This is a genomic window from Paenibacillus sp. JT22N1, assembly GCF_059692155.1.
Map to the genome: position 1 here is coordinate 288,358 of NZ_JCAUAW010000003.1, position 230,686 is coordinate 519,043.

The following is a 230,686-nucleotide window of genomic DNA, read 5'->3' on the forward strand; positions in this document are numbered from 1 at the left end:
TTGTTTAAAGACTCCCTCTTTATAGCAAGATACGGTGGTGATGAGTTCGCTGTCGTTATGCCGCTTAACCCAGATCAGGATTCTACCTCTTCTTTCAAGTTAAAGCTTGATTCTGAACTACCTAAATTAACTGGCATTCAAATCACGTATGGCATTGCTAATTATCCGTTAGAGGGTTTGACGAAAGATGACCTCATTTTACAAGCAGAGCATAACCTTTTTATGAAGAAGCGTGAATCATGGTTAAAACGCGAAGAGCATATGCTCAGATCGGAAAAACTGAGAGTCGTCGGTGAGCTTGCTTCCGGGATGGCTCATGAGATTCGAAATCCGTTGACAACGGTAAAGGGATTTTTGCAAATCTCCAAGGCAAACGGTTACAATATTGAAAATTGGTATGCGATGATCATGGATGAAATTGATCGGATGAGTGACTTAACAGCAGAATTCCTCCAATTCTCAAAGCCCCATCGCATTGATTTCCAGGTCGATTCTCTCCATGAGTGTGTCCTCAAGGTCATTGCCTTGATGGAATCAGAAGCTACTCGGTTCGGCCATGAAATTCATTATCAAGAATGGACGGATCCTATCCTCGTATGGATGGACCAAGATAAAATGATTCAGTTATTGCTTAATATTATTAAAAATGCTTGCGAAGCCATGGAAGAAAATGGAATTATCCACATGCAATTAAGCCGCGATCCGAAGAACGCGACATTAATTATTGCAGATAACGGTCCAGGTATTCCAAGTGAACAGTTAGAAAAGATCTTTCATCCCTTCTTCACGACAAAAGCAGCCGGTACCGGACTTGGTTTATCTATTTGCTACAAAATCGTTCAAGATCATCAAGGGACCTTGGAAGTTGAGAGCGAACTTGGAAAAGGTACTCGGTTTATCATAACCTTCCCATTAGTTGACGAAAATTCACAGAATGAAAAAACCGCTTTTCTTTAAAGCGGTTTTTTCATTCTGACATGTAGGATGCCAGCATCATAAAAAGGTTCATCCGAGATAACTTTATAGCCAAGTTGGCTATAAAAGCCCTCTGCTTGACATTGTGCGTCGAGGATCGCAGCTGAACAATGCTTTTCACGAGCTTGCTGCTCCATCGCAAGAATCATTTGTTTACCTAGGGATCTGCCCCTGTATTCTTTCAAAACTGCTACACGTTGCAGTTTAGCCGTTTGAGGTTGATATTCATACCAACGAGCTGCTGCAACAGGCTGATCTCCATCTAACATAAGAAAATGATGGCACGCTTCAGGTGATTCATCTTTTTCATCAATTTCCTCGTGCGCAGGTACTTGCTGTTCTTCAACGAACACTTTGAACCGTACTCCAAAACAGGCTTGTAACTGATCTTTCGTTGTGACTTGAATGATTTCCATGTGAACTTCTTCCTTTCTATGAACATTTCTTGATCTTATCCCATTCAAGAAAAGTTGTCCACATGTACCGTTCATACTATTTCTTGTTTTCCAGCATATAACTAAAAGCACCTATAGCAATACCCAGAAGCGCTCCCCCCACAACTTCTCTTGGTAAATGACCTAATCGTTCCTTTAAGGCTTTACGTCTTCGTGCATGGTACAAACCCGGATGCTGTTTCGCCAATCTCTCGACTTGCTCATCAAGGTCGTTCACTTCAACCGCAATCTCTCCAGCAGCCCGCCGGATCCCCATCGCATCATACATGACGACCGCTCCGAAAACCGAACTCACGGCAAAATCGATCGCAGAAAGGCCTCTTCTCATCGCTATGTAGGTTGCAAGCGCAGATACCCCAGAGGAGTGTGAGCTTGGCATCCCTCCTGTTTGGGTCAGCTGCGACCAGTCCCACTTTCTAGTTTTCAAATAGAAAAGTGGCAATTTCATTACTTGAGCAGTACCAATTCCTATCACTGCTGTTGTCAATGCTCGATTCATAACTTTCACCTCACTTCTAGCATCCATCACAGGTTTAGATTCTATTCGAAAAGTTTGATACAATAGAAATGTTGAAGAAAGTTTTCCTACGGAAAACTCTAAGGAGTGTTAATGAATGAATATTGCTTTTTTCCTTTTGCCTAAATCCGAAGTTATAACAACGACATTGCAAGCAACGCTTCGTCAAACATTAGAACGAATGGAATATCACCGTTATACCGCTGTGCCTATTCTTTCCGATGATGGTCATTATGTAGGAACGGTTACCGAGGGAGATTTATTGTGGTTTCTCAAAAATTCAGACGGAATTGGCTTTGAAAATGCTCACCGTCATGTGCTGGCCGAGGTTCCTCTGCGTGTCCAAAATAAGCCAGTTCATATTCATGCCGAAATGGTCGATCTTATCGATTTGGCCAAAGTGCAAAACTTCGTGCCGATTGTAGATGATTCCGATAAATTCATCGGGATCGTTCGTAGAAGCGAGATTATCGAATACTGCGCGAAGCAGCTCGTGTTTAAATCCCCCTCCGCTGCAGGAGAGAGGTAGTCCAGGCGCTATGAAGTAAGTAGATGGATTGTGTAATCAAATAGGCGCTGCCCAGCATCAGAAATGGAAGCATACCATACACATAGCGATCCACCGGAATAAACACCATATGGACACCTAAGAACAAGAGAAATGACACTGCTAAATATTGAACCGAAGGCTTGCGAAAGCTGAAAATGATCATCGCTGTGCTGCCTGCAGCAATTAAGAAAGTATGCAACTGAGTAAGTGCATACATATACCAAGCCGGTACGGAAAAAGGATATGGTCCCACCCACATCGTTTTATAAAATACGAGTAATTTTCCAATTGTCATCCATTTCATCCATAACAATGGTTCCTCAACCAAACCTTCTTTTATCCGTCTCATACCTTCAGCGAACTGATTATCTTTATCGATATGGTTCCAATCGATTGTTCCCCGGAAGTAGGGGTCCGTTCCTCCAAGGAACGGATTGCCCGCTTCTCCTTTGGCGATAAAAATAAAAGAATGAAAAGTCATCCAATTCCGAATCCACCAAGGCATCATAATACAGGCAAAAGACGCAGCTGCAAGCAATCCATAGGCTGCGTCTATTTTCTTTGTTCTCACCCAAAGAAACAAGTAGGGAACAACAGCTAGCGGAAGTACATTCGGACGAATAAGGACGCAAAGCCCAAGCAGAGCCCCCATCCATAGATGATCCTGCCATTTGTTATCTTGTATGATGCGCACCTGCATGTAGAGCAGACCCGTAAAAACAGTCAAAAACGGAACCTCCGTCAAAATGAGTGAAGTGGACCAGACGTAGGAAGGATACACCGCGGCAAAAGTGCCGGCGATTAGCCCTGTAATGGGGTTAAACAGCCTTCTCCCAATCAGAAATAGGAATAGAATCGCTCCGAGTGATATAAAGCAGTTCATGATACGGACGACTATTAATGCCGACTCCAGTTGTTCATGGCCTGTAAGGCTAAATACTGCCGCTAAGAGCAGCGGAAATCCGGGAGTCACGAGTGAGTTAGGCACGGTATCGCGATAGGCGAAAATGCCTTTTTCAAGCAATTGAATCGCTGTCTTCGTATACTCTAATTGATCCCACTCAAGTGGTGGGTATTCAGCTTCAAGCACATAGTGCAGGCGTATATACAGAGCTGCAGCCAGAAGCAGTAACAAGCCAAGCCAAACTCCGCGTTTCATAAGACCCTACTCTCCTTATTAGAATGAACCTATCTAGCTAACAGGAAGGCGCCTCCAACTAAGAAGAGCAGCCCTACCCATTGCGATGATGTAAACGTTTCCTTTAATACCAACCAACCAAACAACGCACCTAGTACATACGCAATCGATTGGAGCGGATAAACACGACTTAAATCGAATCTACTAAGGGCATAGAACCATATCAACGTCGCAATGCCATAAAGTAAGCATCCCACTAGAATATAAGGCTGCATCAGTACGGTTCCTAGCTTATCTATCCCGGTTAATGGCGTTCGATTGAGCGCTATTTTCCATACAATTTGACCACAAACCAGTAAACATACATTTAGGAATACAATTAGAATCGGAGTCATCGACATCATTCAGATCCCTTTCCTCGTAATTGTTCCTGCAGCAGAGCTACTTCCTGTATCAATCGGGTTAATTTGCGATGAAGCTTAGAAATAACTAGTGTCAAATGCATGATAAATACAAGGGAGAATAACAATCCCACCAGAAAAAGCAACGAAGGTGCGTAGTAGATATGCATTCTGTGCGATACCTGATCCAATAAGCTCGGAAATACACTAAACAATGCCATGATAATTCCTAGTACTAGCCATAGAATTGCGTACTGCTCCTGCAGCTTTTGCCTACGAATTAGCTCTATGGAAATGAAAATAAACACCAAACAAAAAGTGATTGCCCAAACATACACATTCACGAATCATCAACTCACATTACGAATTCTTGTCATACATACAGCTAGAGATACTTTAACCATATAGTAAAGCGATTTCACAGGGGTAATGGACGATTGTCCCGCTTTCCTCGCATGCATTAAAACAGATACTTCTTTCACTCTGAATTGCTGCCGTTCTAGTAAAACTACAGCCTCTACCTCTGGATAATCCTCCGGGTAATAACTTGCAAACAGCTCAATGATGGGACGGTTTACCGCTCTAAAGCCTGATGTAGGATCAGTAAAGGTCTTACCAATCATCCAACTTATCATCCAGGTAAAAAAGAGAATCCCTAATCTTCGATTCCAAGCAGAACGATAGGCGGTCTTCACCAGAAATCGAGAGCCGATGCAGCAATCAACATTTCCAGTCAAGATTGGCTCCATGATTTGAGTCAACGCTTCTGGATCATGTTGACCATCTGCGTCGATCTGAATAGCGATATCGTAGCCATTCCTAGCTGCATAAATGTATCCCGTTTGCATAGCGCCTCCGATGCCTAGATTGACAGGTAAATCGATTACAGCCGCATGCTGTAACGCACGTGCAACCGCTGAGGTACGATCCGTGGAACCATCATTGACGATGACAATATCCATATCAGGCTGCTCTCGTTTTATCGAGGCCACCACGCCTGCTATCGTTTTTTCTTCGTTATAAGCCGGAATGATAGCAAGTGTCTTCATTAGGTCATTCCTTCCCTCCCTAAGATCATCCATTCTTAAGCATTTCTATTCCCAAGCATACCCGCTTCTCCATCTGATTAAACCAAATGGCAAGAACGCATATGGATAGGGCTCGACTTAAAGAGACAAACTAAGAGGAAAACTTTGCTTTAAGAGGAAGGATATGAATCAATCGATTATGGAAGAGAATATAAAGAAAACTGGGATTGGCTTAATCGTCGCAGAGATAGACAACTCGTATCATGGCTTGCAGTAGGTAAGCCTTCCGCAGAAGCTGTCCTAGATACCCGAATCTTGCATGAGCGTTTGCAAGCAACACTCTCCTGCTCAGTTTCGGTAGAACGGGGGTAGAATCGGGGATTATCGTTTCGGAATATTTATTAAGCAAATGTAGATCCATTAGGCTTTGGGTTGGATTATAGAGGCGCATCACTTTGGTACAGTAAAAGAAGAATAGAAAGCGTGGCAAGACCTCTATCATGAGTTAGAGTTTAACGTGAATATGCCAGGTGAAACTTGATGGCGTGGGATCCATTAAGTAATTAGGAAGTTTCAATTGATGTGTCGATAACGCTTGTACGCTCAACTTCATCTTGTTGATCTTGTTGATCTCGAAGCTCTTGCCATTGTGTGGGCTGAATTCCAAGCTGACTCATGACGTGATTAATATCGATTTCTCTCACGATTCCAACACCCCATCCAGGTTTGTCTCTTTCTTTTTGTCTACACTTTACTTTATCGGTCATTCTGCCATCTGTAAATATGGACATATTGTCGAATCGCCTAAAAAATCAATAAACCTTTCATTAAGTTCACTTAATGAATAAAGTTAGAATTCGACAAAAAAGACAAAAGAGCTGCTTCGTGCAGCCCTTTTGTCTTTTATAAATGTTTTCAACTATTGTACTTGCCCATTGGACGATGCTCTGGATGAAACAAATTCGCTAGCCCAATCTACCATACCATTCATTAAAGTCAGTATAAGATTGACCGCATCTTTCTCATTTAATGTACCATTGGACTGACTGCTAACATATTGGGACGTTTTTTGTTCTAACTTTTCAACGAGATCCTTGATTTTCAATAAATCATTGGCTAAGTCCGTTACTTGCTGACCGTTCGCGTCACCTTGACCGGCCCTTATACTTTGATTCTGATTCTGATTCTGATTTTGATCTTGACCCTGCGCCTGTTGATTAGAGTTAGAGGTTTGCTGATCACTGCTGCTATTATTAAATTGTTGCTGCCCCTGGCTTCCTTGTGAGCTTTGAGAGCTGTTAATCAGCATTTTCTTTACTTGCTCTAGCTCGATGAGCACCATATCATTTTGTTTCGTCAGTTCATCCATTTGCAGCTTGAGATCCTGTGTTTTAATCATGTTGTCAGACAGCTCCTTCCATTATTTCACAGCACCACACGCAATTCGTTTTCCCGAATTACCGGTTGGATCCGTCTTCAGATCATCTTCTTTCTCATGGATGACCAGACTAGTCCCCCCTTGTTTTAACAATGAATTCGGCTTGTCCAGAATCAGCACTACAGACTTTGTTATGGCATTGAACTTCCCATTTCCCTGTGCATCCACAACTAAATTGGGGAGATCCCCTGCATGAAAACCTTTAGGATTGTGAAAGCCATGTTCCTTCTTAAATGGATTGAAGTGGGCTCCTGCCGAATCAAAGTTAGGGGCTTCACAGACTGCTTTTTCGTGAAAGTGTAAGCCATGATTTCCTGGTGTCAGCCCGCTAACTTGGAGATCAATCTGAACGCCATCCTGAACAGCTGTTAAATGGGCAGTCCCTATAGGTTGGCCGCTCGAACCGATGAGTGAAACTTGCAGCTCTGATGGTGGTGATGCGGCTTCTGTCGTTACAGTGCTCTTCACACTTTGACAAGCGGTAAGTACTAACAACCCCAGACTAAGAGTCATGATGTTCCTAATTAATTTCATACAACAATATCCTCCCGGAAACTTGGCTTTTACATAATCTACCCTTAGGATGCACAACTGCATTACACTGTAACCCCATTAAAAGAACAATTTTTTCATAATTAGCGTTCTATAGCAAAAAGCCCGCAATCTCTCGATTGCAGACTTAAACTTCATTTTATTATCTCATTATAAGATCGTCATGAGTTTCGCAATTATTTGTAGATTCTCTAGCTTCCTCTTGTAGAAATGGAACTCAACCTTCGTATGCTCGACGGCGTCTTCCATCCGCAAAACTTGCTGCTGTAAATCTTTGGTGTATGGCCACATCTCCGCTTGCCGGTGAAGCTCGTTTTTCCCCGTAACCATTCCGTCCCCAATTACTTCACATTCTTTGGCTAGAAGCTGATGTTTTGCCCAGGCCAATTCCGATACCGCATCCACATAGATGGCTTCTGCTTGCTTAAGCAATTCCGGTACAAGTTGTAACTCCAAAATAACATCCGACCGATTCATTCGGATTCCTCCTAAGAGTTTTCGTAAGAAAACTAACTTCGTAAGCATAAGCTCAGTCTTAGCAAATCATGGACTTTTGCTGCTTCGCCTCATGTATATTCATAGAAAAAATAAAACATGCTTAATCGTGGTATCAGGCGAAAACAAAGCATTTTCTCGCAGGATACGACTTATGTTGCTATACGAATTCCACAAGGAATGACAAACTGATTAAGGTTACATTAAATCTATCAAATCCCCCACTCCCCTACTTGTTTAGCCTGCTAGAAGCAGCTAAGATGATACTATACGTACCAGAGGAGGTGACCAAAAATGAGCCAAGAGGAAGAAGTTGTATCCCAAAATGAAGAAGAAATCGCCCCAGAGTCCATCGAAGAAGTGGTGAACGAAGAGGCGTCTGAAGAAGTTGCAGAAGCTACCCAAGAAGCTGCTGCTGCGGAAGAAAGCATCGAATCCGAAGAGGAATAATCATTCTAATTATATATCCCCCCCAACCCATTGGTTGGGGGTTTATTGATGTTGGAAGGCAGTTAAAAAAATGTTAAATTTTTTTGAAATTTCGTGAATAAATAAACTGAACATTCAAATAATACTGGTGTACCAAAAAAAAGGAGATGATTATGAATGGCTAGAAACAACACTTTAGTCGTACAACAAGCAAAGGCAGCATTGGATCAACTGAAGTATGAAGTCGCTCAGGAAATTGGTGTCCCTCTCTCCCCTACTGGTTACAACGGTAATTTAGCAACACGTGATGCTGGTGCCATTGGTGGCAACATCACGAAGCGATTAGTGCAAATAGCTGAGCAACAACTTTCCAGCTTCAAACGCTAATCCTTTGATGTAGGAGCAAGCAAAAAAGACTGATTCACTCGATCCTCCTTAGAGTGAAAATCAGTCTTTTCTTTTTTTTCTTCGAAATGATCATCTATTCCTTCAATTTCCTCACCAGTTTCCACGGAAGTATTCTATTCTGAAATTAGTTCTAGTATGATTACGTTGTCCATTATCCGATAAAGGAGTGTTTACCTTGACTGAACAATATGAAATATTCCGTGATCCCTATCGCATGCTCATTCTTTTGGCCACATTAGTTAGTGAACAAAAAGGCGAAAAAGCTCTCCAATTTGACAATGTTCCGTATTTCGAGAATGATACATTTCTCATCCAGAACGAAAAGTTTGTATACAAAAAAATCCCCACCGAAATCACCTGGTTTCAATTCCTAGGAAGAGACATTGCTTGCAATAAAGATTATACCCGCGAAGAATATAACAAAATGTTCGTTGATTGCCTTGCTTCTTTATACAACATCACATAATACATATACGGAGGCTGCAAAGAGCAGCCTCTTTTTATTGCATAGAGAACATAAAAAAAACGCCATCTATCGGAATCATCCGACTAGAATAGCGCTCACTTTGAACCATTTATTTCTTTTTCACTTCTTCAACAAACACGTCACTTGCGTCACGATTACTCCCAAGTTCGAGGATCGTATATTTCTTCTCGCCAATCATGATGACATCTTCGACTTCTGGAAGCGGATCCCCTAAATATACGGTGCCCAAATATACATTACTGCTCTTTAAACGTAAATTCCATCGATGCTGTTGTTTCGTCATTTCCTTGTTCCTCCCAAGATCTACTGTCATCAAGTTACCATAAATCAAGCCAAGATGAAAGCCCTACTATCAAACAAGCTCCAAAGTATGGTACAGTAGTGTCAAGATTGTCCGGAAGGGTTGACCACTACCATGACAGCACAAGGTGTTTCAAAGGAAGAACATTCTATCCTGCTCTCCAAAAATGACGAGATATTTCACAGTTCACAGGCGAACATATCCTACATTCCTAGGTCAAAAAAGAAACGAACGACGAATCCGTTTTTCCAAAAGCTGTTCCGTTATTGGCGTAAATAAGAATTATAACCATCTGTTGACAATCGCTTAAATCCTTGGTATATTACTAATTGTCTTCAAAAAACGACTTGTTAGCTCAGCTGGGAGAGCACTATCTTGACAGGGTAGGGGTCAGTGGTTCGAGCCCACTACAGGTCATACTAAGAAAGTCCTTACATCGTAAGGGCTTTTTTTCGTTTTTCGTTACAGCACACAAAGTAACAATATCATATCACCAATCCGAATGATCGACTTAGTTTCATAATGGCTTCTTAATCTAAGGGGTGATATTAATAATCGTCTCTGCAGTTATATGAAGTTAAAGATTGACACTAGAAAAAAGGTACGATGAAACCGTACCATCACGACTGCTCCTCACTCACCACCACTGAATCTCGAATTTGTTCAAAAGAAACTGGCGTATAATCCCAATGCTCCACACTCACATTAAAGTAATGACGTCCCTCGTATTTCTGGCTGTGAATGTGGCCGTGTACGTTGACGTAGGGCATTTGTTTGTTCATATACATCGGCTCATGGGATAGGAAAAAGAAATTATTATAAATGATCGGGTACTCGCTCACTTCATCAAAGCCGACTTCAAGCCACCATGTTCTCGACCTCCCCCGATCGTGGTTACCAAGGATGAGGATTTTGTAACCATTTAGCTCCGAAACAATGGCTTTGGTTCGCTCGTTATTCAAGAAGGAAAAATCCCCTAGATGAAATACTTTGTCTTCTTTGCTAACAACAGCGTTCCATTTGGCAATCATAGTCTCGGTCATTTCGTCTGCATCGGCGAAAGGCCGAGCTTCGAAATCAATAATGGATGAATGACCAAAGTGATGGTCCGAAATAAAATAGGTATTAGCCATCGAATCCCACTCCTCTTCTACTACTTAAACTTCCACTTTTTCTCCACCATAAAGACCACAGTAAAGTACATACAGGCAAAGCCCAAAGAAACGGCGCATAGCCAACATACGCTAGCACGGGTATACCTACTATTGTTCCACAGACGATGGCAAGCATGTTCCACGGAATCATCGCAGCTAGAATGAGGCTTGAATCAGCCACAACTCGTGCAAGTTGACTGCGAGGAAATCTCTCTTCCCAAAAAGGCAGTAAACTCCGCCCCGTCATCATAATAGGCAATGTTTGCGTACAAGAAACAAGGCCAAGCCCTAAGCCAAACAGGGATGTTCGTACAGTCGCTGAAAGGAGTGAAACAGACGTCTCCCCTAGCAGCTTTTGCATATACGTCTCTAGGATACGATACTTTTCTAAAATGCCACTATAAGCACCTGCGAGTGCGATAAGAGCAATCAGTTCGATCATGTTAGAAAGACCTTTGGTTTGCAGCGATTCAAAAATGCTAGATTGGTAGCCGAACCACATATCGTGCAACCATTCATTCCATGTCATTTGTTGCAAGCTCATGCCAATTACGATCGCACAAGCAGTCGACAAGAGGAAGCCATTTCTTGTTTTGAACCTTAATAGGATTGAAATCAATAAAACAAGTACTGGCAGCAAAAGCCACAAGCTGTACCTAAAATCCGAAGCAAACTGCTGATTGTGTAGGGTGATGTCACTCTGATGCCATTCTCCACCAAAATCGCAAACTAAGAAAAACCCAAGCGCCACACCTAGCGCACCTATTGTTGTAGGTAGTAAGGCTTTAAAAAGGACCTGCATGGAAACGCCTGTTGAAGAAGCCACAAGTCTGTTCGCACTGGAAAATGGTGAAGTCCGATCGCCAACGAACGCACCCGACACGAGTGCACCAGCAACCATAGGAAGGGGGATTTGCAGCAGCAGCCCCAGACCAATTAATGGGATACCCACAGAACTTAGCGTTCCCGTGGAGGTACCCAGCACCATTGAGATGCAAACGGAAAGTACAAATGAAAATGTTAGAAAAAAACTAGGATCAACTATACTAAGGCCCAAATCAATCATAAATGGGATCGTACCGCTCATTGTCCATGTAGGGATAACCACTCCCACTAGGGCAAGAATCCAAATGACCTCTTTGGTGTGTTTGACACCTTCCCACATACTTTTCAAGATGCCCCGAAATGTTGTTCCCGCTCTCCAAATGAGGGCCCCCAAGGTCAAAAGCCCCAATGAAAATCCAATCACTAAAGGAATATGTAAAAAATATGCGACAGCAAGCCCTATAATCGTTATCGTGATAACTGCACTAAGTTGTCTAATCGTTAACATCGTTTAGGCTAACATCCCTTGAATCGTTCGTTTGGTTTCACGAATTGCTTCCTTCAGAGGCTTCGTCTCCCCTTGATACGGATGAACAGAACCAAAGGTATGGTTGCCCTCAGGAATTCTAATCCATGCAGTGGCGGCATTTTGCTCAACAAGCCTCTTTGAACCTCGGATTCCTCTCTCTCCATCTTCCGTCCCCTGAATAAGGGCGATTGGGAATTTAGCACCGCTAATCCTACCCATAATATTGAAGCGCTCACGATTATGCTCCATATCTTCTAAGATTTCGAGGTCTAGCGGCATGTTTTGCTTCGTGCGACCGTTCAACGTGTACGTTCTCCCTGTTGCCCGCATCTCCGCTTTATTTTCCTCCGTAAATAAATCAACATTCGCAATCCCGTTCCAACTAATCACACCGGCAACGTGTTCAGAATGATCAAGCGCATAGATTAAGCACACAGCCGCCCCCCTGCTATGGCCTAAAAGAAGAATGGGTTTCTGGTTGGCTGAACCTTCACGGTTACGAATATCATTCACAACTGCATGCAAATCTTCTAAATCTTTGGAATAGGTGTCTCGAGCAAACTTCTCAAGCTCCGTGAACTCAAGTAAGTCAGCGCCCACGCCGTTGTGAGAAAAATTGATCGAAATCACATCAACCTCTTCGGCTAACGCTTGCGCTACATGCGGGAACATCCCCCAATCCTTGAAGCCTTTATACCCGTGACAAATAATTAAAGTCCCTCTGGCCGGCTGTGATGCTGCCTCGTAAAAGTCCCCTCTCACAACACGATCTGTCTCTATACATAGTTCAAACGGTTTACCCGCGCTTGGTTTCATTCGTATTACCTTCCTTTCCAAATCGTGTTCTAAACGCTGCATACTTCTGTTATTTTATCACAAATCTAAATAGGACAGCATAAGCAGGACTACTGTTCATAAATTTAAGACATTTTGTAAAAACTTGATTATGTGCTTATAAAACTGAATGAGGAGGAAGCTAACCTATGCATCCATTCCGAGCAAACAGCTTGCTCCGAAAGCTGTTTTGCACGCTGTTGTTTACAACCCTATTAACAGCTGCAACAAGTATCAACACACAGGCTCACGGCAGTATGCCACAGTTTGAAGAAACCTCGAGTTCTGGGAAATTCCAGCTGGTCGTTAAAGTTTCACCTCATGCTGCTTATCAAACTGAAGCTATATTTGTAGATAAAAAATTACAACGAGAGCTAGATAATGGAGGTGCAGGTGCGCCATTCGTCGACCCCCTTCCCCCGGATACAACCCTTTCCTTTGACAAAAAAGGTGTGCAACAACGCTATGGTGTCACTCCGAATGGTGAAGTGGTCGATCTATCGGCGGGACTTACGATAAACATATCAAGTACCGCTCAAGAAACGCTGCGTTCACAAGTTCAAGTAGTTAGAGCCAGGCATTATGGCGAAATACTTCCCTGGGAGGAGGCGAGTGAAGTCCTTCCCAAATACAGCAAATTCACGATCGTAGACGTGGAGAGTGGTCTCAGCTTTGAGGGGCAGCGCCGCGCGGGCTCCCATCATGCGGATGTACAGCCGCTGACCAAATCCGACTCCGCGACGCTCAAAACCATCTACGGCGGCGCTTGGAGCTGGGACCGCAAAGCGGTCCTCGTGAAGCTGAACGGCCGCACGCTGGCCGGGTCCATGCACGGCATGCCGCATGGTGGGGATGGTATACCGGGAAATGACTTCAACGGTCATTTCTGTATTCACTTCCTCGGGAGCGTGACCCACGGCTCCCGCTCCGTTGACCCGGCACACCAGGTCATGGTGCACCGAGCCGCAGGCTTGCTGACGGAATACATCAGCAAGCTCTCGCCCTGGGCGCTGATCGACGTGTGGATCAGCGCGGCGAACCAAGGTGACCTGCAGCTGCTGCAGGTCACCACAGGGCAAGAGCAGGCGCTGCATGTGCGAAGCATGCGCCGCCTGTCCAAGTTCCCGGAGCGGGACGTGTCCCAGCTCCTGCAGCTCGACACCGCGGTTAACGTTTCGGCTACGCCGGTACGTGCTTCCGCGGTTGCGAACAAGCGTGTGCTCTTTCACCTTGAAAGAGCTTCGCTGGGTGAGCGCTGGTACATCCGCAGCGCTGTCATTCAATAAAAAAAGCCCGGCATCTCAGAGCTAGTCGAGAGATGCCGGGCTTTTGATGTTTATTTCACAGTAATTTTACCCTTCATGAAATTCTTATGAGGCTCACAGAAGTATGTATACTCACCTGGCTTAGCAAACGTAACACTTTCCGATTCACCCATCGCCAGAAGCGCTGTTTGGAAACTGCCATCATCAGCGACAGCATTGTGTTTCACTTTATCCTTATTCGTAAAGATAACAGTGGAACCTGCTTCAACTGTGATATCCCCTTCTTTGAAAGCAAAGCCCTCAATATTCACATAATATGTTTTTGCTACCTCTTGTCCGGATCCCGAAGTCCCTCCGCTAACGAGATTAACCGTCCGCGTTGTTTCATCATACAAGACCTTAATCCCGAACACTTCAGCCAAAAAGCGGGAGTGAACGAAGGTTGAACTGTTAATTAACTGAGCAGGACCGACCATGGAAACTTTGGAGCCGTCTACATTGGCTTCAGAGGATCCGATCATGAGCTTAACCGTTTTTGCGTCCTTCTTTACAGTTACCGTTTGTGTAGCGGCATCATAACCTACTTCTGATCCAATGCCTTCTGCAAAGGCACGGTACGGTACAAACAAGGAGTTATCAATCAGGTAGGACTCATCGAGCTGCAAGGGTTTACCATTCAAAGTTAGCTTCATATCGGATTTTACCTGCTGTTGTACCGTTGCTTTCATACTCATATCAGCCGCCATACTATCATGTCCAGGTTCATGTTCATTAGCCGAAACCGATAAGATGCTTGTAGTCAGCAAACCGAAACCCAGTACAACCGCGAATAAACTTTTTTTCATATTAAAAATCCTCCTTTGAATTTGTACATCTACTCTATAGAGTAAACGTATCAACGGAGGATTCGGTTTACTTTCGGGCGATTATTGATCCGGTTGACCCGAAACTATGCGCAGCTCATTGGCAAGTCGATGAAATTCTTCCCTGGCAGCAGTGGATGACGTCGCCTCATATCCAGCCGAAAGGAATGGTATAATCACATTGGCATCTTTAGGAGACAGAGGATACGACACAGGGGGATCAGGTGGTGCTATCGTATTCCACCAACCTTCATTTCCATACGAGTCATCGTAATCCACGCCAATCCCATGCTCAACTACATCGTTTAAGTATTGATAAATGTTTATGAAATCAGCCTTTTCACCACCACTCCAAGCATACGTTTGCCAAAAATGAGAGCAAGCTCCAGCGTTCCGGACGGCTTCCATCACGGTATAAGAACCATATACACCTGTCGTATACTCGGGTGTCGCCTCACTTGCTGCTCGGATATAGTCAATAATGGTTGGCATTTGGGCACTTGAGGTATCAAAATCTACAGCAAAGTAAATACAGCTGCCAGGTGGTTGGCCTAGATTATGAGCGACCTGTACAGCTGTTGCCCCATCAGCCAAACCAGCACTTCGTCCACCGAGAGCTCGGTTGGCGGTTGTTTCGAAAACTGATACAATTTGGAGTGCTGCTTCGCTGATCGTCTCCGCTTCACTTATGGTTAACGCCTTGTAACCACTCGGAACGAGATATCTGGCCACAAACAAGTAGCCATCATTGACGAAAGCAGCGGCGGTTTGTGCCGTTAAAGGCGTTGAACAATCAAAACCTTTGGTCACTTTCTATCACCTATTTTCTACTAGTTTCATACAGGATATGCGTAACAAGGCTTGAGCGCTACAAGGACAAGTTGAAAGCCTCTCCAGGTAAACACAAAAAAGGCTCTTTCTCCTTAAAGAAAGAACCCGCAATTACTTCATCTAAGATGTCATTAATCTTCTTTTGTTCCAAATCTTTTTGCATTCCTAGCACGCGCACGTTCGATTTCAACCTCACGATTACGAGGCTCAGCATTGGTTACCAACGAGTCAAACAGATTCCGGGCAACTAAACTAACATCCTTGACAGCTTGATTGAATGCCGCCTCATTCGCCTTCGAAGGCTCAGTAAAGCCCGAGATCTTTCTTACAAATTGCAGCGAGGCCGCCTGAATTTCATCATCGGTAGCCAAAGGGTCGAAATTGAAGAGTGTCTTAATATTTCGGCACATAGCTTTCTCCTTTTGATATCGTTATTAAATTAATTTTACAATAACATACGAGAATAAGCACACTATCCATTCTTAATAGCAATTAACCGTCGCACCTGGCGCATTTTATTAGAAAGAACTTATTTTCTGCACTATTGGCTTGAATGAGTAGTATTAGTATTGGTTAAACCACTCATTCTTTTGAACAATTCCTTATTGCATTGATATAACTCTCTAAAGATAGGGTAATTCTCTTCATAGACGGATCTATTCTTCAAAATAGGCGTAATCGGTCTCTCGGCTTGCTTCACCACGATTTCACACGCCTCCTCTATCGACGCGTATACGCCTGCCCCTACTCCAGCCATCATGGCCGCACCAATGCAAGCCTGCTCCTTCATAGCGGATGGATATAACTCACAACTGAGCACATCTGCAAGTATCTGCAGCCATACGGCACTTTTAGCTCCACCACCAGCCATCACGATTCGGTCAACTCTCACACCCAATGCCACCAATACCTCCAACCCATCGCGCAGCCCAAAAGCCACTCCCTCCATAACAGCCCGAACCAAATGGGCTTCATTGTGCTTCAGCGTTAAACCGAACATGACGCCTCTGGCAAAAGGGTCCATATGCGGAGTTCGCTCTCCAGTCAAATAGGGCAGGAAAATAAGCCCTTCTGAGCCTGGGGGAACCTGAGCAGCACTTTCATCGAGTGACCTGCTGTCCTTATTTTGGAGAATGTTCTCTGTTAGCCATCTATGTGATAGGCCGGCACTCAGCATCGCCGCCATCATATACCATTTGCCCGGCGCAGTGTGGGTAAAGGTATGAGTTCGCAGCAAGGAATCGTATGTAGGCGTATCCACAGGGACAAACCATTGTCCTCCTGTGCCCAGCGTGCACGAAGCCTGCCCCTGGTGTAAAACCCCATTGCCAATAGCCTGCATGGGTTGGTCTGCGCCGCCAAAGACAACAACAGTACCTGCTGGAATGGCACAATCGTTTGCTGCTTCAGTTGTCAGCGTTCCTGCAACCTCCCAAGGCTCACGAACGGTTGGCAGCAGTTCCGGATTAATTCCGAGCTGTCTCAACAGTTCACTGGACCAACACTTATTGGCTACATCATATGCTAATGTGCCTGAAGCATCTGTTGACTCAGTTCCTACTTCGCCGGTTAGCCTGTACCTGATATAATCCTTCGGCAGCATGACTTTCCAAATCTTCGCATAGGTATCCGGTTCATTCTGCTTTAACCACAACAGCGATAAAAGCAGAAAGCCGGTCGCAGCCCGGTTCTGTACTAGCTTGCCAATCTGCTCGATAGAATACATCGCCTCAAGCTGTTCCTTCTGTTCAAATGAACGCTGATCGCACCAAATAATCGCCGGCCGAAGCACTTGTCCGTCCATCCCTATCGCAACAAGCCCATGCATTTGTCCAGATAAGCCAATAGCGTAACGGTCGCTGCTACCTGCGCCTGCTTGCCTGACAGATTCAGACAAGGTTTGTTGTACAGCCTCCCACCATAGCTGAGGCTCTTGCTCCGCATAGCCGACTAAGGGCGAATGAATGTCATAGCTTTGCTGAGATAAGCCTACCATCCGTCCCGCGGGGTCCATGGCAGCCGTCTTCACGCTGGAAGTCCCTAGATCTATTCCGAGTAGTATTGTCATTCTATATCCCATCCATTTCTTAAGTGTTCAGCCTGTTTTTGCTGTCCAGTATGCTCTTATCCTATCTGTGCCAATATCGTGCATGAACAATTCTTCGACATTTGAGGTCACTGTCCCTTTAGGAATATTAGACTAGCCTGTAAAAGTACGTGCTAAAATGTAAAAAAGCCCCTCGATTTCATCGTGAAGAGATGAAATCGAGAAGCTTATTTAAGGGGATAAAATAATAAAAACCCTTATACCAAGGGTTTCCGTGCTATGGGCCCAGAGGGACTCGAACCCCCGACCAATCGGTTATGAGCCGACCGCTCTAACCAACTGAGCTATAGGCCCAAAGTAAAATTTGGTTGCGGGGGCAGGATTTGAACCTGCGGCCTTCGGGTTATGAGCCCGACGAGCTACCGGGCTGCTCCACCCCGCGTCATTAGCTGCCGCTCAACAGCGACAAAAATAAATATACACTAAATGCGAGGTCTAAGTCAAGCGTTAATTTCTAGGGCATTTCGTTTGAATTACGTGTTATAACGAACGCCAAATCGCCCTTTTTTAGATTTAAAAACTTCCACTTCTTGTGGGCATTCATAGCCGTAAATCCACCAGTCTTCTTCCATTCTTTTCGCCAGGCAGCCCGCTTGAAACTTGGAATCGTATAATTTGGCCCAATATATCCAGTTCATTGTATTCACTCCGTTATGTTCATTTCGTTAATCCTATCTTATCCAAAAAAAGGCCCCCTTATGAGCACTCCTCCACTAAGCAATGAGTTACTGCTCAAAATAAAGCAAAAAACTACTTGGAGATGCTCTAGAGCATAGGTCCAAGTAGTTTTCATTGATTTAACTATTGTTTGAAAGTAGTCAACAACCGTTTAACGGATTCACCATATTCGTTCGTGAATGTCTCAAATACCTTGACTTGAATTGGGAAGTCTAGTTGGTTTGATTTCGCATTTAGGTTAATTGTGTTTGTTCCATTGTATAAACGTCCCTCGCCTGACAAGGCTTCAACTGATTTCCCAACAGGATTTCCAACATTATCGAATAATTCGAATGAGAGCTTACTGTTAAACTTATCTACCGTTACTTGCTTATCCGGCTTAATGTCCAGATCCAGCTTCAACTTATAATCATAAGTCATATTACCTTGGAAAATAGCTGAAATTGTCCAATCTTTAATAGTAATACCATACGGGTACACGTCCAGCGTTTTGCTCGTTGGATCATTCTTCTGAACAGGTACTTTCGCCGTCGCAAGCAGTGATTTATAAGTCGTATCGCCACTAACTTGTTGGCTGTAAAGGTTCATTTTCAGGCCTTCACCCTTTTCAGATGCTGGAAGTGCATACGAATAACTAATCACATACGAGGCATTAGGAACAACACTTAGTGCTGTAGCTTCCTGTCTTCTTCCTCCATACGCATAACCATCTTTACTAACAAGCTCCGTTTGGATCGCCGGAATTGGTATTGGACGGTCACTGTTGTTCGTCAGTTTAAACTTCGCGACAGCCGTATTAAAGCCATCGTCTTCATTACTTGTTACATGTAATTCAACCAACGAAACATCAACATTGGAAGGAACGAATTTATTCGTAGAATCCAGTTTAACTGGTGTACCTAAGGTATATTCTGGGGCAGGGATGACTCCCTGCGTCGCTGCTCCTGTAGGAAGAAGTATATTGACACGTCCTACCCGGTAAGTGTCTTCGTGGAACTTACCATCACCTGTCGCAGTGGCAAAACTCTCTGGTGTCACTACATTCAAGCTAGTAAATTCCGTATCCAGATCAGTTGGAATGACAATATGGATATATTTTTTCTCACCTGGATCTAACATGACGGAAGCTTCGGCGCGATTGCCGGAATAAACGTTATTTTCTGTTTTCCCATCAATCCCAAAGTTAGGTACGGTTTGACGTTCGTTGGTCGGATTTACAACTTGAATTTGCACAACCGTGGAAACGCCTTTGGCTGTAATTTCCTTATGAATGTCCACAGGTATGAATCCAAGGGATGAGCGCAAAGAAGGTAAAGTAAAAGCTTCTCCCCATTTAAGAATAGCGGTTGGTTTCGTTATCGTGCTGTCACTGCCATTCCATACGATACCTGAGTCAACTGCTACGGTAAGCAGTGTTGTTTCTTCTTTTGGATACACTTCAAGATCTACATCTACAAAGCTGAGGTCGGTAAGAGCAACATCGTCACTCCGTTCAACCGTCGTCAAGTAGCTGAGCTCCTGCTGGCTCTTGGGTTGTATGGATTTAGGGTTTTTGGCACTTGGCTGCAGCGTATATTCGGTACCATCAGCCATCCGAACCCGCAGTTCAAAGTCAGGTACACGAGAGATTTTACCACTCGTATTTCTAATTCGAATGACGGCACCCAATTTCGTTGAATCCGACTCGTGCTCATTGAGCATGCTTTTAATTTCGACCTCAATTTTATCCTTCAGTGTATAGCTTATACTTGTATTTGCTGCAGCTACTGCTGCCAAGTTCAGACCATCCGCAGCCCATGCAGGAAAAGATGCTGTAGTTAAAAGTGCTGCTGATAGAACAATGGTAGCTAGTGATCTCTTCATCGTCTTATTCACTTATTTCTCCTCCTCAAGCTTTTGTTAGTTACCAACTTTTATTTTATCTTGATCTTTTAGTTGATGTTGACCGGATATAACAAGAATTTCGTCTTCTTTTACGCCAGAAATAACTTCCTGATTGGTCTCATTCAATCGACCAAGTTCAACTTTACGCTTCTGAACCGTTTCACCATTCACAACAAAGACAAAATTATTACTGCCTTCGCGGACGATGCTAAGACTTGGAACGACAGGTACATTTTGTTCATCATCTTTGGTAAGTTCTACTTGTGCCTTGGAGCCTGGTTTCAGCTTGCCATCAGGATTCGGAACCTCCAATTCCAGGTCATAAGCTTTGGATTGTCCGTTAATCACATCCGATAAGTAAATCACTTTAGCTCCGGCTTTCGTCGTTACCCCTGGTATGTAGAAAGTCAATTCGTTCTTGCCCCTAACAAGGTTAGCCGATGCTTCGGTAAGCTGGGATTTGATTTTGACCGGATTCGTCTGTTGAACTTCCCCTACGCGGCCGCCTGGCGCTAAAGTTTGACCGACAGTCACATTAAGATCGGTTAACACGCCGGAAGCTGGTGCTTTTACTTCAAGATTGCTAAGAGTCCTCTCAATATTCCGTGCACTTACTTGCGCCGATTCTAAACTAGTCTCTACTTGTGCGAGCGAATTCGTCTCTTTCAATGTTTTCAGTGATCTACGTGCGCTTGCTAAATCTTTCTTTCTATTAATAAGTGCCGTTTCCGCCTGCTCTAATTGAGATTTCGTTGCTGTCCCTAGATCATATTCATTGCGCACCGTGTTGTAGGCTTTCTCTAGATCACTAACAGCAGTCTCCAACTTAGAAACGCCATCCTTGGCATCTTCAATCCCATTGGAAGTCTTCTGTTTAGCCTCTGTAAGTCCTGCTTGCGCCCCTTTAATATTAACAGAATTCAAATCCTTCTGTATAAGAACATCGGTTGGATCCAGGCGGAAAAGCACTTCGCCCTTCTCTACGATATCTCCGCGTTTCTTCACGATTTCAATGACTTCGCCACCAGTCTTCGCGACGATATCTAATTGAACTGATGATACTACGTCTCCGACTTGTTCAACAGGCTCACCAATTTTTTGCTTAGCAATTTTGGCCGTTTTCACTACCTTGACCCCTTGTTCGGCTGCAGCAGTTGTTGCTGCCGGGCTTGCTGCTGGTGATGCGGAACATCCTACGGCTATCGCCGCGCTGAGCGCGACGACACCGAATAATTTGGTACTCTGTTTAATCATAAACAACTGACGTTTCATATTCATTTTCTCCTTTTCCCCTGTTTAGCTTATTAGTGGGCAGACTCTGCTTGCTCCGATTGGATGGTATTCGATTTTCCTTTTCTCTTGAAGAGGCGGCCTTCTCTTTTCTTAAATAAGATCTCGTAAATGATAGGCACAATTACGAGTGTTAGCAGAGTTGAAGTCGTAAGACCGCCAATAACTACAACTGCTAAACCTTTGGAAATGATCGTTCCTTTGGATAATCCAAGTCCTAAAGGCATCAGTGCAAGGATAGTAGCACCTGCCGTCATGATAATAGGTCTTAACCGCGTAATTCCGGCTTCAATAAGTGCCTCACGAATCGAATAATCTTGCTCTCTTAGCTGCTGTACGCGGTCTACGAGTACGATCGCGTTTGTTACAACGATACCGATCAGCATTAGGAAGCCGATGAGCGAAGTTACATTGATCGATTCTCCCGTTATTAGAAGTCCTAAGAGGCCCCCAATAGCTGCAAGCGGCAGTGAAAACAGAATGGCAAGCGGCGCTCTAGCGTTACCAAAGGCAATAACCATAACCATGTAAACAATGAAGATAGAAGCAATGATAGCCATAAACATTTGCATGAAGCTTTTTTGAATATCATCGGATACACCCTTCACTTCACGAGTGACGCCTGAAGGTAGTTCTAACTTCGCCAGTTCTTCCGTAATTTTCTTGCTGACGCCGCCTTTATCCGTGGCATCAATTTTCGCTCTTACACTGACGATTTGTTCTTGATCTTCACGACTAATGCTATTTGGCGCTTCAATCTGTTTGACTCGAGCTACTTCATTTAATTGAATCGTTTGACCAGTAGGAGTCTTGATCAAGAAAGTACCCAGTTTATCCACAGAGTTTTTGTAAGCGGGATTCAACATAACCTTGGTTGCATAGGTGATGTTATTAAATTTCAGATCGCCCAGTTTCTCTTCTGCTATCCAGGCGTTGACGGATTGTAAAATTTGAGCACTAGAAAGTCCATACAAACGTGCTTTGTTTTGATCTACAATAATCTCGACTTCGGTTTTAGAATCACTCAAGCTGTCTTTAATGTCGTTCAGCTCAGGGAACTCCTTCATTTTATCTTTAACCAGCTGCGATGCTTGCTTAAGATAAAGCTGGTCATCCCCTTTAAGGGAATACGAGAAATCAGATCCTGTTGAGGTAGGAGGCCCACCGGTAAACAATTGTATATTCACATCGGATCCTGGAGGCATCAGTTTCAACATATCTTCCTTATACTTTTTGACACCTTCTGTAGCATCGGTTTCTGCTGTTAGCTCGAAAAACATCATTGCTCTATAAGCATACCGATCACTGCTCTGGTTGTAACCTACAAGGGATTCAATGTACTTGAATGCAGGTTTGCCAACTTTGTCCGTATGTGATTTCAAATCTTTTTCAAGTTCTTTGGACTTCTCATTCATCATTTCGATGGATGTTTCTCGCGGCATTTTAATCTCAATGACCCCTTGTTTAACGGCTTCACTATTCGGCATGAAAGCCACCGCTAAATTAGGCACTGTAATGACGATCGAGATGATAAGGGCAACGCCAGCTAACAATAAAGTTTTGATGCGGTTGTTCAAGGACCATATGATCGCTTTTCTGTATTTCACACCCATAGGTCCCACGTGATTATCATCGTGATTTGTAAGCTTCTTGCTTCTAAGTACCATCAGCTTCGCCAGCATCGGAATCACCGTTAATGCAACAATCAATGATGACATTAAAGCTACAACAAGTGTAATAGCAAAAGGACGGAATACTTCACCAACTACCCCACTCACGAACCCGATGGGACCAAATACACCTACTGTTGTAATTGTAGAGGAAGTAATCGCGCTTGAAACCTGTTTCGTTGCTAATTTAATAACAGATTCGTTACGCTCTTGAGCTTTTTGCAGCTGACTATAGATATTCTCAATAACGACGATACTGTCGTCCACGACCCGCCCGACTGCAATGGCCATTCCTCCTAACGTCATGATGTTAAGGGAAATGCCTAAGGGTCCCATAACTAATAACGTAACAAGAATCGAAAGAGGAATCGACACGAGTACGATAATCGTCATACGTATATTACGAAGGAAGAGCAAGATCATTAATGAGGCAAGGACTGCGCCTAATCCGCCTTCTTGCACCATGCCGTGGATGGAATCTTTAATATCGTTGGCTGAATTGTAAATTTTGTGGAATTTCACGCCAGGTAGCGTTTGTCCCCAGTCTGTCATGAGCTTATCTGCACTATCTGCAAACTCTACAGCATTCGCTGCTTTCGTTTTGTAAAGCAGTACGCCGATAGCTGGTTGATCATCTAATCTTGCAATGAACTTGGACTCGCTGATAGCTTCAACTTTGGCAATTTGTTTGAGAAGAAGCGTATCGCCTGTTTTCGTTGTGATTTTCAAATTGTCCAAATTATAAATCGTATCCATTTCACCTTTAACTCGAACCATCTGCGTGTTTCCATTGAAATCTACCGTACCCGCAGGACTAGATACCAATGAGGCTTTGATCAAACCCGAAACATCTGCCGGGGTTAGACCATAATTATTTATCGCAGGCGCATCCAGCTTAATGGTAAGTACGGCATCCTGATTGCCTACAGAGTCGACATGGTCGATCCCTTTGAGCCCATTAAAGCCAGGAAGAATCGTATCTTTGTAGGCTTTATCCAACTCGGTTTGGTTCATTCCTGCCTCACCGTAAACCGCTAAATAATAGACCGGTTCGGAAGAAAAGCCTGCCGTTAACACCTTAGGCTTCTCAGAGCCTTGAGGCAGCTTAACATTGGAGATCAAGCTCTCCACATCTTTCTTAACATCTTCAGGCTTCTTGTCTTGTTCTAACTCCAGGATAATCTGTGAATAATTGTCCTGCGAGCTGGAGCTAAGGGTTTTGAGTCCATCTAGCCCTGCGACAGCCTTCTCTAGCGGCTTTGTAATTTCATCCAGCACATCCTTCGGAGGTGCTACGTATGTAGTACTAATAATAACGACCGGAAATGTAATATCTGGCATACTTTCTACCTTTAGTGTGGTTGTAGAATACGTTCCTCCTACGACCAATAGCAGCATAACGATGAAAATTGCTGCCACATTTTTCATTGAAAACTCGGTTAACTTGGACATTCTCACTTCTCCCCTATCACCAGCTTTAATACCTACATCCTTCATGCTCACTCAATCATCATACTTGGAATTTCTTAACAAAACATAAACTAGAATTGAAAATTTTATGTTTTTTCTCGGTCAGGATTTATTATAGCTCTTCATTTTGATAAAAACAGGTGAGTGAAGTCATATTCCAGTCATATATTGGTCATATGAGCAGCTAAACGCTTATGACTTCTTGTGACTAAAATGAAAAAAGCGAAGGCTGAATGCCCTCGCTTCAAATAATGAATTAGTCCGTTGTAACAAACCAATCAGCTTTCTGTGTGGCCAGCAGCTTTCTCTGACCTTGAAACTCGTCATAAATACTAAGAGTATACTTTTCTAAGAATTTGGTGTTATAAATGAGACCCGGATCTGGATTTGTAATCTTGAAATTCTCCCGCTTGCCAAGACGGATCTTCGAATCTTCATCTGCTGTTGAGTCACCGTTGATAACGTCAAAGTCTTTGAAATCAAACTTTTTCTCAAATCGTTTAATCCCACCGCCATCTTCAAAAACAAGCAGCAAGTTATGGCCTTCGGTATTAATTTCTGTCAATTTTTCTTTGGTTAACTCGTAATTGAATTTTATTGTAAATACTTTATCCTCAATCGATGTCCCAATCTTATCAATCGTAATGGTATAGGGGAATAATTCGACATTTTTAAGCGTTGTTGCTACGTTTGTCTTCTCGTCAGGCAGCCAGTAGGAAACTGGGTTCACATAGGAATCTGCAACAGCTTTTTCACCTTCTGACAGCTTCCCTTCGGTCACTGCTTCCCCAAGAAGTAAGCTCAAATTCGCTGTCGTGTAACCTTTTGGCACAGAAGCCCATACATTTAATAGCGCTTTTCCTGTTGGACTAATTTTGTTCTTTACTTCAGCAATAGTTGCTGGGAAAACCGTTCCATCCGATGATCGGAAATTGGCGACGAACTTGGATACATTCGTGAAACGCTTTTCCAAATTGGTTGCTTCCACCATAGCGGAGTACATGATGTTCGTTTTATCCTCATAAGTAGATACACTTCGAACTACATACTTCGCTTTACGCCCAATATCATTGGAGGTATAGGACTGCCCCATACCAATGAAAGGAATAGCCTGAAGCTCCGCCTGAGTAGAAAACTCCAGCACATCCGTTGCAGTAGCAGTGCCCGTACCAGTACCCGCCGGCGGCGTTTCTCCCTCATTCTCTTGAAGAACTAGTTTAATTTGAGAAAATTCATACGTATACGGCACTTTACCTGCAATTTGCAAATTGACGCTCGCTCCTGCTCCCAATCCGATTACTTTCGCCGTCTGAATGAGCTTAGCATCAATTTTCACTGCGCCATCAAGCAGGAAATACCCTGATAATTTCGGGATAGGAAGTGACTCCTCACCTTTATTACTTAGTGTCAGATCGGCTGTTAGTAAGTCTTGATCTTCCCAAGGCAGTCGGTGTAATCCATTAAGTTGAGTAGTATAAACACCTGATTTACTTGTGAAGGAATACTCCTTACCTACAGAGCCACCTTCTTGCTGCGTAACGGCAGGCAGCCCAAAATTCGCAACGGAAACATTCAATTTCAAGTCAGGAATTGTTTCTGCTACCGCCAATTGCCAAGCGTCCGTGCTAACTGCTACCGGAATGGAACCGGATAGTTGAATTTCTTTACTTTCCTTCGGATTGATCTTCAAATCTTTCAATCCTTTGGCTTCCAGTGGATAAAGCAAACCCTCTTTTGTGCGAATCGAGAAGAGGTAAGAAGGAATCGTAACGGTATGATTGCCAGCATTCTCTAAAGTCACATATACGGTGGGAACGTGATATTTTTCATTCTTATTGCTGACAAACTTTTTAATTGAAGCTTTCACGTTGGTTCCATTTACAGAAATGGCTGCAGAACCATCTTCTGAAGGCGTTACGTCTGTATAGGTGTCTGGTACGGCAACCTCACCCAGAACACGTTCAAAATTAGACTGACTAAAATCCCATTTGATAAATTGGACAACGAGATCTTGCAAGTTCGTGCTGGTGTTAACGGTCGCATAGAACGTTAAATCAGTCGTTGAACCGGGAGCAACCCGGTTCTTATCCTTATCTGCAGGCAGCAAACGTGCTGAAAATTGATTGCCGGATTTGCTTTTCAACCGAACCCAATAATCAATAAATTGCAGCTCACTGCTCCCCTCGTTGTGAATAGTAATGGTAAATGTAGCGAGCTTGCCGCTTTGATCAGGCAAAACATGGATCTGTTTCAATTCAAAGTAACTGCTACCTGTGATGGAAACCTTACCAATAGTTGCAGTAATAGCGGATGGACTGCTATCCGCCCAAACGGGCGTTACAGCTCCGAGCGCCAATGCAGCAGATAAGGCAATGGTTGCCAAGCGATTATAGCGTATCTTGTTGTTCATGGTAATGTGCTTCCTCCTTCATATTATCATCCTTTAAGAAATTCCAGCTTGCCTTAGCCAGCAGGCACAGCCTGCTGTATCATCGGGTTCATAGGCGCATTTGGATTTTCCTTCATTTGTTTGAGCATCGCATCCCCTTGGGTTTGCCATTGCTTGAGCGCTTCGCGAGCTGTCGTTTTCCCTTGAAGGACACTCATAAACTGCGTACGACCAATTTCTTGTACCTGATAAATGTTAGGATTAGTGCGATAAATCTTGGTGTTATTATCCATTGGAGCTGGTGTCACATTGTAGAAAGCTTCCATGTGGAATTCCAACCCATCTTTGGGCTTCAAATATTTGGAACGGGCAACCAAGTTATAGGAGCTATGAGATTTCAATTTTGCCCAGTCTTCGCCATTGATGAACTTTATGAACTTCCAAGCATCATCAGGGTTTTGCGCTTTGGCATTTATACCCATAATACCATTCATATAGATGGCTCCGCCAACACCTTTTGCTTCCGGGTGGGAAGGAATCGTTACGACATCCCATTCAATGGGGGTATAGCCTTTAAAATTGGCTGCATTTTTATTCGCATTCGTAAGCTGCTGTATTTGACCATAGTTGATAATCGCCATGGCCAAGCGGCCTGACATGAAATCATCATACGCAAAAGGATTATTTTGATCATACTGACGGTTCATTTGCTTCTGCGGATCCATCATCTCTGGGAACACATTCTCTTTTTGCATTTGTGCCATTTTTGCCCAAACTTTTTCCCATTGGTCCGTATCCACCGTCATTTTCTCACCAGCATCATCGAACATTTTTAATTGCAGAGGAGCTGTGTACATTTGCATACCATAGAACAAATCTCCGCCTTGAGATTGCGTTGTAAATGAGAAACCATTGATTCGGCTCTCTCCTTCCCCTTTAACAAGGCGTTTGGAAAGATCGAATGTCTCATCCCATGTCATCCCATCCTTCGGAAAATCGACTCCCGCATCTTGGAACATTTTCTTGTTATAAATGAGTGCCGAGGAGCTGAATGTCGGAGCAAGTGCGTAAAGTTTACCGCCGCCTGCATTTTTCATGCCATCCATAACAGCTGGAACGATCCCTGCGGTATCGAATTTATCTTTCGTTATTCGTGGATCAAGCTGTGTTAGCAAGTTGCTTTCAATGATATCCGGCAGTTGTTCATAACCAACCATAACCACATCCGGTGGATTATCACCCTGCATCACTTCCTTAAGCTTCTCCGTGGGATCAGGCATCTTCTCGCCAGGTTGAACGTTACCGTAACGGTATTTCTCATCCATTGTTGGAATCATTTCAATCTTGATATTCGGATTGGCGAATTCAAATATTTCGGTGAATTGTTGTCGGAAATATTCGTCATCACCACCGTACATCATAGAAGTCGCGATCTTAAGCACGCGCTCCTGTTTATCATCGGCTTTTTCCCCTTTGGTACAAGCAACAGCTAGTGGAGCCACCATAGCCAGCGTTAAGGTTGTAGCAAGCATTTTACGTGATATCATTTTCATTTAGATTTTCCTCCAACGGTTTGTGAATTAGATTCAATTCGTTCGATACTTTCATTCGCAGATAAATCTTTCGGTGCTTTAATCATAATTTTCTCGCCATCAAACTCCATCGTAGCTTTTCCGTCGATTTGCAGAGCGCTCAAGTAAGCTTTCGGAACCTGAAGTCGTCCCGCGCGGTCGAGCACCACATACTCCTCATGGTCTTCACCTGTGAGTCCTGTCGACGTTCCATCAAGCGCTGAGATCGAAGGATTGCGAGCAATAAACTCCGAACTTGTCATGCCATCTCGAATGGCAACGACTCGCCCTACTTTGCCTGCCATGGACATATCATGGGTAACAATGACAATTGTCACTCCCAATTCCTTATTTAGCCGTTGGAAGATAGAAAGAATCATATCCGCTGTCTTCGTATCCACCGACCCCGTCGGTTCATCCGCAAGCAGCAAACGCGGACGGTTTGCAAGCGAAATCGCAATAGCCACGCGCTGCTGTTCCCCACCTGACAGTTCTTGCAGCTTGTTATTCAAACGGTGGCTGAGACCCACCCATTCAAGCAGCTGTTTCGCATAGGCAGGGTCATAATTCCCGCTGAGCATCATTGGCATTTCCACATTCTCAAGCGCAGTGAGGTACGAGACGAGATTTCGCGCATTATTTTGCCAGATGAAGCCGACTGTATGTCGTTTGTAATCAACTAGCTGCTTATCGGTAATCTTCAATAAATCCCAATCGCCGACTTTCACTTGACCCGCAGAAGGGCGATCAAGCCCTCCTAATATGTTCAGCAGTGTGGACTTGCCGCTTCCGCTGTTCCCGATAATGGCCATAAGCTCGCCTGCGTCGATCTGAATATTTAGCCCTTGCAAAGCGACAACTTCAATCTCGTCTGTCTTATAAATTTTGACTAAGCCCTCGCAAGTAATCACGCTATTTCTCCTCCCCCAGCTTCACAGCCTGATGAACACGCAGCCTTCTTATGTGTAAGAACAGCAGCAGTGCCCCAGTTATCATCATGAAAGCAACCACGAAATATAGCTGATAGGTGTCTTTGGAATCGAAAACAACTCGGAACGGCGGCACCTGCGTCTTCACATTCTGGGAAGTTTGAAGGAAAGGCAGGAAGAAATAACTCGTTAATTTACCAATTCCGATGCCTAGCGCGATGGACAATCCAGCCGTAAAACCTTGCTCCAGGAGAAGCATTCCAGTCAATTGTTTGCGGGAAAGCCCCATGGCGCGAAGCACCCCAAACTGTACAACTCTGCTAGATAAATTAAAGAACCAATACAGCATATAGCCGATTAAGGACACGATCACAGATACGAGAAAGCCTAGGCTAAGAATACCAAAGACCCCGCCTCTTGCTGGAAGCTTCTTCTGAATAATGAGCTCGTTACGAACATCCTTCACGGAAGCTAGCTCAATCCCCTTGGCCTGCAGGGCTGTAACAATCGGTGCAACTTTCGCGTCCGGTTTCATTTTGAGCCATACTTCATAGGGAGTAATAGGTGCTTGATCGTATATGTAATCCAGATTTGCGATGAAAAATGGTGTCTGATCCGGATATTGACTCGGCCAATACGGCAGGATACCAACTATCACGAATTCCACGGGCTGCTGACCGATGGTAATCGAAAGCAGATCACCCGCTTTAAGCGAATATTTGCTTGCATAATTCGAAGGTATGATGACAGCTTGCTCATAGCTCCCTAGCAAATTCAAGTATTGATTCGGATGTGCCGGGAATAAATCGGGCCGGAACCAAGCCACTTTAGCAAAATCGGCATTATCGATCCCCATGATCATTCCCTGACCGGTTGATTTACCAGATACAACGACGTTTCCTTTCGTCTGCAAAACTCTGGCCGCAGCCTGGACGCCCTCTAGATCACGGAACATTTGAAAGGGCGGCTCGACGTAACGAATCTTAGAGGGTGTCTCCTCTCCAGGTTTCGGGCCGCCTTGACCTTGGCCTCCACCCGCACCGGAGCCACCGCTGCCATTGCCACCGTTATTACCTCCAGCACCAGACGTCCCGCCTCCCTGAGCTCCACCGCCACTTTTCCCTGCGTTGGGATCCTTCGGCAGGTCGTCTGAGAAGCCTTCCCATACGGTTTGCAGCACAACATCGGTACCGTATTGATACAAGATCCGCTCCGTTGAGTTCAGATCAATCGTACGTGCAGCCGAAGAATTGTACACGCCGAGGCCGAGTGTAAGAATGAGCAGCAGCATAAGCGGGTAATAGGATTTGGCAGAGCGGGAAAGCTGAACTAGCGTCAAGTATAGTGGCACAGGCAGGAATTTTCGCCCAAGCCAGCCGAACAAGCGCAGCAGCCACGGAAAGATACGCAGAAAGAATAGTCCTAGCGCGAAGATCGAGAGTGCTGGAACGAAAAACAGCAGTGGATGCACCTGTAATTGATCGGTCGTTAGCCCTGTTTGTACGGATAATACTTGGCGTTGATCAAATAAGTAGAAGCCGTAGCCAACAAGTCCTAGCAGTACGATGTCAATGAACCACCGCTGCCATAGTGGCGAGCGATCTGATCTAGCGAGCTGCTGCTTATAGTTGACGATCGAAGATCTTGCGAAAAGGACAGCTGGAATCACACTGGCAAGAATCGCAATCAGAACAGCGAGCCCGCCGTAGAGCATCGCCTCATTTGTAAAACTAACAGGAATCGATTTACGATCAACGAACGTTAGAAATCCGCTGGAAGAGCCGATACTTTTCGCCATGAACCAGCCCATAAAAGGTCCAATCAGCAATGCAATCGCCCCAAGTAATAAGCCTTCCAGAAAGTATATTCCCACAATTTGCTTTGTACTGCCTCCACGGCTTCGCAGGATGGCAATCACACCACGCTGTCGATCAAGCGATTGTCTGGCATTCATCACAATGTAATAGAAAACCATCGCAATCATCGGGGCCGCTAATGTGAATAATAAAATCTGCATCTGCAAGCTTTGGGCTTTAAATTCAGTAAGAATTGGCTTAAACGATACATCTACCTTTGTATTCTTGAGTTTTTGGAACAAATTGATATCCAGACGCTCCAAACGGTTCTCGAGTGGCGATAATTGACTGGTTTGGATGTTCCGCAGATCGAATGCATAATACCAATTGGCCAGCTGAAGCGGAATCTTCTTCTCCGTCAACAACGTCTTCATAAAAACATCATCATGAATAATAAGTGCGTTTACTAACCCTTCTAAGCCTTGAAACCAATAAGCACTTGTTTCATTTTTTGGTTTGAAGGAACCAACAATCTTCACTTTTAACAATTGACTGCCGCCGCTACCTGCGACCGAATAACTGAATACATCACCTACATGCAGATCGTTTCGAAACAAAGCTTCCTCTAAGACCACAGCTTCCAATATCCCATTCTGTACTTGCCCAGAAGCCATCTGGCCGACTGACCATTCAACCTGATCGGTTAATCCGCTTAACGTCGTTAATGTCATTTGTCGACGTTTACTAGGGTCTGCTTTTGTCCCATCTGCGGGAGTTAGCTGCGCCCCTTTGATGGTATAGCTTCTTGCATAGGTCTGTAATGGAAAGCCAACATCTTTCGGAATTTCATCTTGAATATACACATTGACGTCTTTGAGCTCTTCTAACCCTGCACGTTCTGTCCCAACAGCTTGATAGCGCATGAGCAGTGAGCCTGCTGGAAGTCCCTCGCTCTTTTCTTCTAACGATTTGGCGACGACTCGCTTCAGCGACCCATCGGCATACATCGGAATGCTCGTGGTGAAAGCAACAGCCATTACTAGTCCAAGCAAGGTGCTGAGCGTTAGCCAGCGGGTATTCCACATTTTCCGAAATAAAAACCGCAGCATCGGCATGGACATTAGCGACCCACTACTTTCTGTCCAGCTGTGAGACCTTTTACAATCTCCGCATCCGTAGACGTCTGCTGACCGATTTCCACGTCCACTTCCTTCTTATTTCCTTGAGCATCAATGACTTGGACATAATTCCGGCCCGAATACGAGCGAAGTGCAGCCAAAGGAATCGTCGTGGCGTTTTCTTTTCTTTGTGTAATGATCGTGACACTTAGCGGTGTTCCTCGATTCAGCCCTTTCGGAAACTCACTAAGCTGAACGACCAAATAATTATCGATCGTATCCTGCTCACCTTGCCCACCTTGACCAGGAAACCCGCCGTTATTATTGTTGTTACCAGCTTGCGGATTCGGCAGCTGCTTCACTTTTCCTTTGTGCTGGCCGGCAGAATTTATATCCACCTGCACGTCCATACCAATAGCTACTTTCTTCGCATCATCTGCACTAATACTTGCTGCCACGGTTAGCTCATTCAAATCAGCTAGAGTCGCAACGGATTCTCCGGACTTCACGGTATCGCCTTTCTTGGCAGTTACAGTGACGATGGTTCCGCTGAACGGTGCGAGCAGCTGCGCTTTACCAACTTGTGTTTCAAGCTTGGTCAGTTCTTCACGCTTCAACTCAAAATCAATCTTTGCCTGCTCGATTTGCTCAGGAGACATTTCATCTGCTTTCCGCAGCGTTTCAATCATCGTAAGCTCATCCTTGCGTGTTTGAAGCTTCTTCCGCTTCAAATCACTCGCTAGATCCGATACGTCGAGCTCCGCGATCGGCTGCCCCTTTTCAACTGAATCCCCATTCTTAACAAGTATGGCACTGATCCGTTTGGCGGACATATCTTCGGAGAAAAACAGCTTCTCCTCTTGCAAAGCCATTAAACGCCCACTCCCTCTCACTTTCGTTTCAAGGGTTTCCGTTTTCACCGTGTATTCAGGCTTTTTGGAAAGCTTAGGTGGATTAATCGTCGGAAGAGATTCTTCTTCCTGCTCCTTAGGCAAAAGTGAACATCCAGAAGCAAGTAGTAATGTCGAACATACAAGCAGTGCAGCTAAAGGCTTCATCGTCCAATTACGTGACGAATCTTCCGTCCACCATTTCGTAAACATGATCGGCAACCTCCAAAATTGTAGGGTCATGTGTTGTCATACATATCGTGACTTGCTCCGCTTTCATGATGCTGCGGAAAACGGACATAATCTGCGCACCCATCTGAGAATCAAGCTCAGCTGTAGGCTCATCCGCCAAAATAAGGGCAGGCCGATGCGCAATCGCTTTCGCAATCGCGACACGCTGCTGCTCACCACCGGAAAGCTCATAAGGACGATGGTGCATCCGCTTGCCAAGCCCAACGAGCTCCAGACAATGCTTCACTCGCTCTTTCCACTGGGAACGCGGAATCCCCGCCATTCGCAGCGCCAGCTCCACATTTTCCCATGCAGACAACAAGGGCATTAACGCATAGGATTGAAAGATAAAACCAATTTCCTTGCGACGTATCAACGTCCGTTCATCGTCACTGCTGAGATGAAAGGCATGCTCTTGAAACAAAATTTCTCCCTCATTCGGCTGATCGAGCCCCCCAATTAAATTAAGCAGCGTTGTTTTCCCCGAGCCGGATCGGCCTTTGAGCATGACAAGCTGCAGCGGTTTGAGCTCCATCTCAATCCCTTTCAGTACCTCTAACCTCTGGCCTCCAACTTGAAAGGAGCGGTGTACACCACTGACCGTTAATAACGGAAAATGAAGTTGGCTGTGACGAGAGGAATGTTCATCAAAATGCGGCTCCTCATCGATAGCTAAAGCGTCAATCGCGCTTCTTTTACGAAACCAGCTTGCCATTTGGTATGTCTTCCTTTCATTTCCAAACTGTATGTATGATAAAATAGACGGCAGATCTTTCCAAAAAGTTTCATGAAACTGAAAATTTCCTGAATGCTTTTTGGGGATAAACCCGTTTGTATGAATCTATTAAAATATACTATGAAATGGAAAATTCATCCATACAACGAATTGCCTATTTATACATAATAATCACCCCAACTACATTATTTCCGGATAACTCAAAAACCCCACTTCTTCATTCTCAGTTTCCTCCTCCCATTCATACATTTAGAATAGGAGAGACTGTTAAAAGAATAAGTAGGGTAAATATAAATTTTTCATTAAATGATCGGATCATTAGTTACGAGTCCTTCGGATGCCGTTTTTTGCGGGAAACGGACTTCAAAAAGCGTACGAATTACACTGCTTTGGGCTGTAATTGTGCCTTGATGCTGCTCTACAATATTCTTCGCAATGGACAAACCAAGGCCAGTGCTCCCCTCGCGATGAGTTCGCGCTTTATCGCCTGTAAAAAACATATCGAAGATATGCGGCAGCTCTTCCGGGGGAATGCAATCCCCATAATTGACCACTTGAATCGCCACATCTTCTGCATCAAGATTGCAGTTAATGTCGATAAGCTGACCATCTTTTCCATAGCGAATGGCATTCGTCAGCAGATTTTCAAATACACGTGCCAACAGCTCACCGTCACCCCAAACAGTCAAATGCGGAGTCACATTCAATCGAGTTGTTAGGTTATTTTTCTCAAAAACAGGGTATAATTCCTCGTTTAATTGAATGAGAAGCTCGCTTATATCGATTGGTTTTTTTTCAATGTTAAGCTTTCCATAGTTCACTCGAGTGATTTCGAATAGTTCGTCAATGAGCTTTTCTAAACGTTGAGACTTGGTAAAAGCAATGCTCGTATAGTGCTTGATTTGTTCTGCAGTCAGTTGATCGTTCTGAAGAATGAAATCCAAATAACCTAAAACGGAAGTCAGCGGTGTACGCAAATCATGAGCCAAATTCAAGACCAATTGTTCCTTGCTGTTTTCAGCAAAATCTCCTCTCTCCAATGCTTGCTGCAATTTTTCACTTGCCAGATTAATATCTCTCGCAATATCCCCGAATTCATCATTGGATGGAATACGTATCCGACTGTTGAAGTCGGCATTCGCTAGCTGATTAATTCCGCTGGATATTTCATGAAAATAAGCCGCATATCGTTTGGTGAGGAGAAAGAAAAACAAAATCGAGAGAGGAATGAAAATAAGCAAAAAGAAGTTAATATCCCCAATCTCTCTTATGAGATTACGAATTTTAGTCAATGGATTTTCCATTTTGGTCGTATAATAATAGAGTTGGAGAGCTTTATAGATCAAATAGGTAATGGTGGCGGAAAAAAGCATACTTAAACCAAAGAGTTGAATCATTTTAAATCGAAAGCTTCGGATTATTTCAGCCATTAAATGTATATCCCACCCCCCAAACTGTTTTGATCAGTTTATTTTTATGATCGTCTTCTCCAAGCTTTTTCCGTAAGGTACGAATGTGTACCATGACCGTATTGCTGCCTTCATAATAAGCATCGCCCCAGACCTGTTGAAAGATATTTTCCGCGCTATAAACTTTCTTTGGATAACTGGCTAACAGATACAAAATATCAAACTCTTTTGGAGTTAGTTCAATAGGCTTGCCGTAAACGAATACGGTTCGTTCTTCGGGAAAGATGATCAGTCCGCCTGCCTCCAAAGTAAGCTTGCCCGCTTGCTTTGGTTGATTAAACTGTGTGGAACGCCTCAGCTGAGCATTCACGCGAGCAACCAATTCCATCGGGTTGAACGGTTTGGTTACATAATCATCCGCTCCGCTTACCAGTCCTGTAATCTTATCAAGGTCCGTCGTTTTGGCACTTAAAAAAATGATAGGCAGATGATACTCAGCTCGAATTTGCCTTGTTGCTTCATAGCCATTCAGTATAGGCATCATAATATCTAAAATCGCCAAATCAATGGAATGCGTTTGAATAGCAGAAATAGCTTCCTGCCCATTAGCTACTTTCACGCAACGGTAACCCTCTTTTTCTAAATGCAACTCAATCAGATCGGCAATTTCCGGCTCATCATCCGCTATCAGAATTGTGATCGACTTCATTCGTTCCACCCCTGTATGACCATAGTATTGCTTTTATTGTATCAGATGGAGCTACCACTTGCTTGGTTAGCACTTGATGTAGTAACTAACAAAGCGAATAATTTGAAAATAATAAAACCGATCAAGCCCCCGCTTGAATTGAGTATCAGATCATCTACATCATAGCGTCCAATAGAGAAAAAGGCCTGCGCTAATTCCAGGATTAGACTTAAACCTAATGAAAGTATGAACGCGTCTATAAATGATATTTTTTTGTTTCTAAACATTAAACCAAGAAAAATGCCGTACGGCATGAATATCGCAAAATTCCCAACCAGGTTAATTAGACCATGACTCGAGATATCATGAATGGTTCTGGATATTTCTTTAAAGGGAATCAGATTACCTTTTTGAAGTTGCCTGCTCATATGATCAGTGTTCCTCAGACTTATCTTAAGCTGATGCCAGAGAAATGTCATGTCGATTGAGCTGAACTTAAATAGAATAATTTTGAATATAGTGTACATATAAAGGGTAAACAGTACTTGAATTGTAATATCTTTCAACATTATTTTATGTTTCATACGCCATTCTCACCTTCTTTAGATTCATAAGCCCTGATCATGGATACATGGTCACAATGATACCGTCCATATTGTTGCCTGATATCTGATAGCGTCCATTCTCTGGTACAAGGATAGTTGTGTTTTTGGAGACAGGATAGTAAGAGATCTCATAGGTTTGATTATCTACAGTAGTCTTAATGGTCTTCTTTTCTTTCAAAAAATCCAAATATTGTTCCAGGACAAAATTCTTTTCCTGCATAATTGCGCTGTGCGGCAAACCAACATAGCGAAAATGCCAGGGCTCAGATTGAATACCTGTGATTGCAGTTTTATCAGCCGGATAACGCAAGATAAACCCGTATCTCCATGCATTTTTTTTCAGCCACTTTCCTTCAGGCGCTTTACTCATCTCCGTTTGCGTAGATCCAATATCAAGCGATAAACCTAAATTATGTTCGCTATTCCCTGCTGGCAACGCATAATCAGCTCCCATTTGTTTATAGAGCTGGTTTTGTTCTTTATTGTCCCGATAACCGCTGCTGATTAAAAATCGGTTAACCCCATCATTTGCTGCGGCCTCAATCATTTTTGAGAATTTTTGCACCAAGCTCGGCGACAACCGAATCGTATTATCCATCACAATGAATCCATTCACCAATTCCTTATGCTTAAATAGATTCACCGCCTCGGACTCTTCAGCCCCTGGAGGTACCGGATGATCCTTGTTGACCAACAACAAATTGCCTTTATAAATCTGATCTTTGGTTACTTTAAGCTCGTTCTTTTGAGGAGTCACCTCTTGAGTTTGATTCTCTTCTTCCGGCGGTTTCTCGTTAACGACTTTCAGTTTGTGTTGGCTAAATCCATAACCGAGCAGTAAAAGTATAACAAGCCACAAAATCCACTTCTTCATCCATAGTTCCTCCTAACCATTCATTCACTCCTAGGATAAAGAAAACTAATTAATAAGAAATGGGGTTAAAAATAAAATTTTTCTTAAACTTGTACATCACACCCAAACAGAAAAAGACCGCTCATCGCCATTTTCAGCGATAAACGGTCTCTATTTATTTATTAAACATATTTCACAAACTCACCAATCGGTTTACGATAACCGCGCGGCCGCTGGCTGGACGTGTCTTCCTTCCCAAGGCAATGAGATATGACTAATCTAAGTTACATTATTCGACATTTTTCTATGATTTCCTTGAATATTATTCCATAGCTGTATTGCGCAGGACCATATGAATATGGTCCTCCCACATACCATGAATTTGTAGATATTTGAGAGCCAAGCCCTCCTCATAAAAGCCCAACTTCTCTACGACCTTCAGAGACGCCGCGTTTCTAGGCATGATATTGGCTTCAATCCGATGTAGATTCATTACTTCAAAAGCGTAGGCAATAATTGCTTTTAATCCCTCAGTCATTAGTCCCCGATTAAGGAGCTCCCCGTCCATTCGGTAGCCCAAATGGCAAGATTGAAAAGCACCTCTGATGATATTACTAAGCGCAATTGACCCCACAATTCGTTCTTCAAATAGCATCCATACCTTAAGCATCTGGCCTTCCTCGATCTTAATTGCTTCTTGTTCCAACTGCTCAACCTGATAATCCTTAGTGAAATACGTTTCATTACGTTCTAATTCCCACGGTTCGAGAAAAGTTCGATTACGAATCACATAATCAAGAACCATATCTACAGAAGAACGATCTAATAAAACTAAAGACATTCGTTCGGTTTTAACCAAGAGTTCCATTAACTTCGCCCCTTCAAATAGCGGAATTTACCTATACAATAATACCCACTTCTATTTACATCGTGCAACTGTCTTATAAAATGTGTGTCTGCATCACTAATTTGCAGGAATTTACTTGCATTTGGGGAACTTAAAAGAAGCACCGATATAAATGGCTTAAAAAGAAGGAGAAATCAAACATGATAGAAACGATCAAAACCTATTTGAATGAGCAAAGGGACCAACACATAGAGGAATTAATGCAGTTTTTGCGGATTCCAAGTATAAGTGCTGTCGCCGAACATCAACCAGACATGATTCGCTGTGCAGAATGGACGGCTCAGTCTTTGAAACAAGCCGGTCTTGAAAACATTGAAATTATGGCTACTGGGGGACATCCAGTTGTCTATGCAGATTGGTTGCATGCCCCGGGTAAGCCAACTGTACTTGTATATGGACACTATGATGTTCAACCGGCCGAGCCGTTAGAGCTGTGGAACACTCCTCCATTTGAGCCTGTGATTCAAGATGGCAAACTATTTGGCCGCGGTAGCACTGATGATAAAGGTCAACTGCTGCTTTACGCCAAAGTGATTGAGGCTTTTTTACGAACGCACGGCAGCCTACCTGTTAATGTGAAGTTTTGTATTGAAGGTGAGGAAGAGATTGCGAGTAAGCACCTGCCAGCATTCGTGGAAAAGTATAAAGATAAATTACAAGCCGATACCATCGTTCTTTCCGATACTCAAATGCAAGGGCCAGGAAAACCTGCACTTATGTATGGTCTTCGCGGGCTAGCTGGGTTCGAAATTACGATTGATGGCGCAAATAGTGACCTTCATTCTGGCCTGTTCGGCGGCGCGGTTCAAAACCCGATTCACGCTTTATCGAAGCTGTTAAGTTCCTTTCATGATGAAAATGGTCGTATAGCGGTGGAAGGCTTCTATGATCGAGTCATTGAGCTCTCGGACAAAGAGCGTGAAGCCTTTAAACAAGTAGAACCCGACGAGAACAAGGTTAAATCGGACTTACATGTTGAAACGTTATATGGGGAAAATGGGTTCTCGTTCTATGAACAAACGACTTCCAGACCGACATTGGAAATCACATCCGTAAGCGGCGGCTTTCAGGGTGAAGGCATTAAACCAATCATTCCTAACCGTGCCAGCGCTAAAATAGCTTGCCGTCTCGTTGCCGCACAAGTACCCGAGGAAATCATGGATGCGGTTGAAAATCATATCCGTGCCCTCTCCATGCCTGGCGTAAAAGTGACCCTAGACCGCCAACTGCGCGGAAACCCATTTATCACGCCAATTGATGAGCCTGTAATGGTAGCAGCTGCGGAAGCTTATGAGGATACCTATGGCGTTTGGCCTGTATATACTCGAAGCGGGGGTTCAATCCCCATTGTTGAAGTGTTGGGACGCGTATTAGACGCCCCCGTTGTACTGCTTGGTTTTGGTCTACCAGGTGAAAACCTGCACGCGCCGAATGAGCATTTCCATTTGGTCAATTGGGACAAAGGAACAGAGACCATAAGCCGTTTCTGGCTAAAACTTGCAGCAAGGAATGAATAACCACTGAAAGGAAACCTTACCATGAGTACGAATCATCTAACGATCCGTGATGCCAGCTTGGAAGACTTAGCCGACATTGTACGAATTTATAATTCCACCATTGAAGGACGCATGGTTACAGCAGATACAGAACCCGTGACTACAGCCAGTCGCGAAGGCTGGTTCTATGAGCACTCTGCGGATTTCCGCCCTTTATGGGTATTGGAAAACGGAAGCGGCATCTGTGGATGGCTCAGCTTTCAGTCCTTCTATGGCCGGCCCGCCTATAACGCTACAGCGGAAGTCAGCATTTATGTCGATGAAGCTTATCGCGGCCAAGGCATTGGTCGTTACCTGATGGAGCACGCTATAGACGCTAGTCCAAAGCTAGGACTGAAGACGCTGCTTGGCTTCATTTTCGGTCATAACGATCCCAGCCTCCACCTTTTTCGCAAATTCGGCTTCGTTAACTGGGCTCATCTGCCTGGCGTTGCTGAACTTGACGGAATCGAACGCGACCTCATCATTCTTGGTAAACGTGTAGGATAATATGTAAACAAATAGCGCTTCCCCCTTATGTCCGCAATTTCAAATCGCGTTCTAAGAGGATAAGCGCTTTTTTATCATAAATGCCCTAGCTCTAGATTTTCTCGGTTTCCTCAATCAACAGAGCTTCAACCTCAATCTCTATCAACAACAAAGGATCTATTAAAGCCTTCACTTCAACCATCGTTGCCACGGGCTGCACGTCACGGAAAAACTCCCCATGTGCCTTGCCGAATTCCTCCCATAACGAAATATCCGTTACATACATCCGCGTTCGAATCACATCTGACATTTGCCCCCCGAGTTCTTGCAGCGCCTGCTCGATCGTCTGGAGGACGACTCGCGCTTGCTCATACGGATTACCTACGCCAACGACCTCTCCATCCCTCATAGCTGTTGTGCCAGCAACCTCGATGCGGTTCCCTACCCGAATCGCCCGACAATAACCTACAACAGGTTCCCAAGGTGAGCCTGTAAATACCCTAGTCCGATTCATAACTAACTCTCTCCCTCTCACTTTTGTAAAAAAGCGGCTAACTTCTTCTGCAAGCTTTCTGTCACCGAAAGCAGCGGCAATCGAAGTGTTCCGGATTCAATGACACCTTGCTGCTCAAGCAGCCATTTGAGAGGTGCTGGATTGGGCTCTTCGAAAAGCAATCGAATGAGAGGTTGCAACTCATCGAATAGCTTTTTGCTCATCTCGTGTTGTCCAGCTTCAAAATGCTGATAAAACGATACAAACCGCTCAGTCATTACGTTCGCCGACGCGCTCATAACCCCCTTAGCACCGGAGCTAAGCGCCTCAAATAGCAGTGAATCTTCCCCACACAAGACGGGTTTCGAGCCTAGACGTGTAAGTTCAGACACTAATTGAGTGTTCGGCGTACTGTCTTTCATACCTATAACACCATCGAGTTCAAGTATCGTACGCACGGTATCAAGTTCTAACGTCACGCCCGTGCGATGTGGTATTTCATATAAAATGACAGGCACACCAACGCTAGCTGCCCGGCGGAAATGCTCAATGATCCCTTGTTGACTCGGCCTATTATAGTAAGGCACTACGACTAAAACAGCGTCAGCTCCTAATTTCCCAGCAGCCTCCGTCTTTTTCACCGTAGATAACGTATCATTCGTTCCTGTACCTACAATGAGCGGAGCATCTACCTGCGCAGCCTCGCGAGCTGCTTGTGCCGTAGCGAACAAGATAGCTATTTCCTCATTTGTAATCGTCGGAGATTCCCCTGTCGTTCCATTGACGACCAGTCCGTCTATCTCATCTTGAAATAAATTGTAAGCTAGATTATAAAAAGAGGCTGCATCCACCTCATACTCTTCATCAAATGGCGTAATAATGGGAACATAGATCCCATGTAAGTCTTTCTCTCTTAACATCTCAATCATCTCCCAGTCCTAATTCGTTTGTACATTCACTTTAGCATGGATCATTGGATCACAGTTAGCTATAATAAATGATAAGACTCATCAAAAATTTTGATATTAAAGCGAGGGGTTCCTATGGATTTAACCTATTTCCGAACCTTTCGGGAGGTTGCCCGGAGAAAGAGCTTTACACGAGCTGCCGAAGAATTGGGCTATGCGCAATCGAGTATTACGATGCAAATTCAGAAGCTGGAACGAGAGTATGGCGTACCCCTTTTCGAAAGATACGGACGTCAGCTTCGATTAACAGCACCCGGTGAAAGCTTGCTAAAGCTAGTCTTGCAAATGCTTGACCTCTATGATCAATCCAAAGAAATGATAACAAGCGAAGTCAGAGGAACACTGACGATAGGTACGATTAACTCACTCGCTGCTTACTATTTACCACCCTATTTACATGTGCTGAAACAGCGTTACCCTGATCTCAATATCCAGCTCTTCCCTGACAGTGAAGCTTCCCTTATTACCAAAGTAAGAGAAGGTGACTATGATATAGGGCTAATACTAGATCGTTATCCGGCAGACACCGTACTTGCATGCACGAAAGTCAGAGAAGAACCTTTAGTGTTGGTGGCACCGCTTGAGCATCCACTAACGAAACAAACACAAATACAGCTAACCGATTTTCAGCAAGCCGAATTTATCGTTACAGAAGAGGGCTGCATCTATCGAGGTATGTTTGAAAAGTTACTAAAAGATCATGCTGTCCCGCTTCAAATTGGATTTGAGCTCGGTAATTTAGAAACAATTAAACAGTGCGTCATGAATGGGCTTGGTATCGCCCTGCTGCCCCAAATTGCCGTTCAGAACGAACTGGAACAAGGGAAACTTGCCCATCTTCCTTTTTCACATTCGGACTTAAAATTAGACCTTCAACTGCTGCTCCACCCCAAAAAGTGGATGTCCCAGCCCTTGCAAACTTTCATTCAACAACTGACTCAAGGATAACCTCAGCGAATAAAAAAGAAGCTCTCCTTTTCGTAAAGGTAGAGCTTCTTCCGTTATAAACTTATATGCGGATGTCGAGATTGCCACCCAAATGCGGTGTCGCTGAAGCGGTAACCAACTGTTGGGATTTAGCAAAATCCTGTACTAATGTACTAGATGAAGCTGCTTGCATATCACTTACTTTGCTTAAAAGCTGAATGCCAACAGCTTGCTTCAAAGCGTCTCCACCACTAATCGCAGTTAGAATCCAGTATAGGATATTCTTACACAATTCGTCAATCTTCGCACTTTAAATGGATACCGCTTTACACACCAAACTCAGCAGGATTCGATCTCCAAGAACGAAGGAGCTCCATGTCCTCTTGTTTGATTTTCCCCTTCTCTAGAGCCACTTCAAGCAGTGTAGAGTAGTTGGAAAGTGTGTAAAGTGGCATATCAGCAGCTTGGAACGCTTCTGTAGCTTTATCTAGCTGATAGGAGAAAATCGCCAGCACGCCCAACGCTACAGCACCAGCTTCTTTGACAGCAATAGCTGCTTTCAAAGAACTGCCACCCGTAGAGATAAGATCTTCAATCACGATCACCTTTTGTCCTGGTTTCACAGTGCCTTCAATCAAGTTCTCTTTGCCATGTCCTTTGGCTTTATCACGAATGTAGATCATTGGGAGACCTAGCTTTTGAGCAACCCAAGCGGCATGAGGAATGCCCGCTGTTGCCGTACCAGCAACAACCTCTGCATCCGGGAATTTCTCTTGAATCAAAGCTGCAAAGCCGTCAGCGATCGCTTCGCGAATAGCTGGGTGTGACATCGTCAGACGATTGTCACAATAGATTGGCGATTTGAGGCCAGAAGTCCATGTAAAAGGCTGCTGCGGTCGAAGTGCTACCGCTTCTATATCTAATAATGACGCCGCAATATGCTGCGCGATTGTATCGAGTTGACTCATGTTCCTACCACCGTTCCTTCCGTTGTTAGACAAAGCATGCTATACGATTGAATCGATTATCGCTTCAATTGCTGCTCTTGGATCCGCTGCGCCTGTGATCGGTCGACCGATCACGACGTAATCCGTTCCCTGCGCGAAAGCCTCAGCCGGCGTCATGATGCGCGACTGGTCGCCCACGTCGGCTCCAGCAGGGCGAATGCCTGGCGTCACGGTGACGAACCCGTCACCGCACGCCGCCTTAATCGCAGTCACCTCAAGCGGTGACGCGACGACACCCTGCAGCCCCGCAGCATGCGCCAAGCGGGCATAGCGAATGACGGCCTGTTCAACCGTACCGGTCAGGCCGATTTCGTCATTCAGCACCTGCACGCTGGTACTGGTTAATTGCGTCACGCCGATGACAATCGGACGCGAAGCACCTACAGCTAGCCCCTTGTCGACACCCTCCAAGGCGGCTTCCATCATCTGCTTGCCTCCGGCAGCATGGACATTGAACACGTCAACCCCAAGGCGCGTCACGCTTTCCGCCCCGCCTTTGACCGTGTTCGGAATGTCATGCATCTTCACATCGAGGAACACCTTGTAGCCGCGATCCTTCAGGCTCGCGACGAAGCCGGGACCTGCAGCATAGAACAGCTGCATGCCCACCTTCACGTAGCAAGGGATGCCTTCGAGCTGCTTGAGCAGCCCTTCAGCACCTTCCGCGTTCGCATAATCCAAAGCGACCATAATGCGTCCAGTAACATCTGTGCGAGTTAGTGTACTCAAATTCGTCACTCTCCTTAGAGTTTTGCTTTAGCAAAACTGACTTCGTAAGCATAGTCTTAGACATGAATTGGCATTGCACGTGAGGAGAAGTTGATTGCTTCAAGCATATTAACAAGCGCTCTTACTGTATCGAGTGATGTCATACAAACCACACCGTTCTCAACCGCTTCACGACGAATACGGAAGCCGTCGCGCTCTGGCTCTTTACCTTTAGTCAGTGTGTTCACAACGAATTGTGCATCACCGCTGCGGATGAGATCCAGAATGTTAGGCGAACCTTCGCTCAGCTTGTGAACGGTCGTCACTGGAAGACCAGCTTGTTCGATCGCTGCTGCCGTTCCGCCTGTTGCAATGATTTTATATCCAAGACGATAGAAGCCCTTTAAGATTTCAATCGCTTCTTCTTTATCTTTGTCAGCTACTGTTACTACGACAGATCCTGCTGCAGGAATTTTCATCCCCGCTCCAATTAAGCCTTTATAAAGTGCTTTGGCAAAATTGATATCGCGACCCATAACCTCACCCGTCGATTTCATCTCAGGTCCGAGCGTAGTATCTACACGGCGCAGCTTCGCGAAGGAGAATACTGGCACTTTAACCGATACGTACTTGTCTTCCGGCCATAAACCGCCTTGGTAGCCCATATCAGCAAGCTTTTGTCCCATAATGACGCGTGTAGCCACGTTGGCCATCGGGATGTTCGTTACTTTGCTCAAGAAAGGCACGGTTCTGGAAGAACGTGGGTTTACCTCGATCACATACACTTGATCGTTATGAATAACGAACTGGATGTTGACCAGACCAACTACGTTCAGCTCAAGGCCGATTTTCGTGGTAATGTCGATAATTTGTTGTTTAATCTCATCTGAGATGGATTGCGGTGGATAAACCGCGATAGAGTCACCGGAGTGAACCCCTGCGCGTTCAACGTGTTCCATAATCCCTGGGATTAGAACCGTTTCTCTATCGCAGATGGCATCAACCTCTACCTCTTTACCAAGCATGTAGCGGTCGATCAGGACCGGATGCTCTGGGTTGATTTTCACAGCATATTCCATGTAGCTTAACAATTCTTCATCGGAGTAGACGATTTCCATAGCGCGTCCACCTAGGACGTAAGATGGGCGAACGATAACCGGATAACCGAATTTAGCAGCAGTACCCACAGCTTGGTCAACCGATGTAACGGTGCCGCCTGGTGGTTGAGCAATCGAGAGCTTGCTAAGTAAGGCTTCGAATTTCTTACGATCTTCCGCTGTATCGATACTTTCCAGATCCGAACCGAGAATGCGTACGCCAGCTTTGTGTAAAGGTGCAGCCAAGTTAATCGCTGTTTGACCACCGAACTGAACGATAACCCCGATTGGGTTTTCGCGTTCGATCACATTCATCACATCTTCAAAGAACAGAGGCTCGAAGTACAAGCGATCGGACGTATTGAAGTCTGTTGATACAGTCTCTGGGTTATTGTTGATGATAACCGCTTCGTAGCCTGCTGCTTGGATCGCCCAAACCGCATGAACCGTGGAGTAATCGAACTCAATCCCTTGACCGATACGAATCGGACCGGAACCAAGCACGACAACTTTCTCTTTCGTTGTTTCCGTAACTTCATCTTCTTGCTCATAAGTTGAATAGTAGTATGGCGTTGAAGCTTCGAATTCAGCTGCGCAAGTATCAACCATTTTGTAAACCGGCTTGATATTTTGCTTCAAACGGTGCGTTCGGATGTCAGCTTCTTTGGTAAATGTCGAACAGCCCGCAAGTGCGCGAATTTCTGCAATGGCGCGATCGGTGAAGCCTTTGCGTTTCGTTTCGAAAAGCAGCTCATTTGTAAGTTCGCTAGCTGCAATCTCTTTCTCGTATTTAATCAGACCATCTAGTTTGTTCAAGAACCACCAGTCAATCTTCGTCAAATTCTGCAATTGTTCCACGGTGTAACCTCTGCGATACGCTTCTGCGATTAAGAACAGGCGCTCATCGTCAGGCTTTTGCAGGCGGAACTCGAGTGTTTCTTGATCGATAAGATCCGTCTCTTTTAGGAACAAACGGTGTACGCCGATCTCTAAGGAACGAACCGCTTTATGAATGGACTCTTCGAATGTACGGCCAATCGCCATAACTTCGCCAGTCGCTTTCATTTGCGTACCCAGCTTACGGTTTGCCGCTGTAAATTTATCGAACGGCCAACGTGGAATTTTGGATACGATGTAATCCAGAGCAGGCTCGAAGCAGGCATAGGTTTGGCCTGTTACTGGATTGACTAGCTCATCAAGCGTGTAGCCAATCGCAATTTTAGCAGCCATCTTCGCAATCGGATAGCCCGTTGCTTTGGACGCAAGCGCTGAAGAGCGGCTAACACGCGGGTTTACTTCGATTACGTAATATTGGAAGCTATGCGGATCAAGCGCGTACTGTACGTTACAGCCACCCTCGATGTTCAAGGCGCGAATGATTTTAAGCGAGGCCGAACGCAGCATTTGATACTCACGGTCCGACAAGGTTTGGCTTGGTGCTACAACGATACTATCTCCGGTATGTACACCTACTGGATCAAAGTTCTCCATGTTACATACCACGATGCAGTTATCGTTCGCGTCACGCATTACTTCGTACTCGACTTCTTTCATGCCAGCAATACTGCGCTCTACCAGACATTGGCCGATTGGGCTGTAGCGAATTCCGGAAGCAACGATTTCTGTCAACTCTTCCATCGTGTTACAGATACCGCCCCCAGTTCCACCTAATGTGTAGGCAGGACGAATGATGATGGGAAAGCCGATTTCGTTAGCAAAATCTACTGCTTGAGCGACCGTGGTTACGATAACGCTATCCGGTACCGGTTGCTCTAATTCTCTCATCAAGTCTCTGAAAAGGTCACGGTCCTCTGCTTTCTCAATCGCCGTAAGCTGTGTTCCCAGAAGCTTCACGTTCTCGCTTTCCAGAACACCCGCACGAGCTAGTTCAACGGCCATGTTCAGACCTGTTTGACCACCGAGTGTTGGAAGCAAACCATCGGGACGTTCTTGACGAATGATTTGCGTAACAAACTCAAGCGTAATCGGTTCGATATATACTTTATCCGCCATGTTCGTATCCGTCATGATCGTTGCAGGGTTGCTGTTGATCAGGATAACTTCCATGCCTTCTTCTTTAAGAGCTTGACAAGCTTGCGTACCTGCATAGTCAAATTCCGCTGCCTGACCGATGACGATAGGACCAGAACCGATAACGAGAATCTTTTTAAGTGTATTATTTTTTGGCATATTGCAGTTCCTCCTTCACAGATGTCGATGCCGTGGAAGCTTTCCACTGTGCAAGCATTTGCGCTTGGCGCGGCTGCTGTGGGTTATCGATTTTGTGCTGACGAATCAGCGAGATGAAATCATCGAACAAGTAACTGGAGTCAAATGGCCCCGGTGCTGCCTCTGGGTGATACTGAACCGAGAAGGCAGGGTATTTCTTATGTTTCAAGCCTTCGATGGTGCGGTCATTATTGTTGATGTGCGTCACTTCAAGGTCAGTTCCTTGGACGGATTCTTCCTTAACCGTGTAGCCATGGTTTTGCGATGTAATGTAGCAGCGTCCAGATACAAGGTCTTTAACTGGATGGTTACCGCCGCGGTGACCAAACTTCAGTTTATCCGTATCTGCGCCACATGCTAGTGCGAACAGCTGATGACCCAAGCAAATGCCGAAGAGCGGGATATCGCCGAGTAATCCTTTAATCATTTCAACGGCGTGAGGTACGTCTTTCGGATCCCCAGGGCCATTAGACAGCAGTACACCGTCTGGCGCAAGGCGACGAATTTGTTCAGCTGTAGCATCTTGAGGTACAACAACAACGTCACAGTCACGTTTGCTTAGATCGCGGATGATTCCGCTTTTGGCTCCGAAGTCTACGAGAACGATGCGTTCTTTGTGACCAGGTGCGCCGTATACACTTTTTGTGGATACACGAGCGACTTGATCCGTCATAAGTGAAGTTCCTCTTAGGATCTCAGTCAGCTCAGCAATGGATTTATTGGATGTTGTCAAAAGGCTTTTCATAACGCCATGATGACGGATTTTACGAGTTAACATGCGCGTATCGATGCCGCTGATCCCAACAATGCCGTATTCTTTCAGCAGGCTACCCAGCGTATATTGCGCTCTCCAGTTACTAGGAATCTCTTCATGCTCACGAACGACAAAGCCATGAATGAAAGGACGTACGGATTCAAAATCATCCCGAATCACACCGTAGTTCCCCACCAATGGATACGTCATTGTCACGATTTGACCGCAGTAGGAAGGATCGGAAAGCACTTCCTGATAACCTGTAATTCCTGTATTGAATACAACCTCGCCGACGGATTCACCTTCACTACCGAACGATTTTCCTGTAAAAAGAGTGCCGTCTTCCAGCAACAATCTTGCCTGCATGTTCTTTCAACTCCTTCGCTATTGTCAACGATTCTCACGAACCGCAGATGTCATGCCTACAACTTCTTCTTTGTTCATTGCATAAGATTTGCATAAAAAGCAATCATTCTGTATAAATATACACGATTTTTCGATCTGCGTATAGATCTTAATGCGGATTTCAGCTTGATTTAAGCGTCATTTAAGAACGATTTATGACCAAACCACTTTACCGGAAGCGATTGTTACAACCGGCCAGCCTTGCAGCTTCCAGCCGATGAATGGCGTGTTTTTGCTGCGTGAAACGATCTCTTCTTTAAGTACTTCGCGCTCGGTTTCCAGATCCACGATTGTGATATCAGCTGCACTGCCTACTTCCAGTGTTCCGTATGGAAGACCGAATACGTCTGCAGGTTTTTTCGTCATACGATCTACTAGGAAGCCTAATGACCATTTACCTGTAAGCACAAATTTCGTGTACAGCAGAGAGAACGCTGTTTCGAAGCCGAGTATGCCGAATGGAGCCAGCATCATGCCCTTCTCTTTCTCTTCTTCGGTGTGCGGCGCGTGATCCGTCACGATAATGTCGATCGTACCGTCTTCCAAAGCTTGGGTGACAGCCTGCACATCGCGCGGCGTGCGCAGTGGCGGGTTCATCTTCCAGTTGGCGTCAAGCCCTGGAATGTCTTCATCCGAGAGCACGAGATGATGCGGGCATACCTCGGCAGTCACTTTAATGCCGAACTGCTTCGCATGTCGGATCAGACGAACCGACTGCTCGGTGCTTACGTGGCACACGTGATAGTGAACACCTGTCGCTTCAGCTAGCAGCACGTCGCGACCCACATGAATCGCCTCGGACTCGTTCGGGATTCCCTTCAGTCCGTGCTTCTTCGCGAACGCGCCTTCGCTTACCGGCGCGCCAACCACAAGCGTGTCATCCTCGCAATGCGCGATGATTGGCATACCGATGGAAGCGGCTAAAGCCATCGCATCCTTCATCATTTGCGCGCTTTGCACGCCGACGCCATCATCTGTGTAGCCGATGACGCCCGCTTCTTTCAGCGCAGCGAAATCGGTCAACTCGCGGCCAAGCTCGTTCTTCGTAATCGTGCCGTATGGAAGAACTCGGACAACACCTTCCGTTGCAGCCTTGTCTAATATGTAGTTCACTGTATCAACGGTGTCGATCACAGGTCTTGTGTTCGGCATGCAAGCAATGGTTGTGAAGCCGCCTCTTGCCGCGGAACGTGTTCCGGTTGCGATATTTTCTTTATGTTCAAAACCAGGCTCTCTCAGGTGAACATGCATATCGATGAATCCTGGAGTCACTAGCTTACCTGCTGCATCAATGACTTCATGGCCTTCGGTTTGTGGAGCCGAACCTTCTGCTGCATCTATAACCTTTGCAATTTTATCATTCTCTACCAAAATGTGTTTCTTCGCTTGTACATTATTTACATCAACGGTAAGTCCGTTTAATATCCAAATGCCCATTGTTATGATGTCCCCCTAATTTATGATAAAGCTCGTTCGATAACCGCCATTCGAATCGGTACACCGTGAGCAATTTGTGTGAAGATTTTGGATTTCTCATGTTCAACCAGTTCATCATCAAGCTCTACATTTCGATTGACTGGAGCCGGATGCATGATGATTGCGTGAGGAGCCATGCGGCTTGCACGCTCTGCCGTTAGTCCGTATTGCTCGCGATATTCCTCTGCCGAGCGAATAATTCCTTTATCGTGCCGTTCAAGCTGCACACGCAGCATCATAACCACGTCAGCTTTCAGAGCTTCCTCGAAGGACACATACGGTGCGAACTCAGCCAGCTCTGGAGCTTGCATACTTTCCGGTGCGCAGAACTGCACCTTTGCTCCCAGGGCGATGAGTCCCCATAGGTTCGAGCGAGCTACACGACTGTGCAGGATATCTCCGATGATGGAGACCGTCAAACCTTTGATGGCACCGAACTGTTTGCGCATCGTGTAGAAATCGAGCAGCGCCTGTGTTGGATGCTCGTTATTGCCGTCCCCCGCGTTAATGAGCGGGATTTTGATTTTCTCAGCCAGCTCTTGCAGTACACCGTTCGGCTTCAAACGGATGACACCGGCATCGATGCCCATGGACTCGAGTGTACGGACTGTATCGTAGATAGACTCCCCTTTTTGTACACTGGATTCCGCAGCGGAGAAATTGAGTACGTCGGCTCCGAGCCGCTTTTGCGCCAGTTCAAAGGAGAACCGAGTTCTTGTACTATTTTCAAAAAACAAGTTGGAAACGAATTTGCCTTGAAATTGATTCGTCACCTTCGAAGGATATTGTTCCCAGTAGGCAGCACGATCAAGTATGCTCGTTATCTCCCCTGCGCTTACGCCTTTTAATCCTAGAAAATGCTTGGTTTGAGTACTCACTATGCTCACTCCTGTTTCCCCCTCTGTTGAAGTATAATGACGCCATCTTTATCATCGATTTCCGTAAGCAGCACTTCAATACTTTCACTTTTGGAGGTAGGTACATTCTTTCCTACATAATCAGGGCGAATGGGCAATTCACGATGCCCCCTGTCAACGAGTACGGCTAGCTGGATCATTTGCGGTCTGCCCAGATCGATCAAAGCATCCATGGCTGCCCTCACCGTTCTTCCGGTGTAAAGCACATCATCGAACAGGATGATTTTGCGGTCTTGAATTTGAATCTTGCCGCCTTCCTGAACATTTCCCACTGATTTCACCTTAACGCGATCATCACGATAAGAAGTGATATCAATCTCACCGACAGGAATCGGCACACCCTCAATCTCAAGAATTCGCTCTGCTACTCGCTTGGCCAAGTAAATACCGCGGGTCCGAATCCCAATCAAGGTACAATTCTCTACCCCTTTATTCTTTTCCAGTATCTCATGTGCAATCCGCGTTAGCGCTCTTCGAATTCCCATTTCATCAATAATCGTGTGTTCGGCCGTTTCATTCATCTTTTTCGCCTCCTGAGAGTTTTGCTTTAGCAAAACTTGCATCGTAAGCATTGGCTGAGTTTTGCTTTAGCAAAACTTGCATCGTAAGCATTGGCTGAGTTTTGCTTTAGCAAAACTGAAATCGTAAGCATTCACTGAGTTTTGCTTTAGCAAAACCAAAAAACTCCTTGCCATTTGTTGGCAAGGAGTTACGAGTGCATAAAGATACAGAGCGGGGCATAAGGATGCGCACATCCCCAAGCTTAGTCACACACTGAATCCGCGACTCAGTATATCCCGTCTTTTCTCATCGACTACCTTGCCAGCCTCTCTGGACTGTTTTTAAAGGTACATATTTAATTAAATGAATTATCCCACTTTCGACACGATAAGTCAATATCTATTTCATGAACTTGCTTTGAGCTAGCGCTCAGCCATGTGTTATAATTTACATATGAAACGCAAGCTTTACCCGTTTTCTTGCGAAAACTCAGTAACGCTTATAATGCCAGTTTTGCTATGGCAAAACGCTAAGGAGGAACCCATGTTCAAATTGTTTCGGCTTCTGAAACCGTACAAAGCTTCTGTGGTTGCGATTATTACCTTGATGCTTTTGCAATCACTAGCGCAGTTGTACCTGCCCACCCTGCTCGCTGACATTGTCGATGTCGGAGTTGTGAACGGAGATATTCCTTATATTCTCCGGTTCGGTGCTTACATGCTATTAGTAGCCATGGGCGCGATGGTTTGTGTCATCATTGCGAGCTACTTGTTGGCTCGAACGGCGACAGGATTCGGCAGGGATTTACGACGAACGCTTTTTACCCATGTTGAAAGCTTCTCCTTGCACGAATTCGATAAACTCGGTACTTCCTCCCTCATTACCAGAACCACGAATGACATCGCTCAAGTTCAGCAAGTGATTGTCATGATGCGGATGTTCATCGGCGCACCTACAATGCTAGTCGGTGGGGTCATCATGGCCACTTATAAGGACGCTCATCTCGCCATTGTATTAATCTCCATCATCCCGATTCTTGCACTAGCTATTGTAGGGATCATGCGTAAAGGACTTCCCTTATTCAAAGCCTTACAGCTCAAAATCGATGGCATCAATCTCGTACTGCGTGAAAACTTAACCGGCATCCGCGTCATTCGCGCCTTTAACCGTTCCGAACATGAAAAGCGTAAATTCGAAAAAGCGAACCTTGATTACACGAAAACAGCCGTAAAAGTAAATGTGATCATGGCTACGATGATGCCTATTATGATGCTTGTATTTAATCTTGGGGTTGTCATCATTCTTTGGTACGGCGGAGTTCGCATTGATGCCAATCAAATGCAAATCGGGGACTTGATGGCCTTCATCCAATATGCCATGCAGATTATGTTTTCTATGTTCATGATGACGATGATTTTCATGATGATTCCACGCGCATCTGCTTCATCTGTCCGTATTAATGAAGTTTTAGTCCTTCAATCTAACATACATAGCGCCGAAATGGCTAAATCTCTTGATTCTAATCAAGCTGCTGTTGAATTTAAGCATGTATCCTTTAGTTATCCTGGGGCTGAGCAACCTGCAATCCGTGATCTATCCTTCCGCGCTGAGACTGGTGAGGTCACAGCGATCATAGGAGGAACCGGATCGGGCAAGACGACACTCATTCATTTACTTTTGCACTTCTATGATGTAGAGTCCGGCACTATCAGCATTGATGGTCATCCCCTGCCTACTTTGAAGCTAGAAAGTCTAAGACAGCACATCGGTTATGTCCCACAAAAGGCGGCTCTTTTCTCAGGAACAGTTGCGGATAACATTCGTTTTGGCCGTGAGATGGCAACGGAAGAGGAAATTCAGCATGCTGCAACCACTGCGCAAGCTGCAGATTTCATCGCCGAGATGAAAGAAGGCTATCAAGCTGTTCTCGCCCAAGGTGGAACGAACTTATCCGGTGGCCAGAAGCAGCGGCTTGCCATTGCTCGTGCACTCGTTCGTAAACCGAACATCTATGTATTTGATGATAGCTTCTCTGCACTGGATTTCAAAACCGATGCTAAACTTCGTTCAGCTCTCAAAACCGAAACCGAGCAAGCAACGATGATTATTGTTGCCCAACGTGTCAGTACAATTATGGATGCTAACCGAATTATCGTACTGGAAGAAGGACAAATTGCAGGGATAGGCACCCATTCAGATTTGATGAAAACATGTGCTGTGTATCAAGAAATTGTTGCTTCTCAGCTGTCAGAGGAGGAAAGTGCATGAGTGACAAACCAAAAGAGAAAGCTCCTTCTTCAGCGGGGGTAAATCCCGGTCACTTTGGCCGAGGCGGCATGGGTGGCATGGGAATGCCGGTCCAAAAGGCTAAGGATTTCAAGGGAACTATACGACGGTTGTCGAGTTACATGAGTCCTTTCCGTGTATCAATCCTACTTGTTTTTATCTCGGCTGTGCTCAGCACACTCTTCAGTATTATTAGTCCCAAACTCATGGGGAACGCAACAACTATTTTGTATGAAGGCTCAATTGCGAAATTCAAGGGCGTTGCCGGCGCCAAAATTGATTTCGATGCTATTTTCCAAATTGTTATTATTCTTGCAGCACTCTACATACTTAGCGCCATACTCACCTTCATCCAACAGTGGATTATGGTCGGTGTCACACAGAAAATCGTATTTAATCTACGTAGAGATATTAGTGAGAAGCTCACCCGAGTACCTCTCTCCTTATTCGACTCACGCAGTCATGGGGACACCATGAGCCGAGCTACAAACGACGTAGATACGATCAGTTCTACCATGCAGCAAAGTTTGACGCAGTTGATAACTTCAATCGTGACCTTGGTCGGGATCATTATTATGATGCTAACCATTAGTCCTTTGCTAACCTTAGCCACCATCGTAACCTTACCTCTCAGCATTTTGGGAACGAAAATGATTGCATCACGGTCTCAGAAATATTTTAAAGGACAACAAAAAACACTCGGTGAACTTAATGGTCACGTGGAAGAAATGTACACAGGGCATACTATTGTCAAAGCTTTCGGCCGTGAGCAGAAATCGGTTGAACAATTCAATGAAATTAATGAACGCTTGTATCATTCCGGCTGGCGTGCACAGTTTATCTCTGGGATGATCTTCCCCCTTATGTCCTTTATCGGGAATATCGGCTACGTATTGGTCAGTGTGATTGGTGGCATCATGGTAACAAACGGGGCAATTAAAATCGGAGATATTCTAGCATTTATTCAATATTCAGGGCAATTCGGGATGCCAATTGCACAGGTGGCTAATATAGCCAACGTGATTCAATCCACAATCGCCGCCGCGGAACGTATTTTCGAGTTATTAGATGAGCCTGAGGAAGTACAGGAAATCTCCCATGTAAAAACGACCCAGAATGTTCAGGGTCATGTTCAATTCAAACAGGTTACCTTTGCTTACAAAGAGGATACCCCGTTAATTCAAGATATGAATATCCAAGTAGAGCCAGGACAAACGGTTGCCATTGTTGGCCCCACAGGTGCGGGTAAAACCACAATTGTCAATCTACTCATGCGTTTCTACGAATTAAAAGCTGGTACGATTTCCATTGATGCGGTAGACACACGTGAAATGTCACGCAGTCATCTGCGAGGACTGTTCGGTATGGTCCTGCAAGACACATGGCTGTTCAACGGAACGATTCGCGAGAATATCGCTTACGGACGTGATGGTGCCACTGAAGACGAGATCGTTAGTGCGGCTCGCGCAGCCTATGCCGATCATTTCATTCGAACCTTGCCGGAAGGCTACGATACCAAGCTGAATGAAGAAGCATCCAACCTTTCACATGGGCAAAAGCAGCTTCTCACCATCGCACGCGCCATACTTGCCGATCCAACCATTTTGATTCTTGATGAAGCTACGAGCAGCGTAGATACACGCACGGAGGTGTCCATCCAAAAGGCGATGAGTAACCTAATGGAAGGGCGCACAAGCTTCGTCATTGCACATCGACTTTCCACTATACGTGATGCCGATCTCATTCTTGTTATGAATCATGGTTCTGTTATTGAACAAGGAACACATGAACAGCTATTGGAACAGCACGGCTTTTATGCTGATCTGTACAATAGTCAGTTCGCTCAAAAAGCTCTTTGAATACACATTGGCCGAAATGCCCCCTTTCTGATAATATAGGAGAGTCAATCTAAATTTTAAGGAGATGTCACCATGACCGAGATGAATACGTTAGAAATTATTCAATTTATTAAAGAAAGCAAGAAAAAAACGCCTGTTAAAGTATACGTAAAAGGAAACCTTGAAGGTATTAACTTTGGCGAAGGCAGCCAAACCTTTATATCCGGCGGAAGCGGCGTTGTTTTTGGCGAATGGAGCGAAATTCAGCCTGTTCTTGAAGCAAACAAAGCACAAATCGCGGATTTCGTCGTTGAAGCGGATCGTCGCAATTCTGCGATTCCAATGCTGGATCTGAAGCCAATCAATGCGCGCATTGAACCAGGTGCGATCATTCGTGATAAAGTACATATCGGAGATAATGCCGTCATCATGATGGGCGCTCTCATTAATATTGGTGCTTCTGTTGGTGATGGTACAATGATCGACATGAATGCTGTTCTTGGCGGTAGAGCACAAGTCGGCAAAATGTGTCACATTGGTGCTGGTGCAGTCGTTGCAGGCGTTATTGAGCCCCCTTCCGCACAACCTTGTGTGATTGAAGATGATGTACTTGTTGGAGCGAATGCAGTTATCTTAGAAGGTGTTCGCATCGGAAAAGGATCTGTTGTTGCTGCCGGCGCTATCGTTACACAAGACGTTGAAGAATATACGGTTGTAGCAGGAGCACCTGCACGAGTGATCAAGAAAGTGGACGATAAAACGAAGTCCAAAACAGAAATTTTACAAGATCTGCGCACCCTATAAGGTGTTCTGGAGGAATTCACCATGCTTAGCCCCTTTATAGAGCTGCGCCGTCAGCTTCACCAAATTCCGGAGCCGGGCTTTCAAGAGTTCAAGACGCAACAGCTTCTCCTTGACCATCTCGCTAAGCTTCCTCAGGATAGAATGACGATTCGCACTTGGCGCACTGGCATTTTGGTTTACATCAAAGGTACGAACCCTACCAAACGCTTTGGATATCGAGCGGATATGGACGGGCTGCCCATCACGGAAGAGACCTCTCTTCCGTTTCCTTCCCAGCATCCAGGTTACATGCATGCATGCGGACATGATTTTCACATGTCAATTGGGATCGGTGTTGTCACCCATTTCGTTCAGCAGCCGATGAAGGATGACCTGATTGTGTTGTTTCAGCCAGCTGAAGAAGGTCCAGGCGGCGCATTACCCATGCTTGCTGCTAAAGAATTACAGGATTGGAAGCCCGACCAGATGGTTGCACTCCATATTGCTCCTGAGTATCCAGTAGGCACGATTGCCACTAGGCCGGAGATCTTGTTTGCCAACACATCTGAGTTGTTCATTGACTTGATAGGCAAAGGCGGACATGCCGCTTACCCACACCAAGCAAACGATATGATCATAGCGGCGACACAAATGGTTGGTCAACTGCAAACCATTGTTTCCCGTAATGTGAATCCGCTTGATTCAGCCGTCATTACCATTGGTAAAATGGAGGCTGGAACAAAGCAAAACATTATCGCCGAAAAAGCCCGCTTGGAAGGCACGATTCGCACCCTTTCCGCTGATTCTATGAACAAGATCAAGAAACGTATCGAAGCTGTAGCGGCAGGAATCGAAGGTTCCTTCGAGTGTCAAGTCTCTATTGATTATGGCTCGAATTACCGCCAAGTGTTCAATGATCCTACTTTGACAGTGGAATTCATGGACTGGCTGCGCGGTAATGATAACGTACAGCTTGTGGAGTGTACAGAAGCGATGACAGGCGAAGACTTCGGCTACTTTTTGGAGCAAATACCTGGCTTCATGTTTTGGTTAGGGGTAGACACCCCTCATGGGTTGCATAATGCCAAGCTTGATCCTAACGAGAACGCTATTGATGTAGCTATTGATACCATTACAGCCTATTTACGATTTAAATCTAATTAAAAGTAAAGAAAAACCTCCAAACCCACTTTCATTGTGGATTTGGAGGTTTTTTCGTATTGTCATAAACGGAACGTCGACTTATCAATGCTTTACAATTAACTAGCTCACGCTAGCTTGTTTACAAAGCGCTCAAGACGATCAAGCGACTGTTCCAATACTTCTTGTGAATAGGCATAAGAAATCCGGATATAGCCTTCTCCGTAAGAAGTGAAAGCATCTCCAGGAACAACAGCAACATGTTCCTCATGAAGCAGCCTCATGGTAAAGTCCTGAGAACTCAATCCGAATTTAGCAATGGATGGGAACAAATAAAATGCCCCATTCGGCTTCTCCAACTCGAAGCCCATAGCAAGCAGACGATCATAGACATAATCCCTACGAACTTCATAGGCATTGCGCATAGGCAGCGCATCATCCACACCAACTGTCAAAGCCTCTAATGCCGCATACTGGCTTACAGAGCTTGCGCAAGTCACATTATACTGATGCACCTTGACCATATGCTCCGTAATGTATGCTGGCGCTAATGTGAATCCAACTCGCCAGCCTGTCATAGCGTGGGATTTGGAGAGGCCATTAATGACAATCGTTTTCTCACGGAGCTTGCCCATCGTTGCAATAGACTGATGACGAACACCGTAAACAAGCTCACTGTAAATTTCATCGGATAAAATAAACAATTCCCGATCTTCTAATAATTGAGCCAAATCGGCCAATTCCTTCTCCGTGAGTACTTGGCCTGTAGGATTAGAAGGGTAACATAAGATAACGCAGCGCGTGTTAGCTGTTAGATAAGGCTCAAGTAACTCTGCTGTTAATTTCAAACCATTCGGTCTGGTATCGACGTAGACAGGGATTCCCCCTGCCAATCGGATTAATGGCTCGTACCCAGGGTATATTGGTGCGGGAATGATAACTTCTGCACCAGGTGTAAGAATGGTACGTAACGTAATGTCTACCGCTTGACTCGCTCCAGCTGTCACGATAATTTCGTCAGCCGCGTGATATTGTTGGCCGTACTTCGTGTGAACGAAGCTGGATACAGCTTCTCGCAGTTCCAATAGTCCGGGATTTTGCGTATAAACCGTTTTATTTTGATCCAAAGCCCGCTGTCCAGCCTCAATAATATGCCGCGGCGTCGGGAAATCAGGCTGTCCAATCGTTAACGTCAATGCGCCTGGAATGGTGCTGACGAGATTCGATATTTTGCGTATGCCTGAAATTTGAATGTCTTTCACTTGTGGATTAATCAGATGCTCCATGTGATTCACTCCTCTCCCATTGGGAAGAACCCTAGGATGTTCGAATTGTTTGTAGAAGGTTTTCCATATCAGCCGGAATTGGTGCTTCAAATTGCATCCATTCCCCTGTACGCGGATGCTTAAAGCCCAGAATGGCAGCGTGCAGCGCCTGGCCATCCATCAGCATCCCTTTACTCTTGCCATACATCGGATCCCCAACAAGAGGGTGACCAATGAATTTCATATGCACACGAATTTGGTGGGTTCTTCCCGTTTCCAGCTTCAGCTCCACCAAGGTAAAATCACCAAAGCGTTCGATAACTACGAAATGAGTCACCGCTTGCTTGCTGTTTTTCTCCGTTACCGTATACATCTTGCGATCATTTGAATCTCGACCAATCGGAGCGTCAATGGTACCTTGATCATGCTGTAGATTCCCATGTACCAAGGCGATATATTTGCGATTGACCGTATGAGCCTTTAACTGCTCAGCTAAGCTAGCGTGTGCTTTGTCATTCTTTGCTGACATGATAAGACCGGATGTGTCCTTATCAATCCGATGTACGATTCCAGGACGCAGTTCTCCGTTGATGCCAGATAGATCCTTGCAATGGTACATTAATGCGTTTACCAATGTACCTGAGTAATGGCCAGGTGCCGGATGAACGACAAGTCCCCGCTGCTTATTGATTACAATGACATCGGCGTCTTCGTATACCACATTAAGAGGAATGTTTTCCGCGGCAAGCTCAACACCCTGGGGTTCAGGAATGCGCAACGAAATAACATCTTGTTCAGACAGTTTATAGTTTGGCTTTATGACTTTCCCATTCACTTTAACATGCCCGTCTTTGACCCATTGCTGAACGAGTGTTCTTGACACATCTTCTTCCAATGCTTCCGTAATGAATTTATCAATACGTTCACTGGCATACTGCCCTTCAACCGTCCATTCGATGACATCATTTGTCGCGGCCTCAGATGAGGTCTGATTTGTGTTCATTCGTTGCTCCTTTTTTCTCTTTTCTCCAAGTTAGTAACGATTCTAAGAAAATCAGGATTACCCCGATCACGATGGCCGAATCAGCTAGATTGAAAATCGGATAAATATAATAAATAGCTTTGCCGAACAGGCTAAAATCAAAGGTAAATTGTAGGAAATCCACAACTTCACCGAATAATGCTCGATCAATGAAATTACCGATTGCTCCTCCTAGCAGAAGACTAAGCGCAAAAGATAACAAAACTTTTCTTTCACGGATCGTCCGACGTATGTACCAGAGAATACCAATCACAACAATAAGTGTAATCACAATGAAAAACCATCTTTGGTTTTGCAAAATACCAAATGCAGCGCCCCTATTGCGATGCGACGTCAGGATGAAGAAATCACCCAGCACTGGACGCTCCTCGCCAAGCGGGATCCGTTTCACAATAAACCATTTGGATACTTGATCCAAAATAAACACGATAAGCGCATAAAAATAATATTTCATTTTCTTTTCCTCCTAAGAGTTTTCGTAAGAAAACTTACTTCGTAAGCATTACCTTTTTCGTAAGCTTAAACAAGTTCCTTATTTCCTTAGTTTCAAGGAATTACCTCACTAAAAAAAGCTGTCAATCGGCATTATAACGGTATGCATCAGCTGTTAGAAAGGAGCTGTACTTTCGACCTATGAGCCATTTATCCGAGGAGCAATTAAAAGAATTATATCTGCAGTTATTGGAGGAAAAGCTTTATCTCGAGAAACATTTTGCCACGAATGATAATTATGGCCTGTCCAATTCTTTCAAAGATAGTACCGGAGAGCTCTCCATGTATGATAATCATCCAGGAGACATTGCTACAGAAATATACGAACGAGAAAAGGATATTTCACTCAACGAACATGCTGAATTTCATTTAAATCAAGTCAATGAAGCCTTAGCTCGCATGGAGAGTGGAGAATACGGTATATGTGTGTTCAGCAAACAACCGATTCCCTTTGAGCGCCTTCAAGCTATCCCTACAACAATTTACAGTTTAGAACACGTTCCTGATCCTGACCGATCATTCAGAAGACCTGTTGAAGAACAAGTACTCTACCCACCTTTTGGCCGAACCAGCTTTGACGAACGTGACGATGAGACCGAATTCGATGGTGAAGATGCCTGGCAAATCGTTGAAAGTTGGGGCACCTCAAATTCGCCTGCATTTGCTGAAGATCCCAATGTGGATGATTATAATGAAATGTATGTGGAAGCCGATGAGCACGTTGGTTATGTTGAGTCTTTTGAGAGCTTTGTTGCGACAGACCTGTATGGTGAACATGTCACTATTGTTAGAGGCAAGGCCTATAATGATTATCTGCATAAAGGCGAGGGCGATCCTTTACTTGAACCAGAAAACCTTTCCAATTCAGAGGATGAGCAGCTCTAGACAAAACAGGACAAACGAGCTTCGCATAAAAGCGAAAGCTCGTTTGCTTCCTTTACTCGTGGTAATGAGCCGAAACAACGTCATTACATCTGGCACAAAGTGTCGGATGTTCTTTACTTTGCCCCACCTCAGGAGTCACTATCCAGCAGCGCTCGCACTTCTCGCCTTCAGCTACAGCAATAGCAATGGCAGCGTCCTTCGATTGATACACCCCAGCAGGAGCCTCCGTCCCAGGTTTATGCACGCTCACAGCAGACACAATGAACAACTGATCCAACTGCTCCAATTGCATAAGTAAGCCGTAAGTGGCTTCATTCGGATATAGATGTACAGCAGCTCCTAACGAGTTACCGATGACCTTCTCTTTACGTGCCTCTTCGAGAGCCTTCAGAACTTCATCTCTAACATCCAGGAAGCTATTCCATTTATTTTCCAATTCTTCGTTATATAAACTTGAATCGACTTCGGGCAGTTCTGCTAACTGAACACTGCTTAGCTCAACTCCTGGAATGTACTTCCATACTTCATCAGCAGTATGTGGAAGAATAGGTGAGATCAGCTTCGTGATCGCAGTTAATGAAGCATATAATACGGTTTGCGAAGCTTTCCGAGCAGGATCATGAGGCGCGTTTGCATACAAACGATCCTTGATAATATCCAAGTAGAAAGAGCTCATTTCAACCGCGCAGAAATGATGAATCGTTTGGTAAACGACATGGAATTCATACGCTTCATAAGCCTTCACTACCTTCTCAATCATGCGATTCAAGCGAATCAAGGCATAACGGTCGAGCTCAGACAAACTTTCTGCAGCTACCCGATCTGTTTCTGGGTTGAAATGACTCATGTTACCCAGCAAGAAACGCATTGTGTTGCGAATTTTACGGTAGACTTCCGTCGTTTGGTTCAAGATATTATCAGAGATCCGGTGATCGGATTGATAATCGACTGAGGATACCCACAGACGCAGGATATCAGCGCCTAGCTTACCACACACAACATTCGGATCAATCGTGTTTCCGATTGACTTGGACATTTTCCGTCCTTCTCCATCCAGCGTAAAGCCATGGCTGAGTACACCTTTATATGGCGATTTCTCTCTTGTAGCAACACCTGTAATGAGGGAGGAGTTGAACCAACCACGGTACTGGTCAGAACCTTCTAAGTACAGATCCGCAGGCCACTGCAGCTCAGGACGGGATTCTAGAACAGCCACATGGCTAGAACCTGAATCAAACCATACGTCCATGATATCCGTTTCCTTACGGAACTCACCATGAGCACATTTGGAGCAGCTAGTTCCCTGAGGAAGGAGATCCTTCTCATCCTTGATAAACCATGCATTTGAGCCTTCTTGCTCAAATAACTGAGCCACATGTTCAATGGTTTGCTCATTGACTAGCGGTTCGTTACAGCAGCGGCAGTAGAAGATCGGAATAGGAACACCCCATGCACGCTGCCTCGAGATACACCAGTCTCCACGATCTGCAATCATGTTATGCAGGCGGATTTCGCCCCACTCTGGTGTCCACTTTACTTGCTTGATTTCATCCAGCATCTCTTGTCTGAATTTATCAATAGACGCGAACCACTGCTCTGTTGCTCGATAAATAACAGGCTTCTTCGTGCGCCAATCATGGGCGTATTGATGCTGAATTTCTCCAGCTTTAAGCAATAGACCTGATTCTTGCAGCTTTTCGATAATCAGCTTGCCGCCTTTTTCGTAGAACATGCCTTCAAAGCCCGGTGCTTCTGCAGTGAAATGCCCTTGATCATCCACAGGACATAGCACTCCGATGTTATAACGCTGTCCAATTGCGAAATCGTCTTCCCCGTGTCCAGGAGCTGTGTGTACGCAGCCTGTACCCGCTTCTAGTGTCACATGTTCGCCAACCATAACAAGCGATTCACGGTCATAGAACGGATGCTGGCACGTAACGAACTCGAGTTCGCTTCCTTTTACCGTCGATAACACTTCGTAATCGGTCCAGCCAATTTCCTTAGCTGCAGCAGCAAGCAAGCCCTGTGCAAGTACATATTTCTTTCCACCGGCTTGAACGACAGCATAGTCGAACTCAGGATGAAGTGAAATGCCTAGGTTTGCAGGCAGTGTCCATGCCGTTGTCGTCCAGATCACAATAGCAGCATCCTGCGGCAGCTTACCTTTGCCGTCTTTAACAGGAAACGCCACATAAATGGAAGTGGAGGTTTTTTCTTTGTACTCAATCTCAGCTTCTGCAAGTGCACTCTCGGAAGATGGGGACCAATAGACAGGCTTCAAACCTTTGTAGACAAAGCCTTTTTGTACCATTTTACCGAACACTCGAATTTGCTGAGCTTCATAATTCGGCTGTAATGTGATATATGGATTCTTCCAGTCACCGCGGATACCTAGACGCTGGAATTGGCTTTTCTGTTTCTCAACGGACTGCAGGGCGTACTCTTTGCAATATTCACGGAACTCAGGGACAGTCATTTTTTTACGATCAACTTTACCGCTATTCGTAATGACTTGCTCAATCGGCAAGCCATGCGTATCCCAGCCTGGAACATAAGGCGCATCGAAGCCTTGTAATGTTTTGAATCGCACGATGATATCTTTTAATACCTTGTTTAAAGCATGTCCGATATGAATATCACCGTTCGCGTACGGAGGTCCATCATGCAGAATGAATTTTGTTCTGCCTTTGCGACTCTCCTGCACTTTGGCATAAATGTCTTCAGCTTCCCAGTGTTCTTGAATTTTCGGTTCCGCCTGCGGCAAATTGCCTCTCATCGGAAACTCTGTTTGTAGTAAATTTAATGTTTTGCCATAATCCATACGAACCACTCCATTCCTGCCTCAAACTTTATGTTGTCAGAAAAACAAAAAAAGCCTCTCATCCCCAAAAAGGGACGAGAAACTTTAACTCGCGGTACCACCCTCGTTAAAAAGCAAAATGAACATACACCTTCCGGCGTATCGAACATAAGCTTAATCACTCGATCATGTGTAACGGCATGACCCGTTTCTCTCTACTCGCTTCAAGAGACGCTCCTGGGGGATATTCGGTACGCTGCAGAGATTAGGCTCACACCAATACCCTAATTCGCTGACACTGCTAATTCGACCTACTCGTTCCAGTCATAGCTTTACTGAGATACATTTAACAGGAGTATAACCAATTCGTTAGGCATAGTCAATATGACAACCACCTAATCATCGATTCCTACTCTTCTTTATTTTCAAACTGCATACTTTGCCAGCCTTCCGTGTTGAGCAGCTCTAATTGTGCTTCAAGCAGCGTCCGGAAGCGTGTGCGATAAATGGAGGCTTGTTTCTTCAATTCTTCAATCTCCAAAGCAACCTTGCGTGAACGCGTCAAGGATTCATTAATAATCCGATCTGCATTCTTCTCAGCTTCCTTCAAAATCAGCTGCGCTTCTTTCTTGGCGTTGCTTCTCACTTCATCCGCAGCTTCTTGAGCAACGATGATCGTTTTGCTAAGTGATTCCTCAATATTCGTGAAATGGTCCAAACGTTCCTGCAGTGACACCGTTTGATTGTGCAAGTCTTTATTCTCGCGAATCAATGCCTCGTAATCCTTAATGACTTGATCCAGGAATTCATTCACTTGATCTTCATCATAACCGCGGAACGAGCGGGAAAACTCCTTATTATGTATGTCTAGCGGTGTTAATGGCATCAGTGCCCCTCCTTAGCGTTTTGCGCAGCAAAACTGACTTCGTAAGCATAAGCTAAGCTTTCTTCCATGAAAGCTAGATTGAACCCACATCTATACTGAATCAGTTCGACAGAAAATAAGCAATTCCTGCAAAGTTCGTGGATAAATTATCCACGTTCATGCAAATTTGCCGATCTTCACACGAATACGTCCTTTTTTCGTTACGCCTTCCACTTCAAGCACCTTGAATCTACCAAATCCTTGCAAAGACACCATATCCCCCTCTTTAAGAGGCTTACTAGGATCTTCCTCAAGCTTCCAATTGACGCGGCAGCGGCCAGCTTGAATGGGAACCAATATTTTAGCTCGGCTAAGCCTGAATACATCGCTCACAATCCCGTCCATACGCATCGATGCAACAGACAGGTTCAGCTCGTCCAATTGTACTTGAGCGAGTTCCAGTTTATCTAACGACAGCAACTCTGTTTGCACATGAACCCTATGTACTTGGGACAAATTCAAATGTAGGTAATCCGCAGCATCCTGGGTAACCAAACAATGGCAGCCGCCCTCTATAACATGAATATCGCCAACCTTGTCTCGCTTCATGCCGAGTCCAAGAATGGCGCCCATGTAATCTCCATGTTCTAATGTTAGAAACTTGCCGTCTCCGGAAGAAACAGACAAGACTGCCATCGCCATATCTTCCCCTTCCAAAGGTCGATAATCAGGGGCAATCAGAGCCCTTCTTCGTTCGGCGGCCGAGTATCCGCCATCTAGACGGCAGTGTACATCTGGGTGTCGATTAACGAGTGATGTCAGTATAAAAGCTTGTCTGGGATCTAGGAAATCCGTTAGCTTCACAGCATGCTGCTCGGCTGCCCGTTCCACCCAATCCCAGGCTTTGTCGACAAAATGGTGTTCATCCGAATGAAAATGACCGTAGAGTTCTTTTGGCAATGTTAGAACAACCCCACAATGAAATCGAGTACAGCTATAATCCCCATAACCACAAATCGCAGTGCGATTAAGGCCACGATTGGCGAAAGGTCAATGAACCCTATGCTAGGAATAATTTTCCGGAAAGGGCTTAAATACGGTTCAACCAATTTCCCAAGGAGTCCTCCAACGAAGCTATCACGTGCATTAGGAAACCAAGAGAGGATCAAATAGCCGATAATCATGAAATAATAAATTTCCATTAAAATACTAAGATAATAGTGAACGTAATTCACGTATGCATCCACCTCTGTGTTAGGATATGCGCCTATTCTTCACCCATCATCTCGGAGATGTGACCATGAATATCAACTGAATCTGGTGTACAGAGGAAGATATTTGGTCCTAGTTTGGATATAGACCCATTCAAAGCATATACCGTCCCGCTTAAGAAATCTACGATACGTATGGCTTGATCACCACGAACTCGCTGCAAATTGACGATCACAGCTCTTCTGGAGCGAAGATGATCTGCAATATCCTGCGTCTCTTCATAGGTTCGAGGTTCACTTAGCACGACACGAGCATTTTTCTGTGAATGAATGCTGACGACATTCGCCTTATTTTTATTACGTAATTCATAAGGATTGGTTTCAGGTTCTTCTGTGGCTTCCACAATACGCTCCCGCTCCACAACCTCTTCCTCTTCTTGCAGCCCAAGAAAATTCATAAATCGGTTATAAACACCCACTATAGTTCCCTCCTTATCATGTTCTTAAATCAGGTTAACTAAAGTTCTTTCCCTACCAAAACAGTACCCAAACGAACCCAAGTTGCACCTTCTTCAATCGCTACTTCAAAGTCTCCAGACATGCCCATGGATAACTCCGTTATCTCGTATGGGAAAATTCTCCGTTCATTCAGACGGTCTCGCAATTCTCTCAATCCACGGAAGACAGGTCTTGTTGCATCGGCCTCCATCTCGTAAGGAGCCATGGTCATCAAACCTGTGATATGTATATGTTTTAGCCCACTAACTTCTGTAGCAAAATCGAAGAAATGCTCAGGTGCAATACCATACTTTGACTCTTCGCCGGAAACGTTTACTTGTAATAAACAATTCACTTCAATTCCTAAAGCTGCAGCCTGTTTGTCCAGTTCTTTGGCCAGAGAAATCCGATCCAACGAATGAATGTAGGCGAATTTGCCAATGACGTCCTTTACTTTATTCGTTTGCAAATGTCCAATGAAATGCCATGTTCCCCGTTCGTGGAGCACTTCCCACTTCGGTTTGACATCCTGCCAACGATTCTCACCGATGTGCAGAAGTCCTGCATCCAATACGCTTTTGGTTGTCTCTAAGGAAACATATTTCGTTACAGCAATAATCTTAGCTTCATTCTCTTTCCGTCCTGACCGCTTACATGCTGCGGCTACACGGGCTTCAACCTCATCTTTACGGGTTAGTAAACTCACTTATGCAGACACCTCAATTCAACGCTGCGCTTGCATCAATCTCTTCAAAGTAGACCAATCCAAGCAATCATTCTACCTGTAGAACCGCCTTCTTTTCGATGTGAAAAAAAGAGATCAGTGCTACAACTCGTACATAACTGTGATACTTCGATATGGGACGACAAAATTCCTGCTTGCAGTAACAATTTTCGGTTCAATTCTTGCAAATTCAGCATATACTTGCCATTTCCTTTGTCGACCATAACAGCTTGACGCTCTTCTGATGATGCATTGATATCCCTAAGTACATGGTTCACACGATTAGCTACAGTCTCATCAACCTCATAGCAGCAGGCTCTAATGGACGGACCAATTGCCGCGCGAATGTCTGTGGGCTGACTACCAAAAGTATGTGTCATTAAGGATATAGTAGCCATGGAAATGTTTAACACCGTGCCTTTCCAACCTGCATGAGCAAGCCCGGCAACACGCTTAACAGGATCGTAGAAAAATAACGGTACACAATCTGCAAATTGCGCACAAAGAACGATTCCTTTCTCATTTGTAATGAAGCCGTCCTTCGCTTGGATGGCCGTTTCCCTGGATGCTCTGCCCATTCCTTTTTCCTGTAAGCTTACTATAGTGACTTCATTACCATGTACCTGTTCTGCATACGTGAATGCTTCAAACGGCTGTCCTACGGCCTCAGCAATCAACTCACGATTCCTAACCACATGCCCTGGTACATCATTCACATGCAGTCCGCTATTGAGCGTCGCATACGGTGCCTGACTCACTCCTCCATGGCGGGATGTAAAACCAACTGTTAATTCACTGTATTGCTCCATCCAGCTTGCTATCGTAAATAGGACTGGCCCATCTTCTTTCGTTTGTTTAACAAATGGTTCCACGGTCGTCTCTCTCCCCATACTTGGATCTTTACTCCTTTTACTTTAGCACAAAACAAAAAGACACACGATGTTTGCTTTGCCTGCCCATGAAGCAGCAGCCTTCGCTCGTGTGCCTTCCGTCAATTACGGAATTGCTGATTGAACTCATAAACACCTTCGTTATCATCCGTTTGACGATAAGGCCGGACATCTTCTAATTTCACAAGAACGACATCCGCACCAATTTTCACAATATGCTTCCAAGGTATAATGACATCTGTCCCTGAACCGAACAACCCGAAAAATCGGCTTTGATTAGGTACAACAATCGATTCGATACGACCCTGACGCAGATCAAGCTCCAAATCACTGATTTGCCCGAGCTTTTTACCATCGACAATATTGATTACATCCTTCGTCTGGAAATCAGATATTTTCATGAGGCTATTCACCACGAATCTCATTAGGATTTTTAACTGATTTTGTACTAGTATATGTGCGGTGTGGGCAAAATGTCCTGAAAACCAAAAAAAGACCTTCACGGCTTGTCACAGCCGATCCAGTCTTTATGTTAATTACGATTTCACATGTTTCTGCATCTGACAGATAGCCGATTTCTCAAGCCTGGAAACCTGAGCTTGGGAAATGCCGATCTCATCGGCAACCTCCATCTGCGTTTTCCCTTCAAAAAATCGCATGGAGAGAATCATCTTCTCCCTAGCATTTAGTTTACGCATAGCTTCACGAAGTGCAATTCCTTCAATCCACGACATGTCCTTATTGCGCTCATCACTGATCTGGTCCATGACATAGATGGGATCTCCGCCATCATGATAAATCGGTTCGAATAACGATACCGGATCTTGAATGGCATCAAGCGCGAATACTACATCCTCCTTAGGCACATTAAGGGCCTCGGAGATTTCGTAGATCGTAGGCTCGCGTGAATTCTGATTTGTCAAGCTGTCTCTGACTTGTAAAGCTTTGTAAGCAATATCTCTTAAGGAACGAGAAACGCGAATCGGGTTATTATCTCGTAAGTAGCGGCGAATCTCACCTATAATCATCGGTACAGCATAGGTCGAGAACTTGACGTTTTGACTTAAATCAAAGTTATCAATGGCTTTCATCAAACCAATACAGCCAACTTGGAAGAGATCGTCCACATACTCTCCGCGATTGTTGAACCGCTGGATCACACTTAGAACTAACCTTAGGTTCCCATTGACCAATTTCTCTCTTGCAGCTCGCTCCTGTTTCGTCTGCAAATCAGAGAACAGTTCACGCATTTCAGCATTGGTCAGAACAGGCAGTTTGGCGGTATCAACACCACATATCTCAACTTTATTTCGGGTCACCGTGATTACCTCCCAAGGAGAAACATTACTGTTAATTATCCCCGTGAGCGGTTGATTTATTCCTGTCCTATCCCTTGTGGAGCTACTTGACAAAAGGGTTTCGACTTGCTCCCTCCCGTGACTGCTGAACAATTTCGACATGACCCGTCAAAAAATATTTTTCAGACCATCTTATTAAATTCTTTACGAAGCCTTTTAATAATGCGCTTTTCCAATCTGGAGATATACGATTGCGAAATGCCAAGCAAGTCAGCGACGTCCTTTTGCGTTTTTTCCTCCCCGTCTTGCAGGCCAAAACGAAGCTCCATGATGATGCGTTCCCGTTCAGTTAACTTATCAAGTGCTTTATGCAGCAGCTTTCGATCTACCTGTTCTTCAATATTTCTGTAAATGGTATCATTTTCTGTCCCTAAAACATCAGATAACAGAAGTTCATTTCCATCCCAATCAATATTAAGTGGTTCATCGAAAGAAACTTCCGTACGTATTTTACTGTTTCGACGTAAGTACATGAGAATTTCATTTTCAATACAGCGGGAAGCATATGTAGCTAGTTTGATCTTTTTCTCTGGGTCAAAGGTGTTCACTGCTTTAATTAGGCCGATGGCACCGATAGAAACCAAATCCTCGATATTGATGCCAGTATTTTCGAACTTTCTAGCTATATAGACAACCAATCTCAGGTTGCGCTCAATCAGCATAGCTCGCACTGCGGCATCCCCGGACGGTAACTTTTCCAATAAGTACTCTTCTTCTTCTCTCGTAAGTGGAGGAGGTAGCGCTTCACTGCCACCAATGTAATAGATTTCTTCTCCTTTGAGACCTAATAGCATTAAAATACGATAATACGCTAGTTGAAAAAGCATTTTCCACTTCAAGAACATGTTAGTTTCCTCCTAAGAGTTTTGCGTATGCAAAACTGACTTCGTAAGCATTCGCTGAGTTTTCCATAGGAAAACTTGCATCGTAAGTATATGTAGAGTTTTGCTGCTAGCAAAACAAATTTCCTAAACCGAAGAAGTGGTTTACGTTACTTATTACTCACCTTCCATTTTGAAAGCGCTATCCTGCTGAAATCAATGCTGGATGGATAATCGCTTGATAAGTGCCGTCACTGCAAAGCTTTCCTCCATCGAGTCCGATAAGCACCTTAGACGCTTCAATTTGCAAATGATTATGGGTGATCACCACCTTATCCGGTTTAATGGCCAGCATGAATTGGGTATTCCGATTTACGCCACGGTAGGGCACGAGACGCAAGCGATCTTGCCAAACAAATTCCTCCACACCCAAACCACTTATGATCTGATCAACATCTGCTGATCTAATCCTTTGGAGCCATTCTACAGGCAATACATCCCCCCACTCAGACACTTCCATTACCATTACAGGGGTTCTTGTTAACGGGTCATACAATTGATTTCCCGTATCTATTAAACCTTTGCAAGAGGCTGTATAATCGCCCACATGAATCGTTACTTCTGCCAAATAAGATGTCAACACCTCACGCTGCTTCGAACTCTGAAACACTGTTCTGAACCACCATAGCAAAGGAAGCAGCAACATGAGCACAAACAGGATGCCTCCAATTTGCATCTGAAACATGGCCACACCTGTTTGAGTAAACACAATCCCCTCCATCACATCGGATGAGGATGCCAGTACATAATGAATGCCGAACATACCACCGGCTACAGCAAAATTCACTAAAAGGAACGTTCCGATGTTTCTCAATAAATTTTGTAAGGAGCCAAACCCAAAAGCAGTCATAATCATACCGATACAAAACATACATTTCACAGAAAATGTAAAAAGAAACAACGGCACTGGCAAGAACATAATGACCACATAGGAAGCTCCCAAAGCCGACGAACCTACGATTCTCCACCACTTGAACGATATTTTCCGCGTTTTAGCCGTTACGATAAGCATGGCCGCATCCATCAGAAAGTTCAGCAGGAAAATGAGATCCGCATAGACGACCACAATTTCCTCACCTCCAAGACGGATGCTTTTATAGTAATTTTTCTGACGAAACTTTAAGGTTCTAAATCAGTATAGGGGAATCTAAATTCAAAGTCTGTCTAAACTTGCTAGTAGGATGATACTTTTTTTGTCAGTTGACGCGGCCTATCACGAGCTAGAAAAGCCCTAGGAACAACAAAAAACCGAAGCCTCTACATCATGTAGGGCTTCGGTCTCTTTACAATTATTGTGTAATTATTTGTCGGTATTCCGTCCGCGATTACGCAGAAACGTCGGAATATCTAATTGGTCGTTAGAAGGTTGTGAACCAAAAGGTTTCAAGTTGTTCAACCGATTGTCTGGAGCAGGAGTTTCTGGTTGACCCGTGCCAGGACGTTTGATGGGTTGATGAACAGGCGCTGCCTTATGCTCGAAACCAGTTGCAATAACAGTAACGAGAATTTCATCCTTGAGTTTATCATCAATAACAGCTCCGAAAATCATGTTCACTTCGATATCAGATGCAGATGCAACAATATCAGCTGCTTCATTGACTTCGTACAAGCTAAGATTCACGCCACCCGTAATGTTCATCAGAACCCCGCGAGCTCCTTCAATGGAAGTTTCCAACAAAGGACTGGAAATTGCTTTTTTGGCTGCTTCAGCTGCACGATTCTCACCTGTTGCCACACCGATACCCATGAGGGCCGAGCCGCGTTCTGTCATAATCGTTTTGACATCCGCAAAATCCAGATTGATTAGTCCAGGTACTGCGATTAAGTCAGAAATCCCTTGTACACCTTGACGAAGTACGTTATCCGCTTCGCGGAAAGCTTCAAGCATAGGAGTCTTCTTATCTACAATCTCTAAAAGACGATCATTCGGGATAATAATAAGTGTATCTACCTTCTCTTTCAATGCTGCAATACCTTGCTCAGCTTGTAAAGAGCGCTTGCGTCCTTCGAACGTGAACGGACGAGTAACTACACCTACGGTTAAAGCGCCTACTTCTTTGGCGATCTCGGCAATAACCGGTGCAGCTCCAGTACCCGTACCGCCACCCATACCGGCTGTAACGAATACCATGTCTGCGCCGCGAAGCGTATTCAGAATTGTCTCCCTTGACTCTTCTGCTGCTTTCTTACCTACTTCAGGGTTCGCACCTGCACCAAGACCGCGTGTCAGTTTATCCCCGATTTGTAATTTATGCACAGACTTAGCTAAGTGTAAAGCTTGAGCATCTGTATTGACGGTGATAAACTCAACGCCCTTAACGCCGTTCTCGATCATTCGGTTTACTGCATTGCTTCCGCCGCCACCAACACCGATGACTTTTATTTGAGCCAATTGGTCTAAATCCATATCAAATTCAAACATGTGAGTCATATCCCCCTAACTTTGCGTTCACTATATAAATTCACTGAAAAAATTTTTTACCCGTTCAAGAAAACCTGGTTTGGTACTATCGGAGGATTTTTTTGCTGTTGTCTTCGTTACTACTTTCTTCGAGAGCCCCGAATTCCGATTTTTCATGTACTTGGATACGAATTGAATGATACCAACGCCACTAGTGTAGGAAGGATCACGTACTCCAATGAAATCCGGAACAGCGATGCGTACAGATGTTGCGAGTTCATCTTGTGCGACCGCAAGTATGCCTGGCATACAAACGGTTCCGCCTGTAAGCACATAACCACCAGCTAAATCACCATATCCCAAACGATGAACTTCCGCACGGATCATTTGGAAAATTTCTTCAACGCGGGGTTCAATGATATTCGCGAGGTCTACTTGCGAAAACTCTTTTTCCACATTGCTTCCCATTCTCGTAACCTTAAATACTTGATCGGGCGCTGAATCACCTACAGAAGCACAACCGTATTTCAGCTTTATTTTCTCTGCGATTTCGAGCTGAGTCCGGAGTCCAATTGCGATATCATTACTGATGTATTCGCCACCGATTTGAATCGTCGACGTAGCCACAAGATTACCTTGTTCAAATACGGCAATCGTTGCTGCCCCTGCTCCTACATCAACCAGAACCGTTCCAACAGCTTTCTCATCCTTCGATAAGGCTAACTGTCCAGATGCTAGCGACATCAAGATGAGGCCTGCAACCTTCAGTTCGGATTTTTCCACAACACGGATTAAATTATGTATCCCTGTCTTCGCTCCAGTGATAATTGTCGCTTCCACTTCTAAGCGAACACCAATCATGCCACGAGGATCATTAATGCCTTCTTGTCCATCTACTAAATATTGCTTAGGTACAACTCCAATAATTTCACGTTCGGGAGGTAATGCGATGACTCTGGCCGCCTGAATAACACGATCGATATCCTCTTCTCCGATTTCTCGGTCTTCATTAGAAACAGCGACAACACCATGACTAGATTGAAGAGCAATATGATTACCTGAAATTCCTACGTAAACCTCGGAAATTTCTACGCCGACCATTCGTTCAGCGTGATCAACGGCGCTGCGAATTGAATTCACAGTTTGATCAATATCAACGATTGCGCCTTTACGAATACCCTCTGACTCGGCAGATCCCACACCTATTATATTAATGGTTCCGTTTACGACTTCCCCAATAATAGCTCGAACCTTGGATGTACCGATGTCTAAACTAACAATGATGTCATTGTTGCTCAAGCCCCTGGCACCTCCTGTAACTTGGGTAATAAAGTGAATTCCTCACAAATACTTCTATACGTATTCCACACAACCGCCATATTCCCTCTTTTTTCTACATTTTTTTTGCTAGTAAAAAAAGTCATTTACATATCTAGTCTTAATGATGAGAAAATGATATAGATCTTGTCTAGTAACTACTTAAAACAATCTAAGGAACTGATAGATACCTATTTAACCATAAATCTAATTTTAACATTTTTTTAAGTGATTGAGTAGCCCATTAAAACGTTTTTTTGTCAGGAAGGACGCGCGGTTTCCTTTGGTGGTGATTTGGGCGTCGCTTTTGGAGTCGGCTTCGGGCTTGTCTTACCCCCATCTTTGCTCGAATCAGGTGTAGGACTCGGTGAATTGCCCCCAGCCTTCTGACCGGATGCATTGTTCGAATCATTTTTGGACTCTTCATTCGGTTCGAAAGGAGTGTGATACTCTACTTCTAGCATTTTGATTACACCACTCGTAATATGATCTTCTTGTAAGCTTGCAATATAGGCAGGCAAATTGTCAATTTTCTCTGGTAAATAGGCAATGGTTGTATACACTTCGAATTGAGATCTTGTATACAATTTGATCTTGTCAGGGTATGGTTCCGACGGGTCCGGTTTAATTTCGGAAATGTCAGAAAGCGCACTCTCCGGGATTTCACCAAGCACTTTGCAAAGTGCGGCCTTATTCGGATCGCCGTCTGTCCATCCTGTCAAAATAGGCATGTCCAAAGGAATGCTTCCTGAAGAAAGCTGCACGACAGCGCCATCCGCGAGCACAGCCTGCTTCTTACCATCTGCTCCAATTTGGAATGCCACTTTAGGGAATTCTTCTACAGTAATACGGATAATGCCTGGAAAATGCTTCTTCACGACGGCCGTTTTGATCATGGGCATCTTGGCAATGCGCTGTTGGATTGCCTGTGAGCTAACGGCAAAGAAACGATCACCTACGGCAATTTGACTAGCTTGTCCTATTGTTTCTGATGCCATAAGTTCATTTCCTTCAACTTCAATGGCACTAATTCGGCTAAGCGAAGATTGAAAAAACAAAATGATAAGAACTGTGATGAAAAAAACGAACAAGAAGATGAGCAGCTTCCGATTCGTACGCGCACGCGGCTTAGGAACAGGCAGAGTGGGTACTTTGCGGTCTTCAGACAAGATGGGCACCACCTATTATTTTCGTATGACAAACAAATGAAAACCGTGTATCCCCACCTGCAAGCAGGAAGGGATCCGCGGAAGTCATTCAAACATTCTACTCACTTGGGACGGGTGATTGGCGATGCACGGAGGCTCCCAGCATGGAAAGCATATGTTCAATTCTATCATAGCCTCTATCAATATGATGAATTTGTTCAACAATCGTTGTGCCATGCGCAGCCAGACCGGCAATGACAAGTGCTGCACCGGCTCGCAAATCAGTCGCTTCAACTGTAGCTCCATATAACCTCGGAACCCCTCGTATAAAGGCTGAGCTCATATCTACACGGATGTCTGCTCCCATACGGGAAAGTTCATCAACGTGCTTAAATCTACCTTCGAATATCGTTTCTTTCATTACGCTTAGTCCATCTGCTAGAGATAACAGCACCATGACTTGCGATTGAAGATCCGTTGGAAAGGACGGATGCGGTGAAGTAACAATTCGCTCGACCGCCTTCGGTCTTGTCGGACAGCTTACATGTATTATATCACCGTCCGTGATGATTTGAACACCTGCGCGCTTGAGGACATGAATAACCGAGGTTAAATGAGCAGGGTTCACCCTTTCGAGTGTAATGCTTCCTTTGGTCGCAGCTGCTGCAACAAGGAATGTTCCAGCTACAATGCGATCGGGTATGATGCGATATGAACAAGGAGATAATGACTCCACTCCGCGAATCGTTATGGTGTCCGTACCTGCGCCAATAATATCAGCGCCCATCGCGTTCAGGAAGTTTTGCAAATCCTGAATCTCAGGTTCACGGGCAGCATTGTAGATCGTTGTGATGCCTTCTGCTTTGACAGCAGCCATCATAATATTTTCAGTAGCTCCAACACTTGGGAAGTCGAGAACAATCTCGCTGCCATGCAGGGAATCTGCCGTGCAAACAATTGTGTTGGCGGATTCTTCAATGTTGGCTCCAAGAGCCTGCAAACCTTTAAGGTGCAAATCGATTTTACGTTCGCCGATCGCGCAGCCACCCGGTTGATATACGGTAACACTGCCGAATCTAGCGAGTAGCGGACCCATTAGAAAGATGGAAGAACGCATCTGCCCCATCAATTCTTCTGGGATATGAGAGGAATGAGCTGTGGATGTTGTGATAGATACAGTATCCCCTTGCTGCTCGGCACGACAGCCCAGCGCGCAAAGTATGCGCAGCATGGTGTCGATATCGAGCAAATTAGGAACATTATGCAGAGTATGAGTGCCGCTAGCCAGGATGCAGGCTGCTAAAATTGGTAATGCGGCGTTTTTCGCGCCGTGTATCTGGATGGCTCCCGTAAGAGGTCTTCCACCTTCGATAACGAGCTTCTCCAAAGTTCCACCTCCGATTTACCTCTCACCTATCACCAGAACTTCCGGTACTAGCGATATGCCGTACTGTTTCTGTACGATTAACTGTACCTCGCTTATGAGAGTGAGAACGTCCTCGGCTGTAGCATCTCCGGTATTAACAATGAAATTGGCGTGAAGCTTAGAAATTTCAGCTCCACCGACACGTTTGCCTTTCAGGCCAGCTTCTTCGATGAGCTTAGCTGCGAATCCCCCTTCAGGGTTACGGAATACACTCCCTGCGCACGCTAATTGGCCGGGTTGAGTACGCCGACGCCGATCGCGGTAAGCCGCCATAGCACCGGCAATTTCTTTGCGCTCTCCAACCTGTAATTCAAAGACAGCTTCCGTTACAATGCCGGGCAATGTATGCAGAATTGAGTGTCGATAGGCATACTGCAAATCCTCCGCCTGCATAGTGACCAATTCCCCTGTGTCCAGGATGACTTCAGCCTGCTTGAGTATGCGTGACACATCGGACCCATGAGCCCCTGCATTCATGTAGACGGCGCCTCCCACAGAACCGGGAATGCCAGAAGCAAACTCCAGTCCGGTTAAACCCTCTTTGGCCGCTAGTACGGACAATTTAATGAACGAATAGGAACCACCTGCGTAGACCATCGCACCATCAAAGCGAAGCGTTTCTAACGCATTGCCAAGTTTAATTACGACCCCTCTAATGCCTTTATCACTTACAAGCAAGTTGGATCCTCTTCCGATGACCGTCCATGGAACACCGCGTTCATATAGAAATCGGATGGCAGCAGCTACCTGCTCTTTCGTTTGGGGGATAACGAGGCAATCAGCCGGACCGCCGATTTTCCATGTCGTATAAGGGGCTAGTCGTTCATTCGTTCGAATCTCGCCAATATTTGCTGCCTGTAAATCGGATATTAACTGTTGCATGGGAAAACCTCCTTCACAGAACGTAGGGCGAAATTATCTTGAATAGCAGCTTCAAGCTTCATAATTTCATAATACGGACCGAGTCGAAGATGGCCGGTCTTCGTTGTTTGGCGCCATATTAAGCCTTAGGTGTCTGTCACGGTTATAGTGTAGTTTATGTGAAATCGGGTAGAGTGTGACAATCGCCTATTCGGTTTAGCAAAATCAAGTCTATAAGCTAAAGGTTTCAATCAGTTTTACGATTGATGCAACTGCATCGCTTTCTTTGCGTAGTTGCATCGCTGCCTTGTAGGCCTCTCGATTCGTATGAAGAGCCTCCACACGCTCTGCGAGCGTATCGGCTGTTAAAGCATCTTCTTGTAGAACGTCCGCGTAGCCCGCTTTCTGAAATGACTCTGCATTTAGAATCTGGTCTCCTCGACTTGCCTGCAGCGATAAAGGAATGAGCAGCATCGGCTTTTCCATGACTAAAAATTCATAAATAGATGTGGCACCAGCTCTGGAAATAACAAGCTCTGTCATTGCCAAAATATCTGGGAGCTCCTCATTTAAATATTCAAATTGTTTATATCCCCGGGTATTGGCAAGCTCTGATGCAATATTACCTTTCCCGCATAGGTGTACAATCTGAAACTGAGCTAGTAATCGCTCTAGGTTGCCTCTGACAGCTTGATTAATCACTTGCGAGCCTAGGCTGCCGCCCATCACCAAAATGACCGGTTTCTGTGAATGAAAATCACAAAGCTGGTAAGCGCGAGACGCTTTACCACTGAGAATGTGTTCACGAATCGGTAAACCTGTCAGCTCTGCCTTGTCTCTTTGAACATGCTGTAAGGACTCCGGAAAGGTAACGCAAACCTTGGTTGCAAAAGGAATTGAAATTTTGTTCGCAAGCCCTGGCGTTATATCCGACTCATGAATAATCACCGGAATCTTATTCATCCGACTGCCAAGAACGACCGGGACGGAAACGAACCCGCCCTTCGAAAAGACGATGGCGGGCTTCAAACGACGGAGCAATCTATAAGACTCATAGACGCCTTTCATCACTTTGAAAGGGTCTTTGAAATTTTTCAGATCAAAATATCGACGTAATTTCCCAGATGAAATTGAGTAAAAAGGTACACCTTCGCGTTCAATGATGTCTTTCTCGATGCCCGTAGCTGAACCTATGTATTTAATTTCCCAACCTAACTGTGCAAGTTTATGCATCAGCGCTATGTTAGGTGTAACATGTCCTGCGGAGCCTCCTCCGGTAAAGACAATCGTTTTCATTCCCCTGTCACCTCGAATAGCGGGATATATTGAGCAGGATGCCGACCGATGTCAGCATAAGCGTCAATGAAGACCCTCCTGCACTTATGAATGGCAAAGTAATGCCGGTTACCGGGAACATCCCAATAACAACACCTATATTAATAATAACTTGCACGGCAATCATACCGATAATGCCTACAGCGATCAAACTGGCAAACGTATCCGGTGCTGTAATAGCTGCCCGCATTCCGCGCCACACAAGAATCGTAAAGAGCAGCAATACAAGCGTACCGCCGATAAATCCAAGTTCCTCAGCAATAATGGAGAAAATGAAGTCAGTTTGCGGCTCTGGCAAATAGCTGTACTTCTGACGACTCATACCAAGACCAAGCCCCACAAGACCTCCCGGTCCAATTGCATAGAGCGATTGAATCGACTGATAACCTGCACCTAAGGGATCCTGCCATGGATCCAAGAATGCTGTAATTCGCTTCAAACGGTACGGGGCGGCAATGACGAGCCCGATAAAACCCGCAACCCCTATCATACCCAGATACGAGAGATGAAGCAATCTCGCCCCCGATGTGTAGATGATGAGCAGCGAAGCTCCGACGAGAACGGCACCTGTTCCAAGGTCAGGCTGCAGCATAATGAGACCGAACGCTATGCCCATGATGCCAAGCGGTGGCAGTAAGCCTTTTCTGAATAAAGTTATTTTCGCTTGGTTTTCAGATAACATGTTGGATAGAAAGAGAATCATCCCAATTTTCATAAATTCAGACGGCTGAATACCGAAGGCACCTATACCTAACCAGCTTCTAGCCCCACCACGAACAACCCCGATGCCGGGAATTAGAACGATAATCAACATGGCAAAGCAAATAAAAAGCGCTACTCTGGCAAACCTTTTCCAAACTAAATAGTCAACATTCATCGTAAAAAACATGGCGATAACACCCAGAACAGCAAAAATAAATTGACGTTTCAAGTAATACAGGGAGTCGCCAAACTCGCGAAACGCTAGAACACTGCTCGCGCTGTAAACCATAATAACGCCAATTGTCAAAAGCAACAAGGTTGGAACAATAATCCAAATGTCAGGAGCGGACCGTGCTTTACCCATAACAGACACCTCTTCGTGTGTTGTGGGCGTCATCCATGATACATATTAGCAAGCAGCGACAGTATCGCTAACAAGACAGCATATGTGGATAAGCCCTATTTAAAGGTTATGCACGGACTCCTTAAACATGCGTCCCCTGTCCTCATAGGAGGGGAACATATCCCAGCTTGCACAAGCAGGTGAAAGTAGAACAATATCTCCGGGTTCACTCATTTGCCAGGCTAGCTGAACGGCTTGCGACACCGCGTCCGCTGCATCCTTAGCAGTATCGACGGTTTGAATGCGGCTAATCCCTGCCAGCTCGGCAATATGCGTAATTTTCTCTTTCGTCTGACCTAAGGTAACGATACCTTTGATCCGCTCCTGGAAAGTAGGCAGAAGTTCCATATAATCCGACCCACGATCCAAACCTCCTGCAATCAGAACAACGCGTTGGTTGAACGCCTCAATCGACTTAATCGAAGCCGCTGCATTCGTTGCTTTGGAATTGTTATAGAAGGTCACTTCCTTAAGCTCTCTAACGAGCTCCAGACGGTGTTCTACGCCTTGGAAGCTTCTAAGCACATCTGCTATGGCATCTAGCTGAACACCCGCAGTAATGGCTGCTGCTGCCGCTGCTAACGCGTTCTCGACGTTAAAGCTGCCCGGGATCCCCATTTCACTTGCCGGCATAATCGGCTGCACTTGGCCTAGTCCGTTTGCGTAAACAATGACCTCAGTCTCTACATCGAAGTAGACCCCAAAAGAGAGCTTCTCTTTCATAGAAAAAGGGAACAGTTTAGCCTTTAGGCTAGGAATAAGAGTCTGACACACCTCATCATCCCAATTCAGGATTGCCGTATCTTCTTCGGTTTGATTTGCAAATATTTTTGCTTTCGAAGCGATATAGTCATCCATTGAACCATGATAATCCAGATGAGTTTCGTACACATTTAACAAAAGTGCAATCGTTGGTCGGAATGAAGTCGTTCCTTTCAGTTGAAAGCTGCTGAGCTCAACAACCATCCAGTTATCAGCTGTAACTTCTGGCGTAGCCTCTGTTAATGCGCGCCCAATATTACCCGCTACAACTGGAGATAAACCCGCTGCTTCCAGCATTAAACCAATCAATGTTGTCGTTGTAGTCTTGCCATTCGAACCTGTTATACCAATAATTGGAGCTTCACAGAATTGATAAGCAACCTCAACCTCAGTCACAACTTCGATTCCCAGCTCTTCTGCTTTGCGAATCGGCTCTACCGTATACGGAATTCCTGGGTTCTTCACAACGAGAGAAACCCCCGCATGCACCAAGGACTCCGGATGAAAGCCGCATACAACAGAAATACCCAGAGCCTCTAATTCGTCGGCTTCAGGGCATGCGCTTCGCTCTTTTTTGTCGTTGACCGTTACCAAAGCTCCTTTTTGATGAAAAAGCTTAGCCGCAGCGACACCGCTGCGAGCCAAGCCCAAAATAATGACTTCAAGTCCACGATAATCCCGCGGATGATTCATGCTCTACAACACCTCATTCATATATAATCCGAGTACAGCAAGTACGAGACCTACGACCCAGAATGTGATAACAACACGCCACTCCGACCAACCAACCAATTCGAAGTGGTGATGGATTGGACTCATTTTGAAAACACGCTTACCTCTTGTCTTGAAAGAAACCACTTGGATCACAACAGAAAGAATTTCAACCAAGAACACACCGCCAACAATGGCAAGCAGCAGCTCAGCTTTGGTCAAAATGGCAACAGCCACAAGGCCGCCACCGATCCCGAGCGATCCTGTGTCACCCATAAATACTTTGGCTGGATGGGCATTAAAAACGAGGAAACCGAGTACGGCCCCAACCATAGCTGCTGAAAAAATAGCCGCTTCCGGCTGTGTATTATTCATAGCAATAACCGTATAAGCACCAAATGCAATGGCACTTGTCCCTGCAAGCAGTCCATCAAGACCATCTGTAAAATTCACCGCATTCGATGCACCCAACATAAGAATTGCCATTAACGGAAAGTACAACCAGCCTGGGTTGAAGTGGAACGCCACAAATGGAATATATAAGTCCGTGCTATGTCCTTGCATGACAAGCAGGTAACAGACGATTGCGGAGATCAAGAGCTGACCGAACAGCTTTTGTTTCGCTGTAAGACCAAGTGAGCGCTTGAAAATAATTTTGATATAATCGTCGAGAAAACCAACTAATCCATAGCCTAATGAGGCTATTAACAGGATCAAAAGATCCGTATTTTTATCGGCAAAACGAAGCGTAGCAAGGGCCAGCGCGAGTAAAATAATGACCCCGCCCATCGTCGGTGTCCCTTGTTTTTTCAGATGTCCTTGCGGGCCATCCTCTCGAATTTGTTGTCCGAATTTCATACGCCGCAAAATCGGTATAAAAAGCGGTCCCATAATAAGCGCAAGCACAAAAGCTACGCCCATCGTTAATAAAATTGCGTTTTCCACGTTGGTTCCCCCTGCTCGTTTTCGTCTTTCGAAAACGATCTACTGTTTCATCCTATTATTATACAAACGCCATCTAGGCGAGTAAGGCATTAACAACATGCTCGAGACGCATGCCTCGCGAGCCCTTTACGAGCACAAGGTCCTCTGCTCGGACCTCAGTGGCGAGCTCTGCCGCGAGCTGCTCTTTGTCATCGAAGGCACGCACGCACGCCTTCGGGAATTGCTGAGCCGCTTCATCCGCGATGAAGCGGCCAAGACGGCCGAACGTGAAGACATAGTCTACACGTTCCGGAGACAGCATCGCACCAATGCTGCGATGGAACTGCTCTTCGTGCTCGCCAAGCTCCAGCATGTCGCCGAGCACGAGGAACTTGCGACCGAAGCCGCTCAGCTGCTCGGTCAAGTCGATCGCAGCCCGCATGGATGCCGGGCTGGCGTTATACGCATCGTTAAGCACAGTCAGCCCCGAAGCTGCTGTTAGCTTCTCGATGCGCATGCTTGTCATCTGCAGCGAGCGAAGCCCCGCTGCAACTCCCTCAGGCGAGACGCCGAAGGCTTCGCCGATGGCAATGGCTGCTAACGCATTAATCACATTATGCGTGCCGAGCAAGGGAATGAACAATTCCGGGTACCCCGGTGAATTGATCTGAAAGCACGCCCCGTCCGCATCCATCCGGATGTCGGTCGGGAACAGATCATTATCCGCGCCGCTGCCGAAGCGGATACGGCGCAGCCCGCCGTGGCTAAGCTCCGCGAGGGCCTGTTCAATCAGTGGTTCATCGCCGTTGTAGACGAACAGCCCACCGCTGGGCATTCCGCTAACGATCTCGGCCTTAGCCCGAGCGATTTCTTCCCGCGAGCCAAGCTGAAGCATGTGCGATTCGCCGATCATCGTAATAATCGACGCTTCCGGTTCGGCCAGATTGGATAACAACTCGATCTCGCCACGCCCACTCATCCCCATCTCGACTACGGCGAATTGTGTAGTTTCCTCAAGCTCGAGCAGCGTGAGCGGTAAACCAATATGATTATTCAGGTTTCCCTTTGTTTTATGCACTTGAAACGTACTACCCAAAACGGCCGCAACTAAGTCTTTGGTTGTCGTTTTGCCATTACTCCCAGTAATGCCAATAATGCGAACCGGCAGCTGCTTGCGATAAGACTTAGCCAACTGCTGCAGGGCTGTTAGCGTATCCTTGACGCGAATGATGGGCATGCCTTCTGGGGGGTGAGGATGGTCATCTTGCCATAAGGCAGCCGCAGCACCCTTGCTGTAAGCCTCTGCGGCATAAGCGTGACCATCGTAATGATCCCCGATCAGCGGCACAAACAGACTTCCTGGTCGTATTGTTCGTGTATCGGTAGATATGCCTATTATTGAAATGTCCGTTGACGTTGAGGACACCCGCACTCTCTCATCGCCTAGCATGTCTGTCATTTGTTCCAGTGTGCGCTCTATCATCGTTCTCTCCCCCTTATCGCAGCCTTAGCCACCAATCGATCATCGAAATCATGCTTGACCCCCATGACATCCTGATACGTTTCGTGGCCTTTTCCCGCTATCAATATTACATCCTTAGGGCCTGCCCCTTCAATAGCCTTTTGTATCGCTTTTTTGCGATCCACGATTAATTCATACTGTTCCTTTGGGTAATTAACCTCATTTAGACCAGGAACGATATCAGAAAGAATGGCATCTGGATTTTCCGTACGCGGATTATCTGAAGTCACATATAAATAATCACTATACTTGGCCGTAACTTTACCCATAAGAGGACGTTTCGTTCGATCACGGTCACCACCGCAGCCAAACACAGTGATTACCTTACCTTCTGCAAAGTCACGCACAGTGGATAGGGCATTCTCTAGTCCATCTGGGGTATGAGCATAGTCAACCAAGACTAAATAATCCTGTCCCTCATTCACAACCTCCATACGCCCATCTACTACCGTTATATCTTCTAAACTATTCCGGATTGCTTCAAGGGGAATCCCTTCAGCAAGTGCCGCAGCAATGGACCCGAGCGCATTGTACACATTGAATTTACCAACCAACTTCATTCTGAAAAAAGCCTCTCCCGCAAAGGAAATAAGCTTAAATTCCGTGCCATGGGCTGTAATTCGAATATTTGTCGCCCTTACATCACACTCATTCTCTATACCATATGTAATAGTTTGCGCGGCTGTCAGCTTACTGAACGTTTGGGAAGCAGCGTCATCCGCATTTAGAATAGCATACTGACGTTCCTTGAGATCGGCTGAGAAACCATTCCCCAATCTAGAGAAGAGCAGTCCTTTTGCCGCTGCATAAGCATCCATTGTTTTGTGATAATCTAAATGATCTTGCGTTAAATTCGTAAAAATACCCGAACGGAAATGAATGCCCTTCACTCGACCTAATTCCAAAGCATGGCTGGACACTTCCATAATGCAGTAATCCGTCTTCTGTTCACACATCTGGCGGAAGCTGCGCTGTAGATCGACGGCTTCTTGTGTTGTGCGCTCCATTTCCGTATACGTATCGCCGATTTTCATTTGAATCGTTCCCATAAGTCCCGTCGTAAAGCCTTGATCCCGCAATATTTTCTCAATTAAATAGGTCGATGTCGTTTTGCCATTCGTACCCGTAATACCAATTAATTTAAGTTCTTTGCTGGGATAGCCATAGAAATGGGCCGATAAAGCCGCCATTGCATATCTCGCATCTTTCACAACAAGCTGAGGAATTGGCAAGTCAAGCACTCTTTCTGTTACAAGCGCAGAAGCCCCAAGCGCAATCGCTTTTGGGGCATAATCGTGACCATCTGCTGTCAGTCCTGGGATACATAGAAACAAATCCCCTGTTTTTATTTTACGAGAGTCTGCTTCAATCCCAGTAATCTCTGTATCAGCATCTCCATGTATGTGGGTAATGAGCAGTGCGGAAGCAAGCTCCTGAAGTTTCATGAGCAACCCTCTCCTTAACGTTATTGCTACCTATTATTGACAATTTTATGCCTATGGAAAAGCTAAACATGTCTTACTCGCAAATCTTTTTTCCAACCAACTAAACCACATTATTGCGGTGGCGCATTGTTTGAGAGAAAAATGCGTATTGTAGAGCCTTGATCTACTCGTGAACCCGGCTTCGGCGCTTGACTGATCACATATTTGCCACTGCCAGACTTAGCCAGCCTAAAATTCATGTTCAGATCTTCTAATATATCATCAACTGAGGCTCCAACCAAGTCCGGCACCTCAACAACCGGTATTTCACCATAGCGATAATCTTTATCAAGCTGGTTTTTATCCGGTTCAACTTTCATATATCGCAAAGCATCAGCCATCATATTCTTCACAAGTGGAGCTGCAATCAGACCTCCAAATTGAATCCCTTGCGGATCATCCACAGCTGCATAGATGACAATCTTCGGATTATCAGCCGGCGCGAAGCCAATGAAGGAGACAATATGCTCATCCGGCGAATAACGTCCGTTAATGACCTTCTGCGCTGTTCCCGTCTTCCCACCTACGCGATAGCCGTCGATAAACGCATTGCGCCCTGTGCCTTTGGCAACTACGCTTTCAAGCGCTTCGCGTACTTGCTTCGATGTCTCCTCTGAGATGACATTGCGCACAAGCTCGGGCTCTACAACATCAACAACTTCACCCGTATCCGGATTTGTAAACGACTTTGCCACATACGGCTTAAAAAGTCTTCCTCCGTTAATAGCCGCAGAGACAGCCGTAATTTGCTGAATCGGAGTGACCGATACCCCTTGACCGAATGCCGTTGTCGCTAGCTCAACAGGACCCACTTGAGACGGCTTAAACATAATACCATTTTCTTCGCCGCCGAGGTCAATTCCCGTCTTCTTCCCAAAGCCAAACTTTGAAATGTAATCAAACAACTTTTCCTTGCCTAAACGCTGTCCCATAACGACAAATCCGGGGTTACAGGAATTTTGGACGACTTGCAGCATCGTTTCACTGCCATGACCGCCGCGTTTCCAACAGCGGAGTCTAGCCCCTCCGACCTCAATAAATCCGGGATCGTAAAATTGTTCACTTTTTAAGTCAATCTTTTTTTCCTCTAGCGCTGCAGCTAGTGTAATAATTTTGAAAGTAGAACCCGGCTCATACGTTTTCCAAATCGGTAAGTTCCGATTATAGGTTTCTGCCGGATAATCCTTATAATTGCCTGGTTCATACGTAGGCCTGCTCCCCATAGCAAGGATTTCTCCATTATTGGGATCCATCATGATGGCGATAACATTTTGCGCTTTATACTGTGCCATGGCCTGATCCAATTCTCTCTCCAGCACAGACTGCAGATGATTGTCAATCGTCAACTTCATGTTGAGACCGTCTTTAGGCTTCGTATAGGTATCCGTTGTCCCTTCCAACGTTCTTCCAGCTGCATCAGTCATATAGGATATGCTTCCTGCTATTCCAGTCAATTGGCTGTTATACTTTGCTTCAATGCCCGTCAGCCCTTTATCTAATCCAGCAAAACCAAGAATATGGGCAGCTAACGAGCCAAAAGGGTAGTATCTTTTGTTATCTTCTGCTACCACAATACCAGGAAGCTGTAGATTACGTACTTCTTGCGCTTTTTCAATCGTTATTTTGCGTCCAGAAGGCTTGATATCGTTTTGGGATGTTTTTTTTGTAATCTGTTTATAAATGTCATCTTCATTCCCTTGCAGCACTTCGGCAAGTTTGGCTGCAGTGCTTCGGGCGTCTTGAATTTGAACAGGAATAGCCACAATCGTAGGTGTACTCATACTGTAGGTCATCGTTATCCCATTGCGATCTTGAATCTCGCCTCGCTTGGGCGCAAATTCTATTTTTCTCCGCCAACTATCCTCTGCTTTATTCGCCAAGTCTTGTCCAATCCATAGCTGGACATAAGCTAGACGGAGAATAAGTGCTGTAAAGATGACAGTGCCAATAATGAGCGCAGTAAACAATCTGCGACGAACGGTAACGTTAGAAACACGCATGAACGTTCAGTCTCCCTTCCCAATAAGTCAACATCATTCCTAACATGACTATTCGGGACAAACAGGGGTTAGAACAAGCTCTCCGTTAAGGTGTCTTTTTGGCCGTAGTTCGCTGCGCTTCTGTTTTCGTATTTGACGCCGGCGTTGGCGATGGTATAGGTGTTGATGAACTTGCATTTGATGATTTATCGCTTAATGGTTTGAGCTGCAACGTCACGCTTCTCCCCTCGCCTTCTCCCGTTGTGCCCTGATCCGAAACATATCCTTCACCAGAGGTTTGACAGTCTACTTTAAAGAAGGAACAGGTTTCAACGGCATCTCGAAGTGATCTACCGACCAAATTAGGCAGCGGCATTTCGTCAACAGTTTGCATCGCAACATATATTCGTTGTGTAGATAAGATTTCTGTACCTGCTTTCGGAAATTGGTCCACAACCTTGGCTCCCTTACCGAAAACCTCAAGTGACAAACCGCTGTCCTTTGCTGTAGCCTTGGCGCTTTCTGCTGTCACATCTGCAAAATTAGGCACCGTTAGCTTATTCGCTTGCTTCGTTACCATTTTCGTTTGCTTATTCGATGCAACGCCCATATACTGCAGCGATTCACCAACAATTTCTTTAAAAGCAGGAGCTAATACCTGCCCTCCTAAGTGATAATTGCCGCCTAAGTCAGGTTGATCAGCGATCAATGTAACTAAGATACGAGGATTTTCAGCAGGAGCGTACCCAATAAAGGAAATAACCCACGAATCCGTGGAATAGGTCTTTTCACCGGGAAGGACTAAGTTAGCTGTCCCTGTCTTTCCTGCGACACGGTAGTCCTCCATAAATGCAAGCTTACCTGTACCAATCTCTTGGTCAGATACAACTTGTTCTAAATATCCGGTCACCTGACTAGCTGTCTTTTCACTTACGACTTGCCTAACGACTTGTGGCGCAAAAGACTGAATGCTTTTCCCTGTTTTCGGATCGACAATATCCTTAACAATGTGAGGCCACATCAATTTGCCTCCGTTGGCCATCGCAGCATAAGCAGCTGTTTGTTGAATGGCTGTAACAACTACTTTTCCTTGTCCATAAGTAGCGGTTGCAAACTCAGATGGATATTTCATATCTATTAATCCGGAAACTTCATTCGGCATATCAATATTCGTTTTTTGATCGAACCCAAATTTCGTAATGTAATCTTTCAACTTAGGTGAAGTTAATTTTTCTATACCCAATTTGACGAAAGCAACGTTACTAGAACGCTTAAGACCATCTAAGAAGGAGATTTTCCCCCAACCAACCCGATTATGGTCATGGAGTTCTCTATCCTCTACCCGAATCATACCTGATTGGTACATTTCATTCGGATTAAATAGCCCCTCTTCTACTGTAGCAGCTAACGTCACTAGCTTAAAAGTAGAGCCAGGCTCGTAGCGAGAGGCTACCGCATTATTTTTGAAATCACTTTGATCTTTAATCGTCCAATAGGTATTGGGGTTAAAGGTTGGCGTATTGGCCATTCCCAGAATTTCCATGGTTTGCGGATCAACAGCAATCGCTGTTAGGCTCTTCGGGTGCCACTTGTCATTTACTTTTGCAAGCGCACTCTCCAAATAAAACTGAATATTTTTATCAATTGTGAGTCGCACATTGTTCCCGTCTTGCGCTGGCTTGAAATTGATCTTGGAGTCAGGAAGTTCAACACCTTTCCCGTCCTTCTCATAGCTTAACATTCCAGGAACACCCTTAAGGGTTTGGTCTAGTTTAAGTTCTAAACCTATTGCTGCTTCGCCTTCTTTATTCGTATACCCTAAAATATGAGAGGCTAGCGTTTCACCAGGATAATAGCGTTTTTTGTCTTCTAAAATATTAATTCCTACGTTAGCTTTTACGTTTAACTTGAGTTTTGTTTGAAGCTCTGAAATTAACGCACGAACTTGATCTGCCTTCTCTTTCTCAATTTTCCAACCTTCATTTCTAATCTCCGTATAGACCGCAAAATCCGTACCATCCGGCTTCATTTTCGTTGCGCGCTCACGGATTTTATTGACAAGCGTAGACTTCGTTTCATCCGATTCTTTCAAAATTTCCGCTAATCCTTGCGTAACATTCTCAGCAATATGATAGCCATCAATCATTTTGGGATTAAGTGCAATGGTATACGATGTTGCTTCCACGGCAAGCACTTTATTGTTTCGGTCCAGGATCGAACCCCTCACCGGATTTAATACCCTATCTGTTTCCCATTTCTTCTCGGCCTGCCCTAGCAACCATGATGCTTCTACCACTTGAATCCAATAGACTTTAGAAATAAGGACAACAAAAAGAAGGGTGAAGAACCCTCCAATTAGCAAAGAACGCAACTTAATTTTTTTTGTCATATCGAATACCTGCCCATTACGGTTTAGAAGCTACTTTATTATTTTTGCTACTGCTTGTACTTGATTTTGTTTTCTCTGAAGTGGCTAAACTTACTTTCTTTTCATCTCCTATATTAAACCCAAGCCGTACAGCCTCACCCTTCATACGATCAGGACTTTGCAGTTTCTCTACTTCTTGCTTCAAAGCACTGTTCTGAGCTTGCATCTCACGAATTTCACTTTGCATTTTCAAAATATTGGCATTCATTTGATAAATAGCCGCGTAACGCCAGATAATAACGCCCGCCACAATGACACAAAGGATTACTGTGAATAAATAGAGCATCTTCTCCTGTGTCGGTAACGTTTTATTACGATAAACAACCTTTGTTGTTTCTTTTATCTTCACTTTTGGTGCAGGGGCCGAACGTTTTGGATCGAGAGCCAAATTGCCTTGAATGTAAGATGGCATATTTTATTTCCTCCCTTGTGTCAAAGCTTTTCAGCGATTCGTAGCTTCGCGGATCTTGCCCTTTGATTGACTTCAAGCTCATGTTCGCTTGGTGAAATTGGTTTTCGTGTTACTAATTTTACAACTCCGGTCTTCTTGCAAACGCAATATGGAAGATCCGAAGGACAGGTACATTTTTCAACATTTTTCACAAAAAATTGTTTACATATGCGATCTTCCAGTGAATGGAAGGTAATTACAGCTACTCGGCCTTGTGGGGCCAGGCATCGGAGTGATTGCTCCAGTGCTTCTTCAAAAGCTCCTAATTCATCGTTCACGGCGATACGCAGTGCTTGGAAACTTCGTTTCGCGGGGTGGCCGCCGGTCCTTCTCGCTGCAGCGGGAATTCCTTCCTTGATCAGCTCCACCAGCTCACCTGTGGTTTCAATGGGTTGTTTGGTCCGAGCTTCCACAATGACGCCTGCGATCCGCCTGGAAAACTTTTCTTCACCATACTCAAACAAAATTCGCGCAATCTGGTCTGCTGGCCACTCATTGACTATCGTTTTGGCGGTCAATTCCGTCGAACGATCCATCCTCATGTCGAGCTCTGCATCATGGTTGTAGCTGAAACCACGATCCCCATCATCAAGTTGTGGAGATGACACGCCAAGATCAAAGAGAATTCCATCCACCTGCGGCTTGCCATCACGCAGTGCCTTAGGCTCATTCTGGAGCACCTTCTCCAGCTCTCTGAAATTGCTTTTTACGATTTTTACGCGATCCAGGTAAGGCGCTAGCACGGTTTGAGCATTAGCTAAAGCGGCATCATCCTGGTCTAGTGCAATTAGTAAGCCATTTGGACCTAATTTAGAAGCAATCAGGGAACTATGCCCTGCTCCTCCCATCGTACAATCCACGTAAACGCCATCCGGCTTTATATGTAAACCTTCAACAGATTCTTCCTTAAGTACCGTCACATGATGAAACACTTGGTGTCCTCCTAAGAGTTTTGCTTTAGCAAAACTTTCTACGTTAGCATTAGCTGAGCTTTGCTTTAGCAAAGCTTTCTACGTTAGCCTCTATAAATCAAAATTAAAATCGACGAGTTTCTCAGCTATTTCATTGAATGACTGTTCCGATTCATTGGCATAGCTTTCCCAAATTTGCTTGCTCCAAATCTCAACTCGGTTGGAAACACCGATAACCACACAATCTTTTTCAAGTTTGGCATGGTCCACGAGGTTGCCTGGAATGTTCGCTCTGCCTTGTTTATCGAGGTCACACTCCGTTGCACCGGAGAAGAAGAACCGGGTGAAGGCACGCGCATCTGATTTCATTAGCGGCAGTGCTTTAAGCTTTTGCTCGAGTATCGCCCATTCCGATTGTGGATAAACGAATAAGCACTGATCCAGACCGCGGGTGATGACAAATGAGTCGCCGAGGGCTTCGCGAAACTTGGCCGGGATGATCATTCGGCCTTTCTCGTCGATGCTATGTTGATATTCACCCATGAACATAGCATGTCGCCCCCTTTCCCTCCACTTTGTACCACTTTCCACCACATTTGAATCAATATTCGCTAAAAATAAAAGAAATCCTGCTTTGAGAGCAGGATTTTCAAAATTATTTTCAATTTTAGGTCTATTCTGCGTCTTTTGTTCCTTGTTTCTCATCTTCAAGTGCGTATAAAGATGCATTTTGATCTTTAAGTTGTAATCGCATCTCTTGCAGTTGTTTATTTCTTTTGCGTCTGAATACCCAGATCGGTACACCAATCAATAGGCCAATGACGAGAATCGGAAATGCAGCTGCAAGGAAAACGAGAATACCTTGTATAACAGCAACTAGTACATTTAGGCTAGAATTCCATGCTTTTTGAATACGTTCCTCTAGTGTTAACTTATGAGGATCAGATAGCAGCGGCTTATTACCCGTTTGCTGGTACATACGAAGCTCAATTGTCGAGAATGAGACATTTTGATCCAAATATCTTATCCGACCCTTTATCTGTTCAATCGCTTCTTGTACCTTGGATAGCTCGTTTGAGAATGCAAGCAGCTCATCCGTTTTTGAAGCCTTCTCCATGAAGCCCAATAATCTCGTTTCAACCATTTGTTTTGCCTTGAGGCGTGAATTAAGATCCACATACTCCTCCGTCACGTCTTGTCCCTGTACATTCCTTTGGAGTGATGGACTTATCTTCTCCAAGCCATCTAGCAAAGAGACAAACCCATTTGCTGCGACTTTGATTGTAAATGTCCCGCCTCTTTCTCCCGTGTTCGCATTTTCCGAGAATTGCAGAATGTAAGCCCCACTAAGCGCTACCAGGTCACGGAGGGCTGTCTGAGCTTTGCTGTAGTCCTCTACAGGCATAACCAAGTTAGCACGGTAGATTAACTTGCGATTAAATCCCGCTGCTTCATCGCTTCCCGTTGCAGGCATGACAGTGATCGGTGCATTTTTTACGTCAGTAGGCGCTGTTTCTGCCGCTCCCTCTTTCCCTTTGGATAAAGCATCTGCGCCGATTGCTTTCCCTCCAGCTGCTGCAGCAGGAGCCGCGAACTTAGCGTCAGCTGACTGTGCAGATTCTGACTTTACCGTGTCACTAGTCGCAGCCATTTTCATTTCTTTTGATGATGGCGCTGACGACTCGTCCTTTGCAGCGCTACAGCCCGATAGTATACCAATTACTAGCATACACGTGGCAAGCAGAAAAGAAATTTTCCGACCAAACCTATTCCTCTTTGTTTTGTTAGCTGCAATACTGCTGTGCATGAACCTACCGTTCTCTTTGCTTTTTAAGACCCCCATCTTGTCATCCCCTCGCTACCAAATATAGGTTATACACCCTATAAACGGGGGTTAAGTTGGAAAGGTTGCAAATCGCCGAGTCACATCAACAAATAATTATGATGCCGGGTTCATGTTGAGTTTGGGATACAATTAGAAGATTATTGGAGCGGCTTGCTTGGTATAGGCCATGAGATATGCTCTGGCATTAGAGTGTATAGTAGAAAGTTGAGTGCGAGGGCAGGTAGATAGTCAAGAATATGTTCACAGGTGGGAACATTCATTGTTTGGTATGTGGTAAACCATGTGACGTGCTCCTTTATTGGAGGGTAGTGTAAAGTTGAGTGCGAGGGCAGGTAGTAGAAAAAATTTGTTCAAATAAATATAAAAAGGTGGTCAAATCCACTGGATTATAGGTCGGCTTGAAAGCGAAACTCTGTGGAGTGATTTCGAACATTTAGGCTGCAAATCTGAGGATCGTGGGGAACGAGGAGCCGTTATTTCGGTGATTATGTCGTAGAGGAACCCACACGCGGAACGTAGGGGCGCTATTTTGGCGTTTTACCGGTTTTTAAACCTCGAAAGCGGGAAATAGAGGCTCCTCGTTCCACGAAAACGTGAAATACGCTGTTTTGAGCAAAATAAAGCTTCTACGTTCCGCTAAAATCTGGTGATACCGGGTGCGTGTTGAGTTTGGGATATAAATATAAGAGAATATGTTCAAAGGTGGATGAACAATTATTGTTTGGCTACTTGGTAGAAGGAGCGGCTGGGAAGATCACCCTAACGGTCCTTTTAGGTTTTAGAAGATATCCGTAATATGTATTCACGTCCCCGTGAGATTGTATCTCCACATGTATCCCTTCCCTTTCCGTTTTCATTTTACAATACTTATCCACAGATCGGCATCTATCATAATTTCCTATACAAAGAAAAAACCTTCCAGCCCACTCTAAAAGTGGTCTGAAAGGCTCCCCAAGGCTCTTGAAGCTCGCCAAAGCTCCAAAAGGCTCCTTAAATCTTAATGCTACGCCCAGCTATCCAGGTACATCTTCTGCTCTTCTGTCAACGAGTCAATACTAGTACCAAGAGATTCCAACTTGAATCGAGCAACTTGCTCATCCAGCACATAAGGTACATTGACAACAGTTTTGCCTAATTTCTTGTACTCATCATTTACATATTTAAGTGACATAGCTTGCAGTGCAAACGTCATATCCATAATTTCTGCCGGATGACCATCGCCTGCTGCTAGGTTAACCAGACGTCCTTCAGCAAGTATGTATACTTTACGACCGTCCGTCAGTCGGTACTCTTCAATATTGCGTCTTACTGTACGCTTGGAAGAAGACATTGCTTCAAGTTCCGGTTTGTTTACTTCAACGTCAAAGTGGCCTGCATTCGATAGAATCGCGCCATCTTTCATTACTTTGTAGTGCTCACCACGAATCACATCACGATTACCCGTAACTGTTACGAAGAAATCGCCCAATTTCGCCGCTTCCAGCATTGGCATTACAGCAAAGCCATCCATGTAGGCCTCGACACCTTTAATTGCATCAATTTCTGTTACAATTACATTCGCGCCCAAACCTTTAGCACGCATTGCCACACCTTTACCACACCAGCCATAACCAACAACAACAACAGTTTTACCAGCTACAACCAAGTTTGTTGTACGGTTGATGCCATCCCAAACAGATTGACCCGTTCCATAACGATTATCGAACAAGTATTTACAGAATGCATCGTTAACAGCGACCATTGGGAATTCAAGCTTGCCTTCTTTCTCCATCGCTTTCAGACGAAGAATTCCTGTTGTTGTTTCTTCAGCTCCGCCGCGAACTTGTACAGCCAAATCTTTACGTTCGGAATGAAGAATAGAAACCAAATCGCCGCCATCATCAATGATCAGGTCAGGCTTCGTTTCGAGTGCTTTAATCAGAAGCTCTTTGTATTCTTCCGGACTAGGATTGTATTTCGCAAAAACGGTAATGCCATCCTCAACAAGCGCTGCACAAACGTCATCTTGCGTAGACAGCGGATTGCTGCCCGTAATCGTTACTTCAGCTCCACCAGCTTTTACTACTTTGGCTAAATAAGCTGTTTTCGCTTCTAAATGCAAGGAAATAGCCACTTTCAATCCTTTAAAAGGCTGTTCCTTCTCAAATTGCTCACGAATACGATTTAAAACAGGCATGTGCGCCTGGACCCAATCAATTTTCAAATGACCTTCAGGTGCTAGTGTTATATCAGCAACAATACTCTTTTCTACAGTTGTCATTTTCGTTTCCTCCTATAAATAATAAATACGGTGCAGACCGTCCACAGGAATCGGCGTCTCAAGTAAATCTCGGAGCCATTCATTCCCATACCGATTCATATAAGCACACCCATTATACACTCTTTCTTGCGGCTTGGCGAACGGTAATATGGTTAGTCTTATGCGTTCTAATTGTCGCAACGCCGCATCGAATTGCGTCTTATGTGCTTCTCCGGCTTTATTACGCAGGAATTCGATTTGCTCGAGAATTTTCGCCAAATTCGTTTCTCCGAGCTTTTTAACCCCGGGGTTGATCGCGGCAAGAGATTCCACAAGAGGTGTGTAGTTCACACAGAATTCCGATTTTACGGCATCGAACCGCTCATTTAATTGCAATGTATCTTGCGCATCCAGCCATTCTTGCTTCTTGTGCTCAAAGCGCTCAAGCACGTCCTCAAATGTAAAACCATATTTGTTCATTTGCTTCTGAACTGTACCCTCGATCAATGTAAACTCCATGCGCGGTGCTATGATCGGCATTTTCATGCCAAACTGTTCAAAAGCATGCTTCGTCAGCGACCAGTAAGCAATCTCACCTGGTCCTAACACAGTAGCCAGAACAGGGAATAGAAATTCTTGCATTAGAGGTCGCGACATCACGTTGTTGCTCAAATTCTCAGGCCTTGTTAAGGCTAAATCTTGAAGCTGCTGTTTAGTATAACTATTGTCCTTCTTCTTATCTGTAAATAGTTCACCTTCACGATGCAAAAGCAGCCGCTGCCCATCTGCAAATACAAATAAATTAGCTCCGTCTCTGCTTATTTCAGCTTGACTCTCATATCCTGCTTGCTCAACTGCATCCTGACTCTTCTCTAATGACCCCGAGAATGCTTCATTCTGCAGGATTAGCTTCTCAAACATGGACGCTTCCAAAGCTCGCAAGGAAGGTTCATCAGAATCTATGAGGACGAGCCCGTATTCCCCAAAGAGGATAGCCATCCAGCGAGCAAAAGCATCGGATAATGTCGCCCCATCCTCTGTTGTTCCCTCCAGCTTAGCCATTAGCGAAGCTTTAAACTCTGTATCCATCAGGGATTGATCCAACGCCGCCAAGGCCTCTTTCCATGCATCAGGCTCAAGAGGCAGCCTGCTGACGGATGTGCGTCGCCCTGTCGGATGATCAACCTTGATTTTCTCAATTTGCTGAGCGTTCGATAACGTATACGTATGGTTAACTTCATCGAAATCATGATCCTCACCGGCGATCCAAAAGATCGGCACAACCGGGCGTTGTAATTTCCCACTCCATTCACGAGCCAGTTGAACAATGCTTATGGCTTTGTACAAAACAAGCAGCGAACCGCCAAACAACCCCGCTTGCTGGCCTCCCACAATCGCAAGTGTATCCTTATCAGCCAATGACGAGATATGATCAAATGCAGCCTGTGAATTTCCTATTCTCTCGTTATATTTTTCCAAGACTTGCACCAAGCGCCTTCGATCAACTTGAGGTGAAGTCTTTACCTCGTCTAACCATTGTACTCGGGACCGCCAGTCCTCCAAGTTTCCGAAGTGGTAAGGAAATAAAGCTTTAGCTTTATCTGTCTGAGCTATGTAATCTTCCGCTAACTTCTGATTTTTCTTCCAATGAAAAGTTTCCATTTGCATATGCGACTAGTGTCTCCTCTTCATACCAAATAAAACGACTATTCTTTGATTGTACACGTAAGGTTCGCAATCGTCAAAACTGTATTTTTAATAATTACAATTGAACATTAAAAAGCCGCCCCCCTACGGGGACGGCTGAACATTCTTAATACAAATGACAAGCCACGAAGTGATTTGGTTCCACTTCTTTTGATGGCGGCATCGATGCCGCACACTGTGGCATTGCTTGTGGACAGCGCGTACGGAACGGACATCCACTAGGCGGATTAAGCGGACTTGGTACATCACCTTGAAGAATGATGCGCTCACGTGTACGCTCAATTTCCGGATCTGGGATCGGAATCGCAGAAAGCAGCGACTGTGTGTAAGGATGAAGCGGCTTCGCATAAAGAGCATCAGAAGTCGTCACCTCAACGAGGTTACCAAGGTACATAACACCGATACGATCGGAAATATGCTTAACCATCGCCAAATCATGCGCGATAAATAAGTAAGTCAAGCCCATTTCCTTCTGTAATCTCTTGAACAGGTTAACAACCTGTGCTTGTACGGAAACGTCCAATGCAGAGATCGGCTCATCCGCAATAATAAATTTCGGTTCAATTGCAAGCGCACGGGCAATCCCGATACGTTGACGCTGACCACCGGAAAATTCATGCGGGAAACGATTGGCATGCTCATCGTTCAAACCAACGGCGCGAAGCAATTCCATTACACGTTCTTTACGTTTAGGACCTTTGTACAAACCATGAATATCAATACCTTCAGCAATGATATTTCCAACTGTCATACGAGGATTCAAAGAAGCGTAAGGATCTTGGAATACCATTTGCATATTCCGATTAAAGTCTTTCAGCTTCTTCCCCTTCAACTTATGAACATCTTCACCGTCGAAAATGACTTCGCCTTCTGTTGCATCATAAAGCTTAATAATCGTTCTACCCGCTGTCGATTTCCCACATCCGGATTCCCCTACGAGACCAAATGTTTCACCGCGGTTAATTTCTATGGAGAAATTGTCAACAGCTTTCAATATTTTACCGTTGCCAAGATTAAAATGCTTCTTCATATTACGAATTTGTAAGATCGGTTGATTAGATTTAGACATGTTGATGACCCCCCACTCCTACAGGACGTTCAACCTTCGGTGCATCTGGGTGCAACAGCCAGCAAGCGGCACTGTGTGTTTCAGAAAGCGACGTATGCTCTGGATCTTCTTCCAAACAATGATTCATTGCATATGGACATCTGGCTGCAAAAGCACACCCTTTTGGAGGTGCGAATAGATCTGGTGGCGTACCTGGAATAGGTACAAGCTCTTCATTACTATTCGTATCCAAACGCGGCACTGAACGAAGCAAGCCCCATGTATATGGATGCTGCGGCTCATAGAAAATTTCATCTACTGTGCCTTGCTCAATAATTTTCCCTGCGTACATAACGACAACACGTTGAGCCATATCAGCTACGACACCAAGGTCATGCGTAATTAAGATAATAGATGAGTCCGTTTTAACAGAAATAGTCTTCATCAAATCAATAATTTGCGCTTGAATCGTTACGTCAAGAGCCGTTGTTGGCTCATCCGCGATAAGCAGTTTAGGCGAACAAGCAAGTGCGATAGCAATCATAACACGCTGACGCATACCACCGGAGAGCTCATGTGGATACTGATGAATACGGCCCTCTGGGGAGTTAATGCCTACAAGCTTGAGAATTTCAATAGCTCTCTCTGTTGCAGCCTTTTTGCTCAAACCTTCATGCTTGATCAAACCTTCTGTGATTTGATCGCCGACTTTCATCGTCGGATTCAAAGAAGTCATTGGATCCTGGAAAATCATACCCATTTCGGATCCACGAATTTTCTCCATTTGTTTGTTGGAAAGTTTGGTAATATCCAATTTCCCGTCAAACATGATAGAACCGCTTTTTATATAGCTAGGCGGAGTAGGAATTAAACGCATGAGCGTTTGTGCCGTAACGGACTTACCGCAGCCGGATTCACCTACAATCGCCAACACTTCACCTTTTTTCAAAGAAAAAGATACGCCGCGAACAGCTTGAACTTCCCCCGCATACGTCCGGAAAGAAACTCTCAAATCTTTTACTTCAAGTAAATTGTTATTGGTGCTCATCATTATTCACCCCTTCTTACTTGCGCATTTTTGGATCAAGCGCATCACGAAGCCCGTCGCCGAGTAAATTGAAGCTTAATAGAATCAAGCTAAAAATAATAGTCGGGAAAATCAGGCGATGCGGATATAAACGGATATAGTTGGCGCCGTCAGATAGCAAGTTACCCAGCGATGCAAGCGGCGGTTTAACACCAAGACCAATGAAGCTAAGGAACGCTTCAGTAAAGATAGCGGCTGGAACAACAAATGTAATTTGCACGATGATGATACCTAACGCATTAGGAATCAAGCTGCGCATAATAATTCGCATTGGAGATGCACCAAGTGTACGGGATGCAAGCACGAACTCTTGCTCTTTCAGCGTTAGCATTTGACCGCGCACCAATCGTGCCATTGGAACCCAACCCGTTATGGCCATAGCCAAAATAATAGAGGGAATACCTGAACCGATAACCATAATGAGAAGAATCGCGATCAACAAGAAAGGAATCGCATAGACGATTTCAATTGTACGCTGCATTACTTCATCAACTTTCCCGCCATAGTACGCAGAAATACCACCATAAAGAACACCGATAACCAAATCAATTAAAGCTGCTATAATCCCGATAAATAAGGAGATGCGTGTTCCCCACCATACACGGGTCCAAACATCGCGGCCGAAGTCATCTGTACCGAACCAGTGTTCACCACTTGGAGCCACATTTTTTACTTTTAAGTTTTGCGTCTGATAATCGTAGCTTGAAACAAAAGGTACAATTATCGCTAATACGATCAAGGCAACCAATATAATTAAGCCAGCCATAGCCAGTCTATTTTTCTTAAGTCGTCTCCATGCGTCCTGCCAATAATTGAGCGAAGGTCTAACAATTTTTTCGCCAGTTAAAGATTTATTTGAAACGGGAGCAAACTTGTAGTTATTCTCAGTTGCATTATTTGGTGTTTGCATGATTTATTTCCCGCCTTTCCCAAGACGAATTCTAGGGTCTACAAAGCCATACACTACGTCTGTGATAAAGATTACTAAGATAAGAATACTTGAATAGAAAATCGTTAATCCAGAGATCATGGTGTAATCGTTGGAAGAAACGGAAGAAACGAAATGTTTTCCTAAGCCCGGCACACCGAAAATTTGTTCAACAACTAGCGTTCCTGTGATTACGTTTACAAATATTGGACCTATTATTGTGATAACAGGTAAAATAGCATTTCTTATCGTGTGCTTAACAACAACTGTAAAATTGCTTAAACCTTTGGATTTGGCTGTCTTAATGTAATCTTGGTTCAGAACGTCCAACATGGATGTACGCATCAAACGTGCCAAGATTGCAATCGTTCCGAAAGAAAGCGCAATCGCTGGTAAAACTCGATAACTTGGACCTTTCCATAAACCTGCAGGAAGAATACCCCATTTTACACCGATATAATAAGAAAGCAATGGACCGAGAACAAATGATGGGATGGATACACCCAGAATCGCAATAAACATTGCCGTGTAATCTCCCGCTTTATTATGCTTCAAGGAGGCAATAATCCCTAAAGTAAGACCTGCAACAATAGCAATAGCGATAGAGATCAACCCAAGTTCTAGTGAAGAAGGGAATGCTTGTTTGATAATATCAGTAACTTTGTGAGCAGGGAATTGAAAGGAAGCTCCTAGATCGCCATGGATGATGTTGTTCATGAATGTCAAGTATTGTTCCCATAGCGGCTTATCTAAACCGTATTGCTTCATTAGCATCTCTTTCGTAGCCTTAGGAATCTTTTCGGCGCCTTCTCCCAGTGGATTACCTGGTAAGTTTTTCATCAATACGAATGTAAATGATGCAATTAGCCATAACGTAATAAGCGCATATAAGAAACGGCGAAGAATGAACTTAACCATAATGCTCCTCCTTTATTAAAATGAACTGCTTAGAAATTTAGAAGAGGCCGCTCCCACGAGGTGCGAACGGCCCCTTCTTCTTAAAATGATATGCTGTTTGGACTACTTAATAGATGTCCATTTCAATTCCCATTCTTGACCAAAAGATGGAAGAATCAAACCGTTAACATTAGGCTTTTTCAAGTAAGCACGAGTACGGAAGTAAAGTGGTGCTACACCTTGATCATCCATCAAGATTTTCTCAGCTTCAACCAATGCTTTAGCACGCTTGGAAGGATCTACTTCTACTTGAGCTTGCTTAATTAAAGTATCATATTGCGGGTTGCTGTAGTCGCCTTCATCAAACTCTCCGCCAGTTACCCACATATCCAAGAACGTCATTGGATCGTTGTAATCTGCGCCCCATAGGGAAAGAGCGATTTCGAAGTCATGTTTGGAAGACAACTCGATACGTAGTGCATGCGGAACTGGGTTAGCTTCTGCTTCGTATCCAAGGTTTTGTTTCCATTGTGCAAGGATAAACTCAAGTGATTTTTTCGCAGTTTCTGTATCATCCGCGTTCACTTTCATTTTTGGAAGAGCTGATAAACCAGCTTCTTTCAAACCTTCAGCAAGCAATTGTTTTGCTTTAGCAGCATCGAACTTAGGTTGAGTATCGCCTGCAGATTTACGGAAGTCGCCGCCCGCACCGTCAGAAGTACCGCCAGGCACTAAACCTGTGGATGCTACGGAACCATTAGCAAGAACTGTATCTACGTAAGCTTGACGATCGATTGCCATACCTAGAGCTTGACGAATTTTCTTGTTAGCCAAGGCAGGAACTTTTTTCGTTTGGTACATCAGGTAAGAGTTAGTCAACTCAGGTTTAGGCAAGTTATCTGGTTTACCTGCATAAAGTTTAAGTTGATCGCGGTTGATTTCAGCCAAATCAGCTGCGTCTGTTTCGTATAGGTTAAGTCCTGTATTTGTATCTTTTACGATATTGACCGTTGCTTTCGTAAGCTTAACGTTAGCAGCATCCCAATATTTTTCGTTTTTAACAAGTTCAAGTGTTTGGCCATGATCCCATTTGCTCAAAATAAATGGACCTGCACCAATTACTTTATCAGCTTCTGCTCCATATTTATCGCCAGCTTTTGTAACGAAATCTTCTCTTTGTGGCAAGAAAGTTCCGAACGCAAGCATTTGTGTAAAGAAGGTAACTGGTTTCTCAAGTTTAATTTCAAGTTGTTTATCACTAATTGCTTTTACGCCTAGTGCATCTTGAGCTTTTTTAACATCTTCAGGTGTTTTTGCTTTCGTTACAGCTTCTCCACCTTTAATCCAAGCTACTACGAAGCTATATTGCCCTTTTGTTGCTGGATCTAATGTACGTTTGAAAGAATAAACGAAGTCTTGTGCTTTTACTGGTTGACCATCAGACCAATTCGCATTGTCGCGAATGTCGATTGTGTAAGTTAAACCATCAGCAGAAATTTTAGGGAAATCCTTTGCAAGTCCAGGAGTCGCTTTACCGTCTTTGTCAGTACGAAAAAGACCTTCGTTAAATGCGCTAATGAATGTGAAAGCAGCATTAGCTGTTGCTTTGGAGCTATCCATAACAGGTGGCTCTGCAGTAAAGTTGATTTTAATTTCTTGCGGTTTGTTAGAGGCCGCAGGAGCTGCTGTACCTTTAGTATCCCCAGTTGGAGATGCAGATGGTTCCTCTTTTTTGGCACAACCAATTGCCACACTACCCATAAGCGTTAATGCTACTGCTGTAGAAACCCATTTCGTCGCTTTCATAAAACTCCTCCTTTAAAATATGTATCTAAACATCTATGGTTAGGTGTTTTGATAGTTTTACTAACATAAACCTTACACCTTAAACCCAAAAATAATGAAACCGCTTCACACATGTCAGTATATCTGACGCGAAGCTCTGGTAAAAAAATTTACTAGACTCTACGCAAGGAATTATAACATATTACTATGCTTTGTCCAGAACTAATTTTCCTTTTAATTCACCTGTGTTAAAATAATATGAAGAAAAAGGTCCTTTACGGTTTCTAATTATACAACCATCGGTCAATAAAATCTAGACGGATTTCATTGTTATTTTCTACAAATCTTAAATAAATATTACAAACATACGCTAAAAATTGATTTATTCACATTATTTCCACAAAATCGTCTTGCCTAGGTCGAAAATATATAGTTTTTCCCGATATGCAGGAAAAATAGCAGGATGTAAAGTGCTGATAGACCCAGAAAACTAAGCCTCCACACTACCCTGCTTACCCTTAATAATTCGGTTTTCCCCTTCAAATGTGTCTGATAACCACCAATGATCCCAAAAGCGATGAGCAGCACGAGCGCAATTAGCCAGAAACCAAAATTCGTATGAAATAATTGATTCCACATCAAAGAAACAGAGCCTAGCAGAAATAAGGTCGTCACGTCCATAGTAAGTCTTGTTGTCATCTTCTTATCTCTAAGAAAAACAAAAACTAGAAACCACAAAAAGATAAACGTAATAAACGGCGCCACTGCTAAGACCGCATATATCGTAGATATCCAACTGGCTAACACATTCATCATTAAGAATCACCTACTTATTCTAGGGCTTTCACTAATTGGTACACGGTTTGGTGAGTCGGAATCTCAAGTTTTAATTCTTTTGCCATATTTACTAGGCTTCCGTTAATATGATCGATCTCGGTACGTCGGGACTGTTCAATATCCTGAAGCATAGATGAATGGTTTAAGCTAGTGGCCTCACAGACGCTAAGTAACGTGTCCCATAGCTCATCAGGTAATAAAATCCCCTTGGCAGTCGCCACCATACGAGTTTCTTGATAAAGGTCATTCATGAGTGAGCGTGTCCAGGGTGAAAGCAGCAAATCTCCGTTCTTCACACGTAAAATTGCCGTAAGCGGATTAATTACAGCGTTTATCGTTAGCTTGCTCCAAATCCTTACATCCATGTTCTTCGACATCATTGTATGAAATCCTGCCTTCTCCAGCATCTCAACTAACAAAATATGTGTTGAATTTACAAAATGATCTGAATCTTCCGATTTGCCTATATAACTGATACCATGTCCGGTGTGAGTAACCTCCGTTAAGCCCTCTCGTCTAGCTCCTTCCGTCGTCACAGCGAGCAGCAAACGATCCCACCCAAGCTCTTCTCCTAACCTCTGTTCGTGCCCTATTCCGTTCTGAAAACTTATTAGGTAGGTGTTATTAGACATTTGAGACTTCAAATTGTTGATTAGCTCTTGTGTAATAGCAGGCTGTTTGACCATGAGAAATATGTAATCAAAATGATGTAAAGACGATTTAGCCGTTTCTGCTTCTTCTATATAATAGCGAAATTCTATGACCCCACTTCGAGTAGTCCTAATCGCTTCTGCCGTTCCAACCAACTCGATACCCTTCTGATCTAGCTTATCTGCTTGTTCTATCGTTCTTGCAACGACAGTCATATATTCACAAAAAGCAGACAACTTAGCAGCGAATAGCAGTCCTAAGGAGCCTGCACCAATAATCATAATGCGCATCTCATGTCCCCCTCTACATACAATTCCCATTATACAACAAAAAAGCCCCAGTCCAAGGGCTCTCCTTGTTCTGAAGCTTCTTCTATATGTAAGTACGGACGGCAACTCAATCTACTCTTTCCAGGTTACCATTCGCATCCATCTTGAACCGCGGCTTCTCTTCTTCCTCTTCTTCAACAAGGAAGGCCATTTTCCTAGCACGATCCATAATTTGAATCAATGCTTTATAATCATCATTCACAACACGATAATCTGTTTCAACTTCATTAACTTGCTTATTCAGCTTGTTATTTTCTCTACCCAATCTATCTAGTTCGTCCTCTTTGTCTTGCAGCTCTTTTTCCAAATTTTTAATATGACGATTCATATCTTGGTACGTGTTTCTCCATTGTCTAAGAAACCGGATCACAGCATCAATCGATAATGTTTCTTCCGTGAATGTCTCTACTTTGCCCGTAGACAACTCAGGTCCATCCAGTAATCCGATGGAAGAAGAACCGGAAATCGAGACAGCCGCATGCTTTTTGAGCTGCGTTCTTTTCTGGCGCTGCGCTTTGGCAATCTGAATAGCCGCTTCATATTTTTTCCTCACAAAACTGTTCCATCGGAATCCACATGCTGCCGCTGTACGCCCAATGCGCTCTCCAACTTCTTCGAATGCAGATAATTGTGTACTTCCCTCTCGTATGTGACGCAGTGTCACCTCCGCTAAGATTAAGTCGTCTTCATCGCTCCAAGCATCTTGTCTAATTGCTGACATATGGTCGAACCTCCTAACATAATATAGGGATCATCTTTGGCCCCGAGATCAAAGTCTCTCCTTTGGGATCTTTAGTCCTTGATCAAAGACTCACCTATTGGGGATGCATCATAATAAAGAATCAATTCGTAGAGAGCAGGGATAAATTGATTCGTGCCATTATTATTATTTCTATGCCCGTACTAGAGTTCATAGAATCTATTTGATACTAAATGGTATTGCCAAATTTTTTGTCACTCATACATGGGATCCCGATAAAAAGACATACTACTACTATCTGATGAAATGTTTTCAATTTCGTCACCGTTTGACGGTTTACACCGCTCATTTCAAACGGTATAATGTGTTGTAGTTAAAGTGCAACGTGGTATGAGAGGGGGATGTTACGAGAATGGATCGCATGTTTCGGGTTCTAGGTTTTTGGACACTTGTTATCGCACTAATGAGCTTAGCTGGCGATATGATACCTATGTCTCTGATTTTCTTTTTTCAAACTGCCGTATTCGTCATTCTAGGCTATATGCGCTTGTCAGAACGAACTTACATATTGTTGTTCTGGGGATATATGATTATTTCCTTCAGCGGATTTACGTATTGGTCATTTTTCAAAATGTCTGTCTAATACCCACAACAATAACAACAAGCAAAAAGGTGAACCGACTGTTACTCAGCGGCTCACCTTTTTTTCATTGGTACGAGAATGCTTGCTTGCGATGAACACTTTGAACAGCTCGCTCATTTGATCGCTTAGGAGCAACTGCCTAATTGAGCGGTTCCGCTTAGACACCTCACTGAAAGGGTTCGGATCATAGTGATCTTGAAGCCTTTGCAATATCCCTTGCTCCACCAAAAACTCCCTTTGCGTCTGAAATTGGCAGTAAGTAAATCCACTCTGACTTGCAGCTAATTGACAAGAACTAAAATTAACATGAGATGTCATATCCTGCTCACCCTGATGGATGAATGGGTCATCCTGAGCTTGATGTTTGCGATAGCACATTAATGTTCCATTATAACGGTGAGGAGCGAAAAGTTCTTCTGCTGTATCGCCATAATCAATGATAATGCAACTCCCGCTTTGGATCCGTTCAGCTACACGTGAGACCCAACTTTCAGCTTCAAGGTTTATCTCCCCTATTTGACCATCCAACCATTGAACTTTGGACCGTTCTAGGAAGTCTAATATACGTTGGGAGCTAATAGGACGCCAAATTTCTTGAAAAATTTGCTCCTCTTCTTTCCATTTCACATAGGACTCCTTGAAAAGCAAATCTTTATAGCGAATTCGGTGGATTGGGAATGCATCCAATAGTTCATTCGCAAGAACATAAACCTCATCTTGCGGTGTCTGAGCCAACCATTCTGTTTCACTTGTGAATTGAATAACTTGGGCATGCTCTTCAAGCATTGATCGCTGCTGCTGACGATGATAAGCACTAGATTCAATGATTATATAGTTTAAACGAGCATAAATGGCGGGTTCAGATCGCTTTATTTCGCCCATGATGTGAAGGGCCATTCGCCCGTTCCCCCCTCCCCATTCAACAATATGAACGGGTTCTGTATGAGAACTTTCATTATGTAGCTGCTTACAAATAAATGATGCCACCATTTCCCCCATTACTGAACCAATAGAGGAACTTGTATAGAAATCTCCCTGTTTACCGATTTTCGGCCTATCATTACGATAATACCCATACGGTTCGCTGTATAGACAAATTTCCATATAGTCTCTGAATGTGATGGCTTGAAATTCTGCTGACTGAATTGCCTCTATTAAGGCAGTCACAACACTTGGGTGTCCGAGCTGATGATTCAATGATGAACCCTCCAATTCTTTACTTAAAGACAAAACATACGGAAACCATTATAATGAAGAAGGATTTATGGAAGGAGAGACAGAAAAGCATGTCAAAGAAGTGGATTACCTTAACAGCGGTAACGGCGATCAGCCTAATATCGTTGACAGCTTGTACAGACAACACGAAGGTCAAAGAAGCACTAGAACAATCACTAAATAAACAAAAAGAAATGAAATCTTACACCTTCGATGGGAGCACAACATTAGCCTTAAGCGATGGATTGATGAAATCTTCCAACCCTTTGACTAACGGGCTGTTATCTTTGGTCAGAGAAAGCACAATCGATTGGAAGGGCGTTAGCAATGTGGAGCCACTCCAGTTCCAGACGGACTTGAAAATAACACCTAAGGGCTCTACATCCCCTTTTGAGATTCCAATTCTCATTAAAGATAGCAAATTGTATTTTAATATGCCAGCATTAAATAAAACACCTGACGAGTACTATGCAATCGATCTACAAAAAATAAGTCAGAACAGTACTAGTCCCTTAACCGTAGACACCTTGAAAAATACTTCTCAATTGTCAACGACACTTGGTAATCTTATATTTAGCGGGATTGATCCAAAATGCTATAAAGAAGCCAAGGAACCGGTTAAGCTGAAAGACGGCTCTTCTGCCAAATCCATTAGCGTTGAACTTACGAGTAAAAATGAAAAAGAATTGAATACCCTGATGCAAACAAAACTTCCAGAGTTTATTGGGTACTTACAAAGCAATGGATTCCTTACAGCCGATAAAGCCGAACAACTCAAAAAAAATCAAGCAAATAATTTGCAGCTCAAAGCTCCAGGTAAAATGGTTGTCGCCATTGATGACACTGGCTTTATTCGTGACCAGACAATTGATTTTGGATTCACAGTAACAGTTGATGGCAAAGCGCAGGATAACCATATCCTTCTTCACCAAACCTACGACGCTATCAATCAAGCTTCTCCATTAACGAAAGAAATACCGAAAAACGTTAAAAGCTTCGATGAAATCCTTAAATTAATTACACCGGTTAAAAAATAGATGTAAAGCAAAATACTTACCTCTTCCCCAGAGGTAAGTATTTTTTTGTGCTTCATTTAATAGAAATATGATAATCTGTTCTTAGGGGGAGAATTCGTTCAATGACATATAAATTCGTAGCTATGATGTTGTCTATTCTATTGCTTACTCAAATAACACTACCTCTTCATACAATCTCAGCCGAGGAAAAGAGTCCTACACAAGATGAAGCCAAGGATCTCGTCCAAAAAGGGCTTACCATTTTCGAAATTGACAAAGAAGTGGGCCGATTAAATGAACAAGATGCAAACATCGTTGCTCAGATCAAACAAAATGAACTAGATATCATCAAGCAGAACAGCAATGTTGAAAATACCCGAAAACATGCCGGAAAAGTGCTGAGAGCTTATTATACAGGGGATCGAGATTCGATCTGGATGCTGCTGTTTACCGTAAGTTCCTTTACGGATGCATTGCGAATGTTCGAGTATCTGCAAATGATTATTAGTAATGATCATCGCGCCTTATCAGCTTTCACCGAATCGTTTAAGAAATTGAAAAACCTGCGCACCGAACTTGATTCTTCTCGCGTCGAGCTCCAGAAAACGAAAGATAAATTCCTCACACAGCGTGAGAGACTCGTAAAGCTTCAAGAAGAGCTGGACAAACAACTAGCCGTCAGTGCACAAGCACAAGTCATAGAAGCCCAAATAAAAAGCTTAAATGACCAATGGAAACAAGAAGGCATCCCTTTATTCCGCGAGTACTTAAATAGTTTATCTTCCGCTTTCCGAGAGCTGCCACAGTATGTAACGAAAGAAAATAAATTCATGGACTTATCTTCCATCAAAAATCCGGTCATAACGATTAGTGATACGGATTTCAATGCTTACCTTCATTCAAAAAATGAACTTTTACAGAATTTGAATTTTGAATTTGCTGATGGGTCGATCATTGCAAAAGGTAAAAAAGATCAGGTACAAATCGCCTTAGAAGGAATGTTTGTGTTAAAGGAACATCCCGACATGAATGAAGTCCGCTTTGTTGTGGATAAACTTGAATTCAATGGCTTCCAACTGCCTGATACCACAATTGAAGACTTCATGAAAGAATTCCAGCTTGGTTTCATCCCAAAAAAAATTGTCAATTATCTCGATGTCGTTAGTGTAGAGACGAAGAACGGCATCGCAGTTGTAAAACTCAAATTATCCCTGTAAAGTAGCAGAGGATAACGAAGTAAAGTGAGGACTACGAATGGAACCGAAAATTGGTCTGATGATGGATCTACCCGAAGGAAAAATACCTGGATTTTACGCACAAATCGTTAAAGCTCTCGCAGGTAAAGTTGAATTATTTGACCGCGACAAAGAATTGCTTATTGTCAGCAATGAAGAACAACAGCTTGCAGCACTCGATGTTATGGCTCATTTCAATATTGAGACAAACCTGATGCAGCTTCGGCTGCTGCCTGATGACGCCGAATTGACTGATCTATTCAGCGATTATGGCTTTACAAGCCGCGCAGAGCACAATTATTTATACGATAAGCTTGTCGTACAATTCCGATTTACAGAAGATAGCCCTCAAGCCGAAATCGACCAAGCAGCTCTTCAGATCGAGGAGCACCTGCTCGCTCAGTACCAAACTCAGGATCGTACTGTGTACGTCGTGGATCGGCAGCTCGAAGAGCTCATGCAGGGTATTGCCAAAGCTTATCGATGCCGCATCGAGATGATACCTTAGAACACACCAAAAAGCCCACATCCCCATATCGGGGGTGTGGGCTTTTTGAATTTATCAGAGCAGATCGGCTGCTAATTGCGCTAGATGTGAGCGTTCACCACGCTCAAGAGTGATATGCCCACTAATACCTTCCTGCTTGAATCGTTCAACCACATAAGTTAATCCATTACTTGAAGCATCGAGATACGGATGATCAATTTGGTCTGGATCACCTAGAAGAACTATTTTACTGCCCTCTCCTACCCGGGAAACGATCGTTTTCACCTCATGCTTAGATAAGTTCTGCGCTTCATCAATAATGATGAATTGGCCGGGAATCGAGCGTCCGCGGATGTAAGTCAGAGCTTCCACTTGAATACTACCGAGACCTGCTAGTATTTTTTCAATGTCTCCCGGTTTTTTGGTATCGAATAAATACTCCAAATTATCATAGATCGGCTGCATCCAGGGACGCAGCTTTTCATCTTTTTCACCAGGCAGATAACCAATATCCTTGCCCATTGGAACAACGGGTCGAGCAATTAGCAATTTTTTATATTTACGATCATCCTCAATCTTCATAAGGCCCGCAGCTAACGTAAGCAGCGTCTTACCTGTACCCGCTTTCCCAGTCAGGGTGACGAGCGGGATGTCGTCATTGAGCAGGAGCTCAAGAGCCATTCGTTGCTGCGCGTTACGCGCGGCAATCCCCCAAATGGGATCGTTACTCATGTAGAGCGGCTCCAGCTTTTTGGCATCGGGCGTCACTTTCAATAAAGCTGATTTGGAAGATCCCAGCTCATCCCGTAAAATGACAAATTCGTGAGGATGCAGCATATAACCCAAATTAAGCGATGTCACAGTCAAGAATCGATAAGAATAAAACTCATCAATGATAGAAGGATGTACATATAGCGTTATATATCCTGTGTACATATCCGTTTGCGCAACAATGCGATCCGTTAAATAATCCTGTGCAGGTATACCGAGGACATCTGCTTTAATACGAACTAATGTATCTTTACTCACGATAACGACAGGTCTCGGAAATTCATTATCCTGCTCTTCTAGATGATAGTTGAGCGCGACCGCGAGAATTCGGTTATCATTCGTTAATTCTGCAAATGTATCCTGCAGCTTCGCGAAGCTTCGATGGTTGAGTTCCACTTTAATGCTGCCGCCACGTTCGAGTGTGATGCCATCAGACAAGTTGCCTTTGGTTCTTAGTCCATCCAGCAATCTCGAAACATGTCTCGCATTTCGGCCTATTTCGTCCGCATTTCGTTTCTTAGAATCGATTTCCTCCAACACCACGGCGGGTATGACTACTTCATTATCTTCGAACGCGAATAAAGCATTAGGGTCCTGAAGCAGAACATTGGTATCCAACACGTAAATTTTTTTCATTGGTGTGTCCCCTCCCAGATTTGGCGTTAGATCATTGGTTATATTAGATACATACAACCTAGCTGTGCCGGACAAACTAAACGCGAGATTCAGGAAAGAAAGGAACGATTCAAGTGAGACTATTGTGCGTATTTATACTAGTACTGACCCTCGCGGTTGGCTGTAGTCAAGCGCCGAAAAGTGGTGCCCCCTCTCAAAATCCGAATCAAAATCAAGTAAAAGTTCAACAAATCGCCCCACAAAAGCTCGAAATAAAAGATTCTAAGGCTGTTGCAGAACGTTTGGAAAACTTAGCCACTAGCGTCCCTCAGGTTGAAAGCGCGCACTGCGTCGTTTTCGGTGATACCGCCGTAGTCGGCATCAACATTAAGAAAGATTTGGATCGAGCCAAAGTCGGCACCGTCAAGTATTCGGTAGCTGAAGCCCTCAAGAAAGATCCATACGGAGTTAATGCCATTGTTACCGCAGATTTGGACTTAGATCAACGCTTGCGCAACATTCGGGAAAACATTCGAGCAGGAAGACCCATTACTGGATTCGCAGAGCAAATGGCAGACATCATGGGCCGTGTAATGCCTCAGCTGCCGCGTGATATTCGCAATATGCCAAACAATGCAGAACCTAATCGTACGAATCAGGCGGAAATTCCGAACCCGTAATCCACCGAAGATAACAAAAAGCCTGACTGCATTCGCAGATCTAGGCTTTTTTTATCGCATCAAAAACTCGGCCGGCTGGATTCACAGTTACTCGGCTTACACAAGTTTTCTCATATTCAGGCTCGGTCATCATTTGGGCGCGATCTATCCATTGCTTCGGTAAAGCTGTGTTGTGTTCAGCCATATCGTCTGCGCCTCCTACTAGGTGGTTGAAAACGCTCCTTACACTTACAGTATAGCATAGCCGGTGGCAAGCGTTCCACCCTTATGTATCTATTTTCAATTCATGCGAACACTCCTTTTTCAGCCAGATATACCTAAGTGTACGTCGGTTTAAAAAAGTTATGTCGTCCAACATGAACGTCTATTGATTATTGTAAATCGGATTCGAATTAATATCATCAAGCAGCTTTTCCGCCGATTCACGATCAAAACTTTGTTTACTCTTGATACTTTCTTGTTCATAGGCGATGTGAATTTTCATTCGATCCGATTCGTCCACAATTTCCATATGATTGACCCCATGATCTTCACGCAATATAAGCGCAAAAAAATCAAGTGTCTCTTTGGCCGCTTCGTCATCCGGTCTAGCTTGACTTACAATATGCATTTGCAGCCAATTAAAAAAGGCGTCTTGCAGTTTCATTTTTAACGCCCGTCCTCTCTAAGTAAAATAACATCGCAGCCTAATTCCAGCCAACGAAGCCATTGATTTTTCCAAATGGTTTGCTGGGCATCTAAAGCGTTGTCATTAAGCGATGACACCAAATCCAAAGCTTCCTCTCGCTTCAGCAGACGATCTAGAAAGGCTTCTGCACAATGTGACAAATGAAAAGGGTCACCATCAAATACAACGGCTTCAGAATGCGCTAAATCAAGTTCTGCGAGCTCTGAACCACATATCTCTTCGTCGTCACTTAACAGCAGACTAGCTTTAAACATAGAAAGCAATCTGGGGTGTCTCCTATTCGCCAATTCACGGAAAGCTTCCAGCTTTGTGAGCGGAGAGCAGTCCAAGCGATCGGCCCCCAACATCAGAGGAGAATAGCCCTTAATCGGAGTTAACCAGTATCGAGTCATTTGCCCCTCCTTAGAGTTTTCGCGAGAAAACTTGCTTCGTAAGCTTAACTTGAGTTTTGCTTTAATAAAACTAATATCGTAAGCATAATCCTTATTAAGTTGGTCTATTGCCGCTTCTTTTCTCGATGAAATAACGAATACGAACCAGAAACATTAACGATATGGCAACAGACAGGCAGAGCACGATAGGTAGTCCTACAATTTGAAAAACAAGCAGCATAACTGATCCAATGGCCAGCAGCACATAGATGATAGCTGTCTTGAGTACCGGCAATTTACGCGTCTTGAAAACTTTGTTATACACATAAGACATAAATATAAAGATTAACAGATAAGTGATGTACAGGTGATTTCCAAACCACTCGTTCAAGGCAGTCAAAACATACACTCCATTTCATTCAAAAAGTAAAGTCAATTATCATTATCCCTCAAAATTACAAATAAATAAAGGGAAATGCGGCCTTGTAGCCCACATTTCCCATATTTAGAACACTTTGTGAATTACACGTTAGCTTCAGCTGTTTTGCGGTGCTTCTCAGCACGCTCGCGCTCGCTTTTGTTCAAAATCTTTTTGCGAATACGAACGGATTTCGGTGTGATTTCACAATATTCATCATCGTTCAAATACTCAAGCGCTTGCTCCAAAGAGTACATGCGAGGAGTTTTCATTTTTACAGTTTCTTCTTTGTTCGCGGAACGGATGTTGTTTACCGCTTTTTCCTTACAGATATTAACGATGATATCATTGTCGCGCGTATGCTCACCAACGACCATGCCTTCGTAAACTTCCGTTTGTGGATGAACGAACAAGATACCGCGATCTTCAACGGAAAGAATTCCGTATAAAGTAGATACGCCAGATTCGCTGGAAACAAGCACGCCTTCGTGACGTCCGCCAACACCAGCTCCTTGGTATGGACCATAGCTGTCAAAAGCATGGTTCATAATACCGTAGCCGCGAGTTAACGTTAAGAAGTTCGTTCTGTAACCGATCAAACCACGTGCAGGGATTAAGAACTCAAGACGAACGTTACCGCTGCCGTTGTTAATCATGTTGACCATCTCGGCTTTACGGGAACCTAAGCTCTCCATAACGGAACCCATACTGTCTTCTGGAACGTCGATGATTAAACGCTCAATCGGCTCCATTTTTTGACCGTCGATTTGACGAATGATAACTTCAGGTTTGGAAACTTGTAATTCAAAGCCTTCACGACGCATGTTTTCAATCAAAATACCTAAGTGAAGCTCACCGCGGCCAGATACAACGAAAGCATCCGGGCTATCTGTGTCTTCAACGCGCAAACTTACGTCTGTTTCAAGTTCTTTGTAAAGACGCTCGCGAATTTTACGGGAAGTTACCCATTTCCCTTCGCGCCCTGCGAACGGTGAGTTATTTACGATAAATGTCATTTGCAGCGTTGGCTCATCAATTTTCAAGACTGGCAATGCTTCCGGATTCGCAGGATCTGCTACCGTTTCACCAATATTGATATCTTTGATACCTGCAATGGCAATAATGTCCCCTGCAGCCGCTTCTTCGATCTCAATACGTTTCAAGCCTGTGAAACCGAAAAGTTTCTCGATTCTAGCTTGCTTCTGACCGCCTTCACGCGTCATAACAGCAACAGTCTGACCTTGACGAATTTTACCACGGTTCACACGGCCTACGCCGATACGACCCAAGTACTCATTGTAATCCATCAATGTAACAAGGAACTGAAGCGGTTGATCAACATCTTCTGTTGGAGCTGGAATGTGACTAACAATCGTCTCATAAATAGCTTCCATGTTGTCATCTTGTTTCTCAGCATCAAGACTTGATGTACCTTGTAATGCGGAAGCATATACAACGTGGAAATCAAGCTGCTCATCCGTAGCACCTAGTTCAATGAAAAGGTCAAGAACTTCGTCAACAACTTCTTGAGGACGCGCGTTCGGACGGTCAATTTTGTTAACTACAACAACTGGAGAAAGGTTGCTTTCTAATGCTTTACGTAGAACGAACTTCGTTTGCGGCATGGTGCCTTCGAAAGCATCAACAACCAACAAAACGCCGTCTACCATTTTCATAATACGCTCTACTTCACCACCGAAATCGGCATGTCCAGGTGTATCCACAATGTTAATCAGGTAGTCTTTATAATTAATTGCTGTATTTTTTGCAAGAATGGTAATACCGCGTTCTCTCTCGAGATCGTTGGAGTCCATCGCTCTCTCTTGAATAGCCTCGTTATCGCGGAATGTTCCGGATTGTTGAAGTAATTTATCTACGAGTGTCGTTTTACCGTGGTCAACGTGTGCGATAATTGCAATATTGCGAATCTTGTCTCTTGCGTGCATGAATGTCAAACCCTCTCTACCCTATAATTTTCGTCTCTGTTCATAAAACAAGCGTCGGACGAAAGCGCCGACGCTTGACATTTACACTTATTATACGCAGTTTCTCGACATTATGCAAGGTAAATGCCGCTGTACATAAAACTTTTACAAGTAAATGCCCGAAATTACCACACATTTCGCTTGCGGAAAATCATGACAAGTCCAGCTATCACAAGGATCAAAGCGATTACATAGATCCCTAAATGAATTAGTAGAGTTAATCCGAAAAATACAGCTGAAATAATTCCCAGCACCATAGCACCAATCAAAACACCGCGATCACTTCCACGATCGAACAAGTGCATCTCATATAATCCGATGGCTACACCAAGAATGAATCCCGGCCACAAATAGCTCATTGAACCCCAACCAAATATATTGCAGTAAAAGAACATTATTGCGTAAGTCGTTAATATACCTCCAGGTACAAGAACGCCTGCGGGCAGTGACCGATTAAAAAAGAATACGTGGAACAGCAGCCCAGGAATGAGTAGAACTAGCGGCCAGAAGAACGAAAGAAGTACATGAAAAAAACCTAGTTTACCAAGAAGCAATAGGGCGGCCAGGCCAATTAACAGGATACCAATGGAGTAGCTATTTCTAGCCATTCAAATCCCCTCCTAATTCACTTGTCACTAAGGGATCATCTTCGACACCCTTCAACAAATAGTTTATCGTACCTGGCCAGAAATTGCTAGGTGTATGCGTTATTTGCGGCCTCGCCGTTTGGCTTCGAGCAAACGGCTCATGCTGTCCGGCGGCGCATTACTCGCCGCTGGGGGTGAGGGCTCCGGAGCAGCTTCGCGCTGCTCCGCGGGAGGCCGCGGCGGCGCAGCCACGGCTGGGGGTGGAGCGCTGCCTGCGGCAGAGCGCCCAGTCTTACGCTGCAGCTTGTGCTCCGCAAGCTGCTTGCGCTCGCGGAGACGCGCCAGCGGCGTCTCCGCCTGCTGTGGCGGGCCCACTGGAGCGGCCCGCCTCCACGCGAACGCCCGGGCCCACAGGCCGGGCGGCAGAGCCAAGCGCCGCGCTGCGATGTCCATCAGCAGCAGCGCGAGCGCCGCCATCAGCAGGTACTCGCTGATGGGAGTCAGTCGCTTCTGCGCGGCAGAAACGAAGGCGAAGGCTTCCTCCGGATGCTCTAGCGAGAGCATCCGTCCGCCTGTAAGCTCAGCAAGCTGCTGGAGCTTGCTGAGGCCCTGTCCGTCCGTGATCCGATATTCCGGGGAATAAGGAATCACGAACCCGGACGTTGAGCTGCCGACGACCCGCTTCTCGGTCCCCTCTTCGCTGCCGGCTGCGAGCAATTCAGTCTTGGCGATATAAACGCCAGACTTATCCACAGATACCTGTGCTGAATATTCACCAGGTGCTGTGGACGTAAAATGGATCTCTTGCGATCCGAGAAATTCATCCGTAACGATAGCTCGAAGCTCCCCCTGTTCACCATGTGAACCGTCGAGTGTGATATTCCCGCTTTTGGCCTCTAAGGTCAACTCTTGACCTGCCAAATGCCCGTTTAGCTCAAGTGGAGACGATTGAAATTGCGGAAACGTCCACTTTATCATTCCAGTAAGCACTTGTGAAAAGGCAGGCCACGTTATCCAGTTCGCTGACCATGCTCCTATCACATCGCTAGTCCATGCGACAGTTCGCCCAGAACCATACTGCCATCTCGCAAGAATAGGATCAGGTTCCGGGCTTGTGAGTACCACCTCAGCGGCCTCTTTAGGGGTTGTGGCAATGTAACCGTTTAGCGAAGGCAGCCCTTGCCACAAAAAGCTATGCCAGTCTGCTCCTCCTGCTAAAGCCGGTACGAAAGGTTGGTTAACCACATAAGTTCGTGATATCAGCACAGCTTCCCGGCTAAAAATCGCCGGGATTGTCGTCTGATCCACAGCCGCGTAATACCTCCCCTTCGCCAAATCAGCTAGCTGCTTCAGCAGAGATTGATCGGCATCTGTTCCGATGGCCACAGTGGACATCGTGATATTCTCTTTTTGCATATCGGCGGTTAATGCTTCATAGCTCTGAGTCGTGGAGGACTGTCCGTCTGTCAACAAAATAATATGCTTACGCTGAGCCTCCACCTTGGAAAGCTTGGCGAATGCTTCCTCTACTGCTGTATAAATCTCCGTTCCGCCATCAGCGGGTATTGCATTAATCTTTTGGATGACGCCTGATTTATCACTTAACTTTTGCGGTTCTACATACCAATGCGGGGAAGAATCGAATCCAAGTACCCCAAGTGTATCATTTTCCCTGAGTAAGTCGACTGTCCGCGACGCGGCTTCCTGAGCCAGCTTCATTTTTTCACCTGACATACTGCCCGATTTATCCATAACAAGTACAATGCCGAGTGACGGTATCTCCCGCTTCCCGCGTAGATCCATGTACACTGGGAGAGCACGCTCGATCGGTGTTTTGAAATAACCGCCCAATCCATAGCTGTTATCTCCCCCAAGCATGACCAACCCAACATTGTAATCTCGGACAGCCTGCTCTATCATTTCCATTTTCAATTGTGGTATTTGAGTAGCAGCAACATTGTTTAAAATGATGCTTTCATAACCGGTATACGTTACAAAATCATTGGAAAGCAGCTCAGGTGCTATCGTTTCAAATGGGATAAGTGCGGACTGCAGTGCTCCCTCCACATTTTTGGAGATATCTGTTTTCCCTTCTACAATAAGCACTTTCGGAGGACCATCTACTTTACTAAATGCATAATGCGCATTATTGGCAGACTGCTCATCCCCTTCCAAATACACTTCCGCTCGATACCGATGAAAACCCGGTTCCTTGGCAAGCGATTGAAAGGCGAATCTGTTCTCCCCCTTATTCAATTGAACCGACCCAGCTGTCATTTCGCGATTGTCCTCAAAAACCCGTAATTGAGCCACGCCAGTACTTGTAGAACGGATGACTACCTCCAACGTATACGCTTCTGCTTGATACAATTTATCTGGAACGCGAATTGCTTCAATGGAGGCGTCTTTGCGTTCTTTGGCAGCGAGAGGGACAACATCTACTTGGATACCGCGGTCGCGCAGCAGCTTACCTTGACGCAATACGTCACCCACATTTTCTTCGCCATCCGACATCAAAATAAGGCGGCCGGATTTTCCATTCATAAGTAAGCCTGAAGCAAGCTGCAAGCCCGAGGCAATATCGGAAAATTGCGTGTTCGTTTGGGCTGTAAACTGAAATCCGTTCATCTCTCTGGCATCAAGCGACTTCTCTATGGAAGCTTTAAGTGCCATCGAAACGACTCCCGCCTCGTCCTTCTCGGAAGAACGTGCTTTGACTGCTTCTCGAATCCACTGAGCTTCCTTCAATTCTTCCTTCACACTGTCCGATCGATCAATCGTGAATACGATGCTTTTGTGATTTAGCTTTGTATAAAGTTGGGTTTCCGCAAGGGCGAAGATCAGAAGAATGATTACAGAGGCTCGCAGAGAAACAACAAGCTTCTTTCGCCCGCCTTGCAGACGATGTAAGCTTTTCCAAAGCCAGCCCACATATAAAGGAAGAAATAGAATCAGCAACAGGACGGGCAAATGTTCAAACTGAATGCCCACGTCGATACACCTCCCATTCCAGTACTAGCAGCAAAAGCAAGATCACGATAAGCCAAGGAATTAACATCGTATTCCCTAATGAGATTTCTTCACTTCGATCTACACCGGCATCGACTTCACTACCTGGTTTGAAGACCAACTTGTTTGCTATTTTCCCATTCACATTGGATTCTCGGGGGTCCATTACAACTTCAAGTAAACGAGTTTGCACGATCTGTCCACCTGTATTGTATTCAACAAATTCATAAAGACCCGGAAGCTTAGGCGCAGTTTGCATACTGGATAACGCGTCTCCATTTCGCTCTGCCTCTTCCTCTTTAACACCTTCCATGGTTGTTTTCCAGATCGCCTTCGTCGCTTCCGGATGAAGAACAATTTCTTTTCGATCCCCAGCTGTAATACGACCAAGATTGCCACCATGGTGCTGGGTCAACCAAGCAACAGCATTTTGAACGAGAATGGGAAATTCCGAGCGCAACGCAAGATCCGATTGATTAAGCGAGAACGTAAATGTCAGATTTGGTATACCTTCTTCTGTACCTACAAGAACAAGTGGTACGGACGCTGACGAAATGATGGCTTTCTCCCATGGCTTTAGCGGTCTAGTCTGAGCCATAGCAACGTTCACGTCCTGCAGACGAATGTAACGCGAAATGGGATGATCCGTTATCGAAAAAGGTGATGCTGAAATGATTTGTTGATGATCTAAGTCAGACTTTGCAGCGGAAGCAAACCGCCAAACTGGTTTGGACGCAAGTAGACGCTTCCAGAGATCCGATTTTAAAGCTGATTCAGTCACACCATCTACAATAATTAGGTCAGGAGTAAGCCCTAAGGGCGGTGGATAGGTTCCGTCATTGCTTTTTTGTACATGAAGAATATCCGTCTTTGCCAATGTGAGTGCTTTTTCTAAGAAAAGGTTGCCTTCGCCAACATAAGCAGCTTGGACTCGACCAGTCCCTTCAGGAAAGGCATAAGCGGTATTATCAGCTTCCAAAACATCTTTTCCTTCAAGCTGCAGCTTGTACACATCAGCCCGAGCCAGCTTATCTACGTAGATTGACTTTTGCTCGCCTCCCTTAAGGTCTAGGGAATCCGTTCGAACTGCTTGCGAACCCGAGTAAAGTGTTGCTTTTACAGTAACACTCGTCGCTCCCCAATTTTTCAATACGGCAACAGCCTTAAATTCCGCTGCATCCTGAACGTCTTTAACACCGAATTGAGTAATCGCCACATTCACAGGTTGATTGGTGACTTCATCACCTGCTCGTCTTTGAATCTCTGGCTCCTGAATGCTGACGGGGATTGAAAAGGTAATCCCTTCGGCGTTATCGACCCACTGTCTGTCCGTATAAATGCGTACTTCCCCATCGAATTCTTCCCTCGTTAGAGCAGATGCTAGAGACAAGGCTTCCTGTACATTCGTTTTACCGTAAAAGGGAGCAACTTTATTCAAAGCGGCTTGTAGTGAGGACAGATTTGATTCTCGTTGTAGAAGCAATTCTGGTTGATCTTTCATGACTAAAAGCGAATAGCTACGATTCTGTGCTTCTTCGCGTGCGTAAGTTAAGATACCTTGCCTCGCTTCTTCTAATCTAGTCCCATGATCCGTTGATGTTTGCATACTCGCTGAAGCATCTAACACGAAAAAAATATGTGACTTCGCTGTTTGCTGACCACGAATAAACGGCTGCATTAAGGCAAGCACAAGTAATGACGCTGCAAGCAGCTGAAGCAGGAGTAATAATTGTCGGCTTAGACGCTGCCATGGCCGATTGGCCTCCTGCTCGCGAAGAACACGCCGCCAGAGCATATGACTAGATACTTCTGTATCGATATAACGTCGTTTTAACAAATAAAGCACCAGGATAAAGGGGATTGAAAGCGAGAACCATAACCCGCTTAACGATGCGAAATGCATAAGCACTCACCTTTCCAAGAGCGAAGGACATCGCTTTATCTTGCGTTCAAATTCTCTAGCATGGGCATACTACTACGCGTGCAGCCCGTTTTTCCCCTGTCAAACAGGTTTGCTTATGGACAACATGGGAGGTAACATGGAACCGTTATTTGTAGATAAAAAAAAGAAAAAACCGCTTTGGACCAAAGCTTTTCTAATTACATCTCTATCCAACTTACTGCTTTTCTTTAGTTTTCAAATGCTCATACCAACGATACCTACACATGTGTCGCAATTAGGCGGTAATGATATTCAAGTCGGTCTCGTCATTGGCATTTTCACGATTTCTTCACTGCTTACCCGCCCTTTTGCTGGGCGAGCACTTGATTTGTTTGGAAGAAAACATGTGCTTCTGGTTGGGCTCGCGATCTGTGCGCTAACCATTGCCGGATACTCCTATATGGCTGTTGTTACGCTTATTCTTGCTGCTCGCTTTGTTCATGGGATCGGTTGGGGTATGTCCACAACCTCCTTAGGTACTGTTATAGCCGACATCATCCCGGCAGAACGCCGTGGAGAAGGTATGGGTTATTACGGGTTGTCCAACACGTTCGCTATGGCACTTGCACCGCTTACAGGACTATGGTTGATGCAAACCTATGGCTTCCCTCGCGTGCTTTTAATCTCAACATGTTTAGCACTGCTTTCCTTGTTTAGTTCTCTTTTCATTACCTATACCAAGCCGATGCCTCTCGAAAAGTCGGCTCAGAGGCCGAAACTTATGGATCGTTTATGGGAACGAACCGCGATGCTTCCCTCCGTTTTATTGCTATGCACAGCAATTTGTTATGGAGGAATTGTGACCTTTATTACGCTGTTCGGCCACGAAGCCGGCATTTCGAACGTCGGTTGGTTCTTCCTATGCAATGCCTCCATGGTGCTCATAGTAAGGCCAATTACCGGTATGCTTTTTGATCGAAAAGGACCTGAATGGGTGCTCCTGCCTGGCGCTATCTTTACCCTTGCTGGTCTCCTGCTTCTTTCTTATGCTCACTCAGAGGCTAGTTTGGCCGCAGCAGCGATATGCTATGGCATAGGCTTCGGATCCTTGCAGCCGGCGCTGCAGGCCTGGACAATCGCACGTGCTGCGCCGAATCGCCGCGGTGCAGCCAACGGAACCTTCTTCTCGGCCAATGATCTCGGCATTGGATTAGGAGCGATGGTTTTGGGAGCTCTCGCTAACATAAGCGGGAGTTATGCACTGATGTACCGTTACTCGACCGTGCTTATTCTTGTTTTCATCCTTATTTATGGATGGTGCTTTTGGCAAGCTCGACGAGGCGTTCAGTTGACACAGCACTAGCATGCTTCTCGTAACCTTATCGGATAACATTTTGACCGATCGTAAAATAATGGATAGACGTTAGGCTCGGAAGTCGATTTCCGAGCTTATTGTTGATGTGCGAATAGTAACGTTGGCGTATATGCTCGGATACCGAGTAAAAAATTACTTCAACGAACCAACCCGCTCCGACGAAGTTCACCAAGAAGAAAATCACCGGGCGGAACATTGGTTACGGCTAGCAAATAAGTAATACCCCGCTCATAACAAAATGCCCTAAGCGTCTGTGTATATTGCAAAGCAGCTTCTCTGTAGGCTTGCAGCACTTTACTACTCATCGCTACTTCCTTGGCTGCTCCAGACTCACTGTCTATTAAGCGCAGCTCTCCTGTAAGGTCTGGGTTAAGTTCCTCTGGGGCAAGGACTTGGACGGCAACAACTTCTTGCTTCGCTGCAAGCAAATACTTTAACGATTCTTCAATGCCCTGCTCATACAAAAAATCTGAAAATATCCAAGTCATCCCTGCCTGCCTCGGTAGAATGGATGGATTTCGAAAAACAGCCCCAATATCCCCGGCTCCCTCTGTTTGACAACTTGCCAAGAATTCAAAAAGCTTTAAAGAGCTGCCTTTTCCACGAAGTAGTTTCTGTTGCTTGGTCATCTGATTTGTAAAAGCAGCCGCGCTTACACGGTCAAAACGGTTCAATGACATATAACCAATTCCAGCCGCCAACTGTCTAGCATACTCCCATTTGGAGAGTCGAAGGCTATCTGCCCCCTCTCCTCTGCCAAAATCCATCGATTTGGATGCGTCTAACCACAAATTGACCTGCAGCTCCTGTTCATCCATAAAAAGCTTGATGAACGGTTTTCCCGTTCTACCAAAAGCATGCCAATCTAGCTGCCGTGTATCATCACCAGGCGTATATAAACGATAATCCGCAAACTCCATGGAAGAACCCATATCCCTTGATCGTCTTTTCCCTTGCATTGTCCCTCGTATTCGGTTTTTTGCAGCTATACTCATTTGATCCAGCCGACGCATAAGCGTAGGGTCAAGTAAATTTGCTCCGCTGCTCATCGCTTATTCTCCATGGAACTGATAATTGCTTGAATGATTTTATCTGGTGAAATCCCCATAGCTTGACCTTCAAAATTCAGAAAAAGACGATGCCGCAATGCGGGAACGGCTACCACATGCAAATCTTGTTTAGAAACATGAAAACGACCCGCTAGGAAAGCTCTCACTTTCGCAACCCCTATCATGGACTGAACGCCCCTGGGACCTGAGCCAAAACGAATATATTGTTTGACCTCTTCGGGCGCCGTCGCTTCTTCAGGATGCGTATTTATCAGCAGTTGAACCGCATAATCAAGTACGTCCTCAGCGACAAGTATTTCTTTTAATCCCAGTTGAATGTCCTGTAAAAGAGCGCCATCTGCCACTTTTTCGGCCTGCTGCTGCTTAGCTGATGTTGTGCGTAGGACAATTTCTTTCAACTCGCTTTTAGTTGGATAGGTTACGTTAATTTTTAGAAGAAATCGATCAAGCTGTGCTTCCGGCAGCGGATAAGTCCCTTCCTGCTCTAACGGATTTTGCGTAGCTAAGACGAAAAAAGGTGATGGCAGCTGGTAGGTTTCTGAACCAACGGTAACTGTTTTTTCCTGCATCGCCTCAAGGAGCGCACTTTGAGTCTTCGGTGTTGCGCGATTAATCTCATCAGCGAGCACAACATGGCCGAATAGAGGACCTTTTTGAAATTTATAGGACGTCTCGCCTTTCGTTCCAAACTGAATGACATTCGTCCCCGTAATATCTGCCGGCATCAAATCTGGTGTAAATTGAATACGTGCAAAGCTAAGGTCTACGGTATCTGCGATCGTTTTTATGAGCATCGTTTTGCCGAGACCGGGAATCCCCTCAATGAGAGCATGTCCTCCCGCCAATATGCACCATAGCAACTGTTCCACAACCTCATGCTGGCCAACGATGACACGACCGATCTGTTCCTTCATCTGGCTGACTGCTGATCCCCATGCATTTAATTGCTCTTTCGAATCGACCATCAATTACCGCTCCCCCTTCATCGTTCATTCCTATTAACGCTGTGGTTGAATTTCAAGGAAATAGTCTCTTACTAAATTTTGCATATGTTGTGGAAGTTCGGAACGATTCAATGCACTAGAAGCCTCTGCCGCGTAATCGGCATAAACATCTTCATACGGCCGAGACGCTCCGTCTAGCGCCGGCGCTGAACCACCCTGGCTCAGTTCTCCACCTCTGCCGCTCGTAGGCCCGCCGTCAACGTACGTGCCGCCGGTGCCTGAGCGCTCGCGCGGCGTCGCCACGAGCCCTCGCGAGCCCGCACCGGTGCCACCCTGTGTGCCACCTGTTCCGCTTCCACTGCCTGCACCACCCGCACCTGCACCACCGGGGCTGCCATTGCCATTGCCGTTGCCGTTGCCGCTGCCGCTGCCGTTGCCGTTGCCGCCGCTAGCAGGCGCACCGCCTGCACTCGCTCCTGCACCTGCTGCGCCGGGCGCCGGGCTCGCGCCCGCACTCCCCGCAGCTCCCGCAGTTGGCGACGCGCTCGGCGCAGCAGCGCCAGCCGCGGCAAGCTGCTCCGCGCGGCCGCCGGGCACCCACGCTTGCCCGGGCTGCGCGCCGCTCGCAGCAAGCTCGCGTGCCTGCGGCAGCGCACCCGCGGCGAGGCTCGCCGCGGCCTCGGCAGCCTGCGCCTGCTGCTGCGCTAGAGCTTGCTGCGCAGCGCTAGCAGCTGCAAGACCCGCTTGCAGCTGTGCCAGAGCCGCAGCAGCGTCTTCGCCGCTTCGCAGCGCGCTGGCGGCCTGCTGCAGCTGCTCGCGAAGCTGCTGCTCAGCTTCCGGCGACGCGGCCGCAGCGGAGGCCGCGAGGCGCTCCAGCTCACTTGCGAGCTGCTGCTTCTGCTGCGGCGTCATCTTCTGCACCTGCTCGCCAAGCTTCGCTGCCTCGCGCTGAATACTCTCCGCGCTCTTCTGCTCGAGAGCTTTGCCTAATTCACGAAGCGCTTCCGTTCGCTGCATCGACTCTGCCCATTGCTCGGAGCGTTGTTTTTGCTTTTCCATATCCCCAATACTCGTTTCCATCTTCTTTAATGATTTTTCCAATTCATCCAAAGCCTTGGCTGAAGTTGGCGTTTGACTTAATCTACGCTCCAGCTCTTTTAAATCCTCTGTCATCTGCTTTATGACTGGGAGCGGAGACGGCTTCGCTGCCAGTTGCTTAACAAGTTCATCCACCTGTTTTTTCTGCGCTTCTACCCATGCTTTATCTTTTACCGCATCACGTAGAATCGCATCTTTAGGATTAGGCAGAAGGAACAGCAAAACCAATACAAACAACGCGCAAGCTCCGTGCAACCATCTATTTCTCGGAACCCTCATGGAAACGATCTTACTCAACTTTTCCTCTACAAAAAGATTCCCTTTCTCAAGTGCATCCTGCCGTTGAAGAGAGGCTACCAATGAAGTTTGATCCTGATGAATGAGAGCTGTTAATATCCGATCTTCCAACCCATGCTGATCAAGTAGTCTTGCCGCATCCATATCAGTAGGTCGTCGAAACAACAACCAAATGAGCCCAATCCCAACAATTGCTACCAAGCTGAGCAACGCCCCATACCGATATCCACTAACCAGGAAGAGACGTCCACACACCATCCACATGCAAGCAAGCTCTATCCCCATTGTCAAACTGCGAATAAAATAATCCAGTCCCTTTGCTTTTAACAACCGCATTCGTACAGGTTTTAGCAGCATATCCAACGATGCAAATTTCAAGTGCTGACAGCTCCTCTCTGATCATTAACTTTACTTTTCAATGAATTTTTTCCTCATTACATTCTTATCAAATGCTATTTCTTCCGTTTCATAATCGGCCTTAAATACCTCACACTAAGCCAGATCAGGACAATCAAGAGAACCGTGTAGCTGCCAACGAAAATATGCCACATTTGCAGCAGCGTATGCCCTTTAAACAAACTCTTGGCAAAATCAGGAACCATCAAACTTGCAAGGACAGCCATCGGATTAAAACTCAGAAAATAGCCAAGTATTTCCTCATTTATCCCTTGCCTTCCTAAATTACCGAAGAAAAGGCCAGCAAGAGCTGTAAACCCAAAAACAAAAAGTACAAAACCATAGGTCGCTATCACGGAGATAACCGTCTTCTTTAGAATTGTTGAAAAGAAAATCCCAACAGAACCAAAGAGAAGCATAACGAATACATAAAAAACAAATACAGAGAGAACTTGTTTTGGTGAGACGCCTCCATATAAGAAAACAATACTGTACAGCGGCATCGTAGCCACTACCGTCAGCAGCATGAAACTTAGGGAAGCAAACAGCTTACTGAGAATAATCGTCCTCGAGCTCTGTTGAGTCGTAAGAAGCATGTTTAATGTCTGTTTTTCACGTTCTCCGCTTACAACCCCAGCTGTTAAGCCTGGCGTCATAAAAGCGATCAAGACAAGCTGCGCTCCACTTAGAAAGTAAAATAGTTCACTGCTTCTCACTGCATTAAGCACCCCTGCCTGCTGGTTACTCATGTTTATATAAGCAAATCCAAGGGCAAACAAGCCAATGGCTAACAGATAAACCAGGATTGAGATCGAAGATCGAATGGTCCGCATGCGCAAGCGAAATTCTTTTTCCATGACAGGATTAATCCAATTTAACTTGCTGTTCATCGTGTGCTCCGCCTCCTTTCGTTATTTCCAGGAATACATCCTCCAAATTCGTCAAAGCTTCACTGAACGAAAGGAGAGGAAAGCCTTTCTCAACCAATCGGGCAAGTAAAAGAGACTGATCTTCATCCGTCCCGCCAAAGTGAACGTGCAAACCTTTCTCATCATTAAACACCATCGTGACATGAGGCTGTTGTTCAAGGTAGGCCAATGCTTCTTCCGTCCTATTCACCATACGTACTTGAAGAACACGATTGGCTTTCATCCTGCTTTGAATCTCTGATACTTTCCCTTTTGCGATAAGCTTCCCATATTCAATAACCCCGATTTCATCAACCATTTCAGCTAGCTCTGGCAAAATATGCGATGAAATAATGATGGTTTTACCCATGGCTTTAAGCTCTTTAAGTATTTCTCTCATTTCGATTCGTGCTCTAGGATCAAGTCCTGAAGCCGGTTCATCGAGTATAAGTACCTCCGGCTCATGAACCAAGCATCTAGCCAAGCAAAGACGCTGCTTCATACCTCTTGACAATGAATCCACATAGAAGTCTGCTTTTTCCGATAAATTGACAAGATCAAGGAGCTGAGGAATCAGCTTCAATCGTTCAGATCTAGGTATACCATAGCTTGCGCCATAGAAATCCAGATACTCCGTAGCTTTAAAGTTGTCATACACGCCAAAAAAATCCGGCATGTACCCAATCAGCTTTCGAACCTCTTTCGGCTTCTCCGTAACATCATATCCACCAACCTTGGCTGTACCCGATGTCGGGCTTAAAAGAGTCGCAAGGATGGACATTGTTGTCGACTTACCCGCCCCGTTGGGACCTACAAATCCAAATACGGTTCCTTTATCGATTTGCATGGTCAACGAATCAAGTGCTGTGAAGTTACCGTATCTTTTCGTTAATTCCGTAGTCGTTATCATCGTTTCACCGATCCTTCCAGAGAAACTGCAGGGAGTCGGAACATGGTATGATTTTGTACCGTGGTTACTTTCATGCGAATCGATTTCCCCTCTAGCAAATATGGCTGCAGCTTGTCTCCCTCCCAGGATTGGAAAGATTTTAAGGTTAATGGCTCCCAGGCCTTGGTCTGTGAATTCCATAAATCCAAGGTTACATCCGGATTGGGATCGCCCGTCATTTCCATCGTTTGATAACTGGCACCCGCAATGAAAGGCAATTGATAATTGAGCGTAACATCTCCGCTGCCCATTTCCATGAAAGGACCATTTTGGATTTGAATGGAGCTCATTTTCAAATGATTATCGATCAATTCAGGTACCATCGTCGTGCTTGGAATTATAATTTTACCGTCAGGTGCCACATAATCAATCTTCATGTCCTGGGCTATAAGCGTCAACTGCTCAGCCGGTATACTGCCGCTTGAAGATAGGTTTAAGGAAGTCTGCTCCTTTAACCACCCTATAATCATCGGATCAAACCCTCCTGAAAACGTGGACTTGCGATGTAAATACGTACTTAACATGGAACGCTGATGCAAGCCCGTATCATAACCGTTATTCCCACTAGGATGTGGATAAGCAAGCTGCGCAACATCGGGTCCATTAGAGATTCCGAAACCATTCGCCGTATCAAAGCTGGCTGAAGCTCCGGCCTTTACGGAACCAATTTTGATAAACGACTGATTCACCAGCACGGCTACATCTGTCAAATCCTTCTTGGTATTGTTCGTGATTTGCCCTCTTGCTCCTTTGGCAGATAACTCCGATATGCTGTAGTCAAGCATCCCAAACTGAACAGGCTGCTCTTCGTCCATTGCCAATTTGCTGATCGAAGAGTATGGGATATCCTGTAATCCTACGATTGCTGCTTCCTGTTCATGTCTAATTATAAATTCACTTCGATCATGCAGCTGTAAGCTAGGATAAACTTCTCCTTGCATAAAAGGAGATACGACTGCTTTTCCAGGGAATTTAAACTCCATACTGCCGCCCTTAGGTAAAAATACAGACAACATGGACTGTTTGATCCCTGATCCTGAGCCATTTAATGTAATCGTATTAAACGTTTGAGCCATTGTACTACCGCGATTGGACGCCCCAAATTGAAAGATTCCGATACTTGTCACGATAGCAGCAATTGGAATGACGAACCAAGCCCATTCTCTTCGATCTAGTCGACGTAAAATCATATATAGTAACGGTCCAACAACAATCGCATAAAGCAGTAAAACCAATGCCAGAATGGCCAATTTAGGCGGCTGCAAAGATGGGAAGTATTCTAATGCCCGGTCCATCTCATAGTAGGGATCATTGCCGTACTTCTGGTTTAAATTAGAGGCATTCACAGTTTCTAATGGTCCAGACAGCATTTGCTCCCATAATCTAGTATTCCCGTTCCATGAGGCAAGTGGATTTAGAGATAGATCATACGCCACGTAGGTCACGAACCCGCTCCCATACGCACCTCTCACATATATAGGAAGCGCTCCGTCGGTAACAACCGATTCTGTTCCTTTAACCGGCTTTGCTTGTGAAAGCGTGAACGGCTGTGCGAGGATCAGCTCCTTCTCCCCCACCTTAACGAGCTCAGGAAGCTCCTTAACTGTCGTTGTACCTTGATATGTCACAGGTGACGCTTCCGCGAAAAGTGCAGCAGTCTTCGGATAGCCAGCACCGCCAGCTAAGAGGAGCGTTCCACCTCTTTTTGTCCATTGTAGGATGGCTTGTACTTGCTCCCCAGTCAGTGTATCCGAGGCAAAATCATTCAAGGCAATAACATCTAAACCATCTAAACCCAAAGGGTCACGCGGAATATCTGCTTGTTTAAGATGAAGAACATTGAGCTTCTTGCCCGACTGACCGAGCAGCGAAAGGAAGTTCAGTGTATCTACATCTCGGGCTAAAACGCCCACCTGTAGAGTCTCTTTAGGTAAATGGAAGGCTTCTAGATAGGTCTTGCCATCTAACGTTTTTTTCTTTCCGTTTTTTAGTGATTTTTCATAAAAGGCAATCGTATTATTGCTTTTTGTATAAGCGTAACCAGGTAAGAGCATGGTTACCACTTTCGTGCTGCCTTTTGGAAGCTCGATATGCTGTACATAACTAAAATCCTTACTCCGATTCGGATTGGCTACCTGTATCACGAGATCGCCGGATAAATCAGCCCCTTGATTATGCAGTGTCATTGTAACAGGCGTCCAACGCCCCTGTTTGACATTTGAAGCTCCGAACCCGACTTCTGATTGAATCTCAATCATTGCTTCATCTGCGCGAACTACACCAGAGAATGGAACAAAAGCTTGGAAACATAAAGCAAAGATCGAACACACTAGAAAACATGTGAGACCAAATGTACGTGTCTTAAACGAACTTAATTTCACGCTTTGAACTCCCTTCTATTCATAACCTACTTCATAACTAGACGACAAATTTGGTAAAAAGTTTCAATTATTAACATAAAAAAACAAACCGCTAGCTGATTACTTCAGCTTGGCGGTTTTCCAAATCCGTTATTCATTTCTTGCTTTGAATTGCAGCAATCGTACCCATTTGACGGTTAAGCCGATCGTAATAACAAGCGAAGCAGCTACAATCGGGATCCATACATGCAGCATCTCATAATCATGCAGCAGCCAATCAATCATTTTCTCATCTTTAACAAACATTTCTCCCGCTGTATATCCGAGAATGCCTGCCCCCATAAATACGAGAATTGGAAATTTCTGCAGCAGTTCCATCACTAGTGTACTTCCCCATATAATGATAGGGATACTGAGTCCTATTCCAAGAATGATGACTGTATTGTTCCCATTCCCTTTAGCTGCAATCGCAAGAACATTATCCAAACTCATAACGAAATCAGCTACAACAATCGTCCATATCGCTTTACCAAGCGTAGAGGCTTCTTTCACATTTGCATGACTGTCATCATCCGTAAGCAGTTTTATTGCAATCCAGAACAACAGAAGGGATCCCCCGGCTTGAATATAGGGGATATCAAGCAGACTTACTGCAACTAAAGTCAGGATCAACCGCAAGGCAATAGCCCCGAAAGCTCCCCACCATATGGCAAGCTTACGCTGGGCTAGCGGTAAATTTTTGCTCGCCAATGCAATGACAACAGCATTATCACCGCTAAGCACAATATTGATCAACATAATTTGTAAAAACAAAATGAGCGCATCAATCATGCTTTACAACCTCCCAAGATGCATGGCAAGCAGGTGACGATGTGTGCGATCTTAGCGGCGAATATAGTTAGAATAAATGGGAGTCCGACACCTTCTTCATTTGTCCATGAACAATTTCAATGGTTTCTGTTTGTAAGACAGCTTTCTCAATTAATTCAGGTAAGAAGTCCATGCTCATTTCGATTTTCTCAACCATACGCAAGTTAGGATTGGTACTTGGTGATGGCGGAAGAAATAAGGAACAGCAATCCTCATACGGCAAAATCGAGATCGGGAAAGTGCCTATCGATTCAGCTATTCGAATAATCTCTTGCTTGTCCATCATCATGAGCGGTTGTAGAAGCGGCAGTGTTACAACACGCCCTATGACGTTTAGGCTTGGCAGCGTTTGACTAGCCACCTGACCTAAGCTTTCACCGGTCACTAACGCACTTAGACCTTCTCGGTCTGCAATTTGTTCGGCAATGCGATACATCGCTCTTCGTATAAGCGTTACTAATAAATTATCTTGATACTCACGGTGGATAGATGTCTGTACCTCCGTAAATGGAACCAAATGAAGCTTCAAGGAATCCGTATAAGCAGACAGTTGGTGTGCCAGTTCAATCACTTTTTCCTTCGCACGTTCGCTGGTATAAGGATAACTATGAAAGTGAATAGCCTCGATGGAAAGTCCCTTACGCATCGCTAACCAGCCGGCAACCGGACTATCAATTCCCCCTGATAGCATCAATAGCGCTTTTCCGCTCGTTCCAGACGGGAATCCTCCTGCCCCCTCAATAACCTCTACATACATGAGTACTTGCTCTTCGCGAATCTCCACCCGTAGCTCAACCTCAGGATGATGAACATCCACCTGAAGACCCGGTGATGCTTGGAGCACATAGCCTCCAACCAAATAATTCATTCGCTGTGAATCAAGTGGAAATGATTTGTTCACTCTGCGAACGGTCACTTTAAAGGTTGCTGGTTGTTTAGGCAATGCCTGCATCATACGCAGGGCCATCTCTTGAATGGCTTCGACCTCCATAGGAGCATGATAGGCAGGACTAAAAGACGCAAGTCCAAAAACGCGTTGCAAAGCTGCTGAAGCTTCTTCATAAGCTGCTCCCCCTAGCTCCACATATACGCGTCCAAACTCGGGAATATACCTTAAATCAGGAAATGAGCCTAAAACTTTATGAATTTGAGTCATGACGCTTCTCTCAAAACGCTTACGGTTTTTTCCTTTGAGCATCATCTCGCCAAAACGCAAAATTAAACAATCCGGTCTCATCTACGGTTCCCCCTTCTGACTGATGATTTGCCGAGCATAGGAGCAAGTTCACTCACGACCTCCCGCAATGCGGTGACGAATAACGCTATCTCTTCTTCTTGATGTTCGTCAGAGTAGCTAACTCTAAGTCCGCTGATAGCTCTCTCTCGACTACAACCTAAAGCTAGCATCACCGTACTTGGATCTGATTCCTCTGAAGCACAGGCTGATTTCGTAGAAATGTAGATTTGCCGCTGCTCGAGAGCATGAACGACAACCTCAGCCTTCATTCCAACGAAGGCAAAGTGTACAATATGGGGTGCCATCTCCTCTTCCTGCTCGGATCCTGTCAGGGTAAGCTCAGGGATCGATGAGATACCATCCACAATCATGCGTCTTAACCGATACTTATGTTCTGTTTTGCCTTTAAGGTTGTTTACGGAAAGTCGGAGCGCTTTGGCCATTCCTACAATGAGTGGGACGTTTTCCGTACCTGAGCGAATGCCATATTCTTGACCGCCCCCTACAAGTTGCGGCTTGAGCTGAACGCCCTCTCTGCGGTACAGAAACCCAACTCCCTTAGGACCTCTGAATTTATGAGCAGATGCACTGCATAAGTCAACGCCCCACTCTTTTGGGTGAAAAGGAAGCTTTGCGATGCCCTGAACGGCATCAACATGAAATAACACCTTTGGATATTGAGCTAACCATCGGCCGATTTCTTGGATAGGCTGAATCGTACCTACTTCATTATTAACATACATCACACTAACAAGAATGGTATCTTCTGTTATTGCTGCTTGAAGGGTATCTAGCTCAACACACCCCTTGCTATTCACAGGTAAATAAGTAACTCGAAAACCCTTACGCTCCAGTTCGAGAAAAACTTCCTTCACCGAGGAGTGTTCGATTTGCGTAGTAATGAGATGCTTTCCGCGGTTTTGATAGCTGTAGACGGCACCTTTAATCGCCAAATTATTACTTTCCGTTCCGCCGGATGTACATATAATTTCAGCAGGCAGCACACCTAATGCTCCTGCAATCACCTCTTTGGAGCTGTTTAGCAGTTTCTCCGCTTGTATCCCTAATCGATGAATCGAAGATGGATTTCCATAATGTTCCTTCATCACTTCGGCTATCGTATCAATGACTTCTTCATAAAGTGGCGTTGTCGCCGCGTAGTCCAAATAAAGCATTTTTGCTGATTCCCCTTTTTCACGCTCTTGCTGCCGCGCACAATCAATTTAAATTCCTTTCATCATTAAAGCCTAAAATTGGGCATAACTCAAGCATTCCCTTGGTAACACAAAAAGCCGACCTCCGCATAAACATGCGAAAATCAGCTTGTTAGCTAATGATTACTACGAAAAATTCTGCCTGTGACCCATCACCTTAGAGATGTAGCCTTGTGTTTCCCTTGGCAGTAAATGAAGCTTGTTTGCGAGATCCTGATCGGTCTTGATGCCTAATCGGTCAACGCGTCCAGGCCCAGCATTGTAAGCTGCAAGAGCAACCCCTTCATTTCCGTTGTACTTCTTAATTAAGTTGCTAAGGAAATGAGTGCCCGCATCCACATTTTGCCTAGGATCAAATGGGTTCGTTACACCGAAGCCGCTGCCTGTCCCATCCATAAGCTGCATTAAACCTTTGGCACCTGCCGGCGATACGGCTTGGTGATTAAATTCTGATTCTTGCTGAATAACCGCCTTGACTAGCGAGGTATCTACACCGTATTTATGACTTGCCTCTTGGATTAAACCGTCAAACTGAGAGACCGAGGATGCTTTACTCACTGATTGTAGCGGTGTATAAGCTCTATTCAAAGCGCCTAAAGAACTTGGCATACTGTTTGTCGTGTTACCTAGCATGGAAGATAAAGTGCCTTGGCTTGTAACGCCAGTCCCACCAGATTGTCCCATAATTGTGTCGAGCAATGCACTAAAATCGCCTGAATCATCCGTACTTGATGCCGTGGTTTCACCGGATAGTAAACTCATTTTACCCATCAACTGAAGCTGGAGCAATTCTTTCATTACTCTAGGATCAATGCTGTTCGTGCTGTTCATCCGTCAGACCTCGTTTCTGTCCATTCATCGTTGTCTTCATTGTACACGTTTTGTGCCTTGACGACCATCCCCAATTTATAAGGAATTACAAAAAAAGAGACCGTCATTTGACAGTCTCTCTTCCATCTCAAGAAATGTTTTGCTGCAGTAACTCACTCTCATCCGACAATTTTCTTACCATGACACGAGAAATCCGTAGATGATCTGTCTCTTCAACAATAAATATAAACTCATCGTTGTAACTTACTTGCTGGTTCTTGCTTGGCGGTATCTCTGTTTTCGAGTAAATCCATCCACCGATTGTATCATAATCATCCGACTCAATTTCAAGTCCGAAATACTCATTCACTTCATCAATTAGCAGCAATCCATCAATGGAATAGGTGTTTTCATCCTTGATTTCGATTGTAGGACGCTCTTCATCGAACTCATCTTGAATTTCTCCAACGATTTCTTCCATAATGTCTTCCAGTGTCACAAGACCTGATGTTCCACCGTACTCATCAATGAGCAGTGCCATCTGGCTTTTTCTTTTCTGCATCATTTTTAACAAATCACTGATAAGAATCGAATCTGGAACCGTGGTTATCGGTCGGATAATTTTCTTGATCCCTTTCAGGTTCGCATCCGGTTTGAGTAAATCCTTGATGTGGACGAAGCCAATAATATTGTCTTTGTCCGGATCACATACCGGGTAGCGCGTACGCATTTCTTTAATGGCAATCGCAAGATTCTCAGAATAGGAAAGTCCGGCATACAAACATTCCATTTCTGTTCTTGGGATCATAATTTCCCTGGCAGTCGTCTCTGCAAATCCAAATATATTATCAACAAGCGTGAGCTCTGTATTATCTATAAGTCCGTTTTTGTGACTTTCTTTCATAAGGACACGAATTTCATCCTCCGTATGCGCCGATTCATGTTCAGTTGCAGGCTCGATTCCCGCACGTCGTAACATCCAGTTCGATATACCATTCAATAACCAAATAAACGGATACATCACTTTGTAGAAAAATACCATGGGCCCTGCAGATAGCAGTGTTATTTGTTCAGCTTTACGAATCGCATACGTCTTAGGGAACTGTTCGCCTAATGTAATATGCAATGTGGTCATTAAGGAGAAAGCAATAATGAAGGTAATCGTGTGGAACACCGAATCTGGCAAATTCAGAGGAGCGAATAACGGTTCCAGAATTTTGGCGAACGTCGGTTCCCCGACATAACCAAGTCCCAACGAAGTAAGTGTAATCCCGAGCTGACAAGCACCTAAGTACGCGTCGAGATTATTCATGATTCCTTGTGCAAATTTCGCATTGCGGCGGCCTTCTCCAACAAGCGAATCAATGCGACTACCTCTTACCTTGACCATCGCGAATTCAGCTGCGACAAAAAAACCATTTAATATGACCAGTCCAAACATTAACAGAAAACTGATTAACGTTCCGGGCAAAGGATCTTCCAATACCTTACCTATCCCCTATCAAGCACGATTACCGCACCAAGGAGAATAGGTACACCTCCCTTAATTTTCGATTTGAATTTGATTTATCACTTTTCATTATATAATAATACTGTAATCATTCAAAGGTGCGAATATGACTCCTGAAGCCAAATAGTACGAGCAAATGGGAGTATACGCATTAAAACGATGCCTTAATGAGTCTCTACCCCCTATTTATCCCTTTGAAACGCGAATTTAAGCGATTTTTTTCAGAAAAAACAAAAACAAGCCGATCGCTCGGCTTGTTTGTAATCGGTCATGCATAATAGGGTACCAACAAAAAATAGGCGGCGACGGCAATAAAACCAAGCGCGATTGACCAAGACCCCAGTCTTTTATTCCCCATAAGAAACGCAATAACACCAAGTACAATACCCGAAACACCTAACAACACAGGCCATACAAAAAGAGAAGCCAAGGCAACGAACAGAGCGATATAGCCTACTGCTTTGTTACGCGTGACAGCCTCCACCAATTCCGCAACTTCTTCATCAGACACATCGGAGTGGGTTTCAAGTCTCTCTGGCTTATTGGCTTTGTACTGTTCGGCATAGTTGATTCTTCGGGTAGGTGCTGTAATTTCGGCTGCGTATTCTTCCTTATGGTTCAATCCGCTTTCAACGCGGAGCTGATCCTTTTGGAACCGCTCCTTGGTGGCATGATCCAGAGGGACATCGTCTTTATTCATGCTGCCTCCATGTTACGCACCTTAATGTTTATTCTTAGCTTTGAAAGTGTGGCAGCAAGTATTAGCTACTTTGTTTGCTGCATCTTGATGATCCGTATCAAATGATTCCCCTGCAAACTCTTCATTATAATTGGCGGCAGCATGCTGATCGACTTCAATCATAATCGTTCCTGCACTACAGTTGTTGCCTTGCGCCCAGTATTCGCAATTGGCAACTGCACATTTTACATCCGGCATAATCATCACCCCTTTAACAATTTGCCCGCTGTCAGGGTGAACTATGCTTATTTTAAGCTGTCAGAAAGCACCAAGAACATCGCTTGAGACCAAAGCAGTGGCAGCGCTGGTTCTCCCCATTTGGCAATCCATTCCGGGTGAGATGAGGGATCTCTTAGACTTTCAGCCACTTGTTCCGGCAATCGACCCAGCTTATCTGCTTTATTCATTACCCAGTCTAAGCATCGCTGAGCCTCTTCACGATTACCAAGCTCTGCCTGGTACCATCCATACCATGCAGTTAGCAGCAGCCATTCTCCGCCCCCATAATAGCGATCTTCGACATATCTTTGGATGCCTCCATGCTTTAGATCGGCTTCAATCGCTTGTACCGTCTTCAACATAATAGGATCATTAACCTCACAGACGCCAAACGGGACAGCAAGCCATAATAGACTTGCATCTACACCGTTTAAAGCAGGCTGCCAAACTTCTCCCAAGCAATGAATGGATTTAACGAAACGCCCCTCATAGACTGCGTGATCCATGATAAACTTTTTAATCAACGCCGCTTTCTCAAGTAATGGAGCACGATCCTCTAGTTCACCAAGCGCCTTTAAACCGCCATAAACACAAGCTAATGTTGCCGGGTGAACATAATCAGAAAACTCTTCCCAACAATCAAAATTCGGGAAATGCCAGAACGTCATCAAATAATCAACTGTAATCTCAATACTCTCCCGCAATTCATTCAATAGTGCGGAATGACCTGTTATTCGGATATGTTCCGTAAGACCCCAAAGCCATGCTCCATAGCCATCCAGTTGAAAATGTCCCCACTCTGATAAATCATCACGACCATCTAAATGATAACGTGTCCCAAAAAATTCAGAGCGGTCTATCCATTCTTTGGCTTCCTGTTTACGAATTAACGCATCCACACGCGGACGCTTGTCCTTCAAAACTTGATGTACCCAGCGATAGAAAAGCTCAGCACTTTCGGTTTCCACAGAGCGATCCATCGCATTCGCGATAAAAGTTCCATCTCTGAGCCAACTGTAAGAGTAAGGTGGGAATAACGGAGAAGCTACGTAACCTCCGCTAGGGTGCTGATTCAGCTTAATTATCGAGATACTGCTGTTGATTAATTGCTCACGCTCCATGCACCAAGCCTCCTTTTAAAAGAAAAAGGATGCGCTTTTAGTCGCATCCCTTCTTGTATTTGCCAATTCGATAAAAATTATACTTTTTCGCCTTGCATACGACGTTGAGTGATGTAGTCTGTTTCATAGTAAGACAGATCTTCACGAAGTTCCTCGAATACTTTGGACAGCTCAATCGTCAAATCACGCACTTCACGTGAAGGCTTTTTACGGAAACGAATAGCATCTTGTCCTGTATAAGCGTAGCGACCATCTTCGGAATAGCATTCATTTTTAGGGTAGAAAAATGTATTGACGCATGTATGATAAACCTCATACAGTACTTTTTCCGAAAAATCCACATTAAAAGTAGGACGTCTCAAGCTAACGCCCAATTTCTCATAAGCCACTTCACAAAAAACTAATAGATGGCGAGTATCCTGCAAATAACCGCGGTAAAACTCATCCATAGCAGGATCATTCTCCACATTTAACTGTGCGAGCGAATTTTGATTCAGAAACAGTTCCATTTTGGCAGTTGTTTCTTTTAACTTCGTACGCGTTGAATCACAAATATTTTTCACATTAAAAACAGCCATTTATGAAGACCTCCTATAATTGCGCTATTCCTATCCTACCATAAATTAACCCGAAGTGGTATATGTAAAACTCCAGTTTCCATGTATAAAACAATCCTCCGCTCCTCACCCTAGTCAAAGGTAAATCGTTTCGTCACCTGAAAATATGTTAGTTCAAAAGGAGGGCCTGAGCATGTGGCGTTATCTATCTTCTATGTCTTTAGTTCTTGGTCTAGGCATTATCCTTTTTCCACACCATTCAAATATCGAGAACCAACCTGGACCGGAAGTGTACAGTACCACGTATGAAACAAAATCCAAGCTAGCTCTGTTGGAACAGGACGTGAAACTGACTGATGATCTATGTAGAAGCCAATGTTCCATCGATTATTCGCGAATGCTTAGCCAGATTGAAAACGGAGAGCCCGTGTTAAAAGTACTTAAAGAAATGAAAACAGAACATGAAAAAATGGATATGCTTATTTGGTCGAAACAAAGCCAACCACTGGAAAAAGGGATTACAGTAGGTGAAGTGCCAAGTTCTTACAAAGAACAGGCCACCTTTTATTTGAAAGAAGCTAAAGCGGCCGTTGATGAAGGTAAACATTATCAATCACCTAAATTCGGCGCGGCACAGCAAGTTTATTTCGTTCAGGGTACTCCTGCTACTAATAGAGACAGCTCGCTCGTAGGTGTTATTCATCAGGATGTTCTTTATCAAGTAACCGATCACCAATTGAAAAACTTGCGTCTAGAGCCTTACCCTAGCGAAAATCGTTGGAAAGTTGAGTCTGTGGATACGGACACTTTACAAGATAAAGTCGTCGATCATCCTGAGGATAATCAAGGAACAAGCCATTATCATCAAAATGAAGTTGTGGTCCGCTTCAAACAGGATCCTACAGATGCTCAGCTGACACAAATTAAAAACGAAATAAAAGCCATTTCCGCCCAAAAACTTGGTTATACGTATGTATTTCGCACGCAGAGCATGGAAGCCAAAGCATTAATGGCTTATTTCAAGAAATGGGATGTCGTCTATGTGGAGCCTCATTTCCTCTACTTAACCAATGATTATTATGACGATCAAGAAGAAGCTGCTAATAAAGATGATTCGAGTTCAACAGATACGGGAACCTCGACCTCAACAGATATAACCACTAATTTTATGCCAAATGATAATTTATACAGTAAGTATCAATGGAATCTGCCCCTTATCGAGACCGTTCAGGGCTGGCAATTAACGCGCGGTTCAAAAGATGTGATTGTCGCTGTTGTCGACACAGGAGTTGACTTGAAGCATCCTGATCTGAGTAATAAACTTTTACCTGGCTATAATGTTATTAGTGATAATGACAACCCGCAGGACGATGTTGGACATGGTACACATGTCACCGGTGTTATTTCTGCACTAGTTAACAACAATCTGGGTGTTGCAGGTATGACATGGTATAACAAAGTATTACCGGTCAAAGTTTTAGACCAAACAGGAGCAGGCAGTACCTATTCTGTCGCTCAAGGAATCATTTGGGCTGCCGATCATGGCGCTAAAGTTATGAATCTCAGCCTTGGCAATTACGCGGATTCAAGCTTTCTGCACGATGCCATCCGATATGCCTACAATAAAGATGTGGCACTCATCGCGGCGAGCGGCAACGACAATACAGAAAGACCTGGCTATCCAGCCGCTTATCCGGAAGTGTTAGCTGTAGCCGCGAGTGATTCTCAAAATAACAAGGCACCCTTTTCAAATTATGGCGACTATATTGCCGTGACGGCTCCTGGTGTCAGTATCGCAAGTACGTATCCTAATAATCAATATGCCGCGTTATCGGGTACATCGATGGCTAGTCCTCATGTCACTGCTTTGGCAGCCTTGGTTCGTTCTGCGAATCCTAATTTGAAAAACACGGAAGTTTACGAAATTATTAGACAAACCGCTCAAGACCTTGGTACAAAAGGTAGAGACAAATATTTCGGCTTCGGATTAATTGATGTCGTGAAAGCTGTAAAAATGGCCGAACAGAGCTCAAATCAGGTTTCTTACTTTCCGCAAAGCTTAACTCGTCAAATGCATCTCATTACGAAAAAGTATGCCTACTAAATTAAAAGGTTGGTCAGCCTCTAAGCTGATCAACCTTTTTTGGTTAATGATACAAGTGAAAAGTGTATTATTTCTCTTCTTTTAGAAAAGTAAGACTCGTTCTAAGAAGTCGAATCAATTCCTTCGTGTCCTGCTCACCTAAACGTTCCGCAAGCCTTTGAATACATCAAAGAAATGAGCCTCCGTCTCCTTGATTTGCTCCTCACTCTAAAATTAAATAAGGGTCTTTAGGGACTCTTATTACTCTTCATTAGCCACTTTTTGTGGGAATAGAAGCTTCTGGAGACTCTTATTTGCTTGAAATTATCCAAAAAGGTGATCTCATTATCAATAGGAGTCTTTAGGGACTCTTATTTCGCCTCTTTAACCACTTTTTGTGGGATTAGAAGCCTCTAGAGACTCTTATTATTCTTCTAGAAAAATTAAATACCCGCAAGGCCTAAGCCTTGCGGGTAACCGACAGTATGGAAAGTTTGCCGTAAGCCGGGTTCTGTACTTCCAGTGGTCATAACGGGCGTCTGTCCCCTGCCACCATTGAAGTGACAATCATCTATCTAGGCCATACATTGCTGCACAGCTCAAGCGACCAACCCGAACGCGTCTCAGGCTAAGACTGCCACCTCGAAAGCGGCTTGCGTTCCTCTAGGTCTTGCTCCAAGTGGGGTTTACCAGGATCTATGTCACCATAGAACCTCGTGGTCTCTTACACCACGGTTCCACCCTTGCCTGTGAATCCCTTGCGGGAAACCATCGGCGGTCCATTTCTGTGGCCCTATCCTTCAACTCGCGTTGACTGGACGTTATCCAGCACCCTGCCTTATGGAGCCCGGACTTTCCTCTCGCTGTGGCTTACCCACAGCCAGCGATTGTCTGTCAAACTTTCCGGTGCATTTGCTAGTATACTAAGAATGCCTTAGAAATACAACTGCTGATCGTTTCCTCAAATACCATTTGTAACTCAGCAAGTTAATAAGGCTTATAAAGAAATACCTCGCAAGTAATCTAACCACCCATCCCTACAGGAACTGGAATGGTTCTGTATCCACCTCGGATGCCAGCACCTGTGTGTCCGTCTTGACCAACTGCGCGGCGAGATAATCGGCCACGCCGCGCTTCATGATCTTCTCGACGTTATGTCCGACGTCGATCAAAGTCAAACCCGCCGCAAGCGCATCGTGCGCAGTGTGATAGTCGATGTCGCCGGTGACCAGCACATCGGCGCCTGCGAACAAGGCGTGCCGCATGTAGCGGCCGCCAGAGCCCCCCAGAACGGCCACCTTACGGATGGGCCGTTCCAAATCGCCGACGACGCGCACCGCCGGCACGTCGAACACCTGCTTCGCGAGCTCCGTCAGCTCGCGAAGCGTCGTGGCCGCGGGCAGCTTGCCCACGCGGCCCAGACCGAACACTCTACCCTTGAGGTCCATCGGGTAGAGGTCATAGGCCACCTCCTCGTAGGGGTGGGCCTTCAATAGAGCCTGAACCGCCTTGCGCTGGACGCTGGCGGTTACGATGGTCTCTACGCGTACTTCCTGTACGCGTTCAAGCTTGCCTACTTCCCCGATAAACGGGTGCGTCCCTTCCTGCGGCAGGAACGTCCCCGTTCCGGGGATGTTGAAGCTGCAGTGGCTGTACTGCCCGATTCCACCCGCTCCAGCGGTGAAAAGGGCATCCAGTACAGCCTGGTGATGCGTCTCAGGGACGAAAACAACCAGCTTCTGCAGCTTCTCCGTATGCACATCCTCTAAATGAGTAAGCTCCGTCAAACCGAGCTTATCCGCCATCATATCGTTCACGCCGCCCTCAGCCACATCCAAATTCGTATGAGCGATATAGACAGCGATGTCGTGCTTAATTAATTTTTCATATAAACGACCAGCAGGCGTATCCGTTTGTAGATGAGCGAGCGGTCTGAAAATAATCGCATGATGAGCAATAATGAGATTAGCACCTTGCTGAATCGCTTCTTCAACCACTTCATCGGTGACATCCAGGGCTACGAGGACCTTCTGAATTTCCTTCTGCAAAGACCCTAGCTGTAAACCTATTTTATCATCAGGCATCGCATAATGCTTCGGCGCCAGCTGTTCAAACAGCTGGATTACGGTTTGACCTTTTGCAAACAAGCGAGTACCTCCTTTATTTCCTTCATTTCTTGACCGACCTGCTTCGCCTTCGCTACAGACGCTTCTGCTGAAGACAACTGGAGCTGCCCTTCAATCATGGCCAACTTTTTCAGTTCGCTTTCCCATTTGGTAAACCATACTTCTGGAGCATCGCTGATGAAGTATGGCCCCATTTGAAGCAAGCGTTCCTTCGAAACCCTAACCCCACCTGGCAGTTGACGTTCAGCGTAAAGAACCTCCAATGTAGGTTTTTCCTCATCCGACACAACTATGGCTGTCAATATCTCATAAATCTTGCCGTCTTCCTCTAGAATCGTTTCGGATTCTAGCTTCCAGCCCTGCTGCAGCAACCAACGCCGCACATGATCTTCACCAACATTGGGCTGCAGAATGAGATGAGTGACGCCTTGCAGCTTATGCTTTCCTGCTTCCAAAATACTCGCCATTAAACTTCCGCCCATTCCGGCGATCGTAATAACATTCACTTCTCCAGCCTCAATAACAGCGAGTCCGTCACCGGATCTTACACTGATTTTCTTGGACAATCCGCTTTCTAGAACCTGCCGCGTTGCCGCTTCAAAAGGCCCTGGATTCACCTCGCCAGCCACAGCAAACAAAATAATACCCTGTTGTGCCAAATACGTTGGCAATAGGGCATGATCGGAACCAATGTCCGCTACCTTTGATCCTAATGGAACTCGATCTGCAATCATTTGCAATCTTTTCGATAATTTCACCATATGTTACATTACCCACTCTACCCATTTTTTACGCAGCAAAAATAATGCCACGCCTGCAGAAACTAATTTACCTGTAAACGATAATTGAATGAGACGAGAGCTCATATCGACATCTGTCAGAAACGTCATCGCTTCAGGAGCAAACCAAACGATACTCCCGACTAACAGAAGCACACTAGCCGCTTGCTTATTCGTATGATGCGCAAGCCAAGCCATCCATATAAGTACAATACTAACCGGAATCCAACTAATTTCAAGTGAGAACCAACCAGGGCTGTCCAGCTTGTGAAGCAATAGCCACCCATATGTACCGACCAGACCCAGCCATCCACATATTTGGAAAATGGCCATACGGCCAACTAACCCATTAAACAGCCAGACACTGCTACAAAAGGCTAAATAACCAACATATGCGTTAGCAGAACTCACAGCGTATAAATCTAATAAATACAAACCAACAAAAAGCAAAGCAATCGAAGAAACACCACAGAGCAAATAAGAAATAATAGGTGCTTTCTGATAATGCCGATATGCAAATCCATAACAAATGATGACAAAAAGCGTGGAAATTCCAATTTGCATTGGCAATCCAAAAGAGTTAAAATTAAGAGCAGATAAGGCCAGAGCGGCAATCACCGCCATAATGGCCAACCATATTTTCCAATTACTGTTTGCTACCGAGGATGAGGATACCCCCATTAATGAAGCAGGTTTAGGTGTTGATTCATCCACATACAAATTCATTAGGAAATCGCAATAATGCTCAGGAAGCAATTTGCTTCTGCGCCAATGATGGATTTCCCTTACAATCACTTTTCGTTTCTCTGCATCCATTTATTCGCTCACCTTCCTAGCTACTTTATCGGTGAATTCGTCCTCTGGCTTTAGTGGTAGTTTTAAAACAAAAAAAGACCCCGCCGAATTTGGCAGGGCCCTCTCACAGCGTCTTTATTCCAAGAAATCCTTTAATCGTTTACTGCGGCTAGGGTGTCTCAACTTCCGCAAAGCTTTAGCTTCGATCTGACGAATCCGTTCACGTGTAACACCGAATACTTTACCTACTTCTTCAAGCGTACGTGTACGTCCATCATCTAAACCAAAACGTAAGCGAAGTACATTCTCTTCTCTTTCCGTCAACGTATCTAGAACGTCCTCAAGCTGTTCCTTCAGAAGCTCATACGCAGCAGCATCAGCTGGAGCCAATGCTTCTTGATCCTCAATGAAATCTCCCAAGTGGGAATCGTCTTCCTCACCAATCGGTGTTTCTAACGACACAGGCTCTTGTGCAATCTTCATGATTTCACGTACTTTATCTGTGCTCAAATCCATCTCTTTGGCAATCTCTTCCGGCGTAGGTTCACGCCCCAATTCTTGCAGCAATTGACGGGAAACACGGATAAGTTTATTAATTGTTTCGACCATATGTACCGGAATACGTATCGTTCTCGCTTGGTCAGCAATGGCACGGGTAATCGCCTGACGAATCCACCAAGTCGCATACGTACTAAACTTATATCCTTTAGTATGGTCAAACTTTTCCACAGCTTTAATAAGCCCCATATTACCTTCTTGAATCAAATCTAGGAACAGCATGCCTCGACCTACATATCTTTTGGCGATACTGACAACGAGTCTAAGGTTAGCTTCTGCTAAACGCCTCTTCGCTTCTTCGTCCCCATTTTCAATCCGTTTGGCTAACCCTACTTCATCTTCCGCAGAAAGAAGCGGTACTCGACCAATTTCTTTCAAATACATCCGAACTGGATCATTAATCTTAATCCCTGGCGGTAAGGCCAGATCATCATCGAAGTTAAATTCATCGCGCTCATTTTCTTCTGGATTCATGGAATCCTCATCGGATTCGTTCCCTACGTCGATCCCCTGCTCCGAAAGCTGTTCGAAAAACTCATCGATTTGTTCAGGATCCTGATCAAAGGGAGCTAATTTCTCCATAATATCCTTGTAAGTTAGTGAGGACCGCTTTTTCCCCTGCTCAATAAGCTGGTCTTTCACCTGGTCCAGGGTCAATTCTGTCTCTAGTTCTGTACGCTGATCATTCGCCATGGTACGGACTCCCTCCTCCCTAGTCATTGCAGTAATTCTAAGTTGACTTCAATCGTTTTTCTAGGGCAATAATTTCAATAGCAATTTGTGCAGCTCTAAGATGGTCGCCCGCGCGTTCAGCGCGAACTCGTTCTTCTTTCTTACGTTCAACTTCTTCTTGCATTGGAACTTTGCGAATTTGGCGAATATAGTCGTCAATCACTTGTTCGTTAATTCCATGACCAGCACCCATCATAACAATGGAACTAGCCAAGCTCTCCAGCTGTTCGTCTTGCAGCATGGCAATGTATCGGCTTGCATCCGGCTCAGCATTCTGAGCGTAGTAAGCATATAAATAAGCAGCTAAGACTGCGTGAGCTTCAACATTGAATTGATCACCTAATTGCGCTTCCACTTGTGAGCAGACATCACGGTCATGCATCATTACCGCCAATATTAACCGTTCTGCATTATGATAAGCAGGCAAAAGCGAAGGTGATTTTTTGGGTGTTCGTTCCACTGTTCTCCCATTATTCATAACATTATTCCACAGAATTGGTTTATTATCCCCCTCTGGTCGGTTTTTTTCCGATTGCAGCAAGATTTCGTGAAGGTCTAACTTCATCGCCTCATACGAAGATTCTGGGAATTCAGAAGCCAACTGTTTCAAATAATGTTCACGTTCCATAGGAGATTGAAGATGACTGATTAATTTCACAGCGGATTGCAGATAACGAAGTCTGTCACCGTCCTCGTGCAACTTAAAATTTTTGCGGATGTACAATAGCTTATATTTCATCGATGGTACGGCTGGCTCAATAATCTCCCGTACGAATCGGTCAAAACCATAGTTTCTTACATAATCATCTGGATCCTTGCCATCTGGCAGCATGGCTACCATGACTCGGCTGCCTGTCTCTTCTAGAATAGGGATGCTTTTGAATGCAGCTGATTGTCCCGCGTTATCCCCGTCGTAACAAACGACGATTTGGTCCGCGTTACGGTTCAATAGAGCGGCATGTTCCTTCGTTAATGCTGTCCCCATCGTAGCGACACCATTACTAATTCCCGCTTCCCATGCTTTAATGACATCCACATAGCCTTCAAAGAGAACTGCTTGTTGAAGCTTACGCATATTGGGTCTAGCCAGATGTAGGTTGTACATTGTCCGACTTTTATTAAAAAGAATGGATTCCGGACTATTTAAATATTTGGGCTGCGCATCGCCCATCGATCTGCCTCCGAATGCGATAACTTTGCCAGTAGAGTCGCATATAGGAAACATGATGCGTTCCCGGAATTTATCCACATAGCCGTTACCTTCATGTTTGGCAGAGATTAAACCGCCCTTCTCCATCAGGGCTAAGTCGAACTCTCGCTTATCTAGCTGTTGAACGAGTGTGTCCCACATGGCCGGTGCATAACCAATTTGGAAGGTATCGATCAGCTTATCCGATATTCCTCTTGAGGCCAAATAACCTTTAGCCACTTTGCCTTGTTCCGTGTTGCCAAGAATATAATGATACAATTTTGCGGTAAAATCATAAGCTTTTAACAATGTTGCTTTCTCTTGCTGCTGCTCATTTTGCTCCTCTGTCGCTTCTTCCCAAGTGATTGGGATATCCGCTTCTTCAGCCAGCTTGCTAACGGCCTCGGAGAAACTAAGTCCTTCGATTTCCATTACGAATCGAATCAAATTCCCACCCACATTACAACCAAAACAACGATAAATTTGTTTTTCTGGTGTGACAGTGAAAGAAGGACTTTTCTCAGAGTGGAACGGGCATAGCCCCTTCATATAATGCCCTTGCTTGCTCAAATGTACGTGCCTACCAATGACATCAACAATGTCATGGCGCTTAAGTACAGCCTCAATGACCTCTTCAGGTATGCGTCCGTACCTCATTTTTGTTCCACCTACAATTCAGGTCGCTTTTCCGACTAATTACTATTCGCTACTTGTTTTCGATTTCCTGCAAATATTTTAAAAGTTTTGTCAAACCATGTAGAAAATTTTGACGATCTGCTTCCGTAAAAGGTTTTGGCCCCTTCGAATGCTTTCCGCTTCTGCGCATTTTAGCCGATGCGTGACGACGATCCAATAGGAAATCAATCGAACTATCGGTATATTCCTGCCCTCGATTCGTTAAGCAAATAGATCCCTTAGCCAATCCTAAGGCGGCGAGTCCAAAATCTTGTGTCACCAAAATATCACCTTGCTGAATCTGGTTGGCAATATATAAATCGACAGATTGATCGGAACGGTCGACTTGAACGACCTTCACGCCAGGGTTCTCCTTCATCCGATGATCGAAAGAAGCAACTAGCACAACTTGTACACCAAACTGCCTACCTGCTTGCTCAATTTCGGATTTTACTGGACAAGCATCAGCATCAACGATAATACTTCTCGCTCGCATACAGTTCAGCCCCTGCTCTCTAGACGAAATCTCACCGTACTATTATATACGATGGACTTACAAAAAATCCTGCAAGGGAAAACATAAAACCTTACTGAACTCGTTCGATATGGTCCATGATTAAACTTGCTGTCTCTTCAACGGCACGGTTGGAAACATCAAAGATGACGCAACCAATTTTGCTCATAATTTTGTCAGCAAAAGCCAGTTCTATTTTAATACGTTCTACATTGGCGTAGGTTGCATTTTCTGCAAGCCCTAATGTTCGCAGCCGTTCTTGACGTATGACATTCAATTTATCAGGGTCGATCCTTAGTCCAATGATCTTATCCTTTGGAACCGTATAAATCGCAGCAGGAGGCTGCATTTCGGGTACCAATGGAACATTAGCGACTTTAAATCTTTTGTGCGCCAAGTACATAGATAAGGGTGTTTTGGATGTACGAGAAACCCCCAATAAGATGATGTCCGCTTTTTGTATGCCGCTAAAATCCCGACCGTCATCATATTTGACCGCGAATTCAACCGCTTCAACTTTTTTAAAATAATCTTCATCGAGTGGGTGAATCATTCCTGGTTGTCTGCGAGGCTCTTGGTGTAATGCTTGCCCTAAGGTAGCAACAACCGGCCCCAGCAAGTCTATATGCGGGATATCGTACTCCTTCGCCTTAGCAATCAGATCGTCTCGCAATTCAGGAATAACTAAGGTAAAAACAACAATTCCGCCATGTATTCTAATCGCATTGATGACTTTATCTATTCCTTCAAAATCATGGATAAATGGAGCTCTCATAATTTCAACGGGTACAGGATGAAACTGCATCGCAGCGGCACGCACGACAGATTCTCCCGTTTCCCCAACTGAATCCGAAACAACATATACGCGAGTAGGTAGTGGGTGGTCCATTTCCCTAAGCCCCTTTCAGCAGGGACGAGGCCCTACATTAGTCATTTGTATGTAAAGTAGACGCAAACAGAACGAAAGCATGAGAAAAACCTCACCGATATGCGGACAGCACAAGGGCGAGGTGATTTCCACCACATCATATCAAAGCCGAATTCACATGTCAAATTAGAAATCAACACTATATATTGTATTTTTCCATTTGTTCGATAAAGCCTCTGGATTTCCACTGAACACCAATATGGATATCCATATAAGCTCGCATACAGGTCTTCAACTGCGCTTTCGTTTCTTCCTTTACCTGCACGGCACCAAGTCTCCGCATATCCATGCGAGGAAATATTTTCAGAAGCTTAAGCGTCCCTTCACCGATAGGAATACCCGCAGAGTCTTTGTATCGACAGCGAGCACATAAAGTCCCACCCATTGCAGGGCTAAAGGTCGTAATCCCCGATGTTTCTCCACAGGAGACACAAGCATTTGTCACAGGGAGATAACCGGCTAGATCAAACATCTTCATTTCATAGAGGTGAACGACGATCTGCATGTCCTTGCCCTCTTCAATAGCCATCAGTCCAGCTTTCAACTGCTCAAATATATAAGTGCTGCCCTCTTCGTCACCAAGCATTCGGTCTGTCATCTCCACCAAATAGGAAGCATGCGCAGACATATGTAAATCCTCTCGTAAAGCATGATGGGCTTCGATAATCTCAGCACTATTCAGAGATCCCATCTGACCCCTTTGTTTGAAAAAAACAAAATCGCCGTACGTAAAAAGCTGCGTAACGGCGGCATGTCGACTTTTCACTTTCTTAGCGCCCCGAGCCATGACACCAACCTTACCCAGCTCGGGGGTGAATAGACTAATGATCTTGTTTCCCTCTCCATAGTCCATACTACGGAGTACAATCCCCTGTACGCTGCGCAGCAAATGACTTCCCCCATGAATGCCGCTCTGAACTTACGAGCTAATGAATATGAATTTACATATTCAGACCTTCGAGCGGCTCTTCGTTACTTTGATCCTCTTCCTGTACATCGGTGTCCATACCCGGTTCTCCGGAAACTTGTTTGTACAGCAGATAGGCATCTACATCACCGGTCTTTGAAAAATACGTCCACGAAAAATCTTTCATGTTCAGCATCCTCCCCATTGAACGTGATGTTCTTAGGATGCGCAGAGGAAGCTTCTCTATGCGAGATAAAAACTGGAACTCTTAGGAAAAAACCTATTAGTCGTGGCGGAAGCCAAGATCACGTAGAACTCTATCTTGATTTCTCCAGTCTTTTTTCACTTTAACCCACAGTTCCAAGAAAGTTTTGGAGCCTAGCAGCGTCTCGATATCACGGCGAGCCTGCCGTCCAATTTCTTTGAGTAAACTTCCTTGTTTGCCAATGACGATACCTTTTTGTGAATCTCGCTCAACAAATATGACCGCTGAAATATGGACTACACCATTGGGCTCGACACGCATGTCTTCAATCTGAACGGCAATGGAATGCGGAATTTCTTCCCGCGTCAAATGCAAGATTTTCTCACGAACGAGTTCAGCACATACGAATTGTTCCGGGTGATCTGTAATTTGGTCGGCTGGGTAGTATTGCGGACCTTCCGGCAAATAACGAACAATTTGTTCCAACAATGTTGTTACATTGTTACCCTTGAGAGCAGAAACCGGCACGATTTCAGCAAAGTTATACAAATCTTTGTAATTTGTAATAATCGCCAATAGTGCTTCAGGTTGAACAAGGTCAATTTTGTTTAATACCAGAATGACAGGCGTTTCAACATGCTTTAGCTGCTCGATAATATAACGGTCACCGCCGCCAATCCCTTCGGCAACATCAACCAAAAACAGCACCGCATCCACTTCCCCAAGCGTCCCATGCGCCACTTTACTCATGTAATCGCCTAATTTGGAAGTCGGTTTATGAATACCTGGCGTATCCAGGAAAACAATTTGACCGTTATTGGATGTATAAACCCCATGGATTTTGTTTCTTGTTGTCTGAGGCTTATCTGACATGATTGCAATTTTTTGCCCGATGATTTGGTTCATCAGCGTTGATTTCCCAACGTTCGGGCGTCCGATGATAGCGACAAAGCCTGATTTAAATTCTTTTTTAGCCACTTCTAGTTATCCTCCATTTATATGCAAATCTTTCGTTGTGAAAGCACCTGGCAATAAGGCCGACACGGTAGTTTCTGCAAAATCACCTTTCATATTACCAAGGTAAACTGGCATATCCGGTTCACATAGCTCCACCAATACCTGGCGGCAAACACCACATGGGGAAATAGGACCTTCTGTGTCCCCCATCACCGCTATAGCTTGAAAGGAACCTGCCTTATGACCATCTGCGATGGCACGGAATAACGCAGTTCGCTCAGCGCAGTTGGTCGGTCCGTATGCTGCATTTTCTACGTTACAGCCATAGTGCACATGACCGTTTGCGTCAAGAAGCGCCGCACCAACTTGAAAATTCGAATAAGGTGTATAGGCTCTTTTCATCGCTTCTTTCGCGTGTTCAATGAGTTCTTGTTGATTCATTGCCATCAACCTACTTTCATTTTATATTAACGTTATAGCATGTTAAGGCAGGAAAAAGCGAGGATTGTGACCATGATGCCAATGAGTGCTCCTAGAATTAGTGCTGGAAATGGTCTCTTCCTTTTGTCATATAACATAATAAAAATAAGTATAGAGAGCGTATATGCAAGCAGTGCAACTATCGTTTGCGAGACGAAAATCGTAATAACAGTAGCAATTGCAAAGGCAACAGCTGTCAACAAGCTAGGTCGCACCAGTTTCCCTTTATCTGAGAAACGTGTCTCAATTACAATGACCGTCAAAATAACAAGGGCAATAAGGACCCAAATCGTTCCCGCGGATACCGGAGTATCCTGCATTCTTGAATTTCGCAGCAAGTGATCGATAGGCTCATAAAATACAATCATGCCAACAATCACGGCAAAACCTGCGGACACCAATACGGACGCCGCGGCGACGTCCTTCGCAATTTTGGCTAACGGATGGCGATCTGGCATCGCCAGATCCACTGTTTTTTCCACAGCCGTATTGATGAGCTCTGTAACAATCATGAGAGTTACCGCAAGTAGAATAAACAGAATGTCCGTTTTGGGCAGATGGATTAAAAGCGCTGCCAACAAAACAAGAAAAGCAACGCAAAAATGGAATTTCATATTGCGCTGCGTATCTAAAGCATATTTGATTCCTTCATAGGCATACCGGAAGCTCCTGCGCCATTTACGGAAGCCGTCCGACATTAGCGGGTCAAACCTGCCTTCTGCAAAATGTCCTCCTGCTTAGCAAACATAATCTTCTCTTCCTCTTCACTTTGGTGATCATAGCCGATCAAATGTAGGAACCCATGAACGAATAGAAATCCGAGCTCACGCTCAACGGAATGTCCATAATCTTCGGCCTGAGCGATGGCACGGGGAACGGAAATGATAATATCCCCTAAAGGCTCAATGAACCCTTCAGACACCGTTTCACCGTCTTGAAGATCATCTGGGTCGCCTTCACCATCATCCTCGTAGTTGATATGAATTTCATCCTCTCCGAACTCGCTCATTGCAAACGAGAGTACATCGGTCGGTTTATCTAAGTCACGGTATTGTTTATTAAGCTCTTGAATCGCTTCATCGTCTACGAATGTAAGGGCAACTTCCCCCTCCGTAACGCCTTCAAGCTCGCCTGCTAAACGCAGCAGCTCTTCAAGCTTTTCAATAAAAGCAGGCATGATTTCTTTCACTTCTTGCTCACTACTCCACTCTAACGTTAAATCCATACTTGCCATTATGTGCCCTCCTTTAATTTGTCGTAGATATCATCAAGCCCCTGACTTCTTTGGAGCTAGCTCACTTGGATATTCGATCCTTGCGTGAAAGATCCCTAACAAGGTTTCGTTTAATGTTTTGGCAATCTTATCGAGTTCTTTGAGCGTGAGATCACACTCATTAAATTGTCCGTCGTCCAAACGGGACTTAATAATTTTGTGCACCATCGAATCGATTTGTTCAAGCGTCGGATTACGCAGTGATCGAACAGCAGCCTCCACGCTATCCGCTATACCCACAATTGCTGCTTCCTTGGATTGCGCTTTGGGACCTGGGTAACGAAAATCCTCTTCACGGATTTCTTTCTCACTGCCCTCTTCTTCGGCTTGTTTCATCGCTTTATGATAGAAAAAGTGCAGCAGTGTCGTTCCATGATGCTGTTCAGCAATGTCTCTTATCGGCTTAGGCATTTTGAAATCTTTAAGCATTTCAACGCCATCACGAGGGTGCGCTATGATGATGGACTTACTTAAATTCGGATCAATGCGATCATGCGGATTCTCAATATTCGTTTGATTTTCAATAAAGTAGCTTGGGCGCTTAGTTTTGCCAATATCATGGTAATAAGAACCAACTCGGCACAGCAGCCCGTCGGCTCCGATGGATTCAGCTGCGGCCTCTGACAAATTCCCCACCATGACACTGTGATGATAGGTCCCCGGTGTCTCCGTAAGCAGCTTGCGCAGCAAAGGATGATTCGGATTTGAAAGCTCCACCAATTTGAGCGGTGATAAAATACCGAATGCAACCTCGAAAAAAGGCAGCAGCCCAATAACGAACACAACTGTTAATAATCCGCCTGCAGCCGCGAAAGAAAGCGACAGAAGGGCTTCTCTCTTTTGAAAATGATCTTCCATCAACAGCATCGATGTGATCGTTAACATAGAGAAGAAGGCAATCATAAGACCAGCTTTCAGGATGGTAGCCCGTTGGCTTGCCCTTTGAATCGTAAACACTGCACTAAAACAAATAGCCAAGCTAACTAATCCGTAACGGTAGTCAAAAAGCAACACGTGCTCCGTGTTAAAGATAATACTAGCCATTAAGGAGAATAAGACCGATGCAATGAACGCTAGCGGAGCATCCAGTAAAATGGCAATCAGGATACTTCCTAACGCGGTCGGAGCCAGATAACCAATATAAGGATAATCTAGATTTTGCACGAGAGAGATCATTTTCATTCCAATAACATTGATAAGAAATATAAGAATGAGCATCACGAGCTGAGAATTATTGTATTTGATCGGCAATGCGCTTTGTCGGACAAACATATAAATGGCGAATGACAAGAGAGCCGAAAGAATACTGAGCCCTAGTTGCGGCAAATAATTCGCTTTGTCCTTCAGAAGCTCCAGTTTATCTAGTCTAGCGTATATCTCTTCCGTTATGACATCCCCGACTTTAACGAGAACTTCATTCTTATTGATGTATACCGGTTTCACGCTCTCTCTAGCTTGACCTTTGGCATCCTCGGTGCCCTTTTGATCAAAAAATTTATTCGGCGTTATGATGGCTCTAGAGATTTCGGTAACCATTTCACGGGATGTATTCTTCGTCAAATTCGATGTATTCACAAGCTCAGCAACTTTAGCCCGGGCCGTCTGCGCATCCAAGATTTGATCATTCATCAATTTGTTAACGATGTCTTTCGTCACAGGACGCATAGCCGCTAAATCATCCTTGGTCAACCTTGGAAGCTTAAAATAAGTTTCCTCCGGCAGCGGGTAATGCTGTTCGGCAAGCCCCTGCTGGATTTGTTCAAGCAATAAATCGTTATATTGACCGCTGATACGAAGTGATTTGATAGATTGATTTTGCGTATCGCTGATTAGTTGCGGAATAACCCGGCGATAAATGCTGACTTTGTCATCAAATTTCACTTCTTCATCCGCATTGATTTGCAACAATTTATCATAAATAACATCAATCAGCGTATCATTTTTGAGATTCACAATTCGATAAACGGGTTGGACGCGCTTGGCAGCGTCTTCTTTGGCTTGTTCAGTAGCAATTGCGTTTTCAATTTGTCTAGGAGCATAAATGGTTTTTTCACTCGTCGTTCCTAACACAATATCATAAACTTGAGGCACAAGCTTGACGTAAAGGGACATATAAAAAATTAAAGCCAGCAAGAGAAACAACAGTACCCGTATTCCTGTACTGTATTTCCATCCGTTCAGCTGGTAATGAAATTTGCCTTTCATTTGCACTTCATTTTTCTTCACGGAAGGTCATTCCTCTCTACCTAACAACCCTGCTCAGTTACTTATCATTTTCAGCATTGTACGCAACAATGATTTTCTGAACAAGTGAATGTCGAACCACATCCTGCTCATCAAAATAAATAAAGCCAAGTTCCTCGATATTACTGAGAATGCGATTTGCTTCTACGAGACCGGACGATTTGCCGCGCGGCAAATCAATTTGCGTAACGTCCCCGGTAATCACCATTTTGGAACCGAAACCAAGTCTTGTCAGAAACATTTTCATTTGTTCAGGCGTTGTATTTTGCGCCTCATCCAGAATGATGAAAGAATCATCTAACGTTCTACCGCGCATATAAGCCAGTGGTGCAATCTCGATAAGTCCTCGTTCTAATGACTTGGCTACCTGCTCAGGTCCAAGGACATCATTAAGAGCATCATACAATGGGCGTAAATAGGGGTCAACTTTTTCCTGCAAGTCCCCTGGCAGAAAGCCCAGACTTTCCCCAGCCTCGACTGCAGGGCGCGTTAATACAATCCTTTTGACGGCCCCTTCCTTAAGCCTCGTCACGGCAAGCACAACAGCTAAATAGGTTTTACCTGTTCCTGCGGGTCCAATCCCGAAGACGATATCTTTCTTCTTAATCGTCTCGACATATTTCCGTTGTCCGATCGTTTTGACACGTATAGGCTTACCCTTATGTGTTGTTGTAATTTCACCTTTGAACAAATCAAGCAATTGGTCGGTTTTCATCTGCTTCGCAAGTTCAACCGCATACAAAACATCTCGCTCTGTCAACGTATAGTTATTACGGATGAGCTGTAAGAGAACCTCAAAAAGCTGCTGAAGTGAGTTCACTTCTGCAGCAGCTCCTTGTATCGTTATTTCGGCTTCACGCGTATAGATTTGTGCAGGAATCTCCCGTTCGATGACATGCAGAAATTTATCCTGCGGTCCGAACAAGGCTAGTCCTTCAACCGGATTTTTCAATGTAATTTTCACAGATTGCGCGTATTCTACCAACAGCCCTCATTCTCCTCGTATCACAATTGGTTGTTCTTCGGCGATATTTTCTTCGACTTCAAAATGCACGTCTATATAAATTTTACCATTCTCTGTTTTTTCATGCAAAATTTTTTCGCCGACAATTCTAGCATCTGCTCCTTCAGCTCCAAGTAATTTAGCTTTTGCCTGCTCTAAGCCCGCCTTTTTCGCAATCGCTGGATCAATAGGTTCCTCGACAATATGTACCTCCATCACCTTTTCATGAAGCCAACCGAGCGGAAGTGAAAAAGATCGCCAAGCCAACGTTTTACGCTCTGGAATCGTTTCGAAATGTTCGAATTTCTGCTTACCAAAACCACTTAGTTGCAGTGCTCTTGTCCCAAAAACAAGATAGTTGCGAGTTATAGTTTCACCTGAATATACCCTATATGTTTTTGTAAGCGGAGACTCGATTCGGGAGGTAAACCAAACGATGCCCTTAACTTTACCACTTGCAACCACCACTTGGCTATTTTGTTCATCGCCAATGGTACCCGAGATAAGCACGTCCCCTTTTCGCACATACGTATTCGGCTTCACCATGGGTTTGCCTTTATCTGATAAAATCTCGGTAACGAGCGCGTTTTTGGCAGCAACCAAATTCCGAGGATTCATAAGCGGTCCCTTGTCAGGAATGGTTGCCTCGACAACCTTGATCGTGATATGGGTACCACGAATTTCGACACCAACCCAAGCCGCATGCGGCAACATTCCTTGGATTTCGCGCGATAAATCCTCTGCTTTCTTCAACTTAAATTTCCATTGAAACGTATGTATGCCCTGTTTGGATGCAGCTTGCAAAATTTCCGACTCAGAGATACGATCATTCCCTTCCACACTAACTTGCCATACGAGCGAAGTCAATAAATAAAGACCTATGATAAAAGCTGCCATTCCTGCAAAAAAAACCTTTCTGCGACCCAGTCTGTCCATAAAAAAAGGCAGCCCGTGCCTTTCAGTAACATGCACCCTGCAGCCTGTCCGTTTCAACAGCGGTTTAAGTCTGAAAAAATCTTTGATCAGGATGAAAAGCTCAAGCTTCCCCTCATCTCCAGCTTGAATATCCCATATGGAGAATCCCTTCTCCATCATGGGATTAATTAATCTTCCACAACCTTCACCTCGTATTTGAATGCGCACATAACCTCGCAAACGAGCAATGAAAAGGGATTGTTTCATGACTCAGCCTCCTGTTCTCAGTCCATACTCTCATCTATGGTTCATATTTCACATTATCGATCAAACCTTCAATAAACACTTCTTCTGAAAGAATAGCTCGAATAACTAATTGCCTTCCGAACACTTCTAACGTCCCTTTCGTTAATTCGAGCTTCAACTTTTCACTTGAAAAATGAAGTACACCCCGATGATTCTCTACATAAAGCTGTACGTTGCCGATCATCGTAATTCGCGGCAAGTCCTGTACCACATCCTGAGGAAGATCAAGGATTTTGGCCGTGAACTGGTTCCATTTGCGGGTCAAGCGACGCATAGCTGGGAGTACCCCCTCTAACTAGATGATCATAAATACAGAAAATGCGCAGAGACTTTCTACCAAATTATGCGGAGAGCGCCAGTTTTATGTGAAAAACCTGCAAAGCAAAGAACGCCCTCTCGATCAATCGAGGGGACGTTCTTACATACTTTTATCTGCGATAAGGCTTCTTCGACCTTGGCGGACCGAGAATTTCAGCCCACACAATTCCTTGCAGGAGCTGATCACGGCTCGGTTGTTCAGGAAAAGGACTCGGCGTTGAGATTGCATCTGCGTAAACAGATGCATTTTCGTTAATAACCTGTGTTGGCGAGCCGAAAGGAGAGGCCTTCTGATTGGGCATAGTCGAGACCGCCTTGGCTGTGTTAGAACGACCATACTCGTCTTGCACGCGCCCCGATTGCAAGGTCGATCCAAACCCCTTCTGGCCTGATTTCTTCGCTTCTACTGGGCGCGTAGCGCCATTAGGAGCTTCACCAAAGGATGGCATTCCCGGCCTCGCCTTAGTTTCCTGATTTGCTCGCCGGCCCTTACTTCGAATTTGATAAAAAAAGGCGAAGGCAATAATAACCAGATACCAGTTCTTCAACAAAATTTCAATGAGCTGTCCCACCTGATCACCTCTTCAAAACTACTATTCTTTCTCACTCTTACCATCATTTATTTTGCCAAGCGAAGAACGCATTTGTGTATCTGCATCAATATTTTTAAGATTCATATAGTCCATGACACCTAGTTTACCATTTCGAAGTGCCTCAGCCATCGCAAGAGGCACCTGTGTCTCCGATTCGACAACCTTGGCACGCATTTCTATAACTCTGGCTTTCATTTCTTGCTCGACAGCAACAGCCATCGCACGTCTTTCCTCAGCTTTAGCCTGAGCAATTCGCTTATCGGCTTCTGCCTGTTCCGTTTGTAAATTGGCGCCAATATTTTTACCTACATCCACATCCGCGATATCAATCGATAATATTTCAAAAGCTGTTCCGGCATCTAACCCTTTACCCAGAACCGTTCGTGAAATCAAATCTGGATTCTCTAATACATCTTTGTGAGAGTCACTGGAACCAACTGTAGTTACAATCCCCTCACCTACACGAGCGATAATCGTTTCCTCGCCCGCACCCCCTACAAGCCGGTCAATGTTGGCTCGAACCGTAACCCTGGCAATAACCTTTACTTCAATTCCGTTCTTCGCCACTGCTGAAACATTAGGTGTTTCAATGACACGTGGATTTACACTCATTTGAACGGCTAACAAGACATCCCGCCCTGCAAGATCGATAGCCGCTGCACGTTCAAACTCCAAGTGAATCTTCGCGCGGTGAGCAGCAATTAATGCATTGACAACCCGATCAACGTTACCGCCTGCAAGAAAGTGGCTTTCTAGCTGATTGACACTTAAATCAATACCCGCTTTAGTAGCTTTAATCATCGGATTGACGATCCTACTTGGGGTCACGCGACGAAGCCTCATAGCAATTAAAGTAATGATACTAATTCTTACCCCGGAAGCAAGTGCTGAAATCCAGAGCATGACAGGCACAATACTCAGCAATACTGAAAGTGCAATAATAATAATGGCCGCAACCAACACCAAATATAATCCTGGTTCTATATTCATATTTATTCCCTCCTAATTCTCTCGTACTACAACGCGAACTCCTTCTACTTCAACAACGACTACATTCTTTCCTGTGGCAATAAAGCTGCCATTCGTCACCACATCCACGCGCTCACCATGAATGATTGCAGTCCCGGCAGGGCGGAGCGGAGTAATCGCTTCTCCCGTCATTCCAATTAAATAGGATCGATCTGGGCTGGATGTAAATCCCTTGTTCGTCGTTAGCTGCTCCTTCAGAATAAAACGGTTCCAAATACCGCGGTGCTTAAAGGTTTTGATCGCGAAGGAGATCGCAACGATTGCTAACAACAAGGCGATACCCAGCATTATCGCTGCTTGTGTGGGATCTGAAGATGCCATCAGAACCCCGCCAAAGAGGCATATTGCGCCTAATACACCTAGAATCCCAAAACTCGGAACGACCAATTCTAGGATAAGAAGAAGTAACCCGATTCCGAAGACAGCCAAGTCTCCGAAACCAGCAAAACCAGCTAAATAAAACCCGAGAAAATAGAGTGCAAAACCAGCTACCCCCGCTAAGGCGAGCAATCCACTGCTGAAAAAAAGCAGCTCCAATGCAATTCCAATGATCCCAACCACTAATAATACCGTCGCTGTAACGGGATGAGTCAGAAAGGCAGATAAGTTTTCTACAAACATCATCTTTCACTCCTTTCCCTGAATCTTCCTTATCACTAATATGTACGTTACAACATCCAAACTGTTTCGTTTTTGCCCAAGATAATGAGAAATCCTCTATCGAGGCCATTCAGGGATGCGCGACCGCGTTTAGTGTGGAAACAAAAAACCGAGAGGACTTGGTCCACTCGGTCTTTTCTAACATATTTTGTATTAACCTAATAATTGTTGAACTAACTGATTGATAAGTTTACCATCAGCGCGTCCTTTGACCTGAGGCATCAATGCCGTCATCACTTTGCCCATATCCGCTTTGGAAGAAGCACCAATTTGCTGGATGGTCTGCTGTACAATGGCTTTCACTTCTTCCTCAGAAAGCTGTTGCGGCATGTACTCAGCTAGAATAACAAGTTCTGCCTTCAGGCTCTCGGCCAAATCATCTCTGCCGGCCTTCGTAAATTCTTGGAGGGAATCCTTACGCTGTTTGATTTCACGAGTTAGAACGTCAAGCACTTCATTGTCATCTAAGGCTCTTTTCAGATCAATCTCTGAATTCTTGATGGTAGATCTCACCATTCGAATTACGGAGAGTTTGAACTTGTCCTGACTCTTCATCGCTTGCTTCATATCTTCGTTCAATCGATCGCTTAAGCTCATGTTGCCTCCTAGAACTTTCTCTTACGAGCAGCCTCAGATTTAAGCTTACGCTTAACGCTAGGCTTGTCATAATGTTTACGTTTTTTAACTTCTGCAAGAATGCCATCCTTAGCGATGGAACGCTTAAAGCGACGAAGTGCAGCATCTATAGTTTCGTTCTTACGAACTCGAGTTTCTGACAACAGTTTTCCCTCCCTCCGAACAGACCATCTAAGACAAAACGGTTCATCAAATCTCATTATAGGTCATAGTAATTAGGGTGTCAATCGCAAACCTTTCGATTCGTGAAAGGAAGCTTAATTGTGCACCCCTAAAGGCGATAATCGTGCCCCAGCCATAAGATGATAATGAAGATGGTGAACAATTTGGCCCGCGTTAGCTCCAATATTCGTTATAACCCGATAACCAGATTCTTCTACTTCTAGTTCTCTAGCAATTTGCGCAGCCACACGCTGAATTTGACCTATCAAGTTCCAATCCTCTTCTCCCGCATCGGCTAGTGAAGCAATGTGCTTCTTAGGAATGATAAGGACATGAATGGGTGAAGCTGGCTGAATATCATAGAAAGCAACAATTTGTTCGTCCTCATACACTTTCTTAGAGGGAAGTTCCCCCGCAATAATTTTACAGAAAATACAATCACTCATTGTTCGGCTTGTCCCCCACTTTCGTGAAACTACTACTTTTAATTTTATCGGAAAAGAGCTGAAAAATCCAATCCAATCTACAATTATAAATGGAATAATTGCAAAAAAAAGAAACACCTCATTGACTGTAAGATGTTTCTAGATTGAATGGGTTTCATTCTATTAATAATACGGAAGTAAGGATAAGGTTAGTAATGCAGCTAGCGGTAGGATTTGTCTTGCAAAACGCCGTCTTGGAAAGCCGTAACCGTAACCCGGAAATCCGTACGGGTAGCCATAACCCGGATAGGAATAAGGTAAAAAAGCTCTCATTTGTTCCTGATCCATTCCACCGATCGGAATGGCTAAGTATAGATGGTCATCATCCACATTTTCCACAATACCGTCATAAACCACACCACTTGTCATTGTGACGCTCACATAACGGTACATATGCATTTTACATATATCATGTGCTTCCTGATGTTTCATAGGCTTATGCCTCCTTTTTACCAACAGCATATTCAGCTATAGGCAAAAGGCTACTCTGTGAACGCGTTAGGGCTTATCTAACTACGTAAAATTTTAACGGTTATGCTGACTTTTTAAGGATTGGTGCAGCTTTTTCCATTTCGCTTTCTCGGCTGCTTGAAGCCCTTTATCTTCTTTGCGCGCCAAATAAGCGAGCTCCTTTTGTAATTTTAAGTAGTTATTAAATCGTTCAACTGCCAAAGTCCCTTCATCTAACGCATGTTTCACAGCGCATTTCGGTTCATTTTCATGCTTACAATCCTGAAAGAAGCACACTCCTGCAAGCACTTCGATATCTTGAAATGACGTGCTTAATCCCTCCGAAACATCCCACAGCTGGAGTTCACGCATACCTGGCGTATCAATCAATATGCCTCCTCCAGGCAGCGTGATGAGCTCGCGGTGAGTCGTCGTATGCTTCCCTTTGTCATCCCCCGAACGAATATCCCCTGTGTCCAGAATATCCTTCCCATAGATGCGGTTGACCAAAGTGGATTTGCCAACACCGGACGAGCCAAGAAGCGCGACTGTTTGGCCTGGAGAAATATAAGCAGCAAGCTCATCTAGTCCGCGATTTTCTGTTGAACTAATAATATGAATGGGCACCCCTACCGCAACAGCCGCGACCTCTGCAGCCAGCGCTTCCGGGTCCTCACATAAATCCGCTTTACTTAGAACAACAACTGGATTTGCACCGCTTTCCCAAGCTAATACCAAATAACGCTCAATACGGCGTACATTAAAGTCTAAATTAAGTGCTGTGAACAGAAACACTGTATCTACATTCGTGGCAACAATTTGTTCTTCGGTGACTTGACCAGCCACTTTACGGGAAAACTTACTTTTGCGTGGCAATACAGCATGGATCGTTGCTCGCTGTTCTTCTCCTCTGATTGACAGTACAACCCAATCGCCTACAGCTGGGTAGTCTTCGCGACGGAAAGCAAGATGTCGCATTTTACCCGATACCTCGGCTAGCGCTTCCCCGACTTCCGTCTGAACGCGATATATATGTTTATGTTCCAAGGACACCCGTCCAACCTGGTATCCTTCATTTAGGTAAGGTTCGAACGCTTTTTCAAAAAAGGAATTCCATCCTAAATCTTCATTTTTCAAGTGTGTATTTCATCCTCTCGTATGGTTCTATTCTGAAGTATAGACCGCAGGTATCGACATCACACGGTAAATAATGATTTAGATTGTTTTTTCCTTCTTCAAGTTTTAAGCGAAGGGTCAATTAAATTGTAGACTGAAAGTCTATTTTTGCATATAATAGGAGTAAATCGATGGTTGGAATGGAGTGAGCGGATGAGCCAATTCATGAGAGCCTCCACCCGCAAAAAACGTGATGTGATGATGGAAGTCGCCTTAACTATGTTTATGGAAAAGGGTTATGAGAATGTATCTGTAGACGATATCATCGCGGCGACGGGATCATCAAAGGGAACGTTTTATCATTATTTTAAAAGCAAAGATGCCATCATTTCAGCGCTTTACAGTAAACAAATTCAATTGATTCAAGATTGGGTGAAGCAGCCTCCCTCCAAGGTCCAATCCCTTGAAGGACACATTAATCGCTTATTCTTAGACTTATCGTCCAACATTCAATCTTCACCCAGATTAGTCCGCAGTTTACAAGCTTTATCCTTGCAGAATGAAACCATAAAAACGGAAGAACAACAGCAATTAAACGTACTATCTGAAAGTTTGTTACATTGGCTTCCAGAACCCAGAAAAATTGAACTTCTCGTTTGCATGTATGCGGGAACGGTCCGTACTTGGTGCAATCAAGATGAAGCCGATTTACTCTCCATGATGAAAAACAACTTAACCTGGCTGTGGGTAGGTTTGCGCTCCGAGGAGCCTTACGCATCTCTGCAGGTAGAACCAGTCCCCAAGGAGGAAAACAAAATGAAAGTAGCTATTATTGGCGGAGGCTTAGCAGGTTTAACAGCGGCCGCTTATTTATCTGAGAATCCACATGTCGAAGGTATCCTTTTCGAGCGTAGCCCGCAACTTGGAGGACGTGCTTTTACTTACGAAAAAGCAGGATTTACACTCAACTATGGCGCACATGCCATCTATGGGATTGATCGACATACGTTAACAAACATGGAACGTGAACTTGGACTATCTTTTTCTTCTAAGCAAGTAGATAAACGCAAAGTTTTTTATGCGAAAAATAATCAGCTTACGCCAGCACCACTTGACGCGATAAACCTCTTAAAAACTGATCTGCTCAGCACGATGCAAAAAGTAAGATTCGTCGGTGAAATTACAGCCATTATCGCGAATATTCACAATTTAAAAAACTACGCAACTCTTGCTGATTATTTGGCAGAGTCCAATGCGGACGAGGATGTTAAAGAGTTATGGGAGCATCTGGTTTGCTCCAACTTCTTCATTACACCTGAGGATGCACGCAACGTGTCCGGAGCGGTAATCAGCGAGTACTATCACAACTTGTTCCTTTCCTCGAAGCCCGTCAATTATGTATTGGGAAGCTGGGCCGTTATTACGAATCAGCTTAAACAAAAGCTGACAACGTCCGGCAAATGGGAAATTGCCCTTCAAGAAGGCGTGGAAAGCCTCCGATACGCAGATCGTAAATTTGTACTGCAAACCAAAAACCGTGAAGTCACCTTTGACAAAGTGATTTTCGCAATGCCGGTTCAGCAAGTCGTCAAGCTACTGAAGGGTACAGCATGGGAGCCGTTCCTAGCTCCGTATGAATCCAATACGGCAACCGAAGTGATGGTGTATGACGTTGGGTTAAGCCGTGTTGTCGCGAGACCTTTCAGCTACATCAGCGACATGGATAACAAACTATTCATCAGTGATGTTTCCGCGACAGATCACACACTGGTACCAGAAGGCGGGCAGCTGCTGCAAGGTATCGCATACTTAAGCGACCGCTTTGATAACGAGGAGCAGCGCAAAGCGTATCTAGAAGAAAAGAACCTCCAAATGGAAGCCCTATTTGATAAACATTATCCAGGCTGGCGCGATGTCACAGCCGTGAAACGGGTTTCGAAAAAAGCGATGGTATCCAGCGTGAAAAACATCGCTTCCAATAATCTACTGCCGACACGTGTGGAAAACGTGCCTTTCTACTTCTGCGGAGACGGCTGTACGGGTAAGGGTGAGCTGGCAGAACGCGCATTCTCTAGTGCTCGCACCGCTGCGTTATCCATTGTGCAAGAAGTTCAGCAAGCACTTCAAAGTGTTTAACCATCATTACACGAATCGCCTTTCATAACGAACAAACAACCAGCCCTCCCATTCGCGGGAGAGCTGGTTGTTTGTTTATTGTTTGGTCACACGTACATCATCAAAGTGAAGTGTAGTTCCGCCAGGTGAATCCACGTAAAATCCAACATCGATCTGACCATTGGTCACCATAATATCACTTACACTGATGTATTTCCAAACACCGCTGTTGCTGATGTTCGCATAAAGAGCAGATCCGCCATAGTTTTGAATTTCGGCTCTGGCCGTCGTAGGTGTCGTGTTCTTCATGCGGACCCAAGCTTCGAATTTGTATTTTACATTATTAACAGGAACACTAATGGTTTGATGGATGCTTTGTTGATAGGCGCCTGATGCAAAGAAGTATGCCCGCTTATCGCCCGTCCATGGGGATTCCGGCGGATTGGTTGTTGAGCCGCTATCAACTCCATAAGCAACAGCTTGCGTGCCTGGATGCCACTCGACCCAGTTATGACTCTGACTCGTGTCACGCTCAAAACCAGGATTGTCTAACAGATTCTGCTCAGAAACCGGCGTTCCCGCTGCCGCAGTTGAAAGAAGCAGGCGATCTAAGTTGATGTTCCCACTATCAGCAGCGTCGTATTTAAACGCAATCGTGTTTGCCCCTGCGTTTAACGTCACCGTTTGGACATTATCCTGCCAAACGTTCCAATTGGTACCAGGACTCGTGAAACTGGTTTGTCCTAGCTTGGATCCATTGATGTAAGTACTCAACGTTTTCGTTGCAGCACTGCCATTAGCATATCGCAGCGCTACCTGATAACTCCCAGCGCTAGGGACATTCACGTTGTATTTCACCTGCGCGCCTGCTGCACTCAATCCGTCTACAAAAGCCGTACCACTATAGTACCAATGGTTCGTGTTCATTGTACTGCCACCAGAAAGTTCAGCACTCTCTGCTTCATACTTGCCGACGATTGGCGCAAAGGGTACTGTGATGTTGTCGATGTTAACATTGCCCGTATCGCCTGCATCGGAGTAATACTTATAAGTCACAATATTCACACCTGCCGTCAGCGGCAGCGTCTCGGATTGCGTAGACCAAGTGTCCCAATTCGCAAGATTAGTGAGCGAGGTGGACTTCACTCTTTTTCCATTAACAAAAATACTGACTGACTTAGCCGAGCCTGAAGCATTCGCATAACGCAGGGAGACATTATAGTCACCTCCAGTTTTCACCTTTGGATAGAAAGTGACACCCGCGCTATCATTGCCCAAACCATCTACAAATCCAGTTCCCGTATATCCCGTATGATTAGTGTTAATGGAAGCCTTTGTAGCAACCGAATTTCCAGAAAGCGATGCATCCTCACCTTCGTATTGCGCAGAAGTTGCGCTCACTACATCAACACCTGTAACAGCAATAGATTTAGAAGAAGCTGATCCTGCCGTCACTTTCACATAGGTGACATCCCCATAGATGTCCTTCCCAGTTACCCAGCCTTCCCCAGCGGCAGCTTTTAATGCTTCCAAGCTTGCATAGGACGTCATAGCTGTGCTGTTGTTTGTTACAGAAGTTCCTCCAGATCCGTGCAGCTTAACGATATAGGACTGGAGAGCTGGCGTGTAACTGCCACTCTTTGCCCCTAATGTAAAACTTAGCGAGCCTGCACCATTATCCTGCGCAGTCATATTTTGCTTAAAATAAGTACCGCCTTCGTAGTTATAACTGGAGCCATCATCATCGTAGTACGTGAAACTCGACTGCGTCGTATCCGGAAACACATCCACATCAACGGAAGTGACAGAAGCCTGCCCAACGTAATCCTGCACTTTCTGTGTTGGAATAATCGCACCTTTTTTAATAAAGAGAGGAATGTCTGTCAAGGTGTCCGGATTAACCGAGTAACGGATGGTTTGACCGCCAGTTATTGCATTACCTCGCGCATAGTCAATCCATGAACCAGACGGCAAATAGATATCTTTACTCGTCTGCTGTTTATCTACCACAGGCGCAGCTAGCAGCCAGTCACCGAACATCCAAGCATCCGTGTAATTTTTGACAGCAGCATCCGTCGGATATACCTGCATCAAGGGACGAACGAGCCCATTCCCATTCTCGAAAGCACTTCTCTCATAGGCATACATATAAGGGATCAAGGAGTACCGCAGTTGAATAGCCTCTTTGGAAGCCTCTTCCGCCGTCGATCCGAAGTACCATGGCTGGCGCTGCTGATGGTTGTTCCCATGCACGCGGAAAACAGGTGTTAAAGCGCTGAACTGCATCCACCGTCCGTATAAATCGGGATTCGGATTGTTCGTCGTGCCATCCTGCTGATTGAATCCACCGGTATCCATGCCCCATTTCACTTGGCCATTGTTCACGGAGGACAGCATAACTGCCCTTTGTTCCTGCATCCCGGCAGCCCAGCTGATCCGTTCGCCTTTATTGTATTGAATGCCAATATCACCAGACCAAAGGGTAGTCGCATACCGCTGGGCCCCTGGGTAGAAAGTTCTAGCTGTTTGCCAAACACGCTGTGCTCCACTCGTGTAAGCCCGTTGACCCTCGTACATGGTCTGAGACATATGGCCTGTTGTGAAGTTGCCAAACCAATACGATGCTCCACCGGAAGATACTTTATCCGTCTCGTCATTCCACCAACCAACGATCCCTTTATTTAGCGCATCTATGGAATGATTCCAGAACCAGGTACGTTCACTAGCATTATAAGGGTCGATACTGCGTACAGTTACGGGTATGAAATAATCCTGATACTCGTTATGGCCCGGATAAAAATAACCGCCGTTTGTCGCGTCCGTCCCCTGGGTCGTCACATTCGTAGAAGCATCCTTCGTAACGATTCGAGGTTTCGTAATTCCGATCATTTTGATGCCTTTAGCATCCATTGTTGTCTTTAGAGAAGTCGTGGAAGCAGAAGGGAAATTAGTCGTATTCCACGCGAATTCGCCGTAGTTGGTTTCCCCGTATTTTTTCCAGTCGTAGTCGAAGGCGTAAGCATCTATGGGGATATTTTTGGCACGATACGTATCCACATTATTCGTAAATTCCGTTTGATTCGTATCCCACTCAAAGTTCATGAATCCAAGCGACCACTTAGGAAGCATGGGTGGTTTCCCCGTGATCTCCCCTACGCCGGTCATAATTTCCTTTGGGGTTCCGAGCATTATATAATATTCCACGTTTTGTTTCGCATAACGACGTCCCTCAGGAGGGGTCCCACCATAATAAAACTCCATTTGGCCGGTTGTGCTATCTGTATATGGGTAACCACCATCGCTATCAACTAATAATCCATAACCCGCTGTACTCCAAATAAGAGGACCACCGGAATCCCCCTGTTCACCCGCATGGGTGGCATGACTGGACGAATTCCGCAGCAGGTCGCCCCCGCTATCAAAGGCGTTAAAGCTCCGGATGCCATACATATTGTCCCCGGTGGCATGAACGAAGCGCACACCGTCTGAGAATACCCCTCCGCCGGATGGTTCCCAGAATAGCGTAGTGCCGTCAGACTTTTTGACCGTCATTCGAACTGGGCTCTTGGTAATCTCAATCTTCATATTGGAGGTCGTGATGGTCATTGGATTGGCAGCCGTGTTAATCGTAGCCCCTACAGCTGACCAAGTTTTGTTTGGATCCAGCATCGGAGTTTTCGCGCTTGCCGCAATGCCATTTGGTCGATAATCTACCTTCAAGATACCGTTTTGAACCGCTTGTACAACCAAGAGGTCATCACTCGGCTCCGCACCATTATCAACGGTCAGCGTCAAGGTGTCCCCGGTTACACTCGAAGTAATGAGATTGCCTAGGCTGCCGACATAAGCATGTGCAGGAGAAGCAGGAAGCAAGGCAAGGGTTGAACCAAACAACGTAAACGCTGTAAAAAAAGCAAGGATACGTGGAATTTCTTTGTTTGGTGGACTCATCTATGATACTCCCTTTCGATTAGAAATTAAGGGAGGGACTTGACCTCCCTGCTTTTTATTGCTCTACGATCGCGATGTTATCGAGATTAATACCGAGTGAACTGGTACCATCATAGCTGACTTTCACCGAGTTCAGACCTGCACTGAGCGAGACGTTGACCGTAGCCGTACCCCACGTATCCCAGTTCGTTGTTTGCGGTAAGGCAAGGTCCGTCACTTTGGTGTTATTTACATAAATGGCTCTTGAGCCATTGCCTGCACCGGATGAATATCGAACCTTCATCGAATAGGTACCTGCAGCTTTGACAGAAACATCAAAAGTAACATTGTCTCCAAGGGTCTCAAAGCCGTCTACAAACCCTGTACCTGTATAACCCGTATGGTTTGTGTTTGTAGTTACGCCGCTTTGCGTGCCGAATTCAGCTTCATATTCCACCTTGTTGACGCCATTTAGCACAACTGATTGAGCAGATGCACTTGAGCCAAGCTTGACGTAAGTGAATTTCTGTACCGTGTCGTAATACCAGCCTGTCGATGCTCCGGTTAAGGCGGTTAATGTACTGTACTCTGTCATCGCTGAACCACCCACCGTTACAGAGGAAGGCTTTGTCGTATACACTTGCAATGTCTTCGTAGAATTAATCGCTGGAACAGTGACTGTTTCTTTATTCAACCCATATTGCTCTGTAGACGTAATGGTTTTCACCGAACCGCCGATATCATCATTCCAGTCATACGTTGTAGTACCAAGCGGATAAATGCGGAATGCGAGATTCGTGTAGCTCGTTAAGCTGTTGCCAATGGTCCCGCCTACTTGATATTGCGCGTTCAAATTCATCGGAAGAATACTGCCAGACTTCACAAAAACCGGTAGATCATCGATGCCGGCCGTGTAGCTGATTGTTCGACCACCGGGACGCTGAGCACCGAACCAGAAATCGATCCAATCCCCCTGCGGAAGATAAATACTTTTGTTTGTTTCTCCCTGATTCATGACAGGAGCAACAAGTAAATTACCCCCGAACATATACTGCTGCGTCAAACCGTACGTGTTCGTGTCCATCGGATATTCAAGCGCCATGGCGCGCATCATCGGAACGCCAGTATCACTTGCTTTCTTTGCCTCGCTATAAATATAAGGAAGTAAATTCATGCGTGTATTCGTATATTTGGCAAAATGACTAATGATCGTATTGTCGCCTGTACGCGCTTGTGCGTTCCATGGCGAGCGCTCCTCGTTAATACCAGAGTTGCCGTTAGACTCAGAATGAAACTGCATGACCGGTGCAAAAGCGGCCATTTCGGTTGCACGTTTGTACAACTCAGCCGTTGGATAAGTACCTGTGAAGCCTGCCATATCCCAGCTCCAATAAGGAACGCCAGACATACTTGCCGTGAGCCCTGCATTCACAGCCTGCTGGAAAGCACCAAACGTCGACTCTTGGTCACCAGACCAGAAAATCTGATTCGCCTGTGCGCCTTGTGTGCCAGAACGGCTGAAGGAGACCGCATCGGCTTTCTTCGAGCGTGCGTACTCGTTATATGCCTTCACATACTCATTTGGATATTGATTTCGCATTTCATCGCCCTTCTTGCCGTTCGAGAAGGTATTCGAGCGACCCCATACCATTTCACCGCCATCTGTTTTGAAGCCGTCGATACCCACACCATCAAACAGATAAGCACGTTTAGACATCCACCAATTTTTGGCGGTCGTATTCGTAAAATCAAGCAGCAAACTGTTTTCGAACCATTGTCCTGTTGGTATCCGGTACTGGCCACCACTGCCGTTGCCCACAGCATAATTCTGAGCAGTCATATAGGCTTCGTCATTATCCTTCTGGGTATAAGTCGTCGAAGTCCATTTCTGAATAGGGACCTGCCAGAGCACCAGCTTCATCCCATTGTTATGCACATTGTCCGCCATAGCTTTTGGATCCGTCCATTTCCCCGATGTCGGGAAAGTGAAATCGGTATATGCATGCGCAGCGCTGCCTGTTTTAGGGGTATAGGTGGCATCATTGAAAATATAAAACGTGTTCTCATCGCTCCACTGTTCCAGCACAACTGCCGTTGCCGGAATATTGTTGGTGTTCGCGTTATTAATGGCTGTAGTCACCTTGGATTGACGATCCCATTCGTTGGCTGACATCCATAACCCGAAAGCCCATTTCGGCAGTGCTGTTGGCTTACCAGTAATGTTAGCGTAGTTACCCACAACATTCTTCAAATCATTTCCGTAAATGAAATAATAATCCAGTGTCGAGGCAGCACTACCCCCTGTATCAGCCGTAAAGCTGAACATATCAGAGCGTTCGGTTGCCAATCGGAATTTGGAATAATACGTTGAATTTACGAAGATGCCATATCCGCTGCTGTTAAGCATAAAAGGAATTGCCATGTAGGTGCGGTCATTTTGATTCTTATACTGATTGAATACATAGGTGTCTACATCATTTCCGCGTTTACGGAAGTTGTTGTAATGTTCGCCAAAGCCAAAAAACTCCTCTGAAGCTGGCGAATAAAAATGATCTTCTACCTTATCGATGATGGTACTTCCATTGGTTAACCAGGCTATGTTACGATTCGTAGTGCTGTCATATTGACGGGCAATTAAGGTCGTTCCATCAGGCTTATAAACACTAAGTTTGAAAGGATTCTTATCCACCTTCACCTTCAGCTTGGAGGTTGTAAGCCATGTGGTTGATGCGGTATCCGAAACCGCGTAATTACTTAGTCCGCTGCTTAGCGTTCCTGTTCCAGTTGGAGAAACCTGTACACGGAGCACATCATCCGCCGCAAAGGAAAGGTTGATCTTCGGCGTCAAAGCGCCTGTATTCGGTACCGCATTCAGCACAACACGGTTCGTATTATTCGTGATGGAGCTGATACTGCTAACGTATTCCCATCCAGTTACCGTAAAAGTAAAAGCTCCGCTAGTCTTCTCATTCGCGCCATCCTTGTTGCCATGAACGGTATAACTGATCACATCCCCTTTAGCAAAAGTGCCAAGGTTCGCTTCCCAGTAAGTGTTGTTGCCGCTGTTGTATTTGTAAGCTGCTCCGACAGCAGCTTGATTGACACCATTTTTCGTCCAGGTCACCCAAGCCGTTTGTCCTGATTCAATGGGCCACGTTGTTATTTTGATATACACGGTGTCGCCTGCAACGGGATCTCTTGGACTCCGCTCCGTCGCCTGAATCTCGTACAGATCATCGATTCCGTATGGCGAATGATGAACACCATCAATGGCATAAATAGGGGGGACGAAGAGACAGAAACAGAACAAAAAAGAGAGAGAAAATCGGAATGGTACTTTCCTTACATACATAAACGTTTCCCCTTTCGTACCGAAATTTGTTTGCTAAACACGAATGACTCTGAGGCTCCAACAACTGTTACTCCTCGCCAAGCGCTGCTCCAAGCATCCCCCCTTTCAATATTGAGCGGCCGCGAATCCTATACAATCGCGACCGCCGTATGATTACATCAGATATTCCCTTTCTACAATCGTTTGTGCGAGCTGCAGCCATTTATTTGAATCCGATTGCCAGTAGCGATGATCACCTTCGCAAACGTGCACATCGCATATTTTCGCCGTATAACGGCTCCACTCCGACAAATGATCAACAAGCGCATGTTCATCCTTCTTACCTGTAAAAACACTGAATCTGGCATGAAGTGGCTCTCGATTGAGCTGAGTACGATATTCCTCCACTGGCTGGCAGCCAATCTCAGATGCATCTCCCTGCATGCCATTCGGTACACCGCGAGGCCGAAGAAGATGCGGGGCGCTGCAGCCAGATAGAAATAAGTGCCGTGGCTCAGCAATGCCTTCTACTCTCAAGCGATGACTAGCCTCAAAGGCAAGCAAGCTGCCCCAGCAATGGCCGATAAACACGTATTCTTCACCAGGCATCACCTGCTGCTTGACGTATTGGCAGGTCTCGTGCAGAGCTTGCTCCCACAGTTCAGAGGAAACCTCCTGCATGGATAATCGGGCCTGACTCAGTTCAATATGTTGGAACCTAACACGAGCGGGTAATCCTCTGCTCCAAGTAAGGTACGACTTTGAATGATCTCCACAGTGAGGGAACCCGAACAAAATCACTGCGCTATCACCAGACTTCCTGCCGATTCCGAGACAGTAATGAGTAGATTCTTTTGGCTAATCAAATAATGACCCGGAAGCAGTAGTTCCACATGATCGACTGGTGTGAGTTCCGTTTCTGAATTCGAAACAATGGATACTCCATCTGGTTGATGTAAAATAAAGGTTATTGGTTGATTATGACTAATACTGCCTGACCAGTGCAAACGGATCTGACCACTTACTCTTTTTGCTGAAATAGTTACACGATTGCCTAGGTCATCCTCAAACTCTGTCTGCAGTTCATTTACAACATAAACGCGGAAACACAAATGCTCATAGCCGTTTACTCTATTGCCCACATGATCGCCAAGTGAATAATTCTCAGCAAGATTGAGCGCAATGACACTATCCTGTTTCTGATAAACAGGGATAGCTTCTAAAGGTGCAGCAACTTTCACCAAGCACGGACCTTGGACTTCTTCCTGATCGAACAATGATAACCATGACCCTTCCGGAAAATAAATCTCTTTAGCACCATGGCCCTCCTCCGTAACCGGAGCGACCAGCAAGCTTTCTCCGAACATGTACTCACTAATCATTTCGGTGCAATGCGGATCAGCAGGGAATTGAAGGGACATTGCACGCATCATTGGCAGGCCCGTTCGGCTGGTACGAATCGCTTGATCATAGATGTAAGGCAAGAGGTTCATTCGAATGTCTGCGTACTTTTTGTATAAATCGATGACTAGCGGCTGACTTGTACGTTCAGCAATGTTCCACGGTGTTCTGTCTTGATTGAACTCGCCTTTCGTTTCAGCATGATACTGCATGACCGGGCAAAATGCGGCCATTTGGGTGGATCTTATAAACAGCTCCGCCGTCGGAATGTCGCCATGAAAGCCACCCAGGTCCCAACCCCAGAACGGGATGCCCGACATACTGCTGGATAACCCTGCAATCATCGAGGAACGGAAAGCCTGGAAGGTCGAACGCTCGTCGCCCGCCCAATGCATTGGGTACCTCTGTGCTCCCGTATAGCCCGCCCGGCTAAAGGTAATGCCTCCCTCTTTGGCATACTGCTGGATGAAATCGTAATAGCTGCCCACATATAAATTCGGATACAAATTGCGCATTTCACTGCCAGTTGAACCGTCATAGAACTGCAGATCGTGACCGAAGACGAATTCGCCGCCATCTGTTTTAAAGCCATCCACACCGATCTCATCTGCGAGGTATTGGCGCTTATTAAACCACCATTTCGCCGCTTCTGGGTTCGTAAAGTCAAGAATATGACAATCCTTAAACCAGTTATAGGGCAATGTGTACGGCTCCCCATCCGCCATTTTCACACAGTAACCTTGCTCTAGGAGTGTAATTTCATCCTGATCGCGCTGACCGTGAGTAACGCCATACATATGTTTATGAATGGGTATTTGCCATAAAAGCACCTTCAAGCCCTGATCATGCAGCTCTTCGACCATCCCCTTCGGATTCGGCCAACGGCCCCACTCTGGGAACTGGAACTCATCATAGCGAAACGGTTGGTTACCGTCTTTGACATTGTACTGCGCATCGTTAAAAATATAGAACGTCGCTTCGTCACTCCATTGCTCAATAACTAGCACAGTGGACGGGATCTGATACTTCGCCGTTAGCTCGGCCTGTTTCAAAACCTCTGCCTGGGAATCCCAGTTATTGCTGGACATCCATGGTCCAAACGACCACTTCGGCGGCAATACAGGTTTGCCCGACAGATGGGTGAAGTGTCCGACCATCGCGAGCGGCTCCTCCGCAAATAAATACGCAACCAGCTGTTGATTTGCCTGCGACACGTCCGCTTCCACTTCAACAAGATCAGATAACCGTGTATGAAAACGGAAAGTCGAATAAAGCGCCGTATCCACGAAGATCGCATATCCGCCGGAGGATATGGCAAAAGGAACCGGCATGTAGGTCTTCAGGCCTTGATCCCGGTACTGATTGTACACATATTGATCGACTTCATGACCCGAATATTCATAATGGGAAAAGCGTTCCCCCATGCCGAACCACCGATGTTCCGGCCTCGTTTTCAAGTTCAAGCGAAGCTTATGCAGGCATCCCGAGCCATCGGTTAAAGCCTCGATAAGCGGCTTCCCTTCGGCGGCGAAGCCCTCCATCAGCACGCCCTCCGTGCTGCGCAGCGCGAGCGCAAGCTTGCCCCCGCGCACCTCGGCTTCCAGCCGTGCGCGTCCAACAGCCAGTGCCGCCCGCTGCGCCGGCGCGCCCTGCAAGCGTTCGCCCTCTGCGGCGAACGTCAGCTTGATCGCGCCGCTCGCGTCGGCGCGGAAAGACAACTGAGCGGTGCGGGTGTCCGCCGCACCGTAAGCTAATTCGACGACGAAGCCATCCGTCGTCTCATACAGCGCATGGACGCGCTCCAGCGCCGTCCATGTCCGCACTTTAAAGCTGTAAGTCGCTGAACTCAGCGACTTACTTCCGCTCTGAAGCGCAAAAGCATAGCTGACCTCGTCACCTGCGAGGTAAGGGCCAAGCTGCGCTTCCCAGACCTTTTCCCCGCCGTCCGTCACTTTCATGACGGCGGTCACGGCTTCGGCCGCCGGAATTCCACCCACGGCGGCCTGCACGGTTACGACCTGACTCGCCTGAAAAGGCTGAGTCAAAAGGCGTACAAGCACCGAATCCCCCGCTTCGGGATGACGGGGAAACCGCTCGTAAGGTAGGATGACGTAAGGGTCATCGTAACCCGTCGGTTGATGCACCAGAGAGACGCTGTCTAAGCTTTCGCTACGGACATCACCTGAAACAAGTGCAGCCTGTGCAAGCTCCAACAGTACGCCCCCCAATGTACTGACGGATGGTTCCCCTGCATGTTCACGCCAATACGTAAGCAATAAAGGCTCCTTGGCTGTAGAGGTGTCTACTTCATACAGCTTCGAATCTTCCTTCTGACGCGACTCCGCATGAGCGAGCAGTTCTTTCGCTCGAACCGTGTCCCCCTTTTTAGCGTAGTACCATGCCAACAGGCAGGTTAGGTCAGACCGCTCACAGCCTCCATAAAATGTGTCGCCAGCTTTGAATCTTACACCTTTACTAACAAGTGTTTCTTCCAGTTTATACAACGCTTCGATCAGAATACGGTCTTCAATACCCAGCATACCGAAAGGAATCGCCGCTGTGATGATATCCCCATGAATTGCTGTGTCACCTAGTTCGCTGACAACTCGGCCCTCTTTAAGGAAGCTAGCAAAAACAAGTTCACGGATCGCCTTCAGTAAACGCACACCCCGCTCGCCAACTCCGTTCTGAATATTGGCTTGAACAGCAGCGAAGTACATCGCCAAATGACTCAAATAAATACCTTCGCTTCCACGCTGCAGCCAGTGAGGCTGCGGTTTCTGCCAATTGCTATCTAGAAGCAAGGTGGTTTCCTCGATAATCCCTTCTATCTCCAACCTAAAATCCTGATCTTCCGTTACCTTCAGATATTCTCCGAAAACCCATATCCGAAGCGCAGCATCCGTCAGCGTCAACTGTCCATTAAATTGATCGCTGCTCATCAAACGCAGCACAGGTAATGCACGCTCCAATTCACCTCGTTGGATAAGTGCGTAACTCAAAAAAGTAATATCTCTAAAAGTGGCTAGCTGCCCAGAGATCGTAATCTGACCTGTATGTTCATCTAAAAAGTAAGTAACATTTTGATTTGAATCTACTGTTTGCACCATAAATCCTCCTACTCCATCCTATGTGTATGAATGAGAAAGGGGCCGTTGCCGCAACAATGCCCCTTCCCTGCCGACTCTATGTCCGCAATACGCTATTTAGTTACTAATTTTTCAATCTTCGCTTGCGCTTCATTTAGTGCTTTTTCCGCTGTATAATCGGATTTCAATTTCGCTTTATCCAGCTCGTCGCCGATCGCTTTAGTCAAGTCGTTCCATTTGTCCGGAATTGGACCTACTGGCGTCAGTACAAGCGAATTCAAAGCTTCAAGCACGATTTTCTTCGAAGCTGGCGGCGTTTGTTTGAAATAAGCCTCCATGACTTTTTCATCAGAAACAGCCGGTACACTCCAGCCCTTCTCAATCCGTTTGCTAACAACGGAAGGATCGGAGGACATGAATTTGATAAACTTCCAAGCTGCTTCGGCATTTTTCGTTTTTTCAGAAACAACAAGGCCATCCGCAAAGAAATGATGTGCTTTCTTCGTATTACCAGGCTCCAGTGCAATATCCCATTTGAACGGGGCATCTGCAAAGCGGCCAAAGTTCCAAATACCGCCACGCAGCATAGCAAGCTTACCTGCTTTAAATGCGTTTAAGTCAGCATCCGGTTGATTAAAGGTATCGTCGTTAAGAGCCGGAGATACTTTATACTTTTTCGCTTTATCCAGCATCCAGTTCAAGGCTTCAATATTTTCTTTACTGTTTACTGTAGGTTTACCATCTGCACTCCAGATACCACCGCCGTTCTGAGCAATTGTTTTGTAAAACTCATAAAATTGAATTGGCGAGTAGGTTCCCCATACGCCGCTTTTGGCGTCAGTTAGCTTTTGAGCCGCTTCCAGTTCTTGCTTCCATGTCCAATCAGCCTTCGGATACTCAACTTGCTTTTTGTCAAACAAGTCCTTATTATAGAAAAGAACTACGTCTGAAAATGACTCTACGACTCCATATTGTTTTCCGCTATATTTGAAAGAGTCATAGGCGAGACCTTTGTAGATTTCCGGCTTGAACGTCGTGTCCTTCGCAATGATCGGCGTCAAGTCTTTTAGTGTATTTTTGGCTGCATAAGAGACGAAGTTTTCGTAACCGACCTCAAATACGTCAGGCGCATCCCCCGATGCAAGCTGTGTATTGAGCTTCGTGTAGTAGTTATTGTAATCGACGATATCCACTTTGACCTTCACGTCAGGATTGGCCGACTCGAACGCTTTCACCATATCGCCGAGCGTCTGCTCTTGAGAACCGCTAGCGGTATACTGCATGAACTTGAGGGTAACCGGTTCTTTCTTTGTCTCCGGTGTTGCCGCTGCCGTTGCGGCTGCCGTCGGCTCTTGTTTTGGCGTTGACGCAGCTTCTTTTTTCGTATCCGTTCCACACCCCGTTGCTGCAAGAGAAACAACCACACCTAACGCTACGACCCAACCTGTTTTTTTAGTAACCATCTTTAAACCCTCTCTTCTTATGAATTTTCTTCAGTTAACTCACCATTGTTATTTTCATTTTCATCACTTACGTCTCAAACGACTTCCATCACCCCTCTCATTATCCTTTAACGCCACTCATGGTCATTCCCTTAATAAAGTATTTCGAAGCGAACAAAAACACAATGAAAATCGGTATAAAGCTGATCACGTTTCCCGCCATCAAAATGTTCCACTCCGTCGCCCATCTGCCCTGAAGCTTGCTCAGTCCAATCGGAAGTGTCATCAACTCCTTATCGCTCGTAATAATAAGCGGCCATAAAAAATTGTTCCACGAAGCCATGAAAGCAAAAATGGCTAGCGTTGCAAGAGCAGGTTTACTAAGCGGAAGAATGATACTCACAAACACCCTCACATAAGAGGCTCCGTCCATTCTGGCAGCCTCAATCAACGGATCAGGAATGGTCATGATGTGTTGTCGAAGCAGGAAAGTCCCGTAAGCACTAAAGATTCCTGGCAAAATGAGACCTAAATACGTATTCGTCAGGTGCAGTTTTTGAAATACGATAAAGAGCGGAGTCATCGTCACCTGCATAGGAATCATCATCGTGATTAAATAGAGAACGAATAGTGTTTCCCTACCGCGGAACGGTATTTTAGCAAAAACAAATGCAGCCATCGCACACACAACAATCTGTGCTGCCGTCGTTACTAAGGAAACGCCTACACTGTTGCCCAAAAAGCGATAGATCGGAAAGTATTTCGTAATCTCGACGTAGTTGCTGAATTTAAAAGTATCGGGTATTAAATCCGGCGGCATTCTGACGACTTCCAAGTTATCCTTAAATGAACCCGACAGCATCCAGACGAAAGGAAACATGAGAACGACAGCCGCCACAATCAAAATGAGATGTGAAAGCAGGTTCCGATACGGCATATATTTATCTGTCATAGGTAACCCACCTTTTCTGAAGCTGCTGCTGAACGATGGTGACGACGAAAATAATTACAAATAAGATCCATGACTGCGCAGAAGCAAAGCCCATTTTATAACTTTGAAAAGCATTCCCATAAATTTGCTGCACAAGCGTGCTCGTTTGACCAGCCGGACCGCCACCCGTCATAACTAGCACCTGATCAAAGAGCTGGAAGCCATTGATGAGGGATATGACAAGTACGAAAAAAATACTAGGCGTGAGCAGCGGAAGCGTTACACGGAAAAACTGCCCAAACCCACCTGCACCATCAATCGTCGCTGCTTCGTAGTAATCCTCTGAAATATCCTGCAGCCCCGCAAGAAGTATGACGGTCACATAGCCGATATCCTTCCATACACTCACTGCTATAATGGAGGGCATTGCCCATACAAAGTCCTGCAGCCATACAGGTCCTTGTATTCCGACTAGTGATAACAAGTAGTTAATGAGTCCGCTCTGTCCATTCAGCAGCCAGCGCCATACGATGGAAACAGCTACCCACGATGTGATAACGGGTACAAAGATGAAAATTCGATAAAGCTTAATACCCCTTAGCTTCCTATTCAGTAAAACGGCGAACAATAAACCAAAAGCAAGAACAGATGGCAAGTAACCAAGTATGTACTGAAGAATGTTCATCAGTGATGTAAGCGTTTTCTCATCCTGCAAAGCTTCCGTGTAATTATCCACCCCAACGAACTTCGCCGGGGTTAACAAATCCCAATTCGTAAAGGAGATGACAGCGGATGAAAGCATCGGGATGAGTTGGAACAGAAACAACCCCGCTAAACTTGGCAATAAAAATCCGATAATAACAACTGCTTTGGAAAATCCCTTTTGTCCGACCATGACGTTCTCCTTTTCCGGTTCCTACGTGCTAATTATTCCCTGGGTCTAACTGTAGCTCTCTCCACAATCGTTAGCGGCAGCATAATTTCATTCGCTTCTTGCTCCACGCCGCCTTGAATCATGTTGATGAGATGTTCGGCCGCAATAGCTCCTTTTTCAGTTATATTTTGCCGGATTGTTGTTAGTGGCGGGATAAACATCTTCGACATCGTGATATCATCAAAGCCAATGACTGAGATGTCTTCCGGGACTTTTTTACCCATGTCCATCAAACTCCGAATCGCTCCGAATGCAACCATGTCCCCCGTAGCAAATACAGCGGTGATCTCGGGAAACTTTTTTGCGATGAGCTGACCTGCAGCCACACCATGCTCATAACTCATGGATTCTTCAAACACATAGTCGGGATTATAAAAGAAGTTTGCTTCACGAATCGCACGTTTGTAGCCGAGGAAACGCTTCTCAACAACACCGTCTTTACGAATCGCTCCGGTCACGAGTCCAATGTTGGAGTGACCCTTATCGATCAGGTACTTTGTCGCCAAATATCCGCCGTACTCGTCATCAATGCCGATTCGCTTGAAATAACTGTCGTTAATGTAACTGTCGATCAGGACAATCGGAATATTAATCTTCTTAAAGCCGTCATAAAACTGTTCGGGATAAATACCCATCATAATAGCACCATCCAGATTACGCTGAACGGATAAATCCAGATAACTTTCCCCTTGGTTAACTCCAGATAACAAGAGGTGGTACCCATACTCGCGAAGCTTGCCTTCAATTCCACTAATCATTTCGCTGTAGAAAGGGTTTTCAAGTATAAGCTGCTTGTGGGATTCTGTCTGTGGAATCACGATGCCAATCAACTTGGATTGGTTTTTGACTAAACTTCTCGCTGAGAAATCCGGTATGTAGTTTAAGGTTTCAATAATTTTCTTAATGCGCTCGATTGTCTCATTGGAGACTTTATCCGTTCTGCCGTTTAATGCATAGGACACTGCGGCTGCTGAAACGCCTGCGACTTTGGCCACATCTTTAATTGTTGGTTTTTTCATTCCTCAACCCTCTTTAGTTACACGTTTAACTAGATTATAAGACACAATTGTCGATATTACAATATGATAGCGCTATCTTTTTACCATTAAATTGATTTATCAGTTACGCGTTTAACTAAATTATTTTTAATGTCTATTTGAAATGGGCGAATTTCGTGCAACTTCATGCTGCGCTGGCCGTATTTGATCAAACTTTTTTGAAAATAAGATAAAAAGCTGCTCCAGCTCTGACTATTGATCAGATGTTGGAGCAGCTTTTGTGGTAGGTAAATTCTATTTGGTTGTAATCGTGACCGTTCTACTTGTGCCATCCCAAGCGACTTTGCCGCCAAATGTTTCTCCAACAAATCGAGCAGGTGCAAGTGTATAACCGTTCACCAGCTGAGCTGGCTCATCTAACTGCACAGCCTGGCCGTTCACATACACTGTTTTCTGATCAAGAGTTAGGCGTAACGTTGTACTTCCTTTTTTGGCTGTAACTGTTCTAGTTGCTGCCTCATAATCAACGGTTGCACCCATCGCTTCGAAAATCGCACGCAGCGGCGTTAATGTTGATCCTTTTACAATGACAGGCGCTTGCTCAAATTTCTGCTCTTTCCCATCAATTTCAACAGATACTTGTGAAGATAAGCCGAAGGTACGTAAAGCTGTTTGTTTACCTGCTTTATTATATACCCTGATCTGAATGACGGAACCCTCCGGAACATCACCTGCTCGCAGCTCCAGACCATAAGGCAGATCTGTTTGAGAAGCAATCACTTGTCCGTTTAAGATATACTCTACTTTGCCAATGTAAACGTCAGGTATTTTGACAAAGGGAATTAACTTGGTTTGTTTCGTAAAAGCCTGATGATTCGCATCTACGGGTACATAACCCATACGATCAGTAGGTTTTGCTGCGTCTGTTACCTTGGATAACAAATAAGGATTAGCAATTAACTTGCTGTAGTAATTTTGGATCTCAGAGGAAGTGGAAAGTGAATAGTCGTTTTTCGCGTTGTCCATCTTTTGATCGACATTAAAGTAAGTGATAGCCTTCAATCTTGGATATTTATAAGGCATAATCTCATATAAACGCTGCAGATTAAGCTTCGCCCATTCCGTGAAGTCTTCACCTGCCGAATGCGCGTAATGCGGGACTCCCGTTTCACTTAACATTAACGGTTTACGGTTCGAATAGGTGTTGTAAAGCCTCGTTAACCTCTCAACACTACTCGTAGAAATCATGGAAGGCAGTGACGGATCCCCGTTTTCATAAGGCTCAATATATAAGCTAACCCCAACCCAGTCTACATAAGCATCTCCCGGATAATAAGGGTCAATATCATTCGCTGGTACATCGCCAGGACTCCAAACCATCGCGACATTCGGTGCTTCAGCAGCGAATACATCGTGCAGCATACGGAATTTAGCAATATATTGAGCAGGGTTTCCATGCCATTTGACCCAAGCACCATTCATCTCCCCTGCAAAACGCAAGAAGATCGGGATTCCTGCCGCCTTGGCATCTTGTGCCCATTTGCGCAAATAGGTGCCGTCTGTAACCGGATCTAGGCCATCGTCAGGTTCCCATGCAATTTGTAAAGCGCCACCTGCATCTTTAGCTCTCTTCGCATACGAAGCAGGGAATCCTTGACCCCAGTGTGAATAAGCCAAATAAATCGCGTGCTTTTTACCATAAACAGTTTCCATCTTCGTAAAAATATTACCCACCTTGGGATCCTGCTCCGAGTATATCCCAAGATAAGTGCCATATGTAGGTTCAAACTTGGCCAATTGGCTGTTCTTAGGTAGTGCTAATTGCTGTACCGTCGTTTCATTACGATCCTGTCTATACAATTCAACCGTTGTTCGAATTTGATCGGCACGCTGCAGCTTAACTGCCCCCCAATCCTTCCCTGCTTTCACCCAATATTCGTTTTCGGACTCGTAATAGCTAATCGCTTGATCGTAATCACCCATAGTATCGTAATAGGCGGCCAAGTTTCCATTGAATAAAGCTGCATTCTCCCATTCTCCAGTGCCCGCATAGTGATTAGCCAGGAATTCCCAATGCGGCACAGCCTCATCTTTATTCCCACTTGCACGAAGTGACTCTGCTTTCTGCCAGTGATCCCATACGATGTCTGCACGAGCAGGCGCCGGCGCACTTGCTAGGCTAGCTGCGATAATTCCTACAGCCAACGTCATTATTCCGATTCTTTTTTTCGTGATGTTCAAGATAAGATGACTCCCTTCGACCCTGTTGTAAGTTTTTTATGTCCATAACTAATACGTTTCGAATGGAATAAAGTAGCATTTTGCCGAAAAATAAATAAAGACAAAAAAACCAATGAGACTAACTCATTGGTTTCGAGATAAGATGACGGTAATTACTTGGAAGATTTGACAAGTACAGCGCGTTGCCATTTACGTTGTTCATCTGTTAAGGGCTGAACGTAGCGAAGATTACCTCGCGGAGCAATTCCTTTTATGGCGCCGCCTTTGAAGGTACCTCCTGAGACCGGAATGGCAGTACGTACCCCGTACGTGGACATAACTATTCCAATTGGATTACTAATCGAACGGCGACCATCCGATGTACCCGCGAAATTGAGCGCCGCCGCAAACCTATCCGATGCACGGAGCCACACGGAACCGGAATCACCAGGGAGTGAAACAGCGCCCGTATTCCCCCTAATAACCGATTGATTTCGGAACAATAATGTTCCTAAAGTTCCTCCATAAGAAACACGTACATCCACATTATTGGATTCTACTGTTCCTCTAACAAAACCAGTTGTACGACCCGATTTAAACACTTGAAGTCCCACTGGATAGCTTAATAAATGTCCAGGAACTGTAACCAGCTGCCCACTTGCACTGAATAAGTATCTCGGTTTCAATAAACTCTTTGAAATCGGTTTTGCGATCGCTGAATCTTGGAAATTGACTCCACCCGGGCGCAATCTGACGAATCGAAAAGCTCTACCTATGGTATTCCCGGAAATTGCAGCATCTGCTGGCCCTGGTTGCACGGTTGCTGAAAAGTCTGACGAGTTGTTTTTGATGAGAACATGGTTGTTGCCCAGGATGTAAAGCTGTTTATTTCTTGTTACAATCAAACCTGCCGTTCCTGTAGAGGACGGATCTGGTTTACCAATGCTTACACCGCCTGGCACTGGACGAATTCTACCGCCAAACAGTGTTGGCCTGATGGCTTTTGGTTTTGAAGATGAGACATTCGTTTTAAACATCCCAGAAGGTACAAAACGAACGGGAACAGCCGTGCCTGCTTTGGCAACTACTCCTTTGAGGCTACTCAAACTTGAGGAGAAGATTTTTTGATGCGTGTAAACAACAACGCCTGCTCCGAGTGCCGGTTTACTCGGATCAGCATAGCCAACACCTACTGCCATAACCTCGGCTCTTTTTAGTAAAACGGGGGAAATTCTGTCCTTGTGTTTAAGCGCCTCATTAAATGTAGCCATTCACATTCTCCTCTTCCGTAAAGATGTTGCAGTGTATGCCAACCTGTACGAATCGGCATGATGACTTCACCTAAAGGTGATGTATTAGGATGTAAAAAAAGGCTAACGACGGTGTCGTTAGCCATGGAAAGGGATATTCATTTGAGAAATAAATTGTTAAAGTCTATGTTCTTATATTTCATTAGTCACTTCATGCTTTATAATTTCAGATGTCAATAGGACATGAAAATCTCTCTTTATAAATTCGGGGTACACCTCAATTTGATTTAATTCTTCAAATGAAAACCACCTAAAAATCAATCTGCCACCGTCTTCAATCCCATTAAATTCAGAATCCTTATTCATGATTTCGTCATGCTCTGGTAGGGAGATCAAATAATAAAATCCAAGCTCATGAAAGTTTTTACCAACTTCCGTAAAAATCAATTCATGAATATAACATAGACGATCCACATGCGCTAAGACACCCAGTTCTTCTTGTATTTCCCTCACGATTCCATCACTAGTTGATTCATTAAATTCCACACGTCCTCCAGGTAAAACCCAGTAATCATGATCTGGAGTTGTATGTAGGAGGATCTTGTTGTTATGGATAGCAATCCCTGCAACTCTAAAATTAAACTTATTATTTTGTCTTTCGAAAGTTAACAAATGTTCACCTTCCTAAGTAAATTCTGAGCAGTATACAAGAAGAAGCTATAGTTCCTCAACTACAATACGGCTCCCGCGCCCAGACGGCTCTGCTGGGAGAACGATTAATTTACGAGCTAGACGAGCACGGAGCTCTGGAACGTGGGAAATGACGCCCACGGCTAGACTGTCCATATGAAGCTTCTCAAGCGCACCGATGACCATGTCCAGCAGCTCTTGGTCGAGCGTACCGAAGCCCTCATCGAGAAAGAAGAATTCAAGCGGATATTCCCCTTTCAGCTGGATCTGTGCCGAAAGCGCAAGCGCTAACGCCAGCGAGGTAAGGAATGTTTCACCGCCCGACAGCGTGCTTACCGGGCGCTTTACCCCGCCGTTGGCGTCGTCTCGGATGACGAAGCCTCCTCCAGAGTCGACCTCAATCGCATAGCGCCGACGCGTCAATTCACTTAGCCGCTCCGAGGCCGCCCTGCTAACTTGCATGAGCTGCTCTTCGGCGAGGTATTCGACGAAGGCATTGGCCTTAAGCACAGCTTGCAGCTTGCCAAGCCGTTCCAGCTGCGTCGCCTGTTCAGCGCGACGCGCCTCAAGCTCGCACCACCGCGCATGCCGCGAAGCGAGCTCGCTCGCGCCCTGCGCCGCCTTGGCCCGCGTCTCGAGCGCGGCCTCGGCTGCCGATTTCGCGGCGCTAAGCTGCGCCTGCGACTGCGCCCACTCGTCCGCGCTCAGCTCGCGGCCCTGCAGCTTCGCTGCCAGCTGCGCCAGCTGGGCGCGCAGCGCCTGCTCGCGCTCGCGGTGCTCCGCCGCAAGCTGCGCCCACTGGCGGCGCTGCTCAGGCGCCAGCGCCGCGTCTTCTGCGGCTTCGCGCGACGCGAAGCCGTTATCCGTGAGCGCGCCGTGCAGCGCGCGCTCGGTCTGCGCCAGCTGCCGCGCGGCGGCGGCTGCGGCTTCGGCGGCGGCGCTGTAGCGCTGCGCCGCCAGGAGCTGCTCGCGCTGCGCAGCAGCGTGCGCGAGCTTTGTCTGCTGCGCGAGCTGCCGCAGCTGCTCTAGCGCGGAGGTCGCCTCCGCGATGAGCTGCGGCACAGCCGCGCCGGGTGCGCGCAAAGCGAGCTGCCGCGACTTGTCGGCGGCGAGCTGCGCCAGGCCTTGCAGCCGTTCATGCAGCTGCAGGGCAGTACGATCCTGCTCCAGTGCGGCGCGCTGGAGCTCGTCGATCTTCCCGTTCAGCTCGTCAAGAAACGGGATGCTCTTCTCAATTCGGCCGCGGAGCTCCTCAGCCAATCGCTCATTGGCAAGAAGCTGTTCAAGCTGTCGCTCCACGTCTATCCAAGAAAGCTCCTCATAACGCTCTTGCCAAACTTTTAACTGCTCAACTAGCGTTGTTGTTATTGAAGTTAACCTGCTATCCGCTTCCGATAATAAGCTCGCAGCCGCTTGCATCTGAGCACCTGCTTGCATGAATAGTTGTGCGAGAAGTGCATGCTCTTTCTGCAGACTTTGAAAAGAATGTTCAAGTTCTTCAGACTGGTAAATACAGGTAGATAGGCTTGCCTCCATAACCTTCCATTCCTCACGCAAAGCCTCAAAACTAATCTCTTCATGAAGCGCCCCAAAAATGGCATAAGCTCCTACATCTTTTCCGGCAGCAGCCTCACCCCATGCCATTGGGGACTGTTCACTATTTACTTCGCCCTGTCCCCGTCTGGATAAATTTGGAACAGCCAGATCAACAGCTTGCTGATAGACGGTTCCCAATCTACGCAGCAGCTGCTGCCCCGTGAATTGACGCTCTTTTGCAAGCTGAAGCAGCTCTTCTACTTGTCCAAGCAGTTCTTCATTTGCCTCTAGATCATTTGCAGTTTCAGTTGGGGCTTCGCTATGCTGTTTTAACGGATGCTCTGTCGCACCACATACTGGACAGTGATCCCCATCCACAAGCTCACTGGCAAGAATCGCTGCCAAAGCATGACGCTCTTGCCTTTTCCAGCTCAGCTTCTGCCTCTCTTTGTAAGCTTGTAAAGCTGGAACGAACTTGGTGAATGCTGCATTTTGGAAATTAACCTCAGTACCAGTTTCCTGCAATTCCTTCAGCCATCCTGACAATTTAACCTGAAAGGCTTGCTGCTTGGCTGCCAATTGCAATTGACTTTGTTCCACTGCCGAGTAAGCGCCAGCTTTTTCTTCTCTGGCCTTCTTTGCTTCAACCTCTTGGGCTTGGAGTTGTTCAATGGCCTTCTTTTCTTGAGACGCAGATTGTAATAGCTGTCTGGATACAGATGTGGTTTCCACCAACTTCAACTGATCTTTAAGCTCGGTTTGTTTAAGAATTGCTTTTTGTTTTGTTTCTATGTTTTTGCTCACTTCAACCTGTAAATGCGTTAAAGTCGCCTTGACTTCAGCTTCTTGATTCTGAGCGGTTTGGATTTGAATTTGAACTTGTTCAAGCTCCTGTTGAATGACAAGAGCTTGCTGCAGCTGGTCCAAACGCAATAAAAGCGGCCCTTCCTGTAAAGCCAGCTCTTGCTGCGCATGTTCAAATTGGTGAACAGCTTGCTGATACGATGTTTCAGCTGTTTGCTGTGAAGCTGCAGCAATCTCAAGCTGCGTTTTCCCTGTCAACACATCTTTGGAAGCCAAAACATGCTGCTCCAGATAGGGTCTCACCTTTTCGGCCTGCTCTGCTTTTTGAAGAAGCAGCTCCTTCTCATTGATTAACGCCTCTTGTTCCTGCTGCTTTTGCCTTTCTTTTTCCAGTGCTTCTTTCTCACTCTGCCACTGAAACACCTGCTTATGCTCGTCATAAGACTTCTCCTGCTGTTCCAAATGAAGACGACATCGAACCGCTTCTTGTTCTGCTTCCAGAAGTCTGGCATTAGCCTCTTCTAGCGCTCTTTCTGAAGCATCACCAAGCCCCTGCTGCTCTGCTGCAAGCTGTTTTACTGTGCTGTCCGTTTCTTTCACTTTGGAACTGACCTTCGCGCTCAAATGGTCCCCATACTGTTCAAGGTGAAATAGCCTCTGCAGCATTTGCCTACGATCCTTGCCGGTTAACGTCAGAAATTCCGCGAATTTCCCTTGCGGGAGCACGACAGCTCTCGTAAAGTCCTGCATTGACAGACCCAGAATATGCTGTACCTGTTGGTTCACCTCACCCGCTTTATCCGCAAGTACGATGGTCTCGGTCCCTTTGATATGTAAAAGCCGAGTAATTGTCCCGTTTATGGACATCTCTGCTCCGCGCTTGAATTGCCGCTCGACACGATAACGCTCAGTGCCAGCCGCATTCGTCAGCTCAAACGTAAAAGAAACGAACAGCGTCTGTTCCGCATGATTCATAATCGCTTGCGTGCCTCCGCTAGCTCTTTCCACTTTGCCATATAACGATAGCGTGATCGCATCTAGAATCGAAGATTTCCCACTGCCCGTTGGTCCAAATATACCAAACACGCCCGCATCCACTAATTGGCTAAAATCGATCGTCTGCATTTCCCGATAACTCTGAAGCCCGGACATTTGCAACTGAATTGGACGCATACGCTTGTCCTCCTTTCATAAAAGCACTAGAATCGCTTGTATATGATATGTTTCATCTGTTTTTTCCTTGGTTAACATAAGAAACAGCTTAAGTTTTTCAAAGTTATCCACAAGCACTTATTGGGCACAAAACGCTTATTTTCCTGTAACCAATCCGCAACTACTAAAATGCAGCTACTTCTCCCGGCTCACGGAAGAAAGAACGAGAGAATAAGAAAGAGAGAGCTTGCCCCCCAAACTACTCCCCAGCAGCATCTGCCAAATCCTTCTCCTGCAGCAGCTCCAAAAACAACCTAACCAATTCAGGTTCTGGCTGCGCACCACCTGTTTGACGCGAATAGAAGCGCGAGAAGTGCTCCTCCATCGACAGATCAGATCGGGATACCACAGCTCGGACAGCCTCCATCTCCGGGTAAATTGGCCGAATATGTATGAAGCCCTCGTATGCTTTGCGCAGCGATTGAATTTGTTCGATAGACATAGCTTCAGTCATTGTGACTTCTAAATCGATCCAGGCAGAAGCATCACGTTGTTCATCAAGCCATTGATGTACTTGCCCAATTCCTTCTTTGGCTTTCCAACTAACAAGTGGACGGCCCGAAGTCAGAAATATCTCCTTAGGCTCGGCTACTTGTCCCGGTGCTAGATCGAGCACTGTGACCGATTTCGCTTGACCAGCTTCTGAGAAGCTGTAGGCGATAGGAGAACCACAGTAACGGATAAGAGACGTTGCTTTCACATTCTGCGGTCTATGCAAATGGCCAAGCGCAACGTATTGCGCTCCTGCCGTCAGAGCACTTGTATCCACCGTGTAGGCACCTCCTACTTGAATAGGGCGTTCCGATTCCGTTTCATGACCGCCGAGTACGTACAAATGGCTCATGATCAGATTCACCGTGCCAGTTTCAAAAGAAGCTGCTTGTTTACGAATAAGTGCACCTACACGTTCCGAATATTTGCTGCGCAGTACTTCCTCCTCGGCAACATCCGTTAACAGCTCCTTGAGTCGTGATTCCGACGGGTACGGTAGCGCAATCAGACGTGCCAACTCACCTGTTCTAGCAATACCAATCGACTGGATGTCAGGGACCGGTAAGCCAATAATCGTGATCCCTTGTTTAGCCGCAAGCGGACCTGATGCTGCAAGCCGATCCGGATGATCATGGTTGCCGGAGATAATGGCCACTTGGCGCTTACCGCCATCAGCCAACCTGGCAATACCTTCATAGAAAAGCTGCTCCGCAGCAGCGGGAGGATTTACGCTATCATAGATGTCTCCCGCGATTAGAACCAAATCGATGTCTTGATCTTGCACAATCTGCACAAGCTCATCCATGAAAGCTGTCTGTTCCTCTAACCGGCTGCGTCCTTCGAGTGTTCGACCGAAGTGCCAATCGGCTGTGTGTAAAATTCGCATAACTCATCTCCTTCCTAAACATGTCATATGCTCCGTATCTATCCCCTTTTACATCTCCAACAATTTCGCCCCATCAAAGAAATACAAGAACTTCCCATTTACAGGACGCTTCCAAATATGTTCCACAGCCCGTGTATACAGTGATATTTGCTTCTCATAACGCACCATAAGTTCCGCATCACTGCTTCCCTTTACCGCATCCGTTTTATAATCAACCAACACGAGTCCAAGCTCGTCTTCGAATAAACAATCGATAACCCCTTGAATTAACACCGTCTCACCTACCGTGGAACGGTCTGTTCCAATGTAAACCTCATCCGCAGGCAGTCCATAGCTAAATGGCACCTCACGCTGCACGTTCTCAGCTTGTACCATCCGTTTGCCAACTTCTGTTTCGAAAAACTTCAATACAACTGGAATATCTACAACATCACACTGCTCCTGCGTTAGCGTTTGTTTGTTCAACATCTCTTCAAGAGTTGCCTGTATGCTTGATTCTGTCGGCGATTCCTTCAATGAAAGATTTTGCATAACTGCATGAACAACGGTCCCTTTTTCAGCTGCAGTTAGCTTTTTCTCTTCCATGAATCGAGGCCTGCGCCATACCGCAGTCTTTGGCTTCACTTGAGATTCATCCAAAACAGCAGTCTCTCCTCCAGATGGGAATTCCATTTCTCCAGCTAGGCGATTCCGTTCAGACAAACGCTTCATTTCCGACACAGTGGTCTTAGCAAAATGCTTTGGCGCATCCGGGTATTCGTATGTCCAAGAAAGCCGATCCTCCAACCAATTCTTCCATCTGCCCACTGTAGGCACAGAATGACTATGATGAACAGCTGACATTCGGTCTGCGTCGGGTAACACACTCTCAGCTTCCAACGTTTCTTCCATTTGCAAGCTCTCAGGCTGGATAACCGTCAACTTCCACTGTGAAGGATCTTGCAGCAGACGAACACCTGCGGATGCCTCACTAATGCCTAGGCGCTCTCTCCACAGAGCCGCATCTGGATGACGAAGCAGGGCAGGTCCGACCCAATCGAGATAGCTCCTCGCTTTAGCCAGTTCAAAATCCGGCAAATACCAGTCTGTCCTAGACAGATGACGCCCCCACCCGCGCAGCAGCTTATCAAGTGATTTCACTGTGCCTAGTAAATACAGCTTTTCTCTCGCCCTTGTGAGAGCCACATATAAGACGCGCATTTCCTCTGCAAGCAGCTCCAGCTTCATTCTTCTTTTGATAGCTAAGGAAGGCAGTGTTGGATAGCTTACACGCAAATTCGTATCCACAAAACGAGGTCCAAAGCCGAGTTCTTTATGCAGTAAAAAAGCATCATTCAAATCCCGCTGATTGAACATTTTGGCCATTCCTGCCACGAATACAACAGGGAACTCAAGCCCTTTACTTTTATGAATGGACATGATGCGAACCACATCTTCTTGTTCACCGAGCGCACGTGCAGTGCCTAAATCTCCGCCACTCTCTTTCATTCGTTCGATAAAACGCAGGAAGCGGAATAATCCACGTAGGGATGTGCTTTCGTATTGTCTTGCACGATCGTATAGTGCTCTTAAATTAGCTTGTCTTTGCAAGCCACCCGGCAATCCGCCGGCGAAATCGTAATAGCCTGTTTGTCTATAGATGCTCCAAATTAAATCAGCAAGGGAGCCTTGTCTTGCGTCATTCCGCCAATTTTCCAGAAGCACAAGAAAATGGTTCAGCTTTTTTAATAGAGCTTCGTTATCATCTGACTCTGCACTTTTAACTACCTGTAAGACAGACTCGTAAAAAGGCACTGATTTATCCGCGACCCTGATTTGTGCTAAATCCTCAGCGGTTAGCTGCACAACCGGTGAACGCAGTACGGCTGCTAATGGCACATCTTGATACGGATTGTCGATGACTTTCAACAAGGAAAGCATCACTTCTACTTCCGTTGCAGAAAAATATCCCGTGCTCAGTTCCGCATAGGCCGGTATGCCTTGTTTTTTGAGTTCTTCAATGATGACAGGAGACCATGCCTGCGTCGCCCGCAGCAAAATCACGATATCGCGATAGGTCGCAGGGCGATCACCACCGGTTCTTTTATCAAAAACCTGAAAAGTTTCCTGTCCCCCTGCACCCAGCAATCCTCGAATTTGGCGGGCAATCGTGCGCGCCTCGAGCTGAGCCGTTTCCAGCTCTTGCGCTTCTATTACGGGATCAGAGGCCCCCTCGGCCCCTTCTCCAAAAGCTTCTGACTCTTGATCATCGGCATCTTCAGTGAACGATTCACTTTTGTCTGGCACTTCCGTCCCACGATCGACAATCAGCATTTCTACTGAACAATCGGAAGCAGATGCCGGATAGCCCGCTCCGTATACAAGCTCTGCGCGCTCATCATAGGCGATTTCACCAACAGTTTCGTTCATCATTTGTTTAAAAAGAAAATTGACCGCATCGACAACCTGAATGCGACTGCGGAAATTACGAGCCAAATCGATTCTTCCACCTTCGGAAGACGTTTCTGGCGATTCATCCTTATTGGAACGGTACGCCTTATATTTCTCCAGGAAGAGACCTGGCTCAGCAAGACGGAACCGATATATACTCTGTTTCACGTCGCCTACCATAAACCGATTACCAGGCTTCGTATTCGAGATTAGTTCAACAATAGCTTCCTGTACGCGGTTCGTATCCTGATACTCATCCAGAAGCACTTCCACAAATTGTCTGCGATAAGCTTGAGCAGCCTCGGATGGAATCAGTTCCCCGGGGATTGAGCCCTCTGCGCTAAGAATTTGTAAACAATAGTGCTCCAAATCGGCAAAATCGATCAAACCCTTAGCCTGCTTGGCTTCTTGATACCGCCCGCCGAAATCAACAACCAGATCCACTAACGTATGAAGCAAAGGAGCCATTTCGGCAATTTCCTGATGGAATTGTTCCGGTGTACGTCCGAACAGCTCTTCTTTCATTTTGTTAATTTGCTCTTTGGCTTTATTGCGTAGTTCTTTGACTTCTTCCTGCAGCTCTTTATCATAGTCATCGCCCTTGCATGCTTTGAGCTTTCCAAACTCGACCGTCTGGAAACCAAGATACAAGACAGACCACGGATAGGTGGTCGTTTCACGCAAATTGTTTACGAGCAGCAAATCTTCTCGCAGATTGTCCAAATACGGGGTCGGACCGCCAGGCGATTCAGCGATTTGCTGTGCTTGCCGCAGCAGATCAGCGGCTCCTTCCAGCTCTAATGATAGGTCGCGGATCAGACTCTGCTCCCAGATCGAAAAGTCCGGTGACGCAGTCGCAGCGGCAACGTAAGGCAGTGCCTCCTGCATAACGGAGGCCGCCTCATCCGGCACCTCCTGCGGTGCCTGCGGCGCTGGTCCAAACATCGAAGCCGTCGCCCTGAGCCAGTACTCCGGCCACGGATGACTGCGCGACACATCATACAGCTTCTGAATAAGCTGCATGATCGCGTCGTCGTTACGCTCGCCGCTGAACGAATCGACCAGCCGCCAGAAGGCGCTGTTCTCTCCGCTCACGGCGTAGTATTGCTCAAGCATTTCGCCTAACAGGTCTTCGCGAAGCAGGTCTGCCTCCGTTTCGTTTGCGATACGGAAGCCAGGGTCTAACCTAATGAGGCTGAAGTAACGTTGAACGACTTCCAGACAGAAGGAATGCAGCGTAGTAATCGATGCGCGTCCCATCAGAGCGAGCTGCTTGCGCAAATGCTGCGAATGCGGCTGCTTCATCAACTCTTTTTCCAGTGCTTCACGAATGCGATGCTTCATCTCGGATGCCGCTGCCTTGGTAAACGTAGCGACCAGCAAGCGGTCAACATCAATCGGCTCCCACTCATTGGATATCCGGCGTATAATCCGCTCGACGAGTACGGCGGTTTTACCTGAACCAGCAGCAGCGGCAACCAGCATATTTTGACCCTTGAGTGTAATCGCATCCCATTGATCATCCGTCCATGTACTGCCGGGAGGCTTAGGCTGTTGTTGTTTATTCACGTATGTACGCTCCTTTCTGCCTTTATGATTGGCTCACGTTTTGCTCCAGATCGGACCAGAGCTGATCTTTGCCCCGTTGTTTGAGCTGGTGAACCTCATTGCCTTCAAATAACGGATCAAATTGACAAATCGATTTATACGAACAATGCAGACAGGCTGTTTTTTTACCCAAACGGTACGGAGCAATATCCACATGTCCATCTGTGATACCCGTTCCGATCTGTTTGACCTGTTTCCGCACATATTTACGAAGTGTATCCCACTGTTCATCCGTTGCTACTGAAGAGGTTGAATAGAAGCTGCCGTCCTTCTTCAAGGCAACTGGGATAAGCTGAGAGTGACCGGCACTCTTCACCAGCTCATCGTCCATCATACCGGCTACTTCCGCATCGGCGGTGATTAAGCCTTTCATTTTATAACGTTTACGCAGCTCCTTCTCCACTTCAGAGGGATCGAGCGCATTTTTTTGCTGGAGCATCGGATTGTGCACATGAAAATAAAGCACGCCTGCCGGCCTCGCTGCAATGCCCAGCCACTGCTCCGCGTGAGTAATAATGACGTCCAAATACGTCAGCATCTGCAGGGATAAACCGTAATACACTTCAGATAACTGTAAGGAGGTTTGACTCGATTTATAGTCAATCACGCGCAAAAGAACGCCTTGTTCGCCATCCGCTCGATCCACTCTATCGATTCGACCGATAATTTCCATGGTGCAGCCATTATCCAACTCAAAGGTCAGTGACGGCAATTCTTTGCCAGGTCCAAAATCGATCTCCAGCCCCAGTGGCTGGAACTGTCCATGCTTGGCATGCTCACCGAGCACAACTGCTGCTCTGCCTACAACCTGCTTCAATTTCCTTGCTATGTAAGCATAACGGCTTGAACTTAACAGAATTTCTCCCTGTAGCCTTGGCGCGAGCTCGTCTACGACCTGAGCGGAGCGCTCCATGCATTGCTCAGCTGTAAGCGAGCCCCAGTCGAGCTGATCCTGCTGGAGCTTTTGGACAAACTGATTTAGCGCTGCGTGGAACAATTGCCCAATGTCCGGAGCATCTAGTCGGTAAACCCGTCTTTCCAGCAGTCTTAAGCCATGGGACACGAAATGCGAGAAAGGACAAGCCACATACTTCTCCATTCTCGATACACTCGCACGTAAATTTTGCCCATATAAAAGCTTGCTTGTCTTCGAACTGAGGCCATTCTCTTTATTCGTATATTGCAGTGCTTGAACTAACGATTGCAACTTCATCTGCCACACCGGCTGCTCGGCATACCAATTGTACGTTTCCCACCAAAGGTCAGCCATTCGTCCACCTAGCATCCAATGCTTCATACGGACCGCCAAATAGGAGATGGCTTGAATGGGATGTGAAATATAAGCCGCCTGTTCGCCTTCCGGCGTTTCAGCTGCTGGTTCAGCAAGTAAAAGCGGGGCTTCTGTCCCTGGAAAAAGCTGGCGCATCTGCTTGATTAACTCCGAAGGCAGAAGTGATTTCCCTTCCTCATCGGCAAGCGGATAGCTCATCCAAAGCCTTTTACCTGGCACGGTTAGCGACGTATACACAATAAACTGCTCGTCCAGCAGCTTGCGACGACTGCCATCCGCCATTGGCAAGCCTGACTCTGTCAGCACACTTCTTTCCGCTTCCGTAAGGACACCTTTTTCATCCATTTGCGCAGGGATAACCCCATCGTTGACGCCCAAAATGTAAGCATACCGAATCCCGCTGGAACGTGTCCGATCCATGCTTCCAATCAATAGCTGATCCATCGAAGGAGGCACTAAGCCTAGCTTCATACTCTCCATACCGGTCTCAATAAGTCCGTTAAAAAGCTCCAGACTCAGGTCGTCTTCCCCCATTGTCTCCACCAATTGATCCAGCATATCCATGACGCTATCCCACATTTGGCCATGTTCTCGCGCTTTTTCTGGCTTTCCATCTTGGATCGCTTGCCCACTCCAGGACTCTAATTTTTCAGGAGCCTGAACAGTGACCAGAAGCTCATATAACGCTTCAACCTGATCTTTAACCGAGCTTGCTTGCTGTAAACGTTTCGAAAAGGCAAGGAGCGGCCTTACAACCCATGCTTTGCTCGTATTTAAGGATTGCATCTCTGCCGTTTGTTCCTGTCCACCATCGTCCGCTTGCTCCAGATTAGCTCGAAATTTAAAGGTCCATGGCTTACCATCCGTCCATCTGTACCCTTGAATGCCGAACGCAAGTACATAATTCTCTAATTTATCCAGCTCCGTCCGCTGGGAAGCTGCTTCCATTGGCAGCAGCAGATCCGTTTTGACACACCGAAATACGGCATCGTAATGCCAATTGTGCTGCACAACTTCCAAGGCTGAACGAATGAATTCAACGAGTGGATGATGAAGAACTGACCGCTTTTGGTCAAAAAAGTGAGGAATGTCATAATCGGTCAAAACCGCTTTTAACAAATCCTGATAGCCATCCATGTTCCGTACCATGACCGCAATTTCCCGCCATCGGACTCCTTGTTCACGAACCAGCAGCAGCATATCCCTCACGGCACCCTCAACCTCAGCACGGCGATGGACAGCCTCCCTAATAACAAGCTGGTCGCTTAATCTCTCGTTTGGCGCAGGCTTATATTGCCCAGCACCGCCACCTATACGTCGATCGAACTTCCGCTCTAAATAGCCTAAAGCCGGACTATCTTCATAGCGCGGCGAAATTTCAGGAGCCAAGAGATGAACTTCAGCTGCCGGTAAACCAAGCTTCCATATAAGTTCTTGCATCCGTACCATCGTCGTCGCAGTAGGGTGAAACAAATCCAGCTCATCGGGCGTATCCCCGGCCTGCAGCTCACGATCAAGACAAAGTGTAACCGTCACCTGTTTGCATGCAGCGAAAAGCGCGCCAAGCACCGCAAACTCTTGCGGCGTGAAGCCGTGAAAACCATCAATCCATACCGATGCCGACCGCAAATAAGCGGAATTCGGTATTTGCTCCGCCAGCAGTGTTAAATAATCCTCGCCGTCCAAATATTGACGGGAAAGCTCAGATTCAAATTGCCGATAGACCAGCCCTATATCATGCATTTTATCACGAAGAAGACCGCTCTCTCCGAGCGTGATCACACGTCTATTCTCGTGTTCTTCCAGCTGCTTAGCGGTTACACAATACCGTTTCATTTCTGTGAAAAGCTGATTTAGCCGGTCGACAAACCCCATTTGCTCTGCCGAATGGCCGAATAAGTGAAGCTCATCTTTATATTTATGTAAAATGCTGGTTAACAGCAACTTCTTGCCTGTATCATCAATGGGCAGCCTCGCTGTGCCGCCTTCTTCTTGCATGACACGCCATGCCAAACGGTGAAAACTTAACACCTGAGCGCGGATCATTCCACGAATGCTAGGATCAGAGACTAGCGCATGCTCCGCCTGAAACGTAGCTTGCTCAGGAACGAGTAAAATAAGCGGATGACCTTCCGGCTCTGCCGCCAAATGCTGCTTCATCTCTGTAAGGCAGCGTTCGCTTTTGCCACTTCCGGCTCTGCCGATTACGAATCGAATGGACATAAACAGGGCCTCCTTAAAGCTTTCTTTGGAAAGCTTGCTTCGTTAGCATATACTTTGTTCTCATATCTCTCCTATTCTATCATACTTTTGGTAGAAAAGAGGTGTGGGAGATGATGGGCTTTCGCTAGAACAAATAAGCTGTTCCCTCGCCATTAGGGCCGAGAGATCAGCTTATATGTCTTATATGATTTTTTTCTAATCTATACTGCTGACTGCTATTTTGTACTTTTCATACCACTTTTCCCATTCGTCTTTTGGAAAGTCCATGAAGTGTCCATCCAATAAAGCGTACATCATATCGAGGCAAATGTGCCATCCTGATAAATCTTTGGGTGTATGATCGGTTATTGCGCTAATAAACTCATTTAATACGAGTAAACAGCCTTCCGGCTTTGGGTATAATTCGAAGCGAACACGATCATTACCCCACTCGAATTCCAGGACGGAGTATGGCTGGAAATCTGTAATTTTCATATCGATAAATGTCCCTGATTCGTCCTTCATATCGAATTTGATATTTCCCCCGATGCGAAGATCCTCAACTTGGAGATTAGACATCCATCTGGCAAGCTTATCATTCTCCGTTAAAGCAGCCCAGACTTTTTCAACGGAATGTTTCAACGGACGATCGAAGCGAGCGATATAGTCACCCTCAACTTTTTGTATGGAAGCTAACATATTCTTTATCCCTCCTCATCTAAAAACTGTTCAAGTGCATCCAGCCTGTACGATCAAAGTTGACGATAAGGATGGGCTCTTATGGCTGTTGCAAGGCAATAGGCATCTTACCGATATAGACGGATTGCGGCCGAAAAATGCGATTACAGCTTGCTTGTTCTAGCAAATGAGCCGTCCATCCGACCATACGGCTAGCTGTAAAGCTAGGAGTAAATAAAGATTTCGGCAAAGCAATAGCCCGCATAACGGCTGCTGCATAAAACTCCACATTCACATACAATTTCCGGCCAGGTTTATAGACAGCCAACAAATCCACGGCCAACTTTTCAACGTGAATAGCAAGTTCGAACCATGGGTCCTCTGAAGCTAATTCCGTCATGATTTGCCTTAGTGCTTCCGCTCGAGGATCGCTCGTTTTATAAATTCGATGTCCAAAACCCATCAGTCGATTGCCCGATTCCAGCTGTTCAATCAACCATGCTTCCGCACGATCTTTGGTTCCTATTTCATCCAGCATATGAAGGACTTCAGATGGTGCTCCACCATGAAGAGGCCCTTTCATCGCGCCAATCGATGCGCAAAGAGCTGAAGCAATATCAGACTGTGTAGACAGCACAACACGTCCAGCAAACGTAGAAGCATTCATCCCATGTTCCATTGCTAATACGAAATAAGCCGTTAACACCTTCACATGTACAGGCTGTGGTACTGTACCAGTCAGCATGTACAAATAATTGGCTACATGATCCAACTCTGGATTAGGTTCAATGGGCTGAAGTCCCAATGACTGCCGATATTTATAAGCAATAATGGTTGGCAGCAAAGCTGTATACGCCAAGACTGATTCATATTGGGGAGGCCAAGCAGCTTCCTTTACGGACTCTGTTCCTAGGAACGAGATCGCTGTACGCAGCACACTCATCATATCGCATTCCAATGGCAGCAAATTTATGGCCGCTTTTAATGTTTCGGACAAACTCCGATGCGCCGACCATTGGGCTCTGAAATTGACAAGTATCTCCTCTGTAGGCAGCTCACCGTGCCAGAGTAAATAAGCCACTTCTTCGAAACTCTTATTCAAGGCTAACTTCTTAGCCTCATAGCCGCGATATACTAGATATCCTTTCTCCCCATCCACCAAAGACAATTCTGTTTCTGCAGCAATAATGCCTTCTAAACCAGTAACGGATGCCATACTATCATCTTCCTTTCGATGAGAAGTGAAATCGTTCTACCCTCATCTTAGTCGGTAATGACAGTTTCATCCAATTGGAGTTTTCTTTCATCTCGATAAATAAAATTCAATAAAATAAATGTATAGATCATATAAATTTATCAATATGACTGTATTTATGAAATTACTATTCTTCTTCGTAAATCATTTTAACGCTCATCCCACCATCGATAGTTAGATTCTGTCCAGTGATGAATCCAGCCTTTGCACTGGATAAGTAAAGACAAGCAGCGGCGATATCCTCAGGCTTCCCGACCCGGCCTACTGGGTGTTGCTTTCGATCTGTTTCCGAATGGACAACGATTTCCTTCCGAGAAGAGAGCTGCCATTCTCTTACCTCGATCCAGCCTGGAGATATCGAATTTACACGTATACCATAACCCCCTAAACTAACGGCCATTGCATGTGTTAGTGCTGCAATACCGCCTTTGGAAGCGGAATATGCCTCCGTATTCGGTTCTGACATGAAAGCCCTTGTAGACGCCATGTTAATGATAGAACCACCCTTACCACTTTGCTTCATAATTCGAGCAGCTGCTTGCGAACAGAGAAAAGCCCCGCTTAGATTAACGGAAATAACACGTTGAAACTGCTCTGCCGTGAGCTCTAATACATCTGCATTATGCATAATCCCTGCATTATTGACTAGAACATCAAGTCCGCCTAAATCGGTGGCCGTGAGTTCAATCCATTGTCGGACTTCCTCTTCGTTGGACACGTCCAACTTCAGGAACATCGCATCATCCGTGTATGGGCGTAGGAGCTCAATTGTTTCCAAGCCAGCATCCTTATCGACATCAGCAATAGAGATACCATATCCTTCTTGGGCGAAAGCCAGAGCAATGGCACGCCCTATGCCTTGACCTCCTCCGGTAATCGCAGCAATTTTCCTCATACAGCACCTTACCTCTAGTAGGTTATTAATTCTATTTCCATTTCTTTACCATGCCCACAAAATCGGATAACATTATTACCCAGCCAACCTTTTTGAAGACTGAGACCTGATAATGCCTCTTAATAGGGCCCCCGAATATGATCTTTCACCTTATCTTGATAAAAGCTTTGGATACGTTCTAGCTCCTCTGGTGTGAACGAAGGAACATGAACCGTACCGAGGTTATCCTCTACCTGACGTTCATTTTTAAACCCTGGAATTACGCAAGTAATGTTCGGATTATCCAGAATCCAGCGCATTGAAGCTCGGGCCATATTTCCACGGCCTTCCGCAATCCATGTCAGCTCCCTGGACAGCTCGACACCTTTATTGAAGGGCAATCCTGCGAACGTTTCACCTACGTTGAACTGGGCTCCGTCTGCATTGAAGTTCCGATGGTCATCCGCAGCAAATGTGCTGGTTTCTGTAAATTTTCCGGTCAGTAGTCCGCTTGCTAACGGTAATCTTACGAGGATCCCTACACCCGCAGCTTTCGCTTGTGGAAATAATTCTTCGGCTGGTTTTTGGCGGAACAGGTTGTAAATGACTTGAAGCGCCTTCACACCAGGAATGCCGATAGAGAACAAGCCTTCCTCAACCGTCTCTACGCTCACCCCATAATGGCGGATTTTGCCTTCTGTTTTTAGCTTGTCCAGTACCTCAAATACATGACCATCCTTCAAGATGGAAAGCGGCGGGCAGTGAATTTGATACAGATCGATTCTTTCACGTTTCAATCTTTTCAAGCTGCTCTCACAATACTGACGCACTGACTCCTCAGAATACGTACTAAGATCGTGAATATCGCCTGCGCGGCAAAACTTCGTTGCAACGTGAATTTTATCTTCTTTTCCTTTGGTGGCTTTAGCTAAAAGCTCTTCCGCGTGGCCACTGCCGTAAACATCAGCCGTATCAAAAAAGTTTACCCCCGCGTCCATTGCATGATGTAGACCTTTCAGTGCCTCATCATCATTTGAGTGTCCCCATCCGCCCCCAATTCCCCATGTACCGAAGCTAACTTCACTAACTTGAAGCTCTGTGTCTCCCAGTTGACGATATCTCATACGCCACTCCTCCTTCGTGTTATAACTCACATTTGTGTGATGATTACTCGACATATCTAATCTGTTTCCTTTGGTTGATAGCTGACAAATGCCAGCTGCTTGCTGTCGGGCGACCAAGAATTGACGTTGATTGTACCCTGTCCCCCGAATAGCTTAACCAGTGTACGAAATTCACCGCCAGCACTAGACATCAATCGAAGTTCTACATTCTTATTCGCTGGATGGTCTCCAGGGCCGACATCATCCTTGTTATAGGAAATAAAGGCTACAGTTTCTCCATTGGGAGAGATATGCGGGAACCAGCTGTTACTTTCATCAAACGTCATTTGTGTCTGTTCACTGCCGTCGGCATTCATTCGCCATACCTGCATAAGGCCTGTACGGACCGAGTTGAACCAAATGTACTTCCCGTCAGGAGAGTATTCGGGACCGTCATCTAGACCCGGAAAATCAGTCAGCTTCGTTTCAACGCCCCCGCTCACAGGGATGGTGTAGATATCATACTGGCCGTTCCTCTCGGCACAATAAGCTAATGTGCTGCCGTCTGGCGACCAGCCATGCAGATAGCTGGGTGCCATTGGTGTGATGAGGACTGGATTGCCGCCCTTTAAGGGCAAAACATAAATGCGCGAATGACCATCCTCCTGAGTATGGTGACTTACCGCGATTTGAGTATTATCAGGTGACAGCACATGGTCATTGTTACATTGTGTGGCATATCCCGTATCGATAAATGTACTTTTTAGCGTGGCAATGTCGAAGGAATAGAGGCGGCCTAAGCTGTTATAAATGAGCCGCTTACCGTCAACCGTCCAGTTAGGCGCTTCAATCAGATCGTCGAATTGGGCCAAAACCTTTCGTTCACCGGTCTGAATATCCACGGTTTCAAGGGTACTAATCACATTTCGACCTACGATCACTTGAGGTTGCTTTAAAGTATTCATTTGTTGTTTGCTCCTTTGCCATTTCAATGTTTGAAGCGGAATCTTACTCTGAGGAGATCATAAATTTACATTTGGTATGTAAGTATTCAAGTGTTTCTTTTGTTTTACCTTCTTTCCATCCTTTACAAATTTGGTTATAGACAAAAAGGCCTTAACCTGAAAGGGTTAGGCACTTTTGCTGCAATGATGTATTTCATCGTTAGATTCAAGTTGAGGTAGCATTGCGATTGCTGCATCGATGTTTTACATCGTTAGGAGGAGATTGGGCGAATAACTGTTCATAAAAGATTGATGGAACGATGTTTTACATTGTTGCAAGGGAGCTCAATCATCGTATTAATGCTGTAACGATACTTTTCATCATTGCGTCACAGGTCGGCAAACTCTGCGTGTACTGCCTATCTCTCAGACATCCTCGACTACTTTTTGGACAGCCACCACTTAATAAAGGGGATGTCCGTTTTTTCTACTTACTCCGTACCTCAAAGATAGCAAACTTCAAGTAATGTCCCTCATCTACACCGAGGATGCGAGGATGGTCCATACCCGCTTCACGGAACTCTATTAAACGCAGAATTTTACCTGCATCAGTCGCCGCCGCGTGAATGGTCTCTAGGAATAACTCAGGGTGCATGTGATACGAACAACTCGCTGTTACCAAGTAGCCACCTTCGTTAACAAGCTTCATGCCGTGCAAGTTAATATCCTTATAGCCGCGGCAGGCGCCTTCCACGGCGCTTTTGGTTTTAGCGAAAGCAGGAGGATCAAGGATGACCACATCCCAAGTTCGTCCACCTTCTGCAACCGGCTTCGAAGTATCCACTTTAGCTTTACCGGTGCCTGCATTGGCACGAACCTTCCGTTCATCCAACCCTTTGACTTGTGTACGCAAGTATTCGAAAGCATCCGCAACCACAAACTCTACCCGTTCTTCAAAACCGTTTAACGCAACGTTCGTACGCGCACTTTCAATCGCATGCTCCGAAATATCGAGGCAGGTTACTTTTTTCGCACCGAATTTACAGGCATTTAGCGTGAAGCTGCCTGTATGGGAGAAACATTCGAGCACCGACGCGCCATCCCAATATGGAAAGGAAACGACTTTGCCATTCGCATTCACAGGGAGTGTCTGGCTCACGCCATCCTCCTCAACCTCTTTCAGTTCAATTCCGCTGCGATGGCCCCATCCTGTCATTAGGGGAGCGATGGCTGCGCGATTCTCTCTTTGATCAAAGAAGTAGCCGGTTTTCTGACCTTCTTCAATGTCAACGCGAATGCGCAGGCCATTTTCCAAAATATCAACATGCTTGGGACACTCGCCATACAGTAAGCCCTTGGTCTGTTTCAATCCTTCCAACTCACGAATCGAAACATCACTGCGTTCAAATATGCCAGTTGGCTTCACAACCTGAACCAATGCAGCAACAATTTGTTCTCTGCAGCGATCCATTCCCATCGTGAGAATCTGTACAACCAGCGTATCCTCAAATTTATCTACGATGAGTCCCGGCAAAAAGTCGGCTTCACCATAAACCAAGCGATAAGATTGCGCATCTTTCACAAAGCGCTTGCGATGCTGTAAACAGCGCGTAAACCGCTCAACTAAAAATTCCGTTGTCATCGCTTCAAGCGGTTTATAGGATACGATCCGGACCGTAATTTGGGAAGCTTCGTTATAATAACCCGTTGCTAAGTATTGGCCGAGATGCGTTTGAACAGGAACTAGTTGTCCTGGTTCAATCTCACCATCTACACGTTCGATTTCACTTTTGAATACCCATGGGTGTCCTTGTTCCAAACGAGGTTTGCGTTTCTTATGTAAAAATACTGCTGCCATTATGCTTTTAGCCGTCCTTTTTTGTGAAACCGTTCACTCTCATCAGCTTGCTTGTCATGCTTGTCTGTACGGTCACATATATTGGTTGAAAAATGATTAGCAAGCTCGCGAAGGAGATCTGCTGCAATGATAACTACCATCGTACTGCCTGTGTTGACAGGCTTAGCTCTATTTCTGTTCGGTATGAAGCTGATGGAAACCGCGCTTCAGCGATGGGCAGGCCCCCGCCTCCAGCTGTGGCTGGAGCGGTTTACCCGCACGCCAGTACGCGGCCTCGCCACCGGCACGGTACTCACGGCGGCGCTCCAGAGCAGCACCGCCATTACCGTAATCGCCATCGGCCTTGTCGGCGCTGGCGTACTAACCTTCCCGAGAACGCTAGGCGTCATTCTCGGGACGAACATCGGCACGTGCCTCACCACCGAGCTGATCGGGCTCAGCCTCGGAGGCATCGGCGTGCCGATGCTGCTCGCCAGCGCCGCAGTCTGGCTGGCGAGCTGGCTTGCCGGCCCGCTGTCGCAGGACGGCGCCTCTGCTGCTACCGCCGCGCATCCGCTGGCGGCGACAACAGGCTCGCTCGCCAACATCGGCGGGCGCAGCTGGCTCCGCAGCGTCCGCTACGGGTCGCTTGCGGGCAGCGGCTTCTCTCTCGTGCTGCTCGGCATCGAGATCATGCAAACCATCGGGCCAGCCTTGCAGTCCCGAGGTCTCTTCGCCTGGTTCGTGCTCCAGGCGCAGCACAGTCTGCTGTGGGGCGTCATCGCCGGTGCCGCGGTCACCGCGCTTGTTCACAGCAGCGCAGCTGTCATAGCGATGGCGATGGGCCTCGCAGCCGTTCAAGGCATTCCCGTCGAGCTGGGTGTAGCGATAACAATCGGCGCTAATGTTGGCACCTGTGTGACCGCACTAATCGCCGGGATGAGCAGTTCCCGCGCCGGGCGATACGTCGCCTGGTCGCATATCCTCCTTAATGTCGGAGGCGCAGTCCTATTCTACCCCTTCATCCATCAGCTCGTAAGCCTTTCAGCTCTTCTTGCTAATGATGCTTCCGAGCAAATTGCCCGTTCCCAAACGATTTTCAATATCGTATGTTCCTTGCTCGCCTTGCCATTTTGTTATTTTAATATGTGGAAGCGTCTTGAGTTCCGCTCACAATAGCAACACCTGAGCTTGTCCCTAATCTGGTTGCCCCTGCTTCAATCATAGCAATCGCAGTTTGCAAGTCTCTAACGCCACCCGATGCTTTCACACCAATCGTATCGGATACGTTTTGGCGCATTAAACGAACATCTTCCACCGTAGCTCCGCCAGGACCAAAGCCAGTAGATGTTTTAACAAAATGAGCGCCTGCTTCTTCAGAAAGTCGGCAAGCTGCTGCTTTTTGCTCGTCATTTAGGAAACCCGTTTCCATAATTACTTTAACAATTGCTTTACCTTTAACAGCGTCCACAACTTGTTTAATATCAGAACGAACAGCGTCATGCTGACCTTCAAGCAATAAGCCAATCGGCAGGACCGTGTCAATTTCAGCAGCCCCATTCTCTACAGCCTTAGCCGCTTCAAATGCTTTCACTTCGCTCAAACTTGCGCCAAGCGGGAAGCCAACAACAGCAGCAACCTTTACACCCGTTCCTTCTAGTGCTTTACTTGCTGTTCCAACAAACTGGGAGTTTACACAAACACTAAAAAATTGATGCTTCGCAGCTTCCTCACACAATTTGTGGATCGCAGCTGTACTCGCATCTTGTTTTAATAACGTATGGTCAATGTATTTTGCAATTTCCTTCGCGCTCAAAGTACTCATTGGATGCACCTCATCTTTTTATTTTTGAAACCATTCCCAATTTAAACCCTTTAATGAGAAAACCTCTAGCGTAGTCATTCAAGATGAGCGACTACGTTTAGAGGTAGGTTTTATAGCCTTAAGAGAAACGCATTACAAATTCACGACTTTAGCCGCTTCTAAAACACGAACCAGCTGTCCCTTGCTTTCATTAACTCCGGCTTCCGTTACCTTAACGCGGCAAACTTGGCCGATCATGTCTTCGGAGCCTTGGAACACAAGCTGCACATAATTATCGGAATAACCCATGTACAATCCGCTGTCAGGAGCACCTTTGTAAGCACGTTCCGGAATGACTTCTAGGACTTCACCTACAAATTTTTGCGCATAAGCAAGCTGCATTTTCTCGGAAAGATCGATCAGCTCGTGTACGCGAGCATTTTTGATTTCCTCATCCACTTGATCTTCCATTCGTGCAGCAGGAGTACCTGTCCGTTTGGAGTAAGGGAAAACGTGCATCTCAGAAAACTTCATTTGCTCCATAAACTTGTAGCCGTCGCGGAACATTTCCTCGGTTTCACCTGGGAAACCAACAATAACGTCCGTCGTAATCGCGACATCCGGCATGATTTCATGAAGACGTTCGATCTTGCGAGCGAATTCCGCTGTTGTATATTTTCTGCGCATCCGTGCGAGAACTTGATCATCGCCAGCTTGCAGCGGGATATGCAGATGACGGCACATTTTGTCCGAGGACTTCAGAACTTCAATGACTTCATCTGTAATTTGGCTAGCTTCAATCGAGGAAATACGAATCCGTTTCAATCCTTCGACTTTGTCCAAATCCCAAAGCAGCTTCGCTAAGCTATAGTCCTCAATATCTTCGCCATATCCACCAGTGTGAATACCCGTCAATACGATTTCTTGATAACCTGCAGCCACAAGCTGTTCAGCTTGGGCTATAACGCTTTGCGGTTCACGGCTACGCATCAAACCACGTGACCATGGGATAATGCAGAAGGTGCAGAAGTTATTGCAACCTTCTTGGATTTTAAGAAACGCACGTGTGCGATCGGCAAAATCAGGCACGTCCAATTCCTCGAACTGACGTGTTTTCATGATGTTACGCACAGCATTAATCGGTTGACGATCTTGCTCAAATTGTTTCACAAGCGGAATAATTTTCTCCCGATCCTGTGTCCCGATCACCATATCCACGCCTGGAATCGCCATAATTTCTGCTGGTGACGTCTGCGCGTAACAACCAGTTACAGCAACAATCGCTTCAGGATTCCGACGAATCGCCCGACGAATCATTTGGCGGCTCTTCTTATCCCCTGTATTCGTAACGGTACATGTATTAATCACATACACATCTGCCGTATTCTCGAAATCAACCTGCTCGTAACCCTCATTTTTGAATAGCTGCCAAATGGCCTCTGTATCATAGAAATTTACTTTACAACCTAATGTATGAAACGCTACCGTTGCCATAACGCTTATCCTCCCATCTCTCCGGTTTCATAGAAAAGACACGTAAGACCTACCATTGCGGCAGTCTCCGTGCGTAAAATGCGTGCACCCAGCGATACGGAAGCGAAGCCAGCCTCTTCAGCCTGCTTAATTTCCTGTTCCGTAAAACCACCTTCAGGGCCAACCGCAATCAGCACTTGTTTCCCTGGTCCCAACTTACCGGCCGCTTGCGCTTCCTGAATAGCAGGCTTTAATTGCTGACCATCTTCCTTCTCGTAGCAAATCCAAGCGACATCCGCTTCCTTCGCACGCTGCAGCAGCTGCTTCCAAGAATAAACGGATTCTACATGCGGCACACGATTTCGGTGAGCTTGTTCCGCCGCTTCCTTGGCAATCTTCTGCCAACGTTCGGTGCGTTTTGCTTCTTTCTTTGCATCGTACTGCACAATCGTTCGTTCTGATAAAAAAGGAAGAAACCGGGCTGCCCCGATCTCGGTCCCTTTTTGAATAATGAGTTCCATCTTATCGCCTTTGGGCAAGCTCTGTGCAATCCATACCTGAACAGCCGCTTCAGCGTCCATAGGCAGCTCTTCCACGATTTCCGCGGTCACACGGCCTTTATCCAGCTCCGAAATACGAGCGAGCACTTCACGGTCTACGCCATTGCTGCAAATGATCTTGTCACCAATGTCTGCTCGCATGACTCGCTGTAGATGATGTGCGTCGTCTCCCTCTATGGTGACTGTTTGTGTAGCTTCGTGAAACTGCTCAGGCGGGAGAAAATAACGCTGCATAGTCTAAGCCTCTCTATCTTCGTTCATATCGATATTGAAGTGAAACTTCCACTCACCATCATACCTTTTTTAGTCATGGAAATCTACATTGGGTTGAATTTGGAATCCTTACATCCCCAAGATCCAAGCAATCGGCGTTGATAAAATACGGACGATGTCTCCACCCAAACTTAAGTAGGGATCTAAAGTCACTTGACGTAACGGTCTTATAAATACAACTAATAGGAAAATGACCGATGCCCATTGTTCAAACTTTTGCAACGATTCCGTGTATCTCAGATCTACGAGATCCTGAATAATTCGATAACCATCGAGTGGCGGGATCGGAATTAAGTTGAACAGAAACAAAGTAATATTAATGCTTAACATCAATTGTAAAAAAAGAACAATAGCATCTCTACTACCTTTAGACATTCCTTCTAACCAACCATACTTCTGGAATAATAAAGCAACAAATATAGTGATAAAGGCAAGAATCAAGTTGCTCAGCGGTCCTGCTGCGGTCACAATGATCCCCATCAAGCGGGGATTTTTGAAATTCCCGCGGTTTACTGGTACAGGCTTCGCCCAACCAAAACCAGCAATCAACAGCATAATCGTACCAAACAAGTCCAGATGGACCATCGGGTTTAAGGAAACCCTTCCGAACTGATACGCCGTAGAGTCTCCTAGTTTATAGGCGCTATACGCGTGAGCAAATTCATGAATGGTAAAAGAAAGAACGAGGACTAGAATAACAAACGGTAATGTACTCCAGTCATAAAACAGTAATCCTCCCATGTATGGACACCTACGGCTTTCTAGCTACAATCACAACCCAATTCGAATCATAGTTTTTCTCTACGATCGTAAATTTGGCTGCAATTAGTGCTTTTTCGACATCTGCTTCTTTGTTTGTAATAATCCCCGACGTAATATAGTAACCACCTTGCTGCAAGACTTCATACACATCATCTACGAACAGTACAATGACTTCAGCCAAAATATTCGCGACAACGAGCTGTACAGGAATTGTGACCCCAAGCTGCGCAGCGTCTTCGGTCTCGCTTTCTTTCAATACGCCGAGTAAATCACTGAGTTTTACTGTAATCTTATCTTCAAGTTGGTTCTGCTTCGTATTATCAAGGGCACTCGTTACCGCAACTGGATCCAAATCAACAGCTAGAACATGCTTTGCACCTAGCTTCGCGGCCGCAATCGATAGAATTCCGGAACCAGTTCCGACATCAATGACGTCATCACCAGGTTTTAGTACCTTCTCTAGTGTTTTCAAACAAAGAGACGTTGTCGCATGCGTACCAGTACCGAAAGCCATTCCCGGATCAAGTTCCAAGATCAATTCATCAGGCGAAGCCGTATACTCTTCCCATGTTGGTTTAATCGTCAAACGGTCGGACACGCGAATCGGTTTAAAATACTGCTTCCAAGCATGAGCCCAATCCTCATCGTCTACTTCTATTAACTCAAATGTAGGGTTTCCAGTATCGATATCAAACTCTTTAAGCTGCTCAACAGATTCCTTCAGGTTAGCCATGATAGGCTCCATATCTGTGCCATGGTAGAAGTAACCTTTAATGACGGCTCTTCCCTCTGGGATATCATTAAACGGCGTTTCGTACAACTGGCCAAACGAGGTATCTCTCTCTTTGTTTAAGGTCCCTGATTCTTCAATGGAAACGCCCCCGGCGCCTAGTTCATGAACAAAGTTCGTAATCATTTCTATTGCTTCTTCTGTCGTATGTACAGTTAATTCCTGCCAAAGCATCGGTATTGCTCCTCCTGTCGGTTATCACTTACAAATAAACCAAGCCCTAATCGGCTATTTGGGCTATTTTCACACTGATTATTGTACTACACTTCGCTTCTTGGGTAAAATGGCGCACAGCTTGTAAGCGCTCTAAAAATATTTTGCATCCTAACAACTTCCTAATACTTTCATGTTACATTGAAAAAGTGAGCAGTGCTTATCGTCTTTCTTGCTTTATACATCATTAGACTGGGGTCATCACATGTACAAAACACTATTCATCTCGCTTGTTTTCGTTGGTGCGGTACTGGCAGCACCTTTCACGACACCAACCATGCTTGCTGATAACTTTAGCCAAGTTACCGCTCACCGAGGCAGCTCAACAGCTGCACCGGAAAATACCCTTAGCTCGATCCTTCAAGCCATTTCTGACAAAGCCGGTTACGCCGAGCTTGACGTTCAAGAAACGTCTGACGGCGTCGTAATGGTCATGCACGATGACAGTGTCTTTCGCACCACAGGAATTAACAAAAATATGTGGGAAGTCACATCTTCAGAGCTTAAACAGGCTAGTGCCGGCAGCTGGTTCCATTCCAAATTTAAGAATGAACATGTTCCAACTCTCGATGAAGTGTTAGAGGTAGCCAAAGATCGCATCAAGCTGAATATTGAAATGAAAAATAACGGGCACGGTAAGCTGCTCGCTGAAAAAACAGTCGATCTTATCCAAGCACACGGCTTTGTGAAGGAATGCACGGTGACATCATTTGATGCCAAGCTACTTTATACCGTGAAAAATCTTAATCCCCAGATCAAGACTGGCCTTATCGTGGGTCAAAAAACGGAAAACATTGATACCATCATGGAGAGTTCTGATTACGATGTTATTTCTGCAGCCTATCCCCTCGTAACCGAATCATTCATGAAGCTTGCCGAGACACATCAGAAAGAAGTCTACGTATGGACGGTAAATCAACCGACTATCATGAAGCAGATGCTTGCACTCGGTGTATCCAGTATTATTACGGACCATCCAGACCAACTTGTTCAAGTCATGAGTGGGCAATAAGCACTGCCCTATATAATAAAAGCATCTGATCAATAAGGCTTTTGCCTTTTGATCAGATGCTTTTTTCAGGTTACATGGTTCCGCCTGCGCTTTGAATGACACGTACCGCCTGCTCATAAACGGCATCGTCGATGACGGCAGCTAGTATAATGTCAATTCCGGTTACACCGCCACCTCCACCGTCGCTTAAACCGCTTGCCGCTGGATCTGCTGCAATCAGAATCCCTTCATCCGGCGTAGACACATCCGCAGCCTGGGTTAACGAACCCAAGCTTCCGAAGTCCCCCGCATAGGGATTCATGACGGATTGCAATCCGCTGCCCGCATATCTGCCGAATCGATCAACCTGAACGTCAATAGCACGCAGTGCTTTCAGCTTGGAAGCTGCTCCCTCTGCTTGCTCCGGTGAATGAAAATAGGCGAGAATACTTTTCTCCGCCATTACTGTTCTTCCTGTCTGTAATCCGCCGATTGCGCTCTCTCAGCCGCTTCGAAATCATCGGCATCAGCTACTTCTGCCGCGAACTCAACATCCTCATTTTTGACAATAGGAAGATGGTTGGCATCTTGCTGCTTCTGCTTGTTGTTCTCGCTCATGTCTGAACCTCCCTGAATCGGTATAGGTAACCAATTTTATTGTCCCAAAGAGATTCATTTTTATGCAATGAAATGCTTACCTAATAAAATGAAGAGACCATGGGTGCAAAGTGCACCACAATGATCTCTTCCAAATTTGTTAATATTAACGACTCAAGAAACTGTTCAGAACAGAAGTAGATATCATCGTTTTTTCGTTCTCAATACGAGCTGCGTACGGCAATTGAACGGATTGACCATCAACAATAGCTGAAGTTTCGTTAATTTTCACTACCAGGGAATGACTGCCTTTGGTCACTGTAACGCTGCGATCCGCTTCATTCCATTTTACAGTTGCGCCGTTAGCCTCAGCCATATCACGGAGAGCAGATAGAGATTTATCAGTAGACATCCACTCGATCATTTGACCTGAAGTCGGGATTCCACTAATGTAGCCAACGCTGCCAGCACGTTTATTGTCATAGGTTTTGTTAATAACTGCATCAACTTGGCCTTTCAACGGTTCCGGCAAAATCATTTCATCTCCGGGATGCTGCATATTGCTCATGACGTAACTGAAGCCATTCAAGTTATCTACCACTTGCAGCCCTGTAGCTTCTCCACCAGCTGGAATCGAAAGAATACGAGAAAGCTTTTTCGTATCTACGTTATAAGCCCAAGTGAAGTTATTCGCATGCATGCCGCTGTCTTCGCCAATAAACAAGGTTCTTAGCTCATCTGAGTAAGACAGATTATCAGGGTTCGCAACTAGATCCTCAACTGCCGTATTGCCCTTGCTATCGGCTTTTGCCAAATCTTGACCAACAATTAGACCCTTCATCATTGAAGGAACGTATTCACTGTTAATTGGCTGCTTGCTGCGATCTACTTGTCCACCTTTCATATCCAGCTCATAAGTTACGCCAGCTTTGATTTTCTTGACTTGGATATCGTCTGTAGGATCAGCAGCTTTCGTATCTTTTTCCATGGATTTCTCAACATAAGACATTGCTACATAAACCTTATTATCCTTGGCGTTAACTGCAACGCCTTCCATTTTGTTGAATTCAGATGTCGCTCCGACAACTGCACCATAACGGCGAGACTCAAGGAAAGCAGCTGCCTTTTCCATACCCGGCTTCACTTTCAGCCATTCTACTTTGCCGCTTGGATACGATTTAATTTTTGTAAATCCTGCTGTATCTTTGTCCGCTGTTTCGAAAATATCGCTAAATTTCAAACCTTTATCTACATAACTTTTCACTTCAGCATCCGTTGCATGACCAAGCGGAATCCATTGAAGATTTGCTGCTCCACCATTCTCGTCACTTGTTTGGATCCATTTAGCAGCATACAGCGTTCCGGCAGACAGGTCTTTCGCTTTGTCCGCAACATAGAGGAACAACATCGTATTTCCACCATCATCACCGAAGAAGACAGTTTTCATGTCAGGTGCAACACGGCCAAGTTCGTGTGAGAAACGACCCATACTGTAATGCTTTACTACCGTAGTTGTGTTATCTGCAAGGACAGTAACTTCAGGAATATAACCATTTGCATAAGGGTTTCCTACTTTTTTATCGTCTTGAGAGAATGCTCTAGCAAATGAATTTACATAAGTTTGTGTAGGATCCGCTTCAAAAGCACGTGCATCTGCTTCATACTCTTCACTACTTAAGTGTGTATTCCACGGTGTTAAGGAACCGTTACATGGAATCCACAATCCGTCTACGCCACTAAAATCCACTTTTTTCAAATCTGTAGCCGCGAGCTCACCCGTTGTTTTATTTTGATCTAACGTGGTTAATGACATAGAAGCGGGAACCATACCATATGCTGACTTTCCAGCATTATTTAAAGTTATATATTCATAGTGAGTAATCAAAGAGAGGGGGTTGCCGCCTTTTGCCGTCGCCTTAGCGCCATCCACTTTAAATAAAGAGTTGGAATCCGGTGCATCGGAGACAAATGGAGTTGGGCTATTAGGTACACTCGTGTCCATAATCGGTTTACCATTCTTATCTTGAGATACGCCAGCAACTGTGCCATTAATGGATTCATCTGTTTTAAAAAGTGTTTTATAAGTTAAAGGGAACGATTTAACCGTACCATCAGTATAAGTAACTTGAACAGAAGCGCCAGAGTACATTTTCGCCATTTCTTCCGGGGTTGCTGGTGCAGCCATTCCTACGAAATCAACTGATTTTACTTTGACATCGTTAGCTGCGTAAGCCATATTAGGAAGTACACTAGGAGCTAACAGAGCAAGTCCTAAAACTGGCATTAACATTTTGCGGGATTTAAATGTATTCTTCAAAGTAATCTACCTCTTCCTATTAAAATAATTCTATTCATTAAAAGTTTACTAGTCTTTTGTAAAGGGACTATAGGATAAATTGGCGTTTTGTGTAAAATTGACGTGAATTTTTTGTAAAGCTTCATCTAACAAAACAAAAAACACTCCGTTTCATAGAGCTAGACTAAAATAAAACTTAGTCTATATCTAAAAACGAAGTGTTTTTATCTCATTAATGACTCTCGTTAATCGCCTAAGAAGGCTCTTTTCATACGCTCGAAAATGGATTGATTCTGCTCAGACGTATTTTCGCCGCTTTGTTTACCGAATTGACGGAGCAAATCCTTTTGATCTTCGCTCAGATTCGTTGGCGTCATCACGATCACTTTCACGTGTTGATCACCTTGACCGAAGCCGCGAAGGTGAGGAACGCCTTTACCTTTTAAGCGGAAATACGTATCGGTTTGCGTACCAGCAGGAATTTTGAGCTTAACCTTCTCAGTGAGCGTTGGAATCTCGATCTCATCACCTAACGCTGCCTGCATGAAGGTCAATGGAACTTCACAATAGACGTCATTGCCTTCACGTTCGAAGAATTCATGTGTTTTCACACGAATAACGACGTAAAGATCACCCGCAGGGCCTCCGCGAGTTCCGCCTTCACCTTCGCCGGAGACACGCAATTGTGCGCCATCATCGACACCAGCAGGAATCTTGATGTGGATGGTACGTTGTTTTTTCACCTTACCAGCGCCATGACACGTTCCGCATTTTTCTTTGATGATCTTCCCTTGGCCATTACATGTCGTACAGACACGACGGTTAACAATACGGCCAAACGCAGTATTCTGCACCACTTCCTGCTGCCCGCTGCCGTGACAACCGCCGCAAGTTTCTGGCTTCGTACCTGGCTTAGCACCGGATCCGTTACACGTATCACAATTTTCAGTTCGAGGAATATGGATATCGGTTTCTTTCCCAAAAATCGCTTCTTTGAACTCAATCGTCATTGTGTATTGCAAATCGTTCCCACGCTGCGGAGCATTCGGATTACGACGATTTCCACCGCCGCCACCGCCGAAGAACATATCAAAGATATCCCCAAAGCCGCCGCTGAAGTCTTGGCCGCCCATACCCTGGTTAGGATCTACATGACCAAAGCGATCATATTGGGCTTTTTTCTGATCATCGCTCAAAACATCATAAGCGTCTTTCGCTTCTTTGAATTTATCTTCCGCATCCGCGGCTTTGTTCACGTCAGGATGATACTGACGAGCCATTTTACGGTAAGCCTTCTTGATATCATCTTGCGATGCATCTTTGCCTAGCCCAAGCACCTCATAATAATCACGTTTACTCATTGTTCCACTCCCATGTTCAAGACTACAAACGGAAAGTCAAAGCCACGGAGAACCTCCTGTTGGCTTTGACTCATTCGTTGATTAATAAAATACAGGTTTAAAAATTGGCTTTCAGAACCGAGAAGATTGGACGAAAATCGGTGAAGGAGGAACGGAGCGTAGGCAAACCTACGTGAGTACCGGACTTCCCGATTTTCGTTCAATATTCGATGCCGAGATACTTCATGAAAAAACATCGTTATCAAAGTCAACTTTTTAAACTTCATATTTAATTAGGATATGATTATTTTTTTGGTTCGTCAACAACTTCGTAGTCAGCGTCTACAACATTTTCTCTGCCTTTAGGGGCTTCGCCAGCACCAGCATCGCCTTCAGCACCTTGCGCCTGAGCCGCTTGCTCATACAGCTTCACGGAAAGTTGTTGAATGACTTCTGTCAACTCTTCTGTTGCTTTTTTGATCGCTTCGAGTTCGTTACCAGCTAGAGCAGCTGTCACTTTCTCTTTTGCAGCGTTCGCTTTGTCGATCTCGCCTTGGTCTACTTTATCACCAAGATCTTTGATCGTTTTGTCAACGGAATATACGAGTTGATCCGCTTCGTTACGAGCTTCTACAAGCTCTTTACGGATACGGTCTTCTTCAGCATGAGCTTCCGCATCTTTCACCATTTGTTCAACTTCTGCATCGCTTAAGCCGCTGGAAGAAGTGATCGTGATTTTTTGGCTTTTGCCAGTTCCTTTATCGAGTGCAGACACGTTAACGATACCATTCGCATCGATATCGAAGCTAACTTCGATTTGTGGAACACCGCGCGGAGCCGGAGGAATATCACCAAGCATGAAACGGCCTAGTGTTTTGTTCCCGCTAGCCATCGAACGCTCACCTTGAAGTACGTGAATCTCAACGCTAGTTTGGTTATCTGCATAAGTGGAGTACACTTGTGATTTCGTTGTAGGAATGGTTGTGTTGCGGTCGATCATTTTCGTGAACACACCGCCAGCTGTTTCGATACCAAGGGAAAGTGGTGTTACGTCAAGAAGAACGACGTCTTTCACTTCACCTGTCAATACACCAGCTTGAACAGCTGCACCAAGGGCAACTACTTCATCCGGGTTAACGCCTTTATGAGGCTCTTTACCAGTCAATTTTTTGATAGCTTCAACAACCGCAGGAATACGCGTGGAGCCACCAACAAGAACAACTTTATCGATTTGGCTAGTGGATAAGCCGGAATCCGAAAGTGCTTGACGAGTTGGTCCTAGTGTTCTTTCTACAAGACCAGCGGAAAGCTCTTCGAACTTAGCACGAGTTAGGTTTAACTCTAAATGCTGAGGAACGCCGTCAGCTACTGTAATGAATGGCAGGGAAACGGTAGTTGTTAGAACGCCGGAAAGCTCTTTTTTCGCTTTTTCAGCTGCATCTTTTAAACGTTGTACCGCTGCTTTATCTTTGGAAAGGTCGATGCCTTGCTCTTTTTTGAATTCAGCTACGAGGTAATCGATGATGACTTGGTCGAAGTCGTCGCCGCCAAGCTTGTTGTCTCCGCTTGTTGCTTTAACTTCAAAGAAACCATCGCCTAATTCAAGGATGGATACGTCAAACGTACCGCCACCAAGGTCATAAACGAGAATCGTTTGATCTTCTGTTTTTTCCAAACCGTAAGCAAGTGCTGCAGCAGTTGGTTCATTAACGATACGAAGAACTTCAAGACCAGCAATTTTACCAGCATCTTTCGTAGCTTGACGTTGGCTGTCATTGAAATAGGCAGGAACCGTAATAACAGCTTGAGTTACGGTTTGACCAAGGTAGGCTTCAGCGTCAGCTTTCAGCTTTTGTAGGATAATAGCTGAGATTTCTTGTGGCGTGTAATCTTTGCCATCGATGTGTTCTTTGTGGTTAGTACCAATGTGACGCTTGATGGAGCTAATTGTTTTGTCTGGGTTTGTGATTGCTTGACGTTTTGCTGTTTCACCAACAACGCGCTCGCCATCTTTCTTGAAACCAACAACGGAAGGGGTTGTACGGTTACCCTCCGGGTTAGGAATTACGACGGCTTCGCCGCCTTCCATTACGGCAACGCAAGAATTTGTTGTACCTAAGTCAATACCAATTACTTTACTCATGTAAAGCTGCCTCCTTTTGCTCCTATGGAACATTTCGTTTATTTGAATGTTGATAAAAATAAGATCTCTTACACGCTAACTTTGACCATGGCAGGTCGGATGACTTTATCTTTGAGAATGTAGCCTTTTTGCAGTTCTTCTACCACGATACCTTCTTCGTGTTCTTCGGATTCAACCTGCATAACCGCTTGGTGGAATTCCGGATTGAACGGTTGACCTACGGAATCGATCGGTTTAAGCCCTTCTGCTGTAAGCAGTTGGTCGATGCCGCGGTACGTCATATCCAAGCCTTTCACCAAAGCGTCGAAATCCTTCGTCTCTTTGCTTGAAGACAGCGCGCGATCGAAGTTATCTACAATCGGTAAAAGCTGTTCAATCAATTTAAGCGAAGCGTATTTCGCGAAATCTTCCTTCTCCGCTCTAGCGCGGCGGCGGAAGTTGTCGAAGTCCGCTTGAACGCGTAATAAACGCTGATAGTTTTCTTCTGCTTGCACACGCGCCGTTTCCAACTCGCTTACTTCTTTGGTTTCCTCAGAAACCTCCGCTTGCGAATCTTGGCCTACCGCTTCTTGTTGTTCAGCGGCTTGCTCGCCTTCGGCTGCGTATGTAGTGTTCACGTCTTGCTCGGCTGTTTTGTTATCTCCAGTACTCAATTGTCCTTCACCTCCTAAACATAATACATCATAATCTCTCTAACGTCAGTTTGCCCATCTTTAGGCCTCTTCAAAAGGCTGCTTCATCTTAATAACCGTATGAATACGCAGCACAGCGGCAGCAACTTCTCCAGCCGCTTGCAGAGCGTGAATTTTCACATCAGCTGGATCCACAATACCTGCTTCTAAGAAGTCAGTTACTTGTCCGGTATCACAATCGATACCAAGACTGTCGGTTTCCAGCGCAATCTGCGCTGCTTTCAGCTCTTCAACCTTCTCGAGCGGATTATATCCCGCATTGACGACAATCTGGGCCACCGGCTTACGAAGTGCCCCTGCGACAGCGGCAACACCGAAGCCTTCCATGCCCTTCATCGTCTCGCGGACGCGCTCGAGATCATGGGCGACCGCCATCTCCGCGGCGCCGCCTCCGGGCAAGTACCCGCCGCGTACGGCGGCTTGAACGGCTGACGCAGCGTCCTTCGCGATGCGCGAGCGCTCGTGCGCCGCTTCGCGTGTCGCGGCGCCAACAATCACGGTCACGTGCTGCTCCCCGTGACCGCGCGCAACGCGCACACGCTCCAGGCGCTCGTCGTACGCGGCATAGCCTGCGTGCCCGAGGGCAGCGCTGAGCTCCGGCGCGCTCTTACGCAGCGCTGTGCGCCGAACCGGCCTAGCGCCGGTGTGCTCGCTCAGCAGCTGCATGTCCCTGCGGGACAGCCGCTGCAGCACGATAATGCCATGGTCGGAGCAGAACTGCTCCGCCTCGGGGTCAACCCCGCGGTCTGATGCGATAAGACCGACGCCAAGCTCCAGCAGCGAGCCTAGGCTGCTGCGGAACTGCTCCCGCAGCTGCATGTAGCGCTGGAAGCCTGCCTCGGTGACCAGCGCTTCTTCGCTGACCGCCTCAGGCTCCAGAGCATCATGCAGAACGAGGATTCGAGCATCGCGCAGCTCATGCTCGAGATGCAGGTTCATCGGCTTCTGATTCAGCAGAATGCCGGTCCATACCTCGCTGCTCGCCTCTTCATGGGCGAGCACACTGTCTGCGAAGCGGTAGCCGTCTTCTCGAAGCTTCGCTTCACCGACTGCTTCGGCGGCCTGAACGATGAGCTTTGCGATGTCCGCCTGCTCCCTACCGGCGGTGATAGCAATACGCTTCAGCGCGCTATCACCTAGGCCGACAATCGCGCGGCTTCGGCTTTGTAAGCTTTTTACCGCCAGCTCGATGCCTTGCAGCATTCCGCTGACGACCTTTGCGACCGGTACGCCGCGCGTCACCTGAGCGACACCTTCTTGCACCAAAGCTCCAGCAAGAACCGTTGCCGTCGTTGTACCGTCGCCGATTTGGCGCTGCTGGCTGCGTGCGACCTGAATCATCAACCTAGCCGCAGGATGAGTGACGTCCATTTTTTCCAAAATAGTTACACCATCATTGGTAATAATGACTTCACCCTGCCCACCAACTAACATGGTATCGAGTCCTTTGGGTCCAAGTGTCCCCTCGACTGCAGAACAAATCGCTCTTACGGCAGCAGCATTGTTGACCAGCGTAGAGTAACGTTCCTCACCCTCGCTATGAACTGTTTTCATTCCGCTCATTTGCCATACCAACGCCCAAGAACGACTTCTAGATGCTTCGACAAATGCTCCATTAAGCTAATGACCCTGCCGTATTCCATACGGGTAGGACCCAAAATCCCTATCGTTCCAAGAGGCTTATCACCGATCGAATACGAGGCCGTTATTAAGCTGCAATTATTGATAGCTTCAATACTATTTTCAGCACCAATTTTAATCTCAATGCCTTCATTTGATGATGTAAACAATTTGATGAGGGTTGGGGCTTCTTCCAATAGATCAAAGATGCTCTTGACCTTGTCAACATCCTTGAACTCGGGCTGGGTCAACATATTCGTCATACCGCTTAGGAAAACGCGATCCTTCTCATTGCTTTGAAGTACGCTTTCCACAACCGCAAGAAGCTCTTGATACCCGTTCACATACTTGCTTAACTCGCTCGAAATTTCATTATAAAGCCTGGATTTAAACTCTATCAACGGTACATTTTTAAGCTTTGCATTCAGAATATTAACGACCTTCTCGATCTCAGACATCCGTATGCCTTCAGGAATGGAAACTGTTTTATTCTCCACATGACCCGTATTCATAACAATAATGGCAACGGCTGTCGTTTCTGAAAGCGGGATAATCTGTAGGTGTTTCAGCGTTGTACTGAATACCTCAGGGCCAAGCACGATCGATGTATAATTCGTAAGACTGGAGAGCATTCCCGCAACATGCTGGATCACACCTTCCATCTCTTGAATGCGTTCGGCAAAAGCACCCTTCATGGAGTCCAAATCGTTATTATGCAAGGTACCATGTTGAAGCAAATGATCGACATAATAGCGATAACCTTTGTGTGAGGGTATACGACCTGCGGACGTATGGGGCTGCTCCAAATAACCCATTTCTTCGAGATCAGACATTTCGTTACGGATCGTCGCCGGACTGAATCCGACATTGCCCCGCTTCGAAATACTTCGCGAACCAATTGGCTCTGCTGAACGAACATAATCATCAATGATTGCACTTAAAATCATGCGCTGACGCTCCGTCAACATAAGGTACCCCTCCTCTTCACAAATCACTATTTGCCACTTTCGTTAGCACTCGTATTTAGTGAGTGCTAAATCCTAATACAAAAATAACAGACCCTAAGGTCTGTTGTCAAGTCAATCCAAACGTTTAAGTACGGCGATTTCATCGCAGCAATACTGTTTTTTGCAATGCATACAATCTTTCCAAACCTTCTCTGGGAAAATCTCTTTTGGCACGAGGGTAAAGCCGTTTTTCTGGAAAAAAGCTACTTCATACGTGAGCGCCATCACTTTAATAATTCCTTGGCTCCTTGCTTCTTCAACTAAGAAGTTCACAAGTTTTCCGCCGATTCCTTGCCCCTTGTAGCCTTGTGTCATCCCAAGTGAGCGAATCTCAACAAGATCAGGCCCAAGTCGTGTAAGGGAACCGCAGCCAATCAGCAAGCCATCCGATTCAGCGACAACAAAAGTGTCGATCTGCTCCTCCAGCATCTCTTTGCTCCGCGGCAGCATAATCCCTTGCTTGGCATAGCCTTGTATAATATCATGCAGCTTCTCAATATCACTTATCGAAGCTTTTCTAACGGACACTGTAGTTGATAGATTCACTGTCATCCCACCAATCGCAACAAAATGCATAAAACCCACGCTAGCGCCACTACGGCTTTGCCGCTGATTCGCTTGTGGATTCATGTATAAATATACAATAAACCGTATATTTGCACAAGAGTTTTTTGCATCAAACAGGTCTCTCTATGTTACTCGCCTAGGCAAGGAACGAAGCAAAGACTTCGTTGCCAAGCAGGATGCCATGTTTGGACAGTCGATACCCATCCGGCGTTTGTTCAAGAAGCTGTTTTCGCAGCCAGCCATTCAAGGTCTCTCCGAATTGTGATTCGATGGTGATTCCGAATTGATCGATGAAATCCGCGTTCCGCACACCTTCCAGTAATCGCAAACCAACCATCATGAAGTCTTCCATAGCTTCCTGCCGCGTTACCTCAAATTGTTCCATAATCGGCAAGCCTACCTTAGCAGCATCGATATATGGTTGAATTCCCTTCACGTTCACATGACGCTGGCCATTCATATACCCATGAGCCCCTGCTCCGAGTCCATAGTAGGAGCGATTGCGCCAGTACATCGAGTTGTGTCTGCTCTCTCGACCTGGTTTAGCGAAGTTGCTGATTTCATATTGCTTATAACCTGCTGCCTCTAACCTCTTCATGATGAGTTCGTACATATCGACTTCCTCATCTTCACTTGGAAGAGGCAGTTGATTCTTATTGAACAATGTGTGAAACAATGTATTCTCTTCTACTTTTAGACTATAGATGGAGTAATGCTGCAGATCCAGAGATAAAGCCTCATCCAATGTAGCCTGCATGATTTCCACGGTTTGTTTGGGAAGCCCGAACATCAAGTCAATGGAAAGGTTATTGAATCCAAGCTTTTTGGCATTCGCGATGCTTCGATGCACGTCATCTGTATTATGAATGCGTCCAATCGCGGCAAGCAAATCATTATTGAAAGATTGCACACCGAAACTAATCCGATTGACACCGCCTTCTTTCATAACGGCCAGTTTATCTTCGTCCGTCGTTCCTGGGTTTGCTTCCATGGAAAACTCGACTTCTGCGCTATCTGCTGGGAAATACGTACGAACCATGCGCAGAAACCGCTCCATTTGATCAGGAAGTAGTACAGTTGGCGTTCCCCCGCCAACGAAAATCGTTTCCACCTTAATCGGTGGATTATTCTTAACCGTAAGTTCCATCTCGCGCTCGAGCGCATCCAGATACTCCATAACGGGCTGGCCTTTGAGGACATAAGAGTTGAAATCGCAATAATGGCATTTGTTTGTGCAAAAAGGGATATGAATGTACACAGCGGTTGGGGCCGTATAGGTTACTAACATAGGGGGTATTTCCTTTCTATCTAGGATAAACAACTCCGCCGGCCTCAGGGACGGGCGGTTTGTCAAGGTTGATGCAAAGCAAAGTATAAAACTTATACTTTGTATCAATTAAGAAAAAGCCAAGGGGCAGAGTTACTCTGCCACCCCAGCTTCTCATTCATTTCGATCTATTCTTCGATTTCATTTCAATCTATTCGTCGATTTTAAGAACAGCCATGAACGCTTCTTGCGGCACTTCTACGCTGCCGACTTGCTTCATGCGTTTCTTACCTTCTTTTTGCTTATCAAGGAGCTTACGTTTCCTTGAGATGTCACCGCCGTAACATTTGGCGAGTACGTTTTTACGCATCGCTTTAACCGTCTCACGAGCTACGATCTTTTGTCCAATCGCCGCTTGGATCGGCACCTCGAACATTTGCCGCGGTATCAGTTCCTTCAGCTTATCACAAATGATTTTGCCGCGATGATACGCGGTATCACGGTGAACGATGAAGGAGAGAGCATCCACTTGCTCGGCATTCAAAAGAATGTCCATTTTAACGAGATTCGATTTCTTGTAGCCAGACACTTCATAGTCAAATGAAGCATAGCCCTTTGTTCTTGACTTCAACATATCGAAGAAATCATATACGATCTCGGATAACGGAATTTCGTAAGTTAATGTTACACGATTAGTATCCAGATATTCCATGTTCATATATTCACCGCGTTTGCCTTGGCAAAGCTCCATAATTGTTCCTACATAATCATTTGGAACAATAACCGATGCTTTGACATAAGGCTCTTCGACGAAGTCAATTCGCTGTGGATCTGGATAGTTCGATGGGTTATCGATTTCCATCACATCGCCATTCGTTAATGTGATGCGATATATAACGCTTGGCGCCGTCGTAATTAACGGAATATTGAACTCACGCTCAATCCGCTCCTGAATAATTTCCATATGCAGCAGACCCAAGAATCCGCAGCGGAAGCCAAAACCTAAAGCTGTAGATGTTTCCGGTTCAAAACGTAGGGAAGCATCATTCAGCTCCAGCTTCTGCAAAGCTTCGCGCAGATCGTTGTAATCCGTTGTTTCGATCGGATACAGTCCGCAGAACACCATCGGGTTGATTCGGCGATAACCTGGCAGAGCTTCAGGCGCCGGCCGATCCGCTTCGGTAACCGTGTCCCCGACTCGAGTATCCCCTACATTTTTGATACCAGCTACAACGAATCCAACATCTCCGACCTCAAGGGAAGGAACGGATGACATTCTCGGTTTGAAAGCCCCGACTTCAATAACTTCAAACACCTTGTTCGTCGCCATCATTTTAATTTTGGAGCCCGCTTTGATCGAACCATCAACGACACGCACATAAACGATAACGCCTTTGTAGCTATCGTAATGGGAATCGAAGATCAATGCTTTCAGTGGATTGTCCGGATTTCCTTGTGGAGCCGGCACTTTCTCACAAATTTGCTCGATAATCTCTTTAATCCCAATACCGGCTTTCGCGGAAGCATGAACAGCCTCGCTGGCATCGAGTCCGATAACGTCCTCGATTTCCTGCTTCACTTTGTCAGGATCAGCACTAGGTAAATCGATTTTATTGATAACAGGTAAAATTTCTAAATTATTTTCCAATGCCAGGTACACGTTGGCAAGCGTTTGCGCTTCGATACCTTGTGCAGCGTCTACAACCAGCAGCGCACCTTCACAAGCGGCAAGACTTCGGGAAACCTCGTATGTAAAGTCTACATGTCCCGGTGTATCAATTAAATTAAGAATATAATCGACGCCATTGTCAGCACGATAAGCCAATCTAACCGCCTGAAGTTTAATCGTAATTCCGCGTTCCCGCTCCAAATCCATCTGGTCCAGAACTTGCTCCTGCATCTCACGCGATGATAACGCGCCCGTATATTCTAGTATGCGGTCGGCAAGTGTTGACTTGCCATGATCGATATGAGCGATAATTGAAAAGTTGCGAATTCTTTGTTGTCTTTCTCGAATGTCCGTCATGCTAAAGACTAACCCCCACTACATGCAAATAATTTTCATTATAGCAGTTGTGGGAAGTTGCAGCAATGTACCCCTTAACCTTTCCCTAAGACGGCATCAAACAAGGACACGAATAACTTGATTCCGTGATGCGAAGCAATCTGCAGAAAGTCCCCTAATTTATTACCGACATGATTCAATGAATCATCGTGATCAGCAACCGGTTCCGACTTCTTTTCAGCCTCTGGTTTCACGGCAGTCTTAGCTTTGGCTGCTGTATCTCCTTTGGCCGCCTCAGTTGGTGACGCTTTTACCGTGGTCGCTTTCCCAGGTAGTGTTTTGACAGCTGCCTCCTGCACAGCTTTAGAGGAAGGCTGAGGCCCCTGAATGCGTTCCATCCCGCTCGACGCCAAACTGACTCCGAATAAAATACAGAACAACAGCAAGAGTCCAAACAAACCTACTTTGATATAAAAGTGCCTCAGCCTCATTTTGGGATCCTCCTTAGAGTTTTCGTAAGAAAACTGGCATCGTAAGCATTAACTAAGTTTTGCTTTAGCAAAACTTTCTACGACTGCTTAGGGGTAATAACCGGTGCGTCCACTTTTTTCGCGTTCAAAATCACCTCTGAAATAGCTTCCGCCAACCAGTCTGTTGTTCGATAGCACTCTTCGAGGGAATTGTACGGGCCGCCGACTTCAATCAATATATTATTAGGCGAAAAGCTCTGATTATATAAACCATTGCCTTCACTGGCTTCTTTTGCGTGAATTCCTTTGGATATGCCGGGATGTTTGGCCTCTAACACTTGGTGAATCTTGTTGGCGAATTCCTCATTCTTTTTCCAATTTGGATTTTTACCGCCGATGATGAAGTACACCTGAGCATAATCTTTGCCATCAAAGGTTGCAGTCGTTTTATTACGTGCAGCGGAATCCCGATGAATATCGAAATAATATTGCAAATCCGGATGTGCAACTGCTGCTTCCTGCAATGTTTTCAATGAATATTTGTAGGAGTATGGATATTCGAAATTTTTGACAGTACTCGGATAGACCGTTTTGGAATGTACGGCACCAATGCCGTCCTTCTCCAAATTTTGAGCTAATCTTTGACCTACGGAAATGATATTCACCTTATCGCTATAAGCCTTGTCAGGATCCGTAACACCTCTTAACTCCGGCAAAAAAGACTCATTGCTATGCGTTTGATAAATGAAAGCTATATTATCTCCCGCGGTTCTTGGCGGTTGCCCCGTTGCGTTTGTAATCGGTGCAGCCCCCCCCACAGGTGAAGGTTCTGGTGATGGAGATGGCTGAGGATTCTTTGCATCTGCCTCCAAATCAAGGGAGCTTGGGGGGCCGTAATCAATAGGATCACTTGGATTTGACGCACTCCCTCTTACCAATACCGTCGTCTTATTGGCATCCATCCCTGGCACTTCACTGGCGACAAGACTTTTAGGGTCGTTCGGATTGATATCCGTCAAGAACTGGAAAGCGAAATGAAACACATTATGCTGAGAAAATGTAAATTTCTTCTGATCTGTATGTAGATGAGGCACTTCCATGCCCAGCATATCGATAAAAAACTGATTCGTGACGGAAGCAGCTAAGCTCTTCATAGATGAAACTGGCGAAGTCGTCATGACTCTATTCTGTAAGAAGCCACCTACGCCAATAAGAACAAATAGAGCTAATGTGCCGAAGCTGAGTATAAAAAATGTTTTTCCGACGGAACTTGCGCTCTGAAACGTTTTACGAACATGGCTGAGATTCAAAGTAGCTGATGTCCATTTCATAGTTTGATTCCTCCTAATCTATCTTACTTTAATCTATGAAACGAGCTCCTTCGATAGAACCCAAAACGATAGAATTTTTCTGATAGAGGGAAAAAGAAGCGCAAATAAACCTGAGACGCTCCTCAGGTTCTTCAGTCGATCCTTACACGGTGACTGCAGTTAAAGCTTGTTTTCTTCAAAATCACCTGTCGCCTCATGAAAGGGAACGTAGATACTTATTTGGGGCTAAATTGGACTTTTTCATGTCTAGGCGGAACGACAATCTCTTAATTTCTCCTTTGACCGCAGTAAATCAGCCAAAATGGCAAAATAACGCTTCTACGCTCCTCTACTTACCTAAAAGTGCAGCTATTTGATAAATAGCGCTTCGCAGTTCCCCTTAGATCGACCTCTTGCGCCTGCACGCAAAAAAGAACCCCTTGCGGGGTTCTTAGGTTTATCTTATTAATGCTACGCGAGAGATTCGAAATCAAATGACCCTTTGGCCACAATCGTTACCCCACTCGTTTTATTCAGAACAGTGGGTCCGTTATATAATTTGAGCAGCGTCTTGTCACTCGGTTTATGTTTATTGTCTGTGGTTGGTCGGTTACGAACTTTCTTCATGTGCTTCAGCATAAATAATCCTTCCTTTCACAATGGATTTGAGTGAAGACACGAGCTTCGCATTTCTTTCCGATAACTCCATCATAACTTGATGATGATTGCGCGCGGGAATATCCGTCCTTGTCTTGAAATGTATGGATGAAACAATGGTCGGATGCAGCTTAATGCAGTAAATGTATTCAAACTCGCCATCTTCTTTATCCTTGGCTTGCCCCAGGTAGATGTTCGTATCCTTGCCCCGGTAACATTCAGCTAGGTAGCTAGTTGGGTCATTGACGTTGAAACTGTGGTTATTACTAACCTGACCAGCACGGCCAAACTGCTGCAAGGTGATACCATCTTCGAGAAGCTCAAAGAGCGTTGCCGCAGTCACTTCTTGGAGCTCAATTATACCACAATTTGTATCAAATGTCTTATGGAATTTATCCAATACGCGATCATAATCCACACTGGATACACTAAGTGAATCCAAGGCGTCGAATAAAAAACTGCGTATAGCATCGTTCTTCTTCATATCGGATAGCTTGAACCGATTCTTATGAACACCGATACTATGTTTAATCGGGTAGAGGTGAGGACCTGCTAGCTCCGCAATTCCCGAAATGGCCTGCTGATCATCGATTCGCAGCGGGTTGTAACCCTCCAGATACTCAGGCAGTTCACAACTCCTAGACATCACTATGAACGTGCGGCTGTGGCCCAATTCTCCGATACAAAGGCCTATCAATACGAGTATATTACCGTAAACCAAGGGATCATGACAATCTGCATGCGTGATAATAAGAAGGGCAAAGTCCGTCTCTTCGATATGCTTTTTTAGCATTTTCAATTTATGATTGGACGCCGTAAGCACACCCTGATTAATAACCGTAACCTCGGATGAAGACGACAACTGCGCTTGATAGAATTCAGCCCAGAGCGAACTTGCGGGGGAGCAGCCTATAAATATCTTTGGTTTCATTTCTCTCTCAGCCCTAACTCTTTGAGCATTTGCTTCACAACGAAAGTTGCCGGTCCTAGGCCGGCCATTAGCCCAGAGGAATGATTCGCATCATAGGTAAGTGGCGTTAGGCCGATTAAATCGGAGGCTATATGTAATTTTTCTTTTTCCGGAATTAGAAAGTACGTTCGCTCTAGACCTATTTGTCCAATAAATAGACCGAGTTCCAAAATAACATTGTCACGTACTGTGCTTACCAATGAATCTCTCAAAAGTGTCAAATCATTAGGTTGGAAGACAAAGATAGCAAAATCACTAGACTTCGCCTGCTTAATAAGTGGAGCCAAGGTTGTATGTGAAGGAGGGAATAGCAATTGACTCCAAACCGTTACATCAAATGAAAAATGGAGATTAGACTGCAAAGCCTCTGCTACTTCAACACTTTCAGCAGATGACCCTATGAATAGCTTCGCTTTATGTGTGCTGCTCAACAGAACCACGTCCTCATTTAAGTTGATCGTCCCTTATTTCGACGCCCCCCTCCTTATTCCTTCCAAATTACGTAAAAATGAACAAAAAGAAAGAACTGCATCCACGCATTTAGTGGACACAGTTCTTAAAATCATTTAGTGCGTATAAGCCGCAACATTATCAACACTTACGGCATCGTGTAAGGCAGCGTTTAAGCCGCTAGCAATAATATTGGCGATGTCTTCAATAAACTGGTCGATCTCCTTCGGCGTGACAAGCAAATCGTGTCCTACGGGGTTTAGCACCTCTTTCACAAGCATTAGGCGCTCTTCCTCCTGCATACCGTCCAGCAAGCCTAGGATCTGCCCTGTATTTCGCGTCTGCTCGCTAAAATGTTTTTGCATCAGGTCAAAGGCATTATTCACGATGGTCGATGCATACACAACGGTCGGGACTCCAATAGCAACCACGGGAATGCCAAGGTTTTCTTTCGTCAACCCCTTGCGTTTGTTTCCGATGCCTGAGCCTGGATGAATGCCCGTATCCGCGATTTGAATAGTCGTATTCACGCGGTCTAGGGATCTGGAGGCCAGCGCATCAATGGCGATAATGAAATCAGGTTTGGACATATCAACGATCCCCTGAACGATATCACTGCTCTCAATCCCCGTTGTTCCAAGCACCCCTGGCGCTACAGCGCTGACAGCCCTATACCCTGGACTAACATCATCCGGAACTAATTCAAAGTAATGACGAGTGACCATTACGTTATCCACAACTAGGGGACCAAGCGCATCGGGTGTCACATTGGAGTTGCCCAGACCGATAACGAGCGCTTTTGCATGCTTGGGGATGCCGATGTCACGCAGAAACTGTTCAAACTCCTGAGCTAATTTGGTGGCGACGCGGTCTTGCAATTGGCTGTCTTTCTCCCGAAGCGCAGGTACTTCTATCGTTATATAATGACCGAGAAGCTTACCAAGCGCTTTGGAGCCCTCTTCGTTCAGAACGTTGATCTTGGTAACTCGTATCCCGTTTTCACGTGTCGACTCCTGTTCAATGCCAGGTATCGGTTGCCCCTGATTGGCTGCATGAGCCATATCCCTTGCATCTAGCGCAAGATCCGTATGTGTTGTAAAAGAGCCTAAGTCCATTGAAGTTCCCCTTTCTCAGGTGCATTGCATCCCTTATTGTGCTACGATTTACAACCACTTATACAAAAACAAAGACCACTGAAAACCTATTGACAGGTCTTGCATTTTCAATAGTTGCATGGTAGAATACTTAAAGTTGTCAGCAAACAAACAAATGTAACGTTGAACCGTGTTTTGTAAGTAGGAGGTGAATTTCATGCCAAACATTAAATCCGCTATTAAACGAGTAAAAGTTAGCGAAAAGCGCCGTCTTCGTAACGCTTCCCAAAAGTCCGCTCTGCGTACTGCGGTGAAAGCTTTCGAAACAGCTGTAAGCCCAGAAGCTCTAATTAACGCTTCCAAGAAATTAGACAAAGCAGCTTCTAAAGGTTTAATCCATAAAAATGCCGCTAACCGCAAGAAGTCCCGTCTGGCTAAAAAGCTGAACGCTCTTACGGCTCAAGCGTAATAAAACGGAC

General features: G+C 45.3%; 203 protein-coding genes, 3 tRNA genes, 1 other RNA gene and 1 other annotated feature (1 of these 208 cut by a window edge). Of the genes, 26 read left to right on the forward strand and 181 right to left on the reverse strand.

Annotated features, from left to right (window positions below; translation table 11 throughout):
- Positions 1–957, forward strand: the 3' portion of a protein-coding gene (locus AC58UU_RS07695) for an ATP-binding protein (RefSeq protein ID WP_497314416.1). Its footprint begins 444 nt before the window's first position; only the last 957 of its 1,401 coding nucleotides appear in the window; its start codon lies beyond the left edge, outside the window; its stop codon occupies positions 955–957.
- Here the strand turns inward: AC58UU_RS07695 and AC58UU_RS07700 are convergent.
- On the reverse strand, positions 954–1,391 hold the full coding sequence (locus AC58UU_RS07700) for a GNAT family N-acetyltransferase (RefSeq protein ID WP_497314418.1): 438 nt from the start codon (positions 1,389–1,391) through the stop codon (positions 954–956). The genes AC58UU_RS07695 and AC58UU_RS07700 overlap by 4 nt on opposite strands.
- A gap of 76 nt (positions 1,392–1,467) precedes the next feature.
- Positions 1,468–1,929 (reverse strand): divergent PAP2 family protein, encoded by a 462-nt coding sequence (locus AC58UU_RS07705; RefSeq protein ID WP_497314420.1) that lies wholly within the window; start codon positions 1,927–1,929, stop codon positions 1,468–1,470.
- A gap of 115 nt (positions 1,930–2,044) precedes the next feature.
- Here AC58UU_RS07705 and AC58UU_RS07710 point away from each other — a divergent pair, with 115 nt between their 5' ends.
- A complete protein-coding gene (locus tag AC58UU_RS07710; protein ID WP_497314422.1) occupies positions 2,045–2,476 on the forward strand; it encodes a CBS domain-containing protein in 432 nt (143 codons plus the stop codon).
- Here the strand turns inward: AC58UU_RS07710 and AC58UU_RS07715 are convergent.
- The 8 genes from AC58UU_RS07715 to AC58UU_RS07750 all read right to left on the reverse strand — a co-directional run bounded on the left by AC58UU_RS07715 (position 2,445) and on the right by AC58UU_RS07750 (position 7,531).
- Positions 2,445–3,656: an ArnT family glycosyltransferase gene (locus tag AC58UU_RS07715; protein ID WP_497314424.1), complete on the reverse strand. Its 1,212-nt coding sequence runs from the start codon at positions 3,654–3,656 to the stop codon at positions 2,445–2,447. The two genes, AC58UU_RS07710 and AC58UU_RS07715, sit on opposite strands and share 32 nt — an antisense overlap.
- Positions 3,657–3,685: 29 nt before the next feature.
- Positions 3,686–4,039: an EamA family transporter gene (locus tag AC58UU_RS07720; protein ID WP_497314426.1), complete on the reverse strand. Its 354-nt coding sequence runs from the start codon at positions 4,037–4,039 to the stop codon at positions 3,686–3,688.
- Positions 4,036–4,380: a DUF2304 domain-containing protein gene (locus AC58UU_RS07725; RefSeq protein ID WP_497314428.1), complete on the reverse strand. Its 345-nt coding sequence runs from the start codon at positions 4,378–4,380 to the stop codon at positions 4,036–4,038. Before AC58UU_RS07725 ends, AC58UU_RS07720 begins: the two co-directional genes overlap by 4 nt.
- Positions 4,381–4,386: 6 nt before the next feature.
- The gene (locus AC58UU_RS07730) at positions 4,387–5,085 is read right to left on the reverse strand and encodes a glycosyltransferase family 2 protein (RefSeq protein ID WP_497314430.1); all 699 of its coding nucleotides are present in this window, start codon (positions 5,083–5,085) and stop codon (positions 4,387–4,389) included.
- A 542-nt stretch (positions 5,086–5,627) separates the two neighbouring features.
- Positions 5,628–5,855, reverse strand: coding sequence for a hypothetical protein (locus tag AC58UU_RS07735; RefSeq protein WP_497314432.1), 228 nt, complete (start codon positions 5,853–5,855; stop codon positions 5,628–5,630).
- A 128-nt stretch (positions 5,856–5,983) separates the two neighbouring features.
- Positions 5,984–6,463, reverse strand: a complete 480-nt coding sequence (locus AC58UU_RS07740; RefSeq protein WP_497314434.1) for a hypothetical protein — start codon at positions 6,461–6,463, stop codon at positions 5,984–5,986.
- A 21-nt stretch (positions 6,464–6,484) separates the two neighbouring features.
- Positions 6,485–7,036 carry a superoxide dismutase family protein gene (locus AC58UU_RS07745; protein ID WP_497314436.1) on the reverse strand — a complete coding sequence of 184 codons (552 nt, stop codon included), beginning with the start codon at positions 7,034–7,036 and terminating at the stop codon, positions 6,485–6,487.
- Between the two features lie 168 nt (positions 7,037–7,204).
- Positions 7,205–7,531 carry a hypothetical protein gene (locus AC58UU_RS07750; protein ID WP_047672455.1) on the reverse strand — a complete coding sequence of 109 codons (327 nt, stop codon included), beginning with the start codon at positions 7,529–7,531 and terminating at the stop codon, positions 7,205–7,207.
- A 312-nt stretch (positions 7,532–7,843) separates the two neighbouring features.
- Here AC58UU_RS07750 and AC58UU_RS07755 point away from each other — a divergent pair, with 312 nt between their 5' ends.
- The 3 genes from AC58UU_RS07755 to AC58UU_RS07765 all read left to right on the forward strand — a co-directional run bounded on the left by AC58UU_RS07755 (position 7,844) and on the right by AC58UU_RS07765 (position 8,852).
- Entirely contained in the window at positions 7,844–7,999 is a 156-nt protein-coding gene (locus AC58UU_RS07755; protein WP_497314439.1) for a hypothetical protein, read from the forward strand.
- 156 nt (positions 8,000–8,155) lie between these two features.
- Positions 8,156–8,365 (forward strand): alpha/beta-type small acid-soluble spore protein, encoded by a 210-nt coding sequence (locus AC58UU_RS07760; protein ID WP_029196083.1) that lies wholly within the window; start codon positions 8,156–8,158, stop codon positions 8,363–8,365.
- 187 nt (positions 8,366–8,552) lie between these two features.
- Complete coding sequence (locus AC58UU_RS07765; protein ID WP_312883164.1) at positions 8,553–8,852, forward strand: hypothetical protein; 300 nt, start codon at positions 8,553–8,555, stop codon at positions 8,850–8,852.
- Between the two features lie 109 nt (positions 8,853–8,961).
- Here the strand turns inward: AC58UU_RS07765 and AC58UU_RS07770 are convergent, their stop codons facing one another.
- Positions 8,962–9,156, reverse strand: coding sequence for a hypothetical protein (locus AC58UU_RS07770; RefSeq protein ID WP_029196081.1), 195 nt, complete (start codon positions 9,154–9,156; stop codon positions 8,962–8,964).
- A gap of 362 nt (positions 9,157–9,518) precedes the next feature.
- Between AC58UU_RS07770 and AC58UU_RS07775 the strand changes: the two genes are divergently transcribed.
- Positions 9,519–9,591 (forward strand) — tRNA-Val (locus AC58UU_RS07775).
- Between the two features lie 203 nt (positions 9,592–9,794).
- On the opposite strand, the gene AC58UU_RS07780 is transcribed toward AC58UU_RS07775, so the two are convergent.
- Genes AC58UU_RS07780 through AC58UU_RS07790 form a run of 3 tightly spaced genes read right to left on the reverse strand, consistent with a single transcriptional unit; the run spans position 9,795 to position 12,498 of the window.
- Positions 9,795–10,307 carry a phosphoesterase gene (locus AC58UU_RS07780; protein ID WP_497314441.1) on the reverse strand — a complete coding sequence of 171 codons (513 nt, stop codon included), beginning with the start codon at positions 10,305–10,307 and terminating at the stop codon, positions 9,795–9,797.
- Positions 10,300–11,661: a Na+/H+ antiporter NhaC family protein gene (locus AC58UU_RS07785; RefSeq protein WP_497314443.1), complete on the reverse strand. Its 1,362-nt coding sequence runs from the start codon at positions 11,659–11,661 to the stop codon at positions 10,300–10,302. The genes AC58UU_RS07780 and AC58UU_RS07785 overlap by 8 nt, the downstream gene beginning before the upstream one ends.
- A gap of 3 nt (positions 11,662–11,664) precedes the next feature.
- Positions 11,665–12,498, reverse strand: coding sequence for an alpha/beta hydrolase family protein (locus AC58UU_RS07790; protein ID WP_497314445.1), 834 nt, complete (start codon positions 12,496–12,498; stop codon positions 11,665–11,667).
- Between the two features lie 167 nt (positions 12,499–12,665).
- Between AC58UU_RS07790 and AC58UU_RS07795 the strand changes: the two genes are divergently transcribed.
- Positions 12,666–13,802, forward strand: a complete 1,137-nt coding sequence (locus tag AC58UU_RS07795) for a hypothetical protein (protein ID WP_497314446.1) — start codon at positions 12,666–12,668, stop codon at positions 13,800–13,802.
- Between the two features lie 50 nt (positions 13,803–13,852).
- Here the strand turns inward: AC58UU_RS07795 and AC58UU_RS07800 are convergent, their stop codons facing one another.
- The 21 genes from AC58UU_RS07800 to AC58UU_RS07900 all read right to left on the reverse strand — a co-directional run bounded on the left by AC58UU_RS07800 (position 13,853) and on the right by AC58UU_RS07900 (position 38,657).
- Complete coding sequence (locus tag AC58UU_RS07800) at positions 13,853–14,626, reverse strand: stalk domain-containing protein (protein ID WP_497314448.1); 774 nt, start codon at positions 14,624–14,626, stop codon at positions 13,853–13,855.
- Between the two features lie 81 nt (positions 14,627–14,707).
- On the reverse strand, positions 14,708–15,454 hold the full coding sequence (locus tag AC58UU_RS07805; protein WP_497314450.1) for a DUF1906 domain-containing protein: 747 nt from the start codon (positions 15,452–15,454) through the stop codon (positions 14,708–14,710).
- A 152-nt stretch (positions 15,455–15,606) separates the two neighbouring features.
- Positions 15,607–15,885, reverse strand: a complete 279-nt coding sequence (locus tag AC58UU_RS07810) for a DUF2277 domain-containing protein (RefSeq protein WP_497314452.1) — start codon at positions 15,883–15,885, stop codon at positions 15,607–15,609.
- Positions 15,886–16,016: 131 nt separating this feature from the next.
- Complete coding sequence (xylB, locus tag AC58UU_RS07815) at positions 16,017–17,543, reverse strand: xylulokinase (RefSeq protein ID WP_497314453.1); 1,527 nt, start codon at positions 17,541–17,543, stop codon at positions 16,017–16,019.
- A gap of 259 nt (positions 17,544–17,802) precedes the next feature.
- A tRNA-Ile gene (locus AC58UU_RS07820) sits at positions 17,803–17,876 on the reverse strand.
- A gap of 11 nt (positions 17,877–17,887) precedes the next feature.
- Positions 17,888–17,964 (reverse strand) — tRNA-Met (locus tag AC58UU_RS07825).
- A 91-nt stretch (positions 17,965–18,055) separates the two neighbouring features.
- Positions 18,056–18,220, reverse strand: a complete 165-nt coding sequence (locus tag AC58UU_RS07830) for a hypothetical protein (RefSeq protein WP_164484139.1) — start codon at positions 18,218–18,220, stop codon at positions 18,056–18,058.
- A 163-nt stretch (positions 18,221–18,383) separates the two neighbouring features.
- Complete coding sequence (locus AC58UU_RS07835) at positions 18,384–20,135, reverse strand: hypothetical protein (RefSeq protein ID WP_497314455.1); 1,752 nt, start codon at positions 20,133–20,135, stop codon at positions 18,384–18,386.
- 24 nt (positions 20,136–20,159) lie between these two features.
- Entirely contained in the window at positions 20,160–21,416 is a 1,257-nt protein-coding gene (locus AC58UU_RS07840; RefSeq protein WP_497314457.1) for an efflux RND transporter periplasmic adaptor subunit, read from the reverse strand.
- A 32-nt stretch (positions 21,417–21,448) separates the two neighbouring features.
- Entirely contained in the window at positions 21,449–24,556 is a 3,108-nt protein-coding gene (locus AC58UU_RS07845) for an efflux RND transporter permease subunit (protein ID WP_497314459.1), read from the reverse strand.
- Positions 24,557–24,830: 274 nt separating this feature from the next.
- Positions 24,831–26,984, reverse strand: a complete 2,154-nt coding sequence (locus AC58UU_RS07850) for a hypothetical protein (RefSeq protein WP_497314461.1) — start codon at positions 26,982–26,984, stop codon at positions 24,831–24,833.
- Between the two features lie 53 nt (positions 26,985–27,037).
- Complete coding sequence (locus AC58UU_RS07855; protein ID WP_497314463.1) at positions 27,038–28,516, reverse strand: ABC transporter substrate-binding protein; 1,479 nt, start codon at positions 28,514–28,516, stop codon at positions 27,038–27,040.
- The gene (locus AC58UU_RS07860) at positions 28,513–29,445 is read right to left on the reverse strand and encodes an ABC transporter ATP-binding protein (RefSeq protein ID WP_171648498.1); all 933 of its coding nucleotides are present in this window, start codon (positions 29,443–29,445) and stop codon (positions 28,513–28,515) included. Before AC58UU_RS07860 ends, AC58UU_RS07855 begins: the two co-directional genes overlap by 4 nt.
- A gap of 1 nt (position 29,446) precedes the next feature.
- Positions 29,447–32,380, reverse strand: coding sequence for an ABC transporter permease (locus AC58UU_RS07865; RefSeq protein ID WP_497314466.1), 2,934 nt, complete (start codon positions 32,378–32,380; stop codon positions 29,447–29,449).
- Entirely contained in the window at positions 32,380–33,480 is a 1,101-nt protein-coding gene (locus AC58UU_RS07870; RefSeq protein ID WP_171648496.1) for a permuted SH3 domain-containing protein, read from the reverse strand. Before AC58UU_RS07870 ends, AC58UU_RS07865 begins: the two co-directional genes overlap by 1 nt.
- Positions 33,443–34,213, reverse strand: coding sequence for an ABC transporter ATP-binding protein (locus tag AC58UU_RS07875; RefSeq protein ID WP_497314468.1), 771 nt, complete (start codon positions 34,211–34,213; stop codon positions 33,443–33,445). The genes AC58UU_RS07870 and AC58UU_RS07875 overlap by 38 nt, the downstream gene beginning before the upstream one ends.
- 323 nt (positions 34,214–34,536) lie before the next feature.
- On the reverse strand, positions 34,537–35,664 hold the full coding sequence (locus tag AC58UU_RS07880; protein WP_497314470.1) for a sensor histidine kinase: 1,128 nt from the start codon (positions 35,662–35,664) through the stop codon (positions 34,537–34,539).
- Complete coding sequence (locus AC58UU_RS07885; RefSeq protein WP_497314472.1) at positions 35,657–36,352, reverse strand: response regulator transcription factor; 696 nt, start codon at positions 36,350–36,352, stop codon at positions 35,657–35,659. Before AC58UU_RS07885 ends, AC58UU_RS07880 begins: the two co-directional genes overlap by 8 nt.
- Positions 36,353–36,393: 41 nt before the next feature.
- The gene (locus AC58UU_RS07890; protein ID WP_497314474.1) at positions 36,394–36,915 is read right to left on the reverse strand and encodes a VanZ family protein; all 522 of its coding nucleotides are present in this window, start codon (positions 36,913–36,915) and stop codon (positions 36,394–36,396) included.
- A gap of 37 nt (positions 36,916–36,952) precedes the next feature.
- On the reverse strand, positions 36,953–37,810 hold the full coding sequence (locus AC58UU_RS07895) for a M15 family metallopeptidase (protein WP_497314476.1): 858 nt from the start codon (positions 37,808–37,810) through the stop codon (positions 36,953–36,955).
- A 301-nt stretch (positions 37,811–38,111) separates the two neighbouring features.
- Positions 38,112–38,657 carry a GNAT family N-acetyltransferase gene (locus tag AC58UU_RS07900; protein WP_497314478.1) on the reverse strand — a complete coding sequence of 182 codons (546 nt, stop codon included), beginning with the start codon at positions 38,655–38,657 and terminating at the stop codon, positions 38,112–38,114.
- A 179-nt stretch (positions 38,658–38,836) separates the two neighbouring features.
- On the opposite strand from AC58UU_RS07900, the gene AC58UU_RS07905 reads away from it, so the two are divergent.
- Both AC58UU_RS07905 and AC58UU_RS07910 read left to right on the forward strand, forming a co-directional pair.
- Positions 38,837–40,213, forward strand: coding sequence for a dipeptidase (locus AC58UU_RS07905; protein ID WP_497314480.1), 1,377 nt, complete (start codon positions 38,837–38,839; stop codon positions 40,211–40,213).
- A gap of 21 nt (positions 40,214–40,234) precedes the next feature.
- Complete coding sequence (locus tag AC58UU_RS07910; protein WP_497314482.1) at positions 40,235–40,741, forward strand: GNAT family N-acetyltransferase; 507 nt, start codon at positions 40,235–40,237, stop codon at positions 40,739–40,741.
- 91 nt (positions 40,742–40,832) lie between these two features.
- Here the strand turns inward: AC58UU_RS07910 and AC58UU_RS07915 are convergent, their stop codons facing one another.
- Together AC58UU_RS07915 and dapA are read right to left on the reverse strand one after the other, a co-directional pair.
- On the reverse strand, positions 40,833–41,234 hold the full coding sequence (locus AC58UU_RS07915) for a RidA family protein (RefSeq protein ID WP_497314484.1): 402 nt from the start codon (positions 41,232–41,234) through the stop codon (positions 40,833–40,835).
- Positions 41,235–41,251: 17 nt separating this feature from the next.
- Entirely contained in the window at positions 41,252–42,133 is an 882-nt protein-coding gene (dapA, locus tag AC58UU_RS07920; protein ID WP_497314486.1) for a 4-hydroxy-tetrahydrodipicolinate synthase, read from the reverse strand.
- A gap of 123 nt (positions 42,134–42,256) precedes the next feature.
- On the opposite strand from dapA, the gene AC58UU_RS07925 reads away from it, so the two are divergent.
- Entirely contained in the window at positions 42,257–43,129 is an 873-nt protein-coding gene (locus AC58UU_RS07925) for a LysR family transcriptional regulator (RefSeq protein ID WP_497314488.1), read from the forward strand.
- A gap of 61 nt (positions 43,130–43,190) precedes the next feature.
- On the opposite strand, the gene AC58UU_RS07930 is transcribed toward AC58UU_RS07925, so the two are convergent.
- The 8 genes from AC58UU_RS07930 to pyrR all read right to left on the reverse strand — a co-directional run bounded on the left by AC58UU_RS07930 (position 43,191) and on the right by pyrR (position 52,222).
- Positions 43,191–43,400 (reverse strand): YjfB family protein, encoded by a 210-nt coding sequence (locus AC58UU_RS07930; RefSeq protein WP_497314490.1) that lies wholly within the window; start codon positions 43,398–43,400, stop codon positions 43,191–43,193.
- A 34-nt stretch (positions 43,401–43,434) separates the two neighbouring features.
- Positions 43,435–44,076: an orotate phosphoribosyltransferase gene (pyrE, locus tag AC58UU_RS07935; protein WP_497314492.1), complete on the reverse strand. Its 642-nt coding sequence runs from the start codon at positions 44,074–44,076 to the stop codon at positions 43,435–43,437.
- Between the two features lie 39 nt (positions 44,077–44,115).
- Positions 44,116–44,805 (reverse strand): orotidine-5'-phosphate decarboxylase, encoded by a 690-nt coding sequence (pyrF, locus tag AC58UU_RS07940; protein ID WP_171649065.1) that lies wholly within the window; start codon positions 44,803–44,805, stop codon positions 44,116–44,118.
- A 95-nt stretch (positions 44,806–44,900) separates the two neighbouring features.
- Positions 44,901–48,110: a carbamoyl-phosphate synthase large subunit gene (carB, locus tag AC58UU_RS07945; RefSeq protein ID WP_497314494.1), complete on the reverse strand. Its 3,210-nt coding sequence runs from the start codon at positions 48,108–48,110 to the stop codon at positions 44,901–44,903.
- Positions 48,097–49,269 (reverse strand): glutamine-hydrolyzing carbamoyl-phosphate synthase small subunit, encoded by a 1,173-nt coding sequence (carA, locus tag AC58UU_RS07950; RefSeq protein WP_497314496.1) that lies wholly within the window; start codon positions 49,267–49,269, stop codon positions 48,097–48,099. Before carA ends, carB begins: the two co-directional genes overlap by 14 nt.
- A gap of 192 nt (positions 49,270–49,461) precedes the next feature.
- Positions 49,462–50,745, reverse strand: coding sequence for a dihydroorotase (gene pyrC / locus AC58UU_RS07955; RefSeq protein ID WP_497314498.1), 1,284 nt, complete (start codon positions 50,743–50,745; stop codon positions 49,462–49,464).
- A 20-nt stretch (positions 50,746–50,765) separates the two neighbouring features.
- A complete protein-coding gene (locus AC58UU_RS07960) occupies positions 50,766–51,671 on the reverse strand; it encodes an aspartate carbamoyltransferase catalytic subunit (protein WP_047672396.1) in 906 nt (301 codons plus the stop codon).
- A complete protein-coding gene (pyrR, locus tag AC58UU_RS07965; protein ID WP_497314501.1) occupies positions 51,668–52,222 on the reverse strand; it encodes a bifunctional pyr operon transcriptional regulator/uracil phosphoribosyltransferase PyrR in 555 nt (184 codons plus the stop codon). The genes AC58UU_RS07960 and pyrR overlap by 4 nt, the downstream gene beginning before the upstream one ends.
- Positions 52,223–52,745: 523 nt before the next feature.
- On the opposite strand from pyrR, the gene AC58UU_RS07970 reads away from it, so the two are divergent.
- The 4 genes from AC58UU_RS07970 (at position 52,746) to AC58UU_RS07985 (ending at position 58,273) form a co-directional block, all read left to right on the forward strand.
- Positions 52,746–54,470, forward strand: a complete 1,725-nt coding sequence (locus AC58UU_RS07970; RefSeq protein ID WP_497314502.1) for an ABC transporter ATP-binding protein — start codon at positions 52,746–52,748, stop codon at positions 54,468–54,470.
- Positions 54,467–56,347: an ABC transporter ATP-binding protein gene (locus tag AC58UU_RS07975; protein ID WP_497314504.1), complete on the forward strand. Its 1,881-nt coding sequence runs from the start codon at positions 54,467–54,469 to the stop codon at positions 56,345–56,347. Before AC58UU_RS07970 ends, AC58UU_RS07975 begins: the two co-directional genes overlap by 4 nt.
- 72 nt (positions 56,348–56,419) lie before the next feature.
- Entirely contained in the window at positions 56,420–57,130 is a 711-nt protein-coding gene (gene dapD / locus AC58UU_RS07980; RefSeq protein ID WP_171648435.1) for a 2,3,4,5-tetrahydropyridine-2,6-dicarboxylate N-acetyltransferase, read from the forward strand.
- Positions 57,131–57,151: 21 nt separating this feature from the next.
- The gene (locus AC58UU_RS07985; RefSeq protein WP_497314506.1) at positions 57,152–58,273 is read left to right on the forward strand and encodes an N-acetyldiaminopimelate deacetylase; all 1,122 of its coding nucleotides are present in this window, start codon (positions 57,152–57,154) and stop codon (positions 58,271–58,273) included.
- A 104-nt stretch (positions 58,274–58,377) separates the two neighbouring features.
- Here the strand turns inward: AC58UU_RS07985 and AC58UU_RS07990 are convergent, their stop codons facing one another.
- The 3 genes from AC58UU_RS07990 to lspA are packed head-to-tail and all read right to left on the reverse strand — an operon-like array spanning position 58,378 to position 61,010.
- Positions 58,378–59,535: an aminotransferase A gene (locus tag AC58UU_RS07990; protein WP_497314508.1), complete on the reverse strand. Its 1,158-nt coding sequence runs from the start codon at positions 59,533–59,535 to the stop codon at positions 58,378–58,380.
- 31 nt (positions 59,536–59,566) lie between these two features.
- Positions 59,567–60,517 carry an RluA family pseudouridine synthase gene (locus AC58UU_RS07995; RefSeq protein WP_497314509.1) on the reverse strand — a complete coding sequence of 317 codons (951 nt, stop codon included), beginning with the start codon at positions 60,515–60,517 and terminating at the stop codon, positions 59,567–59,569.
- Entirely contained in the window at positions 60,492–61,010 is a 519-nt protein-coding gene (gene lspA, locus AC58UU_RS08000; protein WP_497314511.1) for a signal peptidase II, read from the reverse strand. Before lspA ends, AC58UU_RS07995 begins: the two co-directional genes overlap by 26 nt.
- A 179-nt stretch (positions 61,011–61,189) precedes the next feature.
- Between lspA and AC58UU_RS08005 the strand changes: the two genes are divergently transcribed.
- Positions 61,190–61,933 carry a TraR/DksA C4-type zinc finger protein gene (locus AC58UU_RS08005; protein ID WP_497314513.1) on the forward strand — a complete coding sequence of 248 codons (744 nt, stop codon included), beginning with the start codon at positions 61,190–61,192 and terminating at the stop codon, positions 61,931–61,933.
- A 52-nt stretch (positions 61,934–61,985) separates the two neighbouring features.
- Here AC58UU_RS08005 and ileS read toward each other — a convergent pair whose 3' ends face one another.
- From ileS to AC58UU_RS08195, 38 genes are all read right to left on the reverse strand, one after another.
- Positions 61,986–64,754 carry an isoleucine--tRNA ligase gene (gene ileS / locus AC58UU_RS08010; RefSeq protein ID WP_497314515.1) on the reverse strand — a complete coding sequence of 923 codons (2,769 nt, stop codon included), beginning with the start codon at positions 64,752–64,754 and terminating at the stop codon, positions 61,986–61,988.
- 67 nt (positions 64,755–64,821) lie between these two features.
- Positions 64,822–65,070 (reverse strand) — a binding site (T-box leader).
- A gap of 72 nt (positions 65,071–65,142) precedes the next feature.
- The gene (locus AC58UU_RS08015) at positions 65,143–65,619 is read right to left on the reverse strand and encodes a DivIVA domain-containing protein (RefSeq protein ID WP_497314517.1); all 477 of its coding nucleotides are present in this window, start codon (positions 65,617–65,619) and stop codon (positions 65,143–65,145) included.
- Positions 65,620–65,775: 156 nt separating this feature from the next.
- Positions 65,776–66,558, reverse strand: coding sequence for a YlmH family RNA-binding protein (locus AC58UU_RS08020; RefSeq protein WP_497314519.1), 783 nt, complete (start codon positions 66,556–66,558; stop codon positions 65,776–65,778).
- A gap of 2 nt (positions 66,559–66,560) precedes the next feature.
- Positions 66,561–66,833 carry a YggT family protein gene (locus tag AC58UU_RS08025; RefSeq protein ID WP_235549210.1) on the reverse strand — a complete coding sequence of 91 codons (273 nt, stop codon included), beginning with the start codon at positions 66,831–66,833 and terminating at the stop codon, positions 66,561–66,563.
- Positions 66,834–66,865: 32 nt separating this feature from the next.
- On the reverse strand, positions 66,866–67,288 hold the full coding sequence (locus AC58UU_RS08030; RefSeq protein ID WP_171648417.1) for a cell division protein SepF: 423 nt from the start codon (positions 67,286–67,288) through the stop codon (positions 66,866–66,868).
- A 38-nt stretch (positions 67,289–67,326) separates the two neighbouring features.
- The gene (locus AC58UU_RS08035) at positions 67,327–68,013 is read right to left on the reverse strand and encodes a YggS family pyridoxal phosphate-dependent enzyme (RefSeq protein ID WP_497314521.1); all 687 of its coding nucleotides are present in this window, start codon (positions 68,011–68,013) and stop codon (positions 67,327–67,329) included.
- A 44-nt stretch (positions 68,014–68,057) separates the two neighbouring features.
- Entirely contained in the window at positions 68,058–68,921 is an 864-nt protein-coding gene (gene pgeF, locus AC58UU_RS08040; RefSeq protein WP_497314523.1) for a peptidoglycan editing factor PgeF, read from the reverse strand.
- A gap of 101 nt (positions 68,922–69,022) precedes the next feature.
- On the reverse strand, positions 69,023–69,322 hold the full coding sequence (locus tag AC58UU_RS08045) for a YlmC/YmxH family sporulation protein (protein ID WP_047672367.1): 300 nt from the start codon (positions 69,320–69,322) through the stop codon (positions 69,023–69,025).
- 135 nt (positions 69,323–69,457) lie between these two features.
- Positions 69,458–70,240 (reverse strand): RNA polymerase sporulation sigma factor SigG, encoded by a 783-nt coding sequence (sigG, locus tag AC58UU_RS08050; RefSeq protein WP_057303043.1) that lies wholly within the window; start codon positions 70,238–70,240, stop codon positions 69,458–69,460.
- 161 nt (positions 70,241–70,401) lie between these two features.
- Positions 70,402–71,124: an RNA polymerase sporulation sigma factor SigE gene (gene sigE, locus AC58UU_RS08055; RefSeq protein WP_047672364.1), complete on the reverse strand. Its 723-nt coding sequence runs from the start codon at positions 71,122–71,124 to the stop codon at positions 70,402–70,404.
- A gap of 178 nt (positions 71,125–71,302) precedes the next feature.
- Positions 71,303–72,226, reverse strand: a complete 924-nt coding sequence (spoIIGA, locus tag AC58UU_RS08060) for a sigma-E processing peptidase SpoIIGA (protein ID WP_497314527.1) — start codon at positions 72,224–72,226, stop codon at positions 71,303–71,305.
- 234 nt (positions 72,227–72,460) lie between these two features.
- The gene (gene ftsZ / locus AC58UU_RS08065; protein WP_029196512.1) at positions 72,461–73,582 is read right to left on the reverse strand and encodes a cell division protein FtsZ; all 1,122 of its coding nucleotides are present in this window, start codon (positions 73,580–73,582) and stop codon (positions 72,461–72,463) included.
- A 30-nt stretch (positions 73,583–73,612) separates the two neighbouring features.
- Positions 73,613–74,860 carry a cell division protein FtsA gene (gene ftsA, locus AC58UU_RS08070; RefSeq protein WP_497314529.1) on the reverse strand — a complete coding sequence of 416 codons (1,248 nt, stop codon included), beginning with the start codon at positions 74,858–74,860 and terminating at the stop codon, positions 73,613–73,615.
- Between the two features lie 278 nt (positions 74,861–75,138).
- Complete coding sequence (locus AC58UU_RS08075; RefSeq protein WP_497314900.1) at positions 75,139–76,056, reverse strand: cell division protein FtsQ/DivIB; 918 nt, start codon at positions 76,054–76,056, stop codon at positions 75,139–75,141.
- Positions 76,057–76,144: 88 nt separating this feature from the next.
- Positions 76,145–77,413, reverse strand: a complete 1,269-nt coding sequence (murA, locus tag AC58UU_RS08080; RefSeq protein WP_497314531.1) for a UDP-N-acetylglucosamine 1-carboxyvinyltransferase — start codon at positions 77,411–77,413, stop codon at positions 76,145–76,147.
- A 15-nt stretch (positions 77,414–77,428) separates the two neighbouring features.
- Positions 77,429–78,334, reverse strand: coding sequence for a UDP-N-acetylmuramate dehydrogenase (gene murB / locus AC58UU_RS08085; RefSeq protein ID WP_497314533.1), 906 nt, complete (start codon positions 78,332–78,334; stop codon positions 77,429–77,431).
- A 210-nt stretch (positions 78,335–78,544) separates the two neighbouring features.
- Positions 78,545–79,609 carry an undecaprenyldiphospho-muramoylpentapeptide beta-N-acetylglucosaminyltransferase gene (gene murG / locus AC58UU_RS08090; protein WP_497314535.1) on the reverse strand — a complete coding sequence of 355 codons (1,065 nt, stop codon included), beginning with the start codon at positions 79,607–79,609 and terminating at the stop codon, positions 78,545–78,547.
- Between the two features lie 7 nt (positions 79,610–79,616).
- Positions 79,617–80,714 (reverse strand): stage V sporulation protein E, encoded by a 1,098-nt coding sequence (spoVE, locus tag AC58UU_RS08095; protein ID WP_497314536.1) that lies wholly within the window; start codon positions 80,712–80,714, stop codon positions 79,617–79,619.
- A 99-nt stretch (positions 80,715–80,813) separates the two neighbouring features.
- On the reverse strand, positions 80,814–82,208 hold the full coding sequence (murD, locus tag AC58UU_RS08100) for a UDP-N-acetylmuramoyl-L-alanine--D-glutamate ligase (RefSeq protein WP_497314537.1): 1,395 nt from the start codon (positions 82,206–82,208) through the stop codon (positions 80,814–80,816).
- A gap of 3 nt (positions 82,209–82,211) precedes the next feature.
- A complete protein-coding gene (gene mraY / locus AC58UU_RS08105) occupies positions 82,212–83,147 on the reverse strand; it encodes a phospho-N-acetylmuramoyl-pentapeptide-transferase (RefSeq protein WP_056833508.1) in 936 nt (311 codons plus the stop codon).
- A gap of 97 nt (positions 83,148–83,244) precedes the next feature.
- Entirely contained in the window at positions 83,245–84,633 is a 1,389-nt protein-coding gene (locus AC58UU_RS08110) for a UDP-N-acetylmuramoyl-tripeptide--D-alanyl-D-alanine ligase (RefSeq protein WP_497314539.1), read from the reverse strand.
- On the reverse strand, positions 84,630–86,117 hold the full coding sequence (locus AC58UU_RS08115) for a UDP-N-acetylmuramoyl-L-alanyl-D-glutamate--2,6-diaminopimelate ligase (protein WP_497314540.1): 1,488 nt from the start codon (positions 86,115–86,117) through the stop codon (positions 84,630–84,632). Before AC58UU_RS08115 ends, AC58UU_RS08110 begins: the two co-directional genes overlap by 4 nt.
- Before the next feature lie 110 nt (positions 86,118–86,227).
- Positions 86,228–88,156, reverse strand: coding sequence for a stage V sporulation protein D (locus AC58UU_RS08120; RefSeq protein ID WP_497314542.1), 1,929 nt, complete (start codon positions 88,154–88,156; stop codon positions 86,228–86,230).
- 85 nt (positions 88,157–88,241) lie between these two features.
- Positions 88,242–90,524, reverse strand: coding sequence for a penicillin-binding transpeptidase domain-containing protein (locus AC58UU_RS08125; RefSeq protein WP_497314544.1), 2,283 nt, complete (start codon positions 90,522–90,524; stop codon positions 88,242–88,244).
- A 16-nt stretch (positions 90,525–90,540) separates the two neighbouring features.
- Positions 90,541–90,975 (reverse strand): septum formation initiator family protein, encoded by a 435-nt coding sequence (locus AC58UU_RS08130; RefSeq protein ID WP_497314546.1) that lies wholly within the window; start codon positions 90,973–90,975, stop codon positions 90,541–90,543.
- Between the two features lie 20 nt (positions 90,976–90,995).
- Positions 90,996–91,946 carry a 16S rRNA (cytosine(1402)-N(4))-methyltransferase RsmH gene (rsmH, locus tag AC58UU_RS08135; protein WP_497314548.1) on the reverse strand — a complete coding sequence of 317 codons (951 nt, stop codon included), beginning with the start codon at positions 91,944–91,946 and terminating at the stop codon, positions 90,996–90,998.
- Between the two features lie 90 nt (positions 91,947–92,036).
- On the reverse strand, positions 92,037–92,474 hold the full coding sequence (mraZ, locus tag AC58UU_RS08140) for a division/cell wall cluster transcriptional repressor MraZ (RefSeq protein ID WP_029196525.1): 438 nt from the start codon (positions 92,472–92,474) through the stop codon (positions 92,037–92,039).
- A 124-nt stretch (positions 92,475–92,598) separates the two neighbouring features.
- Entirely contained in the window at positions 92,599–93,768 is a 1,170-nt protein-coding gene (locus tag AC58UU_RS08145; RefSeq protein WP_497314550.1) for a DUF4349 domain-containing protein, read from the reverse strand.
- A 1,006-nt stretch (positions 93,769–94,774) separates the two neighbouring features.
- Positions 94,775–96,031: an adenosylhomocysteinase gene (locus AC58UU_RS08150; protein ID WP_497314552.1), complete on the reverse strand. Its 1,257-nt coding sequence runs from the start codon at positions 96,029–96,031 to the stop codon at positions 94,775–94,777.
- A gap of 12 nt (positions 96,032–96,043) precedes the next feature.
- A complete protein-coding gene (bshC, locus tag AC58UU_RS08155; protein ID WP_497314554.1) occupies positions 96,044–97,678 on the reverse strand; it encodes a bacillithiol biosynthesis cysteine-adding enzyme BshC in 1,635 nt (544 codons plus the stop codon).
- 145 nt (positions 97,679–97,823) lie between these two features.
- The gene (locus AC58UU_RS08160) at positions 97,824–98,786 is read right to left on the reverse strand and encodes an ABC transporter ATP-binding protein (RefSeq protein ID WP_497314556.1); all 963 of its coding nucleotides are present in this window, start codon (positions 98,784–98,786) and stop codon (positions 97,824–97,826) included.
- Positions 98,779–99,816, reverse strand: coding sequence for an ABC transporter ATP-binding protein (locus tag AC58UU_RS08165; protein WP_029196529.1), 1,038 nt, complete (start codon positions 99,814–99,816; stop codon positions 98,779–98,781). The genes AC58UU_RS08160 and AC58UU_RS08165 overlap by 8 nt, the downstream gene beginning before the upstream one ends.
- 13 nt (positions 99,817–99,829) lie before the next feature.
- Entirely contained in the window at positions 99,830–100,762 is a 933-nt protein-coding gene (locus AC58UU_RS08170; RefSeq protein WP_497314557.1) for an ABC transporter permease, read from the reverse strand.
- Positions 100,763–100,765: 3 nt separating this feature from the next.
- Positions 100,766–101,698, reverse strand: coding sequence for an ABC transporter permease (locus AC58UU_RS08175; protein WP_497314559.1), 933 nt, complete (start codon positions 101,696–101,698; stop codon positions 100,766–100,768).
- A gap of 102 nt (positions 101,699–101,800) precedes the next feature.
- Complete coding sequence (locus AC58UU_RS08180; RefSeq protein ID WP_497314561.1) at positions 101,801–103,483, reverse strand: peptide ABC transporter substrate-binding protein; 1,683 nt, start codon at positions 103,481–103,483, stop codon at positions 101,801–101,803.
- Between the two features lie 393 nt (positions 103,484–103,876).
- Positions 103,877–104,278, reverse strand: a complete 402-nt coding sequence (locus AC58UU_RS08185; protein WP_497314563.1) for a DUF3397 domain-containing protein — start codon at positions 104,276–104,278, stop codon at positions 103,877–103,879.
- 14 nt (positions 104,279–104,292) lie between these two features.
- Positions 104,293–105,240, reverse strand: a complete 948-nt coding sequence (locus tag AC58UU_RS08190; protein ID WP_497314565.1) for a ketopantoate reductase family protein — start codon at positions 105,238–105,240, stop codon at positions 104,293–104,295.
- Between the two features lie 106 nt (positions 105,241–105,346).
- Complete coding sequence (locus tag AC58UU_RS08195) at positions 105,347–106,000, reverse strand: RsfA family transcriptional regulator (RefSeq protein WP_047672335.1); 654 nt, start codon at positions 105,998–106,000, stop codon at positions 105,347–105,349.
- Positions 106,001–106,391: 391 nt separating this feature from the next.
- Here AC58UU_RS08195 and AC58UU_RS08200 point away from each other — a divergent pair, with 391 nt between their 5' ends.
- Entirely contained in the window at positions 106,392–106,622 is a 231-nt protein-coding gene (locus AC58UU_RS08200) for a DUF2626 domain-containing protein (RefSeq protein WP_029196536.1), read from the forward strand.
- A gap of 45 nt (positions 106,623–106,667) precedes the next feature.
- Here AC58UU_RS08200 and AC58UU_RS08205 read toward each other — a convergent pair whose 3' ends face one another.
- Positions 106,668–107,819, reverse strand: coding sequence for a class I SAM-dependent methyltransferase (locus AC58UU_RS08205; protein WP_497314567.1), 1,152 nt, complete (start codon positions 107,817–107,819; stop codon positions 106,668–106,670).
- 89 nt (positions 107,820–107,908) lie between these two features.
- Here AC58UU_RS08205 and AC58UU_RS08210 point away from each other — a divergent pair, with 89 nt between their 5' ends.
- The 3 genes from AC58UU_RS08210 to AC58UU_RS08220 all read left to right on the forward strand — a co-directional run bounded on the left by AC58UU_RS08210 (position 107,909) and on the right by AC58UU_RS08220 (position 110,596).
- Positions 107,909–108,874, forward strand: a complete 966-nt coding sequence (locus AC58UU_RS08210) for a hypothetical protein (RefSeq protein WP_497314569.1) — start codon at positions 107,909–107,911, stop codon at positions 108,872–108,874.
- Positions 108,875–108,975: 101 nt separating this feature from the next.
- The gene (locus AC58UU_RS08215) at positions 108,976–110,070 is read left to right on the forward strand and encodes a coiled-coil domain-containing protein (RefSeq protein ID WP_497314571.1); all 1,095 of its coding nucleotides are present in this window, start codon (positions 108,976–108,978) and stop codon (positions 110,068–110,070) included.
- 37 nt (positions 110,071–110,107) lie between these two features.
- A complete protein-coding gene (locus AC58UU_RS08220) occupies positions 110,108–110,596 on the forward strand; it encodes a hypothetical protein (protein ID WP_497314572.1) in 489 nt (162 codons plus the stop codon).
- A gap of 54 nt (positions 110,597–110,650) precedes the next feature.
- On the opposite strand, the gene AC58UU_RS08225 is transcribed toward AC58UU_RS08220, so the two are convergent.
- A complete protein-coding gene (locus tag AC58UU_RS08225; protein ID WP_307444278.1) occupies positions 110,651–111,982 on the reverse strand; it encodes a PhoH family protein in 1,332 nt (443 codons plus the stop codon).
- Between the two features lie 113 nt (positions 111,983–112,095).
- Between AC58UU_RS08225 and AC58UU_RS08230 the strand changes: the two genes are divergently transcribed.
- On the forward strand, positions 112,096–112,641 hold the full coding sequence (locus tag AC58UU_RS08230) for a YhcN/YlaJ family sporulation lipoprotein (protein WP_497314575.1): 546 nt from the start codon (positions 112,096–112,098) through the stop codon (positions 112,639–112,641).
- Positions 112,642–112,681: 40 nt separating this feature from the next.
- On the opposite strand, the gene AC58UU_RS08235 is transcribed toward AC58UU_RS08230, so the two are convergent.
- The 8 genes from AC58UU_RS08235 to AC58UU_RS08270 form a co-directional block, all read right to left on the reverse strand.
- Positions 112,682–112,825: a hypothetical protein gene (locus tag AC58UU_RS08235; RefSeq protein WP_154669585.1), complete on the reverse strand. Its 144-nt coding sequence runs from the start codon at positions 112,823–112,825 to the stop codon at positions 112,682–112,684.
- Positions 112,826–113,005: 180 nt separating this feature from the next.
- The gene (locus AC58UU_RS08240; RefSeq protein ID WP_497314577.1) at positions 113,006–113,287 is read right to left on the reverse strand and encodes a hypothetical protein; all 282 of its coding nucleotides are present in this window, start codon (positions 113,285–113,287) and stop codon (positions 113,006–113,008) included.
- A gap of 2 nt (positions 113,288–113,289) precedes the next feature.
- Positions 113,290–113,721 (reverse strand): hypothetical protein, encoded by a 432-nt coding sequence (locus AC58UU_RS08245; RefSeq protein WP_497314579.1) that lies wholly within the window; start codon positions 113,719–113,721, stop codon positions 113,290–113,292.
- A 94-nt stretch (positions 113,722–113,815) separates the two neighbouring features.
- The gene (locus AC58UU_RS08250) at positions 113,816–114,091 is read right to left on the reverse strand and encodes a YlaH-like family protein (protein ID WP_497314902.1); all 276 of its coding nucleotides are present in this window, start codon (positions 114,089–114,091) and stop codon (positions 113,816–113,818) included.
- Positions 114,092–114,222: 131 nt separating this feature from the next.
- The gene (typA, locus tag AC58UU_RS08255) at positions 114,223–116,064 is read right to left on the reverse strand and encodes a translational GTPase TypA (RefSeq protein WP_171648346.1); all 1,842 of its coding nucleotides are present in this window, start codon (positions 116,062–116,064) and stop codon (positions 114,223–114,225) included.
- A 164-nt stretch (positions 116,065–116,228) separates the two neighbouring features.
- Positions 116,229–116,711 (reverse strand): hypothetical protein, encoded by a 483-nt coding sequence (locus AC58UU_RS08260; RefSeq protein ID WP_497314581.1) that lies wholly within the window; start codon positions 116,709–116,711, stop codon positions 116,229–116,231.
- Between the two features lie 99 nt (positions 116,712–116,810).
- A complete protein-coding gene (locus tag AC58UU_RS08265) occupies positions 116,811–119,681 on the reverse strand; it encodes a VWA domain-containing protein (RefSeq protein WP_497314583.1) in 2,871 nt (956 codons plus the stop codon).
- Positions 119,665–121,602, reverse strand: coding sequence for a vWA domain-containing protein (locus AC58UU_RS08270; RefSeq protein ID WP_497314585.1), 1,938 nt, complete (start codon positions 121,600–121,602; stop codon positions 119,665–119,667). Before AC58UU_RS08270 ends, AC58UU_RS08265 begins: the two co-directional genes overlap by 17 nt.
- A gap of 136 nt (positions 121,603–121,738) precedes the next feature.
- On the opposite strand from AC58UU_RS08270, the gene AC58UU_RS08275 reads away from it, so the two are divergent.
- Positions 121,739–122,944 (forward strand): MFS transporter, encoded by a 1,206-nt coding sequence (locus tag AC58UU_RS08275; RefSeq protein ID WP_497314587.1) that lies wholly within the window; start codon positions 121,739–121,741, stop codon positions 122,942–122,944.
- A 149-nt stretch (positions 122,945–123,093) separates the two neighbouring features.
- Here the strand turns inward: AC58UU_RS08275 and AC58UU_RS08280 are convergent, their stop codons facing one another.
- From AC58UU_RS08280 to AC58UU_RS08350, 15 genes are all read right to left on the reverse strand, one after another.
- Positions 123,094–124,005: a DUF58 domain-containing protein gene (locus AC58UU_RS08280; RefSeq protein ID WP_497314589.1), complete on the reverse strand. Its 912-nt coding sequence runs from the start codon at positions 124,003–124,005 to the stop codon at positions 123,094–123,096.
- Complete coding sequence (locus AC58UU_RS08285; protein ID WP_497314591.1) at positions 124,002–124,991, reverse strand: AAA family ATPase; 990 nt, start codon at positions 124,989–124,991, stop codon at positions 124,002–124,004. The genes AC58UU_RS08280 and AC58UU_RS08285 overlap by 4 nt, the downstream gene beginning before the upstream one ends.
- Before the next feature lie 33 nt (positions 124,992–125,024).
- Positions 125,025–126,743: a DUF8809 domain-containing protein gene (locus AC58UU_RS08290; RefSeq protein ID WP_497314593.1), complete on the reverse strand. Its 1,719-nt coding sequence runs from the start codon at positions 126,741–126,743 to the stop codon at positions 125,025–125,027.
- 74 nt (positions 126,744–126,817) lie between these two features.
- Positions 126,818–127,651: an ABC transporter permease gene (locus AC58UU_RS08295; protein ID WP_497314595.1), complete on the reverse strand. Its 834-nt coding sequence runs from the start codon at positions 127,649–127,651 to the stop codon at positions 126,818–126,820.
- The gene (locus AC58UU_RS08300; protein WP_497314597.1) at positions 127,626–128,579 is read right to left on the reverse strand and encodes an ABC transporter ATP-binding protein; all 954 of its coding nucleotides are present in this window, start codon (positions 128,577–128,579) and stop codon (positions 127,626–127,628) included. The genes AC58UU_RS08295 and AC58UU_RS08300 overlap by 26 nt, the downstream gene beginning before the upstream one ends.
- Positions 128,576–130,999: a DUF8726 domain-containing protein gene (locus tag AC58UU_RS08305; RefSeq protein WP_497314599.1), complete on the reverse strand. Its 2,424-nt coding sequence runs from the start codon at positions 130,997–130,999 to the stop codon at positions 128,576–128,578. Before AC58UU_RS08305 ends, AC58UU_RS08300 begins: the two co-directional genes overlap by 4 nt.
- A 129-nt stretch (positions 131,000–131,128) precedes the next feature.
- Entirely contained in the window at positions 131,129–131,809 is a 681-nt protein-coding gene (locus AC58UU_RS08310; protein WP_497314600.1) for a TerC family protein, read from the reverse strand.
- Positions 131,810–131,876: 67 nt separating this feature from the next.
- A complete protein-coding gene (gene thiI, locus AC58UU_RS08315; protein WP_497314602.1) occupies positions 131,877–133,085 on the reverse strand; it encodes a tRNA uracil 4-sulfurtransferase ThiI in 1,209 nt (402 codons plus the stop codon).
- Entirely contained in the window at positions 133,082–134,260 is a 1,179-nt protein-coding gene (locus AC58UU_RS08320) for a cysteine desulfurase family protein (RefSeq protein ID WP_497314604.1), read from the reverse strand. Before AC58UU_RS08320 ends, thiI begins: the two co-directional genes overlap by 4 nt.
- Before the next feature lie 165 nt (positions 134,261–134,425).
- Complete coding sequence (locus AC58UU_RS08325) at positions 134,426–135,130, reverse strand: lytic transglycosylase domain-containing protein (protein ID WP_497314606.1); 705 nt, start codon at positions 135,128–135,130, stop codon at positions 134,426–134,428.
- A gap of 127 nt (positions 135,131–135,257) precedes the next feature.
- On the reverse strand, positions 135,258–136,550 hold the full coding sequence (locus AC58UU_RS08330; RefSeq protein WP_171688595.1) for a hemolysin family protein: 1,293 nt from the start codon (positions 136,548–136,550) through the stop codon (positions 135,258–135,260).
- 337 nt (positions 136,551–136,887) lie between these two features.
- A complete protein-coding gene (locus AC58UU_RS08335) occupies positions 136,888–137,319 on the reverse strand; it encodes a hypothetical protein (RefSeq protein WP_497314608.1) in 432 nt (143 codons plus the stop codon).
- A 21-nt stretch (positions 137,320–137,340) separates the two neighbouring features.
- The gene (locus AC58UU_RS08340) at positions 137,341–137,556 is read right to left on the reverse strand and encodes a DUF1540 domain-containing protein (protein ID WP_029195901.1); all 216 of its coding nucleotides are present in this window, start codon (positions 137,554–137,556) and stop codon (positions 137,341–137,343) included.
- Between the two features lie 47 nt (positions 137,557–137,603).
- On the reverse strand, positions 137,604–138,698 hold the full coding sequence (locus tag AC58UU_RS08345; protein ID WP_497314610.1) for a glycoside hydrolase family 15 protein: 1,095 nt from the start codon (positions 138,696–138,698) through the stop codon (positions 137,604–137,606).
- A 77-nt stretch (positions 138,699–138,775) separates the two neighbouring features.
- The gene (locus tag AC58UU_RS08350; protein WP_029195899.1) at positions 138,776–139,276 is read right to left on the reverse strand and encodes a YpuI family protein; all 501 of its coding nucleotides are present in this window, start codon (positions 139,274–139,276) and stop codon (positions 138,776–138,778) included.
- 172 nt (positions 139,277–139,448) lie between these two features.
- On the opposite strand from AC58UU_RS08350, the gene AC58UU_RS08355 reads away from it, so the two are divergent.
- Positions 139,449–141,359 (forward strand): S8 family peptidase, encoded by a 1,911-nt coding sequence (locus AC58UU_RS08355; RefSeq protein ID WP_497314612.1) that lies wholly within the window; start codon positions 139,449–139,451, stop codon positions 141,357–141,359.
- A gap of 464 nt (positions 141,360–141,823) precedes the next feature.
- On the opposite strand, the gene rnpB is transcribed toward AC58UU_RS08355, so the two are convergent.
- The 26 genes from rnpB to rsgA all read right to left on the reverse strand — a co-directional run bounded on the left by rnpB (position 141,824) and on the right by rsgA (position 163,394).
- Positions 141,824–142,241: RNase P RNA component class A (gene rnpB / locus AC58UU_RS08360), an RNA gene on the reverse strand.
- Positions 142,242–142,375: 134 nt separating this feature from the next.
- On the reverse strand, positions 142,376–143,485 hold the full coding sequence (locus AC58UU_RS08365; RefSeq protein ID WP_497314614.1) for a Nif3-like dinuclear metal center hexameric protein: 1,110 nt from the start codon (positions 143,483–143,485) through the stop codon (positions 142,376–142,378).
- Positions 143,461–144,225, reverse strand: a complete 765-nt coding sequence (locus AC58UU_RS08370; protein WP_497314616.1) for a tRNA (adenine(22)-N(1))-methyltransferase — start codon at positions 144,223–144,225, stop codon at positions 143,461–143,463. The genes AC58UU_RS08365 and AC58UU_RS08370 overlap by 25 nt, the downstream gene beginning before the upstream one ends.
- A gap of 3 nt (positions 144,226–144,228) precedes the next feature.
- On the reverse strand, positions 144,229–145,059 hold the full coding sequence (locus AC58UU_RS08375; protein ID WP_497314618.1) for a hypothetical protein: 831 nt from the start codon (positions 145,057–145,059) through the stop codon (positions 144,229–144,231).
- Between the two features lie 114 nt (positions 145,060–145,173).
- Positions 145,174–146,289, reverse strand: a complete 1,116-nt coding sequence (gene rpoD / locus AC58UU_RS08380) for an RNA polymerase sigma factor RpoD (RefSeq protein WP_028558036.1) — start codon at positions 146,287–146,289, stop codon at positions 145,174–145,176.
- A gap of 37 nt (positions 146,290–146,326) precedes the next feature.
- Positions 146,327–148,174 carry a DNA primase gene (dnaG, locus tag AC58UU_RS08385; protein WP_497314620.1) on the reverse strand — a complete coding sequence of 616 codons (1,848 nt, stop codon included), beginning with the start codon at positions 148,172–148,174 and terminating at the stop codon, positions 146,327–146,329.
- Positions 148,175–148,223: 49 nt separating this feature from the next.
- The gene (locus AC58UU_RS08390) at positions 148,224–148,688 is read right to left on the reverse strand and encodes a YaiI/YqxD family protein (protein WP_057303088.1); all 465 of its coding nucleotides are present in this window, start codon (positions 148,686–148,688) and stop codon (positions 148,224–148,226) included.
- A gap of 91 nt (positions 148,689–148,779) precedes the next feature.
- Entirely contained in the window at positions 148,780–149,595 is an 816-nt protein-coding gene (locus AC58UU_RS08395; protein WP_057303089.1) for a pyruvate, water dikinase regulatory protein, read from the reverse strand.
- A 178-nt stretch (positions 149,596–149,773) separates the two neighbouring features.
- Complete coding sequence (gene recO / locus AC58UU_RS08400) at positions 149,774–150,523, reverse strand: DNA repair protein RecO (protein WP_497314622.1); 750 nt, start codon at positions 150,521–150,523, stop codon at positions 149,774–149,776.
- A 52-nt stretch (positions 150,524–150,575) separates the two neighbouring features.
- The gene (locus tag AC58UU_RS08405; protein ID WP_082562144.1) at positions 150,576–150,728 is read right to left on the reverse strand and encodes a YqzL family protein; all 153 of its coding nucleotides are present in this window, start codon (positions 150,726–150,728) and stop codon (positions 150,576–150,578) included.
- Positions 150,729–150,824: 96 nt separating this feature from the next.
- Positions 150,825–151,724, reverse strand: coding sequence for a GTPase Era (gene era, locus AC58UU_RS08410; protein WP_057303091.1), 900 nt, complete (start codon positions 151,722–151,724; stop codon positions 150,825–150,827).
- A 6-nt stretch (positions 151,725–151,730) separates the two neighbouring features.
- Complete coding sequence (cdd, locus tag AC58UU_RS08415; protein WP_497314905.1) at positions 151,731–152,144, reverse strand: cytidine deaminase; 414 nt, start codon at positions 152,142–152,144, stop codon at positions 151,731–151,733.
- 32 nt (positions 152,145–152,176) lie between these two features.
- A complete protein-coding gene (locus AC58UU_RS08420; protein WP_497314625.1) occupies positions 152,177–152,881 on the reverse strand; it encodes a diacylglycerol kinase in 705 nt (234 codons plus the stop codon).
- The gene (gene ybeY, locus AC58UU_RS08425) at positions 152,881–153,408 is read right to left on the reverse strand and encodes an rRNA maturation RNase YbeY (protein ID WP_497314907.1); all 528 of its coding nucleotides are present in this window, start codon (positions 153,406–153,408) and stop codon (positions 152,881–152,883) included. Before ybeY ends, AC58UU_RS08420 begins: the two co-directional genes overlap by 1 nt.
- A 42-nt stretch (positions 153,409–153,450) precedes the next feature.
- Positions 153,451–155,682, reverse strand: coding sequence for an HD family phosphohydrolase (locus AC58UU_RS08430; protein WP_497314627.1), 2,232 nt, complete (start codon positions 155,680–155,682; stop codon positions 153,451–153,453).
- A gap of 37 nt (positions 155,683–155,719) precedes the next feature.
- Positions 155,720–156,685, reverse strand: a complete 966-nt coding sequence (locus AC58UU_RS08435; RefSeq protein ID WP_497314628.1) for a PhoH family protein — start codon at positions 156,683–156,685, stop codon at positions 155,720–155,722.
- 6 nt (positions 156,686–156,691) lie between these two features.
- Positions 156,692–157,885, reverse strand: a complete 1,194-nt coding sequence (yqfD, locus tag AC58UU_RS08440; protein WP_497314630.1) for a sporulation protein YqfD — start codon at positions 157,883–157,885, stop codon at positions 156,692–156,694.
- A 34-nt stretch (positions 157,886–157,919) separates the two neighbouring features.
- Positions 157,920–158,198: a sporulation protein YqfC gene (yqfC, locus tag AC58UU_RS08445; RefSeq protein ID WP_497314632.1), complete on the reverse strand. Its 279-nt coding sequence runs from the start codon at positions 158,196–158,198 to the stop codon at positions 157,920–157,922.
- Positions 158,199–158,352: 154 nt separating this feature from the next.
- Complete coding sequence (locus AC58UU_RS08450) at positions 158,353–158,814, reverse strand: YqfB family membrane protein (protein ID WP_497314634.1); 462 nt, start codon at positions 158,812–158,814, stop codon at positions 158,353–158,355.
- 21 nt (positions 158,815–158,835) lie between these two features.
- Positions 158,836–159,825, reverse strand: a complete 990-nt coding sequence (floA, locus tag AC58UU_RS08455; protein WP_497314636.1) for a flotillin-like protein FloA — start codon at positions 159,823–159,825, stop codon at positions 158,836–158,838.
- 12 nt (positions 159,826–159,837) lie between these two features.
- Positions 159,838–160,488 carry an NfeD family protein gene (locus AC58UU_RS08460; RefSeq protein ID WP_497314638.1) on the reverse strand — a complete coding sequence of 217 codons (651 nt, stop codon included), beginning with the start codon at positions 160,486–160,488 and terminating at the stop codon, positions 159,838–159,840.
- A 189-nt stretch (positions 160,489–160,677) separates the two neighbouring features.
- Positions 160,678–161,121, reverse strand: a complete 444-nt coding sequence (locus tag AC58UU_RS08465) for a GatB/YqeY domain-containing protein (protein WP_029195881.1) — start codon at positions 161,119–161,121, stop codon at positions 160,678–160,680.
- Positions 161,122–161,129: 8 nt separating this feature from the next.
- Entirely contained in the window at positions 161,130–161,303 is a 174-nt protein-coding gene (gene rpsU, locus AC58UU_RS08470) for a 30S ribosomal protein S21 (RefSeq protein WP_029195880.1), read from the reverse strand.
- A 114-nt stretch (positions 161,304–161,417) separates the two neighbouring features.
- Positions 161,418–161,768: a histidine triad nucleotide-binding protein gene (locus tag AC58UU_RS08475; protein ID WP_497314641.1), complete on the reverse strand. Its 351-nt coding sequence runs from the start codon at positions 161,766–161,768 to the stop codon at positions 161,418–161,420.
- Positions 161,769–161,930: 162 nt separating this feature from the next.
- On the reverse strand, positions 161,931–162,239 hold the full coding sequence (locus tag AC58UU_RS08480) for a hypothetical protein (RefSeq protein ID WP_497314643.1): 309 nt from the start codon (positions 162,237–162,239) through the stop codon (positions 161,931–161,933).
- A 93-nt stretch (positions 162,240–162,332) separates the two neighbouring features.
- Positions 162,333–163,394: a ribosome small subunit-dependent GTPase A gene (gene rsgA, locus AC58UU_RS08485; RefSeq protein WP_497314645.1), complete on the reverse strand. Its 1,062-nt coding sequence runs from the start codon at positions 163,392–163,394 to the stop codon at positions 162,333–162,335.
- A gap of 192 nt (positions 163,395–163,586) precedes the next feature.
- Here rsgA and AC58UU_RS08490 point away from each other — a divergent pair, with 192 nt between their 5' ends.
- Positions 163,587–165,509, forward strand: coding sequence for an FAD-dependent oxidoreductase (locus AC58UU_RS08490; RefSeq protein WP_497314647.1), 1,923 nt, complete (start codon positions 163,587–163,589; stop codon positions 165,507–165,509).
- A gap of 75 nt (positions 165,510–165,584) precedes the next feature.
- On the opposite strand, the gene AC58UU_RS08495 is transcribed toward AC58UU_RS08490, so the two are convergent.
- From AC58UU_RS08495 to AC58UU_RS08600, 22 genes are all read right to left on the reverse strand, one after another.
- On the reverse strand, positions 165,585–169,439 hold the full coding sequence (locus AC58UU_RS08495; RefSeq protein WP_497314649.1) for a TIM-barrel domain-containing protein: 3,855 nt from the start codon (positions 169,437–169,439) through the stop codon (positions 165,585–165,587).
- Between the two features lie 55 nt (positions 169,440–169,494).
- Positions 169,495–172,770, reverse strand: a complete 3,276-nt coding sequence (locus AC58UU_RS08500) for a TIM-barrel domain-containing protein (protein WP_497314651.1) — start codon at positions 172,768–172,770, stop codon at positions 169,495–169,497.
- Positions 172,771–172,923: 153 nt separating this feature from the next.
- A complete protein-coding gene (locus AC58UU_RS08505) occupies positions 172,924–173,550 on the reverse strand; it encodes a thioesterase II family protein (RefSeq protein ID WP_497314653.1) in 627 nt (208 codons plus the stop codon).
- Positions 173,547–177,260, reverse strand: coding sequence for a glycoside hydrolase family 31 protein (locus AC58UU_RS08510; RefSeq protein ID WP_497314655.1), 3,714 nt, complete (start codon positions 177,258–177,260; stop codon positions 173,547–173,549). Before AC58UU_RS08510 ends, AC58UU_RS08505 begins: the two co-directional genes overlap by 4 nt.
- A 92-nt stretch (positions 177,261–177,352) precedes the next feature.
- Positions 177,353–178,702, reverse strand: coding sequence for an ABC transporter substrate-binding protein (locus AC58UU_RS08515; protein ID WP_497314657.1), 1,350 nt, complete (start codon positions 178,700–178,702; stop codon positions 177,353–177,355).
- 100 nt (positions 178,703–178,802) lie between these two features.
- On the reverse strand, positions 178,803–179,633 hold the full coding sequence (locus tag AC58UU_RS08520; RefSeq protein ID WP_497314659.1) for a carbohydrate ABC transporter permease: 831 nt from the start codon (positions 179,631–179,633) through the stop codon (positions 178,803–178,805).
- Positions 179,623–180,507, reverse strand: a complete 885-nt coding sequence (locus AC58UU_RS08525; RefSeq protein WP_497314661.1) for a carbohydrate ABC transporter permease — start codon at positions 180,505–180,507, stop codon at positions 179,623–179,625. Before AC58UU_RS08525 ends, AC58UU_RS08520 begins: the two co-directional genes overlap by 11 nt.
- A gap of 32 nt (positions 180,508–180,539) precedes the next feature.
- Positions 180,540–181,565 (reverse strand): LacI family DNA-binding transcriptional regulator, encoded by a 1,026-nt coding sequence (locus AC58UU_RS08530; RefSeq protein WP_497314663.1) that lies wholly within the window; start codon positions 181,563–181,565, stop codon positions 180,540–180,542.
- A 273-nt stretch (positions 181,566–181,838) separates the two neighbouring features.
- Positions 181,839–183,785: a stalk domain-containing protein gene (locus AC58UU_RS08535; protein WP_497314665.1), complete on the reverse strand. Its 1,947-nt coding sequence runs from the start codon at positions 183,783–183,785 to the stop codon at positions 181,839–181,841.
- A gap of 152 nt (positions 183,786–183,937) precedes the next feature.
- A complete protein-coding gene (locus tag AC58UU_RS08540) occupies positions 183,938–185,035 on the reverse strand; it encodes a chymotrypsin family serine protease (RefSeq protein WP_497314667.1) in 1,098 nt (365 codons plus the stop codon).
- Positions 185,036–185,206: 171 nt separating this feature from the next.
- The gene (locus AC58UU_RS08545) at positions 185,207–185,686 is read right to left on the reverse strand and encodes an NUDIX hydrolase (protein ID WP_497314669.1); all 480 of its coding nucleotides are present in this window, start codon (positions 185,684–185,686) and stop codon (positions 185,207–185,209) included.
- Positions 185,687–185,731: 45 nt separating this feature from the next.
- Positions 185,732–189,217, reverse strand: a complete 3,486-nt coding sequence (locus AC58UU_RS08550) for an AAA family ATPase (RefSeq protein ID WP_497314671.1) — start codon at positions 189,215–189,217, stop codon at positions 185,732–185,734.
- Between the two features lie 238 nt (positions 189,218–189,455).
- Complete coding sequence (locus tag AC58UU_RS08555; protein WP_497314673.1) at positions 189,456–190,634, reverse strand: exonuclease SbcCD subunit D; 1,179 nt, start codon at positions 190,632–190,634, stop codon at positions 189,456–189,458.
- 48 nt (positions 190,635–190,682) lie between these two features.
- Positions 190,683–194,633 carry a helicase-exonuclease AddAB subunit AddA gene (addA, locus tag AC58UU_RS08560; protein WP_497314675.1) on the reverse strand — a complete coding sequence of 1,317 codons (3,951 nt, stop codon included), beginning with the start codon at positions 194,631–194,633 and terminating at the stop codon, positions 190,683–190,685.
- A gap of 22 nt (positions 194,634–194,655) precedes the next feature.
- A complete protein-coding gene (addB, locus tag AC58UU_RS08565; RefSeq protein ID WP_497314677.1) occupies positions 194,656–198,186 on the reverse strand; it encodes a helicase-exonuclease AddAB subunit AddB in 3,531 nt (1,176 codons plus the stop codon).
- Between the two features lie 195 nt (positions 198,187–198,381).
- Positions 198,382–198,864: an SRPBCC family protein gene (locus AC58UU_RS08570; RefSeq protein ID WP_497314679.1), complete on the reverse strand. Its 483-nt coding sequence runs from the start codon at positions 198,862–198,864 to the stop codon at positions 198,382–198,384.
- 79 nt (positions 198,865–198,943) lie between these two features.
- Entirely contained in the window at positions 198,944–200,059 is a 1,116-nt protein-coding gene (locus AC58UU_RS08575; RefSeq protein WP_497314681.1) for a citrate/2-methylcitrate synthase, read from the reverse strand.
- Positions 200,060–200,225: 166 nt separating this feature from the next.
- Positions 200,226–200,993 (reverse strand): SDR family NAD(P)-dependent oxidoreductase, encoded by a 768-nt coding sequence (locus AC58UU_RS08580; protein ID WP_497314683.1) that lies wholly within the window; start codon positions 200,991–200,993, stop codon positions 200,226–200,228.
- A gap of 119 nt (positions 200,994–201,112) precedes the next feature.
- Positions 201,113–202,096 carry an aldo/keto reductase gene (locus AC58UU_RS08585; RefSeq protein WP_497314685.1) on the reverse strand — a complete coding sequence of 328 codons (984 nt, stop codon included), beginning with the start codon at positions 202,094–202,096 and terminating at the stop codon, positions 201,113–201,115.
- A 56-nt stretch (positions 202,097–202,152) separates the two neighbouring features.
- On the reverse strand, positions 202,153–203,040 hold the full coding sequence (locus AC58UU_RS08590) for a TolB family protein (protein WP_497314687.1): 888 nt from the start codon (positions 203,038–203,040) through the stop codon (positions 202,153–202,155).
- Positions 203,041–203,506: 466 nt separating this feature from the next.
- Positions 203,507–204,877, reverse strand: coding sequence for a class I SAM-dependent rRNA methyltransferase (locus AC58UU_RS08595; RefSeq protein ID WP_497314689.1), 1,371 nt, complete (start codon positions 204,875–204,877; stop codon positions 203,507–203,509).
- Positions 204,877–205,017 carry a hypothetical protein gene (locus AC58UU_RS08600; protein ID WP_497314691.1) on the reverse strand — a complete coding sequence of 47 codons (141 nt, stop codon included), beginning with the start codon at positions 205,015–205,017 and terminating at the stop codon, positions 204,877–204,879. Before AC58UU_RS08600 ends, AC58UU_RS08595 begins: the two co-directional genes overlap by 1 nt.
- On the opposite strand from AC58UU_RS08600, the gene AC58UU_RS08605 reads away from it, so the two are divergent.
- A complete protein-coding gene (locus tag AC58UU_RS08605; protein WP_497314693.1) occupies positions 205,004–206,035 on the forward strand; it encodes a Na/Pi cotransporter family protein in 1,032 nt (343 codons plus the stop codon). The two genes, AC58UU_RS08600 and AC58UU_RS08605, sit on opposite strands and share 14 nt — an antisense overlap.
- On the opposite strand, the gene deoC is transcribed toward AC58UU_RS08605, so the two are convergent.
- From deoC to prmA, 5 genes are all read right to left on the reverse strand, one after another.
- Positions 205,998–206,681, reverse strand: a complete 684-nt coding sequence (deoC, locus tag AC58UU_RS08610) for a deoxyribose-phosphate aldolase (protein WP_497314695.1) — start codon at positions 206,679–206,681, stop codon at positions 205,998–206,000. The genes AC58UU_RS08605 and deoC overlap by 38 nt on opposite strands.
- 132 nt (positions 206,682–206,813) lie before the next feature.
- A complete protein-coding gene (gene mtaB / locus AC58UU_RS08615; protein WP_497314697.1) occupies positions 206,814–208,154 on the reverse strand; it encodes a tRNA (N(6)-L-threonylcarbamoyladenosine(37)-C(2))-methylthiotransferase MtaB in 1,341 nt (446 codons plus the stop codon).
- Between the two features lie 5 nt (positions 208,155–208,159).
- Positions 208,160–208,927 carry a 16S rRNA (uracil(1498)-N(3))-methyltransferase gene (locus AC58UU_RS08620; protein ID WP_497314699.1) on the reverse strand — a complete coding sequence of 256 codons (768 nt, stop codon included), beginning with the start codon at positions 208,925–208,927 and terminating at the stop codon, positions 208,160–208,162.
- Between the two features lie 108 nt (positions 208,928–209,035).
- Positions 209,036–209,707, reverse strand: coding sequence for a site-2 protease family protein (locus AC58UU_RS08625; protein WP_497314701.1), 672 nt, complete (start codon positions 209,705–209,707; stop codon positions 209,036–209,038).
- Positions 209,708–209,717: 10 nt separating this feature from the next.
- Positions 209,718–210,692 carry a 50S ribosomal protein L11 methyltransferase gene (gene prmA / locus AC58UU_RS08630; protein WP_497314702.1) on the reverse strand — a complete coding sequence of 325 codons (975 nt, stop codon included), beginning with the start codon at positions 210,690–210,692 and terminating at the stop codon, positions 209,718–209,720.
- A 244-nt stretch (positions 210,693–210,936) separates the two neighbouring features.
- Between prmA and AC58UU_RS08635 the strand changes: the two genes are divergently transcribed.
- Complete coding sequence (locus AC58UU_RS08635; protein ID WP_497314703.1) at positions 210,937–211,743, forward strand: glycerophosphodiester phosphodiesterase; 807 nt, start codon at positions 210,937–210,939, stop codon at positions 211,741–211,743.
- A gap of 70 nt (positions 211,744–211,813) precedes the next feature.
- On the opposite strand, the gene AC58UU_RS08640 is transcribed toward AC58UU_RS08635, so the two are convergent.
- The 17 genes from AC58UU_RS08640 to gpr all read right to left on the reverse strand — a co-directional run bounded on the left by AC58UU_RS08640 (position 211,814) and on the right by gpr (position 230,228).
- Positions 211,814–212,185, reverse strand: a complete 372-nt coding sequence (locus AC58UU_RS08640; RefSeq protein ID WP_497314705.1) for a hypothetical protein — start codon at positions 212,183–212,185, stop codon at positions 211,814–211,816.
- On the reverse strand, positions 212,185–212,340 hold the full coding sequence (locus AC58UU_RS08645) for a YfhD family protein (protein ID WP_497314707.1): 156 nt from the start codon (positions 212,338–212,340) through the stop codon (positions 212,185–212,187). Before AC58UU_RS08645 ends, AC58UU_RS08640 begins: the two co-directional genes overlap by 1 nt.
- 145 nt (positions 212,341–212,485) lie before the next feature.
- Positions 212,486–214,636: an alkaline phosphatase PhoX gene (locus tag AC58UU_RS08650; protein ID WP_497314708.1), complete on the reverse strand. Its 2,151-nt coding sequence runs from the start codon at positions 214,634–214,636 to the stop codon at positions 212,486–212,488.
- Positions 214,637–214,860: 224 nt separating this feature from the next.
- On the reverse strand, positions 214,861–215,976 hold the full coding sequence (dnaJ, locus tag AC58UU_RS08655; RefSeq protein ID WP_497314710.1) for a molecular chaperone DnaJ: 1,116 nt from the start codon (positions 215,974–215,976) through the stop codon (positions 214,861–214,863).
- A 283-nt stretch (positions 215,977–216,259) separates the two neighbouring features.
- The gene (gene dnaK, locus AC58UU_RS08660; RefSeq protein ID WP_497314712.1) at positions 216,260–218,098 is read right to left on the reverse strand and encodes a molecular chaperone DnaK; all 1,839 of its coding nucleotides are present in this window, start codon (positions 218,096–218,098) and stop codon (positions 216,260–216,262) included.
- A 68-nt stretch (positions 218,099–218,166) separates the two neighbouring features.
- On the reverse strand, positions 218,167–218,751 hold the full coding sequence (gene grpE / locus AC58UU_RS08665; RefSeq protein ID WP_171643710.1) for a nucleotide exchange factor GrpE: 585 nt from the start codon (positions 218,749–218,751) through the stop codon (positions 218,167–218,169).
- 60 nt (positions 218,752–218,811) lie between these two features.
- A complete protein-coding gene (locus AC58UU_RS08670; protein WP_497314714.1) occupies positions 218,812–220,353 on the reverse strand; it encodes a TCP-1/cpn60 chaperonin family protein in 1,542 nt (513 codons plus the stop codon).
- Positions 220,350–221,378, reverse strand: coding sequence for a heat-inducible transcriptional repressor HrcA (gene hrcA / locus AC58UU_RS08675; protein WP_171643709.1), 1,029 nt, complete (start codon positions 221,376–221,378; stop codon positions 220,350–220,352). Before hrcA ends, AC58UU_RS08670 begins: the two co-directional genes overlap by 4 nt.
- A 111-nt stretch (positions 221,379–221,489) precedes the next feature.
- Positions 221,490–221,969 (reverse strand): N-acetyltransferase, encoded by a 480-nt coding sequence (locus AC58UU_RS08680; protein ID WP_056838688.1) that lies wholly within the window; start codon positions 221,967–221,969, stop codon positions 221,490–221,492.
- Between the two features lie 151 nt (positions 221,970–222,120).
- Positions 222,121–223,272, reverse strand: coding sequence for a radical SAM family heme chaperone HemW (gene hemW, locus AC58UU_RS08685; RefSeq protein ID WP_497314716.1), 1,152 nt, complete (start codon positions 223,270–223,272; stop codon positions 222,121–222,123).
- A 190-nt stretch (positions 223,273–223,462) separates the two neighbouring features.
- Complete coding sequence (gene lepA / locus AC58UU_RS08690) at positions 223,463–225,277, reverse strand: translation elongation factor 4 (protein WP_171643707.1); 1,815 nt, start codon at positions 225,275–225,277, stop codon at positions 223,463–223,465.
- Positions 225,278–225,351: 74 nt separating this feature from the next.
- Entirely contained in the window at positions 225,352–225,747 is a 396-nt protein-coding gene (locus AC58UU_RS08695; protein ID WP_497314718.1) for a DUF3679 domain-containing protein, read from the reverse strand.
- 77 nt (positions 225,748–225,824) lie between these two features.
- Positions 225,825–227,057: a stage II sporulation protein P gene (gene spoIIP / locus AC58UU_RS08700; RefSeq protein ID WP_497314720.1), complete on the reverse strand. Its 1,233-nt coding sequence runs from the start codon at positions 227,055–227,057 to the stop codon at positions 225,825–225,827.
- A 450-nt stretch (positions 227,058–227,507) separates the two neighbouring features.
- On the reverse strand, positions 227,508–227,675 hold the full coding sequence (locus AC58UU_RS08705; protein ID WP_307444445.1) for a hypothetical protein: 168 nt from the start codon (positions 227,673–227,675) through the stop codon (positions 227,508–227,510).
- The gene (locus AC58UU_RS08710) at positions 227,647–228,624 is read right to left on the reverse strand and encodes a TIR domain-containing protein (protein WP_497314723.1); all 978 of its coding nucleotides are present in this window, start codon (positions 228,622–228,624) and stop codon (positions 227,647–227,649) included. The genes AC58UU_RS08705 and AC58UU_RS08710 overlap by 29 nt, the downstream gene beginning before the upstream one ends.
- Complete coding sequence (locus AC58UU_RS08715; protein WP_497314725.1) at positions 228,621–229,094, reverse strand: nucleotide-binding protein; 474 nt, start codon at positions 229,092–229,094, stop codon at positions 228,621–228,623. Before AC58UU_RS08715 ends, AC58UU_RS08710 begins: the two co-directional genes overlap by 4 nt.
- A gap of 135 nt (positions 229,095–229,229) precedes the next feature.
- Positions 229,230–230,228, reverse strand: coding sequence for a GPR endopeptidase (gene gpr / locus AC58UU_RS08720; RefSeq protein WP_497314727.1), 999 nt, complete (start codon positions 230,226–230,228; stop codon positions 229,230–229,232).
- 196 nt (positions 230,229–230,424) lie between these two features.
- Between gpr and rpsT the strand changes: the two genes are divergently transcribed.
- A complete protein-coding gene (rpsT, locus tag AC58UU_RS08725) occupies positions 230,425–230,676 on the forward strand; it encodes a 30S ribosomal protein S20 (protein ID WP_028557986.1) in 252 nt (83 codons plus the stop codon).
- Positions 230,677–230,686: the final 10 nt, after the last annotated feature.

Bases quoted from the DNA above. Each gene is read 5' to 3' on its own strand.
- AC58UU_RS07700 (WP_497314418.1), bottom strand. From the start codon at position 1,391: ATGGAAATCATTCAAGTCACAACGAAAGATCAGTTACAAGCCTGTTTT.
- AC58UU_RS07705 (WP_497314420.1), bottom strand. From the start codon at position 1,929: ATGAATCGAGCATTGACAACAGCAGTGATAGGAATTGGTACTGCTCAA.
- AC58UU_RS07710 (WP_497314422.1), top strand. From the start codon at position 2,045: ATGAATATTGCTTTTTTCCTTTTGCCTAAATCCGAAGTTATAACAACG.
- AC58UU_RS07715 (WP_497314424.1), bottom strand. From the start codon at position 3,656: ATGAAACGCGGAGTTTGGCTTGGCTTGTTACTGCTTCTGGCTGCAGCT.
- AC58UU_RS07720 (WP_497314426.1), bottom strand. From the start codon at position 4,039: ATGATGTCGATGACTCCGATTCTAATTGTATTCCTAAATGTATGTTTA.
- AC58UU_RS07730 (WP_497314430.1), bottom strand. From the start codon at position 5,085: ATGAAGACACTTGCTATCATTCCGGCTTATAACGAAGAAAAAACGATA.
- AC58UU_RS07735 (WP_497314432.1), bottom strand. From the start codon at position 5,855: ATGTCCATATTTACAGATGGCAGAATGACCGATAAAGTAAAGTGTAGA.
- AC58UU_RS07740 (WP_497314434.1), bottom strand. From the start codon at position 6,463: ATGATTAAAACACAGGATCTCAAGCTGCAAATGGATGAACTGACGAAA.
- AC58UU_RS07745 (WP_497314436.1), bottom strand. From the start codon at position 7,036: ATGAAATTAATTAGGAACATCATGACTCTTAGTCTGGGGTTGTTAGTA.
- AC58UU_RS07750 (WP_047672455.1), bottom strand. From the start codon at position 7,531: ATGAATCGGTCGGATGTTATTTTGGAGTTACAACTTGTACCGGAATTG.
- AC58UU_RS07755 (WP_497314439.1), top strand. From the start codon at position 7,844: ATGAGCCAAGAGGAAGAAGTTGTATCCCAAAATGAAGAAGAAATCGCC.
- AC58UU_RS07760 (WP_029196083.1), top strand. From the start codon at position 8,156: ATGGCTAGAAACAACACTTTAGTCGTACAACAAGCAAAGGCAGCATTG.
- AC58UU_RS07770 (WP_029196081.1), bottom strand. From the start codon at position 9,156: ATGACGAAACAACAGCATCGATGGAATTTACGTTTAAAGAGCAGTAAT.
- AC58UU_RS07780 (WP_497314441.1), bottom strand. From the start codon at position 10,307: ATGGCTAATACCTATTTTATTTCGGACCATCACTTTGGTCATTCATCC.
- AC58UU_RS07785 (WP_497314443.1), bottom strand. From the start codon at position 11,661: ATGTTAACGATTAGACAACTTAGTGCAGTTATCACGATAACGATTATA.
- AC58UU_RS07790 (WP_497314445.1), bottom strand. From the start codon at position 12,498: ATGAAACCAAGCGCGGGTAAACCGTTTGAACTATGTATAGAGACAGAT.
- AC58UU_RS07795 (WP_497314446.1), top strand. From the start codon at position 12,666: ATGCATCCATTCCGAGCAAACAGCTTGCTCCGAAAGCTGTTTTGCACG.
- AC58UU_RS07800 (WP_497314448.1), bottom strand. From the start codon at position 14,626: ATGAAAAAAAGTTTATTCGCGGTTGTACTGGGTTTCGGTTTGCTGACT.
- AC58UU_RS07810 (WP_497314452.1), bottom strand. From the start codon at position 15,885: ATGTGCCGAAATATTAAGACACTCTTCAATTTCGACCCTTTGGCTACC.
- xylB (WP_497314453.1), bottom strand. From the start codon at position 17,543: ATGACAATACTACTCGGAATAGATCTAGGGACTTCCAGCGTGAAGACG.
- AC58UU_RS07830 (WP_164484139.1), bottom strand. From the start codon at position 18,220: ATGAACTGGATATATTGGGCCAAATTATACGATTCCAAGTTTCAAGCG.
- AC58UU_RS07840 (WP_497314457.1), bottom strand. From the start codon at position 21,416: ATGAAACGTCAGTTGTTTATGATTAAACAGAGTACCAAATTATTCGGT.
- AC58UU_RS07845 (WP_497314459.1), bottom strand. From the start codon at position 24,556: ATGTCCAAGTTAACCGAGTTTTCAATGAAAAATGTGGCAGCAATTTTC.
- AC58UU_RS07850 (WP_497314461.1), bottom strand. From the start codon at position 26,984: ATGAACAACAAGATACGCTATAATCGCTTGGCAACCATTGCCTTATCT.
- AC58UU_RS07855 (WP_497314463.1), bottom strand. From the start codon at position 28,516: ATGAAAATGATATCACGTAAAATGCTTGCTACAACCTTAACGCTGGCT.
- AC58UU_RS07865 (WP_497314466.1), bottom strand. From the start codon at position 32,380: ATGTCCATGCCGATGCTGCGGTTTTTATTTCGGAAAATGTGGAATACC.
- AC58UU_RS07870 (WP_171648496.1), bottom strand. From the start codon at position 33,480: ATGTTTACGAAATGGTGGACGGAAGATTCGTCACGTAATTGGACGATG.
- AC58UU_RS07875 (WP_497314468.1), bottom strand. From the start codon at position 34,213: ATGGCAAGCTGGTTTCGTAAAAGAAGCGCGATTGACGCTTTAGCTATC.
- AC58UU_RS07880 (WP_497314470.1), bottom strand. From the start codon at position 35,664: ATGGCTGAAATAATCCGAAGCTTTCGATTTAAAATGATTCAACTCTTT.
- AC58UU_RS07885 (WP_497314472.1), bottom strand. From the start codon at position 36,352: ATGAAGTCGATCACAATTCTGATAGCGGATGATGAGCCGGAAATTGCC.
- AC58UU_RS07890 (WP_497314474.1), bottom strand. From the start codon at position 36,915: ATGAAACATAAAATAATGTTGAAAGATATTACAATTCAAGTACTGTTT.
- AC58UU_RS07895 (WP_497314476.1), bottom strand. From the start codon at position 37,810: ATGAAGAAGTGGATTTTGTGGCTTGTTATACTTTTACTGCTCGGTTAT.
- AC58UU_RS07900 (WP_497314478.1), bottom strand. From the start codon at position 38,657: ATGGAACTCTTGGTTAAAACCGAACGAATGTCTTTAGTTTTATTAGAT.
- AC58UU_RS07905 (WP_497314480.1), top strand. From the start codon at position 38,837: ATGATAGAAACGATCAAAACCTATTTGAATGAGCAAAGGGACCAACAC.
- AC58UU_RS07910 (WP_497314482.1), top strand. From the start codon at position 40,235: ATGAGTACGAATCATCTAACGATCCGTGATGCCAGCTTGGAAGACTTA.
- AC58UU_RS07915 (WP_497314484.1), bottom strand. From the start codon at position 41,234: ATGAATCGGACTAGGGTATTTACAGGCTCACCTTGGGAACCTGTTGTA.
- dapA (WP_497314486.1), bottom strand. From the start codon at position 42,133: ATGTTAAGAGAGAAAGACTTACATGGGATCTATGTTCCCATTATTACG.
- AC58UU_RS07925 (WP_497314488.1), top strand. From the start codon at position 42,257: ATGGATTTAACCTATTTCCGAACCTTTCGGGAGGTTGCCCGGAGAAAG.
- pyrE (WP_497314492.1), bottom strand. From the start codon at position 44,076: ATGAGTCAACTCGATACAATCGCGCAGCATATTGCGGCGTCATTATTA.
- pyrF (WP_171649065.1), bottom strand. From the start codon at position 44,805: ATGGTCGCTTTGGATTATGCGAACGCGGAAGGTGCTGAAGGGCTGCTC.
- carB (WP_497314494.1), bottom strand. From the start codon at position 48,110: ATGCCAAAAAATAATACACTTAAAAAGATTCTCGTTATCGGTTCTGGT.
- carA (WP_497314496.1), bottom strand. From the start codon at position 49,269: ATGCAGGCAAGATTGTTGCTGGAAGACGGCACTCTTTTTACAGGAAAA.
- pyrC (WP_497314498.1), bottom strand. From the start codon at position 50,745: ATGGGCATTTGGATATTAAACGGACTTACCGTTGATGTAAATAATGTA.
- pyrR (WP_497314501.1), bottom strand. From the start codon at position 52,222: ATGAATGAAACGGCCGAACACACGATTATTGATGAAATGGGAATTCGA.
- AC58UU_RS07970 (WP_497314502.1), top strand. From the start codon at position 52,746: ATGTTCAAATTGTTTCGGCTTCTGAAACCGTACAAAGCTTCTGTGGTT.
- AC58UU_RS07975 (WP_497314504.1), top strand. From the start codon at position 54,467: ATGAGTGACAAACCAAAAGAGAAAGCTCCTTCTTCAGCGGGGGTAAAT.
- dapD (WP_171648435.1), top strand. From the start codon at position 56,420: ATGACCGAGATGAATACGTTAGAAATTATTCAATTTATTAAAGAAAGC.
- AC58UU_RS07985 (WP_497314506.1), top strand. From the start codon at position 57,152: ATGCTTAGCCCCTTTATAGAGCTGCGCCGTCAGCTTCACCAAATTCCG.
- AC58UU_RS07990 (WP_497314508.1), bottom strand. From the start codon at position 59,535: ATGGAGCATCTGATTAATCCACAAGTGAAAGACATTCAAATTTCAGGC.
- AC58UU_RS07995 (WP_497314509.1), bottom strand. From the start codon at position 60,517: ATGAACACAAATCAGACCTCATCTGAGGCCGCGACAAATGATGTCATC.
- lspA (WP_497314511.1), bottom strand. From the start codon at position 61,010: ATGAAATATTATTTTTATGCGCTTATCGTGTTTATTTTGGATCAAGTA.
- AC58UU_RS08005 (WP_497314513.1), top strand. From the start codon at position 61,190: ATGAGCCATTTATCCGAGGAGCAATTAAAAGAATTATATCTGCAGTTA.
- ileS (WP_497314515.1), bottom strand. From the start codon at position 64,754: ATGGATTATGGCAAAACATTAAATTTACTACAAACAGAGTTTCCGATG.
- AC58UU_RS08015 (WP_497314517.1), bottom strand. From the start codon at position 65,619: ATGCCATTAACACCGCTAGACATACATAATAAGGAGTTTTCCCGCTCG.
- pgeF (WP_497314523.1), bottom strand. From the start codon at position 68,921: ATGGGGAGAGAGACGACCGTGGAACCATTTGTTAAACAAACGAAAGAA.
- AC58UU_RS08045 (WP_047672367.1), bottom strand. From the start codon at position 69,322: ATGAAAATATCTGATTTCCAGACGAAGGATGTAATCAATATTGTCGAT.
- sigE (WP_047672364.1), bottom strand. From the start codon at position 71,124: ATGTTCTTGAAGTGGAAAATGCTTTTTCAACTAGCGTATTATCGTATT.
- ftsZ (WP_029196512.1), bottom strand. From the start codon at position 73,582: ATGTTTGAATTTGATATGGATTTAGACCAATTGGCTCAAATAAAAGTC.
- murB (WP_497314533.1), bottom strand. From the start codon at position 78,334: ATGCAACAGTTAATATCCGATTTACAGGCAGCAAATATTGGCGAGATT.
- murG (WP_497314535.1), bottom strand. From the start codon at position 79,609: ATGAAAACGATTGTCTTTACCGGAGGAGGCTCCGCAGGACATGTTACA.
- spoVE (WP_497314536.1), bottom strand. From the start codon at position 80,714: ATGGGTAAAGCACGGTCCGCTCCTGACATTTGGATTATTGTTCCAACC.
- murD (WP_497314537.1), bottom strand. From the start codon at position 82,208: ATGAATCATCCGCGGGATTATCGTGGACTTGAAGTCATTATTTTGGGC.
- mraY (WP_056833508.1), bottom strand. From the start codon at position 83,147: ATGGGCGTAGCTTTTGTGCTTGCGCTTATTATGGGACCGCTTTTTATA.
- AC58UU_RS08110 (WP_497314539.1), bottom strand. From the start codon at position 84,633: ATGATAGAGCGCACACTGGAACAAATGACAGACATGCTAGGCGATGAG.
- AC58UU_RS08115 (WP_497314540.1), bottom strand. From the start codon at position 86,117: ATGAAACTTCAGGAGCTTGCTTCCGCACTGCTCATTACCCACATACAT.
- AC58UU_RS08120 (WP_497314542.1), bottom strand. From the start codon at position 88,156: ATGCGTGTTTCTAACGTTACCGTTCGTCGCAGATTGTTTACTGCGCTC.
- AC58UU_RS08125 (WP_497314544.1), bottom strand. From the start codon at position 90,524: ATGACAAAAAAAATTAAGTTGCGTTCTTTGCTAATTGGAGGGTTCTTC.
- AC58UU_RS08130 (WP_497314546.1), bottom strand. From the start codon at position 90,975: ATGCCATCTTACATTCAAGGCAATTTGGCTCTCGATCCAAAACGTTCG.
- mraZ (WP_029196525.1), bottom strand. From the start codon at position 92,474: ATGTTCATGGGTGAATATCAACATAGCATCGACGAGAAAGGCCGAATG.
- AC58UU_RS08145 (WP_497314550.1), bottom strand. From the start codon at position 93,768: ATGGGGGTCTTAAAAAGCAAAGAGAACGGTAGGTTCATGCACAGCAGT.
- AC58UU_RS08150 (WP_497314552.1), bottom strand. From the start codon at position 96,031: ATGACAACTGTAGAAAAGAGTATTGTTGCTGATATAACACTAGCACCT.
- bshC (WP_497314554.1), bottom strand. From the start codon at position 97,678: ATGCAAATGGAAACTTTTCATTGGAAGAAAAATCAGAAGTTAGCGGAA.
- AC58UU_RS08160 (WP_497314556.1), bottom strand. From the start codon at position 98,786: ATGTCTAAATCTAATCAACCGATCTTACAAATTCGTAATATGAAGAAG.
- AC58UU_RS08165 (WP_029196529.1), bottom strand. From the start codon at position 99,816: ATGATGAGCACCAATAACAATTTACTTGAAGTAAAAGATTTGAGAGTT.
- AC58UU_RS08170 (WP_497314557.1), bottom strand. From the start codon at position 100,762: ATGCAAACACCAAATAATGCAACTGAGAATAACTACAAGTTTGCTCCC.
- AC58UU_RS08175 (WP_497314559.1), bottom strand. From the start codon at position 101,698: ATGGTTAAGTTCATTCTTCGCCGTTTCTTATATGCGCTTATTACGTTA.
- AC58UU_RS08180 (WP_497314561.1), bottom strand. From the start codon at position 103,483: ATGAAAGCGACGAAATGGGTTTCTACAGCAGTAGCATTAACGCTTATG.
- AC58UU_RS08185 (WP_497314563.1), bottom strand. From the start codon at position 104,278: ATGATGAATGTGTTAGCCAGTTGGATATCTACGATATATGCGGTCTTA.
- AC58UU_RS08190 (WP_497314565.1), bottom strand. From the start codon at position 105,240: ATGCGCATTATGATTATTGGTGCAGGCTCCTTAGGACTGCTATTCGCT.
- AC58UU_RS08195 (WP_047672335.1), bottom strand. From the start codon at position 106,000: ATGTCAGCAATTAGACAAGATGCTTGGAGCGATGAAGACGACTTAATC.
- AC58UU_RS08200 (WP_029196536.1), top strand. From the start codon at position 106,392: ATGGATCGCATGTTTCGGGTTCTAGGTTTTTGGACACTTGTTATCGCA.
- AC58UU_RS08210 (WP_497314569.1), top strand. From the start codon at position 107,909: ATGTCAAAGAAGTGGATTACCTTAACAGCGGTAACGGCGATCAGCCTA.
- AC58UU_RS08215 (WP_497314571.1), top strand. From the start codon at position 108,976: ATGACATATAAATTCGTAGCTATGATGTTGTCTATTCTATTGCTTACT.
- AC58UU_RS08220 (WP_497314572.1), top strand. From the start codon at position 110,108: ATGGAACCGAAAATTGGTCTGATGATGGATCTACCCGAAGGAAAAATA.
- AC58UU_RS08225 (WP_307444278.1), bottom strand. From the start codon at position 111,982: ATGAAAAAAATTTACGTGTTGGATACCAATGTTCTGCTTCAGGACCCT.
- AC58UU_RS08235 (WP_154669585.1), bottom strand. From the start codon at position 112,825: ATGGCTGAACACAACACAGCTTTACCGAAGCAATGGATAGATCGCGCC.
- AC58UU_RS08240 (WP_497314577.1), bottom strand. From the start codon at position 113,287: ATGAAACTGCAAGACGCCTTTTTTAATTGGCTGCAAATGCATATTGTA.
- AC58UU_RS08245 (WP_497314579.1), bottom strand. From the start codon at position 113,721: ATGACTCGATACTGGTTAACTCCGATTAAGGGCTATTCTCCTCTGATG.
- typA (WP_171648346.1), bottom strand. From the start codon at position 116,064: ATGCACGCAAGAGACAAGATTCGCAATATTGCAATTATCGCACACGTT.
- AC58UU_RS08260 (WP_497314581.1), bottom strand. From the start codon at position 116,711: ATGGCTAGAAATAGCTACTCCATTGGTATCCTGTTAATTGGCCTGGCC.
- AC58UU_RS08270 (WP_497314585.1), bottom strand. From the start codon at position 121,602: ATGCATTTCGCATCGTTAAGCGGGTTATGGTTCTCGCTTTCAATCCCC.
- AC58UU_RS08275 (WP_497314587.1), top strand. From the start codon at position 121,739: ATGGAACCGTTATTTGTAGATAAAAAAAAGAAAAAACCGCTTTGGACC.
- AC58UU_RS08280 (WP_497314589.1), bottom strand. From the start codon at position 124,005: ATGAGCAGCGGAGCAAATTTACTTGACCCTACGCTTATGCGTCGGCTG.
- AC58UU_RS08285 (WP_497314591.1), bottom strand. From the start codon at position 124,991: ATGGTCGATTCGAAAGAGCAATTAAATGCATGGGGATCAGCAGTCAGC.
- AC58UU_RS08295 (WP_497314595.1), bottom strand. From the start codon at position 127,651: ATGAACAGCAAGTTAAATTGGATTAATCCTGTCATGGAAAAAGAATTT.
- AC58UU_RS08300 (WP_497314597.1), bottom strand. From the start codon at position 128,579: ATGATAACGACTACGGAATTAACGAAAAGATACGGTAACTTCACAGCA.
- AC58UU_RS08310 (WP_497314600.1), bottom strand. From the start codon at position 131,809: ATGATTGATGCGCTCATTTTGTTTTTACAAATTATGTTGATCAATATT.
- thiI (WP_497314602.1), bottom strand. From the start codon at position 133,085: ATGAGACCGGATTGTTTAATTTTGCGTTTTGGCGAGATGATGCTCAAA.
- AC58UU_RS08320 (WP_497314604.1), bottom strand. From the start codon at position 134,260: ATGCTTTATTTGGACTACGCGGCGACAACGCCACTTTATGAAGAAGTC.
- AC58UU_RS08325 (WP_497314606.1), bottom strand. From the start codon at position 135,130: ATGAACAGCACGAACAGCATTGATCCTAGAGTAATGAAAGAATTGCTC.
- AC58UU_RS08330 (WP_171688595.1), bottom strand. From the start codon at position 136,550: ATGTTTGGACTGGTCATATTAAATGGTTTTTTTGTCGCAGCTGAATTC.
- AC58UU_RS08335 (WP_497314608.1), bottom strand. From the start codon at position 137,319: ATGAATAAAGACGATGTCCCTCTGGATCATGCCACCAAGGAGCGGTTC.
- AC58UU_RS08340 (WP_029195901.1), bottom strand. From the start codon at position 137,556: ATGCCGGATGTAAAATGTGCAGTTGCCAATTGCGAATACTGGGCGCAA.
- AC58UU_RS08345 (WP_497314610.1), bottom strand. From the start codon at position 138,698: ATGGAGCGTGAGCAATTAATCAACAGCAGTATCTCGATAATTAAGCTG.
- AC58UU_RS08350 (WP_029195899.1), bottom strand. From the start codon at position 139,276: ATGGCTGTTTTTAATGTGAAAAATATTTGTGATTCAACGCGTACGAAG.
- AC58UU_RS08355 (WP_497314612.1), top strand. From the start codon at position 139,449: ATGTGGCGTTATCTATCTTCTATGTCTTTAGTTCTTGGTCTAGGCATT.
- AC58UU_RS08370 (WP_497314616.1), bottom strand. From the start codon at position 144,225: ATGGTGAAATTATCGAAAAGATTGCAAATGATTGCAGATCGAGTTCCA.
- AC58UU_RS08375 (WP_497314618.1), bottom strand. From the start codon at position 145,059: ATGGATGCAGAGAAACGAAAAGTGATTGTAAGGGAAATCCATCATTGG.
- rpoD (WP_028558036.1), bottom strand. From the start codon at position 146,289: ATGGCGAATGATCAGCGTACAGAACTAGAGACAGAATTGACCCTGGAC.
- dnaG (WP_497314620.1), bottom strand. From the start codon at position 148,174: ATGAGGTACGGACGCATACCTGAAGAGGTCATTGAGGCTGTACTTAAG.
- AC58UU_RS08390 (WP_057303088.1), bottom strand. From the start codon at position 148,688: ATGCGAGCGAGAAGTATTATCGTTGATGCTGATGCTTGTCCAGTAAAA.
- AC58UU_RS08395 (WP_057303089.1), bottom strand. From the start codon at position 149,595: ATGGACCACCCACTACCTACTCGCGTATATGTTGTTTCGGATTCAGTT.
- AC58UU_RS08405 (WP_082562144.1), bottom strand. From the start codon at position 150,728: ATGAAAGATTTTTCGTGGACGTATTTTTCAAAGACCGGTGATGTAGAT.
- cdd (WP_497314905.1), bottom strand. From the start codon at position 152,144: ATGAATCAACAAGAACTCATTGAACACGCGAAAGAAGCGATGAAAAGA.
- AC58UU_RS08420 (WP_497314625.1), bottom strand. From the start codon at position 152,881: ATGTCGGACGGCTTCCGTAAATGGCGCAGGAGCTTCCGGTATGCCTAT.
- ybeY (WP_497314907.1), bottom strand. From the start codon at position 153,408: ATGGATTTAACGTTAGAGTGGAGTAGTGAGCAAGAAGTGAAAGAAATC.
- yqfD (WP_497314630.1), bottom strand. From the start codon at position 157,885: ATGAAACAATCCCTTTTCATTGCTCGTTTGCGAGGTTATGTGCGCATT.
- yqfC (WP_497314632.1), bottom strand. From the start codon at position 158,198: ATGCGTCGCTTGACCCGCAAATGGAACCAGTTCACGGCCAAAATCCTT.
- floA (WP_497314636.1), bottom strand. From the start codon at position 159,825: ATGAATATAGAACCAGGATTATATTTGGTGTTGGTTGCGGCCATTATT.
- AC58UU_RS08460 (WP_497314638.1), bottom strand. From the start codon at position 160,488: ATGATGTTTGTAGAAAACTTATCTGCCTTTCTGACTCATCCCGTTACA.
- AC58UU_RS08465 (WP_029195881.1), bottom strand. From the start codon at position 161,121: ATGAGCTTAAGCGATCGATTGAACGAAGATATGAAGCAAGCGATGAAG.
- AC58UU_RS08475 (WP_497314641.1), bottom strand. From the start codon at position 161,768: ATGAGTGATTGTATTTTCTGTAAAATTATTGCGGGGGAACTTCCCTCT.
- AC58UU_RS08480 (WP_497314643.1), bottom strand. From the start codon at position 162,239: ATGAAACATCAGGAAGCACATGATATATGTAAAATGCATATGTACCGT.
- AC58UU_RS08490 (WP_497314647.1), top strand. From the start codon at position 163,587: ATGAGCCAATTCATGAGAGCCTCCACCCGCAAAAAACGTGATGTGATG.
- AC58UU_RS08495 (WP_497314649.1), bottom strand. From the start codon at position 169,439: ATGAGTCCACCAAACAAAGAAATTCCACGTATCCTTGCTTTTTTTACA.
- AC58UU_RS08500 (WP_497314651.1), bottom strand. From the start codon at position 172,770: ATGTATGTAAGGAAAGTACCATTCCGATTTTCTCTCTCTTTTTTGTTC.
- AC58UU_RS08510 (WP_497314655.1), bottom strand. From the start codon at position 177,260: ATGGTGCAAACAGTAGATTCAAATCAAAATGTTACTTACTTTTTAGAT.
- AC58UU_RS08515 (WP_497314657.1), bottom strand. From the start codon at position 178,702: ATGGTTACTAAAAAAACAGGTTGGGTCGTAGCGTTAGGTGTGGTTGTT.
- AC58UU_RS08520 (WP_497314659.1), bottom strand. From the start codon at position 179,633: ATGACAGATAAATATATGCCGTATCGGAACCTGCTTTCACATCTCATT.
- AC58UU_RS08525 (WP_497314661.1), bottom strand. From the start codon at position 180,507: ATGGTCGGACAAAAGGGATTTTCCAAAGCAGTTGTTATTATCGGATTT.
- AC58UU_RS08530 (WP_497314663.1), bottom strand. From the start codon at position 181,565: ATGAAAAAACCAACAATTAAAGATGTGGCCAAAGTCGCAGGCGTTTCA.
- AC58UU_RS08540 (WP_497314667.1), bottom strand. From the start codon at position 185,035: ATGGCTACATTTAATGAGGCGCTTAAACACAAGGACAGAATTTCCCCC.
- AC58UU_RS08550 (WP_497314671.1), bottom strand. From the start codon at position 189,217: ATGCGTCCAATTCAGTTGCAAATGTCCGGGCTTCAGAGTTATCGGGAA.
- AC58UU_RS08555 (WP_497314673.1), bottom strand. From the start codon at position 190,634: ATGCGAATTTTACACACAGCCGATTGGCACTTCGGTCGAACACTCGAA.
- addB (WP_497314677.1), bottom strand. From the start codon at position 198,186: ATGTCCATTCGATTCGTAATCGGCAGAGCCGGAAGTGGCAAAAGCGAA.
- AC58UU_RS08570 (WP_497314679.1), bottom strand. From the start codon at position 198,864: ATGTTAGCTTCCATACAAAAAGTTGAGGGTGACTATATCGCTCGCTTC.
- AC58UU_RS08575 (WP_497314681.1), bottom strand. From the start codon at position 200,059: ATGGCATCCGTTACTGGTTTAGAAGGCATTATTGCTGCAGAAACAGAA.
- AC58UU_RS08580 (WP_497314683.1), bottom strand. From the start codon at position 200,993: ATGAGGAAAATTGCTGCGATTACCGGAGGAGGTCAAGGCATAGGGCGT.
- AC58UU_RS08585 (WP_497314685.1), bottom strand. From the start codon at position 202,096: ATGAGATATCGTCAACTGGGAGACACAGAGCTTCAAGTTAGTGAAGTT.
- AC58UU_RS08590 (WP_497314687.1), bottom strand. From the start codon at position 203,040: ATGAATACTTTAAAGCAACCTCAAGTGATCGTAGGTCGAAATGTGATT.
- AC58UU_RS08595 (WP_497314689.1), bottom strand. From the start codon at position 204,877: ATGGCAGCAGTATTTTTACATAAGAAACGCAAACCTCGTTTGGAACAA.
- AC58UU_RS08605 (WP_497314693.1), top strand. From the start codon at position 205,004: ATGATAACTACCATCGTACTGCCTGTGTTGACAGGCTTAGCTCTATTT.
- AC58UU_RS08600 (WP_497314691.1), bottom strand. From the start codon at position 205,017: ATGGTAGTTATCATTGCAGCAGATCTCCTTCGCGAGCTTGCTAATCAT.
- deoC (WP_497314695.1), bottom strand. From the start codon at position 206,681: ATGAGTACTTTGAGCGCGAAGGAAATTGCAAAATACATTGACCATACG.
- mtaB (WP_497314697.1), bottom strand. From the start codon at position 208,154: ATGGCAACGGTAGCGTTTCATACATTAGGTTGTAAAGTAAATTTCTAT.
- AC58UU_RS08620 (WP_497314699.1), bottom strand. From the start codon at position 208,927: ATGCAGCGTTATTTTCTCCCGCCTGAGCAGTTTCACGAAGCTACACAA.
- AC58UU_RS08625 (WP_497314701.1), bottom strand. From the start codon at position 209,707: ATGGGAGGATTACTGTTTTATGACTGGAGTACATTACCGTTTGTTATT.
- prmA (WP_497314702.1), bottom strand. From the start codon at position 210,692: ATGCTTTGGCAGGAATTAACTGTACATACGACAGAAGAAGCAATAGAA.
- AC58UU_RS08635 (WP_497314703.1), top strand. From the start codon at position 210,937: ATGTACAAAACACTATTCATCTCGCTTGTTTTCGTTGGTGCGGTACTG.
- AC58UU_RS08640 (WP_497314705.1), bottom strand. From the start codon at position 212,185: ATGGCGGAGAAAAGTATTCTCGCCTATTTTCATTCACCGGAGCAAGCA.
- AC58UU_RS08645 (WP_497314707.1), bottom strand. From the start codon at position 212,340: ATGAGCGAGAACAACAAGCAGAAGCAGCAAGATGCCAACCATCTTCCT.
- dnaJ (WP_497314710.1), bottom strand. From the start codon at position 215,976: ATGAGTAAACGTGATTATTATGAGGTGCTTGGGCTAGGCAAAGATGCA.
- dnaK (WP_497314712.1), bottom strand. From the start codon at position 218,098: ATGAGTAAAGTAATTGGTATTGACTTAGGTACAACAAATTCTTGCGTT.
- AC58UU_RS08670 (WP_497314714.1), bottom strand. From the start codon at position 220,353: ATGAGCGGAATGAAAACAGTTCATAGCGAGGGTGAGGAACGTTACTCT.
- hrcA (WP_171643709.1), bottom strand. From the start codon at position 221,378: ATGTTGACGGAGCGTCAGCGCATGATTTTAAGTGCAATCATTGATGAT.
- AC58UU_RS08680 (WP_056838688.1), bottom strand. From the start codon at position 221,969: ATGACAGTGAATCTATCAACTACAGTGTCCGTTAGAAAAGCTTCGATA.
- hemW (WP_497314716.1), bottom strand. From the start codon at position 223,272: ATGTTAGTAACCTATACGGCCCCAACCGCTGTGTACATTCATATCCCT.
- lepA (WP_171643707.1), bottom strand. From the start codon at position 225,277: ATGACGGACATTCGAGAAAGACAACAAAGAATTCGCAACTTTTCAATT.
- AC58UU_RS08695 (WP_497314718.1), bottom strand. From the start codon at position 225,747: ATGAGGCTGAGGCACTTTTATATCAAAGTAGGTTTGTTTGGACTCTTG.
- spoIIP (WP_497314720.1), bottom strand. From the start codon at position 227,057: ATGAAATGGACATCAGCTACTTTGAATCTCAGCCATGTTCGTAAAACG.
- AC58UU_RS08705 (WP_307444445.1), bottom strand. From the start codon at position 227,675: ATGCTGAAGCACATGAAGAAAGTTCGTAACCGACCAACCACAGACAAT.
- AC58UU_RS08710 (WP_497314723.1), bottom strand. From the start codon at position 228,624: ATGAAACCAAAGATATTTATAGGCTGCTCCCCCGCAAGTTCGCTCTGG.
- gpr (WP_497314727.1), bottom strand. From the start codon at position 230,228: ATGGACTTAGGCTCTTTTACAACACATACGGATCTTGCGCTAGATGCA.
- rpsT (WP_028557986.1), top strand. From the start codon at position 230,425: ATGCCAAACATTAAATCCGCTATTAAACGAGTAAAAGTTAGCGAAAAG.